Source organism: Actinopolyspora mortivallis DSM 44261 (assembly GCF_000384035.1).
Lineage (GTDB): Bacteria > Actinomycetota > Actinomycetes > Mycobacteriales > Pseudonocardiaceae > Actinopolyspora > Actinopolyspora mortivallis.
In genome coordinates this window covers 883,655-1,113,868 of sequence record NZ_KB913024.1, presented here as the reverse complement: position 1 = coordinate 1,113,868, position 230,214 = coordinate 883,655, and the positions used below count along the sequence as shown (strand labels likewise).

At 69.3% G+C, this 230,214-nt stretch carries 210 protein-coding genes, 4 tRNA genes and 1 pseudogene (1 of these 215 running past the window's edge); 86 read left to right on the top strand and 129 right to left on the bottom strand.

The features are described 5' to 3' along the window. The 3 genes from alaS to ACTMO_RS0105460 all read right to left on the bottom strand — a co-directional run. On the bottom strand, nt 1-1,050 hold the start of the coding sequence (alaS, locus tag ACTMO_RS0105470) for an alanine--tRNA ligase (RefSeq protein ID WP_019853658.1). It extends 1,629 nt beyond the left edge of the window; only the first 1,050 of its 2,679 coding nucleotides appear in the window; the start codon lies at nt 1,048-1,050; its stop codon lies off the left edge, out of view. Between the two features lie 87 nt (nt 1,051-1,137). Beyond that, nucleotides 1,138-1,488: a hypothetical protein gene (locus ACTMO_RS0105465; protein WP_019853657.1), complete on the bottom strand. Its 351-nt coding sequence runs from the start codon at nt 1,486-1,488 to the stop codon at nt 1,138-1,140. After that, a complete protein-coding gene (locus ACTMO_RS0105460) occupies nt 1,485-1,889 on the bottom strand; it encodes a DUF948 domain-containing protein (protein WP_019853656.1) in 405 nt (134 codons plus the stop codon). The genes ACTMO_RS0105465 and ACTMO_RS0105460 overlap by 4 nt, the downstream gene beginning before the upstream one ends. A gap of 259 nt (nt 1,890-2,148) precedes the next feature. Here ACTMO_RS0105460 and ACTMO_RS0105455 point away from each other — a divergent pair, with 259 nt between their 5' ends. After that, nucleotides 2,149-3,384 (top strand): CBS domain-containing protein, encoded by a 1,236-nt coding sequence (locus ACTMO_RS0105455; protein WP_019853655.1) that lies wholly within the window; start codon nt 2,149-2,151, stop codon nt 3,382-3,384. Nucleotides 3,385-3,454: 70 nt separating this feature from the next. Here ACTMO_RS0105455 and ACTMO_RS0105450 read toward each other — a convergent pair whose 3' ends face one another. From ACTMO_RS0105450 to aspS, 6 genes are all read right to left on the bottom strand, one after another. After that, nucleotides 3,455-4,420, bottom strand: coding sequence for a 2-hydroxyacid dehydrogenase (locus ACTMO_RS0105450; protein ID WP_019853654.1), 966 nt, complete (start codon nt 4,418-4,420; stop codon nt 3,455-3,457). Continuing rightward, nucleotides 4,421-5,827, bottom strand: a complete 1,407-nt coding sequence (locus ACTMO_RS0105445) for a replication-associated recombination protein A (protein WP_019853653.1) — start codon at nt 5,825-5,827, stop codon at nt 4,421-4,423. An 81-nt stretch (nt 5,828-5,908) separates the two neighbouring features. After that, the gene (locus ACTMO_RS0105440) at nt 5,909-7,423 is read right to left on the bottom strand and encodes a SulP family inorganic anion transporter (protein WP_019853652.1); all 1,515 of its coding nucleotides are present in this window, start codon (nt 7,421-7,423) and stop codon (nt 5,909-5,911) included. Nucleotides 7,424-7,802: 379 nt separating this feature from the next. After that, a complete protein-coding gene (locus ACTMO_RS0105430; RefSeq protein WP_019853650.1) occupies nt 7,803-8,228 on the bottom strand; it encodes a hypothetical protein in 426 nt (141 codons plus the stop codon). 250 nt (nt 8,229-8,478) lie between these two features. Beyond that, nucleotides 8,479-9,684 carry a hypothetical protein gene (locus ACTMO_RS0105425; RefSeq protein ID WP_019853649.1) on the bottom strand — a complete coding sequence of 402 codons (1,206 nt, stop codon included), beginning with the start codon at nt 9,682-9,684 and terminating at the stop codon, nt 8,479-8,481. Nucleotides 9,685-9,924: 240 nt separating this feature from the next. Beyond that, on the bottom strand, nt 9,925-11,751 hold the full coding sequence (gene aspS, locus ACTMO_RS0105420; RefSeq protein WP_019853648.1) for an aspartate--tRNA ligase: 1,827 nt from the start codon (nt 11,749-11,751) through the stop codon (nt 9,925-9,927). A 322-nt stretch (nt 11,752-12,073) separates the two neighbouring features. Between aspS and ACTMO_RS20390 the strand changes: the two genes are divergently transcribed. Continuing rightward, complete coding sequence (locus tag ACTMO_RS20390) at nt 12,074-13,150, top strand: hypothetical protein (protein ID WP_019853647.1); 1,077 nt, start codon at nt 12,074-12,076, stop codon at nt 13,148-13,150. A 50-nt stretch (nt 13,151-13,200) separates the two neighbouring features. On the opposite strand, the gene ACTMO_RS20385 is transcribed toward ACTMO_RS20390, so the two are convergent. Beyond that, complete coding sequence (locus tag ACTMO_RS20385) at nt 13,201-13,956, bottom strand: AfsR/SARP family transcriptional regulator (RefSeq protein ID WP_245556045.1); 756 nt, start codon at nt 13,954-13,956, stop codon at nt 13,201-13,203. A 499-nt stretch (nt 13,957-14,455) separates the two neighbouring features. On the opposite strand from ACTMO_RS20385, the gene ACTMO_RS20380 reads away from it, so the two are divergent. After that, nucleotides 14,456-15,862, top strand: a complete 1,407-nt coding sequence (locus ACTMO_RS20380) for a YibE/F family protein (RefSeq protein WP_245556043.1) — start codon at nt 14,456-14,458, stop codon at nt 15,860-15,862. 367 nt (nt 15,863-16,229) lie between these two features. Here the strand turns inward: ACTMO_RS20380 and ACTMO_RS0105400 are convergent, their stop codons facing one another. Together ACTMO_RS0105400 and ACTMO_RS0105390 are read right to left on the bottom strand one after the other, a co-directional pair. Then, complete coding sequence (locus ACTMO_RS0105400) at nt 16,230-16,865, bottom strand: hypothetical protein (protein WP_019853644.1); 636 nt, start codon at nt 16,863-16,865, stop codon at nt 16,230-16,232. A gap of 106 nt (nt 16,866-16,971) precedes the next feature. Then, nucleotides 16,972-17,655 carry an MBL fold metallo-hydrolase gene (locus ACTMO_RS0105390; protein ID WP_026448906.1) on the bottom strand — a complete coding sequence of 228 codons (684 nt, stop codon included), beginning with the start codon at nt 17,653-17,655 and terminating at the stop codon, nt 16,972-16,974. Nucleotides 17,656-18,070: 415 nt separating this feature from the next. On the opposite strand from ACTMO_RS0105390, the gene ACTMO_RS0105385 reads away from it, so the two are divergent. Continuing rightward, complete coding sequence (locus ACTMO_RS0105385; RefSeq protein WP_019853642.1) at nt 18,071-18,934, top strand: peptidylprolyl isomerase; 864 nt, start codon at nt 18,071-18,073, stop codon at nt 18,932-18,934. A gap of 59 nt (nt 18,935-18,993) precedes the next feature. On the opposite strand, the gene ACTMO_RS0105380 is transcribed toward ACTMO_RS0105385, so the two are convergent. From ACTMO_RS0105380 to ACTMO_RS20370, 13 genes are all read right to left on the bottom strand, one after another. After that, a complete protein-coding gene (locus tag ACTMO_RS0105380) occupies nt 18,994-21,303 on the bottom strand; it encodes a RelA/SpoT family protein (RefSeq protein ID WP_019853641.1) in 2,310 nt (769 codons plus the stop codon). Between the two features lie 273 nt (nt 21,304-21,576). Beyond that, nucleotides 21,577-22,785 carry a protein translocase subunit SecF gene (gene secF / locus ACTMO_RS0105375; RefSeq protein WP_019853640.1) on the bottom strand — a complete coding sequence of 403 codons (1,209 nt, stop codon included), beginning with the start codon at nt 22,783-22,785 and terminating at the stop codon, nt 21,577-21,579. 3 nt (nt 22,786-22,788) lie between these two features. Further along, nucleotides 22,789-24,495 carry a protein translocase subunit SecD gene (gene secD, locus ACTMO_RS0105370; RefSeq protein WP_019853639.1) on the bottom strand — a complete coding sequence of 569 codons (1,707 nt, stop codon included), beginning with the start codon at nt 24,493-24,495 and terminating at the stop codon, nt 22,789-22,791. Between the two features lie 392 nt (nt 24,496-24,887). Beyond that, nucleotides 24,888-25,259, bottom strand: coding sequence for a preprotein translocase subunit YajC (gene yajC, locus ACTMO_RS0105365; RefSeq protein WP_019853638.1), 372 nt, complete (start codon nt 25,257-25,259; stop codon nt 24,888-24,890). A 282-nt stretch (nt 25,260-25,541) separates the two neighbouring features. Next, entirely contained in the window at nt 25,542-26,654 is a 1,113-nt protein-coding gene (ruvB, locus tag ACTMO_RS0105360; RefSeq protein ID WP_019853637.1) for a Holliday junction branch migration DNA helicase RuvB, read from the bottom strand. Between the two features lie 54 nt (nt 26,655-26,708). Further along, nucleotides 26,709-27,356 (bottom strand): Holliday junction branch migration protein RuvA, encoded by a 648-nt coding sequence (gene ruvA, locus ACTMO_RS0105355; RefSeq protein ID WP_019853636.1) that lies wholly within the window; start codon nt 27,354-27,356, stop codon nt 26,709-26,711. Next, nucleotides 27,353-27,940: a crossover junction endodeoxyribonuclease RuvC gene (ruvC, locus tag ACTMO_RS0105350; RefSeq protein WP_019853635.1), complete on the bottom strand. Its 588-nt coding sequence runs from the start codon at nt 27,938-27,940 to the stop codon at nt 27,353-27,355. The genes ruvA and ruvC overlap by 4 nt, the downstream gene beginning before the upstream one ends. 171 nt (nt 27,941-28,111) lie before the next feature. Beyond that, nucleotides 28,112-28,621: a DUF4262 domain-containing protein gene (locus tag ACTMO_RS0105345; RefSeq protein WP_019853634.1), complete on the bottom strand. Its 510-nt coding sequence runs from the start codon at nt 28,619-28,621 to the stop codon at nt 28,112-28,114. A gap of 209 nt (nt 28,622-28,830) precedes the next feature. Then, nucleotides 28,831-29,583 carry a YebC/PmpR family DNA-binding transcriptional regulator gene (locus ACTMO_RS0105340; protein WP_019853633.1) on the bottom strand — a complete coding sequence of 251 codons (753 nt, stop codon included), beginning with the start codon at nt 29,581-29,583 and terminating at the stop codon, nt 28,831-28,833. Continuing rightward, the gene (gene pdxT, locus ACTMO_RS20375) at nt 29,580-30,290 is read right to left on the bottom strand and encodes a pyridoxal 5'-phosphate synthase glutaminase subunit PdxT (RefSeq protein ID WP_033401497.1); all 711 of its coding nucleotides are present in this window, start codon (nt 30,288-30,290) and stop codon (nt 29,580-29,582) included. The genes ACTMO_RS0105340 and pdxT overlap by 4 nt, the downstream gene beginning before the upstream one ends. Nucleotides 30,291-30,333: 43 nt before the next feature. Next, a complete protein-coding gene (locus ACTMO_RS0105330; protein WP_019853631.1) occupies nt 30,334-31,776 on the bottom strand; it encodes an amino acid permease in 1,443 nt (480 codons plus the stop codon). Nucleotides 31,777-31,915: 139 nt separating this feature from the next. After that, on the bottom strand, nt 31,916-32,233 hold the full coding sequence (locus ACTMO_RS0105325) for an AzlD domain-containing protein (RefSeq protein WP_019853630.1): 318 nt from the start codon (nt 32,231-32,233) through the stop codon (nt 31,916-31,918). Continuing rightward, complete coding sequence (locus ACTMO_RS20370; RefSeq protein WP_157062794.1) at nt 32,230-32,943, bottom strand: AzlC family ABC transporter permease; 714 nt, start codon at nt 32,941-32,943, stop codon at nt 32,230-32,232. The genes ACTMO_RS0105325 and ACTMO_RS20370 overlap by 4 nt, the downstream gene beginning before the upstream one ends. A 78-nt stretch (nt 32,944-33,021) precedes the next feature. Between ACTMO_RS20370 and ACTMO_RS0105315 the strand changes: the two genes are divergently transcribed. Next, nucleotides 33,022-33,585 carry a helix-turn-helix domain-containing protein gene (locus tag ACTMO_RS0105315; protein WP_019853628.1) on the top strand — a complete coding sequence of 188 codons (564 nt, stop codon included), beginning with the start codon at nt 33,022-33,024 and terminating at the stop codon, nt 33,583-33,585. 30 nt (nt 33,586-33,615) lie between these two features. Here ACTMO_RS0105315 and pdxS read toward each other — a convergent pair whose 3' ends face one another. Beyond that, nucleotides 33,616-34,530, bottom strand: a complete 915-nt coding sequence (gene pdxS, locus ACTMO_RS0105310) for a pyridoxal 5'-phosphate synthase lyase subunit PdxS (RefSeq protein WP_019853627.1) — start codon at nt 34,528-34,530, stop codon at nt 33,616-33,618. Between the two features lie 284 nt (nt 34,531-34,814). Here pdxS and ACTMO_RS0105305 point away from each other — a divergent pair, with 284 nt between their 5' ends. The 3 genes from ACTMO_RS0105305 (at nt 34,815) to ACTMO_RS20365 (ending at nt 38,151) form a co-directional block, all read left to right on the top strand. After that, nucleotides 34,815-36,917 carry an elongation factor G-like protein EF-G2 gene (locus ACTMO_RS0105305; protein WP_019853626.1) on the top strand — a complete coding sequence of 701 codons (2,103 nt, stop codon included), beginning with the start codon at nt 34,815-34,817 and terminating at the stop codon, nt 36,915-36,917. 269 nt (nt 36,918-37,186) lie between these two features. After that, entirely contained in the window at nt 37,187-37,606 is a 420-nt protein-coding gene (locus ACTMO_RS0105300) for a hypothetical protein (protein WP_019853625.1), read from the top strand. Between the two features lie 17 nt (nt 37,607-37,623). Continuing rightward, nucleotides 37,624-38,151, top strand: coding sequence for a DUF3558 family protein (locus ACTMO_RS20365; RefSeq protein ID WP_033401496.1), 528 nt, complete (start codon nt 37,624-37,626; stop codon nt 38,149-38,151). A 65-nt stretch (nt 38,152-38,216) separates the two neighbouring features. On the opposite strand, the gene ACTMO_RS0105290 is transcribed toward ACTMO_RS20365, so the two are convergent. Beyond that, complete coding sequence (locus tag ACTMO_RS0105290) at nt 38,217-38,429, bottom strand: DUF397 domain-containing protein (protein ID WP_019853623.1); 213 nt, start codon at nt 38,427-38,429, stop codon at nt 38,217-38,219. Continuing rightward, the gene (locus tag ACTMO_RS0105285; RefSeq protein ID WP_033401733.1) at nt 38,429-39,304 is read right to left on the bottom strand and encodes a helix-turn-helix domain-containing protein; all 876 of its coding nucleotides are present in this window, start codon (nt 39,302-39,304) and stop codon (nt 38,429-38,431) included. Before ACTMO_RS0105285 ends, ACTMO_RS0105290 begins: the two co-directional genes overlap by 1 nt. 138 nt (nt 39,305-39,442) lie before the next feature. Between ACTMO_RS0105285 and ACTMO_RS0105280 the strand changes: the two genes are divergently transcribed. After that, nucleotides 39,443-39,763, top strand: coding sequence for a hypothetical protein (locus tag ACTMO_RS0105280; protein ID WP_019853621.1), 321 nt, complete (start codon nt 39,443-39,445; stop codon nt 39,761-39,763). Nucleotides 39,764-39,829: 66 nt separating this feature from the next. On the opposite strand, the gene pgsA is transcribed toward ACTMO_RS0105280, so the two are convergent. Next, nucleotides 39,830-40,432 carry a phosphatidylinositol phosphate synthase gene (gene pgsA, locus ACTMO_RS0105275; protein ID WP_026448905.1) on the bottom strand — a complete coding sequence of 201 codons (603 nt, stop codon included), beginning with the start codon at nt 40,430-40,432 and terminating at the stop codon, nt 39,830-39,832. Nucleotides 40,433-40,624: 192 nt separating this feature from the next. Between pgsA and ACTMO_RS0105270 the strand changes: the two genes are divergently transcribed. Beyond that, nucleotides 40,625-41,164 (top strand): YceI family protein, encoded by a 540-nt coding sequence (locus ACTMO_RS0105270; protein ID WP_019853619.1) that lies wholly within the window; start codon nt 40,625-40,627, stop codon nt 41,162-41,164. 95 nt (nt 41,165-41,259) lie between these two features. Here the strand turns inward: ACTMO_RS0105270 and ACTMO_RS0105265 are convergent, their stop codons facing one another. From ACTMO_RS0105265 to ACTMO_RS0105250, 4 genes are all read right to left on the bottom strand, one after another. Then, nucleotides 41,260-41,874, bottom strand: coding sequence for an HIT family protein (locus ACTMO_RS0105265; RefSeq protein WP_019853618.1), 615 nt, complete (start codon nt 41,872-41,874; stop codon nt 41,260-41,262). Then, entirely contained in the window at nt 41,871-43,895 is a 2,025-nt protein-coding gene (gene thrS, locus ACTMO_RS0105260; RefSeq protein ID WP_026448904.1) for a threonine--tRNA ligase, read from the bottom strand. The genes ACTMO_RS0105265 and thrS overlap by 4 nt, the downstream gene beginning before the upstream one ends. A gap of 247 nt (nt 43,896-44,142) precedes the next feature. Beyond that, entirely contained in the window at nt 44,143-46,329 is a 2,187-nt protein-coding gene (locus tag ACTMO_RS0105255; RefSeq protein WP_019853616.1) for a putative bifunctional diguanylate cyclase/phosphodiesterase, read from the bottom strand. 3 nt (nt 46,330-46,332) lie between these two features. Continuing rightward, the gene (locus tag ACTMO_RS0105250; RefSeq protein WP_019853615.1) at nt 46,333-47,139 is read right to left on the bottom strand and encodes an SAM-dependent methyltransferase; all 807 of its coding nucleotides are present in this window, start codon (nt 47,137-47,139) and stop codon (nt 46,333-46,335) included. A 424-nt stretch (nt 47,140-47,563) separates the two neighbouring features. On the opposite strand from ACTMO_RS0105250, the gene ACTMO_RS0105245 reads away from it, so the two are divergent. Continuing rightward, a complete protein-coding gene (locus ACTMO_RS0105245) occupies nt 47,564-48,919 on the top strand; it encodes an FAD-dependent oxidoreductase (RefSeq protein ID WP_026448903.1) in 1,356 nt (451 codons plus the stop codon). 177 nt (nt 48,920-49,096) lie between these two features. Beyond that, a complete protein-coding gene (locus ACTMO_RS0105240; protein ID WP_019853613.1) occupies nt 49,097-50,548 on the top strand; it encodes a lipase maturation factor family protein in 1,452 nt (483 codons plus the stop codon). Between the two features lie 142 nt (nt 50,549-50,690). Here ACTMO_RS0105240 and ACTMO_RS0105235 read toward each other — a convergent pair whose 3' ends face one another. The 7 genes from ACTMO_RS0105235 to ACTMO_RS0105205 form a co-directional block, all read right to left on the bottom strand. Further along, nucleotides 50,691-51,881, bottom strand: coding sequence for a globin domain-containing protein (locus tag ACTMO_RS0105235; RefSeq protein ID WP_026448902.1), 1,191 nt, complete (start codon nt 51,879-51,881; stop codon nt 50,691-50,693). Between the two features lie 95 nt (nt 51,882-51,976). Continuing rightward, nucleotides 51,977-52,417 carry an RrF2 family transcriptional regulator gene (locus ACTMO_RS0105230; RefSeq protein ID WP_019853611.1) on the bottom strand — a complete coding sequence of 147 codons (441 nt, stop codon included), beginning with the start codon at nt 52,415-52,417 and terminating at the stop codon, nt 51,977-51,979. Between the two features lie 241 nt (nt 52,418-52,658). Beyond that, complete coding sequence (locus ACTMO_RS0105225) at nt 52,659-53,888, bottom strand: SAM-dependent methyltransferase (RefSeq protein ID WP_019853610.1); 1,230 nt, start codon at nt 53,886-53,888, stop codon at nt 52,659-52,661. A 72-nt stretch (nt 53,889-53,960) separates the two neighbouring features. Next, nucleotides 53,961-55,346 (bottom strand): FAD-binding oxidoreductase, encoded by a 1,386-nt coding sequence (locus ACTMO_RS0105220; protein ID WP_019853609.1) that lies wholly within the window; start codon nt 55,344-55,346, stop codon nt 53,961-53,963. An 81-nt stretch (nt 55,347-55,427) separates the two neighbouring features. Then, nucleotides 55,428-56,414 (bottom strand): adenylate/guanylate cyclase domain-containing protein, encoded by a 987-nt coding sequence (locus ACTMO_RS0105215; protein ID WP_019853608.1) that lies wholly within the window; start codon nt 56,412-56,414, stop codon nt 55,428-55,430. After that, nucleotides 56,386-56,835: a universal stress protein gene (locus ACTMO_RS0105210; protein ID WP_019853607.1), complete on the bottom strand. Its 450-nt coding sequence runs from the start codon at nt 56,833-56,835 to the stop codon at nt 56,386-56,388. The genes ACTMO_RS0105215 and ACTMO_RS0105210 overlap by 29 nt, the downstream gene beginning before the upstream one ends. Nucleotides 56,836-56,954: 119 nt before the next feature. Then, a complete protein-coding gene (locus ACTMO_RS0105205) occupies nt 56,955-58,571 on the bottom strand; it encodes a helix-turn-helix domain-containing protein (RefSeq protein ID WP_019853606.1) in 1,617 nt (538 codons plus the stop codon). A gap of 232 nt (nt 58,572-58,803) precedes the next feature. Between ACTMO_RS0105205 and pruA the strand changes: the two genes are divergently transcribed. Continuing rightward, complete coding sequence (gene pruA, locus ACTMO_RS0105200; protein WP_019853605.1) at nt 58,804-60,432, top strand: L-glutamate gamma-semialdehyde dehydrogenase; 1,629 nt, start codon at nt 58,804-58,806, stop codon at nt 60,430-60,432. 221 nt (nt 60,433-60,653) lie between these two features. Further along, the gene (locus tag ACTMO_RS0105195) at nt 60,654-61,580 is read left to right on the top strand and encodes a proline dehydrogenase family protein (RefSeq protein ID WP_019853604.1); all 927 of its coding nucleotides are present in this window, start codon (nt 60,654-60,656) and stop codon (nt 61,578-61,580) included. A 362-nt stretch (nt 61,581-61,942) separates the two neighbouring features. On the opposite strand, the gene ACTMO_RS0105190 is transcribed toward ACTMO_RS0105195, so the two are convergent. From ACTMO_RS0105190 to ACTMO_RS0105175, 4 genes are all read right to left on the bottom strand, one after another. Further along, nucleotides 61,943-62,017 (bottom strand) — tRNA-Val (locus ACTMO_RS0105190). 1 nt (nt 62,018) lies between these two features. Next, nucleotides 62,019-62,090 (bottom strand) — tRNA-Cys (locus ACTMO_RS0105185). Nucleotides 62,091-62,133: 43 nt separating this feature from the next. After that, nucleotides 62,134-62,205 (bottom strand) — tRNA-Gly (locus ACTMO_RS0105180). Between the two features lie 139 nt (nt 62,206-62,344). After that, nucleotides 62,345-62,770: an SsgA family sporulation/cell division regulator gene (locus ACTMO_RS0105175; protein ID WP_026448901.1), complete on the bottom strand. Its 426-nt coding sequence runs from the start codon at nt 62,768-62,770 to the stop codon at nt 62,345-62,347. A 695-nt stretch (nt 62,771-63,465) separates the two neighbouring features. Between ACTMO_RS0105175 and ACTMO_RS24170 the strand changes: the two genes are divergently transcribed. From ACTMO_RS24170 to lhgO, 4 genes are all read left to right on the top strand, one after another. Beyond that, nucleotides 63,466-64,032: a TIGR02611 family protein gene (locus ACTMO_RS24170; protein ID WP_211213033.1), complete on the top strand. Its 567-nt coding sequence runs from the start codon at nt 63,466-63,468 to the stop codon at nt 64,030-64,032. Nucleotides 64,033-64,091: 59 nt separating this feature from the next. Continuing rightward, nucleotides 64,092-64,163, top strand: a tRNA-Val gene (locus ACTMO_RS0105165). A 398-nt stretch (nt 64,164-64,561) separates the two neighbouring features. After that, complete coding sequence (locus ACTMO_RS0105160; RefSeq protein ID WP_019853601.1) at nt 64,562-65,635, top strand: DUF418 domain-containing protein; 1,074 nt, start codon at nt 64,562-64,564, stop codon at nt 65,633-65,635. A gap of 108 nt (nt 65,636-65,743) precedes the next feature. Further along, nucleotides 65,744-66,964 (top strand): L-2-hydroxyglutarate oxidase, encoded by a 1,221-nt coding sequence (gene lhgO / locus ACTMO_RS0105155; protein WP_019853600.1) that lies wholly within the window; start codon nt 65,744-65,746, stop codon nt 66,962-66,964. Nucleotides 66,965-67,054: 90 nt separating this feature from the next. On the opposite strand, the gene ACTMO_RS0105150 is transcribed toward lhgO, so the two are convergent. Beyond that, nucleotides 67,055-67,453 (bottom strand): phage holin family protein, encoded by a 399-nt coding sequence (locus ACTMO_RS0105150; RefSeq protein ID WP_026448900.1) that lies wholly within the window; start codon nt 67,451-67,453, stop codon nt 67,055-67,057. Nucleotides 67,454-67,689: 236 nt separating this feature from the next. Between ACTMO_RS0105150 and ACTMO_RS0105145 the strand changes: the two genes are divergently transcribed. Beyond that, nucleotides 67,690-68,736, top strand: coding sequence for an LLM class F420-dependent oxidoreductase (locus ACTMO_RS0105145; RefSeq protein ID WP_026448899.1), 1,047 nt, complete (start codon nt 67,690-67,692; stop codon nt 68,734-68,736). 62 nt (nt 68,737-68,798) lie between these two features. On the opposite strand, the gene ACTMO_RS0105140 is transcribed toward ACTMO_RS0105145, so the two are convergent. Beyond that, nucleotides 68,799-69,800, bottom strand: a complete 1,002-nt coding sequence (locus ACTMO_RS0105140) for a D-2-hydroxyacid dehydrogenase family protein (protein ID WP_019853597.1) — start codon at nt 69,798-69,800, stop codon at nt 68,799-68,801. A 172-nt stretch (nt 69,801-69,972) separates the two neighbouring features. Here ACTMO_RS0105140 and ACTMO_RS0105135 point away from each other — a divergent pair, with 172 nt between their 5' ends. Next, nucleotides 69,973-70,761 (top strand): cupin domain-containing protein, encoded by a 789-nt coding sequence (locus tag ACTMO_RS0105135; protein WP_019853596.1) that lies wholly within the window; start codon nt 69,973-69,975, stop codon nt 70,759-70,761. Nucleotides 70,762-71,491: 730 nt separating this feature from the next. Here the strand turns inward: ACTMO_RS0105135 and ACTMO_RS0105125 are convergent. The 5 genes from ACTMO_RS0105125 to ACTMO_RS0105105 form a co-directional block, all read right to left on the bottom strand. Further along, nucleotides 71,492-72,571: a Gfo/Idh/MocA family oxidoreductase gene (locus ACTMO_RS0105125; protein WP_019853594.1), complete on the bottom strand. Its 1,080-nt coding sequence runs from the start codon at nt 72,569-72,571 to the stop codon at nt 71,492-71,494. Nucleotides 72,572-72,666: 95 nt separating this feature from the next. Then, a complete protein-coding gene (locus ACTMO_RS0105120; RefSeq protein WP_019853593.1) occupies nt 72,667-73,398 on the bottom strand; it encodes a response regulator in 732 nt (243 codons plus the stop codon). Continuing rightward, a complete protein-coding gene (locus tag ACTMO_RS0105115) occupies nt 73,395-74,693 on the bottom strand; it encodes a sensor histidine kinase (RefSeq protein WP_245556038.1) in 1,299 nt (432 codons plus the stop codon). Before ACTMO_RS0105115 ends, ACTMO_RS0105120 begins: the two co-directional genes overlap by 4 nt. A 267-nt stretch (nt 74,694-74,960) precedes the next feature. Next, nucleotides 74,961-75,590 carry an MBL fold metallo-hydrolase gene (locus tag ACTMO_RS0105110; RefSeq protein WP_019853591.1) on the bottom strand — a complete coding sequence of 210 codons (630 nt, stop codon included), beginning with the start codon at nt 75,588-75,590 and terminating at the stop codon, nt 74,961-74,963. Then, nucleotides 75,587-76,672 carry an S-(hydroxymethyl)mycothiol dehydrogenase gene (locus ACTMO_RS0105105; RefSeq protein WP_181188169.1) on the bottom strand — a complete coding sequence of 362 codons (1,086 nt, stop codon included), beginning with the start codon at nt 76,670-76,672 and terminating at the stop codon, nt 75,587-75,589. Before ACTMO_RS0105105 ends, ACTMO_RS0105110 begins: the two co-directional genes overlap by 4 nt. A 361-nt stretch (nt 76,673-77,033) precedes the next feature. On the opposite strand from ACTMO_RS0105105, the pseudogene ACTMO_RS23625 reads away from it, so the two are divergent. Continuing rightward, a pseudogene (locus tag ACTMO_RS23625) lies at nt 77,034-77,825 on the top strand (SAM-dependent methyltransferase); the annotation flags it as partial. 45 nt (nt 77,826-77,870) lie between these two features. Here ACTMO_RS23625 and ACTMO_RS0105095 read toward each other — a convergent pair. The 3 genes from ACTMO_RS0105095 to ACTMO_RS0105085 all read right to left on the bottom strand — a co-directional run bounded on the left by ACTMO_RS0105095 (nt 77,871) and on the right by ACTMO_RS0105085 (nt 81,656). Further along, a complete protein-coding gene (locus ACTMO_RS0105095) occupies nt 77,871-79,073 on the bottom strand; it encodes an MFS transporter (RefSeq protein WP_051099193.1) in 1,203 nt (400 codons plus the stop codon). A 163-nt stretch (nt 79,074-79,236) separates the two neighbouring features. Further along, entirely contained in the window at nt 79,237-80,427 is a 1,191-nt protein-coding gene (locus tag ACTMO_RS0105090) for an acyl-CoA dehydrogenase family protein (RefSeq protein WP_019853587.1), read from the bottom strand. Between the two features lie 20 nt (nt 80,428-80,447). Further along, nucleotides 80,448-81,656, bottom strand: a complete 1,209-nt coding sequence (locus ACTMO_RS0105085; RefSeq protein ID WP_019853586.1) for a CaiB/BaiF CoA transferase family protein — start codon at nt 81,654-81,656, stop codon at nt 80,448-80,450. A 211-nt stretch (nt 81,657-81,867) separates the two neighbouring features. Here ACTMO_RS0105085 and ACTMO_RS20350 point away from each other — a divergent pair, with 211 nt between their 5' ends. After that, nucleotides 81,868-82,641 (top strand): GntR family transcriptional regulator, encoded by a 774-nt coding sequence (locus ACTMO_RS20350; RefSeq protein ID WP_084792301.1) that lies wholly within the window; start codon nt 81,868-81,870, stop codon nt 82,639-82,641. Here ACTMO_RS20350 and ACTMO_RS0105075 read toward each other — a convergent pair. The 3 genes from ACTMO_RS0105075 to ACTMO_RS20345 form a co-directional block, all read right to left on the bottom strand. Continuing rightward, on the bottom strand, nt 82,632-83,492 hold the full coding sequence (locus ACTMO_RS0105075) for a 3-hydroxybutyryl-CoA dehydrogenase (RefSeq protein WP_026448897.1): 861 nt from the start codon (nt 83,490-83,492) through the stop codon (nt 82,632-82,634). The genes ACTMO_RS20350 and ACTMO_RS0105075 overlap by 10 nt on opposite strands. Before the next feature lie 204 nt (nt 83,493-83,696). Next, nucleotides 83,697-84,407, bottom strand: a complete 711-nt coding sequence (locus tag ACTMO_RS0105070) for a dienelactone hydrolase family protein (RefSeq protein ID WP_019853583.1) — start codon at nt 84,405-84,407, stop codon at nt 83,697-83,699. Between the two features lie 54 nt (nt 84,408-84,461). Next, nucleotides 84,462-84,785 carry a hypothetical protein gene (locus ACTMO_RS20345; RefSeq protein WP_019853582.1) on the bottom strand — a complete coding sequence of 108 codons (324 nt, stop codon included), beginning with the start codon at nt 84,783-84,785 and terminating at the stop codon, nt 84,462-84,464. Nucleotides 84,786-85,164: 379 nt separating this feature from the next. On the opposite strand from ACTMO_RS20345, the gene ACTMO_RS0105060 reads away from it, so the two are divergent. Further along, the gene (locus tag ACTMO_RS0105060) at nt 85,165-86,397 is read left to right on the top strand and encodes a serine hydrolase domain-containing protein (protein ID WP_019853581.1); all 1,233 of its coding nucleotides are present in this window, start codon (nt 85,165-85,167) and stop codon (nt 86,395-86,397) included. Between the two features lie 75 nt (nt 86,398-86,472). Here ACTMO_RS0105060 and ACTMO_RS0105055 read toward each other — a convergent pair whose 3' ends face one another. The 3 genes from ACTMO_RS0105055 to ACTMO_RS0105045 form a co-directional block, all read right to left on the bottom strand. Then, entirely contained in the window at nt 86,473-86,802 is a 330-nt protein-coding gene (locus ACTMO_RS0105055; RefSeq protein ID WP_019853580.1) for a DUF2795 domain-containing protein, read from the bottom strand. A 71-nt stretch (nt 86,803-86,873) separates the two neighbouring features. After that, nucleotides 86,874-88,013 (bottom strand): baeRF2 domain-containing protein, encoded by a 1,140-nt coding sequence (locus ACTMO_RS0105050; protein ID WP_019853579.1) that lies wholly within the window; start codon nt 88,011-88,013, stop codon nt 86,874-86,876. Nucleotides 88,014-88,101: 88 nt separating this feature from the next. After that, nucleotides 88,102-88,686, bottom strand: a complete 585-nt coding sequence (locus ACTMO_RS0105045) for a type 1 glutamine amidotransferase domain-containing protein (protein ID WP_019853578.1) — start codon at nt 88,684-88,686, stop codon at nt 88,102-88,104. A gap of 192 nt (nt 88,687-88,878) precedes the next feature. Between ACTMO_RS0105045 and ACTMO_RS0105040 the strand changes: the two genes are divergently transcribed. Further along, on the top strand, nt 88,879-89,331 hold the full coding sequence (locus ACTMO_RS0105040; RefSeq protein WP_019853577.1) for a peroxiredoxin: 453 nt from the start codon (nt 88,879-88,881) through the stop codon (nt 89,329-89,331). A 13-nt stretch (nt 89,332-89,344) separates the two neighbouring features. Here the strand turns inward: ACTMO_RS0105040 and ACTMO_RS0105035 are convergent, their stop codons facing one another. The 3 genes from ACTMO_RS0105035 to ACTMO_RS0105025 are packed head-to-tail and all read right to left on the bottom strand — an operon-like array spanning nt 89,345 to nt 92,950. Then, nucleotides 89,345-90,352, bottom strand: coding sequence for a sugar ABC transporter substrate-binding protein (locus tag ACTMO_RS0105035; protein ID WP_026448896.1), 1,008 nt, complete (start codon nt 90,350-90,352; stop codon nt 89,345-89,347). A 53-nt stretch (nt 90,353-90,405) separates the two neighbouring features. Further along, complete coding sequence (locus ACTMO_RS0105030) at nt 90,406-91,404, bottom strand: ABC transporter permease (protein WP_026448895.1); 999 nt, start codon at nt 91,402-91,404, stop codon at nt 90,406-90,408. Continuing rightward, nucleotides 91,397-92,950: a sugar ABC transporter ATP-binding protein gene (locus tag ACTMO_RS0105025; RefSeq protein WP_019853574.1), complete on the bottom strand. Its 1,554-nt coding sequence runs from the start codon at nt 92,948-92,950 to the stop codon at nt 91,397-91,399. Before ACTMO_RS0105025 ends, ACTMO_RS0105030 begins: the two co-directional genes overlap by 8 nt. A 198-nt stretch (nt 92,951-93,148) precedes the next feature. Between ACTMO_RS0105025 and ACTMO_RS0105020 the strand changes: the two genes are divergently transcribed. After that, nucleotides 93,149-94,771, top strand: coding sequence for a serine/threonine protein kinase (locus ACTMO_RS0105020; protein ID WP_026448893.1), 1,623 nt, complete (start codon nt 93,149-93,151; stop codon nt 94,769-94,771). A 23-nt stretch (nt 94,772-94,794) separates the two neighbouring features. Here the strand turns inward: ACTMO_RS0105020 and ACTMO_RS0105015 are convergent, their stop codons facing one another. Next, a complete protein-coding gene (locus ACTMO_RS0105015) occupies nt 94,795-95,610 on the bottom strand; it encodes an SGNH/GDSL hydrolase family protein (protein ID WP_026448892.1) in 816 nt (271 codons plus the stop codon). A 362-nt stretch (nt 95,611-95,972) separates the two neighbouring features. On the opposite strand from ACTMO_RS0105015, the gene rocD reads away from it, so the two are divergent. Further along, complete coding sequence (gene rocD / locus ACTMO_RS0105010) at nt 95,973-97,211, top strand: ornithine--oxo-acid transaminase (RefSeq protein WP_019853572.1); 1,239 nt, start codon at nt 95,973-95,975, stop codon at nt 97,209-97,211. 60 nt (nt 97,212-97,271) lie between these two features. Here rocD and zapE read toward each other — a convergent pair whose 3' ends face one another. Next, nucleotides 97,272-98,315, bottom strand: coding sequence for a cell division protein ZapE (zapE, locus tag ACTMO_RS0105005; RefSeq protein WP_019853571.1), 1,044 nt, complete (start codon nt 98,313-98,315; stop codon nt 97,272-97,274). A gap of 55 nt (nt 98,316-98,370) precedes the next feature. On the opposite strand from zapE, the gene ACTMO_RS0105000 reads away from it, so the two are divergent. The 10 genes from ACTMO_RS0105000 (at nt 98,371) to amaP (ending at nt 103,532) form a co-directional block, all read left to right on the top strand. Next, a complete protein-coding gene (locus ACTMO_RS0105000) occupies nt 98,371-99,141 on the top strand; it encodes a pyrimidine reductase family protein (protein WP_019853570.1) in 771 nt (256 codons plus the stop codon). After that, nucleotides 99,138-99,731 carry an RNA polymerase sigma factor gene (locus ACTMO_RS0104995; RefSeq protein ID WP_019853569.1) on the top strand — a complete coding sequence of 198 codons (594 nt, stop codon included), beginning with the start codon at nt 99,138-99,140 and terminating at the stop codon, nt 99,729-99,731. The genes ACTMO_RS0105000 and ACTMO_RS0104995 overlap by 4 nt, the downstream gene beginning before the upstream one ends. After that, nucleotides 99,728-100,306, top strand: a complete 579-nt coding sequence (locus ACTMO_RS0104990) for an anti-sigma factor family protein (RefSeq protein WP_019853568.1) — start codon at nt 99,728-99,730, stop codon at nt 100,304-100,306. The genes ACTMO_RS0104995 and ACTMO_RS0104990 overlap by 4 nt, the downstream gene beginning before the upstream one ends. A 144-nt stretch (nt 100,307-100,450) precedes the next feature. Then, on the top strand, nt 100,451-100,993 hold the full coding sequence (locus ACTMO_RS0104985; RefSeq protein WP_019853567.1) for an Asp23/Gls24 family envelope stress response protein: 543 nt from the start codon (nt 100,451-100,453) through the stop codon (nt 100,991-100,993). Nucleotides 100,994-101,082: 89 nt separating this feature from the next. Next, the gene (locus ACTMO_RS0104980; RefSeq protein ID WP_019853566.1) at nt 101,083-101,439 is read left to right on the top strand and encodes a hypothetical protein; all 357 of its coding nucleotides are present in this window, start codon (nt 101,083-101,085) and stop codon (nt 101,437-101,439) included. Then, the gene (locus ACTMO_RS0104975) at nt 101,423-101,719 is read left to right on the top strand and encodes a hypothetical protein (protein ID WP_019853565.1); all 297 of its coding nucleotides are present in this window, start codon (nt 101,423-101,425) and stop codon (nt 101,717-101,719) included. Before ACTMO_RS0104980 ends, ACTMO_RS0104975 begins: the two co-directional genes overlap by 17 nt. Nucleotides 101,720-101,770: 51 nt before the next feature. Further along, on the top strand, nt 101,771-101,950 hold the full coding sequence (locus ACTMO_RS0104970; protein WP_026448889.1) for a DUF2273 domain-containing protein: 180 nt from the start codon (nt 101,771-101,773) through the stop codon (nt 101,948-101,950). Continuing rightward, nucleotides 101,947-102,339, top strand: a complete 393-nt coding sequence (locus ACTMO_RS0104965; RefSeq protein WP_019853563.1) for an Asp23/Gls24 family envelope stress response protein — start codon at nt 101,947-101,949, stop codon at nt 102,337-102,339. Before ACTMO_RS0104970 ends, ACTMO_RS0104965 begins: the two co-directional genes overlap by 4 nt. Nucleotides 102,340-102,342: 3 nt before the next feature. Beyond that, on the top strand, nt 102,343-102,876 hold the full coding sequence (locus ACTMO_RS0104960) for a DUF6286 domain-containing protein (RefSeq protein ID WP_019853562.1): 534 nt from the start codon (nt 102,343-102,345) through the stop codon (nt 102,874-102,876). 26 nt (nt 102,877-102,902) lie between these two features. Continuing rightward, complete coding sequence (gene amaP, locus ACTMO_RS0104955) at nt 102,903-103,532, top strand: alkaline shock response membrane anchor protein AmaP (protein WP_019853561.1); 630 nt, start codon at nt 102,903-102,905, stop codon at nt 103,530-103,532. A gap of 19 nt (nt 103,533-103,551) precedes the next feature. On the opposite strand, the gene ACTMO_RS0104950 is transcribed toward amaP, so the two are convergent. After that, entirely contained in the window at nt 103,552-104,454 is a 903-nt protein-coding gene (locus ACTMO_RS0104950) for an EamA family transporter (protein WP_019853560.1), read from the bottom strand. 237 nt (nt 104,455-104,691) lie between these two features. On the opposite strand from ACTMO_RS0104950, the gene ACTMO_RS0104945 reads away from it, so the two are divergent. From ACTMO_RS0104945 to msrB, 3 genes are all read left to right on the top strand, one after another. Next, nucleotides 104,692-106,245 (top strand): alpha/beta fold hydrolase, encoded by a 1,554-nt coding sequence (locus tag ACTMO_RS0104945; protein ID WP_245556034.1) that lies wholly within the window; start codon nt 104,692-104,694, stop codon nt 106,243-106,245. Between the two features lie 328 nt (nt 106,246-106,573). Next, nucleotides 106,574-106,873 carry a hypothetical protein gene (locus ACTMO_RS0104940; RefSeq protein ID WP_019853558.1) on the top strand — a complete coding sequence of 100 codons (300 nt, stop codon included), beginning with the start codon at nt 106,574-106,576 and terminating at the stop codon, nt 106,871-106,873. Between the two features lie 81 nt (nt 106,874-106,954). Next, nucleotides 106,955-107,386 (top strand): peptide-methionine (R)-S-oxide reductase MsrB, encoded by a 432-nt coding sequence (gene msrB / locus ACTMO_RS0104935; protein ID WP_019853557.1) that lies wholly within the window; start codon nt 106,955-106,957, stop codon nt 107,384-107,386. 16 nt (nt 107,387-107,402) lie between these two features. Here the strand turns inward: msrB and ACTMO_RS20340 are convergent, their stop codons facing one another. The 4 genes from ACTMO_RS20340 to hemE form a co-directional block, all read right to left on the bottom strand. Then, nucleotides 107,403-107,600, bottom strand: a complete 198-nt coding sequence (locus ACTMO_RS20340; protein WP_019853556.1) for a hypothetical protein — start codon at nt 107,598-107,600, stop codon at nt 107,403-107,405. Between the two features lie 137 nt (nt 107,601-107,737). Then, nucleotides 107,738-108,436 carry a hydrogen peroxide-dependent heme synthase gene (hemQ, locus tag ACTMO_RS0104925; RefSeq protein WP_019853555.1) on the bottom strand — a complete coding sequence of 233 codons (699 nt, stop codon included), beginning with the start codon at nt 108,434-108,436 and terminating at the stop codon, nt 107,738-107,740. Between the two features lie 42 nt (nt 108,437-108,478). Beyond that, entirely contained in the window at nt 108,479-109,888 is a 1,410-nt protein-coding gene (hemG, locus tag ACTMO_RS0104920; RefSeq protein WP_019853554.1) for a protoporphyrinogen oxidase, read from the bottom strand. Next, on the bottom strand, nt 109,885-110,985 hold the full coding sequence (hemE, locus tag ACTMO_RS0104915; RefSeq protein WP_019853553.1) for a uroporphyrinogen decarboxylase: 1,101 nt from the start codon (nt 110,983-110,985) through the stop codon (nt 109,885-109,887). The genes hemG and hemE overlap by 4 nt, the downstream gene beginning before the upstream one ends. Before the next feature lie 354 nt (nt 110,986-111,339). On the opposite strand from hemE, the gene ACTMO_RS0104910 reads away from it, so the two are divergent. From ACTMO_RS0104910 to ACTMO_RS0104890, 5 genes are all read left to right on the top strand, one after another. Then, on the top strand, nt 111,340-111,903 hold the full coding sequence (locus ACTMO_RS0104910) for a DUF3000 family protein (protein ID WP_026448887.1): 564 nt from the start codon (nt 111,340-111,342) through the stop codon (nt 111,901-111,903). 579 nt (nt 111,904-112,482) lie between these two features. Further along, nucleotides 112,483-113,136, top strand: a complete 654-nt coding sequence (locus tag ACTMO_RS20335) for a response regulator (RefSeq protein WP_181188168.1) — start codon at nt 112,483-112,485, stop codon at nt 113,134-113,136. An 88-nt stretch (nt 113,137-113,224) separates the two neighbouring features. Continuing rightward, nucleotides 113,225-114,466, top strand: coding sequence for a ribonuclease D (locus tag ACTMO_RS0104900; protein WP_019853550.1), 1,242 nt, complete (start codon nt 113,225-113,227; stop codon nt 114,464-114,466). 274 nt (nt 114,467-114,740) lie between these two features. After that, entirely contained in the window at nt 114,741-115,934 is a 1,194-nt protein-coding gene (locus ACTMO_RS0104895) for an acetyl-CoA C-acyltransferase (RefSeq protein ID WP_019853549.1), read from the top strand. Continuing rightward, on the top strand, nt 115,931-118,039 hold the full coding sequence (locus ACTMO_RS0104890; RefSeq protein ID WP_019853548.1) for a 3-hydroxyacyl-CoA dehydrogenase NAD-binding domain-containing protein: 2,109 nt from the start codon (nt 115,931-115,933) through the stop codon (nt 118,037-118,039). The genes ACTMO_RS0104895 and ACTMO_RS0104890 overlap by 4 nt, the downstream gene beginning before the upstream one ends. A 99-nt stretch (nt 118,040-118,138) precedes the next feature. Here the strand turns inward: ACTMO_RS0104890 and dxs are convergent, their stop codons facing one another. The 3 genes from dxs to ACTMO_RS0104875 form a co-directional block, all read right to left on the bottom strand. After that, entirely contained in the window at nt 118,139-120,088 is a 1,950-nt protein-coding gene (gene dxs, locus ACTMO_RS0104885) for a 1-deoxy-D-xylulose-5-phosphate synthase (protein WP_019853547.1), read from the bottom strand. A 222-nt stretch (nt 120,089-120,310) separates the two neighbouring features. Then, nucleotides 120,311-121,573: a class I SAM-dependent RNA methyltransferase gene (locus ACTMO_RS0104880; protein ID WP_019853546.1), complete on the bottom strand. Its 1,263-nt coding sequence runs from the start codon at nt 121,571-121,573 to the stop codon at nt 120,311-120,313. Continuing rightward, nucleotides 121,570-123,576 carry an APC family permease gene (locus ACTMO_RS0104875; protein WP_019853545.1) on the bottom strand — a complete coding sequence of 669 codons (2,007 nt, stop codon included), beginning with the start codon at nt 123,574-123,576 and terminating at the stop codon, nt 121,570-121,572. The genes ACTMO_RS0104880 and ACTMO_RS0104875 overlap by 4 nt, the downstream gene beginning before the upstream one ends. Before the next feature lie 357 nt (nt 123,577-123,933). Between ACTMO_RS0104875 and ACTMO_RS0104870 the strand changes: the two genes are divergently transcribed. Together ACTMO_RS0104870 and ACTMO_RS0104865 are read left to right on the top strand one after the other, a co-directional pair. Continuing rightward, entirely contained in the window at nt 123,934-124,599 is a 666-nt protein-coding gene (locus ACTMO_RS0104870) for an NAD-binding protein (protein WP_026448885.1), read from the top strand. After that, entirely contained in the window at nt 124,599-125,270 is a 672-nt protein-coding gene (locus ACTMO_RS0104865; protein ID WP_019853543.1) for a potassium channel family protein, read from the top strand. The genes ACTMO_RS0104870 and ACTMO_RS0104865 overlap by 1 nt, the downstream gene beginning before the upstream one ends. A gap of 69 nt (nt 125,271-125,339) precedes the next feature. Here the strand turns inward: ACTMO_RS0104865 and ACTMO_RS20330 are convergent, their stop codons facing one another. The 4 genes from ACTMO_RS20330 to dut all read right to left on the bottom strand — a co-directional run bounded on the left by ACTMO_RS20330 (nt 125,340) and on the right by dut (nt 127,821). Then, nucleotides 125,340-126,152: a DUF3159 domain-containing protein gene (locus ACTMO_RS20330; RefSeq protein ID WP_019853542.1), complete on the bottom strand. Its 813-nt coding sequence runs from the start codon at nt 126,150-126,152 to the stop codon at nt 125,340-125,342. Further along, nucleotides 126,149-126,526, bottom strand: coding sequence for an OB-fold nucleic acid binding domain-containing protein (locus tag ACTMO_RS0104855; protein WP_019853541.1), 378 nt, complete (start codon nt 126,524-126,526; stop codon nt 126,149-126,151). The genes ACTMO_RS20330 and ACTMO_RS0104855 overlap by 4 nt, the downstream gene beginning before the upstream one ends. A gap of 142 nt (nt 126,527-126,668) precedes the next feature. Beyond that, complete coding sequence (locus ACTMO_RS0104850; protein ID WP_019853540.1) at nt 126,669-127,310, bottom strand: DUF3710 domain-containing protein; 642 nt, start codon at nt 127,308-127,310, stop codon at nt 126,669-126,671. A gap of 4 nt (nt 127,311-127,314) precedes the next feature. Further along, nucleotides 127,315-127,821, bottom strand: a complete 507-nt coding sequence (gene dut / locus ACTMO_RS0104845) for a dUTP diphosphatase (RefSeq protein ID WP_019853539.1) — start codon at nt 127,819-127,821, stop codon at nt 127,315-127,317. A gap of 111 nt (nt 127,822-127,932) precedes the next feature. On the opposite strand from dut, the gene ACTMO_RS0104840 reads away from it, so the two are divergent. Continuing rightward, on the top strand, nt 127,933-128,352 hold the full coding sequence (locus tag ACTMO_RS0104840) for a DUF3093 domain-containing protein (RefSeq protein ID WP_019853538.1): 420 nt from the start codon (nt 127,933-127,935) through the stop codon (nt 128,350-128,352). 117 nt (nt 128,353-128,469) lie between these two features. Here the strand turns inward: ACTMO_RS0104840 and ACTMO_RS0104835 are convergent, their stop codons facing one another. Further along, on the bottom strand, nt 128,470-128,772 hold the full coding sequence (locus ACTMO_RS0104835) for a DUF4193 domain-containing protein (protein ID WP_019853537.1): 303 nt from the start codon (nt 128,770-128,772) through the stop codon (nt 128,470-128,472). Between the two features lie 526 nt (nt 128,773-129,298). On the opposite strand from ACTMO_RS0104835, the gene cei reads away from it, so the two are divergent. Next, nucleotides 129,299-130,012: an envelope integrity protein Cei gene (gene cei, locus ACTMO_RS0104830; protein WP_019853536.1), complete on the top strand. Its 714-nt coding sequence runs from the start codon at nt 129,299-129,301 to the stop codon at nt 130,010-130,012. 129 nt (nt 130,013-130,141) lie between these two features. On the opposite strand, the gene ACTMO_RS0104825 is transcribed toward cei, so the two are convergent. Next, entirely contained in the window at nt 130,142-130,972 is an 831-nt protein-coding gene (locus tag ACTMO_RS0104825) for an inositol monophosphatase family protein (protein WP_019853535.1), read from the bottom strand. Nucleotides 130,973-131,036: 64 nt separating this feature from the next. Between ACTMO_RS0104825 and ppgK the strand changes: the two genes are divergently transcribed. The 4 genes from ppgK to ACTMO_RS0104810 all read left to right on the top strand — a co-directional run bounded on the left by ppgK (nt 131,037) and on the right by ACTMO_RS0104810 (nt 134,223). Beyond that, nucleotides 131,037-131,792, top strand: coding sequence for a polyphosphate--glucose phosphotransferase (ppgK, locus tag ACTMO_RS0104820; protein WP_019853534.1), 756 nt, complete (start codon nt 131,037-131,039; stop codon nt 131,790-131,792). 226 nt (nt 131,793-132,018) lie between these two features. Then, nucleotides 132,019-133,473: an RNA polymerase sigma factor gene (locus tag ACTMO_RS0104815; protein ID WP_169509096.1), complete on the top strand. Its 1,455-nt coding sequence runs from the start codon at nt 132,019-132,021 to the stop codon at nt 133,471-133,473. A 152-nt stretch (nt 133,474-133,625) separates the two neighbouring features. After that, nucleotides 133,626-133,886 carry a hypothetical protein gene (locus tag ACTMO_RS22800; RefSeq protein ID WP_157062791.1) on the top strand — a complete coding sequence of 87 codons (261 nt, stop codon included), beginning with the start codon at nt 133,626-133,628 and terminating at the stop codon, nt 133,884-133,886. Nucleotides 133,887-134,028: 142 nt separating this feature from the next. Then, nucleotides 134,029-134,223, top strand: a complete 195-nt coding sequence (locus ACTMO_RS0104810) for a DUF7455 domain-containing protein (RefSeq protein ID WP_019853532.1) — start codon at nt 134,029-134,031, stop codon at nt 134,221-134,223. 96 nt (nt 134,224-134,319) lie between these two features. Here ACTMO_RS0104810 and ACTMO_RS0104805 read toward each other — a convergent pair whose 3' ends face one another. After that, complete coding sequence (locus ACTMO_RS0104805; protein WP_026448883.1) at nt 134,320-136,101, bottom strand: DEAD/DEAH box helicase; 1,782 nt, start codon at nt 136,099-136,101, stop codon at nt 134,320-134,322. A 590-nt stretch (nt 136,102-136,691) separates the two neighbouring features. Between ACTMO_RS0104805 and ACTMO_RS0104800 the strand changes: the two genes are divergently transcribed. Continuing rightward, on the top strand, nt 136,692-137,684 hold the full coding sequence (locus tag ACTMO_RS0104800; protein WP_019853530.1) for a YihY/virulence factor BrkB family protein: 993 nt from the start codon (nt 136,692-136,694) through the stop codon (nt 137,682-137,684). 21 nt (nt 137,685-137,705) lie between these two features. Here ACTMO_RS0104800 and ACTMO_RS0104795 read toward each other — a convergent pair whose 3' ends face one another. Next, the gene (locus tag ACTMO_RS0104795) at nt 137,706-137,960 is read right to left on the bottom strand and encodes a DUF3039 domain-containing protein (protein WP_019853529.1); all 255 of its coding nucleotides are present in this window, start codon (nt 137,958-137,960) and stop codon (nt 137,706-137,708) included. Nucleotides 137,961-138,018: 58 nt separating this feature from the next. Continuing rightward, the gene (locus ACTMO_RS0104790) at nt 138,019-138,345 is read right to left on the bottom strand and encodes a DUF3099 domain-containing protein (protein ID WP_019853528.1); all 327 of its coding nucleotides are present in this window, start codon (nt 138,343-138,345) and stop codon (nt 138,019-138,021) included. A gap of 165 nt (nt 138,346-138,510) precedes the next feature. Here ACTMO_RS0104790 and ACTMO_RS0104785 point away from each other — a divergent pair, with 165 nt between their 5' ends. From ACTMO_RS0104785 to ACTMO_RS0104770, 3 genes are all read left to right on the top strand, one after another. Continuing rightward, nucleotides 138,511-140,028, top strand: a complete 1,518-nt coding sequence (locus tag ACTMO_RS0104785) for a DUF7782 domain-containing protein (protein WP_019853527.1) — start codon at nt 138,511-138,513, stop codon at nt 140,026-140,028. Continuing rightward, a complete protein-coding gene (gene dtd / locus ACTMO_RS0104780) occupies nt 140,025-140,450 on the top strand; it encodes a D-aminoacyl-tRNA deacylase (protein WP_019853526.1) in 426 nt (141 codons plus the stop codon). The genes ACTMO_RS0104785 and dtd overlap by 4 nt, the downstream gene beginning before the upstream one ends. A 736-nt stretch (nt 140,451-141,186) precedes the next feature. Then, nucleotides 141,187-142,158 carry a sigma-70 family RNA polymerase sigma factor gene (locus ACTMO_RS0104770; RefSeq protein ID WP_019853525.1) on the top strand — a complete coding sequence of 324 codons (972 nt, stop codon included), beginning with the start codon at nt 141,187-141,189 and terminating at the stop codon, nt 142,156-142,158. Between the two features lie 92 nt (nt 142,159-142,250). Here the strand turns inward: ACTMO_RS0104770 and ACTMO_RS0104765 are convergent, their stop codons facing one another. The 5 genes from ACTMO_RS0104765 to ACTMO_RS0104745 form a co-directional block, all read right to left on the bottom strand. Then, nucleotides 142,251-142,982, bottom strand: a complete 732-nt coding sequence (locus ACTMO_RS0104765; RefSeq protein ID WP_157062790.1) for a tyrosine-protein phosphatase — start codon at nt 142,980-142,982, stop codon at nt 142,251-142,253. A gap of 176 nt (nt 142,983-143,158) precedes the next feature. Further along, a complete protein-coding gene (locus tag ACTMO_RS0104760; protein WP_026448882.1) occupies nt 143,159-143,638 on the bottom strand; it encodes an LptM family lipoprotein in 480 nt (159 codons plus the stop codon). A 113-nt stretch (nt 143,639-143,751) separates the two neighbouring features. After that, a complete protein-coding gene (locus tag ACTMO_RS0104755) occupies nt 143,752-146,445 on the bottom strand; it encodes a bifunctional acetate--CoA ligase family protein/GNAT family N-acetyltransferase (protein WP_019853522.1) in 2,694 nt (897 codons plus the stop codon). Nucleotides 146,446-146,578: 133 nt separating this feature from the next. Further along, nucleotides 146,579-147,757 carry an acetoin utilization protein AcuC gene (locus tag ACTMO_RS0104750; RefSeq protein ID WP_019853521.1) on the bottom strand — a complete coding sequence of 393 codons (1,179 nt, stop codon included), beginning with the start codon at nt 147,755-147,757 and terminating at the stop codon, nt 146,579-146,581. A 51-nt stretch (nt 147,758-147,808) separates the two neighbouring features. Next, nucleotides 147,809-148,660, bottom strand: coding sequence for a sulfurtransferase (locus tag ACTMO_RS0104745; RefSeq protein ID WP_019853520.1), 852 nt, complete (start codon nt 148,658-148,660; stop codon nt 147,809-147,811). 175 nt (nt 148,661-148,835) lie between these two features. Between ACTMO_RS0104745 and ACTMO_RS0104740 the strand changes: the two genes are divergently transcribed. From ACTMO_RS0104740 to galE, 3 genes are all read left to right on the top strand, one after another. Then, a complete protein-coding gene (locus tag ACTMO_RS0104740; RefSeq protein ID WP_019853519.1) occupies nt 148,836-149,531 on the top strand; it encodes an iron-dependent transcriptional repressor DtxR in 696 nt (231 codons plus the stop codon). Next, nucleotides 149,528-150,712: a galactokinase gene (galK, locus tag ACTMO_RS0104735; RefSeq protein WP_019853518.1), complete on the top strand. Its 1,185-nt coding sequence runs from the start codon at nt 149,528-149,530 to the stop codon at nt 150,710-150,712. The genes ACTMO_RS0104740 and galK overlap by 4 nt, the downstream gene beginning before the upstream one ends. Nucleotides 150,713-150,854: 142 nt before the next feature. Then, nucleotides 150,855-151,823: a UDP-glucose 4-epimerase GalE gene (gene galE, locus ACTMO_RS0104730; RefSeq protein WP_019853517.1), complete on the top strand. Its 969-nt coding sequence runs from the start codon at nt 150,855-150,857 to the stop codon at nt 151,821-151,823. Nucleotides 151,824-151,855: 32 nt separating this feature from the next. On the opposite strand, the gene ACTMO_RS0104725 is transcribed toward galE, so the two are convergent. The 4 genes from ACTMO_RS0104725 to nrdR form a co-directional block, all read right to left on the bottom strand. Further along, the gene (locus ACTMO_RS0104725; protein WP_019853516.1) at nt 151,856-152,941 is read right to left on the bottom strand and encodes a DUF4192 domain-containing protein; all 1,086 of its coding nucleotides are present in this window, start codon (nt 152,939-152,941) and stop codon (nt 151,856-151,858) included. Between the two features lie 149 nt (nt 152,942-153,090). Beyond that, the gene (locus ACTMO_RS0104720; protein WP_019853515.1) at nt 153,091-154,881 is read right to left on the bottom strand and encodes a Xaa-Pro dipeptidyl-peptidase; all 1,791 of its coding nucleotides are present in this window, start codon (nt 154,879-154,881) and stop codon (nt 153,091-153,093) included. Nucleotides 154,882-155,113: 232 nt separating this feature from the next. Continuing rightward, nucleotides 155,114-157,939, bottom strand: a complete 2,826-nt coding sequence (locus tag ACTMO_RS0104715) for a vitamin B12-dependent ribonucleotide reductase (RefSeq protein WP_019853514.1) — start codon at nt 157,937-157,939, stop codon at nt 155,114-155,116. Between the two features lie 160 nt (nt 157,940-158,099). Beyond that, on the bottom strand, nt 158,100-158,642 hold the full coding sequence (gene nrdR, locus ACTMO_RS20325) for a transcriptional regulator NrdR (protein WP_019853513.1): 543 nt from the start codon (nt 158,640-158,642) through the stop codon (nt 158,100-158,102). A gap of 769 nt (nt 158,643-159,411) precedes the next feature. Here nrdR and lexA point away from each other — a divergent pair. Continuing rightward, a complete protein-coding gene (gene lexA, locus ACTMO_RS23620) occupies nt 159,412-160,077 on the top strand; it encodes a transcriptional repressor LexA (protein WP_051099190.1) in 666 nt (221 codons plus the stop codon). 27 nt (nt 160,078-160,104) lie between these two features. On the opposite strand, the gene ACTMO_RS0104700 is transcribed toward lexA, so the two are convergent. The 5 genes from ACTMO_RS0104700 to ACTMO_RS0104680 all read right to left on the bottom strand — a co-directional run bounded on the left by ACTMO_RS0104700 (nt 160,105) and on the right by ACTMO_RS0104680 (nt 165,464). After that, complete coding sequence (locus ACTMO_RS0104700; RefSeq protein WP_019853511.1) at nt 160,105-161,160, bottom strand: NHL repeat-containing protein; 1,056 nt, start codon at nt 161,158-161,160, stop codon at nt 160,105-160,107. Nucleotides 161,161-161,170: 10 nt separating this feature from the next. Beyond that, nucleotides 161,171-162,595 (bottom strand): GTPase HflX, encoded by a 1,425-nt coding sequence (gene hflX, locus ACTMO_RS0104695; RefSeq protein WP_342670120.1) that lies wholly within the window; start codon nt 162,593-162,595, stop codon nt 161,171-161,173. A 201-nt stretch (nt 162,596-162,796) separates the two neighbouring features. Next, nucleotides 162,797-163,675 carry a diaminopimelate epimerase gene (gene dapF / locus ACTMO_RS20320; protein ID WP_019853509.1) on the bottom strand — a complete coding sequence of 293 codons (879 nt, stop codon included), beginning with the start codon at nt 163,673-163,675 and terminating at the stop codon, nt 162,797-162,799. A gap of 9 nt (nt 163,676-163,684) precedes the next feature. Continuing rightward, nucleotides 163,685-164,650, bottom strand: a complete 966-nt coding sequence (gene miaA, locus ACTMO_RS20315; protein ID WP_019853508.1) for a tRNA (adenosine(37)-N6)-dimethylallyltransferase MiaA — start codon at nt 164,648-164,650, stop codon at nt 163,685-163,687. Nucleotides 164,651-164,750: 100 nt separating this feature from the next. After that, nucleotides 164,751-165,464, bottom strand: coding sequence for a class III extradiol ring-cleavage dioxygenase family protein (locus ACTMO_RS0104680; protein ID WP_019853507.1), 714 nt, complete (start codon nt 165,462-165,464; stop codon nt 164,751-164,753). 397 nt (nt 165,465-165,861) lie between these two features. On the opposite strand from ACTMO_RS0104680, the gene ACTMO_RS0104675 reads away from it, so the two are divergent. Then, nucleotides 165,862-167,184: a DUF349 domain-containing protein gene (locus tag ACTMO_RS0104675; RefSeq protein WP_019853506.1), complete on the top strand. Its 1,323-nt coding sequence runs from the start codon at nt 165,862-165,864 to the stop codon at nt 167,182-167,184. Between the two features lie 129 nt (nt 167,185-167,313). Here the strand turns inward: ACTMO_RS0104675 and ACTMO_RS0104670 are convergent, their stop codons facing one another. After that, entirely contained in the window at nt 167,314-167,844 is a 531-nt protein-coding gene (locus tag ACTMO_RS0104670) for an Rv2732c family membrane protein (protein WP_019853505.1), read from the bottom strand. Beyond that, complete coding sequence (miaB, locus tag ACTMO_RS0104665; RefSeq protein ID WP_026448880.1) at nt 167,832-169,304, bottom strand: tRNA (N6-isopentenyl adenosine(37)-C2)-methylthiotransferase MiaB; 1,473 nt, start codon at nt 169,302-169,304, stop codon at nt 167,832-167,834. The genes ACTMO_RS0104670 and miaB overlap by 13 nt, the downstream gene beginning before the upstream one ends. A gap of 290 nt (nt 169,305-169,594) precedes the next feature. Here miaB and ACTMO_RS0104660 point away from each other — a divergent pair, with 290 nt between their 5' ends. The 4 genes from ACTMO_RS0104660 to ACTMO_RS0104645 are packed head-to-tail and all read left to right on the top strand — an operon-like array spanning nt 169,595 to nt 172,867. Beyond that, entirely contained in the window at nt 169,595-170,350 is a 756-nt protein-coding gene (locus ACTMO_RS0104660; RefSeq protein WP_019853503.1) for an ATP-binding cassette domain-containing protein, read from the top strand. Nucleotides 170,351-170,405: 55 nt separating this feature from the next. Further along, entirely contained in the window at nt 170,406-171,302 is an 897-nt protein-coding gene (locus tag ACTMO_RS0104655; RefSeq protein WP_019853502.1) for a glutamate ABC transporter substrate-binding protein, read from the top strand. A 57-nt stretch (nt 171,303-171,359) separates the two neighbouring features. Next, nucleotides 171,360-172,010, top strand: coding sequence for an amino acid ABC transporter permease (locus ACTMO_RS0104650; RefSeq protein ID WP_051099186.1), 651 nt, complete (start codon nt 171,360-171,362; stop codon nt 172,008-172,010). Next, nucleotides 172,007-172,867: an amino acid ABC transporter permease gene (locus tag ACTMO_RS0104645; RefSeq protein WP_019853500.1), complete on the top strand. Its 861-nt coding sequence runs from the start codon at nt 172,007-172,009 to the stop codon at nt 172,865-172,867. The genes ACTMO_RS0104650 and ACTMO_RS0104645 overlap by 4 nt, the downstream gene beginning before the upstream one ends. A gap of 7 nt (nt 172,868-172,874) precedes the next feature. Here the strand turns inward: ACTMO_RS0104645 and ACTMO_RS0104640 are convergent, their stop codons facing one another. Continuing rightward, on the bottom strand, nt 172,875-173,585 hold the full coding sequence (locus ACTMO_RS0104640; RefSeq protein ID WP_157062789.1) for a type 2 periplasmic-binding domain-containing protein: 711 nt from the start codon (nt 173,583-173,585) through the stop codon (nt 172,875-172,877). Nucleotides 173,586-173,837: 252 nt separating this feature from the next. Between ACTMO_RS0104640 and edd the strand changes: the two genes are divergently transcribed. Both edd and eda read left to right on the top strand, forming a co-directional pair. Next, entirely contained in the window at nt 173,838-175,694 is a 1,857-nt protein-coding gene (edd, locus tag ACTMO_RS0104635; protein WP_019853498.1) for a phosphogluconate dehydratase, read from the top strand. 25 nt (nt 175,695-175,719) lie between these two features. Further along, complete coding sequence (eda, locus tag ACTMO_RS0104630) at nt 175,720-176,343, top strand: bifunctional 4-hydroxy-2-oxoglutarate aldolase/2-dehydro-3-deoxy-phosphogluconate aldolase (RefSeq protein ID WP_019853497.1); 624 nt, start codon at nt 175,720-175,722, stop codon at nt 176,341-176,343. Nucleotides 176,344-176,411: 68 nt separating this feature from the next. Here the strand turns inward: eda and ACTMO_RS0104625 are convergent, their stop codons facing one another. The 4 genes from ACTMO_RS0104625 to recA all read right to left on the bottom strand — a co-directional run bounded on the left by ACTMO_RS0104625 (nt 176,412) and on the right by recA (nt 179,998). Next, a complete protein-coding gene (locus ACTMO_RS0104625; protein ID WP_019853496.1) occupies nt 176,412-177,461 on the bottom strand; it encodes an ABC transporter substrate-binding protein in 1,050 nt (349 codons plus the stop codon). 89 nt (nt 177,462-177,550) lie between these two features. Next, on the bottom strand, nt 177,551-178,231 hold the full coding sequence (locus ACTMO_RS0104620) for an HAD family hydrolase (RefSeq protein WP_026448878.1): 681 nt from the start codon (nt 178,229-178,231) through the stop codon (nt 177,551-177,553). 62 nt (nt 178,232-178,293) lie between these two features. Then, on the bottom strand, nt 178,294-178,893 hold the full coding sequence (locus ACTMO_RS20310) for a regulatory protein RecX (protein ID WP_019853494.1): 600 nt from the start codon (nt 178,891-178,893) through the stop codon (nt 178,294-178,296). A 22-nt stretch (nt 178,894-178,915) separates the two neighbouring features. Then, a complete protein-coding gene (gene recA, locus ACTMO_RS0104610) occupies nt 178,916-179,998 on the bottom strand; it encodes a recombinase RecA (RefSeq protein ID WP_019853493.1) in 1,083 nt (360 codons plus the stop codon). Between the two features lie 280 nt (nt 179,999-180,278). Between recA and ACTMO_RS21885 the strand changes: the two genes are divergently transcribed. Next, a complete protein-coding gene (locus tag ACTMO_RS21885) occupies nt 180,279-181,004 on the top strand; it encodes a DUF4383 domain-containing protein (protein ID WP_019853492.1) in 726 nt (241 codons plus the stop codon). Between the two features lie 31 nt (nt 181,005-181,035). On the opposite strand, the gene ACTMO_RS0104600 is transcribed toward ACTMO_RS21885, so the two are convergent. Next, nucleotides 181,036-181,230, bottom strand: a complete 195-nt coding sequence (locus ACTMO_RS0104600; protein WP_019853491.1) for a DUF3046 domain-containing protein — start codon at nt 181,228-181,230, stop codon at nt 181,036-181,038. Nucleotides 181,231-181,589: 359 nt separating this feature from the next. Here ACTMO_RS0104600 and ACTMO_RS0104590 point away from each other — a divergent pair, with 359 nt between their 5' ends. Beyond that, nucleotides 181,590-182,162, top strand: a complete 573-nt coding sequence (locus ACTMO_RS0104590) for a GNAT family N-acetyltransferase (RefSeq protein WP_026448877.1) — start codon at nt 181,590-181,592, stop codon at nt 182,160-182,162. A gap of 78 nt (nt 182,163-182,240) precedes the next feature. Here the strand turns inward: ACTMO_RS0104590 and ACTMO_RS0104585 are convergent, their stop codons facing one another. Then, entirely contained in the window at nt 182,241-183,923 is a 1,683-nt protein-coding gene (locus tag ACTMO_RS0104585; protein WP_026448876.1) for a DUF885 domain-containing protein, read from the bottom strand. Nucleotides 183,924-184,046: 123 nt separating this feature from the next. On the opposite strand from ACTMO_RS0104585, the gene ACTMO_RS0104580 reads away from it, so the two are divergent. Next, on the top strand, nt 184,047-184,718 hold the full coding sequence (locus tag ACTMO_RS0104580) for a DUF3153 domain-containing protein (protein WP_245556027.1): 672 nt from the start codon (nt 184,047-184,049) through the stop codon (nt 184,716-184,718). 117 nt (nt 184,719-184,835) lie between these two features. After that, complete coding sequence (locus tag ACTMO_RS0104575; protein WP_019853486.1) at nt 184,836-185,960, top strand: polyprenyl synthetase family protein; 1,125 nt, start codon at nt 184,836-184,838, stop codon at nt 185,958-185,960. 82 nt (nt 185,961-186,042) lie between these two features. Here the strand turns inward: ACTMO_RS0104575 and ACTMO_RS0104570 are convergent, their stop codons facing one another. After that, nucleotides 186,043-186,408, bottom strand: coding sequence for an Rv2175c family DNA-binding protein (locus ACTMO_RS0104570; RefSeq protein WP_026448875.1), 366 nt, complete (start codon nt 186,406-186,408; stop codon nt 186,043-186,045). 206 nt (nt 186,409-186,614) lie between these two features. Here ACTMO_RS0104570 and pknB point away from each other — a divergent pair, with 206 nt between their 5' ends. Then, nucleotides 186,615-188,615, top strand: coding sequence for a Stk1 family PASTA domain-containing Ser/Thr kinase (pknB, locus tag ACTMO_RS0104565; protein WP_019853484.1), 2,001 nt, complete (start codon nt 186,615-186,617; stop codon nt 188,613-188,615). A 120-nt stretch (nt 188,616-188,735) separates the two neighbouring features. Here the strand turns inward: pknB and ACTMO_RS0104560 are convergent, their stop codons facing one another. The 4 genes from ACTMO_RS0104560 to ACTMO_RS0104545 all read right to left on the bottom strand — a co-directional run bounded on the left by ACTMO_RS0104560 (nt 188,736) and on the right by ACTMO_RS0104545 (nt 192,943). Next, nucleotides 188,736-190,175 (bottom strand): class II 3-deoxy-7-phosphoheptulonate synthase, encoded by a 1,440-nt coding sequence (locus ACTMO_RS0104560; protein WP_051099020.1) that lies wholly within the window; start codon nt 190,173-190,175, stop codon nt 188,736-188,738. A gap of 213 nt (nt 190,176-190,388) precedes the next feature. Continuing rightward, the gene (locus ACTMO_RS0104555) at nt 190,389-191,426 is read right to left on the bottom strand and encodes a 6-phosphofructokinase (protein WP_019853482.1); all 1,038 of its coding nucleotides are present in this window, start codon (nt 191,424-191,426) and stop codon (nt 190,389-190,391) included. 162 nt (nt 191,427-191,588) lie between these two features. Continuing rightward, nucleotides 191,589-192,092, bottom strand: coding sequence for a polyadenylate-specific 3'-exoribonuclease AS (locus tag ACTMO_RS0104550; protein WP_019853481.1), 504 nt, complete (start codon nt 192,090-192,092; stop codon nt 191,589-191,591). Between the two features lie 83 nt (nt 192,093-192,175). After that, entirely contained in the window at nt 192,176-192,943 is a 768-nt protein-coding gene (locus tag ACTMO_RS0104545; protein ID WP_019853480.1) for a lysophospholipid acyltransferase family protein, read from the bottom strand. Nucleotides 192,944-193,340: 397 nt separating this feature from the next. Here ACTMO_RS0104545 and ACTMO_RS0104540 point away from each other — a divergent pair, with 397 nt between their 5' ends. Continuing rightward, entirely contained in the window at nt 193,341-193,820 is a 480-nt protein-coding gene (locus ACTMO_RS0104540) for a DUF308 domain-containing protein (protein WP_019853479.1), read from the top strand. Nucleotides 193,821-193,889: 69 nt separating this feature from the next. Here ACTMO_RS0104540 and ACTMO_RS0104535 read toward each other — a convergent pair whose 3' ends face one another. The 4 genes from ACTMO_RS0104535 to ACTMO_RS0104520 all read right to left on the bottom strand — a co-directional run bounded on the left by ACTMO_RS0104535 (nt 193,890) and on the right by ACTMO_RS0104520 (nt 197,040). Then, nucleotides 193,890-194,387, bottom strand: a complete 498-nt coding sequence (locus tag ACTMO_RS0104535) for a hypothetical protein (protein WP_019853478.1) — start codon at nt 194,385-194,387, stop codon at nt 193,890-193,892. A 6-nt stretch (nt 194,388-194,393) separates the two neighbouring features. Further along, nucleotides 194,394-195,629, bottom strand: coding sequence for an ArsA family ATPase (locus ACTMO_RS0104530; RefSeq protein ID WP_026448874.1), 1,236 nt, complete (start codon nt 195,627-195,629; stop codon nt 194,394-194,396). Between the two features lie 118 nt (nt 195,630-195,747). Then, nucleotides 195,748-196,191, bottom strand: a complete 444-nt coding sequence (locus ACTMO_RS0104525) for an SRPBCC family protein (protein ID WP_019853476.1) — start codon at nt 196,189-196,191, stop codon at nt 195,748-195,750. A 60-nt stretch (nt 196,192-196,251) separates the two neighbouring features. Next, entirely contained in the window at nt 196,252-197,040 is a 789-nt protein-coding gene (locus ACTMO_RS0104520; protein WP_026448873.1) for a metallophosphoesterase, read from the bottom strand. A 219-nt stretch (nt 197,041-197,259) separates the two neighbouring features. Here ACTMO_RS0104520 and ACTMO_RS0104515 point away from each other — a divergent pair, with 219 nt between their 5' ends. Beyond that, on the top strand, nt 197,260-199,071 hold the full coding sequence (locus ACTMO_RS0104515; protein WP_019853474.1) for an AMP-dependent synthetase/ligase: 1,812 nt from the start codon (nt 197,260-197,262) through the stop codon (nt 199,069-199,071). A 72-nt stretch (nt 199,072-199,143) separates the two neighbouring features. Here ACTMO_RS0104515 and ACTMO_RS0104510 read toward each other — a convergent pair whose 3' ends face one another. Both ACTMO_RS0104510 and ACTMO_RS0104505 read right to left on the bottom strand, forming a co-directional pair. Then, nucleotides 199,144-200,196: a C40 family peptidase gene (locus ACTMO_RS0104510; RefSeq protein WP_051099018.1), complete on the bottom strand. Its 1,053-nt coding sequence runs from the start codon at nt 200,194-200,196 to the stop codon at nt 199,144-199,146. Between the two features lie 433 nt (nt 200,197-200,629). After that, entirely contained in the window at nt 200,630-202,024 is a 1,395-nt protein-coding gene (locus tag ACTMO_RS0104505; protein WP_019853472.1) for an NYN domain-containing protein, read from the bottom strand. A 104-nt stretch (nt 202,025-202,128) separates the two neighbouring features. On the opposite strand from ACTMO_RS0104505, the gene ACTMO_RS0104500 reads away from it, so the two are divergent. Continuing rightward, nucleotides 202,129-203,841 carry a DEDD exonuclease domain-containing protein gene (locus ACTMO_RS0104500; RefSeq protein WP_019853471.1) on the top strand — a complete coding sequence of 571 codons (1,713 nt, stop codon included), beginning with the start codon at nt 202,129-202,131 and terminating at the stop codon, nt 203,839-203,841. Between the two features lie 49 nt (nt 203,842-203,890). Here the strand turns inward: ACTMO_RS0104500 and ACTMO_RS0104495 are convergent, their stop codons facing one another. From ACTMO_RS0104495 to ctaE, 5 genes are all read right to left on the bottom strand, one after another. Then, complete coding sequence (locus tag ACTMO_RS0104495; RefSeq protein WP_019853470.1) at nt 203,891-204,307, bottom strand: PPOX class F420-dependent oxidoreductase; 417 nt, start codon at nt 204,305-204,307, stop codon at nt 203,891-203,893. Nucleotides 204,308-204,434: 127 nt separating this feature from the next. Further along, nucleotides 204,435-206,123, bottom strand: coding sequence for a cytochrome bc1 complex cytochrome b subunit (gene qcrB / locus ACTMO_RS0104490; protein WP_019853469.1), 1,689 nt, complete (start codon nt 206,121-206,123; stop codon nt 204,435-204,437). Then, nucleotides 206,120-207,304, bottom strand: coding sequence for a cytochrome bc1 complex Rieske iron-sulfur subunit (qcrA, locus tag ACTMO_RS0104485; protein ID WP_019853468.1), 1,185 nt, complete (start codon nt 207,302-207,304; stop codon nt 206,120-206,122). Before qcrA ends, qcrB begins: the two co-directional genes overlap by 4 nt. Before the next feature lie 11 nt (nt 207,305-207,315). Further along, a complete protein-coding gene (qcrC, locus tag ACTMO_RS0104480; RefSeq protein ID WP_019853467.1) occupies nt 207,316-208,131 on the bottom strand; it encodes a cytochrome bc1 complex diheme cytochrome c subunit in 816 nt (271 codons plus the stop codon). A gap of 111 nt (nt 208,132-208,242) precedes the next feature. Next, nucleotides 208,243-208,854, bottom strand: coding sequence for an aa3-type cytochrome oxidase subunit III (ctaE, locus tag ACTMO_RS0104475; RefSeq protein ID WP_169509043.1), 612 nt, complete (start codon nt 208,852-208,854; stop codon nt 208,243-208,245). 608 nt (nt 208,855-209,462) lie between these two features. Between ctaE and ACTMO_RS0104470 the strand changes: the two genes are divergently transcribed. Continuing rightward, nucleotides 209,463-209,873: a response regulator gene (locus ACTMO_RS0104470; RefSeq protein WP_026448871.1), complete on the top strand. Its 411-nt coding sequence runs from the start codon at nt 209,463-209,465 to the stop codon at nt 209,871-209,873. Nucleotides 209,874-209,896: 23 nt separating this feature from the next. Continuing rightward, entirely contained in the window at nt 209,897-210,949 is a 1,053-nt protein-coding gene (gene trpD / locus ACTMO_RS0104465; protein WP_019853464.1) for an anthranilate phosphoribosyltransferase, read from the top strand. 91 nt (nt 210,950-211,040) lie between these two features. Here the strand turns inward: trpD and ACTMO_RS0104460 are convergent, their stop codons facing one another. From ACTMO_RS0104460 to ctaC, 3 genes are all read right to left on the bottom strand, one after another. Next, nucleotides 211,041-211,325, bottom strand: a complete 285-nt coding sequence (locus ACTMO_RS0104460) for an Lrp/AsnC family transcriptional regulator (protein ID WP_019853463.1) — start codon at nt 211,323-211,325, stop codon at nt 211,041-211,043. 118 nt (nt 211,326-211,443) lie between these two features. Further along, complete coding sequence (locus ACTMO_RS0104455) at nt 211,444-211,842, bottom strand: cytochrome c oxidase subunit 4 (protein WP_019853462.1); 399 nt, start codon at nt 211,840-211,842, stop codon at nt 211,444-211,446. A 69-nt stretch (nt 211,843-211,911) separates the two neighbouring features. Then, the gene (gene ctaC, locus ACTMO_RS0104450; protein WP_019853461.1) at nt 211,912-212,853 is read right to left on the bottom strand and encodes an aa3-type cytochrome oxidase subunit II; all 942 of its coding nucleotides are present in this window, start codon (nt 212,851-212,853) and stop codon (nt 211,912-211,914) included. A gap of 354 nt (nt 212,854-213,207) precedes the next feature. Between ctaC and asnB the strand changes: the two genes are divergently transcribed. Beyond that, a complete protein-coding gene (gene asnB / locus ACTMO_RS0104445) occupies nt 213,208-215,136 on the top strand; it encodes an asparagine synthase (glutamine-hydrolyzing) (protein WP_026448870.1) in 1,929 nt (642 codons plus the stop codon). 42 nt (nt 215,137-215,178) lie between these two features. Here the strand turns inward: asnB and ACTMO_RS0104440 are convergent, their stop codons facing one another. Together ACTMO_RS0104440 and ACTMO_RS0104435 are read right to left on the bottom strand one after the other, a co-directional pair. Then, nucleotides 215,179-217,332, bottom strand: a complete 2,154-nt coding sequence (locus ACTMO_RS0104440) for a glucan 1,4-alpha-glucosidase (RefSeq protein WP_019853459.1) — start codon at nt 217,330-217,332, stop codon at nt 215,179-215,181. A 760-nt stretch (nt 217,333-218,092) separates the two neighbouring features. Beyond that, nucleotides 218,093-218,458, bottom strand: a complete 366-nt coding sequence (locus tag ACTMO_RS0104435) for a HesB/IscA family protein (RefSeq protein ID WP_019853458.1) — start codon at nt 218,456-218,458, stop codon at nt 218,093-218,095. 361 nt (nt 218,459-218,819) lie between these two features. On the opposite strand from ACTMO_RS0104435, the gene ACTMO_RS0104430 reads away from it, so the two are divergent. The 5 genes from ACTMO_RS0104430 to cobS all read left to right on the top strand — a co-directional run bounded on the left by ACTMO_RS0104430 (nt 218,820) and on the right by cobS (nt 223,073). Further along, nucleotides 218,820-219,455, top strand: coding sequence for a DUF3043 domain-containing protein (locus tag ACTMO_RS0104430; RefSeq protein ID WP_019853456.1), 636 nt, complete (start codon nt 218,820-218,822; stop codon nt 219,453-219,455). Between the two features lie 53 nt (nt 219,456-219,508). Further along, nucleotides 219,509-220,495 (top strand): aldo/keto reductase family protein, encoded by a 987-nt coding sequence (locus ACTMO_RS0104425; protein WP_019853455.1) that lies wholly within the window; start codon nt 219,509-219,511, stop codon nt 220,493-220,495. Further along, nucleotides 220,492-221,046: a bifunctional adenosylcobinamide kinase/adenosylcobinamide-phosphate guanylyltransferase gene (gene cobU / locus ACTMO_RS0104420; protein WP_019853454.1), complete on the top strand. Its 555-nt coding sequence runs from the start codon at nt 220,492-220,494 to the stop codon at nt 221,044-221,046. The genes ACTMO_RS0104425 and cobU overlap by 4 nt, the downstream gene beginning before the upstream one ends. Nucleotides 221,047-221,182: 136 nt before the next feature. Next, nucleotides 221,183-222,316 (top strand): nicotinate-nucleotide--dimethylbenzimidazole phosphoribosyltransferase, encoded by a 1,134-nt coding sequence (gene cobT, locus ACTMO_RS0104415; protein WP_026448869.1) that lies wholly within the window; start codon nt 221,183-221,185, stop codon nt 222,314-222,316. A 7-nt stretch (nt 222,317-222,323) separates the two neighbouring features. Beyond that, nucleotides 222,324-223,073, top strand: a complete 750-nt coding sequence (cobS, locus tag ACTMO_RS0104410; protein WP_019853452.1) for an adenosylcobinamide-GDP ribazoletransferase — start codon at nt 222,324-222,326, stop codon at nt 223,071-223,073. A 95-nt stretch (nt 223,074-223,168) separates the two neighbouring features. On the opposite strand, the gene ACTMO_RS0104405 is transcribed toward cobS, so the two are convergent. Both ACTMO_RS0104405 and ACTMO_RS0104400 read right to left on the bottom strand, forming a co-directional pair. After that, nucleotides 223,169-224,272: a branched-chain amino acid aminotransferase gene (locus tag ACTMO_RS0104405; RefSeq protein WP_026448868.1), complete on the bottom strand. Its 1,104-nt coding sequence runs from the start codon at nt 224,270-224,272 to the stop codon at nt 223,169-223,171. A 189-nt stretch (nt 224,273-224,461) separates the two neighbouring features. After that, nucleotides 224,462-225,718, bottom strand: coding sequence for an APC family permease (locus tag ACTMO_RS0104400; protein ID WP_211212908.1), 1,257 nt, complete (start codon nt 225,716-225,718; stop codon nt 224,462-224,464). A gap of 424 nt (nt 225,719-226,142) precedes the next feature. Here ACTMO_RS0104400 and ACTMO_RS0104395 point away from each other — a divergent pair, with 424 nt between their 5' ends. Continuing rightward, nucleotides 226,143-227,636 carry a leucyl aminopeptidase gene (locus ACTMO_RS0104395; RefSeq protein WP_019853449.1) on the top strand — a complete coding sequence of 498 codons (1,494 nt, stop codon included), beginning with the start codon at nt 226,143-226,145 and terminating at the stop codon, nt 227,634-227,636. A gap of 65 nt (nt 227,637-227,701) precedes the next feature. Here ACTMO_RS0104395 and ACTMO_RS0104390 read toward each other — a convergent pair whose 3' ends face one another. Next, on the bottom strand, nt 227,702-228,052 hold the full coding sequence (locus ACTMO_RS0104390; protein ID WP_019853447.1) for a hypothetical protein: 351 nt from the start codon (nt 228,050-228,052) through the stop codon (nt 227,702-227,704). 228 nt (nt 228,053-228,280) lie between these two features. Between ACTMO_RS0104390 and lpdA the strand changes: the two genes are divergently transcribed. After that, nucleotides 228,281-229,651, top strand: coding sequence for a dihydrolipoyl dehydrogenase (lpdA, locus tag ACTMO_RS0104385; RefSeq protein ID WP_019853446.1), 1,371 nt, complete (start codon nt 228,281-228,283; stop codon nt 229,649-229,651). A gap of 64 nt (nt 229,652-229,715) precedes the next feature. After that, the coding region (locus ACTMO_RS23230; protein WP_033401493.1) for a biotin/lipoyl-containing protein at nt 229,716-230,214 on the top strand (499 nt) is incomplete at its 3' end.

The window sequence follows — 230,214 nt, the reverse complement described above, 5'->3', positions numbered from 1 at the left end:
GAAGTCACTGGCCAACTCCGGGTATCCCGGCGACATCGCGTCCCGGACGACCCTGGTGAACTCCCCGAGGACGGGCTCGTGCACCCCGAGGAGCCGTGTGGAGCGCACCACCCGGCGCAGCAGCCGACGCAGCACGTAGCCCCGCGTCTCGTTGCTGGGGGTGACCCCGTCGGAGACCAGCATCATCCCGGAACGCATGTGGTCGGCGATCACCCGGAACCGGACGTCGTCGGCGTGGTTGTCGCCGTAGCGTTTCCCGGAGAACTCCTCGGCCTTGGCGATCACCGGGCGGACCAGGTCGGTCTCGTAGACGTTGTCCACTCCCTGCAGTAGGCAGGCGACCCGCTCCACACCCATGCCGGTGTCGATGTTCTTCGTCGGCAGCTCCCCCAGCACGGGGTGTCCGTCCTTCGGGCTGCCCTCCCCCCTGATGTCCTGCATGAACACCAGGTTCCAGATCTCTATGTAGCGGTCCTCGTCCACCACGGGCCCGCCCTCGCGCCCGTACTCCGGCCCCCGGTCGTAGTAGATCTCCGAGCAGGGACCACCCGGGCCGGGAACCCCCATGTCCCAGTAGTTGTCGTCGGCTCCCCTGCGCTGGATGCGCTCCGGAGGCAGACCGCTCACCCGCTGCCACAGCCGCTCGGCCTCGGGGTCGTGCTCGTAGACGGTGACCCAGATTCGGTCCGGGTCGAAACCGAAGCCCCCGGAGTCCTGCGAGTTGGTGACCAGACTCCACGCGTGCTCGATGGCGCCCTCCTTGAAGTAGTCCCCGAAGGAGAAGTTGCCCGCCATCTGGAAGAACGTGTTGTGCCTCGTGGTCTTGCCCACCTCGTCGATGTCACCGGTGCGCACGCACTTCTGGATGCTCGTCGCCCTCGGGTAGGGCGCGGGGGCGTCCCCCAGGAAGTACGGCTTGAACTGCACCATTCCCGCGTTGACGAACAGCAGGTTCGGGTCGTCGAGGATCAGGGAGGCGCTGGGGACCACGGTGTGCCCCCGTCCTCGGAAATGCTCGGTGAAACGTTTGTTGATCTCGTGGGTCTGCACGGTGGAGTCCTTCTACACGGATGTGGCTGCGGGCACGGAAACAGGCGGGAACGCCGGTCGGTGTGGGATTTCGCACCACACCGGGACTCAGCGTCCCGCCCTACGAGCTCGACGCGACTCGGCCCCGTCGATCGTTCCGGTCATCCTGGTCACGGGCCCGCTCCCATTGTCCGGACCGTCGACGCTCCGCTGGCCCCGGCCACCGGTGACGATTCCGGTGCGTTCGGTCACGCTCTCGTGGAGTTCCCTTTCGCGCTCGCTCATCCCCGCGCGCACGTCCGCTCCGAACGAGCCGAGCGACTCCGCCAGTTCCCGCACCGCGTCACCCAGCTGGTCGGCCACACCGACCGGCGTGGCCCGGCGTGCGGTCCTGCCGAGCTTGCGGCTCAACGCCACGCCCGCGGCGACTCCGGCGCCGAACAACAACAGACGGCTCACTGACGACCCCCTTTGCGCCTGCGGGAATGCCTGCCCACGGGTTCCTTCCTGCGTTCACGGCGGGCGCGCAGGGCCTTGCTCACGCCGTAGGTGAAAGCGGCCGACTTCACCAGCGGGCTTCCCAGTGTAGCGGTGAACAGCGAGGACAGTGCGGACACGTTGCTGGAGACCGACTGGGCGTTGGCCGTGATGCCGTCGACCCGCTCCAACTGGGTGTTCACATGGTCCAGGGTCGTGTTCGCGCCGGTGAACAGCGGGTCGGAATTCTCCTGCGCCTTGCGGATCGCGTTGGTCGCCTCGTCCAGAGTACGGCCGAGTTTGACCAACGGGATCGCCAGCAGCACGACCAGCAGCACGAAAGCGCCTGCTGCGATCAGCGCGGCGATCTCGGTGGGCGTCACGTGTCCTCCCGGTTTCCAGCCGACTCGTGCGACCGCCCTGCCGGCGGGCCGGCACGGCGGTGGTGATCGCGGTCAGGCTATCGCGCCCGCCGGTGGAAACCGCGTACGGCATTCCGCACGCCGCTGCCCCGTCCGACCGAAGGTCCCCGGTGGCCCTCCGGTCGCCCGTGGCGGAGGAGGTCGCGACACCGCGACACGATAGATTGCTCTCCCACCCACCTTTCCAGCGGCGACGGCATGTCAAGGGGGACGCTTCCGAATGGGCGGAGGGGACGGCAGGTCCACACCACCGGCGGGATTCGCCGATCCGGGGACACTCGCGGTGTTGATGGTGTTCACGCTGCTGCTGAGCACCATCGCCGGGGTCGGTTCGGCGATGCGGGCGGCCACGGCACGGGACATCCTGCGTGCCGACGGAGCGGAACGGATCGAGATCTCACCGCTGCCGAGCATGGGCACCAGGGGCAGGCTGAACGCGGAGAAACTGACCCTGGTCGAGTCCGTCGACGGGGTCCGCCAGGTCGTGCCCGACTACACCTCCTCGCTGCGCAGCCCGCGCGGCGGAGAGCTGCCCAGGGTCTCGTTGCGGACCCGCTCCTGGGGCAGCACGGTTCGGCCGCCGCTCACCGCCGGGACCGTGCCGAACCCACTGCCCCCGGACCAGATCGTGGTTCCCGCCCATGTCCAGGGGGTCGACTTCCGGGCCCACCTCGGCGAGCGCGTCCGGATGAACTACACGGTGCCCCCTCCCCCGAAGCCCGCTGCCTCCGAGGAGGAGTCCGGCGAGCGGGAGCGGACCCGATCCGGTCCCGACGACGAGGCCGAGGACGAACAGCGGGCGCAGGCGGCCTCCGTGGCGCACTCCGCCTCGGAGATCAGCGAAACCATCGAGCTGCGCATCGCCGCCACCTACGACCCCCGCTGGCACGCGGACGGACCGGACACCGCCTACGTGGCCCCGCGCACCGCGGCCGTGCTCGCCGCCGCGGCGGAGGGGACGACGGCGGAGCGGGTGCACGCCGTCAACGGGGCCGACCGGGTGGGTGTGGTCGTGGAGAAGGACACCGACCCCGCCGAGGTCGCCGCCCGACTCCGGGAGATGGGACTCGGAGCTTTCCCGCTGGTCGACCGGGAGCGGAACCTGATCAGAACGGTCGAGGTGTGGTACTACATCGCCCTGCTCGGGGTGCTGGTGAGCGCCGTGCTGCTCGGATTCCGGGGGGTGGGCCGTTTCACCGCGGCGGGCGGATCCGGCGAGGGAGCACTCGTGCGCGGCGCCGCCCTCGGACTGGGTGTGGGGGTGCTCGCCACCGGGCTGGGGGTGCTGGGTGCGCTGGTGCTGCGAGCCCCCATGGAGGAGTTCCTGGGACTGCGGATCCAGTGGTTCACCCTGGTCCCCGATCCGCGACGGGCACTGATCGCGGCCGTGCTGCCGGCGCTGGCCACCTTCGCGGGAGCCGCCGTCGGCTACGGCCGCTCCCGCGGTCTCGGATGATCCTGCCGGGGCCGGTCGTGCGCCCCACCACGCACCCGGTCCCGGAGGTTCCGCCGGGGTGGTGAACTCCTCAACCGTTCACCGGAGTGACGGCCCCACTGCCGTCCAGCACACCGACCACGTTGCGGGCGGCCAACATCGCCATCGCGGTCCGGGTCTCCGTGGTCGCCGACCCCAGATGGGGGACGAGCACCACGTTGTCCAGGTCGAGCAGCTCCGGCTCCACCTTCGGTTCGTTCTCGAAGACGTCCAGGCCGGCACCGCCGAGGGTGCCGTCCCGCAGTGCGCGGGCGAGGGCACGCTCGTCCACCACGGGACCACGACTGGTGTTGACCAGTACGGCGGAGGACTTCATCCGCGCCAACGCGGCCCCGTCGATCAGATGACGGGTTTCCTCCGTCAGCGGGCAGTGCAGCGAGACCACGTCGGAGCTCTCCAGCAGTTCGGGCAGCGAGAGGTACCGCGCGCCGGTCTCGTGCTCGACCTGCCGCTCGACCCGGTTCCGGGCGGTGTAGACGACCTCCATGCCGAAGGCCCGCGCCCTGCGGGCCACGGCACGCCCTATCTGGCCGAGCCCGACGATCCCCAGCCGCTTGCCCTGCAACCCGGAACCGAGCATGAACGAGAAGTGCCAGGACCACGGGGTCCCGGCACGAATGAGCCGCTCGCCCTCGGCGAGCCTGCGTGTGCACATCAACAGCAACCCGATGGTCAGATCGGCGGTCGCGTCGGTGAGCACGCCCGGGGTGTTGGTCACCAGCACTCCCCGGGAGTCCAGCGCGGGCACGTCCACGTTGTCGTAGCCCACGGCGACGTTGGCCACCACTTTCAGCGACGGTCCGGCCGCGTCGGCCAGTGCGCCGTCGACGCGGTCGTGCAGCATGGACACGACCGCGTCCGCACCCCGAACCTCCTCCGCGAGCTCCTCGTCCGTCATCGCCCGGTTCTGGGAGCACAGCCGCACCTCACCGACCGACTCCAGCACTCGCACCGCCGAATCCGGAATCCACCGGGTCACCACCGTTCGGGAGGTCACTCACTCATCCCTTCGCGTTCGCTCGTCGCGCTGCCCACGCACTATGCCGCGCAGCTTCGGAAGCCGTTCGGCCAAGGTGCGCTCCGCGCCCCGACCGCTCGGCTCGTAGTAGTCCCTTCCGATCAACTGGTCCGGCGGGTACTGCTGCTCCAACACCCCTTCGGACCGGTCGTGGGGGTAGCGGTAGCCGACGGCGTTTCCCTGCCGGGTCGCCCCCGCGTAGTGCCCGTCCCGCAGGTGTGCGGGAACGGTGCCCACCTTGCCCGCCCGGACGTCGGCCAGGGCGGCGTCCACGGCCGTGATGACCGCATTCGACTTCGGGGCCGTGGCCAGGTGCACGGTCGCCTGGGCCAGGGACAGGCGCCCTTCGGGCATCCCCACGAACTCGACGGCCCGGCTCGCGGCCACCGCGTTCTGCAGAGCGGTGGGATCGGCCATGCCGACGTCCTCACTGGCGTGCACGACGAGACGGCGGGCGATGAAACGCGGGTCCTCCCCCGCCTCGATCATGCGTGCCAGGTAGTGCAACGCGGCGTCCACGTCCGAACCGCGGATCGACTTGATGAACGCGCTGATCACGTCGTAGTGCTGGTCGCCGTCCCGGTCGTAACGCACAGCCGCCCGGTCCACCGCGGTCTCCACGGTGGACAGGTCGATCACCGTCCGGTCGTTGCTGCGCGCGGCCTCCGCCGCGGCCTCCAGTGCGGTCAGTGCCCTGCGGGCGTCCCCGGCGGCCAGTGCCACCAGGTGTTCCTCGGCCTCCTCCGAGAGTTCGCAGGCTCCGGCCAGCCCCCGCTGTTCGGTCAGCGCCCGGCGCACCAACTCCCGGACGGCCTCGTCGTCGAGTGGTTGCAGCCGCAGCACCAGCGAACGGGAGAGCAACGGCGAGACCACCGAGAACGAGGGGTTCTCGGTGGTCGCCGCCACCAGCAGCACGGTGCGGTCCTCCACCGCCGACAGCAGCGCGTCCTGCTGCGTCTTGGAGAAACGGTGCACCTCGTCGATGAACAGGACGGTGGCCTCACCCGAGTGGCCGAGTCTGCGGCGCGCCTCCTCGATGACCGCCCGAACCTCCTTCACCCCGGCGGAGAGGGCGGACAGTGCGACGAAGCGACGCCCGATCGCCCGGGAGACCAGCCCGGCCAGGGTGGTCTTCCCCGTCCCCGGCGGACCGTGCAGCAGCACCGAGGCCGGGGCGGCCCCCTCCACGAGCCGGCGCAACGGAGCACCGGGAGCGAGCAGGTGGTCCTGCCCGATCACCTCGTCCAGCGTCTGGGGGCGCATCCGCACGGCCAGCGGGGCGTTCTCGGCCAGCTGTCGCTGCGCGCGTCTCCGGGTGTCGGCTTCGAACAGCCCCTCGTCGTGCGGCCGACCGTCGGAACCGGTGTCGAACAGGCCCTCATTCACGGTTCCGACGCTACCCGGACGGCCCGACCCGGTGCCGTGGGACGGTCGTCCCCACGACCGGGCCGAGCCGACCTCACGTTCTCACCGCCCGTCGGGCAGGGCCAGCTCGACCGCGCAGGCGTCCTTGCGACGCTGCTCGGCCCAGTGCTCCACCGCCTGGTGACAGGCCCTGTCGAGATGCCGCAGCGAGGTCAGGTCAACGTGGGTGCTCCTGGTCGGCGGAAGTCGGTCCAACCTGTCCTGCAGCTGGGGCAGCCGCAGGAACGTGGCGTTGCCGTGCAACCGCACCCGGGCGTGCTCCTCGTCGTGCTCGACCTCGACCGACAGTCGGGAGACCTCCCACGCCGTCTTGATCACCGCGGCCACCAGACCGGTCAGCGTTCCGACCAACAGGTCGGTCGCCACGATCATCCCAGCCGTCAGCACGAGCACGAACGCCTCGGAACGCTGCTGGCGGAACAACGTGGCCACCTGGCGCACGCCGAGCAGTTTCCAACCGGCGTGGATCAGCAGCGCCGCCAGCGTGGCCAGAGGGATGTAGGACAGCACACCGGGCAGCAGCACCACGAACAACAGCAGCCAGATCCCGTGCAGCACCCGGGAGAGCTTGGTCCTGGCTCCGGCGTTCACGTTCGCCGTGCTGCGCACGATGACCGCCGTCATGGGCAGCGCCCCCAGCAACCCGCAGACGGTGTTGCCGGTTCCCTGGGCGACCAGCTCGGCGTTGAAGCGGGTCTTGGGACCGTCGTGCATCCGGTCGACGGCGACCGCGCTGAACAGGGTCTCCGCCGAGGCGATCAGCGCGAAGGTCACCATGGAGCCGATCACCGCGAGACTGGCCGCCGCGCCGAAGGCGTCCGGCGTCGGCATGTTGAGCGCCTCCGTCAGCGAGCCCACCCGGATGGTCTCCAGGGGAAGTCCGGTCACCGAGGTGAGTACGGCGGCGACACCGACACCGACCAGTGGGCCGGGAACGAGCCGCAGTTTGTGCGGAATCCTGGTCCACAGCACCATGGTCAACAGGGTGACCACGGCGATGACCACGCCGGAACGTCCGGCCGGTGTGGTGAACGCCGAGGTCAGCAACTCGGGGATGCGGGCGAACTTGGCGAACGTCTCGGAGGGCTGCTGCATTCCCCCGATGGGATAGATCTGCCCGAGGATCAGCACGAGGCCGATACCGGCGAGCATTCCCTGCACCACCGAGGGGGAGATGGCGCGGAACCAGGTACCGATGCCGGCCAGACCCAGGGCGATCTGCAACACCCCGGCCCCCAGCACGATCACGCCGAGCATGCCCAGTCCGTGCTCGGCCAGTGTGGAGGCCACCAACACGGTGAGCCCGGCGGCCGGGCCGCTCACCTGCATGGTGCTGCCCGGCATGCACCCGACCACGATGCCGCCCACGACACCGGTGACGATGCCCAGTTCGGCGGGCACCCCCGAGGCCACCGCGATTCCCACGCACAGTGGCAGCGCCACCAGGAACACGACGAGAGAGGCACCCAGGTCGAAACCGAAGTTCTGCTTGTTCCGTCGCAGGATCCCCGGGGAGTTTCCCGTTTCGGGAGGGGACGATTCGAGCTGTGTGGTCACTGTTCACTCCGTCAGGGTCGAAGAGCCGCACGTGTCGACAGGACACGCACGCACTCGTGGGGTCGTGGAAACTGGTCGCTGGTACGAGTGACAATCCGTCCGGGAAAGGGGAGTCACCCCGGTCGGAATGTCGTGGGACTCGCGTCTTTGCGAGTGAAAGAGTCGACGGACCTCGGTGCAGAACGACAGGACAGTCCTCGGAAAAACAACCCGAACGAGGGATGGACGTCGATAAGGGCGACGATATATTCCCCCACTCCGTCATCCTGAGTGGTCTTTCCGTGAAAGTCCTTTCATTCGTCCGCGGGTCCGCCCACTCCGCGCGGCCCGTGGCAGAGACCGCGCGGAAACAACCCGTCCTGGCGGACCGGCAGATCCATCACCGGCGATAGACCTGAAGTCTGGACTGGGAGTGGGCGGCTTCGCACAAACCACCCGTGCTCCCCACGGCGCGGGGATCTCCCGCGCGCACAGCCGAATCAACGTGTTCGGCGGTCACCCGCTTCCGTCCGGTTCCGCCCTCCGGCACCCGGACACTCCGCCGCTCGGTCCCTCGAAGGAGGATCCCGGGACGTTTACGGAGTTTCTCCTTCTCACCGGGAGCACCGTGTTCGGTCTTGTGTTCGGTGGAAACCGACCTGCCCGGATGGCCGGACACCCCGGCCGCGTGCACGGGGGAGAACACGACCAGAAACACCACGAACGACAGGAACAGCACTGTCCGCAGCACCGCGCCGGCCCTGGTGCTCACTGTCACCCCCGTGAACGAACAGGTGATCGTCGTCGACTTCGGATACGTCGACACTCCACATACTACCGGAGAAATGTTGCACGCGGGTGAACTCACGGTAGCCCAAAAAGGTATGAAACGCAGCGCGGACTCTTCTTGTCGGGCGAACCGAAAATTCTTCCACCGCAGCGGAAAAGCCCTCGCGAAAATCGTGTATCATATCACGTTTCGATAACCGGACCTTCTTCCGCCGACAGCGTCCGAACCGCTGCTCGCGATTCGAGCCGAACAGCGGTTCGTGGTGCGTCGCGCCGTGGCGAACGGATCAGCGGAAAGCGGGGTAGGGGCGCAGTTCCAGTACTCCGGAACCGAAACGTTCGAGCAACGCGGCCACCATGCGCTCGGAGAGCTCTGCCACCTCGGACACTCCGGCCGTGGACGCCTGTTCCCCGAGGCGGCGCCACCGATCCGCCAGCGCGGTACTGCGCCGCGGAGAGGGCATGTGGGCGTCTATGGGCGCGTCCAACTGTCCGCTGCGCGGCAGGAACCACCAGGTGGAGACCCAGACCCAGAGCAGCTGCGCCTCCAGCAACCTGGGCAGCAACACGGCGTCGTCGTCCAGTTCCGGCCAGACCTCCACGACCTCGGCCCGCCACGTGGCCAGCATGTTCCCCACCAGCTCGTCCGGCATGGCGTAGGAGCACCACGAGGACGGGAAGGGAAACCGCAGATAGGCCGCGTCCAGGGCCACGTCACGGACACAGGCCCACTCGAAGTCGAGGAAACGCACCCCGTTTCCGGTGACCAGACTGTTGTCCGGGCAGATGTCCGAAGGGCTGAACGAACGGTACCTGGTGGCCCCCAGCAGCCCGGAGGCCGTTGCCAGCACCCGCCGCACCGACTCCGGAGTGGAGACTCCCAGTGTCTGCTCCAGCAGCTCGGGCAGCTCCGTCAGTGAACGCCGGATGTCCGCGGCGACGGGATCGGTCCACGACTCCGCCCCCAACCTGCGCATCAGGGCGTCGAAGTCGGCCTCCCGACCGGCCATGGAGGTGTGCAGCCTTCCGAGGGCTCGGGCCCAGGCGAGCATGGACCGCTCCGCGGACTTCGGGTCGTCCGAGAAGAGCACGTCGGCCAGGGTGGCTCCTCTGCCCAGGTCCTCGAGCACGAGCAGTCGCCGTTCGGTGTCCTGGGCGATCAGTTCCGGTCCCACACGCAGTTCCCGAGGCAGGGCTGTGGCCAGCTGGCAGCTGGCCGCCTCGTGGGCGAAGGGGTCGGAGTACCCCTCCTCCGGGGGTGCCCCGTAGTGTTTGAGCACGAGGGTGCGCGGCAGTTCGAAGGGCGTTTCCGCGACCCGTACCCGCATGACGACCGAGCGGCCACTTCCCCCCAGATCCTCCGGATCGGCGAGCCGGACGGATGCTCCCGTTCTCCGGGTGAGCACGGCCTCGGCAGTGCCGATCGTGTCGGTGACCTCCGCGCTAGCGGGCACGCGAACCTCCGGCGGACCGGTGGTGATTTCCACGCTCATCGTCTCCAGACCCTACCGCCACCGCCCGTTTTTCCACGGGCCTGACCGGTCAAGTTGTCCCCCGGTTAGGGGAGTCGATCTCGTACCGCCCCGAGAACACGACCACCCTCCACCGTTACGCGGGTGACGGCGGATCGGCAACCCGTCCCACCGTCGGGTGGCACCGGGACGACGACGCACCACGACCGCCGGGATGCATCGCGTTATGGAACCGTTACCGAATCCGATCCTCCGCCGGGGTCACTGCGTGGCGGCCTCCCGGTCGGCGCCGCCGTTGCTCGCGCTCTCGCCCCCTCGCGCGGAGCGCTTGGCGGGTGTGGCGTCCACACCGGCCTCACGCCGCTGCTCGGCGGTGATCGGCGCGGGAGCTCCGGTGAGCGGGTCGAAACCACCACCGCTCTTCGGGAACGCGATGACGTCACGCAACGACTCGGCCCCGGTCAGCAACATGCAGATCCGGTCCCACCCGAACGCGACACCACCGTGCGGGGGCGGGCCGTAACGGAAGGCCTCCAGCAGGAAGCCGAACTTCTCCTGTGCCTGCTCCCGGGAGATGCCCAGCACCTCGAAGACGCGCTGCTGCATCTCCCAACGGTGGATACGGATCGATCCCCCGCCGATCTCGTTGCCGTTGCACACGAGGTCGTAGGCACTGGCCAGCGCCTCACCGGGGTGCTGGTCGAAACTGTCGGCCCACTCGGGTTCCGGAGCGGTGAAGGGGTGGTGCACGGCGGTGAACCCGCCACTTCCCACCGCCACGTCGTCGCTGTCCTCGACCGGCTCGAACATCGGGGCGTCGACGATCCAGACGAACGACCACGCACGCCGGTCGATCAGGTCACACATCTCGGCGATCTCCAGGCGCACCGCCCCGAGCAGCGCCCGGGAGGCGGCGGGGCTGCCCGCGGCGAAGAACACGCAGTCCCCGGCAGCGGCTCCCACCGCCTTGGCCAGCCCCTCGCGCTCCTCCTCCGAGAGGTTCTTGGCCACCGGCCCGGAGAGCGTGCCGTCCGAGCCCACGAGGACGTAGGCCAGTCCCTTCGCCCCACGCTGCTTCGCCCAGTCCTGCCAGGCGTCCAACCGACGACGCGGCTGGTCGGCCCCACCGGGCATCACCACGGCCCCGACGTAGGGGGCCTGGAACACCCGGAAGGGAGTGTTGGCGAAGTACTCGGTGAGATCGGTCAGCTCCACGCCGAAACGCAGGTCGGGCTTGTCCGTGCCGTACCGGGACATCGCCTCGTGGTAACTCAGCCGGGGGATGGGAGTGGGGATCTCGTAGCCGGCCAGCTCGCTCCACAACGCCGCCACGACGCGCTCGCTGACCTCGATCACGTCCTCGGCGTCGACGAAGCTCATCTCGATGTCGAGCTGGGTGAACTCGGGCTGACGGTCGGCACGGAAGTCCTCGTCGCGATAGCAACGGGCGATCTGGAAGTAGCGCTCCAGCCCACCGACCATCAGCAGTTGCTTGAACAGCTGGGGGGACTGCGGCAGCGCGTACCAGCTTCCCGGCTGCAGCCGGGCCGGAATCAGAAAGTCCCGCGCCCCCTCCGGGGTGGAGCGGGTCATCGTGGGGGTCTCCACCTCGACGAAGTTCCGCCGGTGCAGCACCTCACGGGCGATCCGGTTGGCCTCGCTGCGCATCCGGATCGCGCGCGCGGGCTCCGCACGCCGCAGGTCCAGATACCGGTGCCGCAGCCGCACTTCCTCGCCGACCTCCAGATGCTCGTCCAGCGGGAAGGGCAGCGGGGCCGACTCCGAGAGCACCTCCAGGTCGGTCGCGGTCACCTCGATCGTGCCCGTGGGGATCTCCGGGTTCTCGTTGCCCTCGGGACGGAGCACCACCTCACCCGTGAGTCGTACGCAGAACTCGGCACGCAACCGGTGGGCCCGCTCGGCCATCTCCCCCTCGCGGAACACCACCTGTGCGACGCCGGAGGCGTCACGCAGATCGATGAAGATCACCCCTCCGTGATCCCGGCGACGCGCCACCCATCCCGCCAGGGTGACGGACTGCCCTGCGTGGTCGGCGCGAAGCGAGCCGGCCTCGTGCGTGCGCATCACGGGTGTTGATCTCCTCTTCGGTAGGACTGCTGGCCGTCGTGCGGCGAGGACCTTCCCAGGTTAGCCAACGGGGAGCACCCACTCTGCAGCAGGTTTCGCACACCGTTCGTTCCCCCGACAGCGAGCGGGCGCACACCGACCAGGGGACACCGCACGGAGAAAGCGGCTGCGCGAAACACCGCCGTGACGTCCCGGACGGAGTTCCACCGCCCCACGGGAAGACGACATTCTTCGAGGACGTCTATTTCCCGCAATCTCGTTGCACGTACGTGATCGGGACAATTAGCGTCACGCACAAGGTTGGTCAGCACGAGGAGTGGTCATGGTCGTTCCCCGCACACGAACACCTTCCACGCCATCTCCGGCGATCGGACAGGAACATCGCCACCTCTCTTTCGAACTGGCGAAACTGCTGCGCACAGGTCCTTTCGATGTCGCTCTCCGGGCCGCCATCCGCTCGAGCAGACTCAGCCTGGAACGCATCCAGCACAGACTGCGCTCCCGGGGGACCCCGGTGAGCATCACCGCGTTGAGTTACTGGCAGTCCGGACGACGTCGCCCCGAACGTCCCGACTCCCTGGCCGCGTTGCGGGAACTGGAGGACGTGCTGGGAGTCCCGGACGGAGCGCTCTCCGCCCTGCTCGGTCCGCCGAAACCGCGCGGCAGAAGCAGGGGCGAGTCCACCGCACCGCCCCTGACGAGCCTGTGGTCCGACAACGCCTCGGCTGCCGGTATGCTCAGCCGGCTCGACACCAGCGCCGACGGGCACCTGACACGTCTGAGTCAACACGACGTGCTCGACATAGACGGAGCCGGCAAACAGCGCGGCCTGCGGGTGCGCCAGCTCGTCCGCGCCGAACGCAACGGGGTGGACCGCTGGGTGACGGTGTTCGACAACTCGGGCACCGACATCTCGCCACCGAGTATCCGCGCGATGAAGGGCTGCACGCTGGGGCAGGCGCTGTCCGACCACCGGAGTGGGGTGATCGCGGCCGAACTGCTGTTCGACCGCGCGTTGGAGAAGGGCGAGACCGCGCTGTTGGAGTACGAGATCAGCCACGGCCCGAACGGGCTCGTCGGCACCGACCAGGACCACACCTACTCGCGTAGGTTCCGACTCCCGGTGCGGGAGTACCTCGTCGAACTCCGTTTCGACCCGGACAATCCGCCGCTCTACTGCGAGAGTTTCTCCACCCGTTCGGACGGGTCCGAACTGGATCCTCCCAAACCCCTGTCGCTGGACTCGCGGGGACACACCCACACCGTGGCTCTCGACTTCGGATCCGGGGCGTTCTGTGTCCGTTGGGAACCGGCCCGCAGCGGAATGTCCGTTCCGGCCATGCTCCTTCCGCAACAGGCACACCGCTCCGGTTCGGAACTCGGTTCCGGCCTGTGCTGACAGGCGTCACGGGCCCGGAGTTCTCCCGGCGTCCCGGCTCGCGGGTTGGCTCAGGAACCACCGCGATCACCATCGAGGACCTCCTGAACGGTGCGGTTCAGGGCGGAGGAGGGCTCGATTCCGAACTCCGCCACCATCTCCCCGCGGATTCGGCGGAAGACGTCGGCGGCCTCCACCCGCCGTCCCGTCCGGCCGAGCGCCAGGATCAACTGCTCGAACAGCCGTTCCCGGTGGGGATACTGCGTGGTCAGCGCCTTCAACCGACCGATGACCTCGTCGTAGTTGCCCAGCCTGATGTTGAGCGCGATGAAGTCCTCCATCGCCAGGGTGTGGTACTCCTCGGCCTGCACCGCGGCGGCGTACAGCCGTGGACTCCGTTCCCGCACGTCGGCCAGTGCGGGCCCGCGCCAGAGATCGAGTCCCCGGCGCAGCATGTCGCTGGCCGCCGCAGGATCGGAATCGGCGATCTCGCGTGACTCCCCCCGCAGGGACTCGAAGACGAGCAGGTCGAGTTCCTCCGGCTCGAGGTCCAGCGAATACCCCAACCGGCTGGTCGTGATGCGGCGTCCGCCCCGTTCCGGGCCGAGAATCCGGTCCAGGTCGCGGCGCAGACGGGCCACGTGCGCCTGCAGGGCGTTGGCTCCCCGTTGGGGTAGCCCTTCCGGCCAGAGTTCCTCCTCGAGCCGCTCGCGGGGGACGACCTTGCCCGCGTTGAGCAGCAGCAGCGCCAGCAGGGTTCGTCGGATGTCCCCGGATATCTCCGCCTGTTCTCCCACGGAGTCGCAGACGCACACAACCCCAAGCACCCGGAAACGGATCACGGAAACCTCCCGCAGGAAAACAGCACTATGATATTTTCCCGGGACTCCGGGAAACGAAGAGGCCCGGCACACACCACCGAAAAGCACACCGGCCCAGCACTTCGGAATTTTCCCGAATTCCGCCCGCGCAGACGCCGGACAAAATCATCGGACCACTTCGAGTCTGCACGTCGGATATTAAGGGAATCTCGCAATGAACCCTATAGCCCGAAAGAGTGAAAAAGGAGGGAATATTCCAGAATACATTTAGGACGGTTTTCCTCGCGCCGGGGCACGACAGGAAACCCTTATTCGTCGAAAGGTTTCTCGCGGCGAGCCGCGACGGGTGACTTCGGAACCGCACCAGTGCGCGGAACAATTCGTCATCGGGGCGGAAACCTCGGGACGCTGGTCGGACCATCAGCCCGGTGGGGATTCCGCTCCGGGGATGTTCCGACGGCCCTACCGAACCCCACCCGTGGGAAACCACCCCTACCATGATTCGGTGCCCGACGATCACAGTGCCGCAGCGACACCACACCAGCACGGCCACGGACACGGACACGACACGGCACCGGCCTCACCCCGCACCAGAAAACTGCTGGGCGCGGTACTGAGCCCCTTCGTGCTCGCGGCGGTGATCGGGGCGGTGCTCCTGCACCCCTTCGGCGAATCACCGGAGAGCACCGCGCCGAGTGGTTTCGCCCGCACCCCCGTGGACGGAACGATCCTGCGGGCGGAGACCGGGCCGTGCGGTACCACGGACGGGGCCGGGAACCCGCCCGGTGGCGCCGGGCAGTGTCTGCGGCTGCGGGTGGAACTGGACAACGGCCCCGCCGCGGGTGACACCGTCGAACAGACCGTCCCCCGGGAACCCACCACTCCCGAGTTCGACGTGGGGGACGAGGTCGTGCTGGCCTACTCGGGGACCGCGCCGCGACGGGGAAGCTCCTACCAGATCGTGGACTACCAACGCGGCCCCTGGATGCTGCTGCTCTGCGCGCTGTTCGTCGGTGCCGTGCTCGCCCTGGGGCGGTGGAAGGGACTGGCCTCGCTGGCGGCACTGGGCGTGGCTTTCGTGATCCTCGCCGGATTCGTACTCCCGAGCATCCTGGCGGGGCGAAACCCCCTGTCCGTGGCCGTCGTGGGCGCCGGGTTGATCATGTTCTGCACGCTGTACCTCACGCACGGTCTCTCGGCCCGCACCTCCACGGCGGTGCTGGGAACCCTCACCAGCCTCACCCTGATCGGGACCCTCAGTGCCGTGTTCGCGGGACTGACCCGACTGACCGGCCTGGACGACTCCACCTCCGCGCTGATCGGGGCGCTGGGCCACGACATCGACGCACGCGGACTGCTGCTGGCCGGAGTGGTCATCGGTGCCCTGGGGGTGCTCGACGACGTCACGGTCACCCAGGCCAGCGCGGTGTGGGAGCTGCACCGGGCCAACCCCTCCCTGCGGGGAAAGGAACTGTACTCCTCGGCACTCCGGATCGGACGGGACCATGTCGCCTCCTCGGTGAACACCCTGGTGCTCGCCTACGCCGGTACGGCCCTGCCGCTGCTGCTGACCTACAGCCTGTCCGGAAACCCGTTCACCGACATCGTCACCACCCAGGACGTGGCCCAGGAGGTGGTCCGCACCCTGGTCGGAAGCCTGGGGCTCATCGCCGCTGTCCCGTTGACGACGGCGATCGCCGCGCTGATCGTGCGCGGGGAGAAGCGGAGCGGCACCCCTGCCGAAGACGAAGAACCCTCGGGAACACGCGTGGTCACGCTGGTCAGGAACGGGGCACGGCGCGGCGCGACACGCGCTACCGGAGCCGGATTCGCGGGACCAGGAGCCGCCTCCCCGTTCCGTACCGATCCGGAGAAGGGGAACCGCCCTCCCCTCCGCGTGGGCGGGCGGTGACCCGCCCGACCGGAAAAGTCACTCCGGCCACGGCAACTGCCCGGGCCGGAAGCGGCCCGGGCAGAAACCGATCTCACGACACGATCGGAAGAACCCCGGAAGAGTTACCACCTCCCCTCCGGAGGCAACGGAGAAGAGAATCCGTTCGACAAAGGAGCGACACTGTCGAGAAAACCGAGAATACTCTTTCGCGAACCTCCCAACGCCGAGAAGAGAGCCACCCGCGATCGAAAGAATACGAAAAGAGCCGGGGAGTGACAATTACTCGTTGAGGTGAAACGGTGCTTCTCGGGGGTGACGTCTCCGCCTCGGGGCGCGGCTCGGGAAACCATCCTCCCCACCCGCCCCGCACCCGGAACCGCTCCCCTCAGTCGAGGGTCGCCACGAACCTGGCCACGTCCTCGTTCGACAAACGACGGGCCAACCTCCCCGAGGGAGCCAGCGCGGCGAGCCGGTGGAGTGGACGATCGGCGGCGCCGTCCCCCCGAGCCTCGGACTTGAGCTGGGCCACCAGCAGCTCGGACAACACCAGTGCCCGCGTGTCCCCGGTGCCGGCCAAGGTGTCGGCCAGACGACGCAGCTCGTAGACACCGAGTTCCCTACCCCCGGTCCCGGCGTACATCGCCAGGGCCACGTTCAACGCCTTGTTCTTCGGCGGTCCTGCCACGAGCAGACTGATCGTGCGTGCCCCACGGACGTCGGTGACGAGCACGTCCAGCCGAGTGGCCCGTGCCAGGTCCACCCTGCGGGTCCCGAAAGCCCGCGCGGCCACCTGGGTGCCGTCCAGCCAGTAGGTCTTGCGGGCCTCCCCGAACGCCATCAGCGACAGCGGCACCGCCAGCACGGCGAAGGAGACCAGAAACCCCGGAGGTCCCGCGAACAACCCGACGATTCCGCCCACAGCGGCCCCGACCACCACAGCGACGACCACGACGCTGGTCGCGCGCCTGCGCACGACAGCACGGTCGAGCAGATCCAGCGAAACCACCCGTTGCTCACTCATCACGCCAGCACCGCCCGCACCCGGTCGACAACCTCCTCCGGGGCCACGTCCCACCACTGCTCCGTGACCGGCTCCGTCGTCCTCATCGCTCCCCTGATCAGGTGTATCAGTCCGCCGTCCCGCCGGGAACGCCCAGATCCCGCAGGAACGGGTTAGCGGCACGCTCACGTCCGACGGTCGTGGTGGGCCCGTGCCCGGGCAGCACCGCGGTCTCGTCGTCCAGGGACAACACCCGCGAACTCAGCGTCCGCAGTATCTTCTCGTGGTCCCCTCCGGGCAGGTCGGTGCGGCCGATCGCCCCGGCGAACAACGTGTCCCCGGTGAGCAGCAGCCGCCCGCCCTCCTCCGTGGCGGTCTCGAAGAGCACCGAGCCCTCCGTGTGCCCGGGGGCGTGGTGCACCGTGAAACGAATCCCCGCGATCTCGAGGGTCGTCGCACCCCGCAGGTCACGCAGTTCGTGGGGCACCGTCACGGACACGCCCTCGAAGAGCTGCCGTCCCTCGGGTCCCAGCGCGGCCCCGGGGTCACCGATCATGTACGCGTCCTCGGAATGGATCCAGGCCGGGATCCCGTAGGCACCGCACAGCACCCCCGCCGAGAAGACGTGGTCGAAATGCCCGTGGGTGAGCAGCACCCCCTCCGGGGTGAGTCCGTGCTGGTCCAGATGGCTGCGCACGGCCTCGACGGCGTCCTGTCCGGGGTCCACCACCACACAGGGCCCGTTCCTCTCCGGAGCCAGCACATAGCAGTTCGCCTGGAGCTGTCCGACCGGGAAACCAACAACAAGCACGGAGTGCTTCTCCCCTTCTGTTCGGGTACGAGCGTGCGACCGGGAGCCCGCGCACGGCCTGCCCCGGCCACGCGCCACCCGGCTCACTCCAGTACTCCCACCCTAGCCGTGCGGTCTCACGGTTCTCGCACACCGGCCCGTTCTACACTCGCCCGAAGGCGTGATCCCGGGATGTCCCCTCCCCGCGGAGACGGTGATCCGGTTCCGACGCGCCCGGTGCACGCCTCGGGCGAGGGACCCCAAGGTCGTTCGCACGGGCGCGAGGCCGGAACCACGCGGAGGGGCAACGGCCGGGATACGTCCCGGTCGGTCCACCGGCTGTGTGGGAACACCCCACCCACCGGCACCGGCCGCCTGCAAGTCGCCGCACCGGGGACTTCTCGACCGAACGACCCCGAGCACGGAGTGGGAACAGGTGTCCAGCAACGAAGAACGCCGCCAAGCGGCCAAGAGCAAGCTCGAACGCAAGCTCGCCCGTCAGGAGGAGCAGGCACGCAGACGCCGCACCGCCGCGGTCACGGCCACCATCGTGGTGGTGATCGCCGCCGTGGTGGGGGTCTACTTCCTGACCAGGATGGACGGTGGCCGGTCCGACGCGGCGGGAACGCCCTCGGAAACCGGTTCCCCCACCAGTGGGCCGCAGAACACGGAGATCTCCATCCCCAGTGAGCGTGCCCCCGCTCCCTCCCGGCAGGAACCGCTTCCCGCGCGGGTCTCCTGCGAGTACCGCTCCACCGGGGAACCGGCCGAACCGGTGGAGCCCCCGCAGGACGGGGAGGTCAGCGCGAAGGGGAGTCTGGAGGCCACGATCGAGACGAACCTCGGCGACATACCGGTCACCCTGGACCGCTCCCTGGCACCGTGCACGGTCAACAGCTTCGTCCACCTCGCCGAGGCCGACTTCTACGACGACTCCCCCTGCCACCGGCTGTCCACCGAGGGGTTGCAGATGCTGCAGTGTGGCGATCCCACCGGCACCGGCAAGGGCGGACCCGGCTACCAGTTCGACGACGAGATCGCCTCCGGCATCGAGTACGGACGTGGCTACCTGGCCATGGCCAACTCGGGTAAGAAGAACACCAACGGCAGCCAGTTCTTCCTCGTCTACGGCGAGGCACCGCTGAGCCCGGACTACACGGTGTTCGGCACCGTCTCCGACGAGGGGCTGAAGGTGGTCGACGAGGTCGCCCGGGCCGGGCACGACAACTCCTTCCCCACCGTGGGCGGCGGAGCACCGAACAAGGAGATCACCTTCACCGACGTGCGGATCTCCTCCTGAGACACGGGAACGGCGGGACACGGGAATCCTCCGTGTCCCGCCGTCCTCGTGGGCGCGGTTCAGGAGGCCGAGGTCATGCGGTACACGTCGTAGACCCCCTCGATGTTGCGCACCGCCTTGAGCACGTGCCCCAGGTGCTTGGGGTCGCCCATCTCGAAGGAGAACCGGCTGACCGCGACCCGGTCCTTGGAGGTGGTCACCGAGGCGGACAGGATGTTGACCTTCTCGTCGGCCAGCACCTTCGTCACGTCCGACAACAGCCGGTGCCGGTCCAGTGCCTCCACCTGGATCGCCACCAGGAACACCGAGGAGTTCGAGGGGGCCCAGTGGACGTCCACCAAACGCTCGGGCTTGCCGCGCAGGTCGGCGGCGTTGTTGCAGTCGGTGCGGTGCACGCTGACCCCTCCGCCTCTGGTCACGAAGCCCAGGATCTCGTCGCCGGGAACCGGGGTGCAGCAGCGCGCCAGCTTGGCCCACACGTCACCGGCGTTGGCGCCCTCCACACGGACCCCGGAGTCCCCGGAGCTGCGGCGCTGCTGCTGGACGGTGGAGGGGGTGGAACGTTCGGCGATCTCGTCCTCGGCCTGCTCCACCCCACCCAGCGAGGCGACCAGCCGCTGCACCACGTGATGGGCGGAGACCTGGCGCTCGCCGACGGCCGCGTAGAGCGCGGTGACGTCCGTGTAGTGCAGTTCCTTGGCCACCGAACCGATGGAGTCCGCCGAGACCAGCCGCTGGACCGGCAGCCCGAGCCTGCGCAGTTCCTTGGCGATGGCCTGCTTGCCGGACTCGATCGCCTCCTCACGGCGTTCCTTGGCGAACCACTGCTTGATCTTGGTCTTGGCGCGGGGCGAGGCGACGAAGGACAGCCAGTCCCTGCTGGGCCCGGAGCCCTCGGCCTTGGAGGTGAAGATCTCGACGACCTCGCCGTTCTCCAGCTTGCGCTCCAGGGCGACCAGTCTGCCGTTCACCCGGGAGCCGATGCACCGGTGTCCCACCTCGGTGTGTACCGCATAGGCGAAGTCCACCGGTGTGGACCCGGCGGGCAGCGTGATCACATCCCCTTTCGGGGTGAACACGAAGATCTCCCGGGTGTTGAGGTCGTAACGCAGTGACTCCAGGAACTCACCCGGGTCGGCGGCCTCCCGCTGCCAGTCCAGCAGCTGGCGCATCCAGGCCATCTCGTCGATCTCGACCCCCGCGCTGCCCCTGTTGCGCCCGCGGGTCTCCTTGTAACGCCAGTGCGCGGCGATGCCGTACTCGGCTGTGCGGTGCATCTCCTCGGTGCGGATCTGCACCTCCAGCGGTTTGCCCTCCGGCCCGACCACCGTGGTGTGCAACGACTGGTAGACCCCGAACTTGGGCTGGGCGATGTAGTCCTTGAACCTGCCGGGCATCGGCTGCCACAGCGCGTGCACCACCCCCATGGCGGCGTAACAGTCCCGCACCTGGTCCACCAGGATCCGCACACCGACCAGATCGTGGATGTCGTCGAAGTCCCGGCCCCGCACGATCATCTTCTGGTGGATCGAGTAGTAGTGCTTCGGCCTGCCCTCCACCTTCGCCGACAACCGGGCGGCGTCGAGGTTCGCCGAGATCTCGTCGACCACCTTGCGCAGGTAGGTGTCCCTGGAGGGAGCCCTGTTGGCCACCAGCCGCACGATCTCGTCGTACTTCTTGGGTTGCAGGATGGCGAAGGCCAGGTCCTCCAGCTCCCACTTGATGGTGGCCATGCCCAGGCGGTGCGCCAGCGGGGCGAGCACCTCCAGTGTCTCCCGCGCCTTGCGCACCTGTTTCTCCGGCGGCAGGAAACGCATGGTCCGCATGTTGTGCAGCCGGTCGGCCAGCTTGATCACCACGACCCGCGGGTCCCGCGCCATGGCGATGACCATCTTGCGGATGGTCTCGGCCTCGGCCGCGGTGCCCAGCTTGACCTTGTCCAGCTTGGTCACCCCGTCGACCAGGTGCGCGACCTCCTCCCCGAAGTCGGCGCGCAACTGCTCCAGCGGGTAACCGGTGTCCTCGACCGTGTCGTGCAGCAGGGCCGCCATGAGCGTGGTGGTGTCCATCCCCAGCTCGGCGAGGATGGTGGCCACGGCCAGCGGATGGGTGATGTAGGGGTCCCCGGACTTGCGCTGCTGGTCGCTGTGCTTCTCCTCGGCCACGTCGTAGGCGTGCTGCAACTGCCCCAGGTCGGCCTGGGGGTGCAACTCCCGGTGGACCGAGGCCAGCGGTTCGAGGACCTGTTTGACCTGGGTGGGCCGCTGCGCGGTGATACGCCGGGCCAGCCGCGCGCGCACACGCCTGGTGGCCGAGGCCGAACGCTGCGCGGCGGACTCGGTCGCAGGAGACTCGACTTCTTGGCTCACAGCACGCTCCCGGGTACTCGAGGATCCACTCGCCCCGGGTCCATTCTCCGTTCACGGTACACCCGCGGTGCCCATGCATGACCCGGACATCGAGCATAACGCCACCAGCCCCGGGCACCCTTCCCCACCGGTCCCGTGCCGCGCCGGGCGGTCGCCGGGCTCCGTGAACGACCGGCCGCCGATCGGCGGAACCGGTCGGCGGGAAGCCGCTCCGGTGTGGCGGCGGCCGGAGCCCCACGGACTCCGGCCGCCACGCGGTCAGAGCGTGCTCGCTCAGCGCCTCCGGCGGGCGGCCCCGCGCCGTTCGGCCTTGCCGGAGGGCCGCCCCGTGGCGGCACGACCGGATCCGTTCACGGCCCCGGCGCCCGCCATGCGGTCGGACTCGGGGGAGGTGTCCGACCGCCCGGCCGGGTTCTCCTCGACCTCGTCCTCACCGGAACGGTGGCGCCTGCGCTGCAACACCTTCCGTTCGTGGGCGCGGTAGGCGGACTCGCGCATCTTCAGGTCGACCAGCAGCGGGGTGGCCAGCAGGATGGACGAGAGCACCCCGGCGAGCATGCCGACTCCCTGTACCAGGGCGAGGTCCCGAAGCACGCCCACGCCGAGCAACCCGGCACCGACGAACAGCAGGCCCAACACGGGCAGCAACGCGATGATCGAGGTGTTGATCGAACGCATCAGCGACTGGTTCACGGCGAGGTTCGCCGCCTCCGGATAGGTGCGCCGAGTCACACTCAACAGCCCGGAGGTGTTCTCCTTGACCTTGTCGAAGACCACGACCGTGTCGTAGAGCGAGAAACCGAGGATGGTCAGCAATCCGATGACCGTGCTCGGGCTGACCTCGAAGCCGACCAGCGAGTAGATCCCGGCGGTGACGAGCACGTCGTGGATCAACGCGACCAGCGCCCCCACGGCCATCCAGCGTTCGAAGTAGAACGCCAGGAACACGGTCACCAGCACGAGGAACACCGCCAACGCGATCAGCGCCTGTCTGGTGATCTCGTCGCCCCAGGTTCCGCTGACGGCGCTGTCACTGATGGCCTCGGGGCTGGGTTGCCCGTCCGCCCCGAGCGGGCGCAGGTCCTCGTAGAGGGCGGACTTCACCTCCGCGAGTTCCTCCACGTCGAGTTTCTCGGTGCTGATCTGCACCGTCTGGGAGGCTCCGCTGCCCACCAGCTGTACCGAGGAGGGATCGTTGCCGAGCGTGTCCCGGACGGTCCGTTCGGCCTGCTCGGTGCTGATCTGCCCGGAGGCTCCCTGGGCGGGCATCGAGATGTTGGTGCCGCCCTCGAACTCGATGCTGAGGTTAAAGCCCTTGATCCCGATGGAGGCCGCCGAGACCAGCATCAGCAGGCCGAGGATCACGTACCAGTACTTGCGCTTGCCGACGATGTCGAACGCCCCGGTACCGGTGTAGAGACGTTGCAGCACTCCCCTGCCGCCCGCGGCGGGGGCGTTCCCGTTGTTCCTGGTGGTGTCCACGCCTCACGCCTCCTTCGGAGTGCCGCCCGCGGCACTCTGCTGCCGGTTGCCCTGCCGCTGCCTCCTGGCGCGCTCACCCATCCGCTGGACGGCACCGAGGCCGGTGACACCGGGACGGGAGAGGAACTTGCTGCGGGATGCCAGGGCCACCAACGGGTGGGTGACCAGGAAGACGACGATCAGGTCCAGCACCGTCGACATCCCGAGCGTGAAGGCGAAGCCCTTCACCTGGCCGACCGCGAGCAGGTACAGCACACCGGCCGCCAGGAAGCTGACCGCGTCGGCGGACAGGATGGTGCGGCGTGCCCGCGCCCAGGAACGCGGCACCGCCGAGCGGAACGTCCTGCCCTCGCGGATCTCGTCCTTGAGCCGTTCGAAGAACACGATGAACGAGTCCGCGGTGATGCCGATCGCGATGATGAAACCGGCCATGCCCGGAAGGTCGAGGGTGAAGCCGATCCACCTCCCGAACAGCACGAGCACGCCGTAGACGACCGCCCCGGACAGTATCAACGAGAGGATGGTCAGGATGCCCAGCAGGCGGTAGTAGAACAGGCAGTAGACCGCGACCAGGATCAGTCCGATGCCGCCCGCGAGCAGGGCCGCCTCCAGGGAGGCGATGCCCAGGGTGGGCGAGACCGTCTCGGCGGTGGACTGGTCGAAGGCCAGCGGCAGGGAACCGTACTTGAGCGTGTTGGCCAGGTTCTCGGCCCGCTCCTGGTCGAAGTCCCCCTGGATCTCCGTCTGGCCGCCCACGATCGGGCTGTTGATCGAGGGGGCCGAGACCACCTGGGTGTCCAGCACGAAGGCGACCTGCTGACCGACGTTCTTGGAGGTGAAGTCCGCCCAGGTCTTGCCGCCCTGCGGCTTGAAGTCCAGGTTCACGGTCCACTGCGTCTTGCGCTGCCCCGGCGGGGCGGCGTTCGCGTCGCTGATCTCGGTTCCCTGGATCAGTACCGGGTCGAGGATGTACTTGTTCTGCCCGTCCTCACCGCAGGTGACCAGCGGGCGCTTCGGGTCGGCGTTGCCGCGCAGCGGGTCCGGGGCGTCGCAGTCCAGCGTCATCAGGGCCTGCCGCTGCACGGCGGGGTCCTCGCTCTGCCGCAGTTCCTTGGCCTGCCGGATGCGTTCGGCCCTGCTCCGTTCGTCCCCGCCGTCGTTCTGGGCGGGCTGTTCGGACTGCTGCGCGGGCTCCTGCTGGGCCGCGGCCTGCGGAGTGGTGTCGGCGGGGTTCTGCTGGTCCTCGCCGCCGTCCGCGCCCTCGGAGGGGGTTCCCTGCTGCTCGCCCTGGCCGCCCTGGCTGCCCGGCATGTTGCCCTGGGTCACGGAGGCGGGAACGACCTGGTTGACCTTGCGCAGGTTCAGCTTCGCCGTCTGCCCGAGGCGTTTGGCCTGCTCGCCGTCCTTGCCCGGAACCGTGATGACCAGGTTCGTCCCGTCGATGGTGACCTCGGAACCACTCACCCCGAGGCCGTTCACCCGCTGCTCGATGATCTGACGGGCCTGCTTCAACGACTCGTCGCTCGGCGGCTCACCGTTGGGAGTGCGGGCCGTCAGCGTGACCCGGGTACCACCCTGTAGGTCGATTCCCAGCTCCGGGGTGGGCTTACGGTCGCCGGTGAAGAACACCAGACTGTATATGCCCAGCAGAATCGCCACGAAGGCCAGCAGGTAACGCGCCGGCCGGATCTGCCCGCGTGGAGGTGCCACGTTAGGTCTGTCTCCTCGTCCGAGGTCGGTGCCGAAGGTCCAGCAGTCGTGTCAGGGCCCGCCGAGGCCCGCGCCGGGCAGAACGACCCGGGGCGGCGCACGGTCACCGAGCGGCGGCCCTGTTCGACTGTTCAGTTTGACAGGTCACGCTCGGGACCCCACCGCAGGGAGGGGCCAACCGGAACATATCCGCACGACTCCGGATTGGCCACCGTGATCGACGGCCTCCGGCGGGCGGGAACACCGGCCCGCGCGGAATCCGGCGTGTTCGCACCGGGCACACCGGAACACGCCGGTGGCGAGAATCCGCCACCGGTCCAGGGGCCCGCACCCCGGGAGACCGGAGTCTCCCGGACACGCCCTGTCGTTGGTGCGGCGGCTCCGGACGGAGCTCAGCCCGTCTTCTGGGTCTCGGAGTCGGCGGTCTCCCGCTCCTCGGAACTCTCCGCGGCGGGCTCACCCGCCGGTTCGGAGTCCTCGGAGTCCTCGTCGGCGTCCTCCGAGGACCCGCTCTCGACCCGCTCGCGGATGGCCTGGCGCAGCCAGGTGGTGACCACTCCGTCGGCGATCTCGAGGTCGACGGAGTCGTCCTGGGTCCTCACGACGGTGCCGAACACTCCCGAGGTCGTCATGACCCGGTCACCGACCTCCAGGGAGTTCTGCAGCTTCTGCTGCTCGTTCATGACCTTGCGCTGTCTGCGCATCTGGAAGAACAGCAGCGCGGCGATTCCGACGAGCAGAATCGGGAAAATCAGGCCTTCCATCTCGCTCCGTCCACGGACGTGTCCCGGACAGCGCGGCGACCGCGACAGCGGGGCCGTGCACCACCGGCGTCCGGCTCGTTCGAATGTGCCTCCCCCAGTGTGCCAGGCTCACCTGCGGTGAAACGCGCCAACCCGGTCTCACGGAGAGAGTCGAGCTGTGTCCCAGCGCACAGCTTCGGGGGTCCTCGTGGGACGGCCTGGAGGGCCGATCCGGGCGACGAAACGTGAGGCGGAACACTCCGGCGAGCCTCGGCTGCCCTCGCGGGAGGACCGCGCTCGTGCTCACTCCTCGAACAGGCTCGGCTCGGTGTCGACGACGACACCGGTTCCCGCGCCCACGGCGTTCTCCGGTGGAACCAGACCGAGATGACGCCAGGCGGCGGCTGTGGCCACTCTCCCCCGTGGGGTGCGGGCCAACATGCCCACCCGCACCAGGTACGGCTCGCAGACCTCCTCGATGGTGGTCTGCTCCTCCCCCACCGCCACGGCCAGGGTGGAGATCCCCACCGGTCCCCCGTTGAAGAACCGGGCCAGCGCCCCGAGCACCGCGCGGTCCAGCCGGTCCAGACCCAGCTCGTCCACGTCGTAGACCTCCAGGGCCGCACGGGCCACCTCCCGGGTGACCGCGCCGTCCGAGCGCACCTCGGCGTAGTCCCGGACGCGGCGCAGCAGCCGGTTGGCGATGCGGGGGGTGCCCCGACAGCGGCGGGAGATCTCCTCGGCACCGTCCTCGCGCAGGTCCACCCCGAGGATGCGGGCCGACCGGCGGATGACCTCGCTCAGCTCGGACGAGTCGTAGAACTCCATGTGGGCGGTGAACCCGAAACGGTCCCGCAGCGGTCCGGTGAGCGAACCGGAGCGTGTGGTCGCGCCCACGAGGGTGAAGGGGGCTATGTCCAGTGGGATGCTCGTGGCCCCCGGGCCCTTGCCGACGACCACGTCCACCCGGTAGTCCTCCATGGCGAGGTAGAGCATCTCCTCGGCGGGCCGGGCCATGCGGTGGATCTCGTCGATGAACAGCACGTCCCCCGCGGTGAGGTTGGACAGCATCGCGGCCAGGTCACCCGGTCGTTCCAACGCCGGGCCCGAGGTCACCCGGATCGAGGCGGACAGCTCGGAGGCCAGGATCATCGCCAGACTGGTCTTGCCCAGGCCGGGTGGTCCCGCGAACAGCACGTGGTCGGGCTGTTCCCCCCGCCCGAGCGCGCCGTGCAGCACGAGCTGGAGCTGCTCCCGCACCCGGGGTTGGCCCACGAAGTCGTCGAGTTTGCGGGGACGCAGACTCGCCTCGATCTCCTGCTCCCCGCTGCCCTGGTGCGGGGACAGCTCGTGACGGTCACGGTGTTCCTCCGACGGGGCTCCTCCCCCGGGCTCGCCCCACTCGTCCTCGTGCATGGCACTCCTCGAAGCCTCGTCGCCGCCTTGCCACCGAGTGTCGCAGCGACCGCGCTAGGTGGGCCCGAGCGTGGCCAGTGCCCTGCGCAACAGGGTGGAGGTGTCCGGGGGGTGCTCGCCCGCCTCGGCCAACACCGTGTTCACGCTCTGCTCGGCCTGCTTGGCCGAGAAACCGAGCCCGACCAGTGCCTCGCTCACCTCGGAACGCAGTCGTGCCGTGGCCGGGGACGGCCCGGCGGTGGCTCCGGCCGTGGCGGAGGCGGCCGAGGCCTCGAACTCGGCGGCGCCGTCCGGGGCGGGCAGCGCGTTGACCTTGTCCCGCAGTTCCAGGGTCAGCCGCTCCGCGTTCTTCCGACCGATGCCGGGAACCCGGGTGAGCACACCGATGTCGCCCTCGGCCAGCGCGGTGCGCAGTTGGTCCGGTTCGAGCACGGCCAGAGCGGCCAGAGCCAGCCGGGGACCGACCCCGGAGGCCGTCTGCAACAGCGTGAACAGGTCACGGGCCTGGGCGTCGGCGAACCCGTAGAGGGTGAGCGAGTCCTCGCGCACCACCAGGGAGGTGGCCAGCCTGGCCTGTTCCCCCCGTCGCAGTCCTCCCAGTGTCGCGGGGGTGGCGTGGACGGCCATGCCGACGCCTCCCACCTCGACCACGACGTGGTCCAGGCCCACGGACAGCACCTCGCCCCGGACCGAAGCGATCATTGCTGGTTTCCTCCCGTCCCGGACGAATCACGAACGGCGCGGCGCAACCGCTGCCGATGGTTACGGGCCAGGCTCGCGGCCCGTTGTTCGGCCTCGGCCAGCCTGTCGGTCATCGGGGCCCGCCACAGATGGCACAGTGCCAGGGCCAGCGCGTCGGCCGCGTCGGCGGGTTTGGGGGGTGTGCTCAGCCCGAGCACCTTGCTCACCATGGCGGTCACCTGACGCTTGTCCGCCCGACCGGAGCCGCTGATGGCCGCCTTGACCGAGCTGGGCGTGTGGAAGGCCACCGGGATGTCCCTGCGCGCGGCGGCCAGGGCCACCACCCCGGAAACCTGGGCGGTCCCCATGACCGAACGCACGTTGTGCTGACTGAACACCCGTTCGATCGCCACCACGTCGGGGCGGTGTTCGTGGATCCACTGCTCCACCCCGTCACCGATGGTGAGCAGTCGCCGCGGCAGTTCCTCCTCGACCGGGCTGCGCACGACGCCGACCCCCAGGCACCGCACTCCCCGCCGGTGTCCCCCCTCGACGACACCGATGCCGCAGCGGGTCAGCCCCGGGTCGACTCCCAGTACACGCACCCCGTCATCCTCCCGCGCCGCCGTGGTGAACAGACGTTCGAATCCTATCGGTTCCGCGCGGACCCGGACACGGCCGACACGGCCTCATCCGCGAGGCCCGGCAGGACGGAGCGGCGGGAGGCCTTCCGGCACCGCGTTCACCGTCTTCCGCCGGGGAGACACTCGTCCGGATCAGGCCCCGTCGACCCCGGGGGTCCAGCTCTCCGGCAGCCCCGAGTCGGTCAGCACCGGCTGGTACTCCCGGAACTCCTCCGAGGCTCCCTCGGACCAGGGCAACAGCCCGGTACGGGGCTCGGGCAGCACCATCTGCAGGGCGGGGAAGTCGTCCCCGTCGTGCAGCAGCACCGCGCTGCCGAGGTACTGCGGGTAGTGTGCCCCGCAGACCCGTTCGAAGGTCACCGGCTGTTCGGCCAGAAACCCCTCGTAGAGCCGTCCCGGGACGAAACGTTCCCCCCGTGCGGCCCTGGCGGTGTAGGTGTTCACCACGGCGTGCGCGACCTCCGGGGGAAGGCCGATCACCACCACCTCGGGCTTGCCGAAGCGGCGCCAGACTCCGGCGGAGAACGCGTACGGCGGGTGCTGTTCCTCCTCGTCGACGTGCACGACGGCGGCACCGTGCCGTTCGGCGGTGCGCAGCAGCCGGTCCCGCATCTGGTCGGGCGCGTCCGGAGTGACGGTCATCGCGTCCTTTCCGCCCCTTCCGTCGGATCACGGGCCTCACGACACCACGGGTGTCTGTCCACGCGGCGTCGACGAACAGCCTAGTCCACCGGGCGAGGACTCCGGAGGGGAGATCGGCTTCTCCGCCTGAGGCGCGAGCGCGCTCGAAGCGGCACGGCGGGGACCTCCGGCCGGGGGAACAAGCCCGAAAGTCCCCGTCCGCGGCGCGCTCAGGCCGAGGCCTGTTCCATGACCTCGTCGCTGACGTCGAAGTTCGAGTACACGTTCTGCACGTCGTCGCAGTCCTCGAGCGCGTCGATCAGCTTGAAGACCTTGCGCGCGCCCTCGCTGTCCAGCGGAACGTTGACCGAGGGGAGGAAACTCGGTTCGGCCGAGTCGTACTCGAAGCCCGCCGCCTGCAACGCCTTCCGCACCGGAACGAGGTCCCCGGGATCGCACAGCACCTCGTACTGCTCCCCGAGGTCCTCGATCTCCTCGGCACCGGCCTCCAGCACGGCCCCGAGCACGTCCTCCTCGCTCAGCCCGTTCTTGGGCAGCAGCACGACACCGCGCCGGTTGAACAGGTAGGACACCGATCCGGCGTCGGCCATGGAACCGCCGTGCCGGTTCATGGTGGCCCGCACCTCGCTGGCGGCGCGGTTGCGGTTGTCGGTCAGGCACTCGATCAGCACCGCCACCCCGTTGGGGGCGTAACCCTCGTACATGATCGTCTGCCAGTCGGCGCCACCGGCTTCCTCACCGGCACCGCGCTTGCGGGCGCGCTCGATGTTGTCCTGGGGGACCGAGGACTTGCGCGCCTTCTGGATGGCGTCGTACAGGGTCGGGTTGGCCTCCGGGTCCCCTCCGCCCATGCGCGCGGCGACCTCGATGTTCTTGATCAGCTTCGCGAAAAGCTTACCGCGCTTGGCGTCGAGGGCGGCCTTCTTGTGCTTGGTCGTGGCCCACTTGGAGTGGCCGCTCATCTCTCCTCCGTGGTCTCTGCTCTTGCCGGAGTGGCCTCGCGGGCACGTCCGTCGTCGTTGTCACGGATCATTCGCACGAACAGACGGTGCACACGATCGTCACCGTTGGCCAGCTCCGGATGAAACGCCGTAGCGAGTACCGGACCCTGGCGAACGGCGACGATGGTACCCGTTCCGTCGCCCTCGGCCGACCCGCGCACCGGGCGTCCCCGCACCTCGGCCAACACCGCGACGTCAGCACCGGTCTTCTCCACGATGGGGGCGCGGATGAACACGGCGTGCATCGGGGGACCCTCGATCCCGGCGACGTCCAGCTCGGCCTCGAAGGAGTCGACCTGGCGTCCGAAGGCGTTGCGCCGGACCACCACGTCCAGCGCTCCCAGCGTCCGCACTCCCGGAGCGCCCTCGACGTCGGTGCGGTCGTCGAGCACGCTGTCGGCCAACAGCACCATGCCCGCGCAGGAACCGTAGGCCGGCATCCCCTCGCGCAGCCGTTGCCGCAACGGTTCGAAGAGTTCGAAGGTCTCCAGCAGACGGGTCATCGTCGTCGACTCGCCTCCGGGCAGCACCAGCCCGTCGACCGCCGCGAGTTCCCGCGGCCCGCGCACGGTGCGGGCCGGCACCCCGAGACGTTCGAACGCCTGGAGGTGCTCGGCCACGTCCCCCTGCAGGGCGAGTACGCCCACCACCGGTTGAGCTTGGTTCACATCTCCGATTGTCCTGCACACGGGCGATTCGGCAATGTCCGGGTCACCTCACGTCCGCTCCGCAGCTCGCGGAACGGCGGCGCACCACACGCCAACCGACCGTTATGCCCACGACCAGCAACGGCACGGCGTACAGCGACCAGCGAGCCGCGATGTCGGAGGAGAATCCCGCCAGCACCAGCACGAGGGCGAGGAAGCCGAGCACGATCCAGTTCGTGTAGGGGGAACCCGGCATCCGGTAGGAGGGGCGCCGCAACCTGCCCTGCCGGGCGAACTCGCGCAGCCGCAGCTGGCTGTACAGCAGCACGGCCCAGGTGGCGATCACGCCGAGCGAGGAGACCGAGGTGGCGATCTCGAAGGCCTTGTCCGGCAGCGCGTAGTTGAGCAGCACCCCCAGCAGGAACACCGCCGCGGTGAACAGCACGGCCCCGTAGGGCGCCCGCTGGGAGTTCATCCGCGCCGTGAACGAGGGAGCCTCCCCGTTGAGGGACAGCGAGCGCAGGATGCGTCCGGTGGAGTAGAGCCCGGAGTTGCAGCTGGACAGGGCTGCGGTGAGCACCACGAAGTTCATGATGTCGCCGATCCAGGGGACTCCGATGCTGGAGAACACCGTCACGAAGGGGCTCTCGGTCCCGCTGTAGGCGGTCCAGGGCAGCACCATGCACAGCAGCAGCAGGGAGCCCACGTAGAACAGGGCGATGCGCACGATGACGTTGTTGATCGCGCGCGGCATCACCTTGGCCGGGTTCTTCGTCTCCCCGGCGGCGATACCGGCCATCTCCATCGAGGCGTAGGCGAAGATCACCCCCTGGAGGCTCATGAGCACCACGGGCAGTCCCAACGGCAGGAAGCCACCGTGCGAGAACAGGTTGCCGACACCCGCCGTGGTCTCGCCCATCTCGGCGCCGGTGGCGACCAGCCAGGTCCCCACCACCAGGAAGCTGACGATGGCCAGCACCTTGATCACCGAGAACCAGAACTCCAGTTCGCCGAACAACCGCACCGAGAGCAGGTTCACCACCAGCAACACCAGCAGCGAGAGCAGGGCGGTGATCCACTGGGGGAACTCGGGGAACCACTTGCCGATGTAGATGCCCGCGGCCGTGATCTCGGCGACTCCGCTGCCGACCCAGTTCACCCAGTACATCCATCCGGCGGCGAACCCGGCCCAGGGGCCGATGAACTCCCGGGCGTACTCGACGAAGCTGCCGGAGACCGGCCGGTAGAGCACCAGTTCGCCGAGGGCCCGCATCACGAAGAACACGGCCACGCCGCAGGCGAGGTAGGACAGGATGATTCCGGGTCCCATCTCCTCCAGCAGCCCCCCGGCTCCGAGGAACAGGCCGACCCCGATGGCCCCGCCCATGGCGATCATCTGGACCTGGCGGTTTCCCAGGCCGGTGGCGTAACCCTCCTCGTTGCCCCGCTGTCCGGTCGGTCCCGTGGCTGCCGTGGCACCGTCCGACGGGTCGGGCGTGGTGACCAAGGTTCTGCCTCCACTACGTATCGGCCGGGTGAGGATGGCCCGGCTCGCTACGGGGTCCGGCTCCGTGGGTCGGAGCCGGCTCGGTCGACAAGACCCTAATCACTCGGAAGACACCCCCCGAACGGGGGTTAACGATCACTTACATGACGGGCGTGCTAAGGACGGCGCGCATTCCGGCGGTCACTCCGGCCGCCACCAGCACCACCACCACGAAGGGGGCCCGTCGCCACGCCAGCACCCCGCCGACGGCCACTCCGGAGACCCGGGCGACCCCGGCGAAGGAACCCGACTCGTACAGTGCGCTGGTCGCCACGAAGGCACCGAGCAGCACCAGCGAAGCCACCGACAGCGACCACCGCCACCGTTCGGGCAGCCGTAGTCTGTCGCGCAACAACGGCCCCGCCACCCGCAGCGCGTAGGTTCCGGCGGCCAGCGCCAGCACGATCCCCAGGGTCATACGCCCGCCTCCGAACGCTCGTCGGAGTGGCCCGTGGCGACCGGCAGCGCGGCGACCATGCCGAACAGCCCGCACAGCACGGGAAGCCCCTCCTCCAGCACCGGGGTCAGCACCACGGCCACCGTGGAGCCGAGCGCCACGGCCCGGAGGGTGGGGCGGTCCCGCAGGGCGGGCAGCACCAGGGCGAGCAGCCCGGCGGGCAGGGCCGCGTCCAGACCGAGCGCGCGCGGGTCGCCGATGCCGTCGCCGAGCAGCCCCCCGAGGAACACGGAGGGGGCCCAGACCCCGTACAGGGTCAGTCCGGCGGCCCAGTAGGCACGTCGCCGCCGGTGCGGGTCGGACTCGGCCAAGGCGAAGGCCACGGCCTCGTCCACCAACAGGTGGCTTCCGAACAGCCTGCCGACCGGGCCGCTGTCGGCCAGCATCCCTCCGAGGGCCAGCCCGTAGGGCAGGTGGCGGGCGTTGAGCAGCAACCCGCCGAGCACCACCGCGAACGGGGCGGCCCCGGAGGTGGCCATCCCCACCGCCAGCAGTTCGGAACCTCCCGCGAACACCAGTGCCGCCATCAGGGTGACCAGCCACAGCGGAACCCCCTTGGTGACGGCGATCGCTCCGAGCGAGGCACCGACCACCGCCAGGGCGAGTGCCATGGAGGCCACCGGGATGATCAGGGGGGAGTCACGCCGTAACGTCCCCAATGTTCGGCGCATCAAACGCATGGTCGCTATAGTGAACAACAGCACCGTTGTTCGTCAAACCGAACACAAGGAAGTGCGAGGCGAACAGCCATGGACGGATCCGGAGAGAGCGCCGCGCTGGAGATCATCGCTCCCGCGCTGCGGCGTGCCAGGAACGACGCGGGGATCTCGTTGAACGAACTGGCCAGGCGGGCCGGGGTCGCCAAGTCCACGCTCTCCCAACTGGAGGCGGGGACGGGCAACCCCAGCGTGGAAACCCTCTGGGCGGTCGCCGTGGCCCTCGACGTGCCGTTCAGCCGTCTCGTGGAACCGCCGGCCCCCCATGTGAAGGTCGTGCGCGCGGGCACGGCACCGACACTGCGTTCCGAACACGGCGCCTTCGCCGCGGGACTACTGTCGGCGTGCCCGGCGGGGGCCAGCCGCGACCTCTACGAGATAGCCCTCGAAGCGGGGCAGCAACGCCGCGCCGATCCGCACCAGCGCGGCACCGTGGAACACCTGGTGGTGCTCTCCGGGACGATGTCGGCCGGCCCCCTGACGGAGCCGGCCGAACTGTCACCGGGGGACTACCTGACCTTCTCCGGCGAGGTCGCCCACCTCTACCGTGCCCCCGAGGGGGCCGCCAGGGCCCTGCTGGTCATGGAGCACAGGTAGGAAGACCACCGGAGTCCGGCCTCGTCGGAGTCACCAACCGCGTCGGGCGTAGTGCTGCTCCTCCGGCAGGTCCTCGACGTTGATGCCCACCATGGCCTCGCCCAGTCCCCGCGAGACCTTGGCGACGAGGTCGGCGTCGTCGTAGAAGGTGGTGGCCTTGACGATCGCCTCCGCCCGGGCGGCGGGATCGCCGGACTTGAAGATCCCCGAACCGACGAACACGCCCTCCGCGCCGAGTCGGCGCATCATGGCCGCGTCGGCGGGGGTGGCGACCCCGCCCGCGGTGAACAGCACCACGGGGAGTTCACCGGTGGTGGCGACCTCCCGCGCCAGTTCCACCGGAACCCGCATCTCCTTGGCCGCCGCGTACAGCTCGGTGCCGTCCGAGACCGACAGCCGCCGCATCTCGGAACGGATCCGCCGCATGTGCCGGGTGGCCTCCACCACGTTGCCGGTTCCCGCCTCTCCCTTGGAGCGGATCATCGCGGCGCCCTCGGAGATGCGGCGCAACGCCTCGCCGAGGTTGGTGGCGCCGCACACGAACGGCACCGTGAAGGGCCACTTGTCGATGTGGTTGTCCTCGTCGGCGGGGGTCAGCACCTCGGACTCGTCGACGTAGTCCACCCCGAGGGACTGCAGCACCTCGGCCTCCAGGAAGTGGCCGATGCGCGCCTTGGCCATCACCGGGATGGACACCGAACGCACGATCTCCTCGATCATCGCGGGGTCGGACATCCGGGCCACACCACCCTGGGCCCGGATGTCGGCGGGCACACGCTCCAGCGCCATGACGGCGACCGCACCCGCGTCCTCGGCGATCTTCGCCTGCTCGGGCGTGACCACGTCCATGATCACACCGCCCTTGAGCATCTCCGCCATGCCGCGCTTGACACCGTCCGTACCGGTGCCCTCCGGACGTGCGGCCCCGCTGGTGACGTCGGTCACTTGCTGTCACTCCTCTCCGGGATCCCACGCGTGGCCGCCACCGTCGAAGCCCCCGCGAGCTCCGGGGGAGCCGGTGGGGACGGGGCGGAGGCGCCACGCGCGGGCCTCACGGACGTCGTTGTCGTACCGTGCCCTCGACGCTAGGAGTGACCCCCCACCCCGGAAACGGTCCACTGCGCGGTTTTCTCGCCAGACCACTCGGCCGCCCGTCGCCTTGCGCACCTCCGCCGAGGGGTGTGTGCTCGGCAACCACAGCCATCGCGGCACCGCACGGGGGGACGATCATGAACGACAGGCGGAGGGCGGCGCCGGAGGCCCGCGAGGCACCCCGAAAACCGGAGTCGGTGCGCAACGTGGTGTTCGTCGGGCCTTCCGGGACGGGCAAGACCACTCTCGTGGAACGGCTGTTGGCCACGAGTTCGACCATCCCGCGCCGGGGGTCCGTGGCGGCGGGAACCACGGTGTGCGACCACGAGCCGGCGGCCGTGGAGCAGCAGCGTTCCGTGGGCATGGCCGTGGCTCCGTTGTGGCACGGGGAAACCAAGATCAACCTGATCGACACTCCCGGCCATCCCGACTTTCTCGGGGAGCTGCGGGCCGGGCTGCGGGCCGCCGACTCCGCCGTGTTCGTGGTGGACGCCGCCGAGGGGGTGGACGAGGCCACCGTGGCCGTCTGGCGGGAGTGCGACCGGGTCGGAATGCCGCGAGGGGTGCTCGTCTCCCGCATCGACCGGCCCCGCGCCGACGTGTTCGCCACCGTCGAGGCCTGCCGCAACACGTTCGGCTCCGGGGTGGTCGCGCTGTATCTCGCGCGGTACCACGGGGGACAGCCCCGGCAGCTGTACGGGCTGCTCACCGGAAGTCTCCACGACTACTCGCGGGGAAGCACTCCCACGGTGGGCACCGCCCCGCACGGGATGGACGCGGAGGTCGAGGCGGCCCGGAACGAACTGCTCGAGGGCGTCATCGCCCACAGCGAGGACGAGTCCCTGCTCGAACGCTACCTGACGGGGGAATCCATCGAGGTGGGCACGCTGTTGAGCGACCTCGAAACCGCCGTGGCCCGGGGTGGGATCCACCCGGTGATACCGGCCTCGGCGGAAACCGGCATGGGGATGATCGAGCTGCTCGACGGGATCGTCCGGGGGTTTCCCGCCCCCACCGAGCGCGGTTCCGTCGAGGCCACCGCCCCCGACGGAACCGCCCCTCGTCCCCTGCGGTGCGATCCCGGGGGGCCGCTGGCGGCGGAGATCGTGCACACCTCGGTGGATCCCCATCGGGGCAGGATCTCGCTGGCCCGGGTGTTCTCGGGCACGTTGCTGCCGGACCGGTCGGTGCACGTCTCCGCGCACGGACTGGGTGAGCGGGGACGTGCCGACCACGACTCCACCGAGCGCGTGGCCCATGTCCACACCCCGTTCGGTGCCTCCCTGCACGAGACGCGGCACTGTGTGGCCGGGGACCTGTGCGCGCTGACCGGACTCGACTCGGCCGAGACCGGGGACACCGTCTCCGAGGCCGGGGACCCGCTGTTGATACAGCCGTGGGACATGCCCGACCCGCTGCTGCCGATGGCGCTGGCCGGACGCAGCGGTGAGGACGAGGACGCGCTGGCGCGCAACCTGAACCGGTTGTTGGCCAGCGACCCCACCCTGCGGGTGGACCGCTCCACCGAGACCCGTCAACTGGTGCTGTGGTGCATGGGCGAGGCGCACGCCGATCTCGTGCTGCGTCGGTTGCGGGAGCACGGGGTGGACGTGGACACCGAGCCGGTACGGGTGGCCTTCCGTCAGACCTTCCGGCAGGCGGCCGCCGGGCACGGCAGGCACGTCAAACAGTCCGGCGGGCACGGGCAGTACGCGGTGTGCGACATCGAGGTGGAGCCGCTGCCGCGCGGGGGAGGCTTCGAGTTCGTCGACCGGGTCGTGGGCGGGGCCATCCCGAAGCGGTTCGTGGGCAGTGTGGAACGCGGGATACGGGAGCAGCTGGCGAAGGGGCTGGAGTCGGGGTGCCCGTTGATCGACGTGCGGGTGACCCTGGTGGACGGCAGGACCCACAGCGTCGACTCCTCGGACGCCGCGTTCCAGACGGCGGGGGCGTTGGCCCTGAAGGACGCCGCCGAACGGGCCGGGCTGGTGACCCTGGAGCCGGTGGACGAGGTGTGGGTGCACGTGCCGGACGAACACCTGGGCACGGTGCTCGGTGACCTGTCGGTGCGCCGGGGCAGGGTGCTGGGCACCGAACCGGAAGGTTCCGGGTGGACGGTGGTGCGTGCTCACGTGCCCAGCACCGAGCTGACCCGGTACGCGGTCAACGTGCGTTCGCTGAGCTCCGGCAGCGCCAGTTTCAGCCGCAGCTTCGCCGGCTACGAACCGCTGCCGTGGTGAGCCGGTGGGGAATCGCGGCCCCACTCCGAGGTGGAGGGGCCTCGCGCCTCATGCCAACTCCTTCACCCGTTCGGGCAGGATGCCCGACACCGCAAGTCTTCCTCCTCCGTTGAGGGGCGAAGAACCCACGACGACCGACCGGAGGAGACGGCGATCACACCCGGATGTGGCGATCGTCGGAACCAGAGAGGAAGCCCGGTCGACTAGGGTGACCACGGTCGAACAGGAACGGTTGCAGCGAGTGCCTTCCGAGAACGAAGGGAGTCCTGATGGTCCACCAGGCCGCCGGTTCGTCCGGTTTCGAGGATGCGGGCGCGGAGTTGTCCGCGATCCGGGACGAGAACTCCTGGATCCAGCGGCAGATCGCGGACGGCGGGCTGAGCATGGAGCCGGACGCCGCGGACCGGGCGAGCAAGGTCTACGAACGCGAGGCCGAACAGGCCGAGAAACTGATTCGTGCAGCTATGCAGTTACAACAGGTGCCAGGGCTGGGGGACTACCCGTCGGGGCGGCAGTTGGCGGCCAAGTTCGGGAACAAGGCGCACAACGGCTCGACCGGTGCCGCGGACCTGTTGCGGCAGTTCGCCAATGAGCTGCGGCGCAAGGCCGATCTGTTCCAGCAGGCAAAGAAGAACTACCAGGCTACCGACGATCAGGTTGCCGAGGATCTGCGGAGGAGCGCGCAGTGAGAAGGGGGAGGCGATCGTTGTGGGCCGCCATCGTCGCTGCGGTGCTGACCGGTGTGCTCGGGTGCTCGCCCGGCGCCGACTCCGGGAACACTTCGGATTCCTCAGCCACGGAGATGCCCTCCTCGGAGGAGGTTCTGGCCAGTGTGAAACCCTGCGAGATCCTGCCGTCGGATACTCTGAAGTCTTTCGGGCTGGAAATGCCGGGTGAATCCGTGAAGCAGCTTCCGTGGGCTCCAGGATGTGACTACGAAGGTGATCCAGTCGGATTAAGACTGGAGTTGAATGAGCGTGAAACGGTAGCGGTAGCTGAGCAGAAACCTGTGTGGGCGGAATTCGAACGCCTCGAGGTCAACGGTCGTTCCGGGGCGCAGGCGATTCCCGAAGGGGCGACGCAAGCTCAAGGCTGCGATGTGCTGTTCAACGCCGGAGAAGGAATGGTCCAGGTTCGTACGACGGAAACCGGCCGTTTCGACAACATCGACGAGTGCGCGAAAGCGTTGGAGATCGCGAAGAAGGTGGAGCCGCACGTGCCCGAACCCGCGTGAGCACACCGGGGACGGTCCGACGATGAGCCCGCTCGGACTCCGCGGGCTCATCGCCACGGCCCGCCTCAGTCCAGGCGGCGCAGGAACGCCGCCCAGACCCGACGGTCGAACACCAACGCCGGACCCTGCGGCCACTTGGAATCCCGCACCGCGGTGACCTCACCACCGGGCAGGACCGCCGCCTCGACACAAGCACCGCCGTTGGGGCCACTGCGGCTGCTGCGCCGCCACCGCACACCCTCCAACTCGGCCGCGTTCCAAACACGTTCGTACTGCATCACACGATCTCCTCAGCGAGCTCGGACAGGAAGTCGGCTGACTCCGCCGCGGACAACGCCTGCTCGGCCAACGACTCGAACACCCCGTTGAACATGGCCACCTCGTCGACCTCCTCCAGGTAGATCCCACCGCGCTGGTTCTCCAGGTAGACCACCCCCGGGTCACCGGCACGTGGAAACCCCAACCAATGAAATGTTCCGAGATGACCGCGATGTGGTCCCACGGCGAACGGCAGCACCTGAACGGTGACATTCTCCCACCGCCCCACCTCGGCCAGGTAGCGCAGTTGTTCGCGCATCACCTCGGCGCCACCCACCCGCCGCCGCAGGGCCGCCTCGTCGACGATCGCGTGCATCCACAGTGGTTCCTCGCGGCGCCACAGGGCCTCCTGACGCCGCAGCCGCGCCTCGACCAGCTCACGCACCTCCACCTCGGAAGGACCGTCCTCGCCCCGGACCAGGGCCTCGATGTAGGAGCGGATCTGCAGGATGCCGGGTGGGAACCCCAGATCCCACTCCCGGATCCGGTCGGCGCCCCACTCCAGTCCGACGTAGAGCGAGAACCAGTCCGGCACCGCGCGGTTGCCGTCCCACCAGCCCTTCTCCTTGGCGAGCTCGGCCAACCGCAGGTACCACTCCACACGCTCGGACGGAACGTCGAAGAGCGCGAGCATCACCTCCAGGTCGGGGCCGCTGATCGTGTTGCGCATGCTTTCCATGTGGGCGATCTTCGCCGCGTTGCAGCGCAACCGTTTGGCCACGTCGGACTGTTTCAGTCCCGCCGTCTCGCGCAGCCTGCGGACCTCCTGCGCCAACCACCGCCTGCCGACGGTGGGACTGATCGGCTCCGGAACCACCGGCCCCGAACTGTTCATCATCACCTCTTCGACTGAAACCACAATCGATTACTCGATTGGGCGATTGTTTCGTCAAATTGACTAAGTCAATCTGACTTGCACTGACGTTCCGTCGCGTCAGCATCCACGGTCACGAATGTCACCGAGGAGACAACCATGCGTAACACCATGACCCTGTACCGGGTGGTCAATCCCGACTCACTGGGCTCCTACACCGAGCTGCTGCACCACGAACCCACCGACGAGCGGGTGGACGAGCCCGCGGCGTGGCACCGGCTGCGTTCCTGGGCGCTGGCCGTGCTGTCCCGCACCGAACAGCGCTTCGGGATGTACCGGATCGCGCTCATGCCGTTGGACCGGGACGGCGCCCCGGACGAACAGGCCTTCCACGACCTGATCACCGCCGACGTCGACGTGGTCGAGGACTACCTGTGCTGGTCCGGCGCCAGTGAACTCGTCCCCGCCCCCCGCATCTGAACCGCCCGCTCCCCAGGAGTGTCCGCTCTTCCGCGCGGGCCGGGCGGCTCCCGCTCCCCGGCCCGCTCACGCACCCGGTCGTGCCCGGTAGGCGCCGAGCAGCCGTTGCCCGACGGTGAACACCGACAGCACGAGCAGCACCCACACGGCCAGATCCAGCGCCCAGCCAAGCCCCAGCCCGTACAACCCGGTGCCCGTCAGCAGCAGCACCAGCCGTTCGGCCCGCTCGGCGAACCCACCGTCGGCGTCCAGCCCCTGGGCCTCGGCCCGGGCCTTGACATAGGAGACCACCTGCGCGGCCACCAGACAGACCAGCAACGCGGCCCCCAGCACGTGCCGATCGTTCACCAACAGCCACCAGGCCAGGGAACCGAACACCATCCCGTCGGTCACCCGGTCGCAACTGGCGTCCAGCACCGCGCCGAAGGAACCGCCGGTACCCGCCGCCCGGGCCATGGCCCCGTCCAACAGGTCGAACAGCAGGAAGAAGGTGACCGCCAGGGTTCCCAGCAGCGGATACCCCGTCGGGAAGAGGGTCACGGCCGCCAGGGACGCCCCCACCGTCCCCACGACCGTCGCCACATCGGGGGATATTCGGTGCCGCACCAACCAGGCACCGACCGGATCGGTGAACTTGGCCACCGAAGCTCGCGCGAAGACGTTCAACATGTTCCCGACCATCCGCCGTCGTACGGGGAACCCCGCACCAAGCAGCTTAACCGGCCGTGATCGGAGCACCGTACGGACACCACCGACAGGCGGACCAGCCGATCAATGATTCCTGCCACACCCGGAAATGACTTCCACCCGAGCGGGGTTGAACCCCGGCGAAACGTCGTCACGATTCCATGGAGGTCCAGCATGACCGACGCCGGCCAGATCCCCGGCTACACCACCGGAACCTGGGACATCGACGCGGTGCACTCCGACATCGAGTTCACCCTGCGGCACATGGGTGTCGGCCGCTCCCGGGGCAGGTTCGACAAGTTCGAGGGCCAGATCGTCACCGCGGACAACCCGCTGGACTCCAGCGTGACCGCCACCATCGACACCGCCTCCGTCAACACGGGCAACGCCGACCGCGACGCCCACGTGCGCGCCGAGGACTTCCTGGACACCGACAACCACCCCACGGCGACCTTCCGCTCCACCGGCATCCGGCAGAACGGCGAGACCTGGCTGATCGACGGGGACTTCACCCTGCACGGGGTGACCCTGCCGATCACCCTGGAGGCCGAGCTCGGCGGGTTCACCGACACCTCGGACGGCGGCAAGATGCTCGGGCTGTCGGCGAGCACCACGCTGAACCGCACCGACTTCAAGGTGGGCCCCAACGGCGGCGCCATGCTCGGCGAGAAGGTCAGGATCGCTCTGGAGATCGAGGCCACGCTGCGCGGCTGAGACTCCAGCTCTTCCGGTGTGGCTCGACAGCGGTCGAAGCACCGCCACCACGACGACGGGATCCCGCCGTGCCTCGCTGAGGCGGCGGGATCCGTTCAGTCCAGTGCCGTCCAGGCGTCGGCGAGCAACTGCCGGGTGTCGGCCAACAGCTGGGGAAGTACCCTGGTGTGCCCGATCACCGGCATGAAGTTCGAGTCACCGCCCCAACGCGGGACCACGTGCTGGTGCAGGTGCGCGGCGATCCCGGCCCCGGCCACCGGCCCCTGGTTCAGCCCGATGTTGAACCCGTGCGGGGCGGACACGCTCCGGATCACCCGCATCGCCCGCTGGGTGAACTCCGCCACCGCCACCGTCTCCGGCCCGGTCAGGTCCGTGTAGTCGGCCACGTGCCGGTACGGCAACACCATCAGGTGACCGGGGTTGTACGGGTAGAGGTTCAACACCGCGAACACGAGTTCGTCCCTGGCCACGATCAACGTCTCGTCGTCGGGACGCTCGTCGTTCAACAGCCCGCAGAACGGACAGCCGTCGCTGCCCTCCCCGGTGGGTTTGTTCTCCCCCTGGATGTAGGAAAGCCGGTGCGGTGTCCACAGCCGCTGCAGGGCGTCCGGGACACCTATCCCGCGCTGCTCCCGGAACTCCGGCGACTCGTCCCGTGCTGACTCCCCGCCCGGGTTCCCGTGCTGCTCCTCGGCCCGTCGCCGTGTCACGCCAACTCCGCTCCGAAGTTCTCCGCCGTGGGGGAGGCGTTCTCCCGCCGCTCGACCCAGTGACCGAGCGCCTCGACCGCCCGCTCCACCGGAACCCCGTTGAGCTGGCTGCCGTCGCGGAAACGGAACGAGACCGCTCCCGCCTCCACGTCCTTGCCGCCGGCCAGCACCAGAAACGGCACCTTCTGCGTGGTGTGGTTGCGGATCTTCTTCTGCATCCGCTCGTCACCGGTGTCGATCTCGACGCGCAGCCCCTTGGCCCGCAGCCGGTCGAAGACCTCCTCCAGGTGCGGGACGTGGTCGTCGGCGATGGGAATGCCCACCGCCTGCACCGGGGACAGCCAGGCCGGGAAGGCACCGGCGTAGTGCTCGGTGAGCACCCCGAAGAAACGCTCGATGGAACCGAACAGCGCACGGTGGATCTTCACCGGGCGCCGTTTGGAGCCGTCCGCGGCGGTGTACTCCAGGTCGAACCGCTCCGGCATGTGGTAGTCCAACTGGATGGTGGACATCTGCCAGGTGCGACCGAGGGCGTCCTTGGCCTGCACCGAGATCTTCGGTCCGTAGAAGGCCGCCCCGCCCGGATCCGGAACCAGCTCCAGCCCGGACTCCTCGGCCACCGCCCGCAGCGTCTCGGTGGCCTCCTCCCACAGCTCGTCACTGCCGACGTACTTCTGCTCGTCCTTGGTGGACAACTCCAGGTAGAAGTCGTCCAGCCCGTAGTCCCGCAGCAGGTCCAGCACGAAGTGCAGCAGGGACTTCAGCTCGGCGCGCAGCTGTTCCGGCGTGCAGTAGATGTGCGCGTCGTCCTGGGTCATCCCCCGCACCCGGGTGAGCCCGTGGACCACCCCGGACTTCTCGTAGCGGTAGACCGAGCCGAACTCGAACAACCGCAGCGGAAGCTCCCGGTAGGAACGGCCCCGCGAGCGGTAGATCAGGTTGTGGAACGGGCAGTTCATCGGTTTCAGGTAGTAGTCCTGCCCGGGTTTGCGCACCTCGCCGTCGGCGTCGCGTTCCTCGTCGAGATGCATCGGGGGGAACATGCCGTCGGCGTACCAGCCCAGATGTCCCGAGGTCTCGAACAGCGCGCTCTTGGTGATGTGCGGCGAGTTGACGAACTCGTACCCGGCCTGTTCGTGCCTGCGGCGCGAGTAGTCCTCCAGCTCCCGCCGGATCACCCCGCCCTTCGGGTGGAACACCGGCAGCCCGGAGCCGATCTCCTCCGGGAAGGAGAACAGGTCCAGCTCCGCACCCAGCTTCCGGTGGTCCCTGCGTTCGGCCTCGGCCAACCACTCCAGGTGCGCGTCGAGGGCCTCCTTGGACTCCCAGGCGGTTCCGTAGATCCGTTGCAGCTGGCGGTTGTTCTGGTCCCCCCGCCAGTAGGCGGCCGCCACCCGGGTCAGCGTGAAGGCGGGCAGGAACCTGGTGTGCGGCACGTGTGGGCCCCGGCAGAGATCCCCCCAGACCGTCTGCCCGTGCCGGTCGACGTTGTCGTAGACGGTCAGCTCGCCGTCGCCGAGTTCCATCACCTCGCTGGTGTCCACCTCGCCCGCACCGGACTTGAGGTCGATCAGCTCCAGCTTGTAGGGCTCGTCCGCGAGTTCCTCACGGGCCTGCCGCACCGAGCCCAACTCTCGGCGGGAGAACTTCTGCCCGGACTTGACGAGCTGCTTCATGCGCTTCTCCAGCGCCCGCAGGTCCTCCGGGGTGAACGGTCGTTCGACGTCGAAGTCGTAGTAGAATCCGTCGGTGATCGGCGGGCCGATGCCCAGCTTCGCCTCGGGGAACAGCTGCTGCACCGCCTGGGCCAGCACGTGGGCGGTGGAGTGCCGGATGACACTGCGGCCCGCCTCCGTGTTGGCCGGTACCGCCTCGACCTCCACGTCCGCCTCGGGAGCCCAGGAAAGATCACGCAACTCTCCCTCGGCGTCCCGGACCACGACGACCGCCTCGGGGCCCTTGGACGGCAATCCCGCCTGCTGGACGGCATCACCAGCCGTAGTGCCCGCCGGTACCTTCACCCGGGATTCCTGCTGGGTTTGGAGCGGCGAGACTGACACGGTTACTCCTACGATCGTTTGCTCGAACGGGATGTGCGCGTGATCCGGCCGAGGTCTCGAAGGACGTCGGAAACACCGCCGGATCGGACGAACACTGTCCTGTCGATGCTATCGGCCACCGATGCACCTCCCACGATCCGGCCGCCCCCGGGCTCCCGCCACCCGGTGGGGACGGGCGACGGGTCCCGGGAGCGTGGCCGGCGTGTGCTCAGCCCGAGGAGGCGAACAGCTCGGGTACCTCCAGGGCGGACACCGGTTCGCCCGCGCAGGCGCCCTGCACCGCGTGCACCTTCATGGCCCGCAGCCGCCGCGCCTGCTCGGCCGTGTCCACCCCGTCGGCCACCACCGTCATGTCCAGCAGGTGGGCCGCCGAGATCACACTGGAGACCAGGTGCTCGTCCAACGGGTCCGGACGCGGACCCTCCGAGAGCCTGCGCAGGTACTCCCCGGTGACCCGCACCGAGGTGACGGGAAGCTCCCGCAGCCTGCGGCTCTCGGTGTAGCGGGCCCCGAAGTCGCGGACGACGAACGCCGCTCCGAGCTCGCGAACGATGTCGACCGTGTCGGCCGGATCGCCCACCTCGTCGAACAGGGCCTGCTCTGGCACGGCCAGCCGCAGCTGCTCGGCGGGCAGGCCGGTCTCCTCCAGGATCTCCCGGAAATCACTGACCAGGTCCGGATCGCGGAAGTACCGTCCGGAGAGGTCGACGGTGACCAGGGGAGCCTCCGTACCGAGCCGGCGGACCCAGTGAGCCGCGTGGGCACAGGCCTGGCGCAGCAACCAGTCGTTCAGCCGGGTGATCGCCCCGGTGTCCTCGGCGAGGCCGACGAACTGCTCCGCGGCCAGTTCGCCGTACTCGGGGTGGTCCCAGCGCACGTCGGCGCGCATGGCCACGGTGCGCCCGTCGGAGAGTCGACGCACCGGCAGGTACTCCACGAAGAACTCGTGGCGGTCCAGGGCGGCGGGCATCGTGGCCGACAGCCGGAAACGACGACGCGCGGCTGCGTTGCGCTCGGAGTCGAACATCACCCACTGGGCTCTGCCCTCCTCCTTGGCCCGGTACAGCGTGATGTCGGCCTCCCGCAGGAGCTGTTCGGGATCCGAACCGGCCACGGGTTGTTCCACGACACCGGCGCTGGCCGTGGCGTTGAGTTCGTGCCCGCCGATGCGCACGGAACGACCGATCTCGTCCAGCAGGTGTTCCACCAGGCCCAGCATCCGGGTCGGCCCGTCGGTGTCGGCGACGAGCACCACGAACTCGTCACCACCCATCCGGGCCGCCAGCGCCCCGTGGCCGGTGGCCGTGTTGTTGATCCGGTTGGCCACGGCGCACAGCAGGTCGTCACCGATCGGGTGGCCGAGGCTGTCGTTGATCGTCTTGAACCCGTCCAGGTCGAGGTAACAGATCCCCACCCTCCGGTTGCCCGGCACGGGCCTGAGCGCCTCCTGCAGCCTGGTCGCCAGCAGGGTCCGGTTCGCCAGGCCGGTGAGCGGATCGTGCGTGGCCTGCCTGCGCAGCTCCGCCTGCAACATGTACCTGTCGGTGACGTCGGCGTAGAGCACCACCTGGTAGTCGGGCTCTCCGGCACCGTCGGTGACCAGCGCCCCGGAGACCTGGGCCCAGACGGTCCGTTCCTCGGGGGTGGTGTAGCGGACGTCCACGGCGAACCGCTCGGTGGCGCCCGCCAACAGCGCCCTGTCGGACTTGTGCAGCTTGTCCACCCAGTCGGGGTCGGCCAGCTCCAGCATGTGACAACCGAGCAGCCGCTCACGCGCAACGCCGAAGATGACCGTCATGGAGTCGTTGACGTCCTGCAACACTCCGTCCAGGCCGACGACGGCGATACCGAGGGCCGAGGAGGTGAACACGGCCCGGAAGCGTGCCTCGCTGGAGCGCAGCGCCTCCTCGGCGGCGTCCCTGGCGTTGAGCACGGCCCGCTGGATGACTCCCTGCTCGGCCAACACCCTGTCCCGGGCGGCCCCGTCGAAACCCGCCGCCAGGGAGGCGAGCAGTTCCAGCCGCCGTCCCGCCGGGACCACGGTGCCCGGCTCCACGCGGGCGGCCAGTTCCGACAGCTCGGAGCCGAGCAACAGCAACGTCCTGCGCAGGGCCTCGGGCGCCACCACGTGCTCCCGAACCAGCTCCGCGCCCACCTCGGCGACCGCCTTCCCGTCGTGGTGTTCGGCCAGCAGGGTCCCGAGCAGTCTCCTGACGCGTTCGGTGAGGAACTCCCACAGCTCGGGGCGGGACATGGGCACGTAGCTGGTGTCGATCACGGCTCGGCTCCACCGCCGGGCGAAGTCCACGAGCGGATCGGGTTCCGCGGCCTGCCGGGAGGTTCCCGCCGGCGCACCGGCAAGGACCGGTTCCTCCTCAACCGGGGTGTCGTTCATCGATCACACCTTGCGCCCAACCGCCCCGTAGACCAGGGACCGGGCCGGATCCTCCCAGCGGTCCTCCTCGGTGTCCGGACGCCACTCCGGCACGTAGACCAGGCCCGGCTCCACCAGTTCGAAGTCGGAGAGCAGCTCGGCGACCTCCTCGTGGGTGCGGGAGACCACCGGATTGCTGCTGTCGGCGTAGAGGTCGATGATGCTCTGGGTGAACTCGGGATACCCCTCGTGAGTGACGTGGGAGAATCCCAGGTAGCTGCCCGGGGGCATCCGTTCGTGGTAGGCCCGGATGGTCTCGTGGGGTCCGGCCGAGTCCGGCACGAAGTGCACCAGCGCCACCATCATCACCGCGATCGGTTCGGAGAGGTCCAGCAGCCGTCCGGCCTGCTCCGAGGCGAGGATCTCCTCGACGGAGTCGAAGTCGGCCTGCAACGCGTCGGCCCGCTCGTTGCCCTCCAGGATCGTGCGGCTGTGGGCCACGGCCACCGGCTCGTTGTCCACGTAGAGCACCCGCGCCTCGGGGGCGCGGTCCTGGGCGATCTCGTGCACGTTGCCCACCGTGGGGATGCCGGAGCCGAGGTCGAGGAACTGTCTGATCCCCCGGTCCAGGCAGTACCGGACGGCCCGGCGCAGGAAGGCCCGGTTGTTCTGCGCCAGCGGTTTCACGTGCGGAACCCTGGCCTCCACCTTCCGGGCCAGCTCGCGGTCCACCTCGAAGTTGTGTGAACCGCCGAGGTAGTAGTCGTAGCACCGTGCCGCACTGGCCTTCTCCAGGTCGACGTCCGCGGGTAGGCGGTTCGGGTCTGTCATGGAAGCTCCCTGTTGTCACGGGCCACCAGCAGTGCCCCCCGACACCCGGGCCCTGATCTCGCTCTGTGTGCATGGCCGACGACGCAGCTCCCCCGCCCGTCTTCCGGAGCTACCGTCGAGTGATCAACACGAATAATACTGTGACACCCCGCGCTCGAACACTCACGGTCGGCTGTCGGAACCACGCACCCACATCCCTCGTTCGGGGGTTTCGGAGCCTTTTCGGACGCAACCCCGCTCCCGCGGGTGGGGCACTCCCTTACTCGAAACGGGCCCGAACTCCCCGCTCACCGGCGCGAACCTCCCACGAGGCGGGCCGAGCCCTGTAACCGGACTCACCCGTCCACATGCCGGGCAGTGTAGTTAGGTATGCCTAAGCTATGGGGAGGAAGACGTGCCCACCGGGCCTTGAGGAGGAACCACCGTGAGCCAGCCGCTTCGAGTGGCCGTGATCGGCGCCGGCCCCGCCGGTGTCTACACCGCGGACATCCTGAACAAGTCGGAAACCCCCGTCGAAGTGGACCTGTTCGACCGGATGCCCGCCCCCTACGGGCTGGTCCGCTACGGCGTCGCCCCGGACCACCCCCGGATCAAGGGCATCGTCAACGCGTTGCACAAGGTGCTGGACACCCCCGGAATCCGCTTCCTCGGGCACGTGGAGTACGGGGTGGACTGCAAGCTGGAGGACCTGCGCGAGCACTACCACGCCGTGGTGTTCGCCACGGGCGCTGCCGACGACCGGAACCTGCCCGTGCCCGGCGTCGAACTGCCGGGCAGCCACGGCGCCTCGGAGTTCATCTCCTTCTACGACGGCCACCCCGACGCCCCCAGGGACTGGAACCTCGACGCCCGCGGCGTGGCGATCCTCGGGGCGGGCAACGTGGCCCTCGACGTGGCGCGCGTGCTCGCCAAACAGGCCGACGACCTGCTCGACACCGAGATCCCCGACAACGTCCACCGGGCACTGAGCGCCTCCTCGGTGACCGACGTGCACGTCTTCGCCCGACGCGGACCGGCACAGACGAAGTTCACCCCGCTGGAACTGCGCGAGCTCGGCCACCAGCCGAACACGGAGCTGATCGTGCACCCCGAGGGCTTCGAACTCGACGAGGCCAGCGAGGAGTCCGTCCGCACCAACAACCAGGTCAAGTCCGTGGTCAAGACCCTGCAGGACTGGGCGCTGCGTGACCCCTCGGGACAGGCCGCCCGCAGGCTGCACTTCCACTTCCTGCGCCGTCCCGTGGAGATCCTGGGCGAGACCGAGGTCACCGGGTTGCGCACCGAGATCATGGAGCTGACCGGGGACGGCTCGGTCCGTGGAACCGGCGAGTACGAGACCCACGAGGTGCAGTCCGTCTACCGGGCCGTGGGCTACCTGAGCTCGGCCCTGCCGGACGTCCCCTTCGACCACGACTCGGGAACCATCCCCCACGAGGGGGGAAGGGTGCTCGACCTCGACGGCGAGCACGTTCCGGGGGTCTACACCACCGGCTGGATCAAACGCGGGCCCGTGGGACTCATCGGCCACACCAAGGGTGACGCGCTGGAAACCGTCAACAACCTGCTCGCCGACCTCGGAAACCTGCCGACCCCGACCGAGAGCGACCGGGACGCGGTACTGCGGATGCTCGACGAGCGCGGGGTGGACTACACCACCTGGGAAGGCTGGAACCGCCTCGACGAGCACGAACGGGCACTCGGGGCACAGCGCGGCCGGGAACGCATGAAGGTCGTCGAACGCGACGAGATGGTGCGCATCAGCCACGGCGCGGAGTCCTGAGACCGCGCACCGACCGCTCGGGGCCGCCGACCACCCACGGCCCCGGGCCGTGCCTCGGGCACGTACGGTGCCTCCGTCACGGGACACGGCTCGCTGCGATCATCGTCGGCACACCGTAGTTTCGACCGCACCACGCGGAAGGACCGTGTCACGACGTCCCGGCGGAGACGGCAGAGCATGACCTGGGACTGGTTCTGGGCCCCGGAGTACGACCCCGCCCGGTTCGTGCTCCAGCGCCTGCTCGCGGCCACCTACGCCCTGGCCTTCCTCAACGTACTCAACCAGTTCGTCCCGCTGCTCGGCGAACGCGGACTCACCCCCGCGCCCCGCTTCCTGGAACGGGTTTCCTTCCGCCGCTGCCCCACGCTGTTCCACCTCCACTACTCGGACCGACTGCTGCGCGTGGTCGGATGGTGCGGGCTGCTGCTCAGTCTGGGCGCGTTCCTCGGCGCCACCGACCTCCTGCCGCTGTGGGCGGCGATGACGGTGTGGTTCGCGCTGTGGGCGCTGTACCTGTCGATCGTCAACACCGGCCAGGTCTGGTACGCCTTCGGCTGGGAGTCCCTGTTGCTCGAAACGGGATTCCTGGCGGTCTTCCTGGGCCCCGCCCACACCACGACCCCGGTTCCGGTGATCTGGCTGCTGTGCTGGCTGCTGTTCCGGGTGGAGTTCGGAGCCGGTCTGATCAAGATGCGCGGTGACCCCGCCTGGCGGGATCTCACCGCCCTGTACTACCACCACGAGACCCAGCCGATGCCCGGTCCGCTGAGTCGGGCGTTCCACCGCGCTCCGCGCCCACTGCACCGCGCCGAGGTGGTGGCCAACCACATCACCCAGTTGATCGTGCCGTTCGCCCTGTTCCTGCCCCAACCGGTGGCCTCGGCCGCCGCCCTGGTCATGATCGTCACCCAGGGCTGGCTGCTGCTCAGCGGCAACTTCGCCTGGCTCAACCTGGTCACGATCACCCTGGCCTTCTCCGCGACGGACACCACCCTGCTCGGCTGGCTGCCCACCCAGGCCCTCACTCCCGCCGCGGAACTCCCCCAGGACGGGAGCACCCCGTTGTGGCACCGCGCGGCCGTGCTGGCGTTGACCGCGCTGATGGTGGTGCTCAGTTACTGGCCGGTACGCAACATGCTCGGCAGCGGACAGGTGATGAACCGCAGCTTCAACAAACTGCACCTGGGCAACACCTACGGGGCCTTCGGCAGCGTCACGCGCACCCGCCACGAGGTGATCCTGGAGGGACTGGCCACCGGGGAGTCCGAGTGGCGGGAGTACGGGTTCCGGGGCAAACCGGGCGAGGTCACCCGTCGGCCTCCCCAGATCGCCCCCTACCACCTGCGGCTCGACTGGCTGATGTGGTTCGTCGCGATATCGCCCTCCTACGGGAGGGGATGGCTCGAACGGCTGCTGCTCGCCCTGCTGCGCGGGGACCGGAACGTGCTGCGGCTGCTACGCCACGACCCGTTCCACGGGCGGCCCCCGCGTTACGTACGGGCACGGCTGTTCCATTACCGCTTCAGCACCCCGCGCGAACGACGGGAAAGCGGCGTCTGGTGGGTCCGCACCCCGGTCACCGAACTGGTCCCGGCCGTGTCCCTGGACGACGTGGCGCCGAACGGATGAACGGCGAAGACGCTGCCGGGGACCCGGTCCGAAGGCGGACTGTCGGCCGACCGGTCGCGGCCACGCCCCTCACCCTCGTTACGGACGAACTCCGAGACCACCGGATCGACACCACGTCCACCGCAGTCTCGGAAACGTCCGCTCAGTCCCCGGTACGCCAGTGATCGGGTTCGAAGACCTCGTAGTGGATATCCGTTTCGGCCACACCCGCCGAAAGCAGTTGCCGGTGCGCCCGGCGCATGAAAGCCAACGGACCGCACAGGTAGGCCTCGGTGCCCGGCGGGATCCCCAGTCCCGTCAGGTCGGGTGTCCCCGTCCGTTGCTCCGGCCAGGCTCCCTCGGGGTTCTCGTACCACACGTGTGCCTCGACGTTGTCGAGTTCGGCGACCAACCGCTCGAACTCGGCGCGGAACGCGTGCGTGCTCGGGCGGCGGTCGCCGTGCACGGCGATGACCCGACGGGCGGAGCCGGTGGCGACGAGGTGGCGCAGCATCGCGATCACGGGGGTGCACCCGATCCCGGCGGAGGCCAACAGCAGCGGACCGCTTCCCTCCTCCAGGACCACGTCCCCGAAGGGAGCGCTGACCCCCAGGACGTCGCCCTCACGGACGTGGTCGTGCAGTCGGTTCGAGACCTCGCCGTCCGGCTCGCCGCTCACCCTCTTGACGGTGATCCGGAGCTCCTCGGCGCGCGGGTCGCCGGTCAGGCTGTACTGGCGAATCTGTCGAGCACCGTCCGGCAGCGGGACCCGCACCGAGACGTACTGCCCGGCTCGCCACTCGGATACCGGCCCACCGTCCACCGGACGCAGCAGCAAGGTCACCACCTCCGGGGTCTCGGGGAGACGAGCGTCGACGCGGTACTCGCGCCACGTGTCACCGTCCGGGGCTCCGGCTTCGGCGTACAGCTTCTCCTCGCGGGCGATCAGGGACTCGGCCATCAGCCAGTAGACCTCCTCCCAGGCGCCGAGGACCTCGTCGGTCGCGGCCTCACCCAGCACCTCGGCGATCGCCGCGAAGAGATTCACCTCCACGACGCGGTACTGGTCGCGGGTGACGCCCAGCGAGGCGTGCTTGTGCGCGACGCGCGCGAGTATCCCTTCGGGGCGGGTGCCCTGTTCGTCGACCAGCGCGGAGGCGAAGTGGGCGATCGAACCGGCCAGCGCCCGACGCTGTGTGCCGTTCGCCTGGTTGCCCCGGTTGAACAGATCCCGTAACAGCTCCGGATGAGCGGTGAAGAGCCTGTCGTAGAAACGAGCGGCGATCTCGTCGATGGCGCCGCGCACCACAGGCAGGGTGGCACGGACGGTCTGGGCTGACTTCTCGGACAACATCGCGAACCCCGAACCGGTATCTCAGAATCGTATTTGAGGGCATGTGAGACCGACACGTCCGGCGCGGATCGGCACCGGACTCGGTCGCGGGGTGATCAGCCACTCGACCGCGCGGAGAGGCTCAGCAGCACCGGCCCCGCCGGAGCGGTGACGAGATCCCCGACGACGATCGGGTCCAGGGACGCGAAAAAGGCCTCCTGGGCCTCCCGCAACACCGTGCGCAGCCGACACGCGTTCCGCAGCGGACAGGGCGGGTCCTCCTCGCACCCGACCACGTCCCCGGCGCCCTCCAGCTCCCGCACGAGCCAGCCCACCGAGGCGGACCGGCCTGTCGCGGTGAGACCCAAACCGCCACCCCGACCACGCCGCGCCTCCACCACGCCGAGATGCCGGAGCCGGGTGACGACCTTGGCCGCGTGGCTGTACGGAGCGGCCACGGCGGCGGCCACCTCCCGAGTGGTGGGCGTTTCCCCCTCCAGCACCGCCAGGCGCATCACGACGCGCAACGCGAGGTCGGTGCTCTTGGTCAGTCGCACGGTGTGGAGACTATCCAAATACGAATCATGGATTCCACTTCGAGTGAGCGGAACCACCTCGGTCGTGACGCTGCGGTCCCGCCGTCGGCGGGCTACCCCTTGCGGCCCGCCGGACGGTCCGGCCGTCCGGCGGGCCGCCGCACCAGGGAAGCGGGGACACGGACCCGTCCACCCGTGTCCCCGCCACCGCGGTGGGGACCGACGGGTCTGTCGGGCGAATCCGGTCGGGAACGGATCCGGCTCACCAGTCCGGACGCAACGGCATCGCGCTGTCCCCACCGTCCGGACGCACTCCGAGGATCTGGTGCAGCTGGATACCGCCCCGTTCGAACGCCAGCCGCGAGGCGGCCATGTACAACCGCCACACCCTGGCCGTGGCCAGTCCGGCCTCGGCCACCGCCTCCTGCCAGTTCCGGTCCAGGTTCGCGCACCAACCTGCCAGCGTGAGGGCGTAGTGCTCGCGCAGGTTCTCCTCGTGCCGCACTTCCAGCCCGTTGTCGTGCATCCGCGTGACGAGTTCACCGGGCGGTTCCAGCTCGCCGTCCGGGAACACGTAGCGTCCGATGAACTTGCCCGCCCGGGCCGGGTAGGAACCGTCGGGACGGGTGATGCAGTGGTTGAGCAGCCTCCCCCCGGGACGGAGCCTGTCCCGCAGCGAACGGAAGTAGCCGGGCAACTGCTCCCGCCCGATGTGCTCGGTCAGCCCGATGGAGCTGATCGCGTCGAAGCCGCTCTCGGGAACGTCGCGGTAGTCCTGGTAGCGTACCTCGGCCACACCGCTCAGTCCCCGCTCGGCGATGGCGCGCTGGGCCCACTCGGCCTGCTGCCGGGAGAGGGTGACCCCGATGGCGCGCACCCCGTAGTGCTCGGCGGCGTGCAGCACCATGCCGCCCCACCCCGCACCGATGTCCAGCAGCCGCATCCCCTCGGTCAGTCCGAGCTTGCGGGCCACCAGGTCGTGTTTCTCGTACTGCGCCTGCTCCAGGGAGGCGTCCGGCTTGTCGAACACGGCGCAGGTGTAGGTCATCGACGACCCCAGCACCCGTTCGTAGAAGCTGTTGGACACGTCGTAGTGGTGCGAGATGCTGCGGCTGTCCCTGCTCTTGGAGTGCCGCCTTCCCCACGCCCGCTTCTCAGCCGAGGGAGGCCGCACCGGCCACCAGAACCGGTACCAGCCGAACCGGGCGAACAGCTCGGCACGCAGCCGCCACGGGATGTCCCCCAGGTCGACCGGGGGGAACGCCGTGAGGGCCGTGTACATGTCACCGTGCACGGTGATGTGACCGTTGACGTAGGCCCGGGCCAGTCCCAGTTCCCCGGGGGCCGCGGCCAGATGGGCCAGGGCCAGCGGGGACTCGAGCACCACGGCAGCCGGCGCCTGCCGGGGGCCGCACCTGCTCCCGTCGTAGGCCCGGAACTCCACGGGCAGCTCCGCGCCGAAAACCCGCGCGAAAACACTCGCCAACGTCATTTCGCGATTCCTCCGTTGTGGTGGGCGTGCGTGTGTCGTACCGCCGGGCCCCGACGAGTCCCGGCACAACGTTCACTCACCCAACACGCACTTCTCGTACAGTCCGGGGAGCCTGCCCGCCCCGTCGTAACGCTCCTTGAGCCGTCGGTAGGTGTCGCCGTCGTAGTGCCGCCAGAACTCCTCACGGCCGTAGTACGCGGTCGAGTACAACGACTTGTGCCCGTCCAGTTCGGCCACTTTCGCCTCGATCTCGCGGTTGTGGTCCCCGAACCGTCCGCCGGGGCGCACCGGGACGGTGGCCCAGAAACCGACGTTGACGTAGAGCCGGTGCGGGTCCATGGGATACAGCGGCCACCCCGCCTCGTCCCGCAGGCGGACCGGGCACAGCCACACCGGACTGATACCGATCCTGTCGTGGAAGAACTCCAGGAACCGCGCGAGATGCTCCACGGGAATCTCCACGTCCTGGATGACCGGTTCCCGTCGCGGACGGCCCCGGACCCGGTTGAGCCGGTCCGAGAGGCCGAAACGCTGGTCGAGGGACACGAGTCTGCGGTAGAAGTCGGACCTGAGGTACCTGCGGGGCCACAGCGGCCGGATCCACGGGTGCTGGGCTCCCAACGCCCGGGAACACCAGAACCAGTCGGTGTCCCACCGCCACAGGTAGTCGGAGACCCGCAGACAGTCGGTCGCGCGTTCCCGCACCGACCGGTAGTAGATCCGGTTGCCGGTGTAGTCACTGCGGAACGGCGCCCCGTCCCGGAAGGTTCCCAGGGTCAGGTAGAGCTCCGAGGGACCGAACACCGTGCCGTCGACGAAGTCGACGTGTTCGCCCTCCCAGGCGTGGTGGGCCCGGATCTCCGCCGTGGCCCGGGCACACTCCTCGGCGGAGGTGAACCGCACGTGCCGCAGCCACACGTGGGCCCGGACGGGTTCCAGGTCGATCACCAGCCGCAGGGCGTAGCCGAGCGAGCCGTAGGAGTTCGCGAACCCGCGGAACAGTTCGGCGTGCTCGTTGTCGGCCCGCGCGGTGACCACCCGACCGTCCCCGGTGAGCACGTCCATCTCGCGCACGGACTCGTGGGGCAGACCGTTCCGGAACGAGGAGGACTCGATTCCCAGTCCCGCCACGGCACCGCCGAGGGTGATCGTTCTCAGCTGCGGCACCACGGTGGGCATCAGACCGTGCCGCAGGGTGGCGGCCACCAGGTCCTCGTAGGTGGTCATGCCCTGCACCTCGGCCGTGCGGGAGTGCGGATCCACCGACAGCACCCGGTCCAGCCCGGCGACCTCGAGCCCGCTGCCCCGCACCGGTGAACGGAAACGGAACAGGTTCGAGGTGGACTTGGCCAGGCGGATCCGCTCCGACGAGGGGATCCGTTCGTACCGTGTCAGCAGCGCGGAGACCTCGGCGGCGTGGCCGGCCTCCGCGGCGGGATTCGGGGAATCGGTCTCCATGATCTCCGACCTTAGGCCCCCGGCCCGGGGACGGCATCCCGTCCGGACCGATCCGCGCGAACTGTGAGCGACGCTACCCGCTCAGCGGGCACGACGCAGTGCCCAGGCCTCCAGCCCGCGGAAACCCGGAACCTTGTTCGGCCCGAGTCCGGTCAGCGCGAACCCGGCGAGTTCGTGCATCTCCCGCGCGCACTCGCGGTCGACCAGCACCGAGGCCGGACGGGCCAGTGTGGTGAGTCTGCTGGCTATGTTGACCGTGGAGCCGTACACGTCCCCGAACCTGGCCAGCACCCTGCCCTTGGCCAGTCCGATCCGCAGTGGGGGCAACAGTGACTCGGCGGCCACCCGCTCGTTGAGCGAGAGCGCTATCTCACCGGCCTCCCGCACCGTGTCGGCGACGAACAGCACCTCGTCACCGACGGTTTTGACGATCCTGCCGTGGTTCTCGGCGATCACCCCGGTGACCAGCTCCTCGAAGGCGTCGATCAACCCGGCGAGTTCGAGTTCGCTGTAGTCGCGGATGAGCCTGGTGTAGCCGACGATGTCGGCGAACCCCACCACCAGGGTGGGCTCCTCGGGGCGGGTGTCGCGCTCGTTGAGTTCGCGGACCGCCACCGCCGACAGGTGTCTCCTCCAGACGTAGTTCTGGAGGTCCTCCATGACGGGCAGGATCGCGTCGGCGAAGCGGGCCGTGGTGGCCATGTCGTCGGAGAAGCTCTCCCCCAGCACCGAGCGGAAGATCCCCATCTGCCACTCGGCCAGCCGGGACATCGTCTGCGCCAGCGAACGCGCCACCGCGGTTTCCAGTTCGGGCGGTATCACCTCGGCCGAGACGAGCTGAACCACGGTGCGCAACGCGGTGACGTCGAGGTCGGTGAACACCACGGACTCGTCGGAGACGTGGGCGAACCCCATCGCCTGCCAGAGCCGTTCCGCTCTGGACAGCTCCACCCCGGCCAGGCGTGCCACCTCGCTCTTGCGGTACCGGGGCTCTCCCCCGAGCAGGGACCGTTCCACCGGGTGCTCGGGAGCCACGAAGTCATCGTGTGGTTCGAACGACGAGCACATCGCACTCCGAACGTCGTGAGATCTCCGAGGGAACCGATCCCAAAATGCGTCCCTTCACCGTGTTCAGCCCGCGACTTCCCACCACGAGCAGCTCGGCCGGGCGCCGCTCGGCCACGTCGAGCAACGACTCGACCGGCGATCCCAGCACCGCCACGGTATCTACCAGGCGTGCCCCGGCCGCACGGGCGTGCTCGGTGGCCGTCCGCAACCTCTCCTCGGCCGGGGCCGAACCGACCACCTGGAAGGCTTCCTCCCCCATCTCGTCCCGGGCACGTTCCACGTCACGTCCGCTGTTCGGATGATACGCGCACACGATCACCAGTTCGGCGGAGTCTCCGGCCACTTCGGCGGCGCGGGCGACGGCACGCATCGACGGCGGCGACCCGTCGGTCCCGACCACGACACTGCGGTAGGGCGGCATCGTTTCTCCTCACACGGGGCTGCTCGGACACACCGGGCGCACACACCAACGACCACGTGCGCACCCCGTGACGCCGTCGCCTCCTTCCGAGCACCTCCCGGTGGCCGTCCCCACCGAAGTCAACGACGGGTGCTCTCGCGCCGGGCCAACAGCAGCTGTAGGTGGACACTCAGCCGTTCCGCGGGATCGTCGAGGTCCACCCCGCTGATCTCCACGGCTCTGCGCACACGGTACCGAAGGGTGTTCGGATGCACGTGCAACGTCAGGCTGGCCGCACGCACGTCCCCGAAGGACTCCAGGTAGCACAGCAGGGAACGGGTGAACTCGGTCCCGTTGTCCCTGTCGTGCGCCCGTAGGAGGGCCAGGCGCGGATCGCGCATCCGCTCGTTGTCCCCGAGGGTGGTCAACACCTCACTGAGCAGCACCCGGGAGCGGACGTCGGCGATCGTGGCGACCTCCGTTCCGGGATCGTGGCCCAGGGCGTCCAGGATCCGGTCGGCCTCGCTCCGCGAGACCGCCACCTCCTCCAGCCCCGGCACCACAGAGCCGATCCCCGCCTGGACCCGGGAACGGAGGTGCCCGCGGGCGGCGGTGACGATCTCCTGGGTCAGGGTGGCCACGGCCGTGGTCGCCTGCCGTTCGGGAAGGTCGGGAAGCAGCACGTAGACCCGCGATCCGATCGTGGTGACCAACGCGCTGCGCCGGTAGGCCGCCGCGTGCACCGAGATCAGGCTGGTCATCTCGGCACGTTCCAACTCGATCTCGGACCTGTTGGACATTCCGGCCTGCTCGCGGGGACGCAGGGTCAGCACCACGACCACCACGGGACGGTGCGGATCCGCCCCGATGTTGGCCGCGGCCGACTGCCCGTCGATGCGGTTCTCCAGCAGTCCCGTCAGCAGGTTCTCGCGGAACCGGGGTCCCATCGTGGTCTCGGTCCGCTGACGGATCAGGTGCAGGGCCGCCACCCTGGCCGCTCCCACCAGAGCGCGTTCGGTGCGTTCGCTCAGCGGACGGGCACCCTCCTGGACCCAGATGGTGCCCAGCGGCTGGCTTCCCGCGTGGATGCCCACGGCCATCCTCCGACGGATCCCCAGCTCCGGGCGCTCCTCGACGTGCACGACCTCCTCCCCGTGCCGCAGGCGGCGGTACACCCCCCACTCCCGCAGCATCGCCAGGTAGGACTCCGGGCCCCGGCGACCGAGAATGGACAGCCTGCGCAGCTCGTCGACCTCGTCGTCGGAGCGCGAGTAGGCCAGCACCCGGTTCGCGGTGTCCTCGATGCTGACGATGCCGTCGGTGATCGCGGCCACCGTCTGGGCCAGCGAGAACAGGTCCCCCAGTGCCTCGCCGACGTCCCCCTCACCGGCCACACGCGCGTTGTCCACCGCCGAACGGGCGAACGACTCCAGCTGCTCCCAACGCACCCCCGGGCGCACCCCGAGCAGGGCGACCCCCTCGTCGATCGCCGCCTCCCGCAGTGCCCGCGCGTCCTGCTCTGCGTCCACCTTCACGGCCACCGCCGAGGCCGAGGCCCGGGCCGCGCGGCGCACCAGTCGCACGGCCGAACGCCCCCGGGCACCGATGATCAGCACCAGGTCACCGGCCCCGGCACCGGAGTCCTCCTCGGGGTCGACGATGACCACGTCGCCCACCTCCACGTCGAAACCGGCCGGTGCGGCGAGCACGTCGACGAGTGGTTCCCCCACGGCGATCAACAACTGCCGCAGCGGCACCCCCCGTGAGCCCTCCCGAGCGGAGTCGGGCTCCGTCGAACCGCCCGTCCCCTCCGTGGAGGGTCCGGGCGCGTTCGCGATTTGTTCGATCGGCCAATCCATCGCTGTCAACGATAGACGTGTGTACAAGCGGGGTGAGCCCGGTGACTCCTATGCTCGACAGCAGACGAGCCGGTCGGCCACGGGCGGGCCACCGATCCGAGCAAGCAGTCGCGCGAGGAGGCGTACGGCTATGGATGCCATCACTTCGGTCCCGGTACCGGCCAACGAGCCGGTCAAGTCCTACGCCGTGGGAACGGCCGAACGAGAGTCCCTGAAAAAGCGCCTCGCCGAGCTCCAGGCCGAGTCCGTCGAGCTCACCATGACCATCGGCGGCAAACAGCGTATGGCGGGCGGCGAACGCTTCAACGTTGTTCAACCGCACAATCACTCCCATGTTCTGGGCGTGTGCGCCCAGGCCACCAACGAGGACGTGGCCGAGGCGGTACGGGCCGCCAAGGACGCGGCGGCGGACTGGGCGGCCACCCCCTTCGACGAGCGCGCCGCCGTGATGCTGCGCGCCGCCGACCTGCTGTCCGGGCCGTGGCGGGACACCATCAACGGCGCGACCATGCTCGGCCAGTCGAAGTCGGTGCACCAGGCCGAGATCGAGGCGGTCTGCGAGATGGCCGACTTCCTTCGCTTCAACGTGCACTTCGCGCGCCGCATCCTCGCCGAGCAGCCCGTCTCGGTGCCCGGCGAGTGGAACCGCATGGAGTACCGTCCCCTGGACGGGTTCGTCACCGCCATCACCCCCTTCAACTTCTCCGCCATCGCGGCGAACCTCCCCACCGCCCCGGCCCTGATGGGGAACACGGTGGTCTGGAAACCCACACCGACCCAGCAGTTCGCCGCCCACCACACGATGCGGATGCTGGAGGCCGCCGGACTCCCGCCCGGAGTCATCAACATGGTCACCGGTGACGGGCAGGCGGTCAGCGAGGTCGCGCTCACCGATCCCGACCTCGCCGGACTGCACTTCACCGGCTCCACCGCCACCTTCAAGAAGCTGTGGAAGACGATCGGGGAGAACCTGGACAACTACCGCTCCTACCCCCGCATCGTCGGCGAGACGGGCGGCAAGGACTTCGTGGTGGCCCACCCCTCGGCCGATCCGGCCAAGGTGGTGACCGCCCTGGTGCGCGGTGCCTTCGAGTACCAGGGGCAGAAGTGCTCGGCAGCCTCCCGTGCCTACGTTCCCCGTTCGCTGTGGGAGTCGGGTCTGCGGGAGAAGCTGATCACCGCCACCCGCGACATCACCTACGGCGATCCCACCGACTTCTCCCACTTCGGTGGTGCGGTGATCGACGCACGCGCCTTCGCCAAGCACAAGGCCGCGATCGACCGGGCCAGGAGCGAGTCCTCACTGGAGATCCTGGCCGGCGGTGAGTACGACGACTCGGTGGGCTACTTCGTCCAGCCCACGGTGCTGCTCGGCGACGACCCGTACGACGAGGCGTTCACCACCGAGTACTTCGGGCCGATCATGGCGGTGCACGTCTACGAGGACAACCGCTACTCCGAGATCCTGGACACCATCGACGAGACCAGTCCCTACGCGCTCACCGGGGCGGTCTTCGCCACCGACCGGGACGCGATCCAGCAGGCACACCGGCAGCTGCGTCACGCGGCGGGCAACTTCTACGTCAACGACAAGCCCACCGGTTCCATCGTGGGGCGTCAGCCCTTCGGCGGCGGCCGTGCCTCCGGCACGAACGACAAGGCCGGCTCGATGTTCAACATCCAGCGCTGGGTCAATCCCCGGGCGATCAAGGAGACCTTCGACGCCCCCACCCACCACGCCTACCCCCACCAGGGCTGAGTCAGACGGGGCCCGGAGGGCGACACCATCCCTCCGGGCCCTTCCGGGGCATCGGCGGTGGGCGCCCGGAAGGGCGTTACCACGAGCCCGGAACGGCCCCGGGACAGTCGTGTTCCGAGCGGACGGGGCCGGAAGGGACCGTCACACGGCCCACCCACGGGAGGGTCCGCCCGACGACCACCTCCGCGAATCACTTCCGAGAACAGTTTCCAGGAGAGAAGATGCTGCGCACCACTATGCTGGCCGCGGCCCGCTCCGGTGCGGTACGCAGGCTGGTGGAAGCCAATCCGCTGACCCGTCCCGTGGTGGACCGTTTCGTCGCCGGTGCCGACACCTCGGACGCGATCGGGGTGACCGGTCGGCTCGCCGAAAAAGGGCTGCACGTGACGCTCGACCATCTCGGGGAGGACACCACCGACGCGCAGCGGGCGGACGACACGGTGCGGGCCTACCAGCGCCTGCTGGGCGAACTGAGCCGGGCGGGGCTGGCGCACCGGGCGGAGGTGTCGGTGAAGCTCTCCGCGGTGGGCCAGCAGTTGCCCACCGACGGGGAGAAGATCGCGTTGGACAACGCCCGTCGGATCTGCGAGTCCGCCTCGGAGGCCGGAACCACGGTCACTCTGGACATGGAGGACCACACCACCACGGACATGACGCTGCGGACGCTGTCCGACCTGCGCGTGGACTTCCCGTGGGTGGGTGCGGTGTTGCAGGCCTACCTGCACCGCACCGAACAGGACTGCCGCGACCTCGCCGCCGAGGGCTCCCGGGTGCGACTGTGCAAGGGGGCCTACTCCGAACCCGCCTCGGTCGCCTTCCAGGACAAGCAGGAGGTCGACAGGTCCTATGTGCGTTGCCTGCGTGTCCTGATGGAAGGGGAGGGCTACCCCATGGTGGCCACGCACGACCCCAGGATGCTGCGCATCGCCTCCGAACTCGCCGGTCGGGCCGGACGCACCGACGACAGCTACGAGTTCCAGATGCTCTACGGCATCCGCCCCGCCGAGCAGCAGCGCATCGCCGAGTCCGGACAACGGCTGCGTGTCTACGTGCCCTACGGCGAGGAGTGGTACGGCTACTTCATGCGCAGGCTGGCCGAGCGGCCGGCCAACATCGGGTTCTTCCTGCGTTCGCTGTTGGCCCGCTGAGACCCCCACCCGCGGATTCCTTCTCCTCCTCCCGCCGAAGGGAATCCCACCGTGGGCCGAACGGCTCCGGTGGCCGTGTGGTCGGCCACCGGAGCCGTTCTCGTGTCGGGGACACCCGGAGCCTTTCCGATCACGTCTCCCTGGGGCACACGCCGTCGGATTCCCCCGAGGCGTGGTGGGGGAGACCGCGTGTCGCGGACAGGACGCACCACAGGTGAACACGACGGTGGTCGCTGGGAAGGGGTGGAGAAAGTCGTCACGCCCACAGGGCGGAGTCACTGCCGGGATACCTCGCCTCGGCCGGGGGTGTGTTCCGCGGCGCGGAAGGAGCCGTCCGCCGCACCGGCGGTACCCGGGCTCCGTGGTGCGCGATACTGGGATCGAACCAGTGACCTCTACCGTGTCAAGGTAGCGCTCTCCCGCTGAGCTAATCGCGCGAGGCGGAGGCGGGAATCGAACCCGCGTACAGGGCTTTGCAGGCCCTTGCCTAAGCCACTCGGCCACTCCGCCGAACTCACTCACCCACCCCACCGGCTGGGGTGGTGAGCACCAGAGCGGATGACGGGATTCGAACCCGCGACCCTCAGCTTGGCAAGCTGATGCGCTACCGCTGCGCTACATCCGCGTTCACGACGGGACCGCTCACTCCGGCTCGACGTCTCCGCCGTGTTGCACCATGACTCTAGACCACGCCACGAAGCGCGATCAAACCGGGGGGCCCTCTCGGTGAACGCCCCCGCGGGAAAGACCCCTCGGGGTGCGAATCAGGAGAGGTCGTGCGGGAGCAACCTGGTCAGCGCCTCGTCGATGCTGACCCAGAGACTCTCGTTGCCGGGAACGACCACGTCGTAAGTGCGGTCGAGGAAGTCCGCGAGCTCCTGGGCCGAGGCCTCGAACACCGCGTGTCCCGAGGGAGAGCTGAGCTCGATGACCACCACTTCCGGATCGTCGGCGGAGGGCCGGATGGCCACATCCCCCTCGCCGGCGTGTGCGATCAACCCGTCGGCGAGCAGATCCCGCGCGAACACCCACTCGACCCAGCCGGCGCGGCCGGTACGGAAAGCGGCCACCACCGCGTAGGGGTCACGGGTGTCGTAACGCAGCTCGACCTGGACGGGCACGGCGGGCGTCTGCGGAGCCAGCAGATCGAACACCGCCGTCGAGCGAAGGGTTACATGATCGTTGCGCATCGTCCTCGCCTTCCTAGGTTCCCTTCGGTCACTGGGACATCGACCGAGCAACACAGTTGTGACGGTTGGCCGGGTTCATTCGCTCGCCACTCCTGAACAGATCACCCATGAGGGTGAAAATTAATTCACTGGGCTACCAGTGAACTCCACAGAGTAACCGGATATCCCCGCGGGCAGGGTGGATTCCCGATTCGTCGCCACGGCGCCGCCGCCGACACCTCGAAGAAAACCACCGAGCACACCGATCACGCAATCGACAACCGCGCCGGTTCCGATATCAACCGCGATACTTCCTTTCGGATCTATGCACCCCAACACAGATCGTCCGGACCGACATGGAACGAACCCGTGGGCAACACCCCGACGAGACCGGCACGACCCTCGAAAACGATCGTTGTCGCGCGGCCCTCACGGGACGTCACTTTCAGGATAAGCGATAGTTGCGCAGCAAGCCGTTTCACGCAAGACAACCAGGAGAGGCACACCACAAACATTCACCGAAACGGGCTAATATCGAATACTCCGAAACCGCGTTCTCACGCCTGAGAGCCCCTCACGGAAGAGAGCGGAGTCACAGTGTGAGATAGCCGGCCCGGCGGGGACCTCTCCCGTACGTCGCACCCACTCGGAACCGGACGCACCGGGAGAGCCGTTGACCAGTCTACAGGCCACACGGTCTCTTCTATGCTGGAACACTGAGGACAACAGCCCTCACCACCGACCCGAGGGCGCCGAGCACGAGAGATCCGTCCACTGGCAGGTGTCTTCTGAGCAGGACCACAAGCCCCGGCCCGCGGGACCGACAGCACCACGAACCGCCCCAGGGTTCCCTTGCGGGCCTGCGTGATCGGCTGCACCGACTGCGGGAACGACTGCACGCCCGCAGGGAACGCATCCGTGCCCGCCCCACCCTGAACACCCTCTACCGGGGGACCCTCGGCCTGGTGGGCGGGATGGTGCTCGTGCTCGGCATCGTGATGATCCCCTACCCCGGCCCGGGTTGGCTGTGCGTCTTCACCGGACTCGGCCTGCTGGCCACCGAGTTCGCCTGGGCACACCGGGTCAACGCCTTCGCCAAGCATCACTACCAGCGGTGGGCGCACTGGCTCTCCCGACAGCATCCGCTGGTCAAGCTCTCGGTCATGGGAGCCACCGGACTGACCGTGCTCGCCACACTCTGGCTCGTCGGGGCTTTTGACCTGGTCGGGAGGCTGTTCGGGGTGGAGTGGCACTGGTTGGCCTCCCCCCTGTTCACCCCCTGAGAGAGCTCGTGTATGCTTTTCGATGTCGCCGACGGGGCGAGGCCAACAGAACAAGAACAGGGCGATTAGCTCAGCGGGAGAGCGCTTCGTTCACACCGAAGAGGTCACTGGTTCGATCCCAGTATCGCCCACCCGTACGGTCACATGTTCTCTTCGGACCACTTCGCCGAGAGTGAAGTGGTCCGACTTTTTTTCGGGTTTCTTTCCGGCGGGCACTCCCCATTCCTCGGGTGAACCACGCCCCGGGCTTTCCCGGTTTTCCCCGATACCCTCGAAGAGGGTGACGCGAAACACACCACCCACGCCACTTTTCGGTGAGTCCTCCGGATGTCACGGTGATTTCCGAACGGAACCCGCCCACGTCAGGACAATCCCCAACCACATTTCATCACTTTTCGCTCATATACAAGCACATTCCGTGTTCTCCTTCTTTCGGTCGAGTCGACGCTCCACATCCGGACCGATCGACGGAACCGTCACGACCGACTTACCGTCCCGGAGACGGGACCGGCCCCTCCAGACTGCTCGTATGCACAGCTCACGCTTCGCACCGGTAGACACCGAAGCGGAAACCGCACACACGGTCCCACCGACCCGCTCGGGCGAGTCCACAGCGTCTCCGTCCGGAGCCGGTGCCCGACTGCGCTGGCTCGACGCGCTGCGCGGCTTCGCGCTCTGTGGCATCCTCCTCGTCAACGTCCCCCAGGTCCTGCACATGCGTGGGATCACGGACGGCGAGAAGTATGCGGTGCGCCACGTGCTGGACATGTTCGTGCAGCAGCGCTTCTTCCCCCTCTTCTCCCTGTTGTTCGGGATCAGTTTCGCCCTGATGCTGCGCCGAGCGCAGGACAGCACCCCGCATCCGAGGTGGGTACTCGCGCGCAGGTCGCTCGTCCTCGCCGGACTGGGGGCACTGCACCAGCTCCCGCATCCGGGCGAAGCGCTGTTGTTCTACGGGATCGGGGGGCTGTTGGTACTGCTCCCGCTCAGCTGGACACCGCTGTGGCTGCACGCCCTGCTGGCGGGAGCCCTCACGGTGACCGGACTGACCGCCGCCAGCGGTGGTCTCGCCCTGGTGCCGGGAGTTCTGGGCCTCGGCTTCCTGCTCGGCAGAAGCGGCGTGGTGTACCGCATCGGCCGAGCCGTGAACGGGACGAGCACGACGTTCGCGGTTTCCCTGGTGCTGTCGGCGAGTGCCCTGCTCTGGCAGGAACAGGACCCGCTCTCCGCCGGATTCAACCGTGCCTCGGCGGTGGCCGGCATGTGTCTGGCCCTGACCTACGCCACGGGACTGCTGCTCGTGCTGCGCACCCGAGCGGGTCGGCGTCTCTCCCCCGTCCTGGAGACCCTGGGACGGATGGCGCTGACGAACTACGTGAGCGCCACCCTGCTGTTCGTTCCGCTCGGCCACCTGCTCGGTCTGTGGGAGTCGAGTTCCTGGCTTCCCATGCTCGCGCTGTGCGCGGCGATCCTGACGGCGCAGTGGGCCTTCGGACGGATCTGGCTGGCCAAGTTCCGCTACGGCCCCCTCGAATGGGGCTGGCGCTGCCTCACCTGGTGGCGCGTGGTGGAGTTGCGGAGGACGCCCTCCCCCTCGGGCTGAGCTCCGAAGCACCCCGGATGCACCTCCGGTGTGGGAGATCTCACTTCCCCGCCGAGGCTCCGTCACCGACTCCTTCCCCCGCCCACGCCGACGGGAAAACATGGGTCCATGACGACAACCAGGGACGTGACGATCGTCGGTGGAGGCATCATCGGCCTGGCCACGGCCTACGCGCTCTCCGTCACGAAGGCGGGAGGCCCCGGAAACACCCGGATCACCCTCGTCGAGAAGGAGTCCCGATGGGGCCGCCACCAGAGCGGGCGGAACTCCGGGGTCATCCACAGCGGGCTGTACTACGCCCCGGGCAGTTCCAAGGCCCGTTTCGCCCGCGCAGGGGCGGAGGAAATGTACGAGTTCTGCGGACACCACGGCGTCCCCGCACGGCGCACCGGCAAAGTGGTGGTGGCCACCGAGGAACGGGAACTGCCCGCCCTGGAGGAGCTCGCCCGCCGTGGACGGGCGAACGGGGTTCGCGTGGAGGAACTCGACGCCACCGGACTCCGGGAACACGAGCCCGCCGTCCGCGGGATCCGGGCGCTGCACGTTCCCGACGCGGGCATCACCGACTACGGAGCCGTGTGCACCAGACTCGCCGAACTGTCCCAGGCGGCCGGGGTCGAGCTACGCACCGGCACGGAACTGGTGGGCAGCAGGGTGTCCGGCGGAGAGCTCGTACTGTCCACCACCTCCGGACGAATCCGCACCCGCCGGGCGATCAACTGCGCCGGACTGCACAGCGACCGCGTCGCCCGGCTGGCCGGAGGGGATCCCCCGGTACGGATCCTGCCCTTCCGCGGGGAGTACTACGAGAACGTCGCCCCGAACGCTCCGGAGGTGCGTACGCTGGTCTATCCCGTGCCCGATCCGGCGTTCCCGTTCCTGGGGGTGCATCTGACCCGGATGCTCGACGGGAGTCTGCACATCGGCCCGAACGCCGTACCGGCGTTGGCCCGCGAGGGCTACCGGCACAGGGACTGCTCGCTCGCCCAGCTGCGTGAGTTCGCCGGCTACTCCGGGGCACGCGCCCTGGCCCGCCGGTACTGGCGTGTGGGAGCGGCGGAGCTGACCCGTTCCCTGTCCACCTCGTTGTTCGCGCGGGCGGCCCGCAAGCTGGTTCCCGGGACACGAGCGGCGGACCTGCGTCCGGCTCCGGCGGGCGTACGGGCCCAGGCTCTCGGCCCCGACGGAACGCTGGTGGACGACTTCCTGGTCACGTCCGACGCGCACTGGATCCACGTGCTCAACGCGCCCTCCCCGGCGGCCACCGCCTCCCTGGTGATCGGCAGGGAGATCGCCGCACGTCTCGCCCACCACACGGAGGGGGGATGAACCGACGAGTGGCTGTCGAGAGGCACTCCCGACCGTGGTGGGCGGAGGAGCGGTCCCGCCCGCTCGCCCACCACGGCGCCCGATGTGCTCTCAGTCCTCCGGTTCGGCGACACGACGTACGATCCCGTGCAGCAGGCTGCTGACCACGGTGACGATGATCGCGCCCCAGAATGCCGACCAGAACCCGTCCACGTGGAAGGGCAGCTCCAACCGTCCGGCCACCCACCCGGTCAACCAGAACAGCAGGGCGTTCACCACGAGCCCGAACAGCCCGAGGGTGAGGATGTACAGCACACAGCCCAGCGTCTTGGCGACCGGCTTGAGCACGGCGTTGACGATTCCGAACACCACGGCCACCACGAGCAGGGTCAGTACCTGGGCCGCCGGACCCTCGGTACCGAGCCCCCGGTCGCCGAGGGTGATTCCCGGAAGTGCCGTGGTCATCCACACGGCCACAGCCGTGATCAGTACGTGCACTACGAGTGCCACGATCGTTCCCTTCGCCGCTGCTGCCTCGTCCGCGCACCCAACGCTACTGGGGAAGATCGTGCCGTGGGAAAAGGTCCGCGCGATCGTGTTCACCCGACGGCACGGTCTCCGGGCCGCGGTGTCCACCGATTCCGCCACGGGACTGCCCTCGGCCCATACTCGTCGGTAACCTGTGCGCACGCTCCTCGGGCGACGAGGAGTTCCGAGCGGAGACGTCCCGGCGGAGAGTGAGCAACATGCGCATCGGAATGCCGCTGAACTACAGCGGGGGTTTCAAGGAGACCATCGACGAGCTGGTCGAGTACGAGAAGGCCGGCCTGGACATCGTCTACGTGCCGGAGGCCTACTCCTTCGACGCGGTCAGCCAGATGGGATTCATCGCCGCCCGCACCGAACGTCTGGAGATCGCCTCCGGCATCATGCAGATATACACCCGAACCCCCACCCTCACCGCGATGACCGCGGCCGGGCTGGACTACGTCTCGGACGGGCGTTTCACCCTGGGTATCGGTGCCTCCGGCCCCCAGGTGATCGAAGGGTTCCACGGGGTTCCCTACCAGGCACCGCTCGCCCGCACCCGGGAGATCGTCGACATCTGCCGCAAGGTGTGGCGCCGGGAGAAACTGACCCACCAGGGCCGGAACTACACCATTCCCCTCCCCGAGGAGGAGGGCACCGGCCTGGGCAAACCGCTCAAGCTGGTCAATCACCCGATCCGGGAACGGATCCCGATCATGATAGCTGCCATCGGCCCCAAGAACGTGGCGATGACCGCCGAGATCGCCGAGGCCTGGGAGCCGATCTTCTACGTCCCCGAGAAGGCGGACGAGGTGTGGGGCGAGTCCCTGCGCGCGGGCAAGGCCAAACGGGATCCCGCACTCGGTGAACTCGACACGGTGGTGCAGACCCCGCTGGCCATCGGCGAGGACCTCGACGAACTGCTCGACTCGATGCGTCCCATGCTGGCCCTCTACATCGGGGGCATGGGAGCCAAGGGCAAGAACTTCTACAACAACCTGGCCCGCCGCTACGGCTACGAGGCCGAGGCCGAACGCATCCAGGACCTCTACCTGGACGGGAAGAAGGACGAGGCGGCGGCGGCCGTTCCGCGTGAGCTGTTGACCAGGACCTCCCTGATCGGCCCGGAGGAACACGTGCGGGAACGGCTCGCCGCGTTCAGGGAGTCCGGAGTGACCACGCTCAACGTGACCCCTCTGGCCGGGTCGAGCGCCGAGCGCACCCGCCTGATCGAACGGATCCGCCAACTCGCCGACGAGCTCTGACCGGGCTCCCGCTCCGCCGGAAGGAAACCCCGGGTGGGGCCGCCCGCCACGCGGCCCCACCCTCAGGTCGCGTTGAGCACCCGCACGGGACTCCCCGCCAGATACCGGCGGATGTCCTCCACCGTTTCGGTGAAGAACGTCCGATAGGTCGTCTCGGCCACGTACCCGATGTGCGGGGTGAGCACCGTACGGGGGGCGCTGCGCCAGGGGTCGTCCGCAGGCAGCGGCTCACGTTCGTAGACGTCGATCCCCGCGCCGCCGATACGACCCTCGTGCAGCGCGGAGAGCAGTTCCCGTTCGTCCACGATCGGGCCGCGCGAGGTGTTGATCAGATATCCGTGGGGACCCAACGCGTCGAGCTCGTCCCGTCCGACCAGCCCACGCGTACGTTCGCTCAGGCGCATGTGGATGGTCACCACATCGGAGGCGGAGAACAGCTCCCGCCTGCCCACGGCACGGGCGCCGAACTCACGGGCCCGCTGGTCGGTGAGGTTCGCGCTGTGCGCGAGCACCTCCATGCCGAAGGCACGGCCGACGGTGGCCACCTGCCCGCCGAGTCGGCCCAGACCGAGCACTCCGAGTGTCCGCCCCGCCAGGTCGGTTCCCACGGTGTGCTGCCATCCGCCGGTGCGCACCGCCCTGTCCTCCTGGGGGATTCCACGGACCAGGGCCAGGATCAGGCCCCAGGTGAGTTCCCCGGTGGGAGCCCATTCCGCGCCGGGTGCGGATCCGTTGCCGGTTCCGCACACGATGACCCCCTGTTCCGTCGCGGCCTCCATGTCGATCGCCGCGTTGCCCATACCCGTGGTGACCAGCAGTTTCAGCTCGGGAAGCCGGCGCAACACCTCGCGGGGAAAGGCGGTTCGCTCCCGCATGGCGGCGACGACGTCGAACCGGCGCAGTTCGCGCACCAGTTCCTCGGGGTCACCGATGTGTTCGTCGAAGATCACCACCTCGGTGTCGGCGGGCAGGCTTTCCCAGTCGCCGTACCTCCTGGCGACGTTCTGGTAGTCGTCCAGGACGGCGACCGCGGTCCCGCGGTTCGCTGAGCCGTGGTTCAGCATGGTGCTCCCAGTCGGTGCTCTGATCGGTTGTTCGACCGGCCGTGATCCGCCGGGGACGGCAGCCTACCCGCCGAGGCCGAACCACGGGACCGAGGCGAGGGCGCAAAACCGATCATGTCCTTCGCCTCCCCGGACTGTTCGGAGCGTCCCCGGGTACCGGAGACTGGTTACCGTGACCACGTCATCGCTGTTCCACCTGCTCCCGCTCGGCGAGTACCACGCCGACACCGCTCGTCCGATCACCGCCGCCTCGCTGGAAACCGAAGGGTTCGTGCACTGCTCACCGGACCCGGGGACGGCACTGGCCGTGGCCAACGAGCTGTACCGCTCCGCCGAGGAGCAGCTGGTGCTCGTCGAGCTCGACCCTTCCCGGCTGTCCGCTCCGGTGCGCTGGGAACCTCCCTCCCCGAAACCCCCGGAGGGCGTGAGCGCGCGCACCCTGTTCCCCCATGTGTACGGCCCCCTGGAGCGGGAGGCCGTTCGGGGGCTGCGTTACGCGCGGCGGGACGTGCACGGTCGGTTCGTGGCCTTCGAGACCAGGGGACTCACGGCGCAGCGCCTGGACCTTCTCCCCCACCCCGAGGGAGGCTGGTATCGCCGCACCTGGACCTCACCGGTGGAACTCGGCTCCGGGCGGGCAAGCCGTCCCAGTGCCACGGCCATCCACTACCTGCTCGCCCCCGGGGAGTTCTCGCGCTGGCACGCGGTCCGCTCGGACGAGCTCTGGATGTGGCACAGCGGGAGTCCGCTGCGCCTGTCCACGGCGGGGCGGGGATCCCGGCCGGGCGAGAGTCCGGACACGGTCACGCTGGGAACGGATCTCGCCGCCGGACAACACCCGCAGTCGCTGGTTCCCGCCGGAACCTGGCAGTGCGCGGAACCGGTTCAGCAGCGCGAGGTCCTGGTCAGCTGCGTGGTCTCGCCCGGATTCGACTTCGCCGATTTCGAGGTCTGCTCCTGAAACCGTGGCCACGGTCTCAGCCGCCTCAGCGATGCCCCCGTGTGGGGGACCGTGCCTGGACCGCCACACAGACGAGTGCCACGAGGGCACAGACGCCGGACAGGGCGAGACGACGGGTGCGGGGATCCTCGATCCTCACCACGGGCCGTGCCGGCCGAACCGGAGTACTTCCGAACGGGGTGACACCTCGGCCAAGTGTCGCCGAGGGTGACACGGCGGTCCGTGCTCGTTCCGTCCCGCGTCTCGGGGTTGGTCGTACTTCGACGGGAGGTTCCGAGCGGGACTGCGGCGGGTCCGTTCTCGACTCCCCCACTCTGGTGGGGCGGAACGGTACCGTCCCCACGAAGCGCTGCTCCACCCCGTTCATCGCCAGCAGCACGATCATGAGGGACCCCGTGACCCCGATGACCGTCGCCAGACAGACGGCGAGATCGTTCACCGACAACCACCCCCGGGCGTGCGAAGCAGGGGAATCCGTTCCGAGTACGCGACTCGCGGCGTGTCGAAAACGGGAATCCGAGTGCGCGGCGCCGTGTCCGCCGAGCGCACCGACCTGTTCGTCACGGTAGAACCGCCCGGGGGATGATGCCGGTTTCCAACCCAGAAGCTCCCTCGAAAGAGGGAATATCACGACTCCGAGGGAAAGTACCTCCCGCACACAAGCACTTTCCGTGTGCACGGCCCGCCCAGCCGGACGAACATCACCGTTCTCACCAACGAGCCCGCCCCCTCACTCGCTTCCGAGATGGTCCACGGGTGTCTCGACCGAACCGTTGCGGGCGGAACGGATGGCCGCCTCGATAACGGCCAGTCCGTGGACCGCGTCGGCCGGATCGACCGGCATCGCGCCCCCCGAGTCCAACGCGGAGGCCACACCCGCGTAGAAGTCCTGGTAACGACCGGGTTCGCTGGGGCAGCGACGCGTCCACTCGCCCACACCGACCGTGGCCCACAGGCTCTCGTCCTCCCTCCCCCAGTCCTGGTCCCCGGCAAGCCCTCCGGCACGCAACGCGGCCTCCTGGGGATCCATGCCGTACTTGGTGAACGCCCCCCGGTCCCCGAGCACCCGCAGCCGCGGTCCCTGCTGGGCTGCCAGTTTGCCCATCCAGAGATGGCTGTTCACCCCTCCGGAGTGGCGCAGCGCCACGAAGGAGTCGTCGTCGGCCCGCACCCCGTCCCGCAGCGTCCGCATCTCCGCGTAGACGGACTCCACCGGCCCGAACAGGAGCCTGGCCTGGTCGACGAGATGGCTGCCGAGGTCGTAGAGTACCCCGGCCGCGTCCTCCGGGCCGCCGCTGTCCCTCCAGGAGTCCTTGGGGGTGGGCACCCACCGCTCGAAACGGGACTCGAAGCGGTGCACCCTGCCCAGCTCCCCGGCCGCGAGCACCCGCCCCAGGGTGAGCACGTCACTGTCCCAACGGCGGTTCTGGAACACCGTCAACGGCACCGCCAGCCGCCGGGCACGCTCGACCAGGTCACGAGCCTGCGCGGCGGTGGGGGTGAAGGGCTTGTCCACCACCACCGGGACTCCCGCGTCCAGCGCTCGGCCGGTCAGCTCCGCGTGGCTGCTGTTGGGGGTGGCCACGACCACCAGATCCAGCTCGTCGGACCGTTCGAACAGGCTCTCGGCCCGCGGGAACACCCGGGTCCCCGGATGGTCCTGCCGTACCTGTTCGGCGCGTCGCTGGCTTCCGGTCACCACGGCGTCCAGCCGCATACGCGGTTCGGCTCTGATGAGGGGAGCGTGGAACACCTCTCCAGCCAGGCCGTAACCGAGCAGCCCGACGCGTAACCGTTCCGGAGAATCCATGTCCTCATTACACCAGCGGCCCGCCGGCGTCTGGTGACCTCCCGAGGGCTGTGCGGCCCGCCCGGAGGGCGCAGGAAGGGCGGAAGAGCGTCCGCTCAGGCGCTCTTGTCCCGCTCCATCCGCACCGGAGCGCTCGCCACGGGAGGTTCACCGGGAGTACTGTCCTGACCCGGACAGACCAACCCCGTCTCGTAGGCCGTGATCACCAGTTGGGTGCGGGAACTCAGGTTGAGCTTCTGCATGACGTGGTAGACGTGCGACTTCACGGTCAGTTCCGCCAGCCCCAGGTTCGCGGCGATCTCGGCGTTGGACCCGCCCCGGGCCACCTCCAACAGCACGTCCTTCTCCCGTTCGGTCAGCGCGGCCAACTCGCTGGAGGCCTCACGCATCTCCAGGGCGGCGAACCTGTGCAGCAACCTGCGCGTGACGCTGGGGGCGAGCAACGCGTCGCCCGAGGCGACGGTGCGGACGGCCCGGACGAGCTCCTCGGGAGGCGCGTCCTTGAGCACGAAGCCGCTCGCACCCGCACGCAATGCCGAGTAAACGTATTCATCGAGGTCATAGACGGTCAGCATGATCACTGCCGTCTGCCCTTCGGTGCACTCGATGATCTCGCGGGCCGCGCTGATCCCGTCCTTGCCAGGCATACGGACGTCCATGAGCACCACGTCGGGTCTGCGCCGGCGCACCGCGGACACGGCGGTGCGCCCGTCATCGGCCTCGGCCAGCACACGCAGGTCCGACTCGGCTGACAGCAGAGCCACCAAACCACCGCGAATCATCGCCTGATCGTCGACGACCAGCACGTTCGTGACCGACTCTGTCATCGCCCGCGGACCTCCTCGGCTCGCACCGGGTCCGAAGTTTCGGGGCACGGTAGCACGGCCGACAAGTGGAACCCGTTCGGAACGGGGTGGGCGGTCAACGCCCCACCGAACAACGAGACCCGTTCACGCAACCCGACCAGACCGTGGCCACTCGCCTGTCTGTCCTCCGTGGAGGAACTCGCCTCCGCGCCGGTCTGCCAGCCGGAGAGCAACGCCCCGTTCTCGGCGGGCGGGCTCGTCCGGTGGTTGCTCACCTCGATGGCCAGCTGGTCCCGCTGATACTTCAGCAGCACCCTGGCGTAGCCGCTTCCGGCGTGTTTGAGCACATTGGTCACCGCTTCCTGCACGATCCGGTAGGCGGTCGTCTCCACCCCCGGTCCCAGCTCCCGCACCTGCCCACAGCGCTCCAGCCGCCAGTTCACCCCCGTTCCGCGCACCGAGTCGATCAGTTCGTCCACCTGGGCCAGTCCCGGAGCCGGCCTTCGCACGACTCGCTCGGCGGCCTCGGGGGAAACGTCCCTGTCGGCGGAAACCTCGGGAGCCGTACGCAGGGCCCCGAGCAACTGGCGCATCTGTTCCAGGGAGGACCGGGAGGTCTGCTCCAGTTCCCGCAGCGTGTCCCGCGCGTGGTCCGGATCCCGGTCCAGGAGCGAGCGGGCCACACCGGCCCGCAGCGCCACCACAGACAGGTTGTGGGAGACGATGTCGTGGAACTCCCTGGCTATTCTCGCCCGTTCGACCGTGGCGGACTCCTCGGCGAGCTGCTCCCTGGCCTCGTCGAGCAGTTGCACGGCCTGTTCCAGCTGAGCCGCCTGGTCCCTCTTGATCCGCATCGACCGTCCCCAGCCCAGGATCATGGTCAGGTTGACCAGCGCTCCCGAGAGCATCACGGTCGCCGCTCCGGCCGAGGACATCAGGGGAAGCTTGCTCAACGGCCAGACCATGGCCAGCGCCCCCGCCACCAGGGTGGCCACGAGACCACCGCGGACGCACACCGAGTACACACTGACCAGAATGGCCAGGTTCAGCGAACCGACCGGTTCTCCCAACCAGGTCAGCAGAATGGTGACCGCCAGCAGTACGAGCAGACTCACCCACGGCAGATGGCGTCGCGCCAGCAGCGAGCCGTGGGCGGGCAGAGCCACCAGCAGGGACCACCACCAGAGGGGCTCCCGTTCGTGCGGGGTCAGCAGCACCACGAGGACGTGACAGGTCGCGAAGGCCAGCACGAGTCCCGCGTCGAGCAGGACTCCACGCGGTGCGGTGCGGGCGAACCGTCGAACGATCCCGGCCACCGAACCGGGATTCCCACTCCGTGACGCATCCACCGGCACTGCCTTCGCACCCTCGGTTCGACTCGCGCTCGTCCACGATCCTCCACCGTTTTCGGGAGGGCAGTCATCGGCCCGCCCGAACGGGTGAGTGAGCCCACCTGTTCGGAGGAGAACAGCAGGCCCCGGAGAAACAGTCCGTACCGGCGACCTGCGGAGAAAGTAACAGCGTACGAGGGAACGGAGGTAACGAAAAGGTTACGGAGTGGGTGTTCTCCGTCGTGGAATCACTCAGTAACCGCGTTCGATCCAGCTCCGCAGCTGGGGGCGCTCGGCCTCGATCGTGGTGGTCGGGCCGTGTCCCGGACACACCGTGGTGTCGGGAGGAAGGGTGAACAGTCTTTCGGAAATCGACTCGATGATGACGTCGAAATCCGAGTAGGAACGTCCCGTGGCCCCCGGGCCACCGGAGAACAGGGTGTCCCCGGTGAACACCGTGGACAGATCCGCGACGTACAGGCACACCGCCCCGGGCGCGTGTCCCGGCGTGTGCAGCACCTGTAGCCCCACTCCCGCGACACCGACCACCTCGCGGTCGACCAGCATCCGGTCCGGCTCACGGTCCGGATGGGTCATCCGCCAGAGCACGAGGTCGTCCGGGTGCAGCAGCACCGGAGCACCCACCCGGTCGGCCAGCTCGGGCGCGCACCGAACATGGTCGTCATGACCGTGAGTGGCGAGCACCGCGAGCACGTCGCGTCCCGCCACCAACTCCAGAATGGCCTCCACGTCGTGCGGGGCGTCGACGACCACGCACTCGCGGTCGTCCCCGATCACCCACACGTTGTTGTCGACCTCGAACGTCTGGCCGTCCAGGGAGAACGTGCCGGAGGTCACCGTGTGCTCGATACGCGCGCTCACAACACCACCACCGAACGCAGCACCTCTCCACGGGACATCCTGTCGAAGGCCTGCTCGACCTCGTCCAACCCGATCCGTTCGGTGACGAACTTCTCCAGGGGAAGCCTCCCCTGGAGGGACATCTCCACCAGCGCGGGGAAATCCCTGCTGGGCAGGCAGTCGCCGTACCAACTGGACTTCAACGCGCCCCCGCGGGCGAACACGTCCAGGAAAGGCAGGTCCAACCGCATGTCCGGGGTGGGCACCCCCACCAACACCACGGTCCCCGCCAGGTCACGGGCGTAGAAAGCCTGCTCGTAGGTGTTCGGGCTGCCCACGGCCTCCACGACCACATCGGCACCGACGCCGCCGGTCGCCGCCCGGATCCCCTCCACGGTGTCCGTCTCGGCCGCGTTCACGGTGTGCGTGGCACCGAACTCACGGGCCCACTCCAGCTTCCGCGGATCCTTGTCCACCGCGATCACCCGCCTGGCCCCGACAGCGGCGGCACCGAGCACCGCCCCGTCACCGACGCCCCCACAACCGATGACGGCCACGGAGTCCCCCGGGCCGACCCCACCGGTGTTCACCGCGGCACCGAAGCCGGCCATCACACCGCAACCGAGCAACCCGGCCACCACGGGCGAGGCGGACGGATCCACCCGGGTGCACTGGCCCGAGTGCACCAGGGTCCGCTCCGCGAAGGCCCCGATCCCCAGCGCAGGCGACAGCGGCGTGCCGTCGGCCAGGGTCATCGGCTGGGCCGCGTTGTGTGTGTCGAAGCAGTACTGTGGACGGCCCCGCAGGCAGGCCCGGCACCGGCCGCACACGGCCCGCCAGTTGAGCACCACGAAATCGCCCACGTCCAGGTCGGTCACGTCGGAACCGACCGCCTCCACCACTCCGGCGGCCTCGTGCCCCAGCAGGAACGGGAAGTCCGTACTGACTCCTCCCTCCCGGTAATGCAGGTCGGTGTGGCACACCCCACAGGCCTGCACGCGGACGAGGGCCTCTCCCGATCCGGGATCGGGAACACGCACCGTGGTCGTCTCCACCGGGCGTCCCGCCCCGGTGGCCACCACTCCACGTACCTCAGTCGCCAACAACGACCTCCGGGAGCGCGGGGAACCGTACGTGATCATCCTCGTACGTTCCGCCGCCACACACAAGTCACCCGCCGACGAACTCGCCCGATCGAATGTCCCCGGCCGTCTCCAGAGGACAGACCGACCCCGTTCCCGTGTCGGACGAGGCGTTCCCCGCGACGGACCGTTGACCTACTATGGGTGTTCGAAGAACTACCGTGTGATTTCGCTCTGTCGAGCACCACGGAAGGCGGGCAGTCGTCGTCACCCCGACGTTCCCACCGGGTACTCCGCCCGTGGGGACGCACCGTTCGCGCGACCCCGCGTCGTTGGTGACCGCCGGTGACGATTCGCGGCGCGACTTCGGAAGGCAGGCGTGATGTCCGCGGAAACCCCGCGCTATCGGAGAGAGCTGGACCTCAGGCAACCGTGCTCGGCACGCATCACCGACGCCTTCCTCGGTGGCTGTCACAACTTCGGGGCGGAACGAGGCTTCGTACTCCGCGCCGAGCGGACCCTGCCCGGGATCACCGAGCTCTTCCTACAGAGCAGGGACTTCCTCCGCAGGGCGGTGGACCACGCCCTCTCCTGCGGAATCCACCAGTTCCTCGACCTGGGCTCCGGACTGCCCACCGTCGGCCACATCCACGAGATCGCCGGGAGGATCACCCCGCACCACCGGGTGGTCTACGTGGACAACGAACCCCTCACGGCCGCCCACGGAGCCAGAATCCTGGAGGGGGAACCGAGAGCGACGGTACTGCACGAGGACTGTCGCGACCCCGAGGCGGTCCTCGACGCCGCGCAGCGGCAGGGGAGGATCGACTGGAACCTGCGGGTCGCCCTGGTCGCCACCGGAGTACTGCACTTCCTGCCGGAGGAGGCCGAACCGTTCGCCCTGTTGGAGGAGTACCGCCGTGGACTCCCCGAAGGGAGCCATCTGGTTCTGGGCCACGTCACCGGATCCGTGGCCCCCGAGGCGGCCGAAACGCTGCGCGCCCTCTACGCCGAGACCACCGATCCCCTTTTTCCCCGGGACGTGGAGCGGATCGACGCCCTGTTCGGCGACTTCGAACGGTTCCCGCCGGGGCCGGGCCAACTGAGCTCGTGGCGGCCGGACCCTCACCTGCGCTCACGCGGAACACGGTATCCGCTGCTGCACGGCGGGATAGCCCGCAAACCGGTACGCAGCACCGGTTTCCGCGCGGAGGTGCGCTCAACCGCTCCGGGACGTCCGGGTCCCGCGCCGGGCGAACCACAGCAGGACGGAGGCGAGCACGGCCACCGCGGCGGCGGACAACCACGCCTCGGAGAGCCCCGCGTGGGAAGCCAGCAGGCCGAATAGCAACGGGCCAGCGCTGCCCCCGACGTAGACACCCGTCTGACTCACCGAGGTCGCCTCGGCCACCCGTCCCGGCGACAACGCGGCCACGGCGAAGTTGAGCAGTCCCGGCCAGGCCCACCCGGCACCGAAACCGATCACGGCCCCCACGGGAAAGACGTACGGATCCGGGACGGCCATGAGCACGAACCCGGCGGAACCGACCAGCAGCATCACGGTGATCAGCACCAACGGGTCCAGGTTCCTGCGGTCGGTGAGCGCCCCCACGGCCAGCCGCATACCGAGGCCGCAGGCGGATCCCACCGCCAGCACCACACCCGCCGTGGCCTGGGTGAATCCCACGTGCACCCCGGTGGTGGTCACGAAGGACCCGAGCGCGTTCGCGGCCGCCGAACCGAGTCCGGCCGCCGTGGCGATGAGCAGCAGCACTCCCCTTCCCACCGGAGCGAACTCCCCTCCCGGCGAGGGGGAACCGTCCGCGCCCGAGCCCACGGTGCCCACCTCGGCGGGCAGCAGCAGCACGATCCCCACTCCGGCCAGGGCCGCCATCGCGAAGGCCCAACGCCAGCCGAGTGTGAGGGCCACGGTCGGCACCGCCATCCCGGACAGCAGGGTGGCCGTGGGAATGGCCGCCTGTTTGACCCCGAAGGCGGTGGCCCGGTAACGGAAGGGAACACAACGGGCGATCAGCGAGTTCGACGCGGGCTGTCCCAGCGCGTTCGGCATCCCCGCCAGCCAGAGAGCGATCAGCAGCCACACCGGATCACGCGCCACGGCCGCGCCCAGCAGGCACAACGAGCTTCCCACGGCGGCCACGCGCAGGGAGGCCAGCGGCCCGATCCGTCCGGAGACCCATCCCATCGGCCGGGAGCACAGCGCGGCCACGGCGAAGAACCCGGCGGCCCCCAGGCCCAGCACCGCCGGACCGAACCCGAGCCCCTCCTGCAACTGCACCCCGAGCCCCCCGACCAGGAAAACGGGGAGTATCCCGACGGTGACCACCCCGCTCACCACGGCGACCGTCCGCGCCGGACCGTACTCGGCGCGGGATCCGACACCGAGGGAGACCTTCACCATCACCACACCCGCTGTTCGCTCGACGCAAGAAAACGCACCACCGCGTGATAGCACCCCGCGGTGACCCTCCGAACGGATGAGTGACGGATCCCTCCACCTTCCGACCCGGTTCCACCCCGTCGGGGAAAGGGCCTACCCCGACGGCCCGGCGCTGCCGGGTGCCTCAACCGCGGAAGGCGTCCACACCGGTCATGGCGGCCCCGATGGTCAACGTGTGCATCTCGGAGGTGCCCTCGTAGGTGAGCACCGACTCGAGGTTGGTCATGTGCCGCATCACCGGGTACTCCAGGGAGATGCCGTTGGCCCCGAGCAGGGTGCGCGCGGTCCGCGCCACGTCGAGGGCACCCCGCACGTTGTCCAGCTTCCCGAAACTGACCTGCTGGGGAAGCAGGGTTCCCGCGTCCTTGCGGCGCCCCAGGTGCAGCGCGAGCAGCCGCCCGTTGTGCACCCGCACGGCCATGTCGGCGAGCTTGGACTGGGTCAGCTGGTGCCCCGCCAGGGGCTTGCCGAACTGCTCGCGGGTGGTGGAGTACTCCAGGGCCGCCTCCAGGCAGCTGCGTCCGGCTCCGTTGGCCCCCCACACGATCCCGTACCTGGCCTCGTTCAGGCAGCTCAGGGGGCTCCGCAGCCCGTGGGCCTCCGGAAGCACGGCGTCGGCGGGCAGCCGTACGTCGTCGAGCACGAGCTCACTGGTGACCGAGGCACGCAGGGAGAGCTTGTGGGCGATCTCCGGGGCGGTGAACCCCGGTGTGTCGGTGGGCACCACGAACCCGCGAACGCCCTCCTCCGTGCGGGCCCAGACCACCGCGACGTCGGCGATGGTGCCGTTGGTGATCCACATCTTGCGCCCGTTGAGCACCCAGTCGGACCCGTCCCTGCGGGCCGAGGTGCGCATCGAGGAGGGATCCGAGCCGTGGTCCGGTTCGGTCAGCCCGAAACAACCGATGGCCTCCCCGGCGGCCATCCGCGGCAGCCAGTGCCGCTTCTGCTCCTCCGAGCCCCAGCGGTGGATGGCGAACATGGCCAACGAGCCCTGTACCGAGACCAACGACCGCAGCCCGGAGTCACACGCTTCGAGTTCCTCGCAGACCACGCCGTAGTCCACGGCGGACATACCGGCGCACCCGTAGCCGTCCAGGTGCATGCCGAGCACCCCGAGCCTGCCCAGTTCCCGAGCGAGTTCCCGGGCCCGGGGCAGTTCCCCGCGCTCGAACCAGTCGGCCACGTGGGGAAGCACCTGGTCCCGGCACAACGCGCGGACGCTGTCCCGGACCGCCAGCTGCTCGGTGCTGAGTTCGTCGTCGACACCGAGGGGGTCGTGGGGGTCGAAGTCGGGGCGCTTTCCGGAGTTCATGGCTACGGCCTCCAGACGGTTCAGGCGATTCCGACGTCCCGGTCGGAAGCGGGCGTCGACGTTTCCGGTTCGGGCCCGCTCAACGGTGCGTCCGGGCGGGACAGCCAGGCGAGCACCTCCTCGTTGTGCTCACCCAACGACGGTGGGGCGGTGGGGCGGGCCCGTGCGGCACCGGAGAACTCCACCGGGTGACGTATCCCCGGTGCTCCCCCCGTGGGAGTGACCGTCGGCTCCAGCCCCAGCGACTCCGCCTGGCGAACGGCTCCGGCCAGGTCGTTGACCTGACCGCAGGCTATGCCGACCCGTTGCAGGCGCTGTTGCCAGGCGGCCGCCGGCCTGGCACCGAGCACGTTCTCCAGTTCGGCCACCAGCTCCTCCCGGTTGCGGACCCGGTCGGCGTTGGTGGCGAAGCGGGGGTCCTCGGCCATCCAGACCAGCCCGAGCGTCTCGGTGAACCTCCGGAACTGCGCGTCGTTGCCCACGGCCACGGCCAGCGGACCGTCCTCGCACCGCAGGGTCTCGTAGGGAGCGATGCTCGGATGACGGTTGCCCATGCGCTCGGGGCTCTCGCCGGTGGCGAGGAAGGCTCCCGCCTGGTTGACCAGGCCGGACAGCAGACTGGACAGCAGATTGACCTCGATACGCTGCCCACGGCCGGTGGTTTCGCGCTGGCGCAGCGCGGCGAGGACACCGAACGCGGCGTCCTTGCCGGTGAGCACGTCGACCACGGCCACGCCCACCTTGGTCGGCGGCCCTTCCGGGAAACCGGTGATGCTCATCAGTCCCCCCACCGCCTGCACCACGAAGTCGTAGCCGGACAGTTCCGCTCCCCGTTCACTGCCGAACCCGGTGATGGAGACGTAGAGCAGTCCCGGGTTGACGGCACTGAGGGCGGGATAGTCCAGCCCGAACCGCTCCAGTGAACCGGGCCTGTGGTTCTCCACCAGCACGTCGGCCCTGCCGGCCAGTTCCACTGCGGCGCGGCGGTCCTCCTCGACGGTCAGGTCCAGAGCGAGGCTGCGTTTTCCCCGGTTGAGGGACTCGAAGTAGGAGGAGCTCCGTTCCGTCCACGGTGGTCCCCAGGAACGCGTGTCGTCGCCGGTGTCGGGTCGTTCCACCTTGACGACGGTGGCTCCGAGGTCGGCGAGCATCATGGTCGCGTAGGGTCCGGCGAGCACACGGCTGAAGTCGGCGACCAGCACACCTTCCAGGGGCAGTGTCCGCGCCATGCGACCTGAGACCTTTCCGCGCTCGGTGACCGGGTGGGCGACTTGCGTCGGCGCAAAGTTGGATCCAATATACAGTTGAAAAGCCCTCGGTCAACCCTGGTCGAACGCACCGGACGGTCCCGCGGCCGACCGCACCGGTCACGTTCCGGCACGATCCTCGCGACGGGCGTTCACCCGGGGAACACCGTGCCGACCCATGCGCGAGGGTGCGATGTCACGACCTCCGACCACCCAGCAGTTCGTACTCGACGAGCTGCGCAAGGCGATCCTGTCCGGGGAGTTGGCCCCGAACCAGCCGATCAGACAGGACTCCGTGGCCCGACGACTCGGGGTCAGCCGGGTTCCGCTGCGCGAGGCGCTGAAGACCCTCGAAGCGGAGGGGCAGGTGGTCTACCGCCCCCACCGGGGATACACGGTGGCCGAGCTCTCACTGGAGGACCTGCTGGAGGTGTACCGACTCCGGGAACTGCTGGAGACCGAGGCCGCCCACCACGCGACACGTCGCGCTGAGACGGCGGAACTGGAGCGGGTGGCGGCCGAGCACCGGGCGGTGGCCGAGGCCGCCGAACGCGAGGACCTGGTGGAGATGATCGCCGCCAACCGCCGGTTCCACTTCGCGCTGCTGGAACCGGCCGGGATGCCGTGGCTGATGCGCGTGATCCGCACCCTCTGGGACGCCACCGACGCCTACCGCGCCGTGTACTACAACTCCGTGGACAACCGTGGCCGGGTGCTCGCCGAGCACGAGGCGATCCTGCGGGCCGCCTGGGAGCGCGACGGCACGGAGCTGGCCCGGTTGCTGCACGCGCACCGACAGCACGCCGTGGCCGCACTGCGGGACACGATGCCGCCCCCTTCCGGGGGAAGCGCGACGCACGGGCCGGAGGGGCGGTCCCACCGGACACACTCCGACGGGCAGAGCCCCGCGCCGGGACACCACGACGCGGGGCCTCCGCCGTTTCCGGAAGGGAGCGGTCAGGAGTAGTCGTAGAACCCCCTGCCCGACTTCTTGCCGTAGAGCCCGGCGTCGACCATGCGCTGCAACAGCGGCGGGGCAGCGTAGTTGGGGTCCTTGTACTCGGCGTGCATCGACTCGGCGATGGCGGCGACCGTGTCCAACCCGACCATGTCGGCCAGGGTCAACGGCCCCATCGGATGCGCACAGCCGAGCACCATGCCGTTGTCGATGTCCTCGGCCGAGGCGAAACCGCTCTCGTACATCCTGACGGCCGAGAGCAGATAAGGCACCAGCAGGGCGTTGACCACGAAACCGGCCCGGTCCTGGGCCCGGATGGCCCGTTTGTCCAGCTGGTCGGTCGCGAACGCCGCCGCGCGCCGCACCGTGTCCTCCTCGGTGAGCAAGGAGGGCACCAGCTCCACCAGCTTCAGCACCGGAACGGGGTTGAAGAAGTGGATACCCAACACCCTGCCCGGGCGCCCGGTGGCCGCGGCCAGCTTCGCGATCGGGATCGAGGAGGTGTTCGAGGCCAGGATCGCCTCCTCGTCGGTGACCACCCGGTCCAGTTCGGCGAACACCGAACTCTTGATCTCCGGGTTCTCCGCCACCGCCTCGACGACCAGCTGGCGGTCGGCGTGCTCGGACAGCGTGGGGACGACACGCAGCCGTGCCAGGGCGGCGTCCCGCTCGGACTCCTCCAGCTTTCCGTTGCGCACCGCCCGGTCCATCGAGCCACCGATCCGTTTCCGGGCAGCCTCGGCGGCGGACTCGTCGACCTCGGAAACCACCACGTCGAGTCCGGCACGGGCTCCCACCTCGGCGATCCCGGCCCCCATCAGGCCACCGCCGACGACCCCCAGTCGCTGGATCTGCTGCACCACTCGCGTCCTTTCGGATCGGGGAACCGGACAACGGTCTCCGCTGCCCGCACTACAACGAACTCAGGTATTACCGGACGGTAACCCTACCGGCGGTCATTGTGTCGTGCCACGGTGCGGGAAGGAAAGTGGCACCCCCGAACGGGCCGCCCCGGACGGCGCGGAGGGAGCCGCCCCCGGTGCGGGAAGGAGAACCGGGCCCCTTCAGGACGAGGTGGCGGTCGGCTCGGCGAGATAGTGCGCGAACCACGCCCCGGCGGCCCGTGTCACCTGTTCCAACGCCCCCTCCTCCTCGAACAGGTGGGTCGCCCCGGGAATCCGGTGAACCTCGTTGTCGGCGGGAATCCTGCCGGCCACCCGCTCGTTGAGCTCCAGCACCTCGCGGTCCCGCGCACCGACGACCAACAGCGTGGGCACCCGCACCAGCTCCGGTCGGTCCACGGCGAGATCGGGACGTCCACCGCGGGAGACCACGGCCGAGACCCGTCCCGGTCGCCGCACCGCCGCCCCCAGAGCGGCCGCCGCGCCGGTACTGGCTCCGAACAGTCCCAGCCGGCGTTCCCGCAGCCCGGGATGCTCGGCCACCCAGTCCAGCACCCCGAGCACCCGCACGGTCAGCAACTCGATGTCGAAACGCAGTCTGCCCGTGCGCTCGTCGGAAGTGTGCTCGGCCGGGGTGAGCAGGTCCATCAGCAAGGTGGCGAACCCCGCCCGGTTCAGTCCGCTGGCCACGGCCCTGTTACGCGGGCTGTGCCGCGAGGAACCACTTCCGTGCACGAACACGACGAGCCCGTCCCGGTTGTCCAGTCCGGCCAGATCCCCCGTCAGGAACTCCCCCGTGGCCGTGTCCCGGGCGGGCAGCGACACCGTCCCCCGTTCGACCCCGTCCTGTGGGGCTCCTCGTTCAGCGACCACTGTCCTCCACCCGTTCGGTTTCCTCCGCGGGACCGTGGTGCACGGCCCCGCGCGTCACTCGTCGAACTCCGTTCCCTCGTCCACCTCGGCCGTTCCGGCCTCGTCCCCCGCCGCGGTGTCCTCCTCCGCGCCGAAGTCCGGACGTTGCTGGGCCAAGCGTTCGTCCAGGTCGTCGTCCTCGGAACGCTCACTCGGCGTGGGACGCCGTCTGGTCACCGTCGACCAGTGCGAAGGCGGCTCCACCCCGCCCTCCATCGGGTCGGTGCCCAGCTCGTCCTCGTCCAGGTCCCCCGCGGACTGCAACTCGGCGGGATCACTGAGCTCCTCGTCCGACGGCTCGTCCGCCGAGGGAGCCCGCTCGTCGAACGGATCGGACATCTGCGCCCCCTGCTCCGTCGAGACACCACGACCTTCACCGACTCCTCCCCGGTGATTACCGTTCGACGGTCCACCCAAACGAACCTTTCCGACCGGCCGACGGACACGAGACCACCCAACTCGTCGGTTCCCATTGCGTCCCGCCGCCACGTGCCCGAAGATCACGGCGAGAGGTCCTTGCGGAACGGTTTGCCTCGGCCCGCGCCCGTCCGACGCACGAAGCCGCCCCGGACGGCGGGGACGAAAGCCATCCCAGGGGGCCGGAACCGCATCGGGTCCTCGGCCTGACCGGGTGTCTTCCCTGCCGCGCCGGTTCAGCGCCCCACCCGAGCAACCCGTCCTCCGGTCCCCCCGCATCCCGTCGAAGGAGGTTTCCGGCATGGGTCAACTGCAGGTCGAGGTGGAGGCCGCCGACGTGGGACTCGCCCCGGAGAGACTGCGACGCATCGAACACCACCTGGCGAAGTACGTCACGGCGGGCAAGCTGCCCGGATGGCTGGTGCTGATCGCCCGCGGAGGCAAGATCGCCTACCTGCGCACCCACGGAGCGCGGAACGTGGAGGAGGGTCTGCCCGTGGAGACGGACACGATCTTCCGCATCTACTCGATGACCAAACCGATCACCTCGGTGGCGGCGATGATGCTCCACGAGCGGGGGCTGCTCCAGCTGACCGATCCCGTCTCCGACTACGTCCCCGAGTTCGCCGACACCCGGGTCTACCTGGGAGGTCCGGCGGCGGCCCCGCAGACCCGTCCCGCCGTCGAACCGATACGGATCTGGCACCTGCTCACGCACACCGCCGGGCTGACCTACGGTTTCCACCGCGTCCACCCGGTGGACCAGCTGTACCGGGAACACGGTTTCGAAGCGGGCTATCCCGAGGACGCCGACCTGGCGAGAGCCTGCTCGGAGTGGGCCGAACTGCCGCTGCTCTTCGACCCCGGCACGCGGTGGAACTACTCGGTGGCCACCGACGTGCTGGGGAGGGTGATCGAAGTGGTCAGCGGCAGGAACCTGGACGAGTTCCTCCGCGAGCACATCTTCGACCCCCTGGACATGCGGGACACCGGTTTCCGTGTTCCCGAGTCCGAGCTGGATCGGCTGGCAGCGCTCTACAGCGCCGACCGTGAGGGGCTGGCCGTGCGCAACACCCGCCTGGACCGCGTGGGCACACGCCCGCCGCAGGTGCTCTCCGGAGGTGGTGGGCTGGTCTCCTCGGCCCGGGACTACCACAGGTTCACCCGGATGCTGCTCGGTGAGGGGGAGCTGGAGGGCACACGCCTGCTCGGCAGCAGAACGGTGCGGTACATGACCCGCAGCCACCTGCCCGGGGGAGCGGACCTGACCGAACTCGCCACGGGAACCTTCTCCGAGGTCACCAACGCGGGCAAGGGATTCGGGCTGGGGTTCTCCGTCGTCGAACGACCGGAGGCGGGCAAGGTCCTCTCCTCCCCCGGGCTGTACTCCTGGGGCGGTATGGCGAGCACCGTGTTCTGGGTGGATCCGGCCGAGGAGCTGACCGTGCTGTTCCTGACCCAGCTCATGCCCTCCACGGCGCATCCGATCCGCACCGAGCTGCAACCGCTGGTCTACCAGGCGCTGGTGGACTGAACGGAGACCACACGACCCGCTGCCCGTCGGGTCCCGTGTCGGGGCTTCGGTCCCGTCCCGGGGCCACCGCCGGGTTCAGCTGCCCCGGTTCTCGCCCAGCTCCTCCACGATCGGGTTGCTGGAGGTGCTCGTCTCGTGCTCGGCCAGCCCGTCGGCCGTACGTCGCGTGTTCTGTTCTGCCTTGTCCGCCTCGCTCTGGCCCGCCTCCGAGGCCGGATCCAGCGACACCGAACGTTGTACCTCGGTCAGGTTCGCGTAGTCGTCCGCGCGCGGCATGGCCCGCAGCGCCGCCAGCGTGTCCTCGTCGGCCCCGTTGCGTTCCGCGTGGGCGACCAGCTCGTCCTTGCCCGCCGGGAAGTCCACGGAGGACAGACTCGTACGCAGCTTCTCCCTGTCGGTGGTCATGACACTCCCTTCGGAACCAACAGCCCGTCGCCGGGAAGCACGCCCCTCGGCCGTGCCCCGGGAGGGCGGAGTCAGTGGCCACTGCCCGAATCGCTGTAACGCAGCACGGCCCCGATCCCGGCGGTCAGCGTGATCCGTTCCGGCTCGACCAGCACCAGCTCCGCGTCGGTACCCACCAGGGCCTGCAGTACCGCCTCGTCGGCGGAGACGCTCACGGGGGAGGAAACCCCCATGTCGGTGAGAGTGCTCCGCTCGACCGCTGTCTGGTTGGGGTCCGGGCCGATCCACAGGCTCTCGGGGGACTCGCCCACCTCCTTGGTGCTACGCAGCACCGTGGCCACCTGGCCGCGCTGCAACGCCCCCACCGTGTCCGCCCAGCCGTCCACCGCACGGTCGTGCTGCCCGCGTTCCCGCTCGAACTCGCGCACCGTGGACTCGGTGCGTTCCCGCACCACCGAGCGCACCGCCTCGTGGACCTCCTCACGCAGCGTCTGTTCCGAGGCGTTGCGGTCCCGGTGGCTCGCCTCGGTGGCCACCACCCGGTCACGCAGCCCCTTGTGCAGGTGGTCGTACACCATCCGACGCATCCGCACGTCCCCGGCGAGCACGATGACCTCGGCTCCGGTACGTAGGGCCCGGGTGTCGACCTCGGCGGCCACCTGACCGGCGTTGCGCAGCCACTGCTCCTCGACGGCGTCGTGGTGGGACTTCTCGTGCCCCTCCCCGGCGGTGTGACTCTTGTGCAGCGGCGTGGCATCGCCCTGCACGGTGACCACTCCGCTGTGCCCGGCCGCGTCGACCACGTGCAGATCCGCACCGGTGCGGTCGACCAGCACCAGGACGTGGGGAACCCGGGCTCCGCGCAGACGCAGGTAGGGCATCAGATGCGGCACCGGTCCGAGACGCGCCAACTCGTCGTCGGAGAACTCCTCGGGGGCTTCGGGCAGCTCGTCCCGGAAAACGATCCCACCTCCTGCGGCGACCAGGACGTTCCCCCGTCTGCCGGTCCGCCACTCGTGGGATCCCACCGTCTCGTCGACGGCACGCAGGTCCTCGGCCGAGGCCCCGTGCTCGGCCAGCCGTTCCCGGGCCGAACGCCAGCGCAGCTCGATCTCCTTTCCGGCGTCGGCGGAGTCGGCGGAGGTGTCCAGGTACACCGTCACGAACGGTCCCTCATGGGCGTAGACGTGCTGCAGATACCCGAGCTTCATCGAAATTCGCACTCCTGCCGTCGTCTCTGGTCCACCGGCCCCGTCGGCACCGCGAGTCCCGCGGGGACAGCCACCTCACGGGAGAGGATCAGCCGGTCCGCTCGGTCTGTCGGGAACGGAGGCGGTGCGGCCCCTCGGCGATCTCCTCCACCAGCTTGGCGCAGAACGCCTCCAGATCCGCGGGGGAACGACTGGTGACCAGCCCGGAGTCGACCACCACCCGTTCGTCGGTCCAGTGGGCACCCGCGTTGCGCAGATCGGTGGCCAGACTGGGGTAGGAGGTCAGTCTCCTGCCGCGCACCACGTCGGCCTCGATCAGCATCCAGGGGGCGTGGCAGATCGCGGCCACCGGTTTCGACTCGCGGAAGAAGTCCCCCACGAAACGCACCGCCTCCTCGTGGCGGCGCAGCATGTCGGGATTGGCCACCCCTCCCGGAAGAACCAGTCCCGCGTAGTCGGCCGCGCTGACCTCGTCGACGAGCCTGTCCACCGTGAACGTGTCCGCCTTGTCCAGGTGCTCGAACGCCCGCACGGGCCCGGAGGAAACCGACACCAGTTCGGCGTTTCCTCCGGCCTCCCCCACGGCACGCCAAGGGGCGGTCAGCTCCACCTGCTCCACTCCTTCGGGGGCCACCAGGAAGGCCACCCGCGAGCCGTGCAACCTCGCCGTCATCCGGTGATCACCTCACTCCTCGTCGCCACTCCGGGTGCTGCCGGGCAGGCACCGCTGTTGACGGTCACCGGAGCCCCGTCACCCGGCGATACCCCGAGCCGGTGCGTTCCCAAACCTCGAACCCGACAGGAGCCCCCGAGGTGAGGCGGTAGGTTGTGGGACAGGACCGAAGCCGACCAGCGGAGGTGGCCAGTGCGGCCAGGTGAGACCGTCCCCGACTTCGAGCTCCCCGACCAGGAGGGAACACCCCGTTCCCTGTCCGGGCTGTTGAACAACGGCCTCGTGGTGCTCTTCTTCTACCCGGCCGCCATGACAGCGGGTTGCACCGCCGAGAGCTGCCGGTTCAGAGACCTGGGCACCCAGTTCGCCGCTCTCGGCGCCCAGCCGGTCGGTGTCAGCCCCGACCCGGTGGACAAGCAGGCCCGGTTCGCCGAGTCCCACTCCCTGTGGTTCCCGTTGCTGTCCGACGAGAACGCGACCGTGGCCGAACAGTTCGGGGTGCGCCGCGGTTTCGGACCGCTTCCCGTCAAAAGACACACGTTCGTGGTGGATCGGGACCGGAGCGTGCTGCACGTGATCCGCAGCGAGTTCCGCATGGCCGTCCACGCCGACAGGGCGATCGAGTTCCTCCGCTCCCGTAGCTGACCGAGCACGAGGGTCAGGACGTCGTTCTGGAGGCGCAGTCCGGTTCGAGCAGCCTCCGCACGGAGGGGGAGTCCACGTTATCCCTGGTGACCAACCGGGCTCCGGTGTCGGTGTCCGCGAAACGCGGGCTTCCGCCACGCAGTTCGTCCACGGTGGCCCGCACCGACTCGTAGCCCATGCGGAACGGGTCCTGGGCGATCAGCCCCGTCAACACCCCCTGCCGCAGGGCACGCACCTGTCCTTCGGAGGCGTCCCAACCCACGATCCGGATATCGCCGACTCTGCCCGCCTGGCGCACGGCCTCGGCGGCACCGAGCGTGCTGGGTTCGTTCGCGGCGTATATTCCGTCCAGATCGGGGTGCGCGGTGAGGATGTCCTGGGTGACCTGCAACGCTCGGTTGTAGCTGCTGTCGCTGGACTGCCTGGCGACCAGTTCCAGGCCGGGCCGTTGCCGCAGCTCCCGGTGGAAGCCCCGAACCCTGGTGGCGTTCGTGTTGGTGCCCGGTTGGAACTCGATCAGCGCCACCGTGCCGCTTCCACCGATCCGGTCGGCCAGCAGCTCGGTCCCCCGCTCGGCGGCCGTCACGTTGTCCGTGGCGAACACCGGCACCTCCGGGGGTTGGGGGGTGGTTCCCGAGTCGATATTGGCCACCGTCACGCCCTGCCGCAGGGCCGTGCGGGTGACGGGAGCGAGCGCCCTGGCGTCGGTGGCCGCGTAGACCAGCCCGTCCAGTCCCTGGGCGAGCAGGTTCTGCAACAGGCTCTGCTGCCCGCTCACGTCGCTCTCGGAGGTCACACCGTCCCAGTGCAGGTTGATCCCGTCGTAGCGCTCGGCGGCGCACTCGGCTCCCCGACGCACCCGCTCCCAGAAGTCGAAGCCCAGGGCCTTGGGCACCACGGCGACCCGCGAAGCTCCGCCACCGTCCCCCTGCTCGGCGGCTCCGGGCCGATACACCCGGGCCCCACAGGCGGTGGAGACCAGCAGCGGGATCAGACAGCAGACCAGCAGCACACCTCGCACACGACCACCCCGAGAGCGGCACACGGCGACCACGGGCACGACACCGCCGGCCGTCATCCCCGCGCACCGAACTTTCCGCGCCGGTAACCGTCCCACCACACCGCCACCCAGATGATCACTCCGATCAACACGTTCTGGTAGAAGGTCCCGATACCGAGCTGCACCGCCCCGTTGCGGATCACCGCCACGAGGAAGGCTCCGATCAGCGAACCGAGCACCGTCCCACGTCCGCCGAACAGACTGGCACCGCCGATCACCACGGCGGCGATCACGTCCAGCTCCAGCCCCTCCCCGAAGTTCGGCTGCCCGGAGTTGATCCGCGAGGCGGCGATCATCCCACCGAGCCCGGCGAAGACCCCGGACAGCACGTAGACGGAGGCGGTGTGCCTGGCCACCGCCACCCCCGAGAGCCGGGCCGCCTCCGGGTTGGAGCCCAGCACGTAGGCGTACCGGCCGAGGCGGGTGCGGGTCAGCACCAGGTGGCCGATCACGGCCACGAGCACGATCACCAGCACCGGGATCGGTACCGGACCCAGCACTCCCTGGCCGAGCAGCCGGAACGAGTCCGGGGCACCGAACACCGCCACGGCGCCGGTGAGGATCAGCACCACTCCGCGGGCGACACTGAGCATGCCCAGTGTCGCGATGAACGGCGGCAGTCCCACCCGGGCGACCAACAGTCCGTTGACCAGCCCGGCCGTGGCCCCCACCGCGATCCCGCCGAGGATTCCGAGCAGCGGGTTCAGTCCGTGTTCGGCCATCAGCAGCACTCCGACCACGCCGGACAGGGCCGCGACCGAGCCCACGGACAGATCGATGCCACCGGTGATGATCACCATCGTCACCCCGACGGCCATCACCGCCTTCACCGAGGTCTGCGAGGCCAGGTTGAACAGGTTGTCCGCGGTGAGAAAGGACGGTGCCACCACGGACAACACGACGAAGAGCACGATCAGGGCCCCCGCGGCGGCCACTCCGGACACCGCGCCCGAGTTCCGCAGCCGGGTCCACGGACCGGCGCGTTCTCCCCGCCGCGTCCCGGTCTCACTCATCTCCGCCTCCGGCACCGGTCGCCAGTGCGACGAGACGCCGTTCGGAGAACTCGACGCGGTCCAGCTCACCGGCGACCCGGCCGGCCCGCAACACCAGAACGCGGTCGCACATGTTCATCAACTCCGGCAGATAACTGGAGATCAGCACGATAGCCCTGCCCTCGGCAGCCAGTTCGTCGAGCTGCCGGAACATCTCGGACTTGGCGGCCACGTCCATGCCGCGTCCCGGCTCGTCGACGAAGAGCACCCCGGCGCCGGTGCGCAGCACACGGGCGAGCACGACCTTCTGCTGGTTGCCTCCGGACAGCAGCCGTACGGGACTGTTCACCCGTGGTGTCCTGATCCCGAGGCGATCCCGGTAGTGCTCGGCCTCGTCGCGTTCGGCACGGAGATCTATCAGCCCACCCCGCGTGGGCGGGGCACCGAGGGTGATATTGACGTCCACCCCCAGTTGCAGGGCCAGCCCGTCACCCTTCCTGTCCTCGGTCAGGTATCCGATTCCCGCCGCCATGGCCTCCCGGGGGGAGCGGACACGCAGGTCTCGACCGTCCAGGGTGAGACGGCCCGCGGTGGCCGGTTCCGCTCCGAACACGGCACGGGCCAGTTCGGTACGACCGGCTCCGATCAACCCGGCCAGCCCCAGGATCTCGCCCGCCCGCACGCTCAGGTCGACGCCCCGCACCGCCTCCGCGCGTTCCAGCCCGCGCACCCGGAGCCGAACCGGACCCGGTTCGCGGAAGACGCGCGGGTACAGGTTCTCCACGTCACGACCGACCATGGAACGCACGAGCGCGGCCTGGTCCAGTTCCCCGACGGGACGGGTGGTCACCACTGATCCGTCCCGGAGCACCGTGACCCGGTCACCGATGGTGAAGATCTCGTCCAGGCGGTGCGAGACGTAGCAGACGGCCGTGCCGGTGGCGGTGAGCGACCTCAGCACGGTGAAGAGCTCGGCACTCTCCTGTTCGGTGAGGCTGGCGGTCGGTTCGTCCAACACGAGCAGTCCGGTGTCCACGGCCAGGGCCTTGGCGATCTCGACGCGCTGCTGCTGTGCCGTGGACAGCGTCCGCACCGTGCGGGTCTCCCGCACGTCCAGCCCCACACGACTCAACAGCCGGCGAGCCCTCGCGCGCTCCACACGACGTCGTATCCAGCCGAGACGGCCGGGTTCGTGGCCGAGGAAGAGGTTCTCGGCGACCGTGAGGTCCGGGGCCAGGGCGAACTCCTGATGCACCATCGACACGCCGAGTCGTCGGGCGTGGGCCGGACCGCGATGAGCGACGGGAACACCGTCGATCTCGATCCCGCCCGAGGTGGGAGCGTCCACCTGGGCGAGGATCTTCATCAGCGTGGACTTGCCAGCGCCGTTCTCCCCGGCCAGGACGTGGACCTCCCCGGCGAACACGTCGAGGCTCACGTCCGTCACCGCGTCCACTCCGGGAAATCGTTTGCTCACCCGGAGCAGGCGCGCCCGGGGCACCTCTGTCGGCTCCGCGTGCCGCGCGGGTTCCTCCACCACCACGAACCTCCCGACGGCTCGGCGCATCGCCCCGGAGACACGAGCCGGATCATAACCACTCCGGAGATCCCCCGGAAGGATTTCGCCCCGGCGAGTAACCAATCCACCACGGAATGATTCGGAACACTCGGTGGTCCCCCGGTCGGACTCGTCGAGCGGTTCGCAACCCGGCATCGGTCCGCACGTCGTAAGGTTGGGACCGAACCGGCGAAGGGGGAGAAACAGGTGCAGCCGCTGCTGGACGGCGATCCGAGCAGGGTCGGGGACTACCGACTGTTGGCCCGTATCGGCAAGGGCGCGATGGGGGCCGTCTATCTCGGCAGCTCCCGGGGAGGACGTCCGGTCGCGGTGAAGGTGGCCAAACCGGAGCTGGCCGCCGACGAGGAGTTCCGCGAGCGTTTCCGCCGCGAGGTGCGCATGTCGGCCGCCGTCGGCGGGTTCTGGACCGCGACCGTGGTCGACGCCGACCCCGAGGCCCCACACCCCTGGCTGGCGACCGAGTACGTGCCCGGCCCCACCCTGCACCGGGCGGTGGCCGAGCACGGGCCGTTCCCGGAACACGCGGTGCTCTCCCTGGGGGCGGGGCTGGCCGAGGCACTTCAGGCCGTGCACCGGGCCGGGCTGGTGCACCGTGACCTCAAACCCGCCAACGTGCTGCTCGGCCCGGACGGTCCCCGGGTCATCGACTTCGGGATCTCCCGGGCGATGGCCTCCACCGGGATGACCTCCACCGGGATGTTCTTCGGCACCCCGGGGTTCTTCTCCCCCGAACAGACGATGGGAACCGAGGTGGGCCCACCCAGTGACGTGTTCTCCCTCGGGGCAGTGCTCGCGTTCGCGGCCACCGGTTCGGCCCCCTTCGGGGACGAGAACACCCCCGCCATGCTCTACCGGGTGGTGCACAACGAACCCGAGCTGGACGGGCTGCCGGAAAAACCTCGTCGGCTGGTGGCCGCCTGTCTGGCCAAGGACCCCAACGCGCGCCCCAGCACGGGGGAACTGCTGAACACCATCGGGGACTCCGCTCGCCCGTCCGGAGAGTGGCTCCCGCCCGACGTGACCGCTCTGATCACCGGACACGCCGCACAGCTGGAGCGGGTACTGCACCGCTCCACCCGACAGCTCGACGGCTCACCCGCCGCACGGGAACGGGTCGACACACTCTCGCCCGCGGGATCCGGCCCACCCGCCTCCGGCTCCGCCGGTGCCGGACCATCTCCGGAGCCCTCCCCCAACGCGGCGCCCCGGCGGAGTCCCCCGGAACAGCCCCCCACGGCTGAGCCGTCCGCACGGCCCTCCCCACCGGGTCCGCCCCGGGAGGAGGTCCGCGCGGAGCTGCCGGGGCAGGTGTTCCGCACGGCCGGACACCTGAGCGCGCTGCTGTGGTCGGGGTTCTCGGCTCTGCTGGCCTACGGGGCGATACGTCTGGGCGGACAACTCCACCTCACCGCCTCCATGCGGGCCGTCCTCGCGCTGGGTGTGTTCCTGCTGGTGCTCAGTGCCGTGCTCTCGCTGGCCCACGCGCTGCTTCCCGGCAAGAAACTCAAGATCAACCAGGACGGTATCCGCATCTCCCGAATGGGGCTGCACCGACAGATCCCCTGGAAGCACGTCGGCAGGGTCGCTCTGGTGGGTGCCGGGAAGAAGCAGGCCCTGGCGGTGTGGCTCGTTCCCGGCGTGTCCCACGACTCCCGCTGGTGGCACCGGGTCCGCGAGTACCGCGGTGCGAGCAGGATCTTCACCATCGGCGCCAGTGGCGGATGGTGGAAACGCCGTCGGGAGGCGCGGCGGCTCCGTGCCGCGCTGCGACAGTACGCGCCGCGCCGTTACGACTCACGGGTGCTGTGAGCGGTGTCCGCGCACCGCCCGGCTCACACCACGGCCCCGGAGAGGGCTCCGGAGACGCTCGGCAGGAAGCCCTGTTCGTGCCCGGCCGCGTTGGGGTGGTACGACTCCTCGGCGGGGTAGGAGAGGCCGTTGATCCACGGCTGCGCACCGCAGACACCGTGTCCGGCGAACTCCTCGGTCACGTCCACGAACGAGAAACCGGCCTGGCGCGCCCGCTGCGCGACGACCCGGTTCAACGTGTCGGCGCCCTCGTTGAGCCGCTGCCTCTCGAACCGGGTCAACGGGGAGAGACAGGGGTCCGTCTCGAACAGCCTCGGGTACCCCACCACGGCGACGCGCGCGGAGGGAGCCGCCGCCGCGATCGCGTCGTAGGTGTCGTCCAGCAGCCCGGGAAGCTGTTCGGTGGCATAGACCTCGGCCTCGGAGACCGCCTGGTCACAGGACTGTTCGCTCTCGGTCACGCAGGTGGTCACCACCGGGCCGAACCCGACGTCGTTGCCGCCGACGGAGACGGTGACCACGTCGGTGCCCTCACTCAGGGCCGTGACCTGCTCGGTTCGCACCCCCTCGGTCTTGGCCCCGGCGCAGGCGACGAAGGAGAAGGAGTCCGCCCCGACCTCCGAGGCCGCCAGGCTCGGGTAGGCCAACTCGCTCCTGCGGCAGTCGCCGCTCTCCGGTAGGTACTCTCCGGTCCCCAGTCCGGAGGCGTAGGAGTCTCCGAGGGCGACGTACTCGAAGGGCTCCGCCTGCGGTTCGGCACCGGCGAGTGGAGCCGACAGGGGGAGTAACGCCGTCGCGAACGCGACGGAAAGACAACTGGACAACGCTGATCTGCGCACGAGTAACCTCCGGTGGCCGTGATCGACTGTTCGTGACTATCAGCGATCGAGAGGCCACGAAAGGCGCACACGGGTGACCGGAGGAAAATCGCTCCCTTCGGGTGATCACGGCTGGGAAAAACGGCGCATCCGCCCGGGAGACGGCGCTGTTCCGCCCGCAGCAGCGGCACGGCCCGCTCCCCGGGGAATGCCGGGTTTTTCCGCACCGGCTCGGACACGGCGGCGAAGCACTGTCACGAGCTCCACCTGAACCGGGGAAAACGCAACGAAACAAAGAGAAGGACGGCCACGAAGCAACGAATTGCCGTAAAAAGCAACGGGTTCCGGCTGAAACAGTCGTCGTCACGACATAGCCTGTTGCCATGACAGCGGCCGTACCCGGCGTGCGTGACACGCCCTTGGAGACATCCGACTTCCTCGCGCTGGACGAGACCTACTCCACGCACAACTACCACCCGTTGCCGGTGGTGCTGGCGACGGCGTCCGGATCCCGGATGACCGATGTGGACGGTCACGACTATCTGGACTTCCTGGCGGGCTACTCCGCGCTGAACTTCGGACACCGCCACCCGGATCTCGTCGCCGCGGCCACCGAACAGCTCGGGCGTCTGACCCTGACCAGCAGGGCCTTCCACCACGACCAGTTCGGACCGTTCTGCCGCGAGCTGGCCGAACTCACCGGCACGGAGATGGTGCTGCCCATGAACTCCGGGGCCGAGGCGGTGGAGTCGGCCCTCAAGGTCGCGCGCAAGTGGGCCTACCGGGTGAAGGGGATCGCCGAGGACCGGGCCGAGATCATCGTGGCCGGCTCCAACTTCCACGGCCGTACCACCACGCTCGTCTCGTTCTCCACCGACCCCGAGGCACGTGCCGACTACGGTCCCTACACCCCCGGCTTCGTCGTCACCGAGTACGGCGACGCGCGGTCCGTGGAGGAGGCCATCACCCCGCACACGGCCGCCGTGCTGGTGGAACCCATCCAGGGCGAGGCCGGCGTCGTCGTCCCGCCACGGGACTACCTGCCCCGGCTGCGACGCCTGTGCGACGACAACGACGTGCTGCTGATCTGCGACGAGATCCAGTCCGGGCTGGCCCGCACCGGCGAGCTGCTGGCCACCGACCACGAGGGGGTCCGCGCCGACCTGTACACCCTGGGCAAGGCGCTCGGCGGAGGGATCCTTCCCGTCTCGGCGGTGGTGGGCAGCCGCTCCGTGCTGGGAGTCCTCCAGCCCGGCGAGCACGGCTCCACCTTCGGTGGTAATCCGCTGGCCTGCGCGGTCGGACGTGCCGTGATCAGGCTGCTCTCCGACGGAAGCTTCCAGCAGCGCTCCCGCGAACTGGGCCAACAGCTGCACGACAGGCTCGGCGGGCTGGTCGGCCGGACGGTCACGGCCGTCCGTGGTCGTGGGCTGTGGGCCGGAGTGGACCTCCCCCCGGAGGGCCCCACCGGACGCCAGGTCTGCGAACGCCTCCTCGAACACGGTGTGCTGTGCAAACAGACCCAGGACAACACGCTGCGCATCGCCCCACCGCTGGTCATCAGCACGGAGGAGCTCCACGAGGGGCTCGACGCGGTCGTGAGGGTGCTGGACGGGAACTGACCCGGAGGCGGTCCTTCCCTACCTCGTGGTCCGCCCGTCGAGCCCGCTCCGCCGGGCGGATCACGACCTGGCCAGCTCCCGGGACAGGGCGGTCAGCCTGCTCAACGCACGCAGGTACTTCTTCCGGTACCCGCCGGCCAGCATCTCCTCCGTGAACAGGGCCGACAGCGAACTCCCCGAGATCCGCACCGGCACGGCACGGTCGTAGAGCCGGTCGACCAGCGCGACCAACCGCAGAGCCACACTCTGGTTGGGGACGGCGTGCACCCCGCTCAGGTGCACGGCGGTGACCTCGTCGACCATCTTCCCGTACTTCGACGGGTGGACACGCCGCAGGTGCGCGCACAACTCCCCGAAGTCGTCGAGCGTGCTCCCCGGAGTCCGGTGGGCCAACCCGACCAGTTCGTCCTCGCCCAACGGCTCCGGCGGCTCGGGGAAGTCCCGGTGGCGGTAGTCCGGTCCGTCGATGCGCACCACCGTGAAACGTTCGGCCATCGCGTGGATCTCACGAAGGAAGTCCACGGCGGCGAACCTGCCCTCCCCCAGCTTGTCCGGCAACGTGTTCGAGGTCGCGGCCACCCGCACCCCGGCCTCGGTGAGCTTGGACAACAACTGGGTCACCAGCATGGTGTCGCCGGGGTCGTCGAGTTCGAACTCGTCGATGGCCAGCAGACGGTGCTCCGAGAGTCGGCGTACCGCCTCCCCGAACCCGAGCACCCCCACCAGATTGGTCAACTCGACGAAGGTGGCATAGGCTTTCGGCCCCTCCACGGCGTGCCACATGGAAGCCAGCAGGTGGGTCTTGCCGACACCGAACCCGCCGTCCAGGTACAGCCCCGGCCGGAAGCCGTCCTCTCCCGCGGTCTTCCCGCTCACCCGACCGAACAACGCGCGCAGCCACGAACCGCCCCGGCTCGTCCCCCGTCCGATCTCGGAGACGAACTCACGGCACCGCGCCACCGCCTCGGCCTGGCTCGGCTCCTCGGGGTTCGGTACGTAGTTGTCGAGGCGAACCCCGTCGAAACGCGGCGGCGGTGCCAGCGCGGCCACCAGTTCCTCGGAACCGAGCTCGGGGTGACGTTCCACCAGGCGCGGGGTGCTCATGGGGGAACTGTAACCGTTCCTCCGACGAGGGTCCTCGGCGTGCTGAGATGGGGCAATGCACCAGCTGTGGCCCATCTCCACGACAAAACAGGTGGACAGCGAGTTCACCGACGTCGAAACCCTGGAAGGGATCTACGCCTACCCCACGGGACTGGACCGCCCGTGGCTGAGGGTGAACTTCGTCTCCAGTCTCGACGGCGCGGTCGCCGTGGAAGGCAGCTCCCGGGGGCTGTCCAGCCCCACGGACCAGCGGGTGCTGGCCCTGATCCGGGACCTGTCCGACGTGGTGCTCGTCGGAGCGGGCACCGCGCTGGCCGAGGGATATCGCGGGGTGCGGCGCACCGAGGTCCGCAGCAGACGGCGTCGGGAGCGCGGACTGGGCGAGGTGCCCCCGATAGCCGTGGTCACCGCCCGTGGTTCGGTCCCGGTGGACTCACCGTTGATCACCGACACGGTCGCCACCCCGATCGTGGTGACCAGCGCCGCCTCCCCCGTGGAGTGGCGTCGCGAGCTGGCCCGGGCCGGAGCGGACGTGATCGTCGCCGGAACCGAGGAGGTGGATCCACCACACGTCCTTCGCGCGCTGGCCGAACGCGGCCTGTACCGGATCGGGTGTGAGGGCGGCCCCGCCCTGTTCGGCTCGCTCGTGGCCGCCGATGTGGTCGACGAGCTGTGCCTGACGGTTTCGCCCCTGCTGACCGCGGGCAGAGCCAGTAGGATCGCCTTCGGCGACGGTGTGGAAGCGCCCCGGGGAATGCGGCTGCTGTCGGCACTGCGCGCCGATGACTCCGTACTTCTGCTCCGCTACGGGAGAACCGCGGAATGACCGAGGGAGTCGACGCCGACGAACGGGCGACGGGGAGCGTCCCCGACGACAGCGCCCTGCTCATGGCCGCCAAGGAGGGCGACACGTCGGCGTTCGACTCGCTGGTGCGAACCCACACGAACCGGCTCTACCGGGTCGCCCTGCGCATCGTGGACGACCCGGTCGAAGCCGAGGACGCCGTGCAGGAGGCCTGGGTCTCCGCCTGGCGCGCGTTGGCCACCTTCCGCGGGGACGCCGCCGCCTCGACATGGTTGTACCGGGTGGTCACCAACGCGGCGTTGAGCCAGGTCCGCAAGCGGAAACCGACCGTTCCGCTGGATCTCACCGAGGAGTCTCCCCTCACCGCGGTCTCCCCCGAAGGCACGGGGGACCCGGAGGGAGCGGCGCTGCGGGAGGAGGAGACTCGACGGGTGCACACCGCCATAGCGCGGCTCGAACCGTCCCAGCGGTTGCCGCTGGTGCTCCGCGAGCTGGAGGGCATGTCCTACGAGGAGGTGGCCGAGGTGCTGGAGGTCAACATCACCGCCCTGCGCTCCCGTCTGCACCGGGCACGGCTGGCGCTGCTCACCGAGTTGAGGGAGGTGCCGTGAACGTGGAAACCCCCGTGTCCGACCGGCCCCTTCCGTGCGGACACAGCACCGGCGAACTCCTCGACTACCACCTGGACGGGGAGGACTCCGCCCTGGAGCAACACCTGGCCACCTGTCCGCACTGCCAGGCCGAACTGGCCGAGATCGCCGAGCGCTGGGGGGCGGTGCGGCGCGCCGCCGAGACCCCGGTACGGGCCCCGGAGGGTCTGCTGGAACGGACGCTGGCCGTTCTGCGGGAGTCCCGGGACCACGACACCGGCGAGTGGGTGGAACTCCAGCAGGAACGCGGCAGGCTCTACATCCGGCCCACCGCGACCGTGTCCCTGACGCGCGGGTTGGTCCGGCGGATCCTGCGGGAGACCCCGGAGCTGACCCTGCTCTCCTGCGTCCCGGAGGGGCGGGTGCTGCGCGTGGACCTGGTGGCGACCTACCCGGCGGCGGCATGGCGTCTGCTGCCCGGCCTCCGGCAGCGGATCGAGGCCGAGCTCGTGGAGCACCTGGGGGTGAGTGCCCCGGAGATCACCGTGCGCCTGGCCGACGTGGCCCCACCCACACGGAACGAGCACGAACGATGAACACCCGAGTCACATCCCCCGATCGGGGGGTATTCCGGAACGAGCCGGAAGGGCGGGAACGGAACTAGCATCTGACCGGACACACGGTCACCACCGTTGCCGAGAACAACCGACAGCTGCCAACAAGACCCGCGGAGGGAACCCATGAGTCAGTCCGGTGGCACCCAGCACACGAGCACGTCCGGTTCCACACGGTCCGGCGCGGACCAGTCCGGAGCGAGCGAGACCGCAGCCACCATCCCGGAGTCCCGTTCCGGAGGCACCCCGGCCCGACTCGCCGACGACACCAGCCAGGGGAAAACGAGCATCTCCTCCTCCGTGGTGCAGAAGATCGCGGGAATAGCGGCACGGGAGATCGCCGGCGTCCACTCGATGGGTGGCGGGGTCTCGCGCGCGTTCGGGGCCCTGCGGGAACGCATTCCCGGCGGCAGCGGCAGCTCGAACATTTCGGGAGTGCAGGTCGAGGTCGGCGAACGTCAGGCGGCGATAGACCTGGACATCGTCGTGGAGTACGGGGCGGCGATCGTGGACCTCGCCCGGGCGGTGCGGCGCAACGTGATCCACAGCGTGGAGCGCATGTGCGGCCTGGAAGTCACCGAGGTCAACATCTCGGTCAACGACATTCACCTGCCCTCGGAGGACGAGGAGGAGAACGGCGGCAACGGAGGCGGGTCACGGGTGCAGTGACCCGGAGGGGCCACGGCCACCCGGTCGTGTCCCCTCCCCGCCCCGGAGGAGAACCCCATCGCACACGTCCCGGAGACGGGGAGACGACGTTGAACAGTGAGAACGCCCCGGAGACCCGGAGCAGTCCGGCCGAGCGCCTGGCCGAGGCGGCGCTCGGCCATCCCTGCGTGGTGCGGTTGGACGGTGGAGAGTACGGCACCCTCGCCACTTACCTGCCCGGGCGACGGGTCACCGGAGTGCGGTTTCCTCCGGACGGCCCGCCGGAGGTGGGAGTGGTACTGCGCCTGTCCCGACCAGTGCCCGAGATCGTCACCGAGCTGCGCGCCCGGCTGGAGGAACTGACGGGGCAGGACTCCGTGAACATCACGGTGAGCGACGTGATTGCCCCCGAGGAGTCCTCCCCTCCCGAACCCTCGACGGGAAGACACGATGACCGGGACGGATGAGTACACACGGGACCGCTCCGCGGCTCGTGCACGACTGCGCGAGTTCGTCCGCACACATCACCCCGACGTGGGCGGGGACCCCGAGACCTTCGCCGCGGGCATCGCCGCGTTGCAGCGCGGACGGGACGAGGCCGACGGGTTCTCCCCCACCCCGCCGACAACCCGGGAAACCCGCGCCGGAGACACGGTCGTGATCGTCCGCCGGGACGGTCTGCGCGGGCTGCTGGCGCGGCTGCGGGAATGGCGGAGCCGTCGGAGACGCGGTCCCCGGGTGCTCTGAGCACCGGGCGCGTCGAGCAAGCACACAACACCGAACAGGAAGGTTTTCGTGGTGAACGCGACACAGACCGGCTTGCTGGCCGGACTGATACTCGGCGTGGCGGTGGCCCTGGGGGGTTTCACCGCGTTCCTGATCACCGCGGCCGTCGGCGTGCTCGGTTTCGCGGTGGGCCGCTTCGTGGACAACGGCATGGACGTCGGTGAGCTGTTCGGCCGGGGCAGGGACCGTTGACCGAGACACTGGACACCCGCCACTCCTCGGCGAGTCCCGAGGAGCACTCCACCGAGGCGTCCGAGCGCGGGACGCTGCGGATCGACCGCGAGGTGCTGCGCAAGATCGTGGAACACACGGCGAACCTGGAACCCGACTGCGTGGACACCCCCCGACGCTTCGGGGCGGGTGGACACGGCACGAGCGCCCGGGTGAGCGGCCCCGACAGGGCGCTGCGGATACGGCTCGACCTCGCGCTGCGCTACCCCGCCCCGGTGGAGGCCACCATCCGCGCCGTGCGCGAGCGGGTACGAACCGAACTCGACCGCATGACGAACTGCCGGGTGCACGCGATCGACGTGCGCGTCAACGCCCTGGTCCCCCACCCCCGGAAACCCCGAGTGGATTGAGCGATGCGTCTTGTCATCCGGTTGCTCACGGTGCTGCTCGGCCTGGTTCTGCTGGCCGCGGGAGCACTGCTGCTGACCGAGATCGTCCTGCTGACGATGTTTCCCGACGTCACCACCCCGCTGCCGGACAGCTCCTCCCTGGAGGACGAACTGAGCGCGGTGTCCTGGAGATCCACCGTCGTCCGGACGGGGGCGGCCGTCACGGCGGTGCTCGGCCTGCTACTGCTGTGGTTCTCACTGCGTGCGGGACGTGGTGAGATCCGGCTGCACGATCCCGCCGAGGGCGTGACCGTGGTCACGCGTCCCCGCTCCCTGGCCAGGGTGGTCGGCCACCGGGTGCGGGCCCAGCAGGGGGTCGCGAAAGCCACCGTGGTCGCTCGACGCGGAGCGGTACGGGTGACCGCGCTCGGCGACGGTGAGGAGTCCGAGGACCTGGAACACAGACTGCGGGAGACGGCACGCACCGCCGTGGACGAGCTTCCGCTGGTCTCCGCCCCGAAAGTCTCGGTCACGGTTCGCCCGGCGAAACGGGACTGAGCCCGCACACGCCCGAGGAGCCCACAGTGGAAACGGAACGAGCCAACGCCCCCCGCGACGGCGGCGGGAACTCCGCACGGCTGCTGGGGAGAACGATCGCCCTCGAACGGACGGTGACGGCGCTCGTGGGAACGCTGGCCCTGTTGGTCGGCACGTTCGTGTTGCTGGTCGGAAGCGGTGCGTTGGGCACCTACCGAGCGAGACGTCCCCTGCTGGACCCGCTCGCCCGACGCTGGATGACGGACCAGCCCCGTCTCACCCTGGCCGCCGCCGTGGTACTCGGGATCGTGCTGATCGTGCTCGGTCTCTGGTGGGTGGTGCGCGCGTCGCGCCCCGAGTCGCGGCCCGACTTCCGCGTCGGGGAGGGCGGTGACGGTCGGATCTCCCTGTCCGGCAGGGCCCTGGCCGAGGCGATCCGCACCGACGCCCACGAGGTCACCGGGGTCGTCGGCGCCCGGGTACGCACCACCGGAACTCAGCGACGTCCCGGGATCCGCATGGTGCTGTCCCTGCGCGACGACACCGACGTACGCGGGGTCTGGGAGGAACTGGACCACAAAGTGCTGTCCCGGGCGCGCAGCGCCCTGCAGACCGAGGTGCTGCCCACCGCGATCCGCCTGGAGTTGGACCGCTCCCGGGAACCGAGGGTGCGCTGAGGCTCCGCCGGTTCGGAGCTCAGGCGCTTCGTCCCGTTCTGGTCGCCCCGACGGATGCGGCCACCACGCAGCCCACGGCCAACCACTGCGCCACCCCCAGCGTCTCGTGCAGCACGACCAAGCCGGCCAGCGTGGCCACGGCGGGCTCCAGACTCATCAGCACCCCGAACACCCTGGCCGGAAGGCGGCGCAACGCCTCCAGCTCCATCGAGTAGGGGATCACCGAGGACATCAGCGCCACCACGAGTCCCGCGGCCAGCACGCCGGGGCGCAGCAACGCCGAGCCGGACTCCACCACGCCGAGTGGCAGCGCCAACAGCGCGCCGACGGCCATTCCCACGGCGAGTCCCCTCCCGCCGGTGGTTCGGTCACCGAGTTTGCCCCCCATGACGATGTAGCCCGCCCAGCACGCGGCGGCCAACAGCGCGAAACCGACTCCGACGGGATCGAGCCCTCCGTCCATCCCGGACAGCAGCAGCACGCCGACGGCGGCGAGCGCGGCCCACACCACGTCGAGCCCGCGCCGCGAACCGATCACCGCCACCGCCAACGGGCCGAGGAACTCGATGGTGACGGCCACTCCGAGGGGGATGCGTTCGAACGCCAGGTAGATACTGGTGTTCATCCCGGCCAGCACCACACCGTAGCCCGCGACCACGAGGAAGGTCCGCGGCTCCATCCGGAGTGAGGGCCGCCACACCAGCAGCAGCACCGTCGCGGCGACGGTGAGGCGGATAGCGCTGATCCCGAACGGCCCGGCGAGCTCGAACAGGCGTTTGGCGAAGGCCGCACCGACCTGGAGACTGATCATCCCGGTCACCACGAACAACGGTGGCGGGGCGGCTGCGAACGCCCTGCCGGACAACCTGCCGAGCTCCGCGACGACTCCACGGCCGGTCGGGGCCTCCTTCGCGCGCTCCACGTCGACCTCGCACTCCCTTCCTCCCGGGCGTCACCAGCGACGGCTCCGGCAACCACCGGGCCGCGGCCCCGGAGCACCGACCGGAGAATATGCGAGCCGAACGACACGGACGCCGTCCCGGGTGAACCCGCTCGCCCGATGATCACGGCGCCCGTGCGATGCTTCGGCCCGGAACCACCCGCGGAAACGAGTCCGCGCGAGACTCCCGCCACCGGACAGCGTCGCAAAGGAGTTCCCGTGCCCCCCACGCGCCTCGTCGGACGGATCTGTGCCGTGCTGTTACTGCTGGCGGTCCCAGCCTGTTCGGCCGGCCCCTCGGACCGTCCGGCGGTGGCCCAGCGGGGTGAGCAGCAGCAGGTTCCCCCGGACCGGGGCTCACCCGGGCCACGCCCCCTCCCGCCGTTGGGGCCGCAGGGGCGGCAGGCACTCGACTGGCACGACTGCACCGCGAGCACCAGCAACGAGCTGGACGGAGCCGAGCCCGCCGAGGACACGCGTTTCTCCTGCGCCCGCATGACCACCGCTGTCGGCTCCGACCGGATGCGGTACGGCGGAACCATGCGCATCGCCCTGCTGCGGGTGGGCACGGGAGGGATCCCGCTGGTGGTGGTCAACGACATTCGCGGGGAGCCGGGCACCACCTTCGCGGCGCGGCTGGCCACCCAGCTTCCCGAGGAGATGCTGCGCGAGTTCACCCTCATCGGAGTGGACCGCAGGGGAAGCGGCGAGTCCGATCCACTCGACTGCGTCCCCCCGGCGGACCGCGCCACCCTCACGGGGTTCGACCCGCGGGCGGAGAGCGGCTCCGAGCTGGACGAACTGTTGGACTCCGCGCGTTCGGCCAGCAACGAGTGCCTGCTCGATCTGGAGCGCCGCGCCCAGACCTACGACACCCGGCACACGGCCGAGGATCTGGAGGAGCTGCGCGTCGAACTGGGAGTGCCCAGGTTGCACGTCATCGGGCGGGGCGAGGGCTCACGGGTGCTGACGACCTACGCCCGGAGGTATCCCGACTCTGTCGGGAGGATGGTGCTGGACGGTGTCCCCGATCCCGTGCTCGACCCACTCGCCCGCGCCAAGAACCAGGCCCGCAGTGCCGAGAGAACCTTCGACAGGTTCGCCCAGTGGTGCCGACGGGGCCAGGACTGCGCCTTGGATGAGACCCCACGGGAACTGGTACAGCGACTGCTGCGGAAGGCACGCGAGTCCGGGTTGTCCACGACGGCCGAGGCCCTGCGTCCCGGTGAAGTGATCCGCGCAGTGCTGGGCGGGCTGGCCGAGCGGAATTCGTGGCCCCGTCTGGGTGAGGCTCTCGCCGCGGCGGACGACGGAGACGCCACCGAACTGGCCTCGTTCGTCCGCGACCCGGTGCCGGCACCGACCGAACTGGACGCCCGCATGATCACCAGGTGCAACGACACCATGGTGCGACTTCCCCCGGAACGGGCCACCGACGTCATGCGGCAGTGGGTGAACGAACTCCCCCTGTTCGGTGGGGTCTTCGCCCAGGAACTCGTTCAGTGCTCACCGTGGCCACGTCCGCAGGAGGCGCTTCCCTCCCCCGGGAACGGGGACCTTCCCCCCGTGCCGGTGATCACCACCGAACACGATCCGTTCCTGCCCGCCCAGGGCGGTGAGAAGCTCGCCAACAGCCTCACCCAGGGGATCACGGTGAACTGGCTGGGAAGCGGCCACGGAGCGCTCGGGCGGTCCGACTGCGTGACCGGGATCGTCGAACGGTTCTTCGGCGAGGGCAGCCTCCCCGCCCCGGAAACGACCTGCCCGGCCTGAGCGGTCCCGAGACGACTGTTCCGGGCCGGTGGTGACACCGACCCGGAACAGGGGTGTCGGTCAGCAGCTGCTGCAACACCCGCAGGACGGTCCGCTGCAGCTGCTGCAGCAACCGCAACCGCCGAAGTGTGTCTCGATGGTGGAGTGCACTGCTGTCTGTTCCATGACGGCCTCCCGATCGCAGGAACTTCCACCGAGGGATCCTGCCCCCGACGGACAGCCGGGAATACCGCCGGAAGGAGGATACCGCTCTTTCGCCACCAGGACCCCGTGACGACTCCCGGGTGAAAGTCACGCACGGACTGGCACGGCGGGTTACCGTGTTGCCATGCCACGTGCCGAGCACGGTGAACCGGACGAGCCGGCCGGCCGTTTCGCCGAGGACCTGGTCGGACTGGACCCGCATGACCCCGAGACCAGGGAGTTCGCCGCGCATCTCGACCGCATGGAGCGTTGCGACTCCAGGGCGACCGTGGAGGGGATGCTGCGTGGCGTCGGGGAGTTCGCGCACAGCGCGAACCGGCTGCGCGGACAGCGCAGGCTGCTGGCGGTCCTGGTGGTAGCCCTGATCCTGTTCGGGGTGGGGTTCACCGTGTGGAACGTGCTGGTGTACGTGTTCGCCAGCTGACCCCGGGCGACGACGGCGCACCGGTTCCCTCCCGTGACCTCACGGCACCGGCGAGCCACCCGGAAGGATTATCGTGGGGGTATGGATCCGGTAACGGGAACCACTCCCAGCGTCGCCAAGTCCGAACAACAGTGGCGGGAGCAGCTGGCTCCCGAGGAGTACGCGGTACTGCGCGAAGGCGCGACCGAACGCCCCTACAGCGGGGAGTACGTCCACGAGAAGAGCGAGGGTGTCTACGAGTGCCGGGCCTGTGGGGCCGAGCTCTTCCGCAGCTCCACCAAGTTCGACTCGCACTGTGGATGGCCCTCGTTCTGGGATCCGGCCGACTCGGACGCGGTGCTGCTGCGCGAGGACCGCTCGCACGGCATGATCCGGGTCGAGGTGCTCTGCGCCTCCTGCCACAGCCACTTGGGCCACGTCTTCGAGGGCGAGGGCTATCCCACGCCCACCGACCAGCGCTACTGCATCAACTCGGTCGCGTTGCGCCTGGTGGACAGCGACTCCGGGACATGACCCGGGGTGTCCGCTCTCAGCTCATCCGGAAGGTGTAGTAGGAAACCGACTCCTCCCGCCCGAGGACGGTGACCCCGGCCACCGTCTCGACCGTGAAGTCCCGCCGGGCGGCGAGCTCCCGGAGGAAGTCGAGATCCCCGGAGGGGCCGAAGAGGACCAGCATCCGGCCCCGCCGGGTGAGATGGTCCCGGCCCCGGTCGAAGAACGCGGTCAACGCCCGGTATCCGGGGTCGGTGGTGGCCCTTTCCGCCAGGTCCCTGGCGGGGAACCAGCGGAACGGGGGGTCGAAGACGACCAGGTCGAAACGTCCCGCACCCGTCCGACGAGGCCGGCACGGGGAGACCTCGGGGTTCAGGGCAACCGGGTGAGCAGCTGTTCCACGTCCACCCGGGGACCGGTGTAGAAAGGGGTCTCCTCACGGACGTGCAGCCGGGCCTGGGTCCCCCGCAGGTGACGCATCAGGTCGACCAGGCGGTACAGCTCGTCCGCCTCGAAGGAGAGGATCCACTCGTAGTCGCCCAGCGCGAAGGCCGGGACGGTGTTGGCGCGCACGTCCGGGTAGTCCCGCGCTTCCTTGCCGTGCTCCACGAGCATGTCCCTGCGCTCGTCGTCCGGCAGCAGGTACCACTCGTAGGAACGGACGAAGGGGTAGACGCACACGTAGGCCCGGGGCTCCTCCCCCGCGATGAAGGCCGGGACGTGACTCTTGTTGAACTCGGCGGGCCGGTGCACCGCCACATTGCTCCACACCGGATCGCTCGCGCGCCCCAGCGGGGTCTCCCGCCGGAAGGCCGTGTAGGCCGCCTGCACATCCTCCACGCGCGGAGCGTGCCACCAGATCATGAAGTCCGCGTCCGCCCGCAGTCCGGACACGTCGTAGACACCGCGCACCACGACGCCGGAGGAGTCCTCCAGCCCCTCCAGGAACTCCTTGGTCGCGGACGCCGCCTTCTCCCTGTCCTCGGGCAGTTCCCCGGGGCGCACCCGGAACACCGACCACATGGCGTAGCGGATCGTCTCGTTCAGCTCGGCGTAGTTCAGGCGGGCCATGCCCTCAGTCTGCCACCGCGCGGAACGCCCGCCGTGGAGAGGTCAGTCACGGGACAGCTGCCCGGCGATCCGCCGCGCGGCCGCCTCGCCGGTTCCCACACACGCCGGAACCCCCACCCCGTGCAACGCCGCCCCCGCGACGGCGAGGCCGGGTAGCCGGTTCACGGCCTCCTCCACGGCGGCGACCGTCTCCGTGTGACCGACGCCGTACTGGGGAATTCCTCCTCCCCAGCGCGTCACGACCGTCTCGACCGGTTCCGCCGTGATCCCGGTCAGCTCGGCCAGATCGGCGCGCACCAGCCGCAGCAGTTCGGCGTCGCTTCCGCGCAGCTCGGCCGGATCCCCTCGGCCCACCGAGGCCCGCACGAGCGGCTGGCCGCCACTGCCGCGCAGGTGCGGCCACTTGGTGCTGGAGAAGGTGAAGGCCTTCGCCGTGAAGGGCGTGCCGTCGGAGTGCCGTTCCCCACGGGCCACCAACGTTCCGGAGGCGCTCGGCGGTTCCACCCCGGCGGGCAGCGCCATGCCGACCACGGCCATGGAGGCCTGTCTGATCCGTCCGAAACCGACGGAGGCCTCCGGAGCCACCTCGGAGAGCAGGTCCCGGGCCGCCGGTGGGGGCACGGCCAGCACCACCGCGTCGGTCGTCAACGTCCGGGGCCGGTGGGCGCCGCCCACGACCAGCTCCCAGCTCCCGCCGGAGCGGTGCAGTTCCCGCACGGGAAGTCCCAGTTCGACCGTGGCCCGCGCCCGTTCCGCCAGTCCGCGCACCAGGGTGTCGTAACCGTGCGTGAAAGCGCCGAACACCGGGGGGCGCTGCCCGGTCGCGGAGGACGGGGCGGGTGCGGCCCTGCCGGCCGCTTCGGTCAGCGAAGGCGCCCCCGCGTCCAGCGCCTCGGCCAGGGCGGGCATCGTCGCGCGCAGTCCCAGGTCGTCGGCGGATCCGCCGTAGACCCCACCGAGCAGGGGTTCCACCAGGCGTTCCACCACCTCGGCACCGAACCTGGAGCGCAGCAGCTCGCCCACGGAGACGTCGGTGCCCTCCCACCTCGGTGGGGGGAGTTCGGTCTCACGTTCGACGTGCCGACACCCCTCGGGGGACAGCACGGAACGCACCGCCTCGGCCGAGGTGGGCACCCCCATGAACATCCCGCTCGGCAGCGGAAGGGTGTGTCCACCCGCCCGGATCCGCGCCGAGGCGCCGCTCGGGTACACCAGCTCCGAGTCGAGTCCCAGCTCCTCGGCCAGTCGGAGCACCTCGGGCCGCCGGGCCAGGAAGGCCTCCGCCCCGAGGTCGTAGCCGCTACCCGCGATCCGGTGCGTGTACAGTTTTCCTCCGAGCCGGTTCGCCCGGTCGACGACGACGATCTCCGCCTCGGGGCCCAGCAGGGTGCGCAGACGGTGGGCGGCGGTCAGACCGGAGACTCCACCCCCCACCACGGCCACACGACTCATGCGTGGTCCAGCCGGGCCGTGCGACTCACGGAGTGCACGTACTCGACGATGCCGGTGAGCACGTCCGGGTCGGTGTCGGGCAGCACCCCGTGTCCGAGGTTGAACACGTGCCCACCGGCGGAACGCCCCTCGGCGAGGATGCGGTCCACCTCACTCCGCACGGACTCCCAGTCGGCGAACAGCACGGCCGGATCGAGGTTGCCCTGCACGACGGGCGGCTCGCCTCCCATCGGGGTGAGCCGCCGCACCGCGCGGTCCAGCGGCACGCGCCAGTCCACCCCGAGCACGCTGGCCCCGCACTCCCACATGGAACCGAGCAGTTCTCCCGTGCCGACCCCGAAGTGGATGCGGGGAACCCGGTCGTCGGTGTACTCGGCCACTCCCCGCAGGATCCTGTCGGTGTGCGGGCGCACGTAGGTGGCGTAGTCGTGTGGGGAGAGCGCTCCGGCCCAGGAGTCGAACAGCTGGACCGCGTCCACGCCCGCGTCGAGCTGCACCCTCAGGAACTCGAGGGTGTTCTCGGCGAGCTTGCCGAGCAACGCGTGCCAGGTTTCCGGCTCGGAGCGCATCAGGGCCTTGGTCCGCTCGTGGTTGCGGCTGGGACCTCCCTCGACCAGATAGGAGGCCAGCGTGAACGGGGCGCCGGCGAAACCGATCAACGGGGTCTCGCCCAGCTCGTGGACCAGCAGTCGCACCGCCTCGCCCACCCCGTGCACCTGCTCGGCGCGCAGGCCCGGCAGCGCGGCCACGTCGGCCGCCCCGCGCACCGGGTGGTTGACCACCGGACCGGTCCCCGCGACGATGTCCAGCTCCACCCCGGAGGCGTACAGCGGGAGCACGATGTCGCTGAACAGGATCGCCGCGTCCACGCCGTGCCTGCGCACGGGCTGTAGTGTTATCTCACAGACCAGCTCCGGGGTGAGGCAGGCGCGCAGCATCGGCACCCCTTCCCTGGCTCTGCGGTACTCGGGCAACGAGCGCCCCGCCTGACGCATGAACCACACCGGGGTCTGCGCCGGTGTGCCCCCACGTGCGGCCACGAGCAACGGCGCGTCGTCGAGCCGACGGCGGTTCGACGCGTTCGCGGGAAGGCTCATGAAAACTCCCCGGGTCGGAGGGACTGGCGGGCGTGGGATCACGCCCGGATGGTGTGCGGGGCCGCACGTCCGTGGCGGGCGGTGTGGCAGCCCGACCGGTCGCGCCGGAGCGGACGGCGAGCGGACCGGAACGAACCACTCCGCCACCGGCGGCGCGGATCCGTGACGACGGTTCCGAGGTCATGTTCGCACGCCGCGCACCCGGGAGAGTCGGCCGGTCCTGTGGTGGCCGGTCACACTCGGGACACATACCGCACCGTTGCGTGAGGATCCGACTTCGTTCGAAGGAACTTGTGGATGATCCACGGCGTGGCGCGGACGACCGGAGGCGAGGTGGGCTTACAGTTACGTGCCGTGACCGATATGTCGGCGATTCCCCTGGTTTTTCGGGACGCGGTTGCCGCGTTGACGTCCCCCTCGCCGCGTGGGGAGATCGAACTCGACGAACTCCGTCCCCCGAAACGCCTCGCCCCGTGGACCTACGCGCTCGGAGCCGAGACGTGTGGCCCGGGGGGCACGGAGGCCACCGCGCGGCTGGTGCTGCTGCACGATCCGAGCGGACAGCCCGAGTGGGAGGGGGTGCTGCGCCTCGTGGTGTACCTGCGTGCCGACCTGCCCCGGGACCTGGCCCACGACGGGGCGACCTCCGAACTCGGGTGGTCCTGGCTGACGGGGGCGTTGCGCTCCTGTCACGCCCCGTACACGGCGCTCGGGGGGACGGTCACACTGTCCTCCTCCACCGGATTCGGCCGGCTGGCTACCCCGGAGCCGGAGCACGAGCTGGAACTGCGGGCCTCCTGGACCCCACCGGACGAGGAGCTGTCCGCCCACGCGCGGGCTTTCCACGAGCTGGTCTCCTCCGCGGCGGGCCTGCCTCCGGTGGGGGTACGCATGCCGGGACACCGTCCTCCGAGCTGAGGTCCGCGCGCCGGCCCCCGGAGCCGGGCCGGGGCCTCTCCCAGGAGGGGCCCACCCCCTCTTCTCTCGCGGTATGACAGTTGCGTCTACAACATCACTCGAGGAAACAGTCATCGCCGCATATTTCCCGGGATCCGGGAAACCGGCTCCCGAACGGGAAAATCGGCAACAGTGGCCGGACATCTCACTCCACCCCGCCGCGACGGAGCCCAGATCCCGATCCTCCGGCCGAGCCCCGGGCGAAGGACCGTCCGGGACGGCTCCGAAAAATCCTGTATCGATTGAACACGCAGCGGCGTTAACACTGTTTCCAAATTCCACCCAAAAGAAGTAGTAAGCGTCACAGCGAAGGCAACTCGATCGGGATACATACCCGTTTGATCGTCCCCATAATCCGCTCAGACGGTTACGCTACAACTTGAACGACACCACTTTCGGTCGATCAGTGGCGCGGCTGATTGGCCGAGAGTCCCGGTGCCGGTCGGGGGGCACGACCGACTCCAGGGAGGTAGTGACGTGGCTGCCGTCGGCTTAGGTCAGGCCGCTCGTACCACGCCAGCCGGCACACTGCCGGCGAACATGGTTCCGCATCCGCGGGAAGAGCTGTTCACGGTGCTCGTGGTGGACGACCATCCGCTGCTCCGGGAGGCCATCTCCTCCCGGCTGCTGCAGATGGGAGCCGGCACGGTGCACGAAGCCGCATCAATGGCCGAGGCCAAGGCACGCGCCTTGGCCACGGGCCCGTGCGATCTAGCAGTGCTCGATTTGGGGCTGCCGGACGGGACAGGCGTAGACCTGGTTACGGAATTACGTAGCCAGGGTTGGCCGCGAATAGTGGTGCTCGCCTCCTCCGACGACCCGTACGCGGTCAGGGCCGCTTTCCAGGCAGGGGCACAGGCCTACCTGCTGAAATCGGCCTCACCGACGGTCGTGACGGACGGGGTGCGCCGCGTACTCGACGGCGGGGTCTACGCCGACCCGAACGTGGCTCCGGTGCTGGCCGCCGGTACCAGGGTTCCCGGTACCGACAACACACCTCGTGAGCTGTCCGCTCGGGAGATCGAAGTACTGCAACTGGTGGCCGACGGCCGATCCAACAAAGAGATCGGCGAAACCCTCAATTTGTCCGCGCTCACGGTGAAGAGTCACCTGTCGCGGATCGGGCGCAAGTTGGGTACCGGTGATCGCGCGCAGATGGTCGCCTTGGCGATGCGTGCCGGGGTGATTCGATGACCGAATGAACACCGGTTCGGTCCGGGACCGACGAAAATCGGACCGTTTGGTCCCCTCAGTCGATAGAGGGACGTATCGTCTGGGAGCCGTGGATGCTGTTCACTCCGATTCCGTCGACCCGGACCGAACCGAACCGGTCCTGCTGACACGTCCCTCGGGCGGGGTGCCGCCCGTCGTCGAGCAACCCCGTTCCCTGCGACTCGCCGCGGCGGCGATAGCCGCGGGCAGCGGGCCGATCGCGATCGACACCGAACGCGCCTCGGGCTACCGGTACTCGCAGCGGGCATACCTGCTGCAGCTGCGCCGGAACGGTACGGGGACGATGCTGATCGATCCGGTCGCGTTGTCCGGGGAACTGGGGCCGCTCGTCACAGCGCTGGACGAGACCGAATGGATACTGCACGCGGCTTCCCAGGACTTGCCGTGCCTGGCAGAGCTGGGCATGTACCCGAAGAAGCTCTTCGACACGGAACTGGCGGCGCGGCTGGCCGGTTACGAACGTGTCTCCCTCGGGGCTCTCGCCGAGCGGCTGCTGTCCTACCGGTTGGAGAAGGGCCACGGGGCCGCGGACTGGTCCCGTCGACCGTTACCGCGCAACCTGCTGGCCTACGCCGCCCTCGACGTGGAGCTGCTCGTGGAGCTGCGTGCCGCCCTGTGGGAGGAACTGGACAGGCAGGGCAAGCTCGACTGGGCGTTGCAGGAGTTCGAAGCCGTGCGGACGGCCCCTCCCCCGGCTCCGCGTCCCGAACCGTGGCGGCGCACCTCGGGGATACACCGACTGCGCGACCCGCGTCAGCTCGCTCGGGTGCGTGCGCTGTGGCTGGCGCGGGACGAGGTGGCCCGACGTCGGGACCTTGCTCCGGGGCGGGTGCTGCCCGACAAGGCGATCATCCAGGCCGCCCAGCAGAACCCGCGTACTCGTGAGGAACTGGTCGCGCTGCCGGTGTTCGGGGGCAAACAACAACGCAGGCGGGCCTCCCAGTGGTTCGAGGCCCTGGAGGAGGCCCAGGCTCTGCCCGACGACCGACTCCCCGAGGTCTCCCCGGCCCACGACGGACCGCCCGCGACCAACAGGTGGTCCGAACGGGATCCGGCGGCGGCCGCCAGGCTGAGCGCGGTACGCGAGGTGCTGAACGGAATCGCCGAGGCGAACACCGTTCCGGTGGAGAATCTGCTGCTGCCCGAGGTGGTCCGTAGACTGTGCTGGCAGCCACCGGCGGTGGTGGAGGAGACGGAGGTCGTGCGGTTCCTCCGGGAGTCCGGCGCCCGGCAGTGGCAGATCGAGCTGACCGCCTCCGGGATCACGGCCGCCCTGCGGGAGGCCTCCTGAGACCTCCGTCGGCCGCTTCCCGCCGGGAATCCGGCAGGAGCGGACTCCGATGTGGTTCAACAGACAACGATCCCGGTGGTTACCGTTCGGTAATAAGCGCTAGAGTGCACGTTACCGGCCGGTAGCGCCGTGACTCCCGCGAGCTGTGAAGTCACCGACCGGCCTGGCGCGTACCCACATCGAGAAGGAGCACGCCGTGGCAGCACCTGCGTCGGCAACAGCCGACACGAGCAGCGGCCCCGCATCGGCGGGAGCGCCGCGTGCCCCCAGGAACGTGGTCTTCGTCGACGGCGTCCGCACGCCGTTCGGCAAGGCCGGTCCGAAGGGCATGTACGCCGAGACCCGCGCGGACGACATGGTCGTCAAAGTCATCCGTGAACTGCTGCGCAGGCAGCCGCAGCTTCCCCCCGAGCGGATCGACGAAGTCGCCATCGCGGCCACCACCCAGATCGGCGACCAGGGACTGACGATCGGCAGGAACGCGGCGCTGCTCGCCGGACTGCCGAAGTCGGTGCCCGGCTTCGCCATCGACCGGATGTGTGCCGGAGCCATGACGGCCGTGACCACCACGGCCAGCGGCATCGGCTTCGGCGGCTACGACATCGCCGTCGCCGGCGGGGTCGAGCACATGGGCAGCCACCCGATGGGGGAAGGGGTCGACCCCAACCCCCGGTTCGTCTCCGACAACCTCGTGGACTCCTCCGCGCTGGTGATGGGTTCCACGGCGGAGAACCTGCACGACAGGTACCCGAAGCTGACCAAGCAGCGCACCGACGCCTACGCCGCGCTCAGCCAGCAGCGCTACCAGGCCGCGGCCGAGGCCGGCAAGATCGCCGCCGACCTGGTTCCGGTCGCCACCCGCTCCGGTGAGGCCGGCTGGGGACTGGCCACCGGTGACGAGCCCCCGCGTCCCGGCACCACGGCGGAGTCCCTCGAAGGACTGAAGACTCCCTTCCGCCCCCACGGACGGGTGACTCCCGGGAACTCGGCGGGACTCAACGACGGCGCCACCGGCTGCCTGATCGCCGACGAGAACAGCGCCCGCGAGCTCGGGCTCCCCGTCGGGATGCGCATGGTCGGCTACGCCTTCGCGGGGGTGGAACCCGAGGTCATGGGTGTCGGACCGGTTCCGGCCACCGAGAAGGCCCTCAAGCGTGCCGGACTGAGCATCGACGACATCGGACTCTTCGAGATCAACGAGGCGTTCGCCGTCCAGGTCCTGGCCTTCCTGGACCACTTCGGCATCGCCGAGGACGACGAGCGGGTCAACCCGTGGGGTGGCGCCATCGCCTGCGGCCACCCGCTGGCCTCCTCCGGTGTCCGCCTGATGACCCAGTTGTCCAGGCACTTCGCCGAACGCCCCGATGTCCGCTACGGCATCACGACGATGTGTATCGGCTTCGGCATGGGCGGCACCGTCATCTGGGAAAACCCGCACCACGACGAGACCGCTGGGGGCGCCAAGTGAGCACCGACACCGACTTCACCGCCCTGTTCCCCGACGAGGTCGTCACCAACGCCCACACCCGGCTGGTGGACGCACCCGGTCTCGGGGGCAAACTCGCGCTGGTCACCATCGACAACGGGCACGACCACACCAAGCCCTCCACCTTCGGCCCCGGAGGGCTCGTGGCACTCGACCGGGCGCTGGACGAGGCCTTCGCGGCGGAACCCGCGGCCATCGCGGTCACCGGCAAACCGTTCGTGTTCGCCGTCGGTGCCGACCTCTCCGGAATCGGGCACCTCACGAAACGTGAACACGCCCACCGCATCGCCCAAACCGGCCACGACGTGTTCCGCAGGCTGACCGAGTCCTCGATCCCGACCTTCGCCTTCGTCAACGGCGCCGCGCTCGGCGGCGGGCTGGAACTGGCCCTGTCCTGCCACTACCGCACCGTGTCCGACAACGTCGGCGCGATCGCCTTCCCGGAGTGCTTCCTCGGGCTGTTCCCCGGCTGGGGCGGGACCCAACTGCTGCCGAACCTGATCGGGGCGGACCAGGCGGTCACCGTCATCCTGGAGAACGCGCTCAACCAGAACAAGATGCTCAAGTCCGGCAAGGCCACCGAGATGGGCATCTTCGACGTCGAGCTGGAGTCCCCGGACTTCCTGGAGGAGTCGGTACGCTGGGCCACCCGCGTGGTCAACGGGCAACAGAGCGTGCGGCGGCCCGAGATCGACCGGGGCCGGGCCTGGGACGAGGCGATCCACCGTGCCAGGCAGCTCGTCGCCTCCAAGACCCACGGGGCCTCCCCCGCCGTGGACAAGGCCGTCGAACTGATCGAGCTCGCCCGGAACAACGACCTCGACGAGGGGTACGCGGCCGAGACCGAGGCGCTGGCCGACGCCCTCATGTCCGACGAGCTCCGCGCGGGCCTCTACGCCTTCGACCTCACCCAGAAGCGGGCGAAGAAACCTGCGGGAGCCCCGGACAAGTCCCTGGCCAGGGACGTCAACAAGGTCGGTGTCGTCGGTGCGGGCCTCATGGCGGGCCAACTGGCCCTGCTGTTCGCCCGGAGGCTGGAAGTCCCGGTCGTGCTGACCGACATCGACCAGGAGCGCATCGACAAGGGCGTGGCCTACGTACACGGCGAGATCGACAAGCTCGCCGAGAAGGGCCGCCTCTCCCAGGACGGGGTGAACCGGCTCAAGGGCCTGGTCACCGGCTCGCTCGACAAGGCCACCTTCGCCGACGCCGACTTCGTCATCGAGGCCGTGTTCGAGGAGATGTCGGTCAAACAGCAGGTCTTCGGCGAACTCGAACAGCACGTCTCCCCCGAGACCGTGCTGGCGACCAACACCTCCTCCCTGTCGATCAGCGAGATGGCCTCGACGCTCTCCCACCCGGAGCGGGTCGTGGGCTTCCACTTCTTCAACCCGGTCGCGGTGCTGCCGCTGCTGGAGATCGTGCGTGGCAAGGGGACCGACGACGCGACGCTGGCCACCGCCTTCGCGGTCGGCAAGAAGCTCAAGAAGTCCTGCGTACTCGTCGCCGACGCACCGGCCTTCGTGGTCAACCGGCTGCTGACCCGTTTCCTCGGCGAGGTCATCGCCTCGGTCGACGAGGGGACCCCCTTCGAGGTCGCCGACCGGGCACTGGACCCGCTCGGGCTGCCGATGAGCCCGATGGTGCTGTTGCAGCTGGTCGGTCCCGCGATCGCCCAGCACGTCAACGAGACCATGCACGCGGCCTACCCGGACCGCTTCGGGATCAGCGAGAACCTCCAGCGGTTCGTCGAGGCGGGCAAGACCGCGGTGTGGACCACCGACGAGGCGGGCAACCAGATCGTCGACCCCGAGGTGGCCGAACTCTGGAAGCAGGGTGACGCCCCGCTGTCCGAGGAGCAGGTCCGCGATCGGGCCCTGCGCGCCCTGGCGGAGGAAGCCAGGATCATGCTGGACGAGAACGTGGTGCTGGAGGCCGCCGACCTCGACCTGTGCATGATCCTCGGTGCCGGTTGGCCCTTCTGGCTGGGCGGCATCACGCCGTACCTGGACCGTTCGGGCTACTCCGAGCTGGTCAACGGCAGGCGTTTCCTGGAGCCGGGCGTGGCGAGCGTGGCCACCGGCTGACACCGGCAACGCCGTGCGGAAAGCCGGGGCGGTGCGTACCGCCCCGGCTTTTCACGTCTCGGGGGTGTCCCGGCGCGGCGGCCGAGGACACGGGGAGGCTCAGCTGCCCTCCTGCCCCGAGGTGTCCAGATCGGCCGTGATGTCCTGGGCCGTCTCGTCCAGACCACCCTCCAGCCGGTCGGCCACCCACTCGGTGATCCGCCTGGCCACGTCCTGCTCGGTCAGTCCCAGTTCCGCCAGTACCTCGCCCCGAGAGGCGTGTTCCAGGAACCGCTGGGGAATGGCGAGGTCCCGCAGTGGAACGTCCGTTTCCGCGTCCCGCAGGGCCGCGGCCAACGACCAGCCGAACCCGCCGTGCCTGCCGCAGTCCTCCAGGGTGACCACGAGACGGTGCTGGCCCGCGAGGTCGACCATCGCCCCGGGGACCGGGACCACCCAGCGCGGGTCGACCACGGTGACGCCGATTCCCTGGTCCGAGAGCCGTTCGGCGGCGGCCACCGCGAGTTCGGCGAAGATCCCCACGGCCCCCAGCAGCACGTCGCGGTTCTCGTGTTCGGCGGGGCGACGCAGGATGTCCACTCCGCGCACCCGCTCCAGGGCGGGAACCCGCTCCACCACGGAGCCCTTGGGAAAGCGGACCACCGTCGGGCCGTCGTCGACGGCGACGGCCTCCCGCAGTTCCTCCCGCAGGGTCTCCGCGTCCCGGGGGGCGGCCGCCCGCAGTCCGGGGACGACTCCGAGCACGGACAGGTCCCACATCCCGTTGTGGCTGGGGCCGTCGTCACCGGTCACACCGGAGCGGTCCAGGGTGACGGTCACCGGTTGTCGGTGCAGTGCCACGTCCATGAGCAGCTGGTCGAAAGCCCGGTTCAGGAAGGTGGAGTACACGGCGAAGACGGGGTGCAACCCGCCCATGGCCATACCGGCCGCCGAGGTCATGGCGTGCTGTTCGGCGATGCCCACGTCCACGCACCGCTCGGGGTAGTGCTTGGCGAACTTGTCCAGACCGGTGGGGCCGAGCATCGCCCCGGTGATGGCCACGAGGTCCTGCCGCTCGCCACCGAGGCGGACCAGTTCGTCGGAGAACACGCTGGTCCAGCTGGTCGTGCTCGGCCCGGTCGGGGTTCCCGTGGTCGGATCCATGACCTTCACCTGGTGCATCTGGTCCGCCTCGTGGTTCTCCGCCGGAGCGAACCCGTTCCCCTTCTGGGTGACAGCATGGACGATGACCGGTCCTCCGAAGGTCTTCGCCATCCCCAGGGCGTACTCCAGGGCCTTGAAGTCGTGCCCGTCGACCGGCCCCAGGTACTTGATGCCCAGGTCGGAGAACATCACCTGCGGGCTCAGCGCGTCCTTGATCCCGCGCTTGGCCGCGTGCAGACCGGTGTAGAGCGGCCTGCCCACCACCGGAAGGTTGCGCACGGTGCGGCGGCCGTTCTCCAGAGCGCGCTCGTAGCCGGGGCGCAGCCGCAACGAGGCCAGGTGCTCGGCCAGCCCCCCGATGGTGGGCGCGTAGGAACGTCCGTTGTCGTTGACGACGATGACGAGCGGACGCTCCTGGTCCGCGGCGATGTTGTTCAACGCCTCCCAGCACATGCCGCCGGTCAGCGCCCCGTCGCCCACCACGGCCACGACGTGGCGATCGGTTCCGCCGAGCTGGAACGCCCGTGCCAGCCCGTCGGCGTAGGACAGTGAGGTGGAGGCGTGGCTGTTCTCCACCAGGTCGTGCTCGCTCTCCTCCCGGGAGGGATAGCCGGACAGCCCGCCGCGTTTGCGCAGCCTGTCGAAGCCTTCCTGGCGACCGGTGATGATCTTGTGCACATAGGCTTGGTGGCCGGTGTCGAACACGATCGCGTCGTGCGGTGACTCGAACGTGCGATGCACAGCCAGGGTCAACTCCACAGCGCCCAGGTTCGGTCCCAGATGACCACCCGTGCGCGAAACCTTGTCGACCAGGAATGATCTGATCTCGGCGGCGAGCTCGACCAACTCACCGTGCTCCAGGCGCTGTACATCGGCCGGACTGTGCACGGACTCCAGCAGCGTCACCGCTCCACCTCGCTCGTCGTGCCCGACTACAGGTCGAATCGTGGACCGGCCCCGCTCAACGACCGGTCACTGGCGTGGCCACCCGGGTCTCGGGCCGCCGGAAGCACACGTTCGGGCTCTCGTGCCTCCCGTCGCGAACTCCTTTCGAGGGATCTCACGCGACCCTCCCAGTCTACTGAGCCGCACCCGGGTTCAGGTCACACGGCTTCCCGGCATGGTCACTCACAAGGTCGGTTCACCATCCTCCAACAGAGCGATGCATTCCACATGGTGAGTCATCGGAAACGCGTCAAAGGCCTCCAACCGGGTGAGTCGATACCCGTGACCACGGAAAAGATCGAGATCCCGCGCCAACGCCGCCGGATCACAGGCGACGTGGACCACCCTGGCCGGCCGGGCTCCCGCCACCGCGCGGACCACCTCCCGGCCGGCGCCCTTCCTGGGAGGATCCAGCACCACGACGTCGGGAGAGGGAGTCCGCTCCTCGGCGACCACGGTCTCCACCCGTCCGGCCCGCGTGCGCACCTGCGGCATGTCGGCCAGGTTGGCGGCCGCGTCCCGGACACCGGCGGCACTGGACTCGACGAGCACCACCTCCCCGGAGGGGCCGACCTGACGCCCGAGCACGGCGGCGAACAACCCCACACCCCCGTAGAGGTCCCAGGCGCATCCACCCTCGGGGGCCGCCGCCATCTCCTCGACCACCCCGGCGAAACACTCGGCGGCGGCACGATGCACCTGCCAGAAACCGTGCGCGTCCATGCCCCACTCCCGCCCCACGGCACTCTCGTGGGCGAAGCCGGTGCCGAGCACCTCGTCCCGCCGGCCGCGCTCACGCCGGGCGCGTGACCCCCTTCCGGAGGGAGGCCGGGACGGGTACTCGGCGACGTGCAGCTGCCCACGGCCGTCCGCGGTCACCGCGACCTCTCCCCCGGGAGTCCAGGTGCGGGCGGTGACCTCCTCCAGCGCTCCCTCGACCGTGATCGGGCAGTCCGCCAGGGGCACCACCCGGTGGCTGCGGTGGGCACGGAACCCGACGTGTCCCCGCTCGTCCACGGCCAACCGCACCCGGGTGCGCCAACGCAGCGGCCCGCCGGGAAGCGGGCGTACCGTCACGGAGGTCTCGATCCCGGCCAGTCTCCACAGCTGTTCCGCCACCACCGCCGCCTTCAGGTCCCGCTGGGTGGCGTGATCGGCGTGCTGCCAGTCGCATCCACCACAGCGGTTCCTTCCCAGGGCCATGTCCGCCAGGGGGCACGGTGGGCGCACCCGTCCCTCGACGGGCTCGAGGACACGCACGGCGTCGGCCCGGCAGAAGCCCCCGCCGCGGTCCTCGGTCACTTCGGCCTCCACCTTCTCCCCGGGCAACGTGTGCCGCACGAAGACGACCCTGCCCTCGTGGCGGGCCACGCAGTGCCCCCCGTGGGCCACCGAGTCGACGTCGAGCAGCAGCCTGCGCCCGGTCCAGTCCGGTTTGGCGTTCACTGTCGGTCCTTCCCCTTCTCGTCCTGTCCGGCTCCCCAGCGCACCGAACGACGCGGGGCGGGGGCCCGCAGATCGACCCTGTTGGAGGATTCGAGCTGCCAGGGAACGCTCGTGACCATCACCCCGGGTTCGAACAGCAGCCTGCTCTTGAGCCGCAGCGCGCTCTGGTTGTGCAGCAGTTGCTCCCACCAACGTCCCACCACGTACTCGGGGATGAACACCGTGACGACGTCCCGCGGACTATCTTTGCGAATTCTTTTCACGTAATCGACGATCGGACGCGTGATCTCCCGATACGGGGACTCCAGCACCTTCAACGGCACCGAGACCCCGCGCTCCTCCCAGGCCGCCACGAGCTGCCTCGTCTCCCCGTCGTCCACGTTCACGGTGATGGCCTCCAGCTCGTCGGGACGGGTGGCCCGGGCGTAGGCCAGGGCACGCATGCTCGGCAGATGCAGTTGGGAAACCAACACCAGCCCGTAGTTGCGCGAGGGCAGCACGGCGGGCCCGTCCGCCCGCCGCAACTCCTCGGCGACCCGCACGTAGTGCCTGCGGATCCCCACCATCAGCAGATAACTGGCCATCATGGCCACGATCGCGATCCAGGCGCCGTGCAGGAACTTGGTGACCAGAACGATGACCAGCACCGTCGCGGTCGTGGCCAACCCGACACCGTTGATCAACCGCGCCCGCTCGATCCGTTTGCGCGCCTCCGGATCGCTGACCTCGCGCAGCTGCCGGTTCCAGTGCCGAAGCATCCCGCTCTGGCTGAACACGAAGGAGACGAAGACCCCCACGATGTAGAGCTGGATGAGCTTGGTCACCCGCGCGTCGAAAACGAGCACCAACACCGTGGCGAACCCCGCCAGGAACAGGATCCCGTTGGAGAAGGCCAACCGGTCTCCTCTGGTGTGCAGCTGCCGGGGCAGATACCTGTCCTGGGCCAGCACCGAACCCAACAGCGGGAAACCGTTGAAGGCCGTGTTGGCGGCCAGCACCAGGATCAGTCCGGTGAAGAAGATCAGGTAGTACACGGCGGGCGGGAACCCCGCGAACACGGTGTCCGCCAACTGGGCGATCAGCGTCTTCTGCTCGTAGTCCGGGGGCACACCGAGCAGCTGCTGTTGGGGGTCCTGCGCGATCACCACTCCGGTGCCACGGGCCAGCAACAACAACCCCATGAACATGGTGATCGCGATCAACCCCATCATCAGCAGCGTGCTCGCCGCGTTGCGCGACTTGGGCTTGCGGAACGCGGGCACCCCGTTGCTGATCGCCTCCACCCCGGTCAACGCGGCGCTGCCCGAGGAGAAGGCACGCAACACCAGGAAGGCGAAACCGAGCCCCGCCACGTGGGAGGGTTCCTGGACCAGCTCGAAACCGGCGCTCTCCGCGCGCAGCTCCTCCCCCCGGACGTAGATACGGTAGAGCCCCACCCCGATCATCCCGAGGATCCCCAGTACGAAGGCGTAGGTCGGCACCGCCGAGACCGTTCCCGACTCCCGGACACCGCGCAGGTTCATCGCCGTCAGCAGGGCGATCGCACCCACCGCGAAGGCGACCTTGTGCTCGGCGACCACGGGCACCAAGGAGCCTATGTTCGCCGCCGCCGAGGAGATCGACACCGCCACGGTGAGCACGTAGTCGACCATCAGGGCGCTGGCCACCGCCACTCCCCACCTGGGCCCGTGGTTGACCGCGGCCACCTCGTAGTCGCCACCGCCCGAGGTGTAGGCCCGCACGTTCTGCCGGTAGGAAGCCACCACGACCAGCATCACCACGGCCACCACCAGCCCCACCCACGGACTGATCGTGTAGGCCGAGGCACCGGCCAGGGACAGCGTGAGCAGGATCTCCTCCGGCGCGTAGGCCACGCTGGACATCGGGTCCGAGGCGAACACGGGCAACGCGATGCGCTTGGGCAGCAAGGTGTGGGACAGCCGGTCACTGCGGAAGGGACGTCCCACCAACAGACGCTTGGCCACCGTCGCGAGCTTGGACACGGCCCCAGAGCGTAAGGGCCGCTTGCGCGGGGGACGGTAGCTGTCCGCCGTTCAGGGTCCACGTGAAACGCCCCCGCCCCGCGGAGACCTCGCGGGAGATCCCCGGAGCGGCCGTTCCACCAGCACAGCATGACAACAGCCCCCTGCTCCGCCGCGGAGTTCGTTCACTCGATACGGTGCACCGGCCCGAGGTGGCACGGGCCCGCCGGAGACGAACGTGCCGGCGGTTCCGAGACGCACCCCGGTCAACCGGGGTGCCGCCGGGCACCGAGAGGTACTGTCAGAGCCGTGGGGACGAGTTCCCGAATCCGCCCCCACGGTCGATCCGGCAAGCAGCCGAGAGCGAGGAAACCGGTCGTGCATGTTGTGATCATGGGTTGCGGCCGAGTCGGAGCGTCCCTGGCCGCGGCGCTGCAACGGCTCGATCACACCGTGGCGGTGGTGGACAAGGACCCCGAGTCCTTCCACCGACTGAGCAGACACTTCCACGGAAGCCACGTCACGGGCAACGGATTCGACAGACAGGTGCTCGTGGAAGCGGGCATCGAGCGGGCCGGAGCGTTCGCGGCCGTCTCCAACGGGGACAACTCCAACATCGTCTCGGCCCGGGTCGCACGGGAGACCTTCGGTGTCGACCACGTCGTCGCCCGCATCTACGACCCGAAACGGGCCGAGGTCTACCAGCGCCTCGGCATCCCCACGGTGGCCACCGTGCCGTGGACGACGGACCGCTTCCTGCGGATGCTCCTGCCCGAGGGAGTGGCCACGGACTGGCGGGACCCCTCCGGCTCGGTCGCCGTGCTGCGTCTGCCACTGCACGAGGGATGGGTCGGAAAACGGGTTCTGGACCTGGAGACCGCGCTCGACTGTCGAGTGGCCTTCGTGATGCGTTTCGGCAACGGAGTTCTCGCCCGGCCCCACACCGTGATCCAGGCCGACGACACGGTGTACGTGGCGGCCCTGTCCGGCACGGTCACCGACGTGACGGCCACCGCACAGCGCCCACCCGAGGAGAGCGAGTAATGCGCGTCGCCATCGCCGGAGCCGGTGCCGTCGGACAGTCCATCGCCAGGGAACTGCTGGAGGGCGGGCACGAGGTGATGCTCCTCGAACGCTCCACCGAGAACTTCCGCCCCGGAAGCATTCCCGGCGCCCAGTGGGTGCACGCCGACGCCTGCGAGCTGTCCTCGCTGGAGGAGACCGGAATAGAGACCTGCGACGTCGTGATCGCGGCCACCGGGGACGACAAGGTCAACCTGGTGGTGTCCCTGCTGACCAAGACGGAGTTCGCGGTGCGGCGCGTGGCCGCCCGGGTGAACGATCCCCAGAACGAGTGGCTGTTCACCGAGGCCTGGGGCGTGGACGTGGCCGTGTCCACCCCGCGGATGCTCGCGGCCATGGTGGAGGAGGCGGTCAGCATCGGCGACATCGTCCGCCTCATGACCCTGCGGCAGGGTCAGGCCAACCTGGTGGAGATGACCCTGCCCGAGGGAACCCCGTTGGCGGGACACCGGGTCCGGGACCTGACCCTGCCCCGGGACACCGCGCTGGTCGCGATCCTCCGCAAGGGCAGGGTCATCGTCCCGCAGTCCGACGACCCGCTGGAGATCGGGGACGAGATGCTGTTCATCACCTCCGAGGAGGAGGAACACCGCATCAGCGCGTTGATACACGACCCCCCGGACCTCGACTGAGCCCGTGCCCGGCGGGGCCCCTTCATGGTTGGACGGGTGCCGTCCCCGGGTTCCGCCCGGGAGCTCTCCTCAGCCCGTGGCGGGGCTCTCCGGAGCGACACGTCCCGCCCCCGGCCCGGTGGAGGAGCCCCCGTCCGCGCCGGAGGACTGTTGGACGGTCCTGCTCGCGCGGCGGATCGCCCAGACGGTGACCAACAGGGCCACCGCCGTGAGGGGATAGCCCATGGCGATGCGGGCCACGGCCAGCCACCCCGTCTGGTCGGCCGCGTACAGCCACTGCTGGACCACGAACTTGGCGAGGAACACCACCGTCCAGGACAGGGTAGCCAGGTCGTAGCCGGTCAGCGCCCTCCGGTGGTGCCTCCAGGCGAAACCGTGCCCGTTGAGCACCGACCAGACGACCCCGACCAACGGCCAGCGCACCGCGATCGAGACCAGGAAACCCCCGCCGTAGAGCAGACTGGTCCAGATGCCCAGCAGGAAGAACCCCTTGGCGTCCCCGGTTCGGTAGGCGATGAACGAGCAGACCGCCACCCCGAGCACTCCGGAGACGGCGGGTTGCAACGGCTCCCTGCGGATGACCCGGGCCACCGCTATCGCCAGGGAGCTCGCGATGGCGATCCAGATGGCCGGAACCATGCCGAACAGGGAGTTGACCACCACGAACACGACGACGGGAACAGCGGAGTAGGCGAGGCCGCTGACCCCGCCCATCTGTTGCAGCAGCGTCTGCTCGGCTCCGTTCTCGCCCGTGGGAACACCTAACCCGAACGGGGCTTTGGCGCCCGCGGACGACTCGGAACCGGCGGAGTCGTCCACCGCCTCGGGGGGACTCCCGAACGGCTCCTGTGGCCCGGGAGTGGAGGAACTGGATTCGGTCATGCGGTGTTCTGCAACTCGTAGTAGGGGTTGTATAGCACCTTGTGTCCGTCACGATCGGCAATCCGGCCGCGCGCCTTGATGGTCCGACCGGGGTCTATTCCGGTGATGCGCCTCCTGCCGAACCAGACGAGCGTGACCCCTTCGGTTCCGTCGTAGAGTTCCGCCTCCAGGGTAGGTACGGAGGCCTTGGGAACCATACCCACGCAGCGAACCCGTCCGAGTACCTCGGCCTGCTCGCCACACTTGCAGTCACACGCGCGCCGCGCGCCGCTGGCCCGGGACCTCTCGGAGAGGTCGTCGGCGTCCAGCTCGGCGACGTCCCTGGTGAGACGACGTACGAGACGGCGCAGGTAGCCGCCTCCGTTGTTGTTCATCTCGCGCTCCCGTGCGCAGTGGACCTCACGGGCAGTGCAGACTACACCCGTGTGATGACAGCCTAGTCACGCGGAATGCCCACGTCCCCGTCCTGGCGGCAACCCGCCCGCACGACTCCGTTCGCCGACAGCGAGCACACGCTCACGCCTGCGCCTGTGCCTGTTCCTGCTGGTGCTGGATGTGTTGGGCGATCTCCTGGGGCAACTCGATCGGAAGCGGGGTGCGTACCGGCATCGGGTCCGAACCGCGGTCCACGATCGTCTCCTCCATCACCGCGTGGAGCAGTTTCGTGCAGGAGTCCAGGTCGGCGGCCGGACTCGCCGCCACCCCCCGCAGCAACCAGCGCGGGCCGTCCACACCGACGAAGCGCAGTGAACTCTTCGGCGTGTCGGCGACGATCTCGGTGTCCCAGGCCCCGTCCTCGAAGCGCACCGTGGCCCCGTCGGACCGGAGCTGGTTCGCCAGCTCCTGGCGCACCTCCTGCCAGAGTTCCCCCGTGCGTGGGGCGGCGAAGGCGCTCACGGTCAGCCTCCCCGAAGGAGTGAGCAGGTGAACGGCCCGCACCGGTCCCTCCGGGTCTATCTCGACCTGCAACTGGCTGTTCTCCGGCACGGGCAGCCGCACCGAACCGAGGTCCAGTCGCTCGATCTCGTCGTCCGGGGCCTCCTCACGGTCGTACGGACCACCGTCGACCGCGGCTTCCTCCTGCTCGTGGAAGTCCTCGTCGACGGCGTACTCCTCCGCCCTGGCGTTCTCCCGCCCGCGGCGGCGCCATCCGAACATCCCCTCAGACCTCCGTATCGCCGGTCGTACTCCCTGCGACCCGGCTTCCGTCCGGGCCGTTCAGCGCTCCGTGACCTCCGGTCGAACCATATCCGTCGGTGCCACGCACGGACTCTGGCAGTTGGGTGACTTCCTGGAAAACAGCCTGCTCGACACGCTGTATCACCAACTGGGCTATTCGGTCCCCCCGGCACAGGCGCAGCGTCCGCTCCGGATCGTGGTTGATCAGGCACACCTTGATCTCACCACGATAGCCCGCGTCCACGGTTCCCGGAGCGTTCACCACGCCGAGACCCAGCCGGGCGGCCAATCCCGAACGGGGGTGGACGAACCCGGCGTATCCCGCGGGCAGGGCTATCGCGACACCGGTTCCCACCACCGCACGTTCTCCGGGGCCCAGTTCGAGGTCCTCGGTGGTGACGAGATCGGCGCCCGCATCACCCGCACGGGCGTAGGCGGGCAGCGGAATCTCGGGATCGGTACGGGTCAGCAGCACCTTCACACTCGACACGGGGCGCAAGACTACCCTGGAGACGTGTCGGAGAGTTCGGAAGCGGGGCTGGTCGGAGACACCTCCCCCGCCCCTCGGGGAGAGCCGGGGCGTCCTCGGTATCGGGAACGTGTGCGCGCCGCCTGGTGGAGCTGGCCGTTACCGCTGGTCGCGGCGGTGCTGCTCGCCGCCGAGGTGCACATGGGTTATCCGGGGATCCGCGCCTGGCTGCCCTACGTGGTGCTGGTTCCCCTGGCCGTGGGGCTCGTGCTGTGGATGAGCCGGTTGCGCATCCTCGTCACCGACGAGGAGTTCGTGGTCGGCTCGGCACGTCTGCCGCTCCGGGTGATCGCCGACGTCGAGGTGATTCCGCGCGAGCGCAAGCAACGGGCGCTCGGGCCCGAACTGGACCCGGCGGCCTTCCTGGTGCACCGCCCGTGGGCTCCCACGATGGTGCGTATCTGGCTGGACGACCCCGAGGACCCGACTCCCTACTGGGTGGTCAGCACACGTCGTCCCGAACAACTGGCCAGGGCACTGACCTCCGAGTAGTCTTCCGGCCTCGCGAGCACGGTCGAGCCCCTCCGAGTGGGCTGAACGGCGGACTGGATACGCGGTTGTCGACACCGGCCATATCCAGTCCGCCTCACACCGCCGCACACATGCGGATCATGCCGCGCAGTCGCGGCACACGTACTTGCCGTTGCGTTCCTCGGCCAACCGGTTGCGGTGGTGCACCAGGAAGCAGCTCGAGCAGGTGAACTCGTCGGCCTGCTTCGGCAACACCTTGACCGTCATTTCCTCTCCGGAAAGATCGGCCCCCGGAAGCTCGAAGTTGTCGGCGATCTCCCCCTCGTCGGTGTCGACCGATCCGGACTGCGCGTCGTTGCGCTTGGCCTTGAGCTCCTCCAACGAATCCTCGGGCAGGTCCTCGGCTTCACCGCGACGTGGGGCGTCGTAGTCGGTCGCCATGTCGTCTCACCCCTGCTTCTGTGGAGATGTGCAATGGTGTGCCGCTGGTCAACGTTCCAGGGCCTCGATTTGTGCCCGCACCCGACAGTGGCGGAGGTCTCGTCCTGTCCGCGCTCCAAGTTCCCCCGAAACGAGCGACCGCCTCCGCCGGCACAGCGTCGAGCGCCGGAAGGGTAGCTCATCAGCGGGCGGAATACGCACCGGGTCACCCACAGGTGTGGTATGCGCTGCACTCCGCTGCCGGAGCACCACCCGGACACCGGGTGAGCCCGGTGCGGACATGGCATCCTGGGAAACGGCCGAACCCACCCACCCGGACGACACCACCGGGAGTACGTGATCGCACTTTCGAGACGGAGTTCGGTGGTGATCCGGTTCCCGAGGAACAACGACTTCGACACGACTGTCCGCGCGAGGCCGCACCGGAACGTGACAGCGCCTAAGCTGAGAGGAGGCAGGGGGTGGCGAAGTCGACCCACCCCCCGCGCCGCGAAGAAGACGACTCGATCAGGGGAGGCTGGCGGACGTGTCCACCGGGAGCACAGCACAGGGGCCTCGGCGGCCGCGGTACCGGCGCCGGCGCCCACTGCCCGCGCTGATCCTGCTGGCCGTGCTCGTCGTGTTGTCCGGATTCGTCTGGACGAGGGTTTTCGAGTCCACCGAATCGGTCGAGGCGGCGACGCGCTGCAACATACCGGGAACCGAACCCGGCAGTCAGCAGGCCCAACCGGGGGAGCCGCCGACACGAACGGCCGCCGGCACCATGCTGTCCAGGAAAGCCCTGGACGACACCCGGCCCTCCCCTCCCCAGGACGTCTCGGTACAAGTGTTCAACGCCAACGGAGAGGTGAACCAGGCCAGTCTGGTCTCCGAGGAACTCACCAACCTCGGTTTCGCCAAGGCGGGTGATCCCGCCAACGACCCCGTCTACACCGACCTCGACATGGACTGCCACGCCCAGATCCGTTACGGCGAGAACGGGGCGCAGGCGGCCCGCACCCTGAGTCTGATCGTCCCGTGCGCGCAGCTGGTGCGCGACGAACGCCCCGGTGCCGAGGTGGATCTGGCCCTCGGGTCGGAGTTCGACGACGTCAGGGCCACCCAGCAGGGGAAACAGGCGTTGCAGCAGCTGAAGAACTGGGCGAGGGAGAACCGGGGGCGAACCGGGGACCAGCCCGGAGCGGCACCACCCCGGGTGGACCAGGAACTGCTCGAACAGGCACGCGACGTACACTGCTGAGACTCCCGGAGCTTCGCCGTCACGGGCGTGTGGTGACTCCGAGCGCCCGTGACGAGGACCTTACCGGGCGCCGACTGGCGAGCGCGTCACGAGCGTTCCGGGACGCTCGCCGGAGGGCCCGTGACGGTTTCAGATCGTCGAGACCTTCTTGTCGAGCAGCGTGGCGGTGAGCGCCTCGGCGATACCCGGGCAGGCACAGAGGATCGCCTCGTCACCGAGACCGTCCGTGGAGTTCGGGTGAGGCAGGCGCAGCCGGGCACCGGCCTCGGAGGCGATCAGAGCTCCCGCGGCCCAGTCCCAGCGGGACAGCCCGTGTTCGTAGTAACCGTCCAACCATCCCGCCGCCACGGCGCACAGGTCCAGTGAGGCCGCCCCTCCTCGGCGGATGTCGCGAATCTCACTGATCATCCCTGCGAGCAGCGCGGCCTGCCGGCTCCGACGTTGCTGGTGGTAGCTGAATCCGGTGCCCAGCAGCGAGAGGTCGAGACGCCGTTCCGCGGAGACGGCGAGGCGGTGCCCGTCGAGTTCGGCACCGTGTCCGCTCGCCGCGCTCCACACCCGCCCGGTACGGGGTTCGACCACCGCTCCGGCCAGGGAGGTTCCGTTTCGCTGGACGGCCACGGAGACGGCGTAGTTGGGGTGGCCGTAGAGATAATTCACAGTTCCGTCGATCGGATCGACCACCCACCGCAGTCCCTCCTGCTCGTGGGTTCCTCCCTCCTCCTCCCCGAGCACGGGATCCCCGGGTCGTAACTCCTCCAGGCGTTGCCTGATCAGCCGTTCGACCGTCCGGTCCGCCGCCGTCACCACGTCCGTCTCGGTGCTCTTGGTGTCCACCGTTCCCTCGGTGACCACCCCGTGCCGCATGTTCTCGGCCAGCTCGGCGGCCTCGCGCGCGACACGCACGGAGATGTCGCGCAGACTCTGGACGTCATACTCGTGTGTCAAACCCACGTTCACATCGCAACACAGTGCGGTTAAAGTCTGCACACCATCGTCCTGAATCGAATAGGAAGGATCAGGCATGGGCACTGCCCGTGGTTTCGGCGTGGACATCGGAGGTTCCGGCATCAAGGGGTGCCCCGTCGATGTCGAAGGTGGCGTTCTGGCCGAGGAACGACTGCGGATCTCGACCCCGCAGCCCTCGACTCCCGACGCGGTGGCGGACACGGTCGCCGAGATCGTCGCCAAGTTCGGCTGGGAGGGGCCGGTCGGCATCACCCTGCCGTGTGTGATCAAGAACGGGACCGCGTTGACGGCCGCCAACGTCGACGAGGACTGGATCGATACAGACGCGCAGGAGCTGTTCGCCAAGCGGCTCGGTCGAGTCCGCGAAGAGATCGTAATGGTCAACGACGCCGACGCCGCGGGGCTGGCCGAGATGCGCTTCGGAGCGGGAGCCGAGCGGCAGGGCCTCGTGGTGGTGCTCACCTTCGGGACCGGCATAGGCAGTTCCACGTTCCTGAACGGGCAGCTCGTCCCCAACACCGAGTTCGGCCACATCGAGGTGGACGGCCGCGACGCCGAGGAGGAGGCGGCCGCCTCGGTGAAGGACAACCTGGAACTCACCTACGAGGAGTGGGCCCCCCGTGTGAGCAGGTACGTCCGCACGCTGGAGCGGTTCCTGTGGCCGGACCTGATCATCGCCGGGGGCGGAGTGAGCAAGAAGGCGCACAAGTGGCTGCCGCTGCTGCAGACTCGTACCCCGATCGTGCCAGCGAAGCTGAAGAACGACGCGGGTATAGTCGGAGCGGCCTCAGCCGCTGCACAACACGCGTAACATCGGCTGTGGCACTGCTCGGATGAGGGCGGTACCGACACGGGGTGGGTGCACGAACACGTGACATCGGGCGCCGATCATCCTCACAGCGGAACCGCGCTCACCTGACACAGTTACAATGGAACACGTCCCACCGAATTCACGGCCTTCCGGCACGTCTCGTAGGGCTCGAACGGTGGGTTGTCCCCGACCCCTGGCGGCCGAGGTTTCGCGCCCCCGGCCAGCCCTGGCAGACCGTCGCGAAAGGGCGTACGTGGCAGCCGCAGAAACCGCAACCCGACGCTCCGGCTCCGCTGCAGCATCAGGCGGGGTCCGGTCCGAGCCCAGCAAGAAGACGACTTCCACCACGGAAGCCACTTCCGGAACCGAGGCCGACGAACCGAAGAAGTCCTCGTCGGGAAGGAAGACGTCCAAGGGCTCCACTGGGACCAAGTCGAGCGGAACCAAGTCGACCAGCCGCAAGAGCACCTCGAAGTCGACGGCCAAGAAGGGCACGAAGTCGTCTTCGAGCAAGAGCGCCTCCACCTCGAAGTCCGGTTCGTCCGCGGACCAGGCCGGCGCCGAGACCCTGGGGATCGACGAACCCATCGAGACGGACCTCACCTCTCCGAACATCGGGGACCTCGACGACATCGAGGTGGACATCCCCGAGGAACCCGAGGTCGTCGAGGACGAGGAGGGCAAGACCGACCCCGACTTCGTCTGGGACGAGGAGGAGTCGGAGGCGCTCCGGCAGGCACGCAAGGACGCCGAGCTGACCGCCTCGGCCGACTCGGTGCGCGCCTACCTGAAGCAGATCGGCAAGGTCGCCCTGCTCAACGCCGAGGAGGAGGTGGAGCTCGCCAAACGTATCGAGGCGGGCCTCTACGCGGCCGAGCGGTTGCGCCAGGCCGAGGAGGCCGGCGAGATGCCGCCGCTCCAGCTCCGCAGGGACCTGCGCTGGATCGTGCGGGACGGTGAGCGTGCCAAGAGCCACCTGCTCGAAGCCAACCTGCGTCTGGTGGTCAGCCTGGCCAAGCGCTACACCGGCCGGGGCATGGCCTTCCTCGACCTCATCCAGGAGGGCAACCTCGGACTGATCCGCGCGGTGGAGAAGTTCGACTACACCAAGGGCTACAAGTTCTCCACCTACGCCACCTGGTGGATCCGGCAGGCCATCACCAGGGCCATGGCCGACCAGGCCCGCACCATCCGGATCCCGGTCCACATGGTGGAGGTCATCAACAAACTCGGCCGGATCCAGCGTGAGCTGCTGCAGGACCTCGGCCGGGAGCCCACCCCCGAGGAACTGGCCAAGGAGATGGACATCTCCCCGGAGAAGGTGCTGGAAATCCAGCAGTACGCCCGGGAGCCCATCTCGCTCGACCAGACCATCGGCGATGAGGGCGACAGTCAGCTCGGTGACTTCATCGAGGACTCCGAGGCCGTCGTCGCGGTGGACGCGGTGTCGTTCACGTTGCTGCAGGACCAGCTGCAGTCGGTGCTGCAGACGCTCTCCGAACGCGAGGCGGGCGTGGTCCGACTGCGTTTCGGTCTCACCGACGGACAGCCGCGCACCCTGGACGAGATCGGACAGGTCTACGGCGTCACCCGGGAACGCATTCGACAGATCGAGTCCAAGACCATGTCGAAGTTGCGGCACCCCTCGCGTTCGCAGGTGCTGCGCGACTACCTGGACTGAATGGTCGGCCGGCGGCCTCGGGCCGCCGTGCCCGCGCCCCGCACTCCCGGTTCCCCAGCCCGGTCGAGTGCGGGGCGCTTTTTCGTTCCCCTCCCCCGGGCGGGGACGCCGGGACCACTCCCTCCAGCCGGGAGGGACGGGACAGCCACGGGGTGACCTACGACACTTTTCGCTCCACCACCCGGAAAGATCCCACCGAAATCCCGTTCGCCCACAGCGGAAAAACATCCAGAAAAAAGCGAAATACCGCCCCGAAAAAGCATCCGGAGGGCGTGGTCGAGGGGCGAACAACCGCCGAACACCCCAAAAACGAAAGCTATTTTCGCAGGTCACAAGGGTACTTCAGTGATCGACTACGCTGTGTTCCCGATCACTGGGCCATCCGGGCATTTTCCGGTGACGCACATCGCTGATCGTCTCTGGAACAGTGACGCGAGGCCATGTGTCTGTAAGAGTGGAACGTGCGACACCGGCCCCGTCGCCAGCGGGCTACCGGTGGTTGCAGCAGGATCGAGGCGTCGGGTACCCCCGGCGCCGGGACGGAGGGAGATTCCCATGCCCGAGACGCTCACCCGCCCCGAGTTGACCGCCGCCGACCGCTGTGACCGCTGCGGGGCCGCCGCAAAGCTCAGGGCAGTTCTCCAGTCCGGCGGAGAGCTGCTGTTCTGCGGACACCACGCCCGGGAATTCAAGGCCGGTCTCAGTGAGGTTGACGCGGACCTGCAGGAAGACGAGCAGATCGAGCTCTGACTCAGGTAGGACGAGGCAACGCCCGGCCGAAGACGGTTTCGGCCGGGCGTTGCTTTTCGTGTCGGGGCTCCGGGGAGAGCACCACGGGACCGTGACTCACCAGGACCGGAGGGTGGCGATCCGCTCCTCCAACTGCTCGACGCTCGCCGAGGCCGTGGGGGGACCCCCGCAGGTGCGTCGCAGCGCACCGTGTATCACCCCGTAGGGCTTGCCCGTGCGCTGGTGGTACAGCGAAACCAACGTGTTGAGTTCCTTGCGCAGGGCCTTGAGACGCTCCTGAACGCTCTGTGGCCGTTGCTCGGCCGCCTTCTCCCGCTCCTGTGCCGCCTTGGCGGCCGCGTCCTCCTTGTGGCGCTGTTCGCGCCGATGCACCTGCTGGATCTGCTGCTGCTGGCGCTGCTGCAACAGGGCGCGCACCTGCTCGGGTTCGAGCAGCCCCGGCAGTCCCAGGTAGTCCTGTTCTTCCTCTGTGGTGGCGAAGGCGGCCGTACCGAAGGAGGAGCCGTCGTAGATGACCTGGTCCAGTTCCGCGTCGGCGCTCAGGGCCGTGTACGGCTGTTCGTTGTCCGGCTCGTCCCGCTGCCGGTTGGCCTCGACCAGCTCCCGGTCGTTCCAGCCCTCCTTCTCCCGCTGGGGCTTGCCCAACACGTGGTCCCGGTCGGCTTCCAGCTGGCTCGCGAGGTCCAGCAGCACCGGGACGCTCGGAAGGAAGATGCTCGCCGTCTCACCGGACTTGCGGGCCCGCACGAACCTGCCGATCACCTGGGCGAAGAACAGCGGGGTGGAGGCACTGGTCGCGTAGACCCCCACGGCCAGCCGGGGGACGTCGACCCCTTCGCTGACCATGCGCACGGCCACCATCCACCGCTCGTCGGACTCGGAGAACCGGGCGATCCGGTCCGAGGCCTGCGGGTCGTCGGACAGCACCACCGTGGGCTCGGTTCCGCTCACCCGGTGCAGCGTCTTGGCATAGGCCCGTGCGCTCTTCTGGTCCGAGGCGATCACCAACCCTCCGGCGTCGGGCATCCCGCCACGACGCAACTGGGTCAACCGGGTGTCGGCGGCCTGGAGCACGGAGGGGATCCACTCCCCACCGGGGTCCAGGGCGGTGCGCCAGGCCCGTGCGGTCTGCTCGGCGGTCAACGGCTCCCCTAGCCGGGCCGCGAACTCGTCGCCCGCGCTGGTCCTCCAACGGGCCTCGCCGGAATAGGCCAGGAAGATCACCGGGCGGACCACCCCGTCCCGCAGCGCCTCGGCGTACCCGTAGGAGTGATCGGCCCGGCTGCGCTGCGCTCCGTCCGCGTCCGGTTCGTAGGTGACGAAGGGGATCGGGTTGTCGTCGGAGCGGAACGGAGTCCCGGTGAGGGTGAGCCTGCGGGCCGCGGGGGTGAAGGCCTCGCGGATCGCGTCACCCCACGACTTGGCGTCCCCGGCGTGGTGGATCTCGTCCAGAATCACCAGGGTCTTGCGTCGTTCGGTGCGCACTCTGTGCAGATTCGGGTGGGTGGCCACCTGGGCGTAGGTGAGCACGACACCGCGGTAGTCGGCCGAGGTGGTTCCGTCGGAGTTGCTGAACTCGGAGTCCAGCGGGATCCCCGCTCCGCCGGAGGCCAGCGCCCACTGGTGCTTGAGATGGTCGGTGGGGGTGACCACCGTGACCGCCTCGACGGTGCGGTCGGCGATCAGCTCCGCAGCCACCCGCAGCGCGAACGTGGTCTTGCCCGCTCCCGGTGTGGCCACGGCCATGAAGTCCCGGGGCTTAGTCGCCAGGTACTTCGTCAGCGCCCTGCGCTGCCAGTCACGCAGCGGCCTGTCGTGGGCCCGGGACGGATCACTGAGTACCGAACGAACGGACTGGTCAACCTGCGTTTCGGACACGCCCGTCTGCCGCTCCCTTCCGATCAACACCGTTCGACAGGCAAAGCGGCGCTCGGTCCACCGCACCACGAGTGACATCACCCGCTTGTCGAACTTTCGGACCCGCACCCACGACGGAGCGGAAAACCCCGCCGCCGGGCACGGATGGACACGAACGGATCACGCCGGGCGGAGACCCCGACGGCACCGGCACTCGTCCGAAAGCGCCCCTTCCGCGGAACGGACGGAGACGCGTCCGGACACGACGGTCGCGCGTACGAGGAGCACGACCTGGCGAGTCCTCCGCGGACACGAACCACGAACCGTTCGTTACCGTGCGAAAAGCCGGAAATCCGACTTCCCGGCCAGCGGTGGGAGGCACTCCCGAGGCACACCTGCCGGTGGGGCACCGTGTGTCGCCGTCGCCGAGAGGGGAGCCTACCGCTTTCGTCGCCGCCAACGCGCCGTCCGGGTGGGGCCGGCAGGAAAATGAAGTTCCCGCCACACCCCGAACGGATCACAACCGTGTCAACCTTGGGATCAGCATGGATGCAGCGAGTCCGAACAGCCGACGCCGTTCGGTTGCCCCAGCAGAGGGCACGAGACCTTCCGTGCGGCGCGGATCGCTGCGTGTGGTGACCCGCACCCTGCGGAAGTCGTGGGACGACGACATCCTCTCCGAGTCGGCCGCGGCGGCCTTCTGGCAGACGCTGTCCCTGCCCCCGCTGCTGCTCGGACTACTGAGCAGCATCGGCTTTCTGGGGGACTGGCTGGGCAAGGAGGTCGTGGCCACGGTTCAGCACCGCATCGTCGGGTTCGCCGGAACGATCTTCAGTGCCAGCGTGGTCGAACAGATCATCAGCCCCACCCTCGGCGACATCCTGACCAGCGGTCGCACCCGAGTGGCCTCGGTGGCCTTCCTGCTGTCGCTGTGGGCGGGTTCCTCGGCCCTGGCCTCGCTCATCGACTCGATCACCCTGGCCTACGACCAGTACATGGTGCGCAACGCGCTCTGGCAGCGTGTGCTCGCCCTGCTGCTCTACCTGGCCAGCCTGGTCATGGCGGTGCTCGTGCTGCCACTGACCGCGTTGGGGCCCAGATGGCTGCTCACGGTGCTGCCCACCTGGCTACGCGCGGACGTGGCCACTCTGATCAGGCTGTTCTACTTCCCGGTGACGGGCCTGGTGCTGGTGATCGCTCTGGCGACGCTCTACAAACTCGCGCTGCCCCGCAAGCTGCCGTGGCACCGGGGGCTTCCCGGGGCGCTGCTGGCGATGCTGGTGTTCCTGTGCTCCAGCGTCGGACTCCGGCTCTACATCACCTGGGTGACCTCAACCGGGTACACCTACGGAGCGCTGGCCACTCCGATCGCCTTCCTGCTGTTCGCCTTCTTCATCGGCTTCGCGATCGTCTCCGGCGCCCAGTTCAACAACGCGATCGAGCAGACATGGCCCGCCGGTATGACCAGACGGGAACGCAGGCGTTGGCGTCGCCTGGAGATGCGGCGCGCCGCCCAACGCCTGCGAACCGAGCGGGGATACCAGGCGTGGGGGACCGAAACGACACGAGGTGGGCAGCAGCCCCCCGACTCCGGGACCGCCTGAGCGGATCCCGGCCGGGCGGACTCACTCGTCGTCGCCACCACCCGGAGGAAGCCCCTCGAAGATCTCCTTGCACTCGGGGCAGACCGGTGAGCCCGGTTTCGCGGACTTCGTCACGGGGAAAACCGCCCCGCACAGCGCCACCACGTGACTGCCCATGACCGCGCTCTCGGCGATCTTGTCCTTCTGCACGTAGTGGAAGACCTCGGGACTGTCGTCACTGGTCTGTTCGGTGTTCTGCGGTCTGGTGTCTTCTTCCGGAAGAACGGTCGTCGTCATGACACCATGATGCCGCACCGAAAGCCCCGGTGTCCTCCAGGGCACGGCACGCGGTGGTTCACCGGCTGTCGACGACCCAGTGTGCCGGGTCGTCCAGTTCGCGGCTGCTCCCGCCTCCCCGGAACCGACGGACGTTCTCGCTCTTGCGTGGCGGCCGATCGTTCGCGACGAGCACAGCCATCCAGGGCAGCGGGATGGAGACCGCGATGATGATCAGTGAAAGCCACCAGATCGGATAGACCATGACGGCGGCGATCAGACAGGGAATACGCAGCGACATCATCAACGCGTACTTCTTGCGTCGCGCCGCTTGCTGATCGTCGTAGGACGGCTCGGCCTCGGTGATGAGCACCGGGGTGTCGTCACCACGCTGGAAGCCACTCACGACACCACCTCCACTTTCATCGTCCCACTCACACCCCGGTTCGCGCAGACCGCCCCACGGGTTTTTCCGGGCCGCCCCGCCGCACGATCACCCACCGGAGTGCACGGGACCACGGCAAGGCACGGGTGCGGACGGTGTTCCCGGCGGCCGTGTGAGGATCGCCGCGTGACTGTCGAACTCACACACGACCGCCTCGACCGGCTGCGCGAGGCCCTGCTCGCGGCGGACTACACCGCGGACGGCGTGGTGGAACTGCTGGGTACTCGGGCACACGCGGCCCTGGGAAGAGGGGAACCGGAACCCGCCCTGCGGGCCACGGCCGAACCCGGTCCGCTCAGCAGCCTGGTACGCGTGTTCCTGCTCGGAGAACCGATCGAGTCGGCGGCGGCCGAACGTGCCCTGGATCCGTTGCCCCTGGCCGAGGCCGTGGCCGCCGGCATCCTGGTGGCCGCCGGGGACTCGGTGCGCGCGGGGCTGGACATCCGACCGCACGCCGCGATGGACAACTCGTGGTGGGTCATCTCGGACCTGGACGCCGAGACCCGCCCTCCGGGTGTTCCCGTCACCAGCGATCACGTGCTCGGGGTCGGACGGGCCTCGCTGAGCCTGGTGCGCGCCACCCCGCAGCGCCCCGTCGGCTCCGTGCTGGACGTCGGCACCGGATGCGGAGTGCAGGCGCTGCACGCCTCGGCCCGGGCCGAGCGGGTGACGGCCACCGAAGTCTCGGAACGGGCACGGAAACTGGCCGAGGCGACCTTCCGCCTGAACCGGGTGGAGGTCGAGGTGCTCGACGGCGAGTGGTTCGACCCGGTTGCCGGGCGCGGGTTCGACCAGGTGGTGTGCAACCCGCCGTTCGTGGTGGGCCCGGCCAGAACCGATTTCGTCTACCGGGACTCGGGACTGGCCGGGGACAGGGCGAGCGCCCGGGTGGTGAGTGAGCTGCCCGGGGTGCTCAACGAGGGCGGCACCGGTCACCTGCTCGCCTCCTGGCTGCACCGGGAGGGCGAGGACTGGCGCACCCGCGTGTCGGACTGGCTGCGGGAACCGGACGTGGACGCCTGGTTCGTCCAGCGCGACGTGGCCGATCCCGAGTTGTACGTGGGCACCTGGCTGCGGGACGCGGGAGTGGATCCCCGTTCGGAACCCGGCAGACGCCGCTCGCGGGAGTGGCTGGACTGGTTCGCCGACAACGGGGTGACCGGGGTCGGTTTCGGCTTCGTCACACTGCGCCGCACCCACGGCGGGAACGGTCGAACGGTCTGCGAGGACCTGCGCCACGCCTTCGACGACCCGCTCGGTGCGGAGGCCGACGCGTGGTTGCGCCGCCTCGACTGGCTGCGGGACCGCCCCTCGGCGGAGGAGCTGCTCGGCAGTCGACTGGTCGCCGCGCCGAGCCTGGTGCTGGAACGAGTCAGCTCCCTCGCCGAGGAGGGATGGCGGGAGTTCGTCCACCGCCTGCACCGCACCGACGGGCCGGGTTGGCAACACGAGACCGACGAGCTCGGTGCCCGGCTCGTCGCGGGATGCCAGGGCGCGTTGCCCGCTGACGAGTTGCTGGAGCTGCTGGCCGCCGCCTACGGGGCGGATTCCGCCGAACTCACCCGATCCGCGGAACCGGTTCTGCGCGAGCTTGTCCAGCACGGCATGTTGCTTCCCGCGGAGTGGCAGGAGGACGAACGGTGAGGGCCGTGGTGACCCGGGTGCTGCGCGCCGCCGTGCGCGTGGACGGCAGGACGGTGGGCGGCATCGACGAGCCCGGGCTGCTGGTCCTGGTGGGTGTGACCCACTCCGACACCGAGGAGCAGGCGGGCACGTTGGCCCGCAAGGTGCACGAGCTGCGCGCGCTGCGGGAGGAGCGGTCCTGCGCCACGGCGGACGCGCCACTGCTGGTGGTCAGCCAGTTCACCCTCTACGGCAGCACGCGGAAGGGACGAAGGCCCTCCTGGAGCGCCGCGGCACCCCCGGAACAGGCCGAACCGCTGGTGGAGTCGGTGATCGAGCGGCTGTGGGAACGCGGAGCGCGGGTGGCCACGGGAAGCTTCGGTGCGCACATGGAGGTGGACAGCACCAACGACGGGCCGTTCACCCTCTTGGTCGAAACATAGTCCGGCATCCGGAAACCCGGGACGCGATTCGGATCGCTTCCACCCGGAAAAGGGGTCGTTTCGGAACGGCCCCTTTTCCGGGCGTGCCGAGACTTCGGGATTCGTTCCGGGGGAAAACCCTCCCCGCGGCGAGATCTCGGAAAAAGACCTCCCGCCCGACGACCGGGACGGGGTGCGTCACCGGTCCGACCGGGGAACCCTCTCCGCGAAAAACCCTCACATCTTCTCCGCGGCCGACGTAGGCCCAGCTGGCCGGCCCCGGTCTCCGAAGGTTCTCGGAACCCGGGAGAAGGGATCTGTCGAAGAATGACGTGTTTCTCAGCGAATTCTCAGCCAACACGCCACGAGTGTGACGACGCTGACTCCTTTCGCGCGGAGAACGCGGGAACTAATCCGGCCCCAGAAGCGTTTTCCGTACAGCCAACCTCACCAAGCGCCGGTACTCGGCACCCGAGACCGCACCCCGTCGGTGCGCCCGTCCGGGAGTCGACGGCGGACGAACGACAACGGACATGCGACACGTCACGGAACGAACGTCTCGACAGACCCAGACCGGACAACCACCCCGCCCGCCAGGACGAACCACGCCGACACGAGCAACGACACCACCGGCCACCGCCGTGACCGACGCGGTACGACCTCTTCCCTCTCTCCCGAGCGTACCCGTCCTCCGCGCCCCGCGGTGTCACGTCGGTGCACCGGCTTCCGACAACCAGCCCGTCAGGGAGGTAGCTCTATGACCGCCCCGCAGACTCTCGCCCCGGACGTCGCCAACGAGGCGGACCTCGACAGCCAGGGCCCCTCTGCCGACCTGGTGCGGGTCTACCTCAATGGTATCGGCCGTACGGCACTGCTCAGTGCGCAGGACGAGGTCGACCTCGCGAAGCGTATCGAGGCCGGTGTGTTCGCCAAACACCTGCTGGACACCTCCGAGGACCTGAGCAGGCAGCGGCGTGCCGACCTCAGGGCCGTGGTCCGCGACGGCCAGGACGCGAAGAACCACCTCATGGAGGCCAACCTGCGTCTGGTGGTCAGCCTGGCCAAGCGCTACACCGGCAGGGGGATGCCGCTGCTGGACCTCATCCAGGAGGGCAACCTCGGACTGATCCGCGCGGTGGAGAAGTTCGACTACACCAAGGGCTACAAGTTCTCCACCTACGCCACCTGGTGGATCCGACAGGCCATCACCCGGGGCATGGCCGACCAGAGCCGCACCATCCGGTTGCCCGTCCACCTGGTCGAGCAGGTCAACAAGCTGGCCCGGATCAAGCGGGACCTGCACCAGAAACTGGGCAGGGAGGCCACCGAGGAGGAGGTCGCCGCCGAGGCGGACATGTCCGTGGAGAAGGTGATCGACCTCATGGACCACTCCAAGGACCCGGTGAGTCTGGACATGCCGGTCGGCTCTGAGGAGGACGCCCCGCTCGGCGACTTCATCGAGGACTCGGAGGGAGCCGACGCGGAGAACGCGGTCATCTCCGGCTTCCTCCAGGACGACCTGCGCCGGGTGCTGGACACCCTGGAGGGCCGTGAACAGCAGGTCATCCGCATGCGTTACGGCCTCGACGACGGACAGCCGCGCACGCTGGACCAGATCGGCAAGGCCTTCGGGCTGTCCCGGGAACGGGTCAGGCAGATCGAACGCGAAGTGATGGCCAAACTCCGTCAGGGCGACCGCGCGAACAAACTGCGTTCCTACGCGAGTTGAGCAGTGGGCGCGTCCGGAGGAAAACTCCAGGCGCGCCCACCGGTGGCGCCCTCACCCGTCACGACGAGGGGACGCCGTCCGCACGGACCGACTCAGACCGCGGAGCCGAGCAGCTTGTCCCTCCACCGGTCGATCTCGGCGTCACTCGCACCGTGCCGGATCAGCCATCCCGCGGCGCCCCCCTCCTCGGTGTCCACCGTCCGCAGGAGATGCTCGATCGCCTCGGCCGGAGCCGAGACGAGCTCCCGCACGGCGGACTCGTCCACTCCGGTGGGCATCTCGGGAGCGATGCGTAGTCTGCGCAACACCTGGTACATGTTGCGGTCGGTGTGCACGTAGTCGGCGACGATCGCGTCACGACGCACCCCGGCCGCACTCAGCAGCAACGCGCAGACCACCCCGGTGCGGTCCTTGCCCGCGGCACAGTGCACCAGCACCGGCCCCGGGGACTCCAACACGATCCGGAACACCTCGAGCAGCCTCTTCGGGGCCCGCTCCACCATGCAGCCGTACAACTCGGCCAGCGTGTCCCAGGGATCCGCCCCCGACTCGTCGCGCAAGCCCTCCAGAACCGGCACGTGGTGTACCGTGCTGACCCGTTCGAGCGGGTGGGGACCGGACTTCTCCTCCTCGGTGTCCCGCAGGTCGACCACCGCCGTGGGCGGCCAGGAGGTCGCCCCCTCCGGGGGACGGTCCCCGTCGTACGGGGCGTCACCCCGGTAGAGCACCCCGGACCGCGTGGTCACACCGTCCTCGGCGGGCAACCCGCCCAGATCACGGAAGTTGACCAGGCAGTCCGGACCACTGTCGCTGTGCTCGGTCATGTGCATGCGCCCCTTCGCCGTCGGCTGTCCCCGCACAGGATCGCAGTTCCGAGCACGGGCCTGAAGAGAGCGGCCCCTCAGCCGGGAGCGGGCTCCGTTCCGCGCCGGGGCCGTCCCCGGGGAGATGTGGTTCCCGGGGGGTAGGCCCCGAACGTTGCCGGCGCGGCGGAACCGGCCTACTCGCCGGCAACGGTGGTCTCCCGCTGGGTGAGCACCACCTCCCGCTCCCCGAGCGGGCTGTCCAGCGGAGCGGTCACCGGCGGGTAACGCAGGTCCATCGTGCACGGACCCGCGTCCCGCGGGGTCTCCTCCACCAACTCGACCCCGACCCGCCGTTCCGTCTGCTCGGTCACCCTGGCACGGACCTCGCCGCATCCGCCCTCCTGGCCGGTGACCACGAGCACGGACCCCCCGTTCTGGGTCCACACCTCCCGGGGATATCCCTCCGGCAACGCCGAACCGTCCACCCGCGCGGTGGGAACCTCGGTACGTTCCTTCTCCGGCACGGGCTTGGGCGGCTCGTCACCGCGCGAGGACTCCTGCGTGGCCGGCGGAGGGGGCTGTCCGCCGAAACCGACGTCGGACTGCTGTTCACCGCAGGCGGTGAGAGCGAACAGCACCGCGGCCGCCCCCACCAGGATTCGTAACCGTCTCATGCCCGAAGGACGGAACCCCGACGAACGAGGGTTGCGTGTCCTCCACCCGCTGGCGGGTTCACGACAGCGGAAGTCGGTGCGCCCCCTTGTCCGCCCGCCGAGGTCGGAGAGGCTCAACGCAACCGGCGCGGCCCCGAGTCCGGCGACTCGGAGCTGCGTCCCAGGGTCATCGCCGCGCCGGCCACATACGCCCCCGACGAAGCCGCCAGCACCGGCTCCAGCACCAGTTCCCGCACCTCCGGGAGATCCTCGCCCAGGGTCGCCACACGCAGCACGAGATCCTCCATCGCGGTCATGTCGGCCGGGACAGCCCCGCGGTAGCCGTCGAGCATCGGCGCGGCCTTGGGAGCACGGACCAGGTCCGCCACGTCGGTGTCGGTCAGCGGCACTGCCCGATAGGCCCGGTCACCGAGAAGGTCGTTGGCCAGCCCGGCGAGTCCGAAGGACACGAGCGTCCCGAAGGAGGGATCCTCCATGAGCCTGATGACGCACGAGGTCCCCTTCGGGGCCATCCGCTGCACGTAGACCTCGCCGCTTCCGGCCAGCTCGCACAGGTCCGTGTAGGCGGTGCGTACCACCTCGGCCGTGCCCAGGTCGAGCCGCACCCCGGCCAGGTCCGTGCGGTGCCGCAGCTGTCGACTGGCGGACTTCAGCACCACCGGGAAGCCGACCTGCTCCGCGGCGGCCACGGCGGAATCCACGTCCGAGACGAGCCGGAACGGGGAGACGGTGATCCCGTAGCACTCCAACAGGCGCACCGTCTCGGAATCGGACAGCCTCCGGGTCGTCTCGCGGTCGACCCACTGTTCCACCAGTTCCCGCGCCCGCTCGGGTTCCACTCCCTCCGGGCGGACGAACTCCCCCTGCGGCGCGGCACGCCAGTTCGCGTACCGCACGGCGCGGCCGAGCGCCAGCACGGCCCGCTCCGGGGTGGGATAGGAGGGAATCGAACCGGGTCCCGGGGTCCCGTCCCCACCGGGCACCGCAAGCTCGTCCGGAACTCCCTCCGCGGCGAGGAACGTGCTCACCACCGGCTTGCTGCCCACGGTGTCGGCCTCGTGCAACGCCTCCCGGAGCTGGCGGGCGTAGGTGGCCCCGGGGACGGCGACCGGCGGGGCGAACACCGTCACCAACGCGTCCACCTCCTCGTTCTCCGCCGCGGAACGCACGGCGGCGGCGAACTCCTCGGGGCCGGCCGAGGCCCCGACGTCCACCGGGTCGGTCACCGGACGCAGTCCCTGCTCCAACGCCGCGTCGGTGGCCAGCATCCCGAGGGCGCTCGAATTCCCCACTATCGCCACACGGTCTCCCCGGGGCAGCGGTTGGTGGGCCAGCAGCAGCGCCACGTCGAACATCTGCGCCACGGAGTCGACCCGGATCACCCCGGCCTGGTCGAACAGCGCCTGCACACTCGTCTCGTCGATGCGCACCGAGGTCGCGGCCAGTCCGGCCCGCACCGCGTTGCGCCCCGACTTGACGACCACGATCGGTTTGCTGCGGCCCAGCCTGCGAGCGAGACGGGCGAACTTGCGGGGGTTGCCGAAGGACTCCAGATACAGCAGCACCACGTCGGTGGTGGGATCCGTCTGCCAGTACTGCAGGAGGTCGTTGCCGGACACGTCGGCCCTGTTGCCCGCCGAGACGAAGGTGGAAAGCCCCAGTCCCCGCTCGGTCGCCGCGGCCAGGATCGCCACGCCCAGCGCGCCGGACTGGCAGAAGAACCCGGTACGTCCCCTCCCCGGCAGGCGGGGAGCCAGGCTGGCGTTCAGCCGCTGGCCCGGATCGGTGTTGACCACCCCCAGGGCGTTCGGTCCCACCACGCGCATCCCGTACACCCTGGCCGCGCGCACCATGCGTCGTTCCGCCTCCCGCCCGCTCGGTCCCACCTCGCTGAAACCGGAGCTGACGATCAGCAGCGCCTTGACCCCCTTGGCCAGGCAGGCGTCCAGCACCTCCTCCACACCGCCGGCCGGGATGGCCACCACCGCGAGGTCGATGTCGTCGGGAATGTCCAGCACCGAGGCGTGGGAACGCACCCCACGCACGGCCCGGTGCTCCGGGTTGACCGGGTGCACCGGCACGGCGGAGTCGGCGCCGAGCAGGTTGGCCAGCACCGTGTGCCCGATCTTCTCCGGATCGGTGGAGGCGCCGATGACCGCCACCGCCCTGGGGTGCAGGAGGTTGTGCACGCTGCGCGCCTCAGCCGCCTGCTCGCGGGCTCTGGCCACGGCCAGGGACTCCTCGGTGGGATCGAGCGGGAACTCCAGGTGGACCAGCCCCTCCTCCATCTCCCGTTTGACCCGGTATCCCGCGTCGCGGAACACACGCACCATCTGGGAGTTCTCGGCGAGCACCTCGGCCACGAACCTGCTCAGCCCACACTCCCGGGCCGCGGCGGCGAGGTGTTCGAGCAGGATGGAACCGAGTCCCCGACCCTGGTGGCCGTCCTGCACCACGAACGCCACCTCCGCGGAGTCCCGCTCGGCGAGCCGGTCGAAACGGCCCACGGCCACGATGTCCTCCCCCAGCAACGCGACCAGGGCGACCCTGTTGACGTAGTCCACCCGGCTGAAGCGCTCGACGTCGCGCTGCGGCATACGAGGGTAGGGAGAGAAGTAGCGGTAGTACCGCGTCCGGTCACTGAGTCTGCCGTGGAAGGCGACGAGCTGCTCGGCGTCCTCCGGGACGATCGGCCGCAGACGCACCGTCCCCCCGTCGGAGAGGACCACATCGGCCTCCCAGTGCCGCGGGTAGGCGCCAGCGCCCTCCGTGTCGTCCTCCCGTCGTCCTCCCGGAACGTCTCCCATGGCGGACCTCCCAGCCTCCTGTGTTCACCGCACCCGTTCACGTCGGGCCACGTGGGCCGGACGTGCCGACGAAAAGCTCCCGCCCACGGCTCACCGCCCGAGGCTGCCCGGCGGCTCGCCGCGGAAGGTCGTTTCAGTCCCTGCCGTCGGCGGGATCCAACCCGTGCAACGGGAAAACGGAGTGACGGGTGTCGCGTACGGCCGTGTCGACCCGGTGTTCGTTCACCCCGTCCCACGGGGTGAACGCCGGATCCATCCCGTCGGTCAGCGTGCTCGGCAGCGCCCTGTTGCCGGCCACCTCGCTGGTGTGGGCGGTCCACTCGGCGGGGATGTTGCACGACGGCGCGAGATCCCGGTCCAGGGCGAGGGCCAGCAGGTGTGTCCAGGACCTGGGGACCACCCGGTACAGGGCGTACCCGCCTCCACCGAGCACCAGCCACCTGCCCCCCGCGTACCGCTCGGCCAGGTCCCTCAGCATCCCGTAGACGACGCGCTGCCCGTCCACCGACAGCGACAGCTCGGCCAGCGGGTCCTCCCGGTGGGTGTCGGCACCGCACTGGGTGACCAGCACCTGGGGGGCGCACGACTCCAGTATCGAGGGAACCACGGCCCGGAAGGCACGCAGCCACCCGGCGTCGTCCGTGCCGGGAGGAAGAGCCACGTTCACCGCGCTTCCCTCGGCGGGGCCCGCCCCGACCTCGGTGGGGAAGCCGGTGCCGGGCCAGAGGGTGACCGGGTGCTGGTGCAGCGAGATCGTCGTCACCCGGGGGTCGTCGTAGAAGGCGGCCTGGACCCCGTCCCCGTGGTGCACGTCGATGTCCAGATAGGCGATCCGCTCCACCCCGTTGGCCAGCATCCAGGAGATGGCCACCGCGCAGTCGTTGTACACGCAGAAACCGGCCGCGTGGTCGGCCATCGCGTGGTGCAGCCCTCCCGCGAGGTTGACGGCCCGCTTCGCCCTCCCGGACACGATCCGTTCGGCCGCCGCGATCGAACCACCGGCCACCAACGCGGAGGACTCGTGCATCCGGTCGAAGACCGGATTGTCCGCGCTGCCGAGTCCGTGACGCACCTCCGCCGGGTCCGTGTGGGGAGCGGCCCGCACCGCGGCGATGTAGTCGCGGGTGTGCACCCGTTCGAGGTCCCCGTCGGCGGCTTTCTCGGGCTCGCGGAGTTCGATCCCGTCCAGCACCCCCAGCGAGCGCGCCAACCGCATGGTCAGGTCCAGCCGGACCGGATGCAGCGGATGGTTGCCGCCCAGGTCGTAGGACAGCAGTGAGTCGTCCCAGATAACGGCGCACTCGTTGCTCATGGTTGGGCACGCTACCCGGCCGGCCCCGCTCGACACAGTGTTTCCGGGGGCTCAGCCGGGATCGGCTCCGGTCGCCGCGGGTCGGTCCGGGTCGTTCGACCACTCCGACCAGGAACCCGGGTACAGCGCGGCCGGGGCCTGGGGGGAGGTCAGACCGGCGTGTTCGAGCGCCAGCACCACGGAGCAGGCGTTGACGCCGGAGCCGCAGTAGGCACCCACGGACCGCGCTTCGGAAACACCCAGTCGCGTGAAGCGCGTCGCCAGCTCCTCCGGGCGGAGCCACCTGCCGTCGGTGGCGACGTGCTCGGCGGCCGGGGCGTTGAGGGCTCCCGGAACATGGCCCGCCCTGGGGTCCACCGGTTCGCTCTCGCCGCGGTACCGCTGCCCGGCCCGGGCGTCCAGCAACACCCCCTCACGGGCCAGGCGCTGGGCCCGGTCCGCGTCGAGGGTGGGCATCCTCCCGGGGCGGACCACGATGTTCCCCTCGGCGGGACGCGGAGTCCGCGTCGTGGTGGGACGTCCCTCCTCCGTCCAGGCGGCGAACCCGCCGTCCAGCAGGAACACCTCCCGGTGTCCGGACCACCGCAGCAACCACCAGGCACGCGCCGCCACCGAGCCGTCGCCGGCGTCGTAGACCACCACGCCGCGGTCGGAGTCCACCCCGGCCGCCCGCAGGACCTCCTGGAGTCCGGCTGGATCGGGAAGCGGGTGCCGACCCCGTTCGTCCGGAGCCGAAGCCAGCTCGGAGTCCAGATCCACGAACACCGCCCCGGGAAGGTGGCCCCGTTCGTACTCCTCCCTGCCCGGGGGGCCCAACAGGTTCCAGCGCACGTCCAGCAGCGTGGGCCGTGGCTCCTCCACGAGGAACTCGGCCAGCTCGGACGTCGTGATCAGTGGGGTCATCGTCCTCTCCGATCGTGCGGGACGGATCTCACAGCCGGGCAGCGGAATGCGCGTTCCCCCGCCTCCCGTTGCCGACCGGGACGACCACACGGCGGGGCGTGCGAGCCCCGACCGGGCAGCCGTCACTGTCGTCTGTTCCGGCTAACATTGATGGTGGACCGAATGGGGAGCTGGCGTGAACGATCTCATCGATACCACCGAGATGTACCTCAAGACCATCTACGAGCTTGAGGAAGAAGGACTCGTGCCGCTCCGGGCCCGCATCGCGGAGCGGCTGGAACAGAGCGGACCGACCGTCAGCCAGACGGTGGCGCGCATGGAACGGGACGGGCTGTTGTCGGTCGCCGAGGACCGACACCTGGAACTGACCAAGGCGGGACGGGCCCGTGCCATCGGGGTCATGCGCAAGCACCGGCTGGCCGAGCGACTGCTCGTCGACGTCATCGGCCTCGAATGGGAACACGTGCACAGCGAGGCGTGTCGCTGGGAGCACGTGATGAGCGAGGCGGTGGAGCACAAGCTCATCAACCTGCTCGGCAGCCCGAGCACCTCGCCCTACGGGAATCCCATCCCCGGACTCGACGACCTCGGGGTCGGAGAGTCCGCGCCGCTGGTGGACACCGAACTGCAACGTGTGGACGAGATCGCCCGCAACGGTGGGGGACGCGTTCTCGTGTGCCGGATCGCCGAGCACGTGCAGCTGGATCCGGAACTGATGAACGCGTTGAAGTCGGTGGAGGTCGTCCCCGGCAAGGACGTGGAGATCCTCTCCGTGGTGGGCAGCAACAAGCCCATCGACGTCCGCGGCGCGGGCGGGACCACGCAACTTCCCCCGGCCACCGCACACGCGGTACTGGTACGCCCGCGGTGAGCTCGCCGGGGGAGAACGCCGCGGCGTTGTTCGCGGCGGAGCACGGGGGGCCTCCCGAGGGTGTGTGGTCGGCTCCCGGCCGGGTCAACCTGATCGGTGAACACACCGACTACAACGCGGGCTGCGTCTTCCCGTTCGCCCTGCCGCACCGCACCGCCGTGGCGGGACGACGCAGGAGTGACGGGCTGCTCTCGGTGACCAGCCGGGGTTCGGACGGAACACCCCACCGGGCGGGGAGCTTCCCGATCTCCGAGCTCGTTCCCGGAGAACCGTCCGGATGGGCCGGTTATCCGGCCGGGGTCGCCTGGGTGCTCCGGCAGGAGGGATTCGAACCGCCCGGGGCGGACCTGGTCGTGTCCGGGGACGTGCCGAGCGGGGCCGGGCTCTCCTCCTCCGCCGCGTTGGAGTGCGCGACGGCACTGGCGCTGCTGGACACCGTGGACCGTCCCGTGGACGGAACCTCAGCGCCACCGTTGGAGGAGGTGGCGCGCTGGACCTGTCGTGCCGAGAACGAGTTCGTGGGTGCCCCCACCGGCCTACTCGACCAGACCGCCTCGCTGCGCTGCGAAGCGGCCCACGCCCTGTTCTACGACGTCCGATCCGGGCGGAGCCGGCAGGTTCCCTTCGACACGAGTGCCGCCGGGCTGGAGGTCCTGGTCGTCGACACCCGGGTGCGGCACTCGCACAGCGAGTCCGGTTACGGGGACCGCAGGCGGGGATGCGAGCGGGCGGCCGAGCTGCTCGGTGTGTCCGCGTTGCGTGAGGTGGGCACCGACGATCTGGACGATGCCCTGGGAAGAATTCCCGAGCCGCTGCGTCCGTTGGTGCGCCATGTGGTCACCGAGAACGACAGGGTGTGGGCGACCCTGGACCGTCTGCTTCACGGCGCGTGGGTGGAGGTCGGCGCCCTGCTGACCGCCTCGCACCGCAGCCTCCGGGACGACTACCGGGTTTCCTGCCCGGAACTCGACCTCGCTGTCGACGTCGCTCTCCGGGAGGGCGCGCTGGGGGCCCGCATGACCGGGGGCGGTTTCGGCGGTTCGGCCATAGCACTGGTTCCCGTCGCGGAACGCCCCCGGATCGAGCGGGCCCTGTTCGAGGAGTTCGAGCGGCGGGGACGGACCGTGCCGCGTCTGCTCTCCGCCGTTCCCTCGGCGGGGGCCGGCCGGGAACACCCGTAACTCTCCGGGCCTCTCCGGCGGTCTCGGGGGACCCCACCGAGGTCGATAGGTTTGGCGGGGACCGTTCGGCACGTCCGGCTCGGCACCTCAACGGGTCGGACGTCGCCGGGACGAGTGAAGAGACCCCGGAGAGGAGAACACGGTGAAGCTGCTGGTTACCGGAGGAGCTGGGTACGTGGGAAGTGTCTGCGCCGCCCGGCTCCACGAGGCCGGTCACGAGGTCGTGGTGCTGGACGACCTGTCCACCGGCCACGCCGACGCGGTCCCGGAGGGCTGCCGCCTGATAACCGGGGACGTGGCCGAGCGGGCCGGGGAGGTGCTGGCCGAGGGGTTCGACGGGGTGCTGCACTTCGCCGCCAAGTCCCTGGTGGCCGAGTCGATGCGGGAACCGGCGCTGTACTGGGGGGGCAACGTGGTGACCACGTTGCGTCTGCTCGACGCGATGCGGGAACACGGTGTTCGCCGGATCGTGTTCTCCTCCACCGCGGCCGTGTACGGGCAACCCGACTCGGTTCCGATCACCGAGGACGCCCCCACCCGCCCGACCAACACCTACGGAGCCACCAAACTGGCCATCGACCAGGCCATCGGGTCCTACGCCTGCGCCTACGGGATGGCCGCGACGAGCCTGCGCTACTTCAACGTGGCCGGGGCCCACGGCGGCCTCGGGGAGCGCCACACCGTGGAGACCCATCTCATTCCGATCGTGCTCGACGTCGCCCGCGGCCTGCGGGAGCGCGTGCACATCGCGGGGGACGACTGGCCCACCCACGACGGCACCTGCGTGCGGGACTACATCCACGTGCGCGATCTCGCGGAGGCGCACCTGCTGGCCCTGGAGAACTCCGTTCCGGGGGAGCACCGTATCTACAACCTGGGCAACGGAACCGGTTTCTCCGTCCGTCAGGTGATCGAGGCCTGCCGGTCCGTCACGGGTGAGCCGATCCCCGCGGAGACGGCCGAACGCAGGCCCGGGGACCCGGCCACGCTGGTGGCTTCCAGCGAGCGCGCCCACGAGGAGCTCGGATGGCGTCCGCGGCGGTGCGAGATCGAGGAGATCGTGCGCGACGCCTGGGACTTCGTGCGCGGCCGCGGCGAGCAAGGGAGCTGATCCGCCACCGGCGACGGGGCCACCGGTCGTGATCAGCACTCCTCGTGGTCGATCATCATCCGTGCGTCGGCCGCCGTGTCCCGGACGATCTCCGACAGCGTGTCCGGCCCCACCCCGGCGTCGAGGGCCCGCCGCAGCAGTTCACCGAGCCGATGGGCCGGGCGGGTGCGCTCGGCCCGTTCCAGTGCGACGTTGGCCAGGGCCCCGTCCCCTCGCAGATAGGCGGAGAAGGCCAGCAGCACCGCCACGTCGGCGACCTCGGGTTCGGGAGCCTTGCGCACCAGGGTGAACCAGAGCTGCTCGGCCGCCCGCGCCCTGGAGGTCAGGGCCGTTCCCATCGCCAGGTCCCGGACACGGTAGTCGGACAGCGCCACCAGCACCCGCAGCAGGTCCTCCTCGGTGAGCGGTTCCCCGTGTTCCGTGCGTCGGATCGCGGCGAACACCGCCTCCACGTCGGCCACACACATGTCGGCGAGGCCACGGTGGGGGTCGGCCTCGTCCTGGAGCAGGTTCAGTCGCGCCGACCAGCGGGCCAGGGTCTCCTGGGACTCGGGGGCTATCGAGGCGGCGAGTTCCTCCCGGTTCGGGAAGGTCACCGCGCCGGAGACGGCCAACAGCGCCGCCACCGGCGAGCTCCCCGGATCCGGGACGGTTCCGCCGCGTCCGTCCGTGTAGCGGTACCACACCCCACCGGCGCGCACCTCCGGTGTCCACAGGGCCTGGACGAGTCGGATCCCCTCCTCCTCCAACGCAGCGCCGAAGGCCTCGACCAGCTCCCGTCGGGGAAGACCCCGGCCGTCCCCGCCTTCCGGACTCGTCGGGACCGGGGGGATGTGCTCCTGTGGGGAAGCTCCTCCCACGACGGTCACCACCGCCGCGGTGGGCGCGTCCCGCACCACCGGCCCCCGCACCAGCGCGGTGGCCACCTCGGAGCTTCGCCGCGTCGAGGGCAGGTCGATCCGGGCGGTCATTCCCACCCGAGTGGTCTCCTCCGTGTCGTGCAGGGTGGTCACCACCACGGACTCGGAGGGGTAGAAGCCGATCAGGTGGGGGATCGCGGCCACGAACTCGGCCGGGTCGGACAGTCGGACCGTGTGTTGTCTCGCGGAAGAACTCATACTCGCCGTATCGGTGCGGTGCTCCGCCGCGGACATCGGCGATCGAGGGGGTGGTGGACAGCTCGGGCCCACGTGGAGAACTCGGCGGGCTCGCCCGCCCGTGCCCGGGATTCCCGAGTGGGACCCGCCGGGCACGGGCAGGCGGTTTCCTACCGGAACACCCCTCGTCCGGCCACGGCGGGAACCACCACCCGGCTCCGCGCCAGGTCGAGGTTCAGCTCGGTGCCCGCGCTGGGGCGCAGGGTGTGGTCGTGATCGCTGGAGAGCACGACCAGCCCGAGCTCGTGCCCCCTCGGAAGCACGTAGTCATCCGGCATCATCTCCACGGTGATCCGGTAGCGCTCGCCCGGTTCGACCGGGACCGTCCGCTGCCGGGACCTGCGGTTCTGCGGATCGGTCCACCCACGGGTGATCGGTTCGACCGAACCGTCGGGGGCACGGTCGACCAGCATCGCGGTCACGTTGGCCGCCGGACTGTCGAAGGACAGGGCCAGCCGGGCCCGTACCGTTCCGCTGATCCGCACCGGCCGGGGGACCCCGTCGGTGAAGTAGGACAGTCGGTGCGGGGAACGCCGCGCACGCGCCAGCTCCTCGGCTTTCCTACTCGGGTCGTCACGCAGGGTCTCCACCACTCCCCGGGGGACCGGCCCGGTGGGAGTCAGCCCGCCCCGCGCCCGGCCGCCCGGTGTGGGAGTCAGGAGTGTCTTCCTGGCTCCGGGAGCCGGCCACTGCCGTTCCCGGTGCCAGCTGCCGTCGGCGCGCTGGATCGTCACCGGCGGCTCGGTGGTGACCCCGTTGGGCACCCCGTGCAGATAGTGGGTGAACCACCGGTTCAACGTCCGCAGCCACTGCCGCCCGCGGATGTCGATCGGATCGCGGTGCCCCTGCTGGTGCCACCAGATCCGGTGCCGTACTCCCTGCTCCCGCAGGGCGCGGTACCACTGCGCCGCCTGCTTCGTCCTGACGTTCCAGTCGTCGAGCCCGTGCACCGACAGCACCGAGGCCCGGACACCGTCCACGTCGTGGAGGTAGTCGCGTTCCTCCCAGAACGCGTTGTAGTCTCCGGTCAGCCGGTCCTGTCCCTGCCGGAGGCGCTCCAGCACCCGTTCGCAGTTCCGGTCGTTGGTGTGCACGTACTCCGCCAGGACGTCGGTGTCCTCTCCCTGGTAGCCCCCCGGTGCGACCACGGCACCGTCCGCCCGGTAGTAGTCGTACCAGCTGGAGATGGCGCCGATGGGCACGATCGTCTCCAGGCCCTCCACGCCCGTGGTGGCCACGGCGTTCGGCAGCGTGCCGTTGTAGGAGACCCCCATCATCGCGACCCTGCCCGTGGACCAGTCCGCACGGGCCGGTTCGCCGTCCGTGCCGTGTCCCGGGGCCCGACCGTTCAGCCAGTCGACCACGGACTTGGCTCCGAGGGTCTCGTTGCGCCCACCCGAGGTGGGGCACCCCTCCGAGGATCCACTGCCCAGTGACTCGGCGTAGACGACGGCGTATCCCCTCGCCAGCAGGAAACGCTGGTACGCCCAGTCGATCTCGGCGTCCGAGGACCGCGGGGAGCTCTGCCCGCTGCGCCGGACACGGGCGTCGATCCCGTCGGGCACGTACAGCTCCCGGTCCACGTCGTGGTTGGTGACCGGGTTGCCGCCGGCAAAGTAGGGGCTGGCCCGATAGACGACGGGAACACGCATCCCCCGTTCCGTCTCCCGGGGACGAACCACCTGGACGTGCACCCTGTCGTCACGGCCGTCGTGGTCGCTGTCCACGTTGGCCGTCACGAACAGGTCCTCACGTACCGCTTCGGACGGGTCGAACACCGGCTGGGCGACCCCGTCCTCGATCACGGGCGCGGGCGGTTCCGGTTCGGCACCGGCCGGCGGAACACCGAGCAGCGGCAGGGTGATCACGGCGGAGAGAAGAGCGGTTCGCGCTCGCCACATGAAAACTCCTGATCGGATGTTGACGGACGATCAGCAGCCTGCCAGTCGGCACACCCGTGTCAACGACGCAGCGCGGCGGCTTTCGGACACGGCGTGTTCGAAAGCGCCCCGGAGACGGTCAAGGCCCGGAAGCGGCGACGGGGAGAGACCGAAAAACGGGGGCCGGCCGTGCCGACCCCCGTTTCTCCGGGCCCCGTGCTCGGCTCCGCGCCGCGCGCGGCACCGAAGTCGCTCAGCTGCAGCCCGAGGTCGCTCCGCAGCCCTCGCAGAGGTAGCACGAACCGGAGGGACGCATCTTGGTGCCGCAGGTCATGCACAGCGGCGCGTCGGCCGCCTTGCCCAGCTTCAGCTCCAGCAGCTCGGTGGAACTTCCCGCCTCGGTGTCGTCGCCGGGATGCTGCACCAGGGGCCTGGGCCGCGCGGAGTGCTCGACCGACTCACGCATCGAGTCCAGCTCGTTCTGCTCCGGACTCACGTCGGCACCGTTGACCTGCTCGGTGCGTTCGGCGGCGGTGAAGATCCCCAACTGGGCCCGCTTCTCGTAGGGCAGGTGGTCCAACGCGAGCCTACGGAACAGATAGTCCAGCACGCTGCTGGCCATGCGCACGTCGGGGTCGTCGGTCATACCGGCGGGCTCGAAGCGCACGTTCTGGAACTTGGAGACGTAGAACTCCAACGGAATGCCGTACTGCAGACCGACCGAGATGGACATGGAGAAGGCGTCCATCACACCGGCCAGTGTGGAGCCCTGCTTGCCGAGCTTGATGAAGATCTCGCCGAGCCCGTCGTCCGGGTAGGAGCCGGCGTGCAGGTACCCCTCGGCGCCACCGACGGTGAACGAGATCGTCTGGCTCGGACGCTTCTTGGGCAGCCGCTTGCGGACCGGGCGGTACTCGATCTCCTTGCCGGCCTGCTGCTCGCCCCGTTCCTTGTCGCCGTTGCCCGCCGACAGCGGCTGGCCGACCTTGCAGTTGTCCCGGTAGATGGCCAGTGCCTTGAGGCCGAGGCGCCATCCCTCGAAGTAGATCTCCTGGACGTCCTCGACCGTGGCGTGCTCGGGCATGTTCACGGTCTTGGAGATCGACCCGGACAGGAAGGGCTGCACGGCGGCCATCATGCGGACGTGCCCCATCGGGGCGATCGAGCGTTCGCCCATGGCACAGTCGAACACCTCGTAGTGCTCCGGTCGCAGGCCGGGGGCGTCCACCACGTGACCGTGCTCGGAGATGTACTCGATGATGGCCTCGGCCTGCTCGTCCGGATACCCCAGCGCCCGCAGCGCGCGCGGCACCGTGCGGTTGACGATCTGCATCGAGCCACCACCGACCAGTTTCTTGAACTTGACCAGTGCCAGGTCCGGTTCCACACCGGTGGTGTCGCAGTCCATCATCAGGCCGATGGTTCCGGTGGGGGCCAGCACCGAGGCCTGGGCGTTGCGCCAGCCGTGCCGCGCACCGATCTCCAGTCCCTCCTGCCACACCTGGGTGGCCAGGTCGTGGATGTCGGTGTCGTTGCGGTGGTAGGTACGCACCAGGTCGTTGGCGGCCGCGTGCTTGCGCATCACGCGCTGGTGGGACTCGGCGTTGCGCGCGTAGCCCGCGTAGGGGCCCACGGCCCCGGCCAACTCGGCCGAACGCCTGTAGGCGGCTCCGGTCATCAGCGAGGTGATCGAGGCGGCCAGTGCGCGTCCACCGTCGGAGTCGTAGGCGTGGCCGGTGGCCATCAGCAGCGCACCGAGATTGGCGTAGCCGATTCCGAGCTGGCGGAAGTCCCGCGTGGTACGTCCGATCGCCTCGGTCGGGAAGTCGGCGAAGCAGATCGAGATGTCCATCGCGGTGATCACGATCTCGACGGCGCGCCGGAACAGGTCCGCGTCGAAGGTCAGGTCCTCGCGCAGGAACTTCATCAGGTTCAGCGAGGCGAGGTTGCAGCTGGAGTTGTCCAGGTGCAGGTACTCCGAGCACGGGTTCGAGGCGGTGATCCTGCCGGACTCCGGGCTGGTGTGCCAGTCGTTGATGGTGTCGTCGTACTGGATGCCCGGGTCGGCGCACTCCCAGGCCGCCCTGGCCATCCTGTTGAACACGTCCCTGGCCCGGACGGTGTCGGTGACCGAGCCGTCGGTCCGTGCCCGCAGGGAGAACTGCCCGTCGCTCTCCACCGCGCGCATGAACTCGTCGCTGACACGTACCGAGTTGTTCGCGTTCTGGTACTGCACCGAGACCATGTCGGAGCCACCGAGGTCCACGTCGAACCCGGCGTCGCGCAGCGCACGGATCTTGTGTTCCTCCCGGGCCTTGGTCTCGATGAACTCCTCGACGTCGGGGTGGTCGACGTCGAGCACGACCATCTTGGCCGCCCGGCGGGTGGCCCCTCCGGACTTGATGGTGCCGGCCGAGGCGTCGGCCCCGCGCATGAACGAGACCGGTCCCGAAGCGGTTCCGCCGGAGGACAGCAGTTCCTTGGAGGAGCGGATGCGGGAGAGGTTCAGGCCCGCCCCGGAGCCGCCCTTGAAGATCAGCCCCTCTTCCTTGTACCAGTCGAGGATCGACTCCATGGTGTCGTCGACCGAGAGGATGAAGCAGGCCGACACCTGCTGTTTGGAGCTGGTGCCCACGTTGAACCACACCGGCGAGTTGAAGCTGAACACCTGGTGCAGCAGCATGTAGGTCAGCTCGTGCTCGAAGATCTCCGCGTCCGTCTCGGAGGCGAAGTAGCCGTGTTCGCTCCCGGAGCGGACGTAGGTCTTGACCACCCGGTCGATGAGTTGCCGCAGGCTGTTCTCGCGCTCGGGGGTTCCGAGCGCGCCCCGGAAGTACTTGCTGGTGACGATGTTGACCGCGTTCACCGACCAGAAGTCCGGGAACTCGACGTCACGCTGCTCGAAGTTCACCGAGCCGTCACGCCAGTTGGTCATCACGACGTCACGACGCTCCCAGTTCACCTCGTCGTAGGGGTGCACTCCCTCGGTCGTGTAAACACGCTCGACCCGGATCCCCTCCGTACGGGCTCCTGCCTCCGACTCCCCAGCGGAGGCCGGACTACCGACGGTCTCTGTCATGGCGTGACTCTCTCCCTCGTCGCTCGCTCTCGTGGTGCCACCGTCCGGGCTCCCCGTCCGGCTCGGTCGCGTCTTCCGCTGTTCGGGCCCGGTCCCGTGGTGGACCGCCCTCTTGCGTTTCGCCGCCCTGGTCCGACGGCGTGCCGCACCCCGTCCCGGTTTAGGCATTCGTGCTCGCTTCGCTCTCCGCGCCGGAGGTCTCCCCCGTATCGACCCGTTCCGTCCCTGCGTTGCCGGTGGTGGACGTGGCCTCCTCCGGGCTGCCGCCGCGCAGGTCGGCGATCTCCCGCTCGAAGTCCTCCACGGAGGTGAACGAGCGGTACACGCTCGCGAAGCGCAGATAGGCGACCTCGTCGAGATCCCGGAGAGGCCCCAGGATCGCCAACCCCACCTCGTGACTCGGCACTTCGGGCATTCCCAGGGAGCGGATCGTCTCCTCCACCCGGTGCGCGAGCTGTTGCAGGGCGTCCTCCTGGACCGGACGTCCCTGGCAGGCACGACGCACCCCCCGTACGACCTTGTCGCGGCTGAAGGGTTCGGTCACCCCCGAACGCTTCACCACGGTGAGTACCAGCTCCTCCACCGTGGTGAATCTGCGACCGCACGCCGCACAGGAACGCCTGCGACGAATGGACTGCCCCTCCTCCACCTCGCGCGAGTCGACGACACGGGAGTCGTCACCCCGGCAGAACGGACATCGCAACGCGAGTCATCCTCTCGACACAATCGGTCAACCACCGATGCGTATCACGCAACACTGATGCCGGCCGGACAGTCGGCACGATGTGACCCGAATAACCACCCTGTCGGCAGTATACCCAAGTCGTTGATTAATTACATCAATGAAACTACTAGATGTTGTGGTCGACTGTATCCCCCGGCCCTATCCTAAGCAAATCGGGGTCCGGCGTTCCGACGACTCGCCGAACAACCGGCACACGACGGACCAGCCCGCCGACAACGACGCGACGACCACCCGACACACACGGGACACCGGTTGTCCGACACACACGGAACAGGTGAGAGGGACGACCCGAGATCACACGGGAGTCCCTCCGGCGGCTCCCGCCACCCACCCGGCGGAACACACGGGAGAGGGATCGGAGCACGCTGGAGACCCCCGAAAAATACCGCGCCCACCGCTGCCGGCGGCGAGGTGTCCCCCGCCGCGAAGAACACGGAAAACCCCAGGTCGGCGCCACGAGCAGTGGCCGTTCACGGTGGCACCGCCCCATGCCCGTGTCGGGGAGCACCCGTCGGGACGAGCGAGAGGTCCCGCACTCCGCGGGACCGGCCGCGGGACAACGTGGAGATCTCCGGCACGCTCCGAGGCGGACGGCGTCGAACTGGTGTTTGATCTCCTCGCACGGGCCGTCTACCGTGGAAACCAGTCAGCGCTCGCGCACAGTGGTGGACAGGAGGTTCCGACGGTGAACCACGCGCCCGATCCCTCCGCGTCCGGCACTTCCGAAGTGGAGCACTCCGGAACGGACCCCTCCGACGGAACCGAACTCACCCCACGTCAACGCCGCGTGCTCGACACGGTGCGCGACTGGATGCACGAGCACGGATACCCGCCGAGCGTGCGGGAGATCGGCGAGGCCGTGGGGCTGACCTCCACCTCCTCGGTGGCCTACCAGCTGCGTGCCCTCGAACGCCGGGGATACCTGCGCCGCGACCCACACCGCCCGCGCACGGTCGGTGTCCTGACCACCTCGGACGAGGCAGGCTCCCCGGCGACGCCGGAACCTCCCTCCCCGAAGGAGCCCGCCCGTGTCCCCCTCCTCGGACGCATCGCGGCGGGCGGACCGGTCCTCGCGGAACAGTCCGTGGAGAACGTCCTCCCCCTTCCCCGGGAACTCGTGGGCGAGGGGTCCCTCTTCCTGCTGAGCGTGGTCGGGGACTCCATGACCGGCCTGGCCATCACCGACGGCGACTGGGTCGCCGTCCGCCAGCAACCGGACGCGGAGAACGGGGACGTGGTCGCCGCGATGATCGAGGGGGAAGCCACGGTCAAAACCCTCAAACGCACCGAGGAGCACGTCTGGCTGCTGCCCCACAACGACAGCTACGAGCCCATCCTCGGCGACGAGGCCACCATCCTGGGCAAAGTGGTGGCGGTGCTGCGCAGACTCTGAGAACACCGGAACCGGGAGTCGGCGGTCTCAGCGGCGACGCCGCGCGGCCACCGAGAGCACACCCAGCACGACGAGAAGCACCCCCACCGCCAGGGCGGCCCCGCCCGGGAGGAACTCTCCCGCTCGTCCACCGCCTTCGGCGGAACTGTCGGAGTCGTCGGGGGTCGGTGATCCCTCCGTCCCGGAATCCCGCGTCCGCCCGTCGGCGAGCTCCAGGGCGTTCGGGACGATGTTCACCGGACCGAGCTGCTCCGAGGCCGACAACAGATCGCCCCGCGGTGTGAACGCCACCGCCTCCCCCTGGGGCTCCCCCGGAAGTGGGATCCGCAGAGGATCACGGGCGAGGGTCTCCGGAACACTGCCGGAAACCGGGTACAGGTACACCTCCGTGTAGGTGCGAACCGCCAGGACCTCGTGTTCGGCGCTCGTCGCCGCCCCGGTGACCGCCACCGAACCGAAGGCACTCGGCACCGGGCCACCCGGAGTGTCCGTCGACTCCAGTCGCAGCGTCGTCACACGTTCCAGCTCCACCGGGTGTCGTTCGTCGAGTTCCCCCACGGGCCTGTAGACCCCGGCCGTGCCGAAAGGATTCTTGGTCACCACGTGGGGAACACCGTCCCGCCCGAGCAGCAACGCCTCCGCGTCGTGCGGGCCGTCGGGGTAGCGCATCCGGTAGAGCCGAGCCGAACCGCTGTCCGGGGAAACCACGTGCACGGCGATCGTGTCCCGACGTCCGCTGTTGTCCCCCGTGTCGGCCACCCACAGCCTGCCGTCCGGGGAACGAGCCAGGTCCTCCACGTCGTAGGGATCCACGTTCCAGTGGTACGAGTCCACGACCGAGCAGTCCCGAGGACTCATCTCGTAGACCCGCAACCGGCTGCCCCCGTCAGGGACGGCGTACCAGCCGTCCGGACCCGCGACTAGGCCGGACAACTCACTCAGCCGCTCGTCCCGGGGTGTGCAGTGCACCGTGGGAGCCGCGGCCTCGGCGACCGGCACGTCCCCGGAACGGGCGATTCCCCGCCCGCCTGCGGCGACGAGCGAGGCAGCGGCCACCAGGAGCACGAGGGCGACCCGTCGCACGAGGCCGCGCTCACGCCGTCGTCGCGAACGGTTCGAGGGCGTTGGCCAGCTCGGTGCGCACCTTGGCACGCAGTCTGGTGCCCTCGGCGGTGTGCTCCCGCTCCATCAGCTCCCCCTCGGTGTGCACCCGGGAGACGAGTTCGCCTCGCGTGTAGGGCACCAGGGCGTCCACGTACACCTCCGGCCGGGGCAGCCACTCCGCGATCGCGGCGTGCAGCTCGTCGAGTCCGGCACCGGAACGTGCCGAGACGAACAGCGCCTCGGGAAGCAGACCTCGCAGCTGGGCGAACTTGGTGGCGTCCAGGGAGTCCGCCTTGTTCACCACCACGATCTCCGGAGGCCCCGTCGAGTCCTGTTCGGCACCGATCTCGGAGAGGACCTGCCGCACGGCACTCACCTGCTCGTGCGGGGCCGCGTCCGCCCCGTCCACGACGTGCAGCAGCAGATCGGCCCTGGTGACCTCCTCGATGGTGGAGCGGAAGGCCTCGACGAGCTGGTGGGGCAGGTGACGCACGAAGCCGACCGTGTCGCTGAGCGTGTAGGGTCTGCCGTCCACGGTCCGCGCCTGCCGGGTGGCCGGATCCAACGTCGCGAACAGCGAGTCCTCCACCAGCAGACCGTTACCGGTCAGGGCGTTGAGCAGGCTCGACTTGCCCGCGTTGGTGTAGCCGGCGATGGCCACCGAGGGCACCGAGTTCGCCACGCGCCGGGAACGCTTGGTCTCGCGGATCGTGCTCATCGCCGCGAGTTCCTTGCGGAGCTTGCTGATCCGCTTGTGGATCCGCCTGCGGTCGGTCTCCATCTTGGTCTCACCGGGACCACGGGTACCGACACCGCCGTTACCGCCGCCGGCACGCCCACCGGCCTGCCGGGACATCTTGTCACCCCAGCCACGCAGTCGCGGCAGGTAGTACTGCAACTGGGCCAGCTCGACCTGGGCCTTGCCCTCCTTGGAGTTGGCGTGCTGGGCGAAGATGTCCAGGATCAGCGCCGTGCGGTCCACGACCTTGAGCTTGAGCTTCTCCTCCAGTTGTCTCAGCTGCCCCGGGGCCAACTCACCATCGCAGATCACCGTGTCCGCACCGGCCGCCAGGGCTATGTCGCGAAGTTCGCGTACCTTGCCCGCTCCCACGTACGTGGCGGGGTCGGGGCGGTTCCTGCGCTGGACCACTCCGTCCAGCACCTCGGAGCCGGCGGTTTCGGCCAGCCGGGCCAGCTCCCCCAGCGAGGCCTCGGCCTGTTCCGAAGTCCCTTCGGTCCACACCCCGACGAGCACGACCCGTTCCAGTCGCAGGCGTCGGTACTCGACCTCGGTGATGTCGGAAAGCTCGGTGGACAGCCCGGAGACCCGCCGCAGCGAGGCACGTTCGGCCCGTTCCAGCTCGCCGACCGAGAGTTCGTCCCCCTCCGGTACGTGCCCGGCCGTGCCGTTCACGTGCCCGTCGACGTTGTCCGTGTCGATTCCCCGCTCCGGGGCACCCCCGAAGCGCTCCTCGGTGAAGTAACGGTTTGTCAAGTAATCCTTACTCAGCTGCTCGTGGCTCGTTCGAACACGGTCCGCCCGTTTCCCCTCCCGCACGGGGATGTCGGAAACGACCCGACCACCATGTATTATGGCACGTTCGTCCACCGCTTTTCAGCGATCAACCCCCGAAACGGTCAACGGGGCCCCCTCGGGACAACTCCACCACGCGGCGTCCAGCCGTCCGTGCGCCACCAGTTCGGCGGGCCCGGTGAGCGTGCTCGTCTCGGGAGTGACCTCGACCTCCACGGCGCCCCCGGGCACCAGCACGATCCGGGAGCCGCGCTCCTCCCCGGCGGCGCGCACCACGGCGGCCGTGGCCGCCACGGTTCCGGTGCCGCAGGAACGGGTCTCACCCACTCCACGCTCGTAGACCCGCATCCTGATCCGTTCCCCGTCGAGCGGCTCGACCAGCTCGATGTTCACCCCCTGGGGGAAGAGTTCGGGGTCGTAGCCCGGCCGCACCGACAGGTCGAGCTCGGAGACCTCCCCGGTCAGACACACCAGATGCGGGTTTCCCAGGTCCACCGACAGCGCCGACATGGCGTAGCCGTCGATGGTCACACTGGAGTGCCCGCGGACGGCGGCGGCCCCCATGTCCACCGTCACCCGTCCCGGCGGCCCCACTCCCACGGTGCGCGCGCCCGCCCTGGTGCCGACCACGAACTCACCGGCGGAAACCAGTCCCGCCTCGAAGAGGTACCGCGCGAACACCCGCACACCGTTGCCGCACATCTCGGCCACCGAGCCGTCGGCGTTGCGGTAGTCCATGAACCACGCACCGGACGGAACGTCACCGGGTGCCGGCTCACCCAGCAGAGCAGTGGGCACCACCCGGAGCACGCCGTCGCCTCCCAGACCACGCCTGCGGTCGCACAACGCCCGAACCCTGTCCGGGGTCAGCTCCAGCTCACCACGTGGATCGGGCAGCACGACGAAATCGTTCTCGGTGCCGTGGCCCTTGAAGAACTCCGGTCCCGTGTAAGACTGCACCGGGCCAGTCTATCCCCCGGACGGTCCCGTCCCGCCGTGCTCACGGGACGGCGCCCGTTCCCCCGAACAGCCGCTCGCCCACAGCCGCAGCACCGTGTTCTCCAGGTCCGAAGCGCCCGCCTCCACCCAGTGGATCCGCTTGTCCCGCCGGAACCAGGAGCGCTGTCTGCGAACGAACTTCCTGGTCAACCGCGCGGTTTCCGCAGCGGCCCCGCTCATGTCGGCGGAGGAGTCCAGTTCGGCGAGCACCTGCTGGTAGCCCAACGCCCTGGAGGCCGTGCGCCCGTGACGCAACCCGGCCCGCTCCAGTCGGCGCACCTCGGTCACCAGACCGGCGTCGAACATCTCCGCGACCCTCCTGTTGACCCGCCGGTCCAGTTCCGCCACCGGACGGTCCAGCCCGACCAGCACCGTCCCGTAACGGGGCGGCCCCGGCTCCGGCAGGTTGGCGGAGAACCGTCTTCCGGTGATCTCGATGACCTCCAGGGCACGCACCAGCCGACGCCCGTTGGAACTCGGGATGGACTCGGCGGCGGGCGGATCCAGCTCGGCCAGTTCCCGGTGCAGCCGCGCGCTGCCGAGCAGCTGCAACCGCTCCTCCCACCGGGCCCGCACGGCGGGATCGGTCCCGGGAAAGTCCAGCTCGTCCAGCAGCGCCTGCACGTACAGACCGGACCCGCCGACGACGATCGGCGGCACGCCCTCCCGTAACAACCGCTCCACGGTTGCCCGGGCCTGCCGCTGGTAGGCGGCCACCGAGGCGTTCTCGGTGACGTCGAGCACGTCCAGCTGATGGTGCGCGACGCCCCGGCGCAGCTCGGGCGGCGTCTTGGCCGTACCGATGTCCATGCCCCGGTAGAGCTGCATGGCGTCGGCGTTGACGATCTCCCCGCCGCACCGTTCGGCGAGGCGCAGGGCCAGCTCGGACTTTCCGGTCGCGGTGGGGCCGACGACGGCGAGCGGACACGGCATCATCGTGGGCACCCCTCCAGCCTAGGCAGCCTCGGGACACGGACGGCGAACCCCGCGTCCCGAACTCCACTCGCCTCCGACCGGGCGCCGGCCGACGAGCTCATCACCGCCCCGACCGGCTCCACACCGCCACGTGGTATCCCACCCCGAAAGGCGCGGCCGAGTAGAGCAGTTCGGCCTCCCAGCGCCCCCCGTCCGAGGCGAGCAGACCGGCCAACGCACGCAGCGCCGCCCCGCCCCGCACCCCGGACCGGGTCGCCACCGGCTCCCCCAGCTGCTCCAGACTGTGCGGATCCGGACCGGACAGTCCCGCGCGCAGCAGCGCGGTGGCCCGGGCGGGATCGCCCTCCCTGCCGTAGGCACCGAACTCGCGGGGGCCGTCGGCGAGCACCAGCAACGCTGTCCGGTCCGTGTCCGCGGCCTCCGCCAGTTCCGAGCCGACCTCACGGGCCCGTTCGGCGGTGCCGGCCTCGTCCAACAGCCACATCCGCATCCCGTTCGCCCCGGCCTGTTCCCGCAACCATCCGCCCACCAGCGCGGGAAGCGGGAGAGTCTCCTCGGGGCAGGACGCCGCCGCCGGCCCGAAACTCACGGGCACGTCGACACCGAAGCCGGCGAAAGTGCCCCTCGTGGTGGGCGGCAATTCCCCGGTGATCTCGCTGTCGGTACCGAGGGCGAGCCACTCCCCGCTCACTTCGGCCAGCAGGGCGACCGCACGGCGGCAGGCGTCGCGCAACTCGGCCACCTCGGGAGAGGCCCGCACGGTCAGCCTGGGAACCAGCAGGGGCGGTTGGGGGACCACGACGACACGGCTCATCACACCGACGAACGGTAGAGCCCCGTGGAGGGACGGACGGGGCCCGGGTGGCCACGGGTGGGAACCGCCGGAAGAACACGGGAACGGATTCCTGCCTCCACAGCGGAGGTACCGTCCAATATCGTGGTGGGAGCACACTCTCCCGGAAGAGCTGTCACCGGGCGTCGTCGGCCACAGCCGGACCGGCCGTTTCCCCGAAAGGAAGATCCGGTTCGCGCACCGGCCCCGGGACCGCGCGCTGCCCAGGCGTGGCGGACTGGTTGACGCACGGCCCGGCTGTGTGAACACGCCGTCGGCGGCACACCGAACACGTGCCGCCACGTGCCGGCCCCGCCGCCGAGGCGGGGCGCTCGTGCCCGGCACGAGCACCTGAGCGGGCAGAAGGAGGAAGCCGGCCATGACAGACCAGGACACGACGCCGAACACCGCCGACGCACCGGCGGCCACGGACTCGACGACGAGCGATTCGGGACGTGGCGCCGCGCCCGCGGTACCGATCGCCTCCAGCGATCCGGCGCGCTGGGGCCGGATCGACTCCGAGGGCCAGGTCTACGTACACACCTCGGCCGGGGACCGTTTCGTCGGGGCCTGGCAGGCCGGCGAACCGCAGGAGGGGCTTGCCCACTTCGCCCGACGTTTCGACGACCTGCGTACCGAAGTGGAACTGCTCGAAACCCGGATCTCGACGGGGGCGGGAGACCCCAAGCAGGCACTGTCCAACGCCAGGCATCTGCGGGACGGACTGCCCGAGGCCTCGGTCGTCGGCGACGTGGACGCGTTGGCCGCGCGCCTGGACCACGTGGTCGCGCGGGCCGAGGACGCGGTGGAACGGGCCCGTCAGGAACGGGAGAAGGCCCGCGCCGACGCGGTGGCCCGCAAGGAGGCGCTGGTCGCCGAGGCCGAGCAGATCGGTGCCGAGTCCACCAGTTGGAAGGCCGCCGGCGACAGGCTGCGGGCCATCCTGGACGAGTGGAAGACCATCAAGGGGGTGGACCGCAAGACCGACGACGCGCTGTGGAAGCGGTTCACCAAGGCCAGGGACGCGTTCAACCGGCGGCGCGGCTCCCACTTCGCGGAACTGGACCGGCAGCGCAACGCGGCGAAGGAACGCAAGCAGGAGCTGGTCGCCGAGGCGGAGTCGCTGACCGAGTCCACCGACTGGGGCCCCACGGCGGAGCGGTACAAGCAGCTCATGGCCGAGTGGAAGTCCGTGGGACGCGCCCCCAAGGACAGCGACGAGGCGCTGTGGAAACGGTTCCGGGCGGCCCAGGACAGGTTCTTCGGCCGCAGGGCCGAGGCCTTCGCCGAACGCGACGCCGAGTTCGCCGAGAACGCCAGGCTGAAGGAGGAACTGCTCGCCGAGGCCGAAAGGATCGACCCGAGCGTCGACCTGAACGCCGCCCAGGCACAGCTGCAACGCGTTCAGCAGCGCTGGAACGAGATCGGCAAGGTCCCCCGGGAACGGATCAAGGAGTTGGAGGGCAGGCTCCGCGCGGTGAACGAGCGGGTACGCGAGGCCGCCAACACCGAGTGGCGTCGGACGGACCCGGAGGCCCAGGCTCGGGTGGAGCAGTTCCGGGAACGTGTCGAGCAGTACGAGCAGCAGGCGCAGAAGGCCCGCTCGGCGGGGGACCGCAAACGGGCCGAGCAGTACGAGCAGCAGGCCCGACAGTGGCGGGAGTGGCTGAACGCCGCGGAGAACGCGTTGACCGACCGGTGACCGAAGGACCGTGGCCCGGGAGGAGGGCTTCCCGGGCCGTACGGTCGGTCACGCCGGGACGTTCCCGACGGATTTTCGCTTTCGGACCGCGTCCAGGTCGGTTCCCCACGGCGGATCCGTGGGCACCGCTCACGGGCGGGACCAGACGATACGCAGCCACTGGACCGCCAGCACGGCCATCGCCACCACGGCGAGCACCAACCCGAAGGAGGGGCCACCGGGCTGTCCGGGGGGCACGGTCTGCCTCGACCAGATCGCGATGACTCCCTCGACGGTGACCACCGAACACGCCATCGCCGTGATCCACGCGACGGGCCACCGTCGGGTGGCCAGGGTCAGCGCCCCCAGCAGCACCCCGGCGACGGTGGCGTTGATCGAGAACAACCGGGGCAGCAGCCCTATCTCCAACACCGGGTCCGCCTGTCCGGCGATCACCTGCCAGCCGCTGGCCCCGCCGATCCAGGGCAGCACCGCCGTGAGCACCAGAACCAGCATCACCCCGACGATGACCAGCGCTCGTCCGCCGGGATCGATCCAGCGCCCGGCGGCACGCTCGGCCCCCGGCGACGCGGTGCGGAACTCTCGCCGTTCGGACTGCTCCACCTCGTTCTCCTCCGTCGGGAACCCCTCGGTCCGCGCGTCCTCCCTCAACAGCCACACCCCTGTTCCACGGGCTCGCCGGCCGGCGCCCCGAAGGAGGGAAGACCGAGGGTCACCCCGGAGGTCTTGGGCCGCTGGCCCGCCTCCCAGTGGTCCCCCGCCTTCGTGCGGCGGTGGTCCAGCAGCCCCCCGTCGGCCAACAGGTGGTGCGGAGCGGCCTGGCTGATCCGGGTGCGGACCACGTCCCCCGGTCGGAGCCGTTCCCGGAGTTCCTCGTCCGGGGTGAAGTGCACCAGACGTCCGTCCCGGGCGCGTCCCGACCAGCGTGCGGTGTGGGCGTTCTTGCGACCCGCCCCCTCGGCGACGAGCAGTTCGACCTCACTGCCCACCAGGGCCTCGTTGGCCTCCAGGGAGATCTCGTTCTGCAACTCCACCAGCCTGTCGTAGCGCTGCTGCACGACCTCCTTGGGCAACTGCCCCTCCATCTCGGCGGCCGGGGTCCCCGGTCGCTTGGAGTACTGGAAGGTGAAGGCACTGGCGAAGCGGGCCCGGCGCACCACCTCCAGGGTCTGCTCGAAGTCCTCCTCGGTCTCACCCGGGAAACCGACGATGACGTCCGTGGTGATCGCGGCGTGCGGCATGGCCGCCCGGACCTTCTCCACGATCCCCAGGTACCGCTCGGCGCGGTAGGAACGCCGCATCGCCCTGAGCATCCGGTCCGATCCCGACTGCAGGGGCATGTGCAGCTGCGGGCACACGTTCGGGGTCTCGGCCATGGCGGCGATGACGTCGTCGGTGAAGTCCCGGGGATGCGGCGAGGTGAAGCGCACCCGCTCCAGCCCCTCGATCTCGCCGCAGGAACGCAGTAGCTTCCCGAAGGCGTAGCGGTCACCGAACTCGACGCCGTAGGCGTTGACGTTCTGCCCCAGCAGCGTCACTTCCAGCACGCCCTCGGAGGCCAGCGCCTCCACCTCGGCGAGCACGTCGCCCGGACGCCGGTCCTTCTCCTTGCCGCGCAGGGAGGGCACGATGCAGAAGGTGCAGGTGTTGTTGCATCCCACCGAGATCGACACCCAGCCGGAGTAGGCGGACTCCCGACGCGCCGGAAGCGTGGAGGGGAACCTGTCCAACGACTCCAGGATCTCCACTTCGGCTTCCTGGTTGTGCCGGGCGCGTTCGAGCAGCGTGGGCAACGAGCCGAGGTTGTGGGTCCCGAAGACGACGTCGACCCACGGGGCGCGCCGCACGATCTCGCCGCGGTCCTTCTGCGCGAGGCAACCGCCCACGGCGATCTGCATGGCGGGGTTCTCCTGCTTGGCGGAACGCAACCGGCCGAGATTGCCGTAGAGCCGGTTGTCCGCGTTCTCCCGCACCGCGCAGGTGTTGAACACGACCACGTCGGCGGTGCCCTCCTCGGAAGCCCGCACGTAGCCAGCTTCCTCCAGCACTCCGGAGAGTCGCTCTGAGTCGTGCACGTTCATCTGGCAGCCATACGTGCGCACTTCGAATGACTGAGGCACCCGGTTGTCCGTCACGGTCCCACCATATCCCCTGGTGGAAAGCGCTCCTCCGTGGTATCGGGGTGGCTCCTCCCACGTGCCGGAGGACACCCGACCCGGACCGTTCACCACCGGCAGGGCACGTCACCGCACGTGTCCACACGACTCCCCTCCGTCCGTATGGTCCACGCGGCGGACGGACGTAACCGAGTTGCAATCTCCGGTGATCGCGCTGATCTGGACTCAGGGGCACGCGCGGCTTAGGTTGCCGACATCGTGTCCTTCCGCCCCCGAGCCGGTCTGGAGATCGCATGACCGAGGCTTCCACGGACTCACCGATGATCCGGGTGTCCGCGGTCGACAAGTACTTCGGCTCCTCGCACGTGCTCAGGAACGTGAACCTGGAGATCCCCCACGGTCAGGTCGTGGTGGTGCTCGGCCCCTCCGGGTCGGGGAAGTCCACGCTCTGCCGGGTGATCAACAGGCTGGAAACGGTGGACTCGGGCTCGATCCTCGTGGACGGGAAACCCCTCCCGGAGGAGGGACGCGCCCTGGCCGAACTGCGCGCCGACGTCGGAATGGTGTTCCAGCAGTTCAACCTGTTCGCCCACAAGAGCGTGCTCGACAACGTCACCCTGGGACCGACCAAGGTCCGCGGGCTTTCCAGGAACCAGGCCCGCCAGGAGGGCATGCGTCTGCTGGAGCGGGTCGGCATCGCCGACCAGGCCGACAAGTACCCCGCCCAACTGTCCGGCGGCCAGCAGCAGCGCGCCGCGATAGCGCGCGCGTTGGCCATGCGTCCCAAGGTGATGCTGTTCGACGAGCCGACCTCCGCGCTGGACCCGGAGATGGTCAGCGAGGTGCTGGAGGTCATGGCCGGTCTGGCCGCGGAGGGCATGACCATGCTGGTCGTCAGTCACGAGATGGGGTTCGCCCGCCGCGCCGCCCACCGGGTGCTTTTCATGGCCGACGGGGAGATCGTCGAGGACACCACCCCGGAGGGGTTCTTCGAGGCCCCCGAGTCGGAACGGGCCCGGGACTTCCTGAGCAGGATCCTCACCCACTGACCCACCCGAACGAGGACGGGACCGGACATCACGGCCGAGACCGGAAGGGACACTCATGCGCACAGGGAAACCGACCGTCGCCGCGCTGGCGGCCGTCACCGGACTGCTGCTCACCGCCTGCGGTGGAGGCGGCGGGTCCACGGAGGACTCGAAGGAGTTCACCGCTCCCGTCGCCGAGAACCCCTCCTTCGAGGAGGGGACCACGATGGCCCACCTCGCCGAGCAGGGCACGATCACCGTCGGGACCAAGTACGACCAGCCCCTGTTCGCCCTCAAGGGCCTGGACGGCGAGATGCGGGGCTTCGACGTGGCCATCGCCGAGATCATCGCGGGGCGACTGGGCATCCCCGCCGACCGGATCAACTGGCAGGAGACCCCGAGCAAGGACCGGGAGAAGTACATCCGGGACGGCACGGTCGACATGGTCGTGGCCACCTACACCATCAACGACAAACGTGACGAGCGGGTCGACTTCGCCGGTCCCTACTACCAGGCCGGCCAGGACCTCATGGTGCGCGCGGACAACGAGTCGATCACCGGCCCGGAGTCGTTGCGGGACAGTGACGCCGAGGTCTGCTCGGCCCACGGCTCCACCCCCTCCGAACGGATCCGCGAGTACGTCGACAACTCCAGGCTGGTGCTGTTCGACTCCTACTCCAAGTGCGCCGACGCGTTGAGCAACGGCCAGGTCCAGGCCGTCACCACCGACGACGCGATCCTCATGGGGCTGGTCAGCGAGAGCGACAACGAGTTCAAAGTGGTCGGCGAGACCTTCAGCGAGGAGCCCTACGGGGTGGGCATCCTCGAGGGCGACGTCGACTTCTGCGAGTTCGTCAACAAGAGTCTGCGCATCGCCGCCAAGGAGGGCACCTACCAGCAGGCGTGGAACGCCACGGCGGGCCGGGTCTCGGACAGGACGCCGGAACTTCCCGAACTCCGCTCCTGCAGCTGACCGGTGTCGCCGGAGGGGAGCGGGCGCACCGCTGCCCTCCGGCCGTTGGAGGGAACCGTGCAAGTCCTCATAGCCAACCACGGGGCCTACCTGAGCGGGATCGCGACCACCCTGTGGCTGTGCCTGTACTCCGGCGTGCTCACCCTGGTCGTGGGGACGGTGATCGCGGGGTTCCGGGTGTCCCCGCTGACGCCGCTGCGCGCCTTCGGCACCGCCTGGGTGACGGTGTTCCGCAACTGCCCCCTCGTGGTGGTGCTGTTCTTCATGGCCTTCGCGCTGCCCGTTCTCGGGCTCAACGCCTCCTACTTCGTGTTCGGCACGGTGGGACTGGCCCTGTACACCTCCGCGTTCGTCTGCGAGGCGATCCGCAGCGGGATCAACTCCGTGCCCGCCGGGCAGGCCGAGGCGGCCCGTTCGATCGGCCTGGGTTTCACCCAGACCCTGGGGCTGGTGATCCTGCCGCAGGCGGTGCGCAGCATCATCCCCCCGCTGGGCAGCGTGCTGATCGCGATGATCAAGAACTCGGCCATCGCCGGAGCCTTCGGGGTGGGCGGGGACCTGTACATGACGGGCACCCGGCTGTCCTCCGCACAGGGTGAGGCCGTGGTGCCGGTGCTGATCGGTGTGGCGCTGGGCTATCTGATCATCACCATCCCGGCCGGCCTGCTGCTCGGCTACGTGGAACGGAAGGTGGCGATAGCGCGATGACCGGTTCCGTGCTGTACGAGGCGCCGGGGCCGCGCGCCAGGCGCCGCGCACGCCACGCGAGTGTCGTGACCGCGCTCCTCCTGCTGGGGGCTCTCGGCTGGGTGATCCACCGCTTCGCCGCCGAGGGCGAACTCGCCTACGAGAAGTGGGGCGCGCTGATCGACCCCACGAACGAGAACTTCGGTCCGCTGTGGACGCTGCTCGGCGGCGGACTCGCCAACACGCTGCTCGCGGCCGGATGGGCCATCCTGCTCTCCCTGGTCATCGGCACCGTGCTCGCGCTGACCAGGATCACGGCCGCGGCCTGGTACCGCTGGGCGGTGGTGGGAGTGATCGAGCTGCTGCGCGGCACCCCCGTGGTGGTGCTGATCTTCTTCTCCGCCCAGGCCCTGCCCGCGCTGGGGCTGAACGTCTCCCTGATGTGGGCCCTGGTCATCGGGCTGACCGCCTACAACTGCGTGATCATCGCCGAGATCGTGCGCGCGGGCATCACGGCACTGCCCCTCGGCCAGAGCGAGGCTGCCTACGCGGTGGGGATGCGCAGGCACCGGGTGCTGCTCCACGTGCTGCTGCCCCAGGCCTTCCGCGCCATGCTTCCCGCGCTGATCAGCCAGCTCGTCGTGGTGCTCAAGGACACCTCGCTGGGTGTCACCATCAGTTACGCGGAGTTCGTGCAGCGCGGCGAGATCGCCATCGAGAACCTGGACAACCAGATCCAGGTCTATCTGGCGCTGGGTGTCGTCTTCATCCTGATCAACTACACGCTGAGCAGGATCGCCGTCCACACCGAACGGATACTGAGCAGGGGGAGGTCCGCCGCCAGGGAGCCGGAAAGCGCGGCGGCCACCGGAGACTGAGGACGGGTCATCCCTCCCCGTCGCCGGGACCGTTCCCACCAACGTCCTCCGACCTTTCGGTCTCCTCCGCGAGGAGCGGGGCCGTGGCGTTCGGACGCCGGCGCAGCAGGGTGTCCTCCGCGTTCCGCCGCCACTGTCCGCTCTCGACGGCCCCGGCCAGGATCCCGCGCAGCCGGGTGCGGAACTTCTCGTCCCCGGCGGCCACCGCGACGAGGTGCTCGACGCGTTCGCCGTCGGCCCCCGTGGTCACCGCGTAGGGAGCCACCACGCGAACCCCCTCGGCCGAGGGGGAGACACCGCCCAGTTGGATGTCCACGCTGCCCCGGGTGAGAGCCCCGGTACGCAGGGTTTCGGGCAGTCTCCGGAAGGCGAGCTGCTCGCGGGGGTCCAACCCCAGTCCCTCGGCGAGCAGCCGGGCGACGCGCACGTCGAACCCCCGGTAGCTTCCCTCCGAGCGGCGCACGAAGTCGGGGGCGTCCGCGCGGAGCCCCACCAGCAACGTGCCACGACGTCGGATCTCGGCCAGCGTGGGAGAACCGGGAAGTTCCGTTGCGGCCGATTCCGTGGCGGAGACCTCCGGCGCGGCCGTGTCGGTACGCGCGTTCTCCTCGGGTGGCAGCACGGCATCTCCCCGGTCCGCGTCGACCCCGCCGCACCCGGACAACACCGTGACCACGACCGCTGCCGCGGCCACCGCCGACACCCACCGGACTCGCATGTCCACCATCCTCGTGTGCCCGCCCGCCGGTGTCCACTCCCTCCCGTCGAGAAGAGCGCCCGGAACGGGCCAGTGTGGTCCGGAGTCTGGTCAGCAGGTCATTCGGAGTGGAGTCCTTGGGGTAGTGTGGGTATCTGGATCGGTTGTGATACTCGGCTTACAGCGGATAGGCTCCAACAGGTCCATACCAATTGAGGCGCCAGTGTCGTCGCCCACCCGTCAGTCACCCCGTATCGCATCGGGAGGCGATGAATGTCCCAGGCCAGCTTGCACCCGGTGATCCGACGGGTCACCGACCGCATCGCCGAACGCAGCGCGAGCTCCCGCCGTGCCTACCTGGAACGGATCCGAGCGGCCAAGCACACGGAACCGGCCCGGGCGAACATGGCCTGCAGCAACCTCGCGCACGGTTTCGCGGCGATCAGCGGCACCGACCGCGAGTCCGTCAAGGGACTCGTCCGCCCCGGCGTGGCCATCGTGTCCGCCTACAACGACATGCTCTCGGCGCACAAGCCCTACGCCGAGTTCCCGGAGTGGATCAAGGAGTCCGCCCGGCAGGCCGGCGGGGTCGCCCAGTTCGCCGGCGGGGTACCGGCCATGTGCGACGGCATCACCCAGGGCCGTACCGGCATGGAGCTGTCCCTGTTCTCCCGCGAGGTCATCGCCATGTCCACGGGCGTGGCCCTCTCCCACGAGATGTTCGACGCGGCCCTGCTGCTCGGCATCTGCGACAAGATCGTGCCCGGTCTGCTCATCGGAGGCCTGTCCTTCGGACACCTGCCCATCACCCTGGTGCCCGCCGGTCCCATGCCCTCCGGTCTGCCGAACAGCGAGAAGAGCAGGATCCGTCAACTGTTCGCCGAGGGCAAGGCCAGCAGGCAGGACCTGCTGGAGGCCGAGTCCGCCTCCTACCACTCCCCCGGGACCTGCACCTTCTACGGCACCGCCAACTCCAACCAGCTCGTGGTCGAGACCATGGGGCTGCACCTGCCCGGAGCCACCTTCGTCCCCCCGGGCACCCCGCTGCGCAGGGCGTTGACCGAGGAGGCGGCCAGGAACGCGGTCCGAGCCGCCAAGGACGAACAGGCCCCCTCCATCGGGGAGATCGTCGACGAACGGGCGATCGTCAACGGTGTGGTGGCCCTGCTGGCCACGGGTGGCTCCACCAACCACACCCTGCACCTGCCCGCCGTGGCCGCCGCGGCCGGAATCGAACTCACCTGGGACGACTTCTCCGAGCTCTCCTCGGTGGTGCCACTGCTCGCCAGCGTCTACCCCAACGGTTCGGCCGACATCAACCACTTCACCGCGGCCGGCGGGGTGCAGACCCTGATCGGACAACTGCTGGACGCCGGGTTCCTGCACCCCGACGTGAACACGGTCGCCGGACCCGGCCTGGAGCGGTACCGGCAACAGCCCTTCCTGGAGGACGGGGAGCTGGTCTGGCGGGACGGACCCCACCACAGCCTGGACACCAGTGTGCTGCGCGGCGTCTCCGAGCCCTTCGACACCGAGGGCGGACTCCGCGTGCTGGAGGGCAACCTCGGCCGCTCGGTGATGAAGATCTCGGCCGTCCGGCCCGAGAACCGCTCGGTCACCGCGCAGGCCCGCGTGTTCGACGACCAGGAGGAGTTCAAGGCCGCGTTCCAGGCCGACGAACTCAACAGGGACGTGGTCGTGGTGGTGCGCAACCAGGGACCACAGGCCAACGGTATGCCCGAACTGCACGGCCTGAGTCCGAGCCTGGGGGTTCTCCAGGACCGTGGCCACCGGGTCGCCCTGGTCACCGACGGGCGCATGTCCGGTGCCTCCGGCAAGATCCCCTCGGCCATCCAGGTGACACCCGAGGCCAGTGCGGGCGGCCCCCTGTCCAAGGTCCGCGACGGGGACATGCTCCGCGTCGACGGGGAGCAGGGAACGCTGGAGGTGCTCGTCCCCGACGCCGAGCTGGAGTCCCGTCAGCCGGCGGCCCCGGCCACGGCCGAGCAGTTCGGCACCGGCAGGGAACTGTTCACCACCTTCCGCCGCGTCGTCGGACGCGCGGACCGGGGAGCGAGCGTCTTCCCCGCCCCGGAGCAGCACAGCGTCCCCGACGAGATCTCCGCCTGACCCACGAGCAGGAAACGGACAACCGATGCGAGCCGCGACCGAGATACTCGACATCAGCCCGGTCATCCCGGTGGTCGTCCTCGACGAGGCCACCCAGGCCGTGCCGTTGGCCCGGGCGTTGCAACGCGGGGGAATACGCACCGTGGAGATCACCCTGCGCACCCCCGTGGCGCTCGAGGCCGTCGAGCGCATCACCGCGGAGGTGGAGGACCTCTCCGTGGGAGTGGGAACGGTCACCGAACCCGGCCAGGCGGAGAAGGCCGCCCGCGCCGGGGCGGAGTACCTGGTCACCCCGGGAAGTACCGACCGACTGCTGGACGAGGCCAACGAGACCGGCCTGCCCACCCTGCCGGGCGTCAGCACCGTCTCGGAGGCGCTGCGGGTCGCCGAGCGCGGTTTCACCGCGCTGAAGTTCTTTCCCGCAGAACCGGCGGGAGGAGTTCCCTATCTCAAGGCCCTGGCCAGCCCACTCCCCGGGTTGACCTTCTGCCCCACCGGGGGGATCACTCCGGACAACGCGGGGCGCTACCTCGCGCTGCCGAACGTGCGGTGCGTCGGCGGTTCCTGGCTCACCCCGCGGGAGGCGCTGAGCAAGGATGACTGGGGCCGAGTGGAGGCACTGGCCCGCCAGGCCGTCGCCCTCGGCTGATCCCGACCCGCCGCCCGCCGGGTGTCCGCGACACCCGGCGGGCGGTTCGTCCCGGCGGAACGAGCGGGTCAGCGCACCGGCTCCACCTCGGTGCTCGGGTCCCCGTCGATCGCCGCGACCAGTCGCGGCACCAGTCCGTCGAGCGCGACGGGCAGGCTCAACGGGCTGGCGAACGAGACCGCGCCGTTGAGCGTGCTGCCGCGCGGCATCGTGATGTCCCGTCCCTGCCGGACGGTGTCGAGCTGCTGGTAGACCTGCTGACGGGAGACGCTGTCCTCGGGTGACCCGTAGATCCCGAGCAGCAGGACGTCCGATTCGAGAACCCCGAGGCGTTCCTTGCTCAACTGCACCGGTTCCCGGTTCTCTCCGGAGAACAGCTCGCTGGCCGCGCGCGGCATCCGGAAGCCGAGCGAACGAAGCAACCGGGGGGCGGGTCCCTCGGCGTAGACCCACACCTCACCGCTGATCGAGGTGGCCAGCAGTCCGGTGGCTCCCTCGAAACGCGGATGCCGGGACTTGATGTCCCCGAAACGGGACTCGATGTCGCCAACCAGCTGTTCGGCCTTGTCCCGTCTGCCGAGAGCCCGTCCGATGATCCTGGTCATGTCCTGCCAGGGAACACTGAAGTTCGCGAACTCGGCGGGTTGCGCGACGGTGGGGGCTATCCGGGAGAGCTTGGTGTACTCCTGCTCACTCAGCCCCGAGTTCACTCCGATGATCACGTCGGGATTCAGCGCGGCGATCCGTTCGAACTCCAGCTCCTCGCGGGCCAGCACCTCGGGCAGGTCCCGCTGACCGAGGGCCTCGCGCGCCCACGGCCACAGCGCCCCGTCCTTGCCACCGAACCACTCGCGCGCGCCCACTGGGGCGGTGCCGAGGGCGAGCACGGTGTCCTGGTCGGTGAGTCCGACCGTGACCACACGCTTCGGCCGCCTGGGGATCTCGGTGGTGCCGTGCTTGTGGTCGATCCGCACCGGGAACCCGTCCTCCCCGGAGGAGCCTCCCGCATCATCCCCCTTGCCGGGGGCACAGGCCGTGAGCAGCAGCACACCTGCCCCGCCCAACAGCCCTCTGCGGCTGATGCCCGAACTCAGTGGACCGAACGTGTTGCGCGACATTGATCATCCTTGATACCGGAAACGATGTTTAGGTTAGGCTAAACAAATAGGTTTCCGGGTTCAAGACCCCCGAGGCCGGGCGGTCCGGATCACACCACCCTGGCCCCGGCGAGCATCCCCACGGCCTCGCGCAACGAGTCGGCCACCGGTCGACCGGTGGCCTCCAACGCCGCGCGTGACATCACTCCGGTGGACACGAGCACACATCCCGCGCCCACCCGCTCGGCGGCCTCGGCGTCGTCGACCACGTCCCCGACGACCACGACCTCGGAGGCCCGCAGGCCGAGCGAGTCCAGGTGCGCGGCGAGATGGGCGGTCTTGGAACCACCTCCGGTGGAGTCCCGCAACCCCTCGACGCGCTCGAAGAACCCCTCCAGACCGAAACTCTCCACCAACGGGACCAGTTCCTCGTGGAAGAACATGGACAGCAGGGAGTGACTGCCTCCGGTCTCCGACCAGTCCCGCAGCGAGTCCCACGCGTCGGGGGCCAGCTCGCAGGTGTGCAGCAGCGCCCGGTACGTCTCATGGTACGTCCGGTCGATCGTGGGCCAGTCCCGCTGCCCGAGTTCACGGCCCAACAGTCTCTCGTAGGAACGCCGCAACGGCCTGCCGAAGATCGCGCGCCACTGTTCGAGATCCACCCGACTCGCTCCGAAGGCCGAGCACACCGCGTTGACCCCCGCGATGACGGCGTGGTTGTCCGCCAGCAGCGTCCCGTTCCAGTCCCACACTATGTGATGCCCAGCGGGCACGACGGTCGATTCGCTCACCGGCGGAGCCTATCGACTCCCCTTCCGCGAGCCCAGGCAGAGGTCACCCACACCGGAACGGCTCACGGATCCGGCTCCACGTCCCCGGGCAACTCCTCGAAGGAGGTTCCCGAGGACTCCAGTTCCTCCCGCACGACGCGGTAGGCCAGCGCCTGACCGTATCCCTTGCGCGCGAGCATCGCCAACAACCGACGTGCCCTGGTCCGTGGCTCGACGGCGGTCATCCCCCGCGCCCTGCGGCGTACCAGCTGGCGGGCACGTTCCACTTCGGCGTCGGTGTCCACACTGTCCAGCGCGGCCCGGACGGTGTCCCCGTCGATCCCCTTGCCGCGCAGCTCCTCCTCCAACGCCCTGCGGCCGAGACCGCGTTCGCGGTGGCGACTACGCACCCACTCCGCGGCGAACGTGGCGTCATCGACCAGTCCCGCCGCGACGAACCTGTCCAGCACCGCGTGCGCCGTGTCCGCGTCGATCCCCTGCCGACGCAGGGCGCGCAGCAGCTCGGCGTGGCTGCGCGCCCGTGTACTCAGCAGGCGGTACACGGTGTCGCGGGCGAGCCTCTCGGCGGCCTCCGTGCCGACCGCCTCGGCGGCCTCCGCGTACTCGCCCTCGTCCGCCGGAACATCTCCGGTGGCACCGTCCCCCGAACGGGTTCGGCTCACCTCGCCACCGTCCCTCCCCGGCTCAGAACTCCACCGGCGCGGGCTCATCCTGCTGTCCCTGCTGCTGCGCCTCGGAGGGGGAGCCCGAACCTATGCCCAGCTTCTCCTTGATGCGTTTCTCGATCTCGTTGGCGATGTCGGGGTTGTCCCGCAGGAACTTGCGCGCGTTCTCCTTGCCCTGCCCCAGCTGGTCGCCTTCGTAGGTGTACCAGGCTCCGGACTTGCGGATGAACCCGTGCTCGACACCCATGTCGATCAACGAGCCCTCGCGGCTGATGCCGTGCCCGTAGATGATGTCGAACTCGGCCTGCTTGAACGGTGGGCTCACCTTGTTCTTGACCACCTTGACCCGCGTGCGGTTACCGACGGCGTCGGACCCGTCCTTGAGAGTCTCGATCCTGCGCACGTCCAGTCGGACCGAGGCGTAGAACTTCAACGCCTTGCCTCCCGTGGTCGTCTCGGGAGAGCCGAACATCACTCCGACCTTCTCGCGGAGCTGGTTGATGAACACCGCCGTGGTCTGCGAGGTGTACAGCGCCGAGGTCAGCTTGCGCAACGCCTGACTCATCAGCCTGGCCTGCAGGCCGACGTGGCTGTCCCCCATCTCGCCCTCGATCTCGGCCTTGGGAACCAGGGCGGCCACGGAGTCGATGGCGATCACGTCCAGCGCGCCGGAGCGGATCAGCATGTCGGCGATCTCCAGCGCCTGCTCGCCGGTGTCGGGCTGGGAGACGAGCAGCGAGTCGGTGTCCACTCCGATCGCCTTGGCGTACTCGGGATCCAGCGCGTGCTCGGCGTCGATGAACGCGGCCGTGCCCCCCGCCTTCTGGGCGTTGGCCACCGCGTGCAGGGCCACCGAGGTCTTACCGCTGCTCTCCGGGCCGTAGATCTCGACGACGCGCCCCCGGGGCAGTCCCCCGATCCCGAGGGCGACGTCCAGCGCGATCGAACCGGTGGGAATGGCCTCCACGGCCGGACGCGTGTCCTCGCCCAGCCGCATCACCGATCCCTTGCCGAACTGCTTGTCGATCTGGGCGATGGCGAGTTCGAGCGCCTTGTTCTTGTCGTTGCTCTTGTCGCCGCCCTTGTCGGATGTTGCTGCCATCGGGGCCACCTCGGTCGGGTCGAAGGGTCGTGGTCTCAGGTACCGACGCTACGGGGAAGGGCCGACAGTCCGACCGCCGGTTCGTCGACCCGTGGACAGCCGCGCCCGCTGTGGATCCATTCTACCCGAACTGGTGTTCGATAACGCCCCCGATTCCCCTCTCCCGTGTGACGAGGTGGACGCTGACCAGGTGCGATCTACCCCTGAAAGGGGGATACTGAGACGGCAGCGGCACTCAGTCACCGCTACCACGAGCACCACGTGTGCCGGGAGGTGCCCGATGCGCATCGACCGCTACCTTCCCCCTGAGCACTGGTTGAGCAAGGTCTACCGCGCGGGAGCCGCCGCGTTCGGGGGCGGACTGATCGCCTTCGGAGTGCTGGGCTTCACCAACAACCTCGGCTTCTTCTCCACCAGCGGAACCCAGATACTGGGGCTGTCCAGCAACGGGCTGCTCTCGCTGATCTCGGTGATCGTGGGGGCCGTGCTGATCGCCGCCGCAGCAGTGGGCGGACCGCTCGCCTCCACCACGACAGCCACGATCGGCGGACTGTTCCTGCTCTCCGGCCTGCTCAACCTGGCCGTGCTCGACACGGCCTGGAACCTGCTGGCCTTCGAGATACAGAACGTCGTGTTCAGCCTCGTGGCGGGCATGCTGCTGTTGTTCGTGGGCCTGTACGGCCGAATCAGCGGCGGCCTGCCCAGCGACAATCCCTTCGTGCGTTACCGCAGACACGAACCTCCCGAGGGGGAGGTGCCCGAACAGCGCGCCCGCGAGCGCCAACGCGCCGAGGAACTGAAACCGCTCGCCGACGCCGAAGTGGCCCTCGGCGAGGGACATGCCACCCCGGAGCAGGAGAGACTGGTGCGCACCGAGGCGACTCGCCTGGCCAGGGCGGAACGGCGCCGCGCCTACGAGCACTACGCTCACCTGCAACAGGCGTTGCGACAGCAGCGCGGCGGCGGGGCCGCCTCGGGGAACGCGGAGGAGGAGGTCCAGCGCTGACCCCCGCGGGAACGAGGAGTCGTTCGACGGTTCAGCGCCGTCGGGGCGGCACCTCGAAGGCGTCGCAGAGCACGGTCCAGACCCGCTTGGGCTCCCAACCGGCCTCGAGGGCCTCGTTGACGGTGCGCTCCCCCAACGCGGCCAGCACGTGGTCCCTGGCCAGGGTGTCGGCCCTGATCTCACCGAATTCCTCGGCCATCCGCTGCCGCAGAGCTGTGTAGCGCATCGACCCCACTCTACGGGCACCGACACGGCCCGCCGTCCCGGCGGAGGGAGCGGGCCCACCCCGTTCCGGAACGGCTAGGCTGGGGACATGCTGCAGGCCGACCCGACCGGGTTCTCCTCGTTCTGGGGCCAGTTGGTCGTGGCCCTGATGCTGCTCGTCATCGTGATCCTGCTGTTGCGCAACCTGTGGAACCGGCGCGACAAGTGACCGCGCGGACCGACCGGTCTCCTGCCGGGCGGACAACCCGGTGCCACGGTTCCACCGGCGAGACCGACGAGCACGGCGTTGTGTGACACGGTGGTTCCGCAGCGTCCTACCGACAGGCGAACACTTCCGGGAATCCTCTAAGGTGCTGACCCGTGACCGCTGCACCCTCTCCACGTTGTGAACGAGTGGTGGAACTCTCCACCGAGGAACTGCGCGCCCGCCTCCCCGAAGCCGTACGGCTCTACGTCACGGCGATGGGATACCCCTCCTGGACGACCCAACAGCGCATCCCGGTCTGGTCGGCCCACATGTCCCGCTCCGGCTGGCGCTGCGTCGCCGCCTTCGACGACCGCGACGAGCTGAGCGGGATCGGCTACGGCTACTCCGGGGACGCCGGACAGTGGTGGCACGAGCAGGTACGCCGGGGGATGCAGGAACACCTCCCCCCGGACCAGGTCAAGGGCTGGCTGGACGACTACTTCGAACTGACCGAACTCCACGTGCACCCCGAGGCCCAGGGACACGGACTCGGCCGGAGCATGCTGCGTACCCTGCTCGCCACGGCGCCCGGGGCGAACGTGTTGCTGTCCACCCCGGAGGGCCCCACCAGGGCGTGGCGACTCTACCGCCGGATGGGATTCACCGACATACTCCGCAACCACCGCTTCATGGGGGACCCCCGGCCCTTCGCGGTGCTCGGCAGGTCGTTGCCGCTGGACACGTGAGCCGAGCGACGCCCCACACGGAGAGCGTCCCCGAGCGCACCGGGGCCGGTCGGCACCGGCCCCGTCGGGTCTCCGCGGTCAGATCCCCGAAAGCCGCTCGCGCAGGGTGTCCAGCCCCATCGACCCCATTTCCAGCGCCTCGCGGTGAAACCGTTTCAGGTCGAAGTCCGCACCGTGCCGCTGCTGGGCCTCCTGCCGGGCGGACAACCAGAGGCGCTCGCCGAGCTTGTACGAAGGGGCCTGGCCTGGCCAGCCGAGATAGCGGTCGATCTCGTCCCGCACGTTGGCGGTGTCGGTGATCGTGCGGGTGAGCATGAACTCCAGCCCGAGTTCCGGTGTCCAGGTCCGCCCCTCGTGGAATCCGGTGCCCTGGGGGATCGGCAGCCGCAGGTGCATGCCGATGTCCACGATCACCCTGGCCGCGCGGAACAACTGCTCGTTGAGCATTCCCAGCAGGTCACCGTCGTCGGACAGGTAACCCAGCTCCCGCATGAGCCGCTCCGCGTACAACGCCCACCCCTCCGCGTGGGCGGAGACGGTGCAGGCCAGACGTTGGAACTTGTTCAGGCGGTGGGCCTGGTACACGGCCGTCGCCACCTGCAGATGATGGCCGGGAGCCCCCTCATGGTACACAGTGGACAACTCGCGCCAGGTGGGGTACTCCTCCTTGTCCGCGGGCACGGAACGCCACATGCGTCCGGGGCGACTGAAGTCGTCGGTGGGAGGCGTGTAGTACGCCCCGGTTCCCCCTCCGGGCGGAGCGATGCGGCACTCCAGAGTCATCAGGGGATCGGGAATGTCGAACTGGGTGCGACGCAGCTCCCCCAGAGCGCGGTCGGAGACCCGCTGCATCCACTGCGCCAGGGCCCGCTGCCCGTGCACCCGGTAGCGCGGGTCGGCGTCCAGCGCGGCGGCGGCCTCCGCCAGGGTGGCCGAGGGTTTGATGCGGTCCGCCACCCGCTTCATCTCGGCCTCGATGGAGGCGAACTCGTTCCAGCCCCACTCGTAGGCCTCGCGCAGGTCCAGGTCCGCGCCGATGAAGTACCGCGACCAGAGCCGGTAGCGCTCCTCCCCCACGGCGTCCTCTGCCGGGGCCTGCGGCAGCAACTCCTCCCGCAGGAAGTCGGCCAGCTCCGCGTAGGCCTCGGAGGCCAGGGCCGCACCCCGTTCCAGCTCGTTCCGCAACGCGGGCTCCACCTCGCCGGCACGCGTGATCAGGGCGGTGAAGAAGGAACCGCCGTCGCGGCGTCCGGACCAGGTGTCGCACTGCTCGGCGACCCGTTTGACCTGGCGTGCCGCCGAGACCTGTCCCCGGGCGGCGGCCTCGGCCAGTCCCGAGGTCAGTCCCTTCACCGCCGTGGGCAGCGCGGCCATCCGTTTGGCTATGTCGTGCCACTGCTCGGCGGTGTCACCCGGCATGAGATCGAAGACCTGACGCAGTTCCTGCACCGGGCTGGCGATGACGTTCAACGACGACATGTCGGCACCGGCCTCGTGGAGTTCGACCTCGAGTCCCACCCGCTCGGTGAACACGGCCTTGGCCACCGCCTCGGCCTCGTCGACCGGCTCGACCTCCGACATCTCGGCCAGGGCGCGCCGGGCCAGCTCACCACGCGCTCGGTGGCCCTCCGGCGAGTAATCCGTCAGCTCCTGCTGACGAACCGGAACTCCCAGGGACGTAGCGGTGATCGGGTCGAGCTCGGCCAGCTCGTCCACGTACCGGTTACTGATCTCATGCACACCTCGGGCCTCGGATGACATGGCAGCACGCTACCGCGCCCGACCTGTCCACCTCGACACCGCTCCGGCGGCGGCACCCCGCGCCACCTCCGGTTCAACCGGTGAAAAACGCCGTGACGTGGCACGATCGCAGAGGTGCGGGGTGTGTGGTGTGCTGACGGCAGGGGACGTTCCCGGCTGACAACGGTGTTGGTGGTCGTGCTCGTGGGCCTGCTGGCCTCCGGGTGCCTGAACGCGACCGTCTCGCTGTCCATCGACGAGGAGGACAGGGTCTCGGGGCAGGCCCTGATCGCGGTTCCCCCGAGCGCGGACGACCGGGTCCGACTGCGGGTTCCGGACGAGCTGTCCGAACGGGTGCGGATCACTCCCTACCGGAAGGAGGGTCAACGGGGCTCGAAGGTCGAGTTCGACCGCCTCGACTTCGACGAGCTGGAAAGGCTGGCCCGGGAACTGAACAACACGAACTCCCGGTACTCCCTGTCCGTCTCCCGCTCGGGCTCGCTGGTCAACGTGGACGGGTCGGTGGACCTCACCCCGCTCGCCGACACCAGTTCGGAGGTGCTGGTGGAGATCAGCACCCCGGGCGAGGTCACCACCACCAACGGAAAGGTCGACGCGGGGGTGGTCAGCTGGGAACCCGCCCCGGGCGAGGTGACCGAGATGTCGGCCACCTTCCAGTTCAGCGACGGGCGCAGCGCGGGCCTGTTCGGGTGGTCGACCGTGGTGGGGGCACTGACCTTCGGGGTGGCCGTGCTCGTGGGGTTGATGGCCCTGCTCGCACACCAGCACCACCGCAACGAGACCCAACGACGCTAGAGACGTGCCGGAGCTCGTTCACCACCTCCGGAGGAGGAACACATGGTGCACACCCGTGGACCCGATGCAGTCACCCCCGGAACGCCGGGCAGTGGGCGGGTCGCGGAGGATGACCGTATGCCCCTCGAGGATCTGGTGACCGGACACGGCACGGCGGAGGCCGCCGTGGACAACGAGATTCCGGAACGGGTCCGGCGGACGCTGGAGGACTATCTGCACGAACGGCTCCGCCAGTGCGGGGAGCTGGATCCCGCCGTCGCCGGGGCCGCGGGGGAACTGGCCGATTTCGTGCTGCGCGGAGGAAAACGCATCCGCCCCACATTCGCCTGGTGGGGGTGGCGGGCAGCGGGAGGCCCCGCCTTCGGCCGCCGGGCGAGCACCATGCTGCGTGCGGCCAGCTCCCTGGAGTTGATCCAGGCCGGAGCCCTGGTCCACGACGACCTGATCGACGACTCGGCCACGCGGCGCGGCAGTCCGACGGTGCACGTCCGCTTCGCCGAGGCCCACCGCGAGCACGGCTACACGGGCAGTGCGGAGGACTTCGGGCTGGCCACCGCCGTGTTGCTCGGTGACCTCGCTCTGACCTGGGCCGACGACATGCTGCACTCGGCGGGACTGCCCCGGGTGGCGCTGGAGCGCGCCCTGGAGCCGTGGCGCGCGATGCGCACCGAGGTACTGGCCGGTCAGTACCTGGACATGCTCGGCCAGGCCCGTGCGGACGAGAGTCCCGAAGCGGCCCTGCGCATCGACGAACTCAAGTCGGCCTCCTACACGGTGGAACGTCCGCTGCAGTTCGGAGCGGAGATCGCCGGGGCGGACCGGAAGACCCTGGAGGTGCTGCGCCGTTTCGGGGCCGACATCGGTGTGGCCTTCCAACTGCGCGACGACCTGCTCGGCCTCTTCGGGGATCCCGCCGTGACGGGGAAGCCGGCCGGCGACGACCTCCGGGAGGGCAAACGGACCGTGCTGATGGCCGAGGGCGTGCTCCGGGCCCGTCAGCAGCGGGAGGAGACCACCCTGAAGCTGTTCGAGTCCTCGCTGGGGGACACGGAGCTGACCGGCGAACGGGTCCGGCTCGTCCGCGAGGGCCTCGAAAGGCTCGGGGCCGTGCGGGCCGTGGAGGAGCGGATCGACACGCTGAGCCGCTCCGCCCTGTCCACGCTGCACACCTCGGAGCTGCCCGAACCCGCCGTACGTGCCCTCGAACGGCTCGCCGTCTCGGTCACCGACCGGGAGGCCTGACCCGACCCGGCGGCACGCACTCCACCCCGGTTCCCGCACCGGGCCGTCCGGGACCGACGGCGGAAAGCGCCGCAGCGCTCCCTCAGAGAGCCATCGCCTGGGCGCGACGCTTGACCTCACGTCCCCGGTCCCCACGCAGCGCCTCTATCGGGGTTCCCGGCAGGGTGTCGTCGGAGGTGAACAACCATTCGAGGATCTCGTCCTCGGTGTAGCCGTTGTCGCGCAGCAGCGTGATGGTGCCACCGAGCCCCTTGACCACGGAGGCCCCGGACAGGAAGGCCTCGGGAACCACGAGTTCGCGCTCGCGGCGCATCGCCACCAGCTGCCCGTCGCGGATCATCTGGTGCACCCTGGTCAACGGATACCCGAGGCGTTCGGCGACGGTGGCCACCGGAACGACTTCCACGTCGGGGTCGAGTACATCGGGAGCGGAAGGAACCGAACTCACACCCACAGCCTGCCATCGGCCCGAGCGGATTTCCAACACGCATGCCGTGCCCGTGTGCGGACCGGCCTCGCTACCATCGGCGGCGTGTTCGAGTATGCGTTCGGTCCGCTCCGCACGAGCGGCTCCGCGAGGACGTCACCGCCACGGGCGGAGGGGGCACACGGTCGCCGCCCACCGGCCGGTGGGGGCCGGGCGGTGGCAGCGCGATGAGCTCGCCCCCCTCGGACCACGGGCCCCAGGAGCTGCTCGGATCCTCCTTGGAACGCCGTTACCGGGTGGACTCGGTGATCGCGCGCGGAGGGATGTCCACCGTCTACCGGGGGATGGACACCCGTCTGGACCGCCCGGTGGCGCTGAAGGTGATGGACGCCCGCTACGCCGGGGACCCCTCGTTCACCGAACGGTTCGAACGCGAGGCCCGGGCGGCCGCCCGGCTGCACCACCCGAACATCGTGGCCGTCTACGACCAGGGAGTGGATCCGGGCCACCAGGGGCAGCACCACGTCTACCTGGTCATGCAGCTCGTCGAGGGCAGCACGCTGCGCGAGCTGCTGCGCCGCCGGGGCAGGCTCTCTCCCGCGGTGGCGCTTTCGGCGCTGGAGGCGGTGTTGGCCGCCCTGTCCGCCGCCCACCGGGCCGGCATGGTGCACCGTGACGTCAAACCGGAGAACATCCTCCTCGGTGAGGACGGGGCGGTCCGGGTCACCGACTTCGGTCTGGTGCGGGCCGCCGCCGGATCGAACACAACCGGTGACAGCGTCATCCTGGGAACCGTCGCCTATCTCTCCCCGGAGCAGGTGGCCACCGGGGCCGCCGACGCCCGTTCTGACGTGTACGCAGCCGGGGTCGTGCTCTACGAACTGCTCACGGGACACCCCCCCTACACCGGGGACACGGCGATCTCCGTGGCCTACCGACACGTCAACGAGGACGTGGACGCGCCGGGGAAGCACGTCGACGGCGTCCCCGCCGCCCTCGACAGCCTGGTGACCCGTTTCACCCGCCGGGATCCGGCCCACCGGCCGGTGGACGGGGCGGCCGCGCTGCGGGAGCTGCGCACCGTCCGCGACGAGCTCGGGCTCGCTCCCGTGCCGGTTCCGGCGCCGGGCTCCTCCGGGGAGCAGGTTTCCCCGACCGCGAGACTGTCCGGCTCCCCCGAATCCGTCCCGGCGGAGACGAACGGTCGAGCCGGGCCGCTGGGAACGCGTGCGCTGCACCGTCCCGGAGCGGACACCTCCGCTGAGGAGGACACCAGCGAACTGGCTCCGGTTCCCCCCACGGAGTCACCCGCCTCGGAGGGGGGCAAGCGCTCCGAGCGCCGCCGTGCTCGGGTGCCGACCGTGCTGGGGCTGGTCGTGCTGCTGGTCGGCGCCCTGGTCACCGGAGGCGCGTTGTGGTGGAACAGCAGCTCCTACGTGAAGGTGCCCGAGCTGGCCGGCCACCCGCTGGACGAGGCGAAGCAGCGGCTGCGCGCGGCCGAACTCGACGTCCACGTCTCCCGTTCCTTCCACGACACGGTGCCGGAGAACACCGTCATCGGGTCCACTCCCCAGCAGGGGACGAAAATCCGCACCGGCGACAGGGTGGACCTGCGGGTCTCCCGGGGCCGTCCCACGGTGCCCGAGATCGACCCGGGAAGCCGGGTCGCCGAGGTGGAGAGCAAGCTGCGCACGGCGGGGCTGAAACCGGAACGGGACTCCGAGGCCGAGCGCTACCACGACAGCGTTCCCCAGGGACGGGTGATCGGGGTGAGTCCCTCCCCCGGGTCCGAGGTGAACACCGGGAGCACGGTGACCATCATCGTCAGCAAGGGGCCGCCCCCCGAGCCCGTCCCCGACGTGCGGGGAACCGAGAAGGAAAAGGCGCTGCGAACCCTGCGCTCGGCCGGGTTCGACCCCCGTGTCTCCGGGCACGAGTTCGCCGAGGACGTCCCGAACGGCCACGTGGTACGCACCGATCCCTCGGCGGGCACCGAGGTCCCCATGGACGGCGAACCCCGCGTGGAGGTGGTGCTGTCCAGTGCCGTCAGCGTGCCCAACTTCTCGGGCAAACAACTGGACGAGGCCCGCCGGCGGGCCTCGGAGGCCGGACTGGAACTCAAGGTGGAGTCCCTGTTCGGCAGGGAGAACGGACGCGTGTTCGGTCAGCTCCCGGTTCCGGGAAGCACCGTCGAAGAAGGCTCGAAGGTACGGGTGACGGTCTTCTGAGTCCCGACGGCGACCGGTGTCGCGGCCCCGGACCCGTCACCGGACGGATCGCCGAGCTCCGGCGGGTCGTGCGGAGCCGGAGGCTCCGACCCCGCACGACCCACCGGAGCCGTTGCCCGTTCAGCCCCGCAGCATCTCCGCGATCAGGAAGGCGAGCTCCAACGACTGCTGGGTGTTCAGCCGGGGATCGCAGGCGGTCTCGTAGCGACCGGCCAGATCGGTGTCCGAGATGTCCTGGGCACCCCCGAGACATTCGGTCACGTTCTCCCCGGTGTGCTCGATGTGGATACCACCGGGATGGGTCCCGAGCTGGTGGTGCACCTCGAAGAAGCCCTGCACCTCGTCGACCACCCGGTCGAAGTGCCTGGTCTTGTAGCCGGTGCTGGACTCGTGGGTGTTTCCGTGCATCGGGTCGCACTGCCAGATCACCCGGTGCCCGGAGGCCGTCACCTTCTCCACGATCGGTCCGAGCCGGTCCCGAACCTTGTCGTTGCCCATCCGGCTGATCAGGGTCAGCCTGCCGGGCTCGTTGTGCGGATCGAGCCGTTCCACGTACTCCACGGCCTCCTCCGGCGTGGTGGTCGGCCCCAGTTTGATCCCGATCGGGTTGGAGATCAGCTGGGCGAAGGCGAGGTGCGCCCCCTCCAACTGACGGGTCCGCTCCCCCACCCACAGGAAGTGCCCGGACAGATCGAACAGTCTCGGCTCCGGCCCGGAGGTGTCCAGCCGCAGCATGGCCCGCTCGTAGTCCAGCACGAGCGCCTCGTGGCTGGAGTAGAAGTCCACCCCGTGCAGGCTGGAGTCGTCCACCCCACAGGCACTCATGAAGCGCAGCGCCCGGTCGATCTCCGCGGCGACGGACTCGTAGCGCTCTCCGGCGGGGGAGTTGAGCACGAAGTCCCTGTTCCAGTCGTGCACCTGACCGAGGGCGGCCGTCCCCCCGCTGGTGAGCGCCCGCGCGAGGTTCATCGTCGCGCTGGCGTTGGCGTAGGCGCGGATCATCCTGGAGGGGTCGTGCACCCTGGCCCGTTCGTCGGCCACCAGCGAGTTGACCATGTCACCGCGGTAACTGGGCAGCCCCAGGGCGTCGGTGGACTTGGAACGCGGCTTGGAGTACTGCCCCGCCATGCGCCCCACCTTGACGACCGGGGTGCTCGCCCCGTAGGTGAGCACGACCGCCATCTGCAGCAGTGTGCGGATTCCCGCCCGAATGTGGGGTTCGGTGTTGTCGGCGAACGTTTCGGCACAGTCCCCGCCCTGCAACAGGAACGCCTCCCCCCGGGCCACGGAGGCGAGGCTGTTCCGCAGGCGGTCGACCTCACTGGGCACGGTCACCGGTGGAACGCTTTCCAGCACCGAACGCACGTCGCGCGCCTGCCGCGGATCCGGCCACTCCGGCTGTTGGGCGGCGGGGCGGCTCAGCGCGTCGTCGAGACGGGTCCTCAGCTCGTTCGGCAGCGGGGGAAGTTCGGGCAGTGTGTCCACGGGCACGTCGACGGTCCACGACTTGAGACCGTTCGAACTCGTGCCTTGCGCTGCTGATTCGGGGTCAACGGGCATGTCGCCCAGCGTAGCGGGTCCGTCTCGCATCCTGTGATGCTGTCCCGTGTGCTGAAAAGCACTGTGCCCCCGCCGCCGCGGGGAACCGGCGGCCACCGCCTCCGGCGGAGCTCGTCCGCCCCGTCCGGGGCGGACGCCGGAACTCGTGGACCGAGGTGCCCCGCGCCCCACAGGGCACCCTGCTCCCGTGACGGTCCGGCCGGTGAGGCCGGGTCAGCCGAACAGTGCCTGGGCCTCCGTGTAGCGCCGCACCGGGACGGTCTTGAGTTCGGCGGTGGCCTCCTCCAGGGAAACCCGCACGATCTCCGTGCCGCGCAGGGCGACCATCTTTCCGAAGTCCCCCTCGGCCAGGGCGTCCACGGCGTGTAGTCCGAAACGGGTGGCCAGCACCCGGTCGTAGGCCGTGGGAGTGCCGCCCCGCTGGGTGTGCCCCAGCACCACGGCCCTGGACTCGTTGCCGGTGCGCTGGGAGATCTCCTCGGCCAGCCAGGTTCCCACACCTCCGAGGCGCACGTGACCGAAGGAGTCCCGTTCCCCGGTCTGGAGCACTTCGGAACCGCCCTCCGGAACGGCTCCCTCGGCGACCACGATGATCGGGGCGTACTGCCTCTCGAAACGACGCAGCACCCAGTCGCACACCCAGTCGACGCTGAACCGCTGCTCCGGCCCGAGGATCACGTTGGCTCCCCCGGCCAGGCCGGAGTGCAGGGCGATCCAGCCCGCGTGCCTGCCCATCACCTCCACGACCAACGCGCGGTGGTGCGACTCGGCGGTGGTGCGCAGCCTGTCGATGGCCTCGGTGGCGATGTGCACGGCGGTGTCGAAGCCGAAGGTGTAGTCGGTGGCGTCCAGGTCGTTGTCGATGGTCTTGGGAACCCCCACCACCGGAACACCCTCCCCGGAGAGCTCGTGGGCCACCCCGAGGGTGTCCTCACCCCCGATGGCGATCAGCGCCTCGACCCCCTGTTCTTCCAGGGTGTTCTTGATCCGCTCGACCCCGTCGGCCTCCTTGTAGGGGTTCGTGCGGGAGGATCCCAGGATCGTTCCCCCCCGGTCGAGGATCCGTTCGACCTCGTCGAGCCCCAACGGCATGGTCAGCCCCTCCAGCGGCCCTCGCCAGCCGCTGCGGAAACCGACGATCTCCTTGCCGTACACCTCGATTCCCTTGCGGGTGACCGCGCGGATCACGGCGTTCAGCCCCGGACAGTCACCGCCCCCGGTGAGCACCCCGACACGTTCGGTCGCGACCATCGCTCCTCCTCGGAAAACGCTCCCTCGTGGGTGAGATTCCTCTCACCGCGCGAGCTTTTCACGGACTAAATCGGTGCAGCAAGTAACACGATGGTTCCGAAACGTGTGCACGACGGCGGTCTCGCACGCCCCGACTGCCGTCGCTGGAGCGGGGCGGTGGGGCTAGCGCTGTGGATAGCCGAGCTGTCGTCTGCGCTGTTCGATCACCTGCCAGCGCCGCAGGTTGTGCTTGGCGTCGGCGAGCGCGTCGTGGGCGTTGGCGGGTGCGGAGGGCAGCTTCGGCTTGCCGACGGCCTCCCAGTGCTGGCGGAGATCCCGGGTGAACTTGGGCAGCCGGGAGGGCAGGGCGGGCATCGCCCCCCACAGTTGGGCGAGCGCCACGTGGTCGTAGGCGGCGTACCAGGCCCACAGTTCGATCTCGGAGGAGTGTGCGGTCAGGAACGAGTAGAGCTCGTCACGGATTCTGGCGCGGGAGCGCCAGCTCGGCGACCCGGGAGCGGGAAGCTGGGGCAGCACGTGCTGCCGCACCCAGGGGCCCGCGCGGCCGGCGTCGAACTCGGTGGAGACGGCGTAGAACTCCCGCCCGGTCTCGTCGACGACGCCGATCGAAACGAGATCGATCGTCCGGCCGTCCTCGATGAACTCGCAGTCGTAGAAAAACCGCACTGGAAAAGGGTATGTGCCCGCCCGCCGGGTCCGGACACACCCCGTCCGGCGGAGGAGTCCGCCGGACGGGGTTTCGGTCTCGGTCACCCCGCCTTGGAATCGGGCAGCCTGCTGTTGTCGGTCCTGGCGGCCTTGGCCGCCTGACGCTCCCGTTTGCTGATGACCCGCCCGCTCTCGGCGATGTCGTCCTTGGCCCGCTCGGCGTAGATGTCCACGTACTCCTGACCGGAAAGCTCCATCAGGGCGTACATGATCTCGTCGGTGATCGACCTTTCGGCGAAGCGGTCCCCGGCCATGCCCTCGTAGCGCGAGAAGTCGAGCGGCTCTCCCACCCGGATCCGCACCCGGTGGGGACGCCACATCTTGGTGCCGATCGGATTGACCTTCTCCGTGCCGATCGTGGCCACCGGGATGACCGGAACATCGGCCTCCAGAGCCATCCGGGCCACCCCGGTCTTGCCCTTGTAGAGCCTTCCGTCGGGGGAGCGGGTCCCCTCCGGGTAGATGCCGAGCAGCCTGCCCTCCCGAAGCAGACGGATCCCCGTGTCCAGGGCGGCCTGGGCGGCGGCCCCACTGGAGCGGTCTATCGGAACCTGACCCACTCCGCTGAAGAAGTACCTTTTCAGTGCCCCCTTGATCCCCTTTTCCGTGAAATACTCGCGTTTTGCCAGGAACGTGACCCTGCGCGGAAGTTTCAACGGCATCAGGAAGGAATCGGCCACGGCCACATGGTTGCTGACCAGAATCGCGCCGCCCGAGTCCGGAACGTTGTGTGCCCCCTCCACCGTGGGACGACACCACAACTTGATGAGAGGACCGAGAAGAACGTACTTCATCACCCAGTACAGCACCGTGTCGCTGCCTCCCTCGTGGCCCGATTACGGTGTCAGGGTACGGAGCCGCCAGCAGGCACACAATGCGGCCCCGGCCCGCGGGATCCACTGTCCACGTGGCCCCGGAACACCTCGGGGCGTCACACGGGCGAGGGGCCGCATGGCAGAGTGTGCCCGTGCTGACCGCGGGAGTGCCAACGATCTCTTCGCCGCCACGCCGGGCACACCGGAGACGTCCGCCCCTCCGGGGCCCGGAACGACCTTGCTCAACCGGGCACGAGCGGCGACCCTGGGGAGAGGTGCGGCGCGGCCGGTGGAGACCGGCACGGGCCTCGCCACCCGGTCGGGCACCGGCCCCCGCGGACAACATCGCTTTCGACCCCACCACCCACCGCGAGCGCGTCAGGGATGCCGTATGAACACGCGCCAGGACAACGCCGACGGCCCGGAAGACATCGACAAGGCTTTCGCGGAGATCGTGGCCGAACTCGAACGCGACTCCTCCCTTCCGCAGTGGCCGGAGGACGCCCGCGCTCGTCCGGACACCGACGACCCGACCCCCCAGGCCGGTCCCGCCGCCCTCGAGGCTCCGGACACCGCGGAGGCGGGTCCCCGGGACTGGGCCCCGGATGAACGGGGGGAGGACGAAGGACACTACGAACCTCCCGAGCCCCCACCGCTTCCCACGCCCCACGCCGGAACACTGGGGGGTGTGCTGCTCGTGATGCTCGGGATCCTCGTCCTGGTCGTCCCCGTGGCCGCGAGTTCCCTCGGTCCGCTGACCCTGCCCGTGGGGCTGATCGCCATCAGCGCGGGGATCGGGTGGCTGCTGCTGCGACTGCGCCGGGAGGACCCCGAGGCCGAGAACGGGTGGGACGACGGAGCCCAGGTCTGAGGCGTTCTCACGGAACGGCCGGCTGGTTCCCCTGCGGAACCAGCCGCCCCGGAACACCCGCCGGGGGAGCTAACGGCCCGTCGTGGTCTCGTCGGCCTCGTCCAGCACGTTGCCGCGCACTCGTCTGACCGTGATCGGGCTGACCCCGTCCGTCGGGGTGGGGGGCCGGTGGTGTTCCGAGGCCGCCCCCTCCGGTTCGGGATGTTCCGCGGCGGGATTCCGCCCGGTTCGGTCCGTGTCCTCCGGTCGGGCCGCCGCCGTGCGCAAGAGCTCGCGCAGGGTTCCCAGCAGCTCCGCGAACCGCTCCGCGAGTTCCCCGGAGGAACCACCCCGGGACCACGAGGCGGCGAGGACGTCGCACAGCGGACATCCGGGGCACCGTCCGTCCTCGGCTGCGGGGTTCCGCCGGGACTGGCCGGGGGTGTCCCGGCCGGAGGCCTCCGCGTGGTTCAGTTCGAGCAGAAACTCCTCCAACCGGCGGGCCAGCTCACCCAGCAGGCCGCGCAGCTCCCCGGCGAGGCGTCGCGCACCGCCGAGGGGATCGTGCTCTCCGTTCTCGTCCTGCACCCCACATCACCGCATCCACTGCTCGGGGTCCGGGCGGAATCCCACGGCCAGTCCGTCGTCGCCGGCCTCCGCCTCGACGACGACGCACCGACGCAGTACCGAGGGCAACGCCACCAGTCTGCGGTGCCCGTCCACCGTGATCGCGAGTTCGTCACCGGCGCGGGCCAGCTCCAGGTCGGCACTCGGGCCCAGCGGCAAAGCCACCCGCAGCCAGTACCGCGCCCGGTCGTGTTCGGGAGTCTCACGGACGTCGATCACGGGACGGCGCTCGGCTCCCTCCAGGGGATCCGCCGCGCCGTAGATCCCGGCCCCCAGTTCCCGCAACGCGGCGGCCCCCACCGGTTCGCTCGCCCGGTGTTCGACGCTGCGCAGGGGCAGCCCCAGCCCCTCCAGCTCGGCCACGACCTCGCGCTGCTGCCCTCTCCGGAGACGCAGCCACTCCGCGGCCGCGCCCTCCGCCTCACCCGGGGAGGGGACCATTCGGTTCACCAACACCCCGTCCACGTGGATCCGGTGCAGCGAGAGCGCCGTGAGCACACGCCGGGTCTCGGCGGCCACCACGGACTCGGGAGTGCTCACCAGACGCACGCTCGTCGTGCGGTCGGTGAGGAAGCCGGCCAGTCCTTCCAGTCGTGCGGCGAGCCCTCCCAGGGCCTCGGAGAGGGCTTCCCACCGGTCACCGTGGGAGTCGCCCGCCATGCCCGCCAGCATCCCCCGGACGAGCCGACGGTGTTTCGGGAACAGCCGCTCCAGGTAGTCGTCCAGCGCCTCCGGGAGGGTGAGCAGTCGGAGAGTCTCCGCCGTGGGTCCGCAGTCGACCACCACCGTGTCCCACGGTCCCTCAGCAGCCAGACGACGTACCTCCGTCAGCGCCAGCAGCTCCTCGACACCGGGAAGTCGGGTCAGCTCGGCGGCGTCCACCTCGGCGACACCGGAGGAGGTCAACAGGGTGTGCAGGTGCTCCCGCAGCCGACCCCACACCTCCTCCAGCAGCCCACGCGTGGCGATCTCGGCCGCGTGCAGCACCACGTCCGTCTCACTCCGCTCTCCCTGACCGGAGGAGAGGGACAGTTCCCGGGGTTCGTGGTCCAGCCCGGTCCCCAGACAGTCGGCGAGGGAGTGAGCGGGATCGGTGGAGAGCACCAGGACCTTGCCGCCCCGTTCGGCGAGCCGAACCGCCGTGGCGGCGGCCAACGTGGTTTTGCCGACCCCGCCCTTTCCGGTGAACATGAGCGTGCGCACGCACCAGCCCCCGTAACCGTGTCCGCGTCGAGGAGATCCCGGAGACCCCGTTCGGCCCGAGCCGCCGGACCCGGTACCGACTGTTCCGGCAACCGTCGAAAACCACCTCGCGGAATCCCTAGCCCTCGGACTCCACGCGTCGCTTGAGCTCCTTCAACGCGGTGTCCATGATCATCTTCTCGGCCTTGCGCTTGAACATCCCGATCATCGGGATGGAAAGGTCCACCGCGAGGCTGTAGGTGACCTCGGTGCTTCGCTGCCGTAACGGTTTCAGCGTGTAGCTGCCCCGCTGGAACTTCTGCACCTGCCCCTCGACGAGTTCCCAGCTGACCGACAGCCCGTCCGGGCTCCACTCGTAGGCGAGGGTGTAGGTGTCCTTGACCACACCGGCGTCCAGCACGAACCGCACCCGCTCGGCGTCGCCGTCCGCCGTCCGGGACAACACCTCGGTCTCCTTGACCGCCTCCGCCCACTCGGGGTAGGCGCCGAAGTCGGCGATCACGCCCATGATCTCCGGAGCCGGTGCCTCGATCACGATGGACTGGGTGGACTGGTCGACCATGTCGGGCAGATTACAGGTCACCGGCCTCGGAACCACGACCGGCGGGCCCGCTCGGACGGATCACCACCGCAGCACATAGGGCTCTCCGGACTGCTTGAAGTGCCCGACGTTGACGCACTCGGTAGGCCCGATCCGCGTTCTCCGGGACAACGGCTGGTGCACGTGCCCGAACAGCGACCAGCGGGGCCGGTCCCGTCGCACCCGTTCCAGCACTCCCCTGGAGCCGCGCTCGGCCCGACGCGCCACCACGTCGTAGACGAGTTCGGGAACCTGCGGCGGCACGTGGGTGCACAGCACGTCGACCTCGTCGAGCCCCTCCAGAACCGCGTCGTACTCCTGATCGCTGCGCAGGTTGGGCACCCAGGGGAGATCGTGCCGCAGCGTCCCCCCGGGCGGCAGCAACGCGCCTCCGACGAACCCGAAACGCAACCCCCCTATCTCCACGCTCTGCCCGTCCAGGGCGTGGATGCCGTCCCCGGTGAACTCGGGCCACAGGCTCGGGGCGTCCACGTTGCCCGCTGTCGCGTAGGTGGGAACGGGCATGGCGGCGAACAGCTCGGCGTACTGCTCTCGGACGGCCCGCCGGACGACCGCGGCCGGGTCGGGGAGGCTGTCCCACAGCGAACGCAGGTAACCGGCCATCTCCGCGCCCCTGCGGTTGCGTCGCAGTTCGGCGAAGTGTCCGACCTTCTCGGGACCGAACACGGCACCGAGAATTCCCTTCTCGTGATCGTGGTAGTCGACGAAGTCGACGAGATCGCCGAGCACGACCAGCGCGTCGGCACCGTCGCCCGCCCGTTTCAGGTCCTCCACGTTTCCATGCACGTCCGAGACCACATGCACCCGCAAATTCGCTCCGTTCACCGGGAACAGCCGTCCCGACCAAGCTAACCGCCCACTCGCCCCCGTCGCGAACCACACGTTCCCGGAGTCACTCCGGCCGGGCTCACCCCAGGATTCCGTCACCGCGCGTTATGATTCCGCTCCACAGAAAAAGGGGGGCTACCGCCCAGTAGCGCTCGGGGTTAGGTTGGCCATCACAATTCGGCGTGCTTTCGGAGGATGCAAGTGCGAGAGTTCAGCGCCCCCGCCACTGTCACGGTGGCCGACGAGGAGAACCTCACCGACATGGTGTGGGCCAATGCCGAGCGTTTCGGCGACACGGTCGGCTTCCGGCGCAGAGTGGACGGCACCTGGGTGGACGTGACCACGGCCGAGTTCGCCGCCCAGGTGCTGGCGACGTCCAAGGGCCTCATCACCGCGGGACTGCAGCGGGGAGACCGGGTGGGACTGATGTCCCGCACCCGGTACGAGTGGACCCTGTTCGACTTCGCGATCTGGTCCGCCGGATGCGTCACCGTGCCCATCTACGAGACGTCCTCGGCCGACCAGGTGGAATGGATCCTGAACGACTCGGGAGCCTCGGCCCTGATCGTCGAAACCCCGGAGCACCGCGCCGAAGTCGACACGGTCCTCGAAGGGCTCCCCGAGGTGCGGCACGTCTGGCAGATCGACGGGCCGGTACCGAACGAGGGCTCCACCGCCGTGGCGGAACTCACGTCACTGGGTTCGGAGGTGCCCGACGAGACGGTGCACGAACGGAGGAGGTCGGTCGCCGCCGACGACATCGCCACCCTGATCTACACCTCGGGAACCACGGGCCGCCCCAAGGGGTGCGTGCTCACCCACCGCAACATGCTGGCCGAGATCAGGGGGGACCTGGACGCCTTCCCCCAGCTGATGCAGCCGGGCAACTCCATGCTGATGTTCCTGCCGATGGCTCACGTGCTCGCCAGGGCGATCACCCTCTCCTGCGTCTACTCCAGGCTGACGCTCGGTCACACTCCCGACGTCAAGAACCTCGTCTCCGACCTGGGATCCTTCCGTCCCACGTTCGTGTTGGCCGTGCCCCGGGTCTTCGAGAAGGTCTACAACACGGCCAAACAGAAGGCCCACGGCGAGGGCAAGGGCAGGATCTTCGACGCGGCCGAAGCCACCGCCGTGGCCTACAGTCGCGCCCAGTCCGAGTCCGGTGGCCCCGGCCCGCTGTTGCGCGCCAAACACTTCGTGTTCGACAAGCTCGTCTACGGCAAGCTGCGGTCCGCGTTGGGAGGCCGCTGCGTCGCGGCCGTCTCCGGAGGAGCTCCGCTCGGTGAACGGTTGACCCACTTCTTCTTCGGCATAGGAGTGCCGGTCCTGGAGGGCTACGGGCTGACCGAAACCACGGCGGCGGCCGCGGTCAACGTCCAGGACAACTACAAGATCGGCACCGTGGGACGTCCGATCGCCGGAACCACCGTGGCGATCGCCGAGGACGGCGAGGTGCTGGTCAAGGGCGACGTGGTCTTCCAGCGCTACTGGAACAACCAGGCCGCCACCGAGGAGTCCCTGGAGGACGGCTGGTTCCACACCGGCGATCTGGGATCACTCGACGAGGACGGCTTCCTGCGGATCACCGGCAGGAAGAAGGAGATCATCGTCACCGCGGGCGGAAAGAACGTGGCTCCCGCCGTGCTCGAGGACCGCATCCGGGCCCATCCACTGATCAGTCAGTGCATGGTGGTCGGCGACCAGAAGCCCTTCATCGGTGTACTCGTGACCCTGGATCCCGAGTTCCTGCCCTCCTGGCTGGAGGAACGGGGACGTCCCAGGGACACCTCACCGAGCGAACTCGCCGACGACCCCGAGATGTGCGCCGAGGTGCAGAAGGCCATCGACGAGGCCAACGAGGCGGTCTCCAAGGCCGAGCAGATCAAGCAGTTCCGCATCCTCCCCCAGGACTTCACCGAGGACCGCGGGGAGATGACGCCGAGTCTGAAGGTCCGGCGGAACAAGGTGGCCGCGAACTACGCATCCGAGATCGAGGCGATCTACTCCTGAGAGCCACGGTCCCGCCGTCGGGGACCGCGGGGGCGGCCTCCCGACGGCGGGACCCGGGGCGTGCGGACCCGCTCAGCCGGCCACGCGCCGCATCCGGTTGATCGGCGCGATGTCGTCGTAGGGAACGACCTTGACGACCTGCCCGGTGGTAGGGGCGTGCACAGCCTTCCCGTTGCCGACGTACATGGACACGTGGCTGACCGGGCTGTAGTAGAAGATGAGGTCGCCCGGTCGCAGTTCGGAGGCCGAGACCGGCCTGCCCACCTGGGCCTGGGCACTACTGGACCGGGGAAGGTCCACCCCGGCCTGGGCGTAGGCCCAGTACATCAGTCCCGAGCAGTCGAAGTTGCTGGGACCGTCGGCTCCGTACACGTACGGGGATCCCTGCTTGCTCAGCGCGGCCTGCACCGCCCCGGAGGCGGCACCGGCTCCCCCCGCGTACTCGTAGTCGGTCTGACCACCGCCGGACAGGGACTCGCGCTGCTGCTGGTCCAGCTCCTCGATGTGCTCGCGGACGGCGGAGACCTGCTGCTCCATCTCGGCCTTCTTCGCGGCGATCTCCTCCTGGAGCTTCGCCGCCTCCCGCTCGGCCTTGGCCGCGCGTTCGCGGGCCTGTCGGGCCCGTTTCTCGGCCGCCTCGGCCTTCTCGGTGGCCTCGGCCAAGGTGGACACGGCCTGCTGGTTGTCCCTGGCCAGTTCGTCCATGATGGAGGCGCGGTCGAGGAAGGAGTCCGGGGACTCGCTGGCCAACAGCGCCGAGAGCTGGTTCATCCGGGATCCCCTGTAGACGGCGCTGGTCAGCTCGTCCACCTGAGCCCGGAACCTCTCCTCCTGAGCCCTCGCCTGCTCGGCGGCCTCGGTGGCCTCCTGCTCGGCGGCCTTGGCCTTGTCCAGCTCCTCCAGCCGGGCGTCGTGGTCGTCCTTGGCCCGTTTGTACTTCTCGGTCAGCTTCTCCGCCTGTCGGGAGAGCTTCTGGAGTTGTTCGACGGCGTCGGACCTGTTGTCGGGAAGCTCGGGGTCCGCGAGAGCCGGCGCGGAGCTCACGGTAACGGCGGTGGCCACCGCCGTAGCCGTCAGTGCTCCCCGCATTGAGCGTCTGAGTCCGTGCGAGGCCACTTCGCGCATTGCTCCTTCGTTGCTCGGCCGCCCGACCGGAGACGTCCTGCGCGGCACGACCGGAGGACAACGACGTGGGCCCGGCGTGGAGAAGGCGCCGTGGGGCCCGCGGCCACCGGTGGCCGCTCGGGAACGCTTCCGGCTCGGCTCCCCCGACGAGCCGACCTGGCGGCGACTTCGCGGAGCCACCCCGTCTGGCGACTGATCGCCGCGAAGTCTCGGTCAGATTACGAGAGGTACGCCGAGTAGTCCAGAGTGGGGGTGGCAACACGACGGAACGTGCTCCACTTCGGCGTCGAACCCACAGAAAACATCCCCGAAAGAGGCTTGGTCTCCCACGGCGGAAGGATTCGCAAACGCGATCGGTGACAAGCGGCGTACGACTCGCTCGTGCCAGGGCCTCATCCCGAACGGGAGTGTGGCGGGGACTGGGGATGTCCGCTCACCCGGGACTGATCCGCTCCAGCAGCACCGCCGAGGCCACCGTGTAGGCACCACGCCTGCGCACCGACTCCACCACCTCCCGGTCCGAGGTGGCCACCACCAGCTGCCTGCCCACCGGCTCGGCGTCCACCAGGTCCCTGATCAGGTCGTCGGCCTGCACTCCCGGTTCGCTGAACAGCACTCGCACCCCTCGCGGCCCGGCGTTCGGCACCGAGACGACGTTGGCACCGTCGAAGACCACGGTCACCTCCACCCCGGAACGCGCGGCCAACACCGCCGCCTGCTGGGACAACCGCTCCCGCTGCTCGGCGAGCGGGAGATCCGGGTAACCGGTCTTGGTGACGTTGTAGCCGTCGATGATCACGTGAACGGCGGGAAGCGCCAACAACCGGTTCAGCACGGCCACGTCCGGAACGTCCTCCACCGCCGCGGCACCGGCCCGCACCCGGGAGACGGTTTCCGCCGGTTTGGGACCCGAACGGGGGCCGCCGCCCGAGGTGGAACCGATCTCCCTGCGCAGTCCGGCGATAGAACCCTCCAGGGTGTCCAACAGCAGTTCCAACCGCACCTCGTCGCCCTTCCGGGCCTCCCGGGCCGACTGGCGGGCCGTCTCCGCCTCGTTGCTGGCGCGCTCGGCCCTCGCCCGTTCCTCCCTGGCCCGGTTCCGCTCGCGATCCCGCTCCGCGGTGAGTTCGGCGATCTCGCGGTCCTTGGACCGGGCGAGTCGTTCCAGTTCGGCGCCGAGACGCTCCACCTCGGTCCGGCACTCCTTGAGCTGGACCCCCTTCTGTTGGAGCCGCTTACGCAGGCGGTCGACGTCCTTGCCGCTGTGTTCGCGGGCCCGTTCGACGGACTCCGCCGCCTCGGTCAGCTCCCGCCGCAGCCGTTCGTTCTCGGAAGCGAGTTTCTCGGCGCGCGCGAGCGCCGAGTCCCGCTCCTCGCCGGTCCTGTCCTCCCGGGTCCTGCGGTCGATCAGTTCGACGTAGTGCGTCGCGTTCACCGTGTTCAGCAACACGTTGGCGGTGGCCGCGGCGAGTGGATCCCGCTGCCGGACCTCCAGCACCTCCGGTCGCTTCCTGCGGCACCAGTCCAGCACCGCCGCGCGGAACACCGCCGACTCCCCCATCGCGGCCAGCAGCTCGGCGTGTCCCAGCTTGGCCCGCTTGGCCGCCGCGAAACGCATCACGGGACGCACTCGGCCGGGCACGTCCCCCGGGCGCATCTCCCCCACGGCGGAGGCCGCCACCTCGGCTATCCGATGGCGCAGCGGATCGGGCAGACCGTCCCAGTCGACGCTGCTGTCCTCTCCGGTCGCGGAACGTGCTGGATCCGCCCCGGTCTCCGTGTCGGTCCGCGGGTCGTCGGCGCTGTCGCCCGTTGTCGACGGTGTCACTCTTCCAGGCTAAGGTCTGCGCGGACGATTACCTACATCCGGCGGTTGCGGTGTCGCCGCACACTCTTTCCCGCCGGTCAGCACGAGCGCATACCCTCACCACGATGACCAGGTCCCCGCAGCACGCCCAGATGTCCCTCGACGAAGTGGGACAGCCACTCGACGAGGTCACCTTCGTCGTGGTGGACCTGGAAACCACGGGCCGCAGCCGCGAGCGGGACGGCATCACCGAGATCGCCGCGGTGAAGACGCGCGGAGGCGAGACGGTGGCGGAGTTCTCCACTCTGGTATCCCCCGGCCGCCGGGTCCCATCCGAGGTCACCGCGATCACCGGCATCACCGACCACATGCTCTCCGAGGCACCCGCGCTCGACAGCGCGCTGCCCGCCTTTCTCGACTTCGTCGGTGACGGTGTGATCGTGGCGCACAACGCCCCGTTCGACCTCGGATTCCTGCGGGCGGGCTGCGCCCGACTGGGGCTGCGCTGGCCGAACCCACCCGTGGTCTGCACGCTGCGCCTGGCACGCAGGGCACTCCCCGCCGGCCAGACGCGGGGACACTCCCTGGGCGAGCTCACCACGGCGCTGGGCACCGCACACACTCCCGCCCACCGGGCGCTGCGGGACGCCCGCGCCACCGCCGACGTGCTGCACGCGCTGCTGCGCAGACTTCCCCACGGGGTCCGCTGTCTGGAGGAGCTGTCGGAGTACCTGTCGGGGGTGACCGCCGCCCAACGGGGCAAGCGCGACCTGGCGGCCGGACTCCCCAACGGTCCGGGGGTGTACATGTTCCTCGGCCCGAACGAGGAGGTGCTCTACATCGGCACCGCCACGAACCTGCGCCGCAGGGTCGGCCAGTACTTCACGGCCGGGGAACGCAGGGCACGCGTACGGGAGATGGTCTCGCTGGCCGAGCGGGTCGACCACGTGAGCTGCGCACACCCACTCGAAGCACAGGTGAGGGAACTACGTCTGCTGGGCGCCCACCGCCCCGAGTACAACCGCAGGTCCAAGAACCCGGGCAGAGCCTGGTGGATCTCGCTCACCGCGGAGACCTTCCCCAGGCTGAGGATCACCCGGAAACCGGGGCGGGACTCACTCGGACCGTTCCGCACCAGGAACTCCGCGGCCCGGGCCGTGGAGGCGCTGCACGAGGTCACCGGCCTCCGGAGCTGCACCGAAGGGATCCCGGCCGGGGGTTCGGGGCGCAGCCCCTGTGCCGTGTACGAGCTCGGGCGCTGCGGGGCTCCCTGCGCCGGTCACGAAACCCCCTCCGAGTACGACCGGCACGTGAGCACGGTCCGGGAACTGGGCGACGGCAGCGGGGACGCGGTGCTGCACCGGCTGCACGGGCGGCTGGAGGAGCTCGCCACGCTCCAGCGCTTCGAGGAGGCCGCCTGGGGACGGGACCGCCTCGCCGCACTCGTCCACGCCCTCGACCGCGGTCAGCGGTTGGCCGCCCTGGCCCGCGTTCCGGAACTGGTCGCCGCGCGCCCCGACGGGTCCGGGGGATGGCTGATCGCCGTGGTACGGCACGGGCGGCTGGCCGCGGCGGGCACCGCCCCCCGGGACACCCCTCCGATGCCGGTGGTCGAGGCGCTGCTCGCCACGGCCGAAACCGTGGTGCCGGGACCGGATCCCCTGTACGGAGCCCCGGTCGAGGAGGTCCGGGTGATACACCGCTGGCTGTCCGCCACGGAGACCAGAATGGTCCGGTGCCGCCGACCGTGGAGCGAGCCCGCCGGATCGGCGGGAAAGTGGCGTGAGTGGGCCGAACGGGCCTCGTCCGCGCGCACTCCCTACCCCGGGGCGGACTGAACCATCACCCTGCGGGAGCGCACGCCGAACGCCGTCGCCTCCCGGAGGATCACTCCAGGTCACCACTGGTGACGATCCGGCTCGGATACAGGTACACCGCGAGCTGGCCCGGTCCCGCGATCCGGCTGCCGACGCGCTCGGCCTTCTCGGCCCCCACGTAGTGGGCCGCCACCGTGGTGGCCACCCGCAGCACCTCGTCGCCGTCGTCGGTGGTCTCGGCGGTGCCCTGGAGCTGCACGAACGTGTGGGCGCTCTGTTCGTCGACGCACAGCGTCAGACGCGGGTCCCGGGCGATCGCGGCCGCCTTGGCACTGTCCGCTCCGGTGTTGAACACGATCCGTCCCCCTTCGGGGGCGAACCAGATCGGGGCGACCAGGGGACGTCCGTCCGGAGCCAGGTAGCCGAGTTTGCCGGTACGACCGCCCTGCTCCAGGAAGGAACGCACCGAATCGGTGATCTCCGTCATGATCCCGACCGTAGTACCTCCCGCCGCGCCGGACGCGGGCGCACCCTCCCCTGGGAAAACGAAGAACCGGCGGCCCCGTCCACGCGGGACGGGACCGCCGGTTCGGCCCACGGTGCCGTGGGAAGGATCACTCCTCGGGCTGGCGGGCCTTGCCGCCGACGAGCTCCCGGTCGGGGTCCTGCTCCTCGGCGGAGTTCCGCTCCCGCTCCAGGGCCTCCGCGTGCTCGCGCGCACGCGCGGCCTCCAGTGCGGCCGTCTCCTCGCTCGGGTCGGGCTTGAGCCAGCTGCCCTCGACCGGCTTGCCCGCGGCACCCAGCTTGTTCATCTTCTTCGGCACCGGAGCGCCCTGGTACTCCAGCTCCTCCGGGTGGCCGTGCTCGTCCACCGGGCCGAGCGGCTGGTGCACCTCGACGAACTCCCCGTGCGGCAGCCGCTTGATGATCCCCGTCTCGATGCCGTGTTCCAGCACCTCCCGGTCGGACTTCTGCAGACCGAGGCAGATCCGGTAGGTGACGTAGTAGACGATCGGCGGGGCGACCAGCAGTCCGATACGCCCGAGCCAGGTCATCGCGTTCAGGGAGATGTCGAACTTGAAGGCGATGATGTCGTTGACACCCGAGATCATCAGCACCGAGAAGAAGGTCAGCGCCATCATCCCGAGGCTGGTGCGCACCGGAACGTCCCGTGGACGCTGCAACAGGTTGTGGTGGGCGTCGTCGCCGGTGAGCTTGCGCTCGATCGCCGGGTAGGCGATCGCGACGGTGAAGATCAGCCCCATGAACAGCACCGTCGGGAAGAACACGGCGGGGATGGTGTACTCACCCCACAGGTAGACCTCCCAGGCGGGCCAGAGCCGGCTGGAGCCGTCCGTCCAGATCATGTACCAGTCCGGCTGGGAGGCGGCCGAGACCTGCGAGGCGTTGTACGGACCGAGGTGCCAGATCGGGTTGATCTGGAAGATGCCGCCCATCAGCGCCGTCACACCGGTGACCACGGCGAAGAAGCCACCGGCCTTGGTCGCGAACACCGGCATGATCCGCACACCGACGACGTTGCTCTCCTTGCGCCGCACACCGGGGAACTGGGTGTGCTTCTGGTACCAGACCAGTGCCAGGTGCACGGCGATCAGTCCGAGGATGATCCCCGGCAGCAGGAAGATGTGCATCATGTAGAAGCGCGGGATCAGTTCGGTGCCGGGGAACTCCCCGCCGAACAGGATCCAGTGGATCCAGGTGCCGACCACGGGGATCGACAGGGTGATCCCGGAGGCGATACGCACACCGGTGCCGGACAGCAGGTCGTCCGGCAGCGAGTAGCCGGTGAAGCCCTCGAACATGCCCAGGATGAACAGCAGAATGCCGATCATCCAGTTGGTCTCCCTCGGACGCCGGAAGGCGCCCGTGAAGAAGATACGCAGCATGTGGGCCACGATCGAGGCCATGAACAGCAGCGCGGCCCAGTGGTGTACCTGCCTGGCGAACATCCCTCCGCGCACCTCGAAGGAGATGTCCAGGGCGCTGGCGAAGGCCCGGGACATCTCGATGCCGCGCAGGTTGGTGTAGGCGCCCTGGTACTGCACCTCCGCCATCGAGGGGTCGAAGAAGAACGCCAGGTAGGTGCCGGTCAGCAGCAGCAGGATGAAGGTGTACAGCGCCACCTCACCCAGCAGGAACGACCAGTGGGTGGGGAACACCTTGTTGAACTGCCTGCGCAGACCGGCCGCTGCGTTGAACCGTTTGTCGACCTCGTCGGCCTGCTTGCTGGCCGCGCGGTACAGCGCGCTTTCCGACTTGGTCGGGGTGGTTATCGAACTCATGAATTCCGCTCCCAGTAAGCCGGGCCGATCGGCTCGATGAAGTCGCTCTTCGCCACGAAGTAGCCTTCCTCGTCGATCGTGATCGGCAACTGCGGCAGAGCGCGTGTGGCGGGACCGAAGACCGGCTTGGCGTAGCTGTTGGCCACGTCGAACTGCGACTGGTGGCAGGGACAGAGCAACCGACCGGTCTGGGCCTCGTACAACGAGGTCGGGCAGCCCAGGTGGGTACAGATCTTGGAGTAGGCGTAGTAGTCGCCGTAGTTGAAGTCCTCCTGCCCCTGGCGTGTCACCGGCTTGTCGCCCGGACGCAGCCGGATCAGCATGACCGGGTTGTCGGAACGGCGCAGGGCGTGCAGCAACGCCTCCTCGTTACCCCGCTCGGACTCCCGGAACGGGAAGACCGTCTCGAAACCGCCCGGGGAGAGGTCCTGGGCCCGCACCAGCGAGATCTCGTGGGGGTCTCCGGTGTCGCGTCGCAGGTAGACCTTCTCGCCCTCGCTCTGCATCCATCCGGTGTGGTTGAGCGAGTCGGGACCCGTCTCCGCCCAGGGGTTCTTGACCATCCCGCCGAGCACCAGCACGCCCGTGCCCAGACCGAAGGCCCCGGCCCCGAAACCGGCGGTCCGCTTGATCATGGAGCGGCGGGCGATCGTGCTGCGGTTGCCCGCGTCGGCCAGCTCGGCCGTGATCGTCTGCCGGTCCAGCTCGGAGGAGCCGTGCCCGTCGTGACGCTGCTGCACGGCGACCTCGTGGGGCATGAACTTCTTCGAGTACAGGATCGCCCCGATGCCCACCGACAGGATCGACAGCCCCAGGAAGAACCCGATCAACGGGTTGTACAGCGAGTACAGGAAGTGTCCCCGCTCGTCGGCCAGCGGGTTGACGTAGCGCCAGGGCCAGAAGACGAAAACCCCGATGAAGGCCAGGGCCGAGAAACCGGCCAGGGAGAACCAGGCGGCGACGGCGCGCTCGGCGCGGCGTTCGGCACGAGTCCCCTTGACCGGCCAGGGATCGGGGTACTCGACCAGTTCGACGTCGTCCTGGGCCAACCCCAGCCGGACCTTCTCGTCGCGGCTCATCTCCGCGAGTTCCGCCTCGGTGGGCTGACGTCGCTCCGAGTTGGCGGGGGCGTGCTCGTTGCCCGCTTCGTTGTCGTGTCGTTCGCTGTTGTTCTCGCTCATATCCCGCTCACTCATGCCCTGGCTCCGATCCACAGGGTGAGACCGACGAGACTACCGAGGCCGATGACCCAGGCGACGACCGTCTCGGGACCCGGACCATAGCCACCGAGCGCGTTGCCCCCGGGGTTGTTGTTGCCGTCGGTCACCGACTTCACGTAGGCGATGATGTCCTGCTTCTCCTGGGGAGTGAGTTGCCGCTCGGAGAACTTCGGCATGTTCTCCGGCCCGGTGAGCATCGCCTCGTAGATCTGCTGCTCGGAGGCCGGAGCCAGTTCCGGGGCGAACTTACCCGAGGACAGCGCGATTCCCCGTCCGGTGAAGTTGTGACAGGAGGCGCAGTTCAGTCGGAACAGTTCGGCACCGCGCGCGGGGTCGTCGCCCTGCAGCTGTTCGCCCTTCTGCTCGGGCTGCTCCGGCCCGCCTCCGACCGACTGCACGTACGCGGCGAGCGCCTGGATCTCCTCCGGGGAGAACCTCGCGGGCTTGCGCTGAGCCTGCGCTCCCTGGCGCGCCAGCGGCATACGCCCGCTGGAGACCTGGAAGTGCACGGCCGCACCACCGACCCCGATCAGGCTGGGACCCCGATCCTCAACGCCCTGCAGGTTCTCGCCGTGACAGCTGATGCAGGAGCCTTCGGAGCCTTCGTAGAGCTCCTTGCCTTGCTGGACCAGCGTCGGGTCCTCCGCGGCCGTCGCGGTCTGCGGTTCGGGAAGCAGCACACTGTAGAGGCCGCCCGCGGCCACCAAGGCGATCCCGAGCGCCAGCACACCGGAAAGCCGTCGCCGGAACTTGGAACCCGTGCGGTTGCGTTTCTTGTTGGTGGTCATGAGTGCGCAAAACCCTTGCTGTCATGTTCGGGATGATTCAGCGGCAACAACATCACGCTCTGCTCGTATCGCTGCCTTGGCCCCATGGCGTGGCGACCTCCGCGGACCGCCTCACGGCACCAGGTAGATGACCAGGAACAGGCCGATCCACACGATGTCGACGAAGTGCCAGTAGTACGACACCACGATCGAGGCCACGGCCTGGGCCGGTGTGAACTTGCTCATCCTGGTCCGGATCATCAGGATCACGAACGCGATGAGACCCCCGATCACGTGGAGACCGTGGAAACCCGTGGTCATGTAGAACACGGTGCCGAAGGCCGAGGTGGCCATCGTGGTGTGGTGCTCGGTGATCAGCGTGTAGTACTCACCGGCCTGGCCGATCACGAAGATCAGCCCCATCACGAGCGTGAGCATGTACCAGCGACGGAGTCCGTAGACGTCGCCGCGCTCGGCCGCGAACACACCCCACTGACAGGTGAACGAGGACGCCACCAGGATGATCGTGAACGGGAGGGCGTAGGCCACGTTGAGTTCGGCGGGTGGCGGCGGCCACGGACCCTCGTTCTGGGCCTTCACCGTGAAGAACATGGCGAAGAGCCCGGCGAAGAACATCAGCTCGCTGGCCAACCAAACGATGGTGCCCACGCTGACCATGTTCGGGCGGTTCAGCGAGTGCACGCGTTGACTGATTGAGGGCGCTGCCGTTGTCACGCGACGCATTATGTCGCGAACGATTTCGGGACGCCCGCGCGGGTCCACCCGTGTCCGTTCCCACGGAGTCGAACCACGGCGGGAACTACCCGGTGTGAACGCCCCGACCGGGCCTCCACACTGGTCGGCTCCCGGACAGGAGCTCCCACCCCCGGAGGCGTTCCGCTGCCTCCACACGGGGAGGCCGGCGCTCTCCCGAGAAGGCAGGCTCGCCATCCGAGCAGCACTGAACTGCACAAACACGGTGGTCGAGACCAGAGGACGGAATCCCCGTCCGAACCGCCGCCGGATTCCTCGTCCGCTCACCCTCCGCCGGATTCGCGCTGGGCACGAGCACCGACGGAGGTCGTCCTCCCCCTCCGGGTCGGTCGCACAGCGTGTCCGCCCTTCGGGAGCTCCTCGGGGAGGGACCGAAATCAGGGGGAGTTCCCGCCCGTCGGATTCGGGGGAGAACGGGCCGGGCGGACAACCGCCACGGAGGCGAACACGACGAGATCTTCGCAATAGTGAGGTGTGTTACCCCTTTCCGCACCGATCCGGATACGATACGAGCACTCGTGAACACCGAGCACGAGTCACAGTCGGACAACGGCCGCCACGGCAGCCAAGGAGTGCTCATGAACACATCGGCGAGCAACGTCTGCGTGTTCAGCCACCGAGCGGACGTCCGTGACGCGATCACGACGGCCATCGGACGGCGTCCGGCACCCGACGTCGGTCGGGTGCGGTACACGGAGGCCTCGACCGTGGCCGAGGTGATCGGAGAGGTGGACGCCGGTCGGGTGGATCTGCTGATCCTGGACGGCGAGGCACAGCCCACGGGCGGGATGGGAGTATCGCGGCAGCTGAAAAACGAACTTGCGGACTGCCCACCGACCGTGGTCACGGTGCGACGTGAGGACGACCGTTGGCTCGCCACCTGGTCCCTGGCCGATGCGGTTCTGGTGTATCCACTCGATCCGCTGACCGCCGCCGAGTGCGTGGCCGGGGTCCTGCGCGAGCACGTCCTTCCCGCACCCCACGGCTGAGAAGAACATTCGAGGACGCCATCGTGCACACAGCGAGTCCCACTTGGCCCGATCTGCTGAGCCGTCTCGTCTCCGGACAGCCCTTGGAGAGCACGGAGACGGCGTGGGCGATGGACCAGATCATGACGGGAGAGGCCACCCCGGCCCGGGTGGCCGCTTTCGCCGTCGCGTTGCGCGCGAAAGGCGAAACTTCCTCGGAAATCCTCGGCATGGCCGACGCCATGATCGCCCACGCCCTGCCCCTGGAGATCCCGAACAAGGCCGTCGACGTGGTCGGAACCGGGGGCGACCGGGCGGGCACGGTCAACATCTCGACCATGACCTCGATCGTGCTCGCAGCCTGCGGGGCCACGGTGGTCAAACACGGCAACCGCGCCGCCTCCTCGAACTGCGGCACCGCCGACGTGCTGGAGGAGCTGGGGGTCGCCATCGACCTGCCACCCGAGGGAGTCCGGGAGTGCGTCCGCCGGGTGGGGATCGGTTTCTGCTTCGCGGCCCTGTTCCACCCGGCCATGAAACACACGGCGGGCCCCCGCCGGGAGATCGGCATCCCCACCGCGTTCAACGTGCTCGGCCCGCTGACGAACCCGGCCCGTCCCGGTTCCGGCCTGATCGGATGCGCCGACCCGCGCATGGCCCCGATCATGGCCGAGACCTTCGCCCGCCGTGGTCACTCGGTGCTGCTGGTCAGCGGCGACGACGGCATGGACGAGATCACCACGACGACCACCACCACGGTCTGGGTGGTCGGCGACGGCACGGTGCGCCGGGAACACATCGACCCCACCGACTTCGGAATCGCGCTGACCAGCCCGGACAAGCTCCGGGGAGGTGACGCCGCCGTGAACGCCCGGGTGGTGCGCGAACTGCTGGACGGAGCGCGTGGTCCGGTCCGCGACGCGGTACTGCTGAACACGGCGGGCGCGCTGGCCGCCTACGACGGCCCGGTCACCGACCTGCGAGGCGCCCTGGAGGAAGGGCTGCGGAAAGCCGCCGAGGCCGTCGACTCCGGTGCCGCGCGCGAACTGCTGGACGCCTGGAGCGAACTCTCCGGCGAGCTGCGCTCGGAGCACTGATCCCGACGACGAAGCTGCCGGTACCGGTGTCCCCGGCTCCTCCCGCCCCGAGTGGGGTCGGGCGGGAGGGCTCGGCGGGTCGGAAGAAGACTCAGGAGGACTCCAGGCCGACGGAGAAGGTGGCCTCGGTGTCCTGACGGGAGTAGGAGCGGAAGGCGATGTGCGTGTCGGTGTCCAACACGCCGGCGACCTTGTTGATCCGGCCGGGCACGATGTCGGCGATCTCCTCGTGCGCCCGGGCGCGCACCATCGCGATCAGGTCCACGTCACCGGCACAGGAGTAGACCTCGCTCACACCGTCGATGTCCGCGATCTCCTGCGCCGCCTGGGTCAGGTACTCGGCGGCCGTTCGGATGAGCACGATCGCGGTGATCACGGTTGTCCCTCCATAGCAGGCGTGACGTGGAAAGAACGTCACAACCCGCACACCCGGGTGTGGAGCGGGAAAACCCACTCCTGTCGGTGGCACGGGTCGTGACGCCGAGAGGACTTACTCACTCGTGGTTCGGTCCGGTGTGGTACTCGAACACCAGACCGGCGACGGTGATCAACACCGCCCCCGAGGACAGCACGATCATCCAGACGTGGCCGAAGGCCAGGGCGAGCCCCGCGAAGGCCGAGGCCGCCGCGATACCGAACGGCCAGTAACTGCCCGGGCTGAAGAAACCCAGTTCGCCCGCCCCGTCACTGATCTCGGCGTCCGAACGGTCCTCCGGACGCAGCTCGATACGCCGGGCCACGAACTGGAAGTAGCTTCCGATCAGCAACGAGAGCGCACCGACGAGGATCAGCGCGACCGTTCCCACCGGTTCTTTCGCCCAGAAGCCGTACACCACAGCCGACAGGAAGAAGAAGAAGGTGATGATGTTGAAGATCTTCGCTTCGACCTTCATGGAGTCCTCACTCTCGCCCCGTGCGCTCCACCCGAACGCAGTCGTGCCTGGTCGCCTACCGTTCGCCCGTCATCCGTTCGTGGCCGCAGCACCGGCGTCCTCCGGCAACGTGTCCTCACGGTCGGGATCGAAGGGGATGGTGGTCACCGAGTTCGGGGAGCAGAGCTGTCCGCAGTCCATGGTCCTCAGCGCCTCGGCGGTGGTGTAGGGCGCACCGGTCTCCGGGTTGATCTGGGTGCGCAGGTCCATGTACCGCTCGAACTTGTCCGGGGAGAGCGCCCGGACCTCGAAGTTCATCATCGAGTGGTACGTCCCGCACAGCTCGGCACAACGCCCCACGAACGAACCCTCTTGGTCGATGGAGTTCTGGAAGACGTTGTCCTGGTTGTTCTTGTCCGGGTGCGGGAAGGTGTCCCGCTTGAAGTGGAACTTCGGGACGAAGAACGAGTGGATCACGTCCTCGGAACTCAGCCGGTACTCCACCGTGGAGTCGGTCGGCAGCACCAGCAGGGGGGTCCAGTTGGTGGTTCCGACCGTGGAGACGGGTTCCCCGTCCGGGGTCTGGTAACCCGGGTAGCGGAACTCCCAGTTCCACTGGAAGGAGATCACGTCGACCGCGACGTCGGGATCGCTCTCCTTGGCCTGCACTTCCTGTTGTGTCGTCGCCGTGAAGTAGAACAGCACGACGACCATCACGAACGGAATGACGGTGTAGATGATCTCCAGGGGGTTGTTGTACTGGAACTGACGGGGCAGCTCGTCCCCCTTCTTGCGGTGGAAGGCCACCGTCCAGAAGATCAGCCCCCACACCAACACACCCACGGCGAGAGCCGCGATCACCGACCAGGTCCAGAGCTGACGCATCGCCGCGGCGTCACTCGTGACGCCGGTCGGCCAGCCGAACCGCAGCACCTGGTCAGGAGTACAGCCCGTGGCCACGACGCACACCAAGCCGATCACTCCGCCGAGCTTGACCAGTCGTGGCACTCGGGTCCCGTCCTTCAGGGCCACTGCGCGACGCCTCCTCCATGTGAAACTCACCGGCACGGCGCTGGCGTTTCTCCCTCCGCCCGTGACGGAAGATCGGCCGCCGGAATACTGTAGCGACCCTAGCCCAGTAGTAGCCGCGATACTGCTCCGGGGTCACGGAGCACCCGGGCCATGGTCACCTCCGGTGGCCCAGATCACCAGCCGGGCTCCTCCCGGAGCCGCGAACACCCGAACCCCGGCGGGGCCGAACGCCCCGGCACGCCCTCCCCCGCGTGTACGTCCCCGCGGCGTGGACACGGCATACTGGGAACACCGATCTCCCGTACGGGGGTCGACAACCGATCATCCCCGCGACACGAGAGGTGCGCGAGACGCGTGTGCGGCCTGCTTGGACTGGTTTGTCCCACCGAAGAGAACGCCGGCAAGGCAACGAACGCGGTGGCCAACGCGCTGCCGTGTCAGCGGCACCGAGGACCGGACGAAAGCGACACCTGGCACGGCGGCGAGGTCGTGTTCGGGTTCAACCGACTGTCGGTCATCGACGTCGAGCACTCCCACCAGCCGCTGAGCTGGGGCCCGCCGGAGGCGCCGGGCCGGTACACGATCCTGTTCAACGGCGAGATCTACAACTATCTCGAACTGCGGGCCGAGCTGGCCGAACACCACGGCGCCACGTTCCACACCGACGGTGACAGCGAGACGATCATCGTCGCCTACCACTACCTCGGCTCGGCGATGGTCGAACGACTGCGCGGGATGTTCGCCTTCCTGATCTGGGACAGCCAGCGCCACGTCGTGTTCGGGGCCCGCGACCCCTTCGGGATCAAGCCGTTGTACTACGCCAGCGGGCCGAACGGGTTGGCCTTCGCCAGTGAGAAGAAGAGTCTGCTGCATCTGGCCGGGACCCTCGGGATCTCCGAGGAGGTCGACCGTCGTTCGTTGCAGCACTACCTCCTGTTGCAGTACGTACCCGAGCCCGAGTCGCTGCACCGCTCGATCCGGCGCGTGGAGTCCGGCACCTCCTTCACCGTCGCCCCGGGTGGCCAGCTGGTCACCGAACGGTACTTCTCCCCCAGGTTCTCCGCGCGCGAGATCAACGACGACGGGCAGGCCGAGCGGCTGCACGAGGAGATCGCGGACGTGATGCGCGACTCCGTGGCCAAGCACATGCGCGCCGACGTCACGGTGGGAGCCTTCCTGTCCGGCGGTATCGACTCCACCGCGATCGCCGCGCTGGCCAAGGAGCACAACCCGGACCTGATCACGTTCACCACCGGCTTCGAGCGGCAGGGCTACTCGGAGGTGGACGTGGCCGCCGAGTCGGCGGCGGCCATCGGGGTCAAACACGTCGTACGCACCGTCTCCGCCGAGGAGATGATGGAGTCCCTGCCGCTGATCGTGTGGTACCTCGACGACCCGGTCGCCGACCCGGCCCTGGTTCCGCTGTGGTTCATCGCCAGGGAGGCCCGCAAACACGTCAAGGTGGTGCTGTCCGGGGAGGGCTCCGACGAGCTCTTCGGGGGATACTCGATCTACCGTGAGCCGCTGTCGCTGGCTCCCTTCGAACGCGTCCCCGGTTCGCTGCGCAAGGTGATGGGCCGGGTGTCCACGGCCATCCCGGAGGGAGTCCGGGGCAAGGACCTGCTCCGACGGGGCTCGCTGCCGCTGGAGGAACGCTACTACGGCAACGCGCGGATCTTCCGCGACGACCAGCTCCGGGAGCTGCTCACCCACTTCGACCCGCACGTCTCGCACACCGACGTGACCGCGGCCGCCTACCGCACCTCCCAGGGGTGGGACCCGGTCACCCGGATGCAGCACGTGGACCTGTTCACCTGGTTGCGGGGGGACATCCTGGTCAAGGCCGACAAGGTGACCATGGCCAACTCCCTGGAGCTGCGGGTTCCGTTCCTCGACAACGAGGTCTTCCGCACCGCCAGCACGATCCCGCTGGAACAGAAGATCACCAGGGACACCACCAAGTACGCCCTGCGCCAGGCACTGGCCAAGGTGGTTCCGGGGCACGTGCTCAACCGCCGCAAGCTCGGTTTCCCCGTGCCCATCCGGCACTGGCTGCGCGACGAGATGCACGACTGGGCGCGCACCATCATCCGGGAGTCGCAGACCGAACAGCTGCTGGACAAGAAGGCGGTGCTCCAGCTGCTGGAGGAGCACCGCTCGGGTGTGCTGGATCACAGCCGCAGGCTGTGGGCACTGCTGGTCTTCATGATCTGGCACGGCATCTTCGTGGAGAACCGGCTGACTCCCCAGATTCCGGAGCCGCACTACCCGGTGAAACTGTGAGCGCACCCGCCGGGGCCGCCACGGCCCCGGCGGGATCCGTGGTCAGCGCACGTAGCGCTCGGCCACCACGTCCGGGGTCTCCAGGTTCCGCCCGGCGTCCATGTTGTGCGCCAGGCGGAGGAACTGGCTCATCGACCAGGCCAGCGGCGTGGCCGACCCGGTCCCCTCCCCGAAGACGAACCCGGCCTCGGAGTCACGGTCCCATACCTGTTCGGGGATGAGAGCGCCCTCGTTGGCCATCCGGGCCATCGTCTCCAGATGGGTACCGGCCGAACGTCCGGCCGCGATCTCGTACTCGCCCCGTTCACCGGTCAGCAGGGGCCAGAGCCTGCCCACTCCCGCTCCCGTGTAGGGGGATCCGTCCGCGGTCTCGCCGTAGCCGTCGTGGTTGTAGCGGTACCAGCCGGGCCCGTTCGGGGTCCGCACCCGCAGCAGTTCGTCCGTCTCCGCCAGGGAGTCCCGCACCGTGGGAGCCTCGGGCGGGAGGATGCCGAGACGGACCAGCTCCAGAAAGCCCGCGTCGACGACGGCACGTTCGTCGTGACAGCCTCCGCCGTTGTTCAGGCACAGCTGGTGCCCGTTGTTCGGGTTCCCGTCGTCGTCGACGCGCAGGTAGTACCTGCCGTCCCCGTGCGGTCCCGAGGTGGTGAAGGTCCACTCGTCGACCCTGTTCCGCCACTCGTCCGCCGTGGACAGGTACCGCTGCGCGGCCCGCTCGTCACCGTGCCGGCGGGCCATGTCCGCCGCCGTGACCAGTCCGGCGATCTGGGCGGCGATGGTGGAGGGCGAGTACCCTCCCTCCTCCTCCCAGCGCTCCTGCGGGGTCCACGGCCCGTTGTCGACGATGAAGTCGGCCGACTTCCTCAGCTTGGCCCACACCTCGTCTCCGGTGCGACCGAGCTGGTGGGCGAGCACGATCGGGTAGGCGACCTCGTCCAGTTGCAGGCTGGGCCAGTGGGGTTCCCCGTCGAGCCAGGTGTTCTGGGGGAACGACCCGTCCTCGTTCCACTGCACGTCCAGCAGGTAGTCGAGGGCGCGCTCGGCCGCGGCCCGGTCACCGATCGCGAGCGCCGCCGTGGCCGTGTGGTAGAGATCCCTGGCCCACACCAGGTGGTAGCCGGGCGTACAGCACTCGTCGGCGTTCTTCGCCTCGCCCCACGGTATGGAGGTGGAGGCCACGAAGGCCCCGCGGTGGGTCTTGTCCTCCTGGGACCTCAGGGTCATGGCGGCGACGTTGTACTGGGTACCCAGGCCACGCGAGGTGATCGCTTCCGGAGTCTCCCGCAGCGAGGACAGGTAGTCGTGCCATCCGCTGTCGTAGGCGGCACGCGCGCTCTCGTAGCCGGCGGACAGCGACGCCTCGGCGGCCGAACGCGCGGCCGAGCGGTCCGCGCCGAAGCCGAGGGCCAGGGTGAACGTGCTGTCGTCGGCGACCGGCACCCGCGCGGTCTGCACGAGGTTGCCGGGATCCGTGGCCCGCGTGTACTCGGCGTCCAACCGGTGGTCGGAGTTCAGGTCCTGGTACCCGTCGCTGGAGGTGCCGCTGTAGCCGCTGGTGAGCTTCGAGAACCCGGCGGAGGAGGCCAGGGCGCTGGCGACCCGCCCGTCACTGGCCACCAGGGTGTTTCCCGACGTCGCTCCGGTGTCACCCCCGCCGCTGCCGTCGAGCGATGGGTTGTAGAGCGCGTAGAGGCGTAACGGACCTCCGTCGAGGACCTCGAAGCGGGTGCGCACCAGCAGCACCGAACGGTGCGGATCGGTGACGTAGGTCTTGGTGATGCGGTACCTGCCGTCCCGGTCGGTGTTGACCTGCCGGTAGCGCAGTGACCGCGGGTCGGGCAGTTCGGTCGTGCGTTCGGTGGCGTCGCGTTCGAGCTCGGTGAAGCTCCGGCCGTCGCTGACGACGTACTGCATGTCCTGGACGTTGGGCACGTCCAGCTGGGGGTAGTAGACCTCGTTCAGGATCCCCTGGCCGAGGGTGTGCCACACCTTCGAGTCCGAGGTCGTGGAGGTTCCGAGCCCGTTTTTCGCCCCGGTGGTCCAGGCCGAGGCTATGCCCGGCGCGCCGGGGGCCGTGCCTGCGGCAGCGGCGGGGGTGAGCGTGGCCGCCCCGGTCACCGCCGCCACCGCGACCGCCAGCGTCCCGAGCACACGGCCACCGCCACGCCCGAGTCGTCGTTTCCGTTTCACGTTCATCGTCCGTCCCTTTCTCCGGGTGCGGGCTCGGGAAAACGCGCGGACGGTCTTCCCGGATCCGCGCTCACTCGGCGCGGACTTCCCGTGAACGGATTTTTACGATCCGACCCACCACGAACGCAATCGATAAAGAGAAATTCCCAGGAAAAGGACTTCTTTCCTTCGTTCAGAAAGGAGACGGGACCCCGGGGACGAAACGGGGACGACAACGGGGTGTTGACTTTATCCTTTCAAGAAGCTCTGATGTCGCCTACGAGTCACCACGAGGAGAGGGGGACGATGAGACCGCTCGGTCTTCCACCGTTCGACACCGGCCCTGGTGTTCGGGTTCGCCACGAGTGTGTCGTCGATCAGCTTCACGGGCGGAGTCGTCCTCGGCGGCCTCCGGCGACGTCGCCGGGGACGTGAGACGCAGCGGCGCCGGGAAGCGGCCCACACGTCCCACCCTCCCCCGCGGGACCGAAGAAAGCGCGCTTCCGCTCCAGAGACGCCGGAGTCGTGTGAACGATTCCGGACGGCGAGAAATCGCCACCGGAAAAGGAATCCTCCCGATCGGGGTTCCGCCGCGTTCCGGAACCAAGAATTCGGCGGCGGAAGGTACGTTCTTTTCGGGATTTCCCACGAAATCGGGCGGGACCACGGAAGGCGAACGACTCGGGTCCTCACCAGAGAGGTTCCGGACCGGGCCGATGACCGCCCACGAAAGAGCGGGACGGCCCCCGGGGGGAAGCCGTCCCGCTCACGAGATGTCCTCGCCCGTTCAGTGGAACGAGTCGCCGCAGGCGCAGGAGCCGCCCGCGTTCGGGTTGTCGATGGTGAAGCCCTGCTTCTCGATGGTGTCCACGAAGTCGATCACGGCGCCCTGCAGGTAGGGGGCGCTCATCCGGTCGACCACCACGTCCAGGCCGTTGAACTCACGCACGGCGTCCCCGTCGAGCGTGCGCTCGTCGAAGAACAGCTGGTAGCGCAGACCGGCACAGCCACCGGGCTGAACGGCGATACGCAGGTGCATGTCGTCGCGCCCCTCCTGCTCGAGGAGGCTCTTGGCCTTGCTGGCCGCAGAGTCGGTCAACGTGACGCCGTGAGCCGGCGCCTCGGTCTCCACGGTCGTTTCCTGGGTGGTCATGGCTCTCCCTTGCGGTTTGCGGCTGCTGGCAGGTTCCCGCGACCTTCAACCGTCACGGTAAGTGCGCGTATTCCCGCGGGCCAACCCGCACACGGCCGATTGTGACACCCTCGGGCACTACCGACAGGATACGCGCGCGGCGGTCTCCGGCCGCCGAACTCCCGCGGAAGGATTCGCCGCCCGAAGCGCCCCCACGGGACGGACCCGTCGGCCCCGACCGCCTCCGGGGGAGTCTTCCCACACCGGTGACGAGGTGGGTTCCCGCCACATCCGAGGTGACCCGAATCACCGAACGGACTCGGCAGGCGGAAGCGGCGATGTCCTCGTTCGGCGCGGACACGCTGTCACTTACGCTGGTGGTGTGAAGTTCCTCCGTCGTAACAGCACCGAGCCCACCACCGTCGCCGACGAACGCGGGAACGACGAGCGGACCTCGGCGAAGGAAGCGGATCCCACCCGGCCGAAGGGACGACCGACTCCGAAACGGCGCGAGGCCGAGGGCAAGAAGCGTGGACCGGTTCCGCCTCCCCCACGTACCCAGCGGGAGGCGTTCAAGCGGATGCGTCGCAACAAGCCCGAGAGGCGTCGCGCCGCCGCGGAGCGGCGCGAGCGGATGATGGCCGGCGACGACCGTTACCTGCTGCCCCGGGACCGCGGTCCGGTACGGGCGCACGTGCGCGACGTCGTGGACTCCCGCAGGCACCTGATGGGACTGTTCATGCCCCTGGTGCTGGTGGTCTTCGCGATCAGCCTGGTGCGTGACCCGCTGCTGCAGCAGCTGGCCACGGTGTTCTGCCTGGCCCTGCTGGTGACCATGGTCTTCGAGGGGATCATGCTCGGCAGGCTGGTGAACAAGCACGTGCGGGCCAAGTTCCCCGACGCGGGGGAGAGACCGCTCAGCCTGGGGTGGTACGCCTTCGTCCGGGCGATGCAGCTGCGCAAACTGCGCGTCCCCCGTCCCCGCGTGACTCCGAAGGACGCGGCCCGGGTGGGATGACCACGGCGCCTCCCACGGCGGGTGTGTCCACGAGTTCCTACTAGGCTGCGGACATGGAGTTTCGTCGACTCGGTCACAGCGGTCTCAACATCAGCGAGATCGCCTACGGAAACTGGCTCACCCACGGCTCCCAGGTCGAGGAGGACCAGGCCCAGGCCTGTGTGCTGGCCGCGCTGGACGAGGGGATCACCACGTTCGACACGGCGGACGTGTACGCGGGCACCCGGGCCGAGTCCGTGCTGGGAAGAGCCCTGTCCGGCGTGCGCCGGGAAAGCGTCGAACTCTTCACCAAGGTCTACTTCCCGACCGGACAGGGGCCGAACGACCGCGGTCTCGGCCGCAAGCACGTCATGGAGTCCTGCGAGGCCTCGCTGCGCAGGTTGCAGACCGACTACGTCGACCTCTACCAGGCACACCGCTTCGACGCCACGGTACCGCTGGAAGAGACCATGACGGCCTTCGCCGACCTCGTCCGGCAGGGTAAGGCCCTCTATATCGGGGTTTCGGAGTGGAACGCCGAACAGATCACCCGGGCCTCCGAACTCGCCCGTGAGCTGCGGGTTCCGCTGATCTCCAACCAACCCCAGTACTCGATGCTGTGGCGGGTGATCGAGTCCCAGGTGATTCCCGCCTCCGAACGGGCCGGGATGGGGCAGATCGTGTGGTCCCCCATCGCGCAGGGGGTGCTGAGCGGCAAGTACCTCCCCGGACAGGAGGCCCCCTCCGGCTCGCGGGCCACCGACTCCTCGGGAGGAGCCGACATGATCTCCCGGTGGATGCGCGAGGAGGTGTTGGAGGCGGTGCAGCGGTTGAAGCCGATCGCCTCCGACCTCGGGCTCTCCATGGCGCAGCTGGCCGTGGCCTGGGTGCTGCAGAACTCCAACGTCTCGGCGGCCATCATCGGCGCCTCGCGCCCCGAACAGGTCACCGACAACGCCCGCGCCGCCGGGGTTCGGCTCGACCAGGACGTGCTCGACAGGATCGACGAGGTGATCGGGCACCTCGCCGAGACCGACCCCAGGCACACGAGGACCCCGTGAGCGACGGTCCGCGCACCCTGGTGCTGGGCGGGGCCCGCTCCGGGAAGTCGGCCCACGCCGAGGGGCTGCTGCCGGACTCGGAGCGGGTCACCTACGTGGCCACGGCCCGGCGGGATCCACACGACCCCGAGTGGAACGACCGCATCGCCGAACACGTGGCCCGACGTCCCGAGACCTGGCGCACGGTCGAGGCCCCCGCCCCGGGGGACCTGGCCGCCGTGCTCACCTCCGCGCGGGACTCGGACCCGCCGGTGCTGGTCGACGATCTGGCCACCTGGTTGACCGGGGTGCTGGACGACGCGGGGGCCTGGGAACGCGATCCCGCGGCCCTGGAAACCGTGGAACACCGGTGCTCCGAGCTGGTGCGGGCCTGCGCCTCCTGCCCGGCCAGGCTGGTCCTCGTCTCCGCCGAGGTCGGCCTCGGGGTCGTGCCCGCGACACGGGCCGCCCGGATGTTCCGGGACGAACTCGGCGCGCTCAACGCCCGCCTGGCCGAGACGTGCGAGGAGGTCCTGCTGGTGGTCGCGGGCATACCACTTCGACTACGGTGAGTCACTGCCCTACGGTGATGCGACGGAAGCGAGCGTGGTGAACACGTTCCCTCCCCGAAGCGGGGAGTGCCGTTGTTCCGCACCGCTGTCGCGTGCCGCTCCCGCCCGACTACTACGGAGGTAAGGCTTGTCCACGGTGTCCGATTCCCCGTCGGCCACGCCGTCGGCCGACGACGACTCCCACTCGGCGGTCGAGTTCGGCGTGGTCCCCCAACCCGACGAACAGGCGCACCGACAGGCCATCGCACGGCACGGTGAACTCACCAAACCGGCGGGTTCCCTCGGGCGACTGGAGGAGCTGGGCGTGTGGGTGGCCGCGCGCCAGGGAGTGTGCCCACCACGTCCCTTCGCCCGACCGAGGGTGGTCGTCTTCGCCGGTGACCACGGGGTAGCCGACGACGGGGTGTCGGCCTACCCGAAAGAGGTCACCGCACAGATGGTGGCCAACATCCGCTCCGGAGGCGCTGCGGTCAACGCCCTGGCCGCCAACGCCGGTGCGAGCGTGCGCGTGGTGGACATGGCCGTGGACGGCACCACCGCGGAGGCGGTCTCGACCCACAAGGTCCGGCGTTCCTCCGGGACCCTGCACACCGAGGACGCCCTCACCCCGCGACAGGCCCGCTCGGCCGTGCTCGCCGGTCGGACCCTCGCCGACGAGGAGATCGACGCGGGCGCGGATCTGCTGGTCGCCGGAGACATGGGCATCGGCAACACCACACCGGCTGCGGTGCTCACGGCCGCGCTCACCTCCAGCGAACCGGTGGCCGTGGTGGGACGGGGTACCGGCATCGACGACGCCGCGTGGATGCGCAAGACAGCCGCCGTCCGGGACGGCCTGCGCCGGGCACGCCGAGTCGCCGACGATCCGCTGGCGCTGCTGCGCACGGCGGGGGGAGCGGACCTGGCCGCGATGGCCGGGTTCCTCGCCCGAGCCTCCGCGCGCGGAACCCCGGTGATCCTCGACGGCATGGTCGTCGGCGCGGCGGCGCTGGTCGCCGAGGAACTGGCCCCGGGAGCCGTGCGGTGGTGGTTGGCCGGGCACCGTTCCGTGGAGCCCGCCGCCTCGATCGTTCTCGACCAGCTGGACCTGTCTCCCGTGCTGGATCTCGACATGCGGCTGGGTGAGGGATCCGGCGCGGTGACCGCGCTGCCGGTGGTCAACGCGGCCGTCAGGGTGCTGGCGGAGATGTCCACCTTCGAACAGGCGGGGATCCAGGGGCCCACGGCGGACGAGGCCGTCGGCCCCGTGGCCTCCGGCTCGGGGGACTGAGCGCGTCGTGGACGGACTCCGTCTGGCGTTGGCCTGGCTCACCGTGCTGCCCGTGCGGGTGGGGGAGGTCGACGAGCGAACAAGCGCGCGGGCCATCACGTTCGCCCCGTTGGTGGGGATCCTGCTGGGAGTCTTCGCCGCCGGGTGGTTGTGGGCGATGCTCGCCCTCGGCGCTCCCGGGCTGCTGGCCGGACTGGTGACTACGGGAGTGCTCGCCCTGGCCACCAGGGGGATGCACCTCGACGGCCTGGCCGACACCGTGGACGGACTGGGTTGCTACGGACCGCCCGAACGGGCTCTGGCGGTGATGCGCGACGGCGGCACCGGCCCCTTCGCGGTGACCGCGCTGGTGCTCGTGCTCGGGATACAGGCCTCCGGCATGGCCCGCGCGGCGGAGAGCGGCCAGTGGGCCGTGGTGGTGCTGGCCTGTGCGGTGGGGCGGGCCGCTTTCCAGCTGTGCTGTCGAACCGGTGTTCCCGCCGCCCGGCCGGCGGGCATGGGGGCGCTGGTTGCCGGCTCCCAGTCGCGGATCACCGCGACGGCCTGGTGGATTCCGCTGACGGTGGCCGGAGGTGCGGCCACGGCACCGCAGTGGTGGATCGGCACGGCCGCCGTGCCGATCACGGCGGGCCTGCTGTGGGTTTTCAGCAGACACGCCCACCGCAGATTCGGCGGGATCACCGGTGACGTGCTCGGTGCCTCCAGTGAGTTCGCCACCACTCTCGTCCTGGCACTGTGCGCTTTCGGAGGCGTCTAGCAGCGTCCTGCCCCCGCGCGGGGATCACGCGGAACAGGCGGCGGTGCGGGTGGGATTCCCGTCCCGGGGAGACGGTGTGTCTCCCCGGCAGCGGCTCAGGTCAGCGGGGTCATCCAGCCTTCGGGGTCGTCGAGCTTGCCGTACTGGATACCGGTGAGCTGTTCGCGCAGCCTCATCGTCAGCTCCCCCGGCTGACCGTCGGCGATGGTGAACTCCCCGTCCCGGTGCCGGACCCTGCCGACCGGGGTGACCACGGCGGCGGTGCCGCAGGCGAACACCTCGGTCAGCTCACCGGAGGCCGCCTTCTCCTCCCACTCGTCGGTGGTGATCCGGCGCTGTTCGACCCGCACGCCCAGGCGTTCCCCGAGACGCAGCAGGGAGGAACGCGTGACCCCGGGCAACAGGCTCCCGGTCAGCTCCGGGGTGACGAGTGTGGCCTCCGCGCCGGAACCGAACACGAAGAACAGGTTCATACCGCCCATCTCCTCGACGGCCCGGCGTTCCACCGCGTCCAGCCAGACGACCTGGTCGCATCCCTTCTCGGCGGCCTGGGCCTGGGCGACGAAGGAGGCGGCGTAGTTCCCGGCGAACTTGGCCGCGCCCGTTCCTCCGGGGCTCGCCCGCACATAGTCGTGGCTGAGCCAGACCGTCACCGGTTTGACCCCGCTCGCGAAGTAGGACCCCGCGGGCGAGGCGATGAGCGTGTAGAGGTAACTGCCCGCCGGGCGGTTCACCCCGAGGGTCTGTTCGGTGGAGATCATGAACGGCCGCAGGTACAGCGAGCTCTCCCCTTCGCCGGGCACCCACTGCTCGTCCACCCGCACCAGTTCACGCAGCGACTCGAGGAAGGTCCGCTCGGGAAGCTCCGGCATGGCCAGCCTGCGGGCCGAGTCCCGGAAACGGGTCGCGTTGGCCTCGGGGCGGAAGGAGGCCACCGAGCCGTCCGGCTGCCGGTAGGCCTTCAGCCCCTCGAAGATGGCCTGGCCGTAGTGCAGCACCGTCGTGGCCGGATCCAGCTCGATCGAGTGGTACGGCTCGAGCCGCGCGTCGTGCCATCCCCGCTCGGTACTCCACCGGATCGTCACCATGTGATCGGTGAAGTGGTTGCCGAATCCTGGGTTCGCCAGCACCCGGGCACGGTGTTCGGCGCTGGCGGGTTGGGGGTTTTCGGTCCGGGAGAACGAGAGGGGTTGGTTCATGCGCGTACCGTATCGCGCCCTTGAGAGCAGTGGAAACCGGATCAGGAACACTTGGCCGTCCGAGTTTTCTCCACGGCGATGTCGGTATGGCGACTGTCGTGGTTCCGTTGGGTGTCCGTGTCGTCACGACGTGTTCGCACACGCCTTCGGCTCGGAGGAACCCCACCGTCGGGCGAGCACTTCGGACGGTCACTCCACGGGGAGCCGACGACGCACGGCGGGACGCGTGCGGGAGAGGAGGGCTGCCCCCACCGGCATGGCCGCCGTCACCACGGCGGTGGCCGCCATGACCGGAACGGGCATGCTCATCGCCAGAATCACGGAAAGCCCCATCCCCAGACACGCCGCGCGCATCGACCACGTCCACTCGTCGGCCAGCAGCACCCTGGCGGCGGCGTTGACGAACGCGTAGTGCACCAGCAGGCAGCACGCGGCCACGCCCATCGCGACGGCGGGAGTGAGCAGCAGGGCGAGCACCGCGGCCACGGCGAGCAGCACACCGTCCAGGGGGCACGGACGGTCCCCGGTGCGCCGCCCCAGCAGCCCCGGCAGCTCCCCGTCGGCCACCACGGCCAGGCCGACGGAGCGGGCCGAGCGGAGCGTGCCCAGCAGCACCGGCACCATGACCAGGCCCGCGCCCAACCCCACAGCCGGGACCAGCGCGGCCGCGTCCGCGGCGCGCAACGCGTCCAACAGGGGAACCCCGGACAGGCCGAGCCGGACCGCCCCCAGCTGCCGGGTCACCGCGAACACCACCGTCAGCAGCACCGCGGCGGTCACCGAGGTCCCGAGCAGCAGCCCCCGACGTACCGCCCGAGCGGGCAACCTCCTCTCCCCCGTTCCCGGTGAGGTGAGTCGTTCGAACCCCAGGAAGGCGAAGAACAGCACCCCCGCCGCCGAGGTCACGGCCAGCGGCCGGTGCTGCGAGTCGGCCTCGGCCGCCACCGGAGCGATCGTCAGGCAGGCGGTGACGACCACCGCCAGGACCGCCAGGGTGAGTCCCAGCCACAACCAACCCGCCAACCCACGGATCCGCACCCCCGTGGCGAACAACAGCGCCACGAACACCAGCACGGCCACCGTGGTCAGCGCCTTCGGGAAGGGCAGGTACTCGGCCGCCGCGCCGGTTGTCGCCGCCATCGCGGTCACGTGTCCGGCGAGATGGGTCCCCGCCGCGGCACGTCCGGGGGCGTCCCCCAGCTTGTCCCGCACACAGCTGTATCCGGCTCCCCCGCCCCGGTAGGAGGCGGACTGGTGGGCGGTCGAGATCGCGGCGCACAACGCGGTGAGGGCGGCCAGCGGGACGGCGAGCACCATCCACCCGCCCGCGATCTCCGCGGCCGGGGCCACCCCCACGAACACCCCGGCCCCCAGCATCCCTCCCGGAACGAGCGGGACCGTCCTCCACAGGGACGTCCACCCCGCGAGCTCAGCTCGTCCGGCCACGCGAACCATCCTCGTAGTAACGCCGGTTCCGGCGGATGAGTACTTCACACACTGACGTGGCGGGTCAGTCTACGCCGCTCGGCAATTCACCCCGTCGTTCGCCGGGGCCCCGTCCCCCCACTGTGCTGGTACGTACCGAGCAGGTCACGGAAAGTCCCCGGAAAGAGTGGGCCGCGACGGGCCCCGCCCCGAAGTCGCCCGCTGTCCCTCGGCGGGACTCGTGGCTCCCCACGGGTGGAGGGCCCCGGGAAAAACGGGAAGGGACACCGACTCGCGGCACCGTGTAACCAGGGGAAAACCGTACGACACGCACGAAGGACTGCTGTACGCGCGACCGAAGTCCCGTTCTACAGTGCCAGCGGAAGGCAGAACCCGTGGGCGGAAAGACCACCCCGTCCACGGCACGGTCCGGGAGGAACCACACGTGACAACGCCCAAACTCACCCTCGCCGACAGTGCGGCCACCAAACTGGCCGCGGAGACACTGGTGATCGGCACCGTCGAGGGTAGCGACGGGCCCGAGCTCGCCCAGGGAACCAACGAGCTCGCGGCCGCGTTCGACGGCAACCTCACCGAGACACTGAGCCTGCTCGGTGCCAAGGGCAAGGCCGAAGAGGTGGTCAGGGTCCCGGCGAGCGGCTCGATCCGCGCCAACGTGCTCCTGGCGGTCGGTCTGGGCAAACGCGACACCGACGGTGAGATTCCCGCAGAGTCGGTGCGACGTGCCGCCGGGGTCGCGGCGCGTTCCCTGAACGGCGTCTCCCACGCGGCGAACACACTGTCCGCGCTGGACCTTTCCGCGACCGTCCAGGGCACCGTCATGGGGGCCTACTCCTACACGCGCTACAAGTCGCAGCCGGGAGAGGATCCGGTCGCCAAGGTCGACCTGCTCGTTGCCGACGCCAAGAGCGACGGCGCCAAGTCGGCCCTGAAGGGGGCCACCGCCATCGGCGAGGCCGTCAACACCGCGCGCGACCTGATCAACACCCCGCCGAACGACCTGCCGCCCGCGACGATGGCGGAGCGGGCCGCCGAACTCGGCCGGGCCGCCGGCCTGGAGGTCGAGACCCTCGACGAGGACGAGCTGCGCAAGCACGGCTACGGCGGCATCCTGGGGGTCGGCGCGGGATCGTCGCGGCCACCACGGTTGGTGCGGCTGCGCCACAAGGGCCCCAAGGGGGCGCGGAAGGTCGCGCTGGTCGGCAAGGGCGTGACCTTCGACACCGGCGGAATCTCCCTCAAACCCGCCTCGGGCATGGAGGAGATGACCTCGGACATGTCCGGGGCCGCCGCCGTGATAGCCACCGTGGTGCTGGCCGCCAAACTCAACTATCCCCTGGACATCACGGCCACGGTTCCCATGGCCGAGAACATGCCCTCCGGGACCGCCTACCGCCCCGGCGACGTGTTGCGGATGTACGGCGGCAGGACCGTGGAGGTCCTCAACACCGACGCCGAGGGCAGGCTCATCCTGGCCGACGCGATCACCCGGGCCTGCGAGGACGAGCCGGAGTACCTGATCGAGGCCTCCACGCTCACCGGTGCCCAGCTGGTGGCCCTCGGCAAGCGCACACCGGGGGTGATGGGAAGCGAGCAGTTCCGGGACCGGGTGGCCGCGCTCTCCCGGGCCACCGGCGAGGGGGGCTGGGCCATGCCCCTGCCCGAGGAACTGCGCGGTGACCTGGACTCCAAGCTGGCCGACCTGACCAACGTCACCGGCCAGCGGTGGGGTGGCATGTTGGTGGCCGGGCACTTCCTGAGCGAGTTCGTGACCGGGCAGACGGCCTGGGCACACATCGACGTCGCAGGGCCCGCCTACAACTCGAACTCACCGTGGGGCTACACCCCCAAGGGAGGAACGGGAGTTCCGGTCCGCACCATGGCAGCCGCGCTGGCCGACATCGCCGAGAACGGCTGACCCCCGCGAAAAGGGTGGTCCGGCGGCCCGGCCACGACAGTGACGTCGTGGGCGTGGCCGCCGGATCACTCCTCCAGCCGACGGCGGTACTCGCGGCGACGCAGGACGCGCTGCTTGCGCTGGTAGTCCCGCATCCGCTGGGGGTAGCCGACCTTGTGCACCTCGTAGAAGGGGATACCGAGTCGGTGCGTGAAACGGATCGCGCTCTCGCGGTCACCGATCCTGCGCCGCGTCCACTCCCCGTCGTGGGCGACGAGCACGATCGTTGCCTCGGTCACCTGTGTGGGTGGCTCCAGGAACCCCTCGACCCCACGGCGCTCGGCCGCCCACTGGCGTAAGTGCTCGGTGTCCTGGTTGCGTTCCGGACGCGTGCGTCGCTGCCGCCCCTTGCGGCGCAGACGCTCGAACAGACCCACGTTTCCTCCTAACCCGCCTACCACGATACTGCCAGGCCGGGCATAAAAGGGCTCCGCCGTGCGTTGAGAAGTAAGGTGACTGTGATCTTCACGCCATTCGCGCCGGAAACCCGCCCATCCCGTGTCGCGCCCACCGCTCGCGTGGTGACAAGATGTCTTCCGGCGGCGGGGGGATCCTCCGCACCGCCAACAGTGAGTTGAACAATGATGCCTGTCGAGGAGTGCGAAGTGACCGACACGTCCGCCGATCTAGTCATCCTCGGTGGCGGCTCCGGCGGCTACGCCTGCGCTTTCCGCGCGGCGGAGCTGGGCCTTTCCGTCACCCTCATCGAAAAGGACAAGCTCGGTGGGACCTGTCTGCACCGAGGGTGCATCCCCACCAAAGCCTTGTTGCACGCCGCCGAGGTGGCGGACTCCACCCGTGCGAGTTCCCAGGTCGGCGTGAAGGCCTCCCTCGAGGGCATCGACATCGACGGTGTGAACTCCTACAAGGACGGCATCGTCTCCAAACTGCACAAGGGGCTACAGGGGCTCGCCAAGGCCCACAAGGTCAACTACGTGGAGGGTGCCGGCAGGCTCGTCGACGCCAACACCGTCGAGGTCGACGGCACACGCTACACCGGCACGAACGTGGTGCTGGCCACCGGCTCCTACTCCAAGACCCTGCCCGGCCTGGAGTTCGGGGGCAGGATCGTCGCCAGTGAGCAGGCGCTCAACCTCGACTACGTCCCCGAGAAGGTCGTCATCCTCGGTGGAGGGGTCATCGGTGTCGAGTTCGCCAGCGTGTGGCGTTCCTTCGGGGCCGAGGTGAACATCGTCGAGGCACTGCCCCACCTCGTTCCCAACGAGGACGAGTACTGCTCCAAGCAGTTGGAGCGCGCCTTCCGCAAGCGCGGGATCAAGTTCTCCACCGGTGTCAAGTTCACCGGAGCGCAACAGACCGACGAGGGGGTCACGGTCAGCCTGGAGAACGGCGAGACCCTGGAGGCCGACCTGATGCTGGTCGCCGTCGGGCGGGGCCCGAACACGGCCGGCCACGGTTACGAGGAGGCCGGCCTCACCCTGGAACGCGGTTTCGTGCGCACCGACGAGCGGCTGCGCACCAACCTGCCCGGCGTCTACGCGGTCGGCGACATCGTCCCCGGGCTGCAACTCGCCCACCGCGGTTTCCAGCAGGGCGTGTTCATCGCCGAGGACATCGCCGGACTCAACCCGCCGGTCATCGACGAGGCGGGCATCCCCCGGGTGACCTACAGCAATCCCGAGGTGGCCTCGGTGGGCCTCACCGAGAGCGCCGCCCGGGAACAGTACGACAAGGTGGAGACCTTCACCTACGACCTCGCGGGCAACGGCAAGAGCCAGATCATCAAGACGGCGGGCGCCGTCAAGGTGGTCCGCGCCGCGGACGGCCCGGTGCTCGGCCTTCATCTGATCGGGGAGCGCGTGGGCGAACTCGTCAGCGAGGCCCAGCTCATCTACAACTGGGAGGCCCTCCCCGAGGACGTGGCTCCGCTGGTCCACGCCCACCCCACGCAGTCGGAGGCCCTGGGCGAGGCACACCTGGCCCTGGCGGGCAAGCCTCTGCACGTACACGGCTGACGCGGAACGCTCAACCGGCAACGCCCGCCCACCACACGCCACGAGTACGAGGAGTCAGCAAGAGATGGCCTTCTCTGTCCAGATGCCGGCACTCGGTGAGAGCGTCAGCGAGGGCACGATCACCCGGTGGCTCAAACAGGTCGGCGACACCGTCGAGGTCGACGAACCTCTGCTGGAGGTCTCCACCGACAAGGTCGACACCGAGATCCCCTCACCGGCCGCCGGTGTAGTGCAACAGATCATAGCCAACGAGGATGACACCGTCGAGGTCGGCGGTGAGCTGGCCCTGATCGGTGACAGCAGCGAGGGGGCCTCCGAACAGCCCCGTCAGCCCGCCGCCGAACAGAGCCCCACCCCGGAGCCGGAACCGGCGTCCCGGCCCGAGCCGGCCGCGCAGCAACCCGCACCGGCGGCCACGGGTTCGGCGCGGGGAACGGACGTGCAGATGCCCGCGCTCGGTGAGAGCGTCAGCGAGGGCACGATCACCCGGTGGCTCAAACAGGTCGGCGACACCGTCGAGGTCGACGAACCTCTGCTGGAGGTCTCCACCGACAAGGTCGACA

Bases quoted from the DNA above. Each gene is read 5' to 3' on its own strand.
- ACTMO_RS0104555 (WP_019853482.1), bottom strand. From the start codon at position 191,426: ATGGTCGCGACCGAACGTGTCGGGGTGCTCACCGGGGGCGGTGACTGT.
- ACTMO_RS0104940 (WP_019853558.1), top strand. From the start codon at position 106,574: ATGCCACGTGCCGAGCACGGTGAACCGGACGAGCCGGCCGGCCGTTTC.
- hemG (WP_019853554.1), bottom strand. From the start codon at position 109,888: ATGAGTCGTGTGGCCGTGGTGGGGGGTGGAGTCTCCGGTCTGACCGCC.
- ACTMO_RS0105215 (WP_019853608.1), bottom strand. From the start codon at position 56,414: ATGTGCTCGTCGTTCGAACCACACGATGACTTCGTGGCTCCCGAGCAC.
- ACTMO_RS0105300 (WP_019853625.1), top strand. From the start codon at position 37,187: ATGGTCCACCAGGCCGCCGGTTCGTCCGGTTTCGAGGATGCGGGCGCG.
- ACTMO_RS0104835 (WP_019853537.1), bottom strand. From the start codon at position 128,772: ATGGCGACCGACTACGACGCCCCACGTCGCGGTGAAGCCGAGGACCTG.
- ACTMO_RS0104495 (WP_019853470.1), bottom strand. From the start codon at position 204,307: ATGACGGAGATCACCGATTCGGTGCGTTCCTTCCTGGAGCAGGGCGGT.
- ACTMO_RS0105025 (WP_019853574.1), bottom strand. From the start codon at position 92,950: ATGCGCCGAGCCGTCGGGAGGTTCGTGGTGGTGGAGGAACCCGCGCGG.
- ACTMO_RS0104600 (WP_019853491.1), bottom strand. From the start codon at position 181,230: ATGCGCTACACAGCTCTGCGGCAGCGGATGGCCGAGGAATTCGGTGAG.
- pknB (WP_019853484.1), top strand. From the start codon at position 186,615: ATGAGCTCGCCCCCCTCGGACCACGGGCCCCAGGAGCTGCTCGGATCC.
- ACTMO_RS0104540 (WP_019853479.1), top strand. From the start codon at position 193,341: ATGAACACGCGCCAGGACAACGCCGACGGCCCGGAAGACATCGACAAG.
- ruvA (WP_019853636.1), bottom strand. From the start codon at position 27,356: ATGATCGCTTCGGTCCGGGGCGAGGTGCTGTCCGTGGGCCTGGACCAC.
- ACTMO_RS0104560 (WP_051099020.1), bottom strand. From the start codon at position 190,175: ATGCCCGTTGACCCCGAATCAGCAGCGCAAGGCACGAGTTCGAACGGT.
- ACTMO_RS0105220 (WP_019853609.1), bottom strand. From the start codon at position 55,346: ATGGAGACCGATTCCCCGAATCCCGCCGCGGAGGCCGGCCACGCCGCC.
- ACTMO_RS0105280 (WP_019853621.1), top strand. From the start codon at position 39,443: ATGCGTAACACCATGACCCTGTACCGGGTGGTCAATCCCGACTCACTG.
- pruA (WP_019853605.1), top strand. From the start codon at position 58,804: ATGGATGCCATCACTTCGGTCCCGGTACCGGCCAACGAGCCGGTCAAG.
- ACTMO_RS0104425 (WP_019853455.1), top strand. From the start codon at position 219,509: ATGGAGTTTCGTCGACTCGGTCACAGCGGTCTCAACATCAGCGAGATC.
- ACTMO_RS20335 (WP_181188168.1), top strand. From the start codon at position 112,483: ATGGTTCCGCATCCGCGGGAAGAGCTGTTCACGGTGCTCGTGGTGGAC.
- ACTMO_RS0104745 (WP_019853520.1), bottom strand. From the start codon at position 148,660: ATGACCCCACTGATCACGACGTCCGAGCTGGCCGAGTTCCTCGTGGAG.
- ACTMO_RS0105160 (WP_019853601.1), top strand. From the start codon at position 64,562: ATGCACAGCTCACGCTTCGCACCGGTAGACACCGAAGCGGAAACCGCA.
- ACTMO_RS0104720 (WP_019853515.1), bottom strand. From the start codon at position 154,881: ATGTGGCGAGCGCGAACCGCTCTTCTCTCCGCCGTGATCACCCTGCCG.
- ACTMO_RS0105195 (WP_019853604.1), top strand. From the start codon at position 60,654: ATGCTGCGCACCACTATGCTGGCCGCGGCCCGCTCCGGTGCGGTACGC.
- ACTMO_RS0104405 (WP_026448868.1), bottom strand. From the start codon at position 224,272: ATGAACCAACCCCTCTCGTTCTCCCGGACCGAAAACCCCCAACCCGCC.
- ACTMO_RS0104995 (WP_019853569.1), top strand. From the start codon at position 99,138: ATGACCGAGGGAGTCGACGCCGACGAACGGGCGACGGGGAGCGTCCCC.
- ACTMO_RS0104985 (WP_019853567.1), top strand. From the start codon at position 100,451: ATGAGTCAGTCCGGTGGCACCCAGCACACGAGCACGTCCGGTTCCACA.
- edd (WP_019853498.1), top strand. From the start codon at position 173,838: ATGTCCCAGGCCAGCTTGCACCCGGTGATCCGACGGGTCACCGACCGC.
- ACTMO_RS0105175 (WP_026448901.1), bottom strand. From the start codon at position 62,770: ATGCGCAACGATCATGTAACCCTTCGCTCGACGGCGGTGTTCGATCTG.
- ACTMO_RS0105095 (WP_051099193.1), bottom strand. From the start codon at position 79,073: ATGGTGAAGGTCTCCCTCGGTGTCGGATCCCGCGCCGAGTACGGTCCG.
- ACTMO_RS0104810 (WP_019853532.1), top strand. From the start codon at position 134,029: ATGCCCGAGACGCTCACCCGCCCCGAGTTGACCGCCGCCGACCGCTGT.
- hemQ (WP_019853555.1), bottom strand. From the start codon at position 108,436: ATGGCCCGCCTGAACTACGCCGAGCTGAACGAGACGATCCGCTACGCC.
- eda (WP_019853497.1), top strand. From the start codon at position 175,720: ATGCGAGCCGCGACCGAGATACTCGACATCAGCCCGGTCATCCCGGTG.
- ACTMO_RS0104510 (WP_051099018.1), bottom strand. From the start codon at position 200,196: ATGCGCGAAGTGGCCTCGCACGGACTCAGACGCTCAATGCGGGGAGCA.
- ACTMO_RS21885 (WP_019853492.1), top strand. From the start codon at position 180,279: ATGCGCATCGACCGCTACCTTCCCCCTGAGCACTGGTTGAGCAAGGTC.
- ACTMO_RS0105145 (WP_026448899.1), top strand. From the start codon at position 67,690: ATGCGCATCGGAATGCCGCTGAACTACAGCGGGGGTTTCAAGGAGACC.
- ACTMO_RS0104960 (WP_019853562.1), top strand. From the start codon at position 102,343: ATGCGTCTTGTCATCCGGTTGCTCACGGTGCTGCTCGGCCTGGTTCTG.
- ACTMO_RS0104470 (WP_026448871.1), top strand. From the start codon at position 209,463: ATGAACACATCGGCGAGCAACGTCTGCGTGTTCAGCCACCGAGCGGAC.
- ACTMO_RS0105315 (WP_019853628.1), top strand. From the start codon at position 33,022: ATGGACGGATCCGGAGAGAGCGCCGCGCTGGAGATCATCGCTCCCGCG.
- ACTMO_RS0104765 (WP_157062790.1), bottom strand. From the start codon at position 142,982: ATGACCGAGCACAGCGACAGTGGTCCGGACTGCCTGGTCAACTTCCGT.
- miaA (WP_019853508.1), bottom strand. From the start codon at position 164,650: ATGATGCCGTGTCCGCTCGCCGTCGTCGGCCCCACCGCGACCGGAAAG.
- ACTMO_RS0105305 (WP_019853626.1), top strand. From the start codon at position 34,815: ATGAACGACAGGCGGAGGGCGGCGCCGGAGGCCCGCGAGGCACCCCGA.
- hemE (WP_019853553.1), bottom strand. From the start codon at position 110,985: ATGAGCCTTCCCGCGAACGCGTCGAACCGCCGTCGGCTCGACGACGCG.
- ACTMO_RS20390 (WP_019853647.1), top strand. From the start codon at position 12,074: ATGGTCGTTCCCCGCACACGAACACCTTCCACGCCATCTCCGGCGATC.
- ACTMO_RS0104435 (WP_019853458.1), bottom strand. From the start codon at position 218,458: ATGACCACCCAGGAAACGACCGTGGAGACCGAGGCGCCGGCTCACGGC.
- ACTMO_RS0104645 (WP_019853500.1), top strand. From the start codon at position 172,007: ATGACCGGTTCCGTGCTGTACGAGGCGCCGGGGCCGCGCGCCAGGCGC.
- ACTMO_RS20330 (WP_019853542.1), bottom strand. From the start codon at position 126,152: ATGACCGAATCCAGTTCCTCCACTCCCGGGCCACAGGAGCCGTTCGGG.
- lhgO (WP_019853600.1), top strand. From the start codon at position 65,744: ATGACGACAACCAGGGACGTGACGATCGTCGGTGGAGGCATCATCGGC.
- ACTMO_RS0104675 (WP_019853506.1), top strand. From the start codon at position 165,862: ATGACAGACCAGGACACGACGCCGAACACCGCCGACGCACCGGCGGCC.
- ACTMO_RS0105060 (WP_019853581.1), top strand. From the start codon at position 85,165: ATGGGTCAACTGCAGGTCGAGGTGGAGGCCGCCGACGTGGGACTCGCC.
- ACTMO_RS0104725 (WP_019853516.1), bottom strand. From the start codon at position 152,941: ATGAGTTCTTCCGCGAGACAACACACGGTCCGACTGTCCGACCCGGCC.
- pgsA (WP_026448905.1), bottom strand. From the start codon at position 40,432: ATGTTGAACGTCTTCGCGCGAGCTTCGGTGGCCAAGTTCACCGATCCG.
- rocD (WP_019853572.1), top strand. From the start codon at position 95,973: ATGACAGCGGCCGTACCCGGCGTGCGTGACACGCCCTTGGAGACATCC.
- ACTMO_RS0105055 (WP_019853580.1), bottom strand. From the start codon at position 86,802: ATGACCACCGACAGGGAGAAGCTGCGTACGAGTCTGTCCTCCGTGGAC.
- ACTMO_RS0104500 (WP_019853471.1), top strand. From the start codon at position 202,129: ATGACCAGGTCCCCGCAGCACGCCCAGATGTCCCTCGACGAAGTGGGA.
- msrB (WP_019853557.1), top strand. From the start codon at position 106,955: ATGGATCCGGTAACGGGAACCACTCCCAGCGTCGCCAAGTCCGAACAA.
- ACTMO_RS0104440 (WP_019853459.1), bottom strand. From the start codon at position 217,332: ATGAACGTGAAACGGAAACGACGACTCGGGCGTGGCGGTGGCCGTGTG.
- ACTMO_RS0105325 (WP_019853630.1), bottom strand. From the start codon at position 32,233: ATGACCCTGGGGATCGTGCTGGCGCTGGCCGCCGGAACCTACGCGCTG.
- ACTMO_RS20370 (WP_157062794.1), bottom strand. From the start codon at position 32,943: ATGCGCCGAACATTGGGGACGTTACGGCGTGACTCCCCCCTGATCATC.
- ACTMO_RS0105000 (WP_019853570.1), top strand. From the start codon at position 98,371: ATGCACCAGCTGTGGCCCATCTCCACGACAAAACAGGTGGACAGCGAG.
- zapE (WP_019853571.1), bottom strand. From the start codon at position 98,315: ATGAGCACCCCGCGCCTGGTGGAACGTCACCCCGAGCTCGGTTCCGAG.
- ACTMO_RS0105255 (WP_019853616.1), bottom strand. From the start codon at position 46,329: ATGAACGACACCCCGGTTGAGGAGGAACCGGTCCTTGCCGGTGCGCCG.
- ACTMO_RS0105240 (WP_019853613.1), top strand. From the start codon at position 49,097: ATGACCTGGGACTGGTTCTGGGCCCCGGAGTACGACCCCGCCCGGTTC.
- ACTMO_RS0104865 (WP_019853543.1), top strand. From the start codon at position 124,599: ATGCGCGTCGCCATCGCCGGAGCCGGTGCCGTCGGACAGTCCATCGCC.
- ACTMO_RS0104755 (WP_019853522.1), bottom strand. From the start codon at position 146,445: ATGGGAGACGTTCCGGGAGGACGACGGGAGGACGACACGGAGGGCGCT.
- ACTMO_RS0105210 (WP_019853607.1), bottom strand. From the start codon at position 56,835: ATGCCGCCCTACCGCAGTGTCGTGGTCGGGACCGACGGGTCGCCGCCG.
- ACTMO_RS0105285 (WP_033401733.1), bottom strand. From the start codon at position 39,304: ATGAACAGTTCGGGGCCGGTGGTTCCGGAGCCGATCAGTCCCACCGTC.
- ACTMO_RS0104855 (WP_019853541.1), bottom strand. From the start codon at position 126,526: ATGAACAACAACGGAGGCGGCTACCTGCGCCGTCTCGTACGTCGTCTC.
- ACTMO_RS0105140 (WP_019853597.1), bottom strand. From the start codon at position 69,800: ATGCTGAACCACGGCTCAGCGAACCGCGGGACCGCGGTCGCCGTCCTG.
- ACTMO_RS0105085 (WP_019853586.1), bottom strand. From the start codon at position 81,656: ATGGCGCGGACACTGCCCCTGGAAGGTGTGCTGGTCGCCGACTTCAGC.
- ACTMO_RS0104655 (WP_019853502.1), top strand. From the start codon at position 170,406: ATGCGCACAGGGAAACCGACCGTCGCCGCGCTGGCGGCCGTCACCGGA.
- ACTMO_RS0105340 (WP_019853633.1), bottom strand. From the start codon at position 29,583: ATGAGCGGCCACTCCAAGTGGGCCACGACCAAGCACAAGAAGGCCGCC.
- qcrB (WP_019853469.1), bottom strand. From the start codon at position 206,123: ATGAGTTCGATAACCACCCCGACCAAGTCGGAAAGCGCGCTGTACCGC.
- recA (WP_019853493.1), bottom strand. From the start codon at position 179,998: ATGGCAGCAACATCCGACAAGGGCGGCGACAAGAGCAACGACAAGAAC.
- ACTMO_RS0105345 (WP_019853634.1), bottom strand. From the start codon at position 28,621: ATGACCGTCACTCCGGACGCGCCCGACCAGATGCGGGACCGGCTGCTG.
- ACTMO_RS0105030 (WP_026448895.1), bottom strand. From the start codon at position 91,404: ATGAGTGAGACCGGGACGCGGCGGGGAGAACGCGCCGGTCCGTGGACC.
- qcrA (WP_019853468.1), bottom strand. From the start codon at position 207,304: ATGAGCGAGAACAACAGCGAACGACACGACAACGAAGCGGGCAACGAG.
- ACTMO_RS0104750 (WP_019853521.1), bottom strand. From the start codon at position 147,757: ATGAGCAACGAGTGCGCCGTTATCTGGGACGACTCACTGCTGTCCTAC.
- ACTMO_RS0104575 (WP_019853486.1), top strand. From the start codon at position 184,836: ATGCCCCTCGAGGATCTGGTGACCGGACACGGCACGGCGGAGGCCGCC.
- ACTMO_RS0105045 (WP_019853578.1), bottom strand. From the start codon at position 88,686: ATGACGGCGAGGTTGCACGGCTCGCGGGTGGCCTTCCTGGTGGCCCCC.
- ACTMO_RS20345 (WP_019853582.1), bottom strand. From the start codon at position 84,785: ATGTCCGATCCGTTCGACGAGCGGGCTCCCTCGGCGGACGAGCCGTCG.
- ppgK (WP_019853534.1), top strand. From the start codon at position 131,037: ATGGGCACTGCCCGTGGTTTCGGCGTGGACATCGGAGGTTCCGGCATC.
- ACTMO_RS0105455 (WP_019853655.1), top strand. From the start codon at position 2,149: ATGGGCGGAGGGGACGGCAGGTCCACACCACCGGCGGGATTCGCCGAT.
- ACTMO_RS0104975 (WP_019853565.1), top strand. From the start codon at position 101,423: ATGACCGGGACGGATGAGTACACACGGGACCGCTCCGCGGCTCGTGCA.
- ACTMO_RS0104850 (WP_019853540.1), bottom strand. From the start codon at position 127,310: ATGTTCGGATGGCGCCGCCGCGGGCGGGAGAACGCCAGGGCGGAGGAG.
- yajC (WP_019853638.1), bottom strand. From the start codon at position 25,259: ATGGAAGGCCTGATTTTCCCGATTCTGCTCGTCGGAATCGCCGCGCTG.
- ACTMO_RS0104625 (WP_019853496.1), bottom strand. From the start codon at position 177,461: ATGTCGCGCAACACGTTCGGTCCACTGAGTTCGGGCATCAGCCGCAGA.
- ACTMO_RS0105250 (WP_019853615.1), bottom strand. From the start codon at position 47,139: ATGACAGACCCGAACCGCCTACCCGCGGACGTCGACCTGGAGAAGGCC.
- ACTMO_RS0104680 (WP_019853507.1), bottom strand. From the start codon at position 165,464: ATGAGCCGTGTCGTCGTGGTCCCCCAACCGCCCCTGCTGGTTCCCAGG.
- ACTMO_RS0104760 (WP_026448882.1), bottom strand. From the start codon at position 143,638: ATGAGACGGTTACGAATCCTGGTGGGGGCGGCCGCGGTGCTGTTCGCT.
- qcrC (WP_019853467.1), bottom strand. From the start codon at position 208,131: ATGACCACCAACAAGAAACGCAACCGCACGGGTTCCAAGTTCCGGCGA.
- ACTMO_RS0105090 (WP_019853587.1), bottom strand. From the start codon at position 80,427: ATGAACTCCGGAAAGCGCCCCGACTTCGACCCCCACGACCCCCTCGGT.
- ruvB (WP_019853637.1), bottom strand. From the start codon at position 26,654: ATGCACGAGGACGAGTGGGGCGAGCCCGGGGGAGGAGCCCCGTCGGAG.
- ctaE (WP_169509043.1), bottom strand. From the start codon at position 208,854: ATGCGTCGCGTGACAACGGCAGCGCCCTCAATCAGTCAACGCGTGCAC.
- ACTMO_RS0105425 (WP_019853649.1), bottom strand. From the start codon at position 9,684: ATGAGCGTGGAAATCACCACCGGTCCGCCGGAGGTTCGCGTGCCCGCT.
- ACTMO_RS0104795 (WP_019853529.1), bottom strand. From the start codon at position 137,960: ATGACGACGACCGTTCTTCCGGAAGAAGACACCAGACCGCAGAACACC.
- ACTMO_RS0104455 (WP_019853462.1), bottom strand. From the start codon at position 211,842: ATGAAGGTCGAAGCGAAGATCTTCAACATCATCACCTTCTTCTTCTTC.
- ACTMO_RS20350 (WP_084792301.1), top strand. From the start codon at position 81,868: ATGTCACGACCTCCGACCACCCAGCAGTTCGTACTCGACGAGCTGCGC.
- ACTMO_RS0105290 (WP_019853623.1), bottom strand. From the start codon at position 38,429: ATGCAGTACGAACGTGTTTGGAACGCGGCCGAGTTGGAGGGTGTGCGG.
- ACTMO_RS0104715 (WP_019853514.1), bottom strand. From the start codon at position 157,939: ATGACAGAGACCGTCGGTAGTCCGGCCTCCGCTGGGGAGTCGGAGGCA.
- ACTMO_RS0105120 (WP_019853593.1), bottom strand. From the start codon at position 73,398: ATGACAGAGTCGGTCACGAACGTGCTGGTCGTCGACGATCAGGCGATG.
- ACTMO_RS0105225 (WP_019853610.1), bottom strand. From the start codon at position 53,888: ATGACGTTGGCGAGTGTTTTCGCGCGGGTTTTCGGCGCGGAGCTGCCC.
- ACTMO_RS0104525 (WP_019853476.1), bottom strand. From the start codon at position 196,191: ATGGTCGACCAGTCCACCCAGTCCATCGTGATCGAGGCACCGGCTCCG.
- ACTMO_RS0104585 (WP_026448876.1), bottom strand. From the start codon at position 183,923: ATGTCATCCGAGGCCCGAGGTGTGCATGAGATCAGTAACCGGTACGTG.
- ACTMO_RS0105400 (WP_019853644.1), bottom strand. From the start codon at position 16,865: ATGAGTGAGCAACGGGTGGTTTCGCTGGATCTGCTCGACCGTGCTGTC.
- ACTMO_RS0104660 (WP_019853503.1), top strand. From the start codon at position 169,595: ATGACCGAGGCTTCCACGGACTCACCGATGATCCGGGTGTCCGCGGTC.
- ACTMO_RS0104640 (WP_157062789.1), bottom strand. From the start codon at position 173,585: ATGCGAGTCCGGTGGGTGTCGGCGGTGGCCGCGGCAGCGGTCGTGGTC.
- ACTMO_RS0105270 (WP_019853619.1), top strand. From the start codon at position 40,625: ATGACCGACGCCGGCCAGATCCCCGGCTACACCACCGGAACCTGGGAC.
- ACTMO_RS0105050 (WP_019853579.1), bottom strand. From the start codon at position 88,013: ATGAAGCTCGGGTATCTGCAGCACGTCTACGCCCATGAGGGACCGTTC.
- ACTMO_RS0105235 (WP_026448902.1), bottom strand. From the start codon at position 51,881: ATGTTGTCCGAGAAGTCAGCCCAGACCGTCCGTGCCACCCTGCCTGTG.
- ACTMO_RS0104770 (WP_019853525.1), top strand. From the start codon at position 141,187: ATGACCGCCCCGCAGACTCTCGCCCCGGACGTCGCCAACGAGGCGGAC.
- ACTMO_RS0105125 (WP_019853594.1), bottom strand. From the start codon at position 72,571: ATGGATTCTCCGGAACGGTTACGCGTCGGGCTGCTCGGTTACGGCCTG.